General features: G+C 65.2%; 182 protein-coding genes (2 of these 182 running past the window's edge). 77 read left to right on the forward strand and 105 right to left on the reverse strand.

All coding sequences use genetic code 11. From position 1 onward, the window contains the following. Positions 1–1,726: the 5' end (the start) of a VWA domain-containing protein gene (locus GRZ55_RS00745; protein ID WP_169284964.1), read on the reverse strand. The gene continues 2,225 nt to the left of window position 1, outside the view; the window shows 1,726 of its 3,951 coding nt (coding positions 1–1,726); its start codon is at positions 1,724–1,726; the stop codon falls past the left edge of the window. Between the two features lie 31 nt (positions 1,727–1,757). Beyond that, entirely contained in the window at positions 1,758–2,441 is a 684-nt protein-coding gene (locus GRZ55_RS00750; protein WP_169284965.1) for a hypothetical protein, read from the reverse strand. Positions 2,442–2,608: 167 nt separating this feature from the next. On the opposite strand from GRZ55_RS00750, the gene GRZ55_RS00755 reads away from it, so the two are divergent. Next, positions 2,609–3,448: a LuxR family transcriptional regulator gene (locus tag GRZ55_RS00755; RefSeq protein WP_169284966.1), complete on the forward strand. Its 840-nt coding sequence runs from the start codon at positions 2,609–2,611 to the stop codon at positions 3,446–3,448. 122 nt (positions 3,449–3,570) lie between these two features. Here GRZ55_RS00755 and GRZ55_RS00760 read toward each other — a convergent pair whose 3' ends face one another. Continuing rightward, positions 3,571–4,836, reverse strand: a complete 1,266-nt coding sequence (locus GRZ55_RS00760) for a Zn-dependent hydrolase (protein WP_246734445.1) — start codon at positions 4,834–4,836, stop codon at positions 3,571–3,573. Between the two features lie 157 nt (positions 4,837–4,993). Here GRZ55_RS00760 and GRZ55_RS00765 point away from each other — a divergent pair, with 157 nt between their 5' ends. The 11 genes from GRZ55_RS00765 (at position 4,994) to GRZ55_RS00815 (ending at position 26,209) form a co-directional block, all read left to right on the forward strand. After that, on the forward strand, positions 4,994–6,550 hold the full coding sequence (locus GRZ55_RS00765) for an ABC transporter substrate-binding protein (RefSeq protein WP_169284967.1): 1,557 nt from the start codon (positions 4,994–4,996) through the stop codon (positions 6,548–6,550). 189 nt (positions 6,551–6,739) lie between these two features. Then, positions 6,740–7,687 carry an ABC transporter permease gene (locus GRZ55_RS00770; protein ID WP_169284968.1) on the forward strand — a complete coding sequence of 316 codons (948 nt, stop codon included), beginning with the start codon at positions 6,740–6,742 and terminating at the stop codon, positions 7,685–7,687. Next, positions 7,684–9,621: a dipeptide/oligopeptide/nickel ABC transporter permease/ATP-binding protein gene (locus GRZ55_RS00775; protein WP_169284969.1), complete on the forward strand. Its 1,938-nt coding sequence runs from the start codon at positions 7,684–7,686 to the stop codon at positions 9,619–9,621. Before GRZ55_RS00770 ends, GRZ55_RS00775 begins: the two co-directional genes overlap by 4 nt. Then, on the forward strand, positions 9,618–10,613 hold the full coding sequence (locus GRZ55_RS00780; RefSeq protein ID WP_169284970.1) for an ABC transporter ATP-binding protein: 996 nt from the start codon (positions 9,618–9,620) through the stop codon (positions 10,611–10,613). Before GRZ55_RS00775 ends, GRZ55_RS00780 begins: the two co-directional genes overlap by 4 nt. Positions 10,614–10,657: 44 nt before the next feature. Continuing rightward, entirely contained in the window at positions 10,658–11,410 is a 753-nt protein-coding gene (locus GRZ55_RS00785) for a FadR/GntR family transcriptional regulator (RefSeq protein ID WP_368856566.1), read from the forward strand. A 224-nt stretch (positions 11,411–11,634) separates the two neighbouring features. After that, positions 11,635–12,048 (forward strand): universal stress protein, encoded by a 414-nt coding sequence (locus GRZ55_RS00790; protein WP_169284972.1) that lies wholly within the window; start codon positions 11,635–11,637, stop codon positions 12,046–12,048. A gap of 65 nt (positions 12,049–12,113) precedes the next feature. Further along, entirely contained in the window at positions 12,114–13,781 is a 1,668-nt protein-coding gene (locus tag GRZ55_RS00795; protein WP_169284973.1) for a BCCT family transporter, read from the forward strand. Positions 13,782–13,931: 150 nt separating this feature from the next. After that, complete coding sequence (locus tag GRZ55_RS00800; protein ID WP_169284974.1) at positions 13,932–14,162, forward strand: hypothetical protein; 231 nt, start codon at positions 13,932–13,934, stop codon at positions 14,160–14,162. Between the two features lie 334 nt (positions 14,163–14,496). After that, positions 14,497–22,998: a glucoamylase family protein gene (locus GRZ55_RS00805; protein WP_169284975.1), complete on the forward strand. Its 8,502-nt coding sequence runs from the start codon at positions 14,497–14,499 to the stop codon at positions 22,996–22,998. A 207-nt stretch (positions 22,999–23,205) separates the two neighbouring features. Beyond that, entirely contained in the window at positions 23,206–24,990 is a 1,785-nt protein-coding gene (locus GRZ55_RS00810) for a glucan ABC transporter ATP-binding protein/ permease (RefSeq protein WP_169284976.1), read from the forward strand. Positions 24,991–24,994: 4 nt separating this feature from the next. Beyond that, a complete protein-coding gene (locus GRZ55_RS00815) occupies positions 24,995–26,209 on the forward strand; it encodes an OpgC family protein (RefSeq protein ID WP_169284977.1) in 1,215 nt (404 codons plus the stop codon). A gap of 137 nt (positions 26,210–26,346) precedes the next feature. Here the strand turns inward: GRZ55_RS00815 and GRZ55_RS00820 are convergent, their stop codons facing one another. The 7 genes from GRZ55_RS00820 to GRZ55_RS00850 all read right to left on the reverse strand — a co-directional run bounded on the left by GRZ55_RS00820 (position 26,347) and on the right by GRZ55_RS00850 (position 33,838). Further along, complete coding sequence (locus GRZ55_RS00820; RefSeq protein WP_169284978.1) at positions 26,347–27,093, reverse strand: SDR family NAD(P)-dependent oxidoreductase; 747 nt, start codon at positions 27,091–27,093, stop codon at positions 26,347–26,349. A gap of 27 nt (positions 27,094–27,120) precedes the next feature. Continuing rightward, positions 27,121–28,299 carry a pyridoxamine--pyruvate transaminase gene (ppaT, locus tag GRZ55_RS00825; protein ID WP_169284979.1) on the reverse strand — a complete coding sequence of 393 codons (1,179 nt, stop codon included), beginning with the start codon at positions 28,297–28,299 and terminating at the stop codon, positions 27,121–27,123. A gap of 19 nt (positions 28,300–28,318) precedes the next feature. Beyond that, entirely contained in the window at positions 28,319–29,125 is an 807-nt protein-coding gene (locus tag GRZ55_RS00830) for an N-acyl homoserine lactonase family protein (RefSeq protein WP_169284980.1), read from the reverse strand. A gap of 24 nt (positions 29,126–29,149) precedes the next feature. Then, positions 29,150–30,085, reverse strand: coding sequence for an ABC transporter permease (locus GRZ55_RS00835; RefSeq protein WP_169284981.1), 936 nt, complete (start codon positions 30,083–30,085; stop codon positions 29,150–29,152). Positions 30,086–30,089: 4 nt separating this feature from the next. Continuing rightward, positions 30,090–31,178: an ABC transporter permease gene (locus GRZ55_RS00840; protein ID WP_169284982.1), complete on the reverse strand. Its 1,089-nt coding sequence runs from the start codon at positions 31,176–31,178 to the stop codon at positions 30,090–30,092. Continuing rightward, positions 31,175–32,734 (reverse strand): ABC transporter ATP-binding protein, encoded by a 1,560-nt coding sequence (locus tag GRZ55_RS00845; RefSeq protein WP_169284983.1) that lies wholly within the window; start codon positions 32,732–32,734, stop codon positions 31,175–31,177. Before GRZ55_RS00845 ends, GRZ55_RS00840 begins: the two co-directional genes overlap by 4 nt. Before the next feature lie 69 nt (positions 32,735–32,803). Then, positions 32,804–33,838, reverse strand: a complete 1,035-nt coding sequence (locus GRZ55_RS00850; RefSeq protein WP_169284984.1) for a BMP family protein — start codon at positions 33,836–33,838, stop codon at positions 32,804–32,806. 93 nt (positions 33,839–33,931) lie between these two features. Between GRZ55_RS00850 and GRZ55_RS00855 the strand changes: the two genes are divergently transcribed. Further along, the gene (locus tag GRZ55_RS00855) at positions 33,932–34,339 is read left to right on the forward strand and encodes a hypothetical protein (protein ID WP_169284985.1); all 408 of its coding nucleotides are present in this window, start codon (positions 33,932–33,934) and stop codon (positions 34,337–34,339) included. Between the two features lie 14 nt (positions 34,340–34,353). Here the strand turns inward: GRZ55_RS00855 and GRZ55_RS00860 are convergent, their stop codons facing one another. The 10 genes from GRZ55_RS00860 to GRZ55_RS00905 all read right to left on the reverse strand — a co-directional run bounded on the left by GRZ55_RS00860 (position 34,354) and on the right by GRZ55_RS00905 (position 43,807). Continuing rightward, entirely contained in the window at positions 34,354–35,358 is a 1,005-nt protein-coding gene (locus GRZ55_RS00860; protein ID WP_169284986.1) for a TRAP transporter substrate-binding protein, read from the reverse strand. A gap of 18 nt (positions 35,359–35,376) precedes the next feature. Further along, the gene (locus GRZ55_RS00865) at positions 35,377–36,648 is read right to left on the reverse strand and encodes a TRAP transporter large permease (RefSeq protein WP_169284987.1); all 1,272 of its coding nucleotides are present in this window, start codon (positions 36,646–36,648) and stop codon (positions 35,377–35,379) included. After that, on the reverse strand, positions 36,645–37,199 hold the full coding sequence (locus tag GRZ55_RS00870) for a TRAP transporter small permease (protein WP_169284988.1): 555 nt from the start codon (positions 37,197–37,199) through the stop codon (positions 36,645–36,647). The genes GRZ55_RS00865 and GRZ55_RS00870 overlap by 4 nt, the downstream gene beginning before the upstream one ends. Positions 37,200–37,203: 4 nt before the next feature. Then, a complete protein-coding gene (gene fhmpcd1, locus GRZ55_RS00875) occupies positions 37,204–38,133 on the reverse strand; it encodes a 5-formyl-3-hydroxy-2-methylpyridine 4-carboxylate 5-dehydrogenase (RefSeq protein WP_169284989.1) in 930 nt (309 codons plus the stop codon). Continuing rightward, positions 38,130–39,755 carry a GMC family oxidoreductase gene (locus GRZ55_RS00880; RefSeq protein ID WP_169284990.1) on the reverse strand — a complete coding sequence of 542 codons (1,626 nt, stop codon included), beginning with the start codon at positions 39,753–39,755 and terminating at the stop codon, positions 38,130–38,132. Before GRZ55_RS00880 ends, fhmpcd1 begins: the two co-directional genes overlap by 4 nt. Positions 39,756–39,861: 106 nt before the next feature. Beyond that, on the reverse strand, positions 39,862–40,584 hold the full coding sequence (locus GRZ55_RS00885; protein WP_169284991.1) for a class II aldolase/adducin family protein: 723 nt from the start codon (positions 40,582–40,584) through the stop codon (positions 39,862–39,864). Between the two features lie 73 nt (positions 40,585–40,657). Further along, positions 40,658–41,116 (reverse strand): YbhB/YbcL family Raf kinase inhibitor-like protein, encoded by a 459-nt coding sequence (locus tag GRZ55_RS00890; protein WP_169284992.1) that lies wholly within the window; start codon positions 41,114–41,116, stop codon positions 40,658–40,660. A 28-nt stretch (positions 41,117–41,144) separates the two neighbouring features. Then, positions 41,145–41,732 (reverse strand): amino acid synthesis family protein, encoded by a 588-nt coding sequence (locus tag GRZ55_RS00895; protein ID WP_169284993.1) that lies wholly within the window; start codon positions 41,730–41,732, stop codon positions 41,145–41,147. A 63-nt stretch (positions 41,733–41,795) separates the two neighbouring features. Beyond that, the gene (locus GRZ55_RS00900) at positions 41,796–42,935 is read right to left on the reverse strand and encodes an NAD(P)/FAD-dependent oxidoreductase (RefSeq protein WP_169284994.1); all 1,140 of its coding nucleotides are present in this window, start codon (positions 42,933–42,935) and stop codon (positions 41,796–41,798) included. 41 nt (positions 42,936–42,976) lie between these two features. Further along, a complete protein-coding gene (locus GRZ55_RS00905; protein WP_169284995.1) occupies positions 42,977–43,807 on the reverse strand; it encodes an alpha/beta fold hydrolase in 831 nt (276 codons plus the stop codon). 189 nt (positions 43,808–43,996) lie between these two features. On the opposite strand from GRZ55_RS00905, the gene GRZ55_RS00910 reads away from it, so the two are divergent. From GRZ55_RS00910 to GRZ55_RS00920, 3 genes are all read left to right on the forward strand, one after another. Next, positions 43,997–44,668: a GntR family transcriptional regulator gene (locus GRZ55_RS00910; protein WP_169284996.1), complete on the forward strand. Its 672-nt coding sequence runs from the start codon at positions 43,997–43,999 to the stop codon at positions 44,666–44,668. A 125-nt stretch (positions 44,669–44,793) separates the two neighbouring features. After that, positions 44,794–46,344 (forward strand): GMC family oxidoreductase, encoded by a 1,551-nt coding sequence (locus GRZ55_RS00915; protein ID WP_169284997.1) that lies wholly within the window; start codon positions 44,794–44,796, stop codon positions 46,342–46,344. Positions 46,345–46,444: 100 nt separating this feature from the next. Further along, positions 46,445–48,541: an ATP-dependent helicase gene (locus GRZ55_RS00920; protein ID WP_169284998.1), complete on the forward strand. Its 2,097-nt coding sequence runs from the start codon at positions 46,445–46,447 to the stop codon at positions 48,539–48,541. A gap of 3 nt (positions 48,542–48,544) precedes the next feature. Here GRZ55_RS00920 and xth read toward each other — a convergent pair whose 3' ends face one another. After that, on the reverse strand, positions 48,545–49,321 hold the full coding sequence (gene xth / locus GRZ55_RS00925) for an exodeoxyribonuclease III (RefSeq protein WP_169284999.1): 777 nt from the start codon (positions 49,319–49,321) through the stop codon (positions 48,545–48,547). A gap of 106 nt (positions 49,322–49,427) precedes the next feature. After that, on the reverse strand, positions 49,428–50,165 hold the full coding sequence (locus GRZ55_RS00930) for a L,D-transpeptidase (protein ID WP_169285000.1): 738 nt from the start codon (positions 50,163–50,165) through the stop codon (positions 49,428–49,430). 108 nt (positions 50,166–50,273) lie between these two features. On the opposite strand from GRZ55_RS00930, the gene GRZ55_RS00935 reads away from it, so the two are divergent. Further along, on the forward strand, positions 50,274–50,951 hold the full coding sequence (locus GRZ55_RS00935; RefSeq protein ID WP_210257169.1) for a DsbA family protein: 678 nt from the start codon (positions 50,274–50,276) through the stop codon (positions 50,949–50,951). A 4-nt stretch (positions 50,952–50,955) separates the two neighbouring features. Here GRZ55_RS00935 and GRZ55_RS00940 read toward each other — a convergent pair whose 3' ends face one another. Together GRZ55_RS00940 and GRZ55_RS00945 are read right to left on the reverse strand one after the other, a co-directional pair. Further along, positions 50,956–52,314, reverse strand: a complete 1,359-nt coding sequence (locus tag GRZ55_RS00940) for an ATP-binding protein (RefSeq protein WP_169285001.1) — start codon at positions 52,312–52,314, stop codon at positions 50,956–50,958. After that, on the reverse strand, positions 52,311–52,976 hold the full coding sequence (locus GRZ55_RS00945; protein WP_169285002.1) for a response regulator: 666 nt from the start codon (positions 52,974–52,976) through the stop codon (positions 52,311–52,313). Before GRZ55_RS00945 ends, GRZ55_RS00940 begins: the two co-directional genes overlap by 4 nt. Before the next feature lie 112 nt (positions 52,977–53,088). Here GRZ55_RS00945 and dsbD point away from each other — a divergent pair, with 112 nt between their 5' ends. Both dsbD and GRZ55_RS00955 read left to right on the forward strand, forming a co-directional pair. Then, a complete protein-coding gene (dsbD, locus tag GRZ55_RS00950; RefSeq protein WP_169285003.1) occupies positions 53,089–54,840 on the forward strand; it encodes a protein-disulfide reductase DsbD in 1,752 nt (583 codons plus the stop codon). Further along, positions 54,837–55,643, forward strand: a complete 807-nt coding sequence (locus GRZ55_RS00955; protein WP_169285004.1) for a TlpA disulfide reductase family protein — start codon at positions 54,837–54,839, stop codon at positions 55,641–55,643. Before dsbD ends, GRZ55_RS00955 begins: the two co-directional genes overlap by 4 nt. Before the next feature lie 28 nt (positions 55,644–55,671). Here the strand turns inward: GRZ55_RS00955 and GRZ55_RS00960 are convergent, their stop codons facing one another. Beyond that, on the reverse strand, positions 55,672–56,526 hold the full coding sequence (locus GRZ55_RS00960) for a hypothetical protein (RefSeq protein ID WP_169285005.1): 855 nt from the start codon (positions 56,524–56,526) through the stop codon (positions 55,672–55,674). Positions 56,527–56,800: 274 nt separating this feature from the next. Between GRZ55_RS00960 and GRZ55_RS00965 the strand changes: the two genes are divergently transcribed. Beyond that, a complete protein-coding gene (locus tag GRZ55_RS00965) occupies positions 56,801–57,892 on the forward strand; it encodes a hypothetical protein (protein WP_169285006.1) in 1,092 nt (363 codons plus the stop codon). A 54-nt stretch (positions 57,893–57,946) separates the two neighbouring features. Here GRZ55_RS00965 and GRZ55_RS00970 read toward each other — a convergent pair whose 3' ends face one another. Beyond that, complete coding sequence (locus GRZ55_RS00970; RefSeq protein ID WP_368856567.1) at positions 57,947–58,630, reverse strand: GntR family transcriptional regulator; 684 nt, start codon at positions 58,628–58,630, stop codon at positions 57,947–57,949. Between the two features lie 172 nt (positions 58,631–58,802). On the opposite strand from GRZ55_RS00970, the gene GRZ55_RS00975 reads away from it, so the two are divergent. The 8 genes from GRZ55_RS00975 (at position 58,803) to GRZ55_RS01010 (ending at position 67,943) form a co-directional block, all read left to right on the forward strand. Next, a complete protein-coding gene (locus GRZ55_RS00975) occupies positions 58,803–60,095 on the forward strand; it encodes a M20 family metallopeptidase (RefSeq protein ID WP_169285007.1) in 1,293 nt (430 codons plus the stop codon). Between the two features lie 71 nt (positions 60,096–60,166). Beyond that, a complete protein-coding gene (locus GRZ55_RS00980; RefSeq protein WP_169285008.1) occupies positions 60,167–61,024 on the forward strand; it encodes an ABC transporter substrate-binding protein in 858 nt (285 codons plus the stop codon). Between the two features lie 77 nt (positions 61,025–61,101). Next, positions 61,102–61,836, forward strand: coding sequence for an amino acid ABC transporter permease (locus tag GRZ55_RS00985; protein WP_169285009.1), 735 nt, complete (start codon positions 61,102–61,104; stop codon positions 61,834–61,836). A gap of 54 nt (positions 61,837–61,890) precedes the next feature. Next, positions 61,891–62,703: an amino acid ABC transporter ATP-binding protein gene (locus tag GRZ55_RS00990; RefSeq protein WP_210257195.1), complete on the forward strand. Its 813-nt coding sequence runs from the start codon at positions 61,891–61,893 to the stop codon at positions 62,701–62,703. 1 nt (position 62,704) lies between these two features. Continuing rightward, positions 62,705–63,763, forward strand: a complete 1,059-nt coding sequence (locus GRZ55_RS00995; protein ID WP_169285011.1) for a phosphotriesterase — start codon at positions 62,705–62,707, stop codon at positions 63,761–63,763. Further along, positions 63,760–64,656: a dihydrodipicolinate synthase family protein gene (locus tag GRZ55_RS01000; RefSeq protein WP_169285012.1), complete on the forward strand. Its 897-nt coding sequence runs from the start codon at positions 63,760–63,762 to the stop codon at positions 64,654–64,656. Before GRZ55_RS00995 ends, GRZ55_RS01000 begins: the two co-directional genes overlap by 4 nt. 9 nt (positions 64,657–64,665) lie before the next feature. Next, on the forward strand, positions 64,666–67,512 hold the full coding sequence (locus GRZ55_RS01005; RefSeq protein WP_169285013.1) for an FAD-dependent oxidoreductase: 2,847 nt from the start codon (positions 64,666–64,668) through the stop codon (positions 67,510–67,512). 17 nt (positions 67,513–67,529) lie between these two features. Further along, positions 67,530–67,943 (forward strand): DUF3830 family protein, encoded by a 414-nt coding sequence (locus GRZ55_RS01010; protein ID WP_169285014.1) that lies wholly within the window; start codon positions 67,530–67,532, stop codon positions 67,941–67,943. A 23-nt stretch (positions 67,944–67,966) separates the two neighbouring features. Here the strand turns inward: GRZ55_RS01010 and GRZ55_RS01015 are convergent, their stop codons facing one another. The 11 genes from GRZ55_RS01015 to GRZ55_RS01065 all read right to left on the reverse strand — a co-directional run bounded on the left by GRZ55_RS01015 (position 67,967) and on the right by GRZ55_RS01065 (position 79,014). After that, complete coding sequence (locus GRZ55_RS01015) at positions 67,967–68,944, reverse strand: NAD(P)/FAD-dependent oxidoreductase (protein ID WP_169285015.1); 978 nt, start codon at positions 68,942–68,944, stop codon at positions 67,967–67,969. After that, positions 68,941–69,393 carry a DUF3429 domain-containing protein gene (locus GRZ55_RS01020; protein ID WP_169285016.1) on the reverse strand — a complete coding sequence of 151 codons (453 nt, stop codon included), beginning with the start codon at positions 69,391–69,393 and terminating at the stop codon, positions 68,941–68,943. Before GRZ55_RS01020 ends, GRZ55_RS01015 begins: the two co-directional genes overlap by 4 nt. A gap of 71 nt (positions 69,394–69,464) precedes the next feature. Further along, positions 69,465–70,484: a sulfate/molybdate ABC transporter ATP-binding protein gene (locus tag GRZ55_RS01025; protein ID WP_169285017.1), complete on the reverse strand. Its 1,020-nt coding sequence runs from the start codon at positions 70,482–70,484 to the stop codon at positions 69,465–69,467. Next, positions 70,481–71,374, reverse strand: coding sequence for a sulfate ABC transporter permease subunit CysW (gene cysW, locus GRZ55_RS01030; protein ID WP_169285018.1), 894 nt, complete (start codon positions 71,372–71,374; stop codon positions 70,481–70,483). Before cysW ends, GRZ55_RS01025 begins: the two co-directional genes overlap by 4 nt. A 1-nt stretch (position 71,375) precedes the next feature. Then, the gene (cysT, locus tag GRZ55_RS01035; RefSeq protein WP_368856568.1) at positions 71,376–72,200 is read right to left on the reverse strand and encodes a sulfate ABC transporter permease subunit CysT; all 825 of its coding nucleotides are present in this window, start codon (positions 72,198–72,200) and stop codon (positions 71,376–71,378) included. Positions 72,201–72,273: 73 nt separating this feature from the next. Beyond that, positions 72,274–73,278, reverse strand: a complete 1,005-nt coding sequence (locus GRZ55_RS01040; protein ID WP_169285020.1) for a sulfate ABC transporter substrate-binding protein — start codon at positions 73,276–73,278, stop codon at positions 72,274–72,276. A gap of 157 nt (positions 73,279–73,435) precedes the next feature. Then, positions 73,436–74,404, reverse strand: coding sequence for a galactofuranose ABC transporter, permease protein YjfF (yjfF, locus tag GRZ55_RS01045; RefSeq protein WP_169285550.1), 969 nt, complete (start codon positions 74,402–74,404; stop codon positions 73,436–73,438). A 20-nt stretch (positions 74,405–74,424) separates the two neighbouring features. After that, the gene (locus GRZ55_RS01050; RefSeq protein WP_169285021.1) at positions 74,425–75,423 is read right to left on the reverse strand and encodes an ABC transporter permease; all 999 of its coding nucleotides are present in this window, start codon (positions 75,421–75,423) and stop codon (positions 74,425–74,427) included. Further along, on the reverse strand, positions 75,423–76,943 hold the full coding sequence (locus GRZ55_RS01055) for a sugar ABC transporter ATP-binding protein (RefSeq protein ID WP_169285022.1): 1,521 nt from the start codon (positions 76,941–76,943) through the stop codon (positions 75,423–75,425). Before GRZ55_RS01055 ends, GRZ55_RS01050 begins: the two co-directional genes overlap by 1 nt. Before the next feature lie 58 nt (positions 76,944–77,001). After that, positions 77,002–77,949, reverse strand: a complete 948-nt coding sequence (ytfQ, locus tag GRZ55_RS01060; RefSeq protein ID WP_169285023.1) for a galactofuranose ABC transporter, galactofuranose-binding protein YtfQ — start codon at positions 77,947–77,949, stop codon at positions 77,002–77,004. Between the two features lie 174 nt (positions 77,950–78,123). After that, entirely contained in the window at positions 78,124–79,014 is an 891-nt protein-coding gene (locus GRZ55_RS01065) for a hypothetical protein (protein ID WP_169285024.1), read from the reverse strand. 264 nt (positions 79,015–79,278) lie between these two features. Between GRZ55_RS01065 and GRZ55_RS01070 the strand changes: the two genes are divergently transcribed. Then, positions 79,279–80,280 carry a LysR family transcriptional regulator gene (locus GRZ55_RS01070; protein ID WP_169285025.1) on the forward strand — a complete coding sequence of 334 codons (1,002 nt, stop codon included), beginning with the start codon at positions 79,279–79,281 and terminating at the stop codon, positions 80,278–80,280. A gap of 28 nt (positions 80,281–80,308) precedes the next feature. Here the strand turns inward: GRZ55_RS01070 and treY are convergent, their stop codons facing one another. Continuing rightward, a complete protein-coding gene (gene treY, locus GRZ55_RS01075; protein WP_169285026.1) occupies positions 80,309–82,918 on the reverse strand; it encodes a malto-oligosyltrehalose synthase in 2,610 nt (869 codons plus the stop codon). Further along, positions 82,915–84,750 (reverse strand): 4-alpha-glucanotransferase, encoded by a 1,836-nt coding sequence (malQ, locus tag GRZ55_RS01080; RefSeq protein ID WP_169285027.1) that lies wholly within the window; start codon positions 84,748–84,750, stop codon positions 82,915–82,917. The genes treY and malQ overlap by 4 nt, the downstream gene beginning before the upstream one ends. Positions 84,751–84,956: 206 nt before the next feature. On the opposite strand from malQ, the gene GRZ55_RS01085 reads away from it, so the two are divergent. Genes GRZ55_RS01085 through GRZ55_RS01110 form a run of 6 tightly spaced genes read left to right on the forward strand, consistent with a single transcriptional unit; the run spans position 84,957 to position 96,677 of the window. Then, the gene (locus tag GRZ55_RS01085; RefSeq protein WP_169285028.1) at positions 84,957–86,942 is read left to right on the forward strand and encodes an alpha-1,4-glucan--maltose-1-phosphate maltosyltransferase; all 1,986 of its coding nucleotides are present in this window, start codon (positions 84,957–84,959) and stop codon (positions 86,940–86,942) included. Positions 86,943–86,968: 26 nt separating this feature from the next. Beyond that, positions 86,969–90,235: a maltose alpha-D-glucosyltransferase gene (gene treS / locus GRZ55_RS01090; RefSeq protein WP_169285551.1), complete on the forward strand. Its 3,267-nt coding sequence runs from the start codon at positions 86,969–86,971 to the stop codon at positions 90,233–90,235. Then, a complete protein-coding gene (glgB, locus tag GRZ55_RS01095; protein WP_169285029.1) occupies positions 90,232–92,439 on the forward strand; it encodes a 1,4-alpha-glucan branching protein GlgB in 2,208 nt (735 codons plus the stop codon). The genes treS and glgB overlap by 4 nt, the downstream gene beginning before the upstream one ends. A 4-nt stretch (positions 92,440–92,443) precedes the next feature. Beyond that, complete coding sequence (glgX, locus tag GRZ55_RS01100; RefSeq protein ID WP_169285030.1) at positions 92,444–94,534, forward strand: glycogen debranching protein GlgX; 2,091 nt, start codon at positions 92,444–92,446, stop codon at positions 94,532–94,534. Next, positions 94,518–96,344, forward strand: a complete 1,827-nt coding sequence (treZ, locus tag GRZ55_RS01105) for a malto-oligosyltrehalose trehalohydrolase (protein WP_169285031.1) — start codon at positions 94,518–94,520, stop codon at positions 96,342–96,344. The genes glgX and treZ overlap by 17 nt, the downstream gene beginning before the upstream one ends. Before the next feature lie 60 nt (positions 96,345–96,404). Next, positions 96,405–96,677 carry a DUF2934 domain-containing protein gene (locus GRZ55_RS01110; RefSeq protein WP_169285032.1) on the forward strand — a complete coding sequence of 91 codons (273 nt, stop codon included), beginning with the start codon at positions 96,405–96,407 and terminating at the stop codon, positions 96,675–96,677. Between the two features lie 39 nt (positions 96,678–96,716). Here the strand turns inward: GRZ55_RS01110 and pbpC are convergent, their stop codons facing one another. From pbpC to GRZ55_RS01140, 6 genes are all read right to left on the reverse strand, one after another. Then, a complete protein-coding gene (pbpC, locus tag GRZ55_RS01115; RefSeq protein WP_169285033.1) occupies positions 96,717–98,798 on the reverse strand; it encodes a penicillin-binding protein 1C in 2,082 nt (693 codons plus the stop codon). Then, a complete protein-coding gene (locus GRZ55_RS01120; RefSeq protein WP_169285034.1) occupies positions 98,798–104,269 on the reverse strand; it encodes an alpha-2-macroglobulin family protein in 5,472 nt (1,823 codons plus the stop codon). Before GRZ55_RS01120 ends, pbpC begins: the two co-directional genes overlap by 1 nt. A gap of 129 nt (positions 104,270–104,398) precedes the next feature. Then, a complete protein-coding gene (uxuA, locus tag GRZ55_RS01125) occupies positions 104,399–105,571 on the reverse strand; it encodes a mannonate dehydratase (protein ID WP_169285035.1) in 1,173 nt (390 codons plus the stop codon). Positions 105,572–105,593: 22 nt separating this feature from the next. Further along, complete coding sequence (locus GRZ55_RS01130) at positions 105,594–106,337, reverse strand: FCD domain-containing protein (RefSeq protein WP_169285036.1); 744 nt, start codon at positions 106,335–106,337, stop codon at positions 105,594–105,596. Continuing rightward, entirely contained in the window at positions 106,337–108,139 is a 1,803-nt protein-coding gene (locus GRZ55_RS01135) for a glycoside hydrolase family 2 protein (RefSeq protein WP_169285037.1), read from the reverse strand. The genes GRZ55_RS01130 and GRZ55_RS01135 overlap by 1 nt, the downstream gene beginning before the upstream one ends. Positions 108,140–108,155: 16 nt before the next feature. Further along, positions 108,156–109,139: a TRAP transporter substrate-binding protein gene (locus tag GRZ55_RS01140; RefSeq protein WP_169285038.1), complete on the reverse strand. Its 984-nt coding sequence runs from the start codon at positions 109,137–109,139 to the stop codon at positions 108,156–108,158. Between the two features lie 238 nt (positions 109,140–109,377). Here GRZ55_RS01140 and GRZ55_RS01145 point away from each other — a divergent pair, with 238 nt between their 5' ends. The 4 genes from GRZ55_RS01145 (at position 109,378) to GRZ55_RS01160 (ending at position 114,884) form a co-directional block, all read left to right on the forward strand. Further along, positions 109,378–109,920, forward strand: a complete 543-nt coding sequence (locus tag GRZ55_RS01145) for a TRAP transporter small permease (protein WP_169285039.1) — start codon at positions 109,378–109,380, stop codon at positions 109,918–109,920. After that, positions 109,917–111,221, forward strand: a complete 1,305-nt coding sequence (locus tag GRZ55_RS01150) for a TRAP transporter large permease (RefSeq protein ID WP_169285040.1) — start codon at positions 109,917–109,919, stop codon at positions 111,219–111,221. Before GRZ55_RS01145 ends, GRZ55_RS01150 begins: the two co-directional genes overlap by 4 nt. 3 nt (positions 111,222–111,224) lie before the next feature. Then, positions 111,225–113,609 (forward strand): TIM-barrel domain-containing protein, encoded by a 2,385-nt coding sequence (locus GRZ55_RS01155; protein WP_169285041.1) that lies wholly within the window; start codon positions 111,225–111,227, stop codon positions 113,607–113,609. An 81-nt stretch (positions 113,610–113,690) separates the two neighbouring features. Continuing rightward, positions 113,691–114,884 carry a hypothetical protein gene (locus tag GRZ55_RS01160; protein WP_169285042.1) on the forward strand — a complete coding sequence of 398 codons (1,194 nt, stop codon included), beginning with the start codon at positions 113,691–113,693 and terminating at the stop codon, positions 114,882–114,884. Positions 114,885–114,953: 69 nt separating this feature from the next. Here the strand turns inward: GRZ55_RS01160 and GRZ55_RS01165 are convergent, their stop codons facing one another. The 4 genes from GRZ55_RS01165 to GRZ55_RS01180 form a co-directional block, all read right to left on the reverse strand. Continuing rightward, a complete protein-coding gene (locus GRZ55_RS01165) occupies positions 114,954–116,189 on the reverse strand; it encodes an NAD(P)/FAD-dependent oxidoreductase (RefSeq protein WP_169285043.1) in 1,236 nt (411 codons plus the stop codon). A 21-nt stretch (positions 116,190–116,210) separates the two neighbouring features. Next, a complete protein-coding gene (locus tag GRZ55_RS01170) occupies positions 116,211–117,662 on the reverse strand; it encodes a glutamine synthetase family protein (protein ID WP_169285044.1) in 1,452 nt (483 codons plus the stop codon). Between the two features lie 75 nt (positions 117,663–117,737). After that, on the reverse strand, positions 117,738–119,057 hold the full coding sequence (locus GRZ55_RS01175; RefSeq protein WP_169285045.1) for an aromatic ring-hydroxylating dioxygenase subunit alpha: 1,320 nt from the start codon (positions 119,055–119,057) through the stop codon (positions 117,738–117,740). A gap of 73 nt (positions 119,058–119,130) precedes the next feature. Next, on the reverse strand, positions 119,131–119,460 hold the full coding sequence (locus tag GRZ55_RS01180; protein ID WP_169285046.1) for a 2Fe-2S iron-sulfur cluster-binding protein: 330 nt from the start codon (positions 119,458–119,460) through the stop codon (positions 119,131–119,133). Between the two features lie 177 nt (positions 119,461–119,637). On the opposite strand from GRZ55_RS01180, the gene GRZ55_RS01185 reads away from it, so the two are divergent. From GRZ55_RS01185 to GRZ55_RS01200, 4 genes are all read left to right on the forward strand, one after another. Continuing rightward, positions 119,638–120,429: an IclR family transcriptional regulator C-terminal domain-containing protein gene (locus GRZ55_RS01185; RefSeq protein ID WP_169285047.1), complete on the forward strand. Its 792-nt coding sequence runs from the start codon at positions 119,638–119,640 to the stop codon at positions 120,427–120,429. Between the two features lie 173 nt (positions 120,430–120,602). Continuing rightward, positions 120,603–121,616 (forward strand): TRAP transporter substrate-binding protein, encoded by a 1,014-nt coding sequence (locus GRZ55_RS01190; RefSeq protein WP_169285048.1) that lies wholly within the window; start codon positions 120,603–120,605, stop codon positions 121,614–121,616. A gap of 95 nt (positions 121,617–121,711) precedes the next feature. After that, positions 121,712–122,242, forward strand: coding sequence for a TRAP transporter small permease (locus GRZ55_RS01195; RefSeq protein WP_169285049.1), 531 nt, complete (start codon positions 121,712–121,714; stop codon positions 122,240–122,242). Further along, the gene (locus tag GRZ55_RS01200) at positions 122,242–123,537 is read left to right on the forward strand and encodes a TRAP transporter large permease (RefSeq protein ID WP_169285050.1); all 1,296 of its coding nucleotides are present in this window, start codon (positions 122,242–122,244) and stop codon (positions 123,535–123,537) included. Before GRZ55_RS01195 ends, GRZ55_RS01200 begins: the two co-directional genes overlap by 1 nt. 162 nt (positions 123,538–123,699) lie before the next feature. Here the strand turns inward: GRZ55_RS01200 and GRZ55_RS01205 are convergent, their stop codons facing one another. The 4 genes from GRZ55_RS01205 to GRZ55_RS01220 all read right to left on the reverse strand — a co-directional run bounded on the left by GRZ55_RS01205 (position 123,700) and on the right by GRZ55_RS01220 (position 128,079). Continuing rightward, positions 123,700–125,202 carry a tripartite tricarboxylate transporter permease gene (locus GRZ55_RS01205; protein WP_169285051.1) on the reverse strand — a complete coding sequence of 501 codons (1,503 nt, stop codon included), beginning with the start codon at positions 125,200–125,202 and terminating at the stop codon, positions 123,700–123,702. Further along, positions 125,199–125,678 (reverse strand): tripartite tricarboxylate transporter TctB family protein, encoded by a 480-nt coding sequence (locus GRZ55_RS01210; RefSeq protein WP_210257171.1) that lies wholly within the window; start codon positions 125,676–125,678, stop codon positions 125,199–125,201. The genes GRZ55_RS01205 and GRZ55_RS01210 overlap by 4 nt, the downstream gene beginning before the upstream one ends. Positions 125,679–125,753: 75 nt before the next feature. Then, positions 125,754–126,743, reverse strand: coding sequence for a tripartite tricarboxylate transporter substrate binding protein (locus GRZ55_RS01215; protein ID WP_169285053.1), 990 nt, complete (start codon positions 126,741–126,743; stop codon positions 125,754–125,756). Between the two features lie 91 nt (positions 126,744–126,834). Then, positions 126,835–128,079: an FAD-binding oxidoreductase gene (locus GRZ55_RS01220; protein WP_169285054.1), complete on the reverse strand. Its 1,245-nt coding sequence runs from the start codon at positions 128,077–128,079 to the stop codon at positions 126,835–126,837. Between the two features lie 97 nt (positions 128,080–128,176). Between GRZ55_RS01220 and GRZ55_RS01225 the strand changes: the two genes are divergently transcribed. Continuing rightward, a complete protein-coding gene (locus tag GRZ55_RS01225) occupies positions 128,177–129,112 on the forward strand; it encodes a LysR family transcriptional regulator (protein WP_169285055.1) in 936 nt (311 codons plus the stop codon). A gap of 13 nt (positions 129,113–129,125) precedes the next feature. On the opposite strand, the gene uxaC is transcribed toward GRZ55_RS01225, so the two are convergent. The 10 genes from uxaC to GRZ55_RS01275 all read right to left on the reverse strand — a co-directional run bounded on the left by uxaC (position 129,126) and on the right by GRZ55_RS01275 (position 142,670). Then, positions 129,126–130,535: a glucuronate isomerase gene (gene uxaC / locus GRZ55_RS01230; protein ID WP_169285056.1), complete on the reverse strand. Its 1,410-nt coding sequence runs from the start codon at positions 130,533–130,535 to the stop codon at positions 129,126–129,128. Then, positions 130,535–131,983, reverse strand: coding sequence for a mannitol dehydrogenase family protein (locus tag GRZ55_RS01235; RefSeq protein WP_246734448.1), 1,449 nt, complete (start codon positions 131,981–131,983; stop codon positions 130,535–130,537). The genes uxaC and GRZ55_RS01235 overlap by 1 nt, the downstream gene beginning before the upstream one ends. Positions 131,984–132,213: 230 nt before the next feature. Then, entirely contained in the window at positions 132,214–133,587 is a 1,374-nt protein-coding gene (locus GRZ55_RS01240) for an aspartate aminotransferase family protein (protein ID WP_169285057.1), read from the reverse strand. After that, on the reverse strand, positions 133,584–135,302 hold the full coding sequence (locus GRZ55_RS01245; protein ID WP_169285058.1) for a putative 2-aminoethylphosphonate ABC transporter permease subunit: 1,719 nt from the start codon (positions 135,300–135,302) through the stop codon (positions 133,584–133,586). The genes GRZ55_RS01240 and GRZ55_RS01245 overlap by 4 nt, the downstream gene beginning before the upstream one ends. Further along, complete coding sequence (locus GRZ55_RS01250; protein ID WP_306785586.1) at positions 135,302–136,432, reverse strand: putative 2-aminoethylphosphonate ABC transporter ATP-binding protein; 1,131 nt, start codon at positions 136,430–136,432, stop codon at positions 135,302–135,304. Before GRZ55_RS01250 ends, GRZ55_RS01245 begins: the two co-directional genes overlap by 1 nt. Before the next feature lie 99 nt (positions 136,433–136,531). Then, positions 136,532–137,560, reverse strand: a complete 1,029-nt coding sequence (locus GRZ55_RS01255) for a putative 2-aminoethylphosphonate ABC transporter substrate-binding protein (protein ID WP_169285060.1) — start codon at positions 137,558–137,560, stop codon at positions 136,532–136,534. A gap of 261 nt (positions 137,561–137,821) precedes the next feature. Further along, the gene (locus GRZ55_RS01260; RefSeq protein WP_246734450.1) at positions 137,822–138,658 is read right to left on the reverse strand and encodes an EamA family transporter; all 837 of its coding nucleotides are present in this window, start codon (positions 138,656–138,658) and stop codon (positions 137,822–137,824) included. A gap of 122 nt (positions 138,659–138,780) precedes the next feature. Beyond that, positions 138,781–140,238 carry a phosphonoacetaldehyde dehydrogenase gene (gene phnY / locus GRZ55_RS01265; RefSeq protein ID WP_169285061.1) on the reverse strand — a complete coding sequence of 486 codons (1,458 nt, stop codon included), beginning with the start codon at positions 140,236–140,238 and terminating at the stop codon, positions 138,781–138,783. 4 nt (positions 140,239–140,242) lie between these two features. Then, positions 140,243–141,499, reverse strand: a complete 1,257-nt coding sequence (gene phnA, locus GRZ55_RS01270; protein WP_169285062.1) for a phosphonoacetate hydrolase — start codon at positions 141,497–141,499, stop codon at positions 140,243–140,245. 19 nt (positions 141,500–141,518) lie between these two features. Then, positions 141,519–142,670, reverse strand: coding sequence for a 2-aminoethylphosphonate--pyruvate transaminase (locus tag GRZ55_RS01275; RefSeq protein WP_169285553.1), 1,152 nt, complete (start codon positions 142,668–142,670; stop codon positions 141,519–141,521). A 145-nt stretch (positions 142,671–142,815) separates the two neighbouring features. Here GRZ55_RS01275 and GRZ55_RS01280 point away from each other — a divergent pair, with 145 nt between their 5' ends. The 3 genes from GRZ55_RS01280 to GRZ55_RS01290 all read left to right on the forward strand — a co-directional run bounded on the left by GRZ55_RS01280 (position 142,816) and on the right by GRZ55_RS01290 (position 146,617). After that, positions 142,816–143,691, forward strand: a complete 876-nt coding sequence (locus GRZ55_RS01280) for a LysR substrate-binding domain-containing protein (RefSeq protein ID WP_169285063.1) — start codon at positions 142,816–142,818, stop codon at positions 143,689–143,691. Positions 143,692–143,833: 142 nt separating this feature from the next. Next, positions 143,834–145,249, forward strand: a complete 1,416-nt coding sequence (locus tag GRZ55_RS01285) for a mannose-1-phosphate guanylyltransferase/mannose-6-phosphate isomerase (protein ID WP_169285064.1) — start codon at positions 143,834–143,836, stop codon at positions 145,247–145,249. A 6-nt stretch (positions 145,250–145,255) separates the two neighbouring features. Further along, entirely contained in the window at positions 145,256–146,617 is a 1,362-nt protein-coding gene (locus GRZ55_RS01290; RefSeq protein ID WP_169285065.1) for a phosphomannomutase, read from the forward strand. An 805-nt stretch (positions 146,618–147,422) separates the two neighbouring features. Here the strand turns inward: GRZ55_RS01290 and GRZ55_RS01295 are convergent. From GRZ55_RS01295 to GRZ55_RS01325, 7 genes are all read right to left on the reverse strand, one after another. Continuing rightward, entirely contained in the window at positions 147,423–147,767 is a 345-nt protein-coding gene (locus GRZ55_RS01295; protein ID WP_169285066.1) for a hypothetical protein, read from the reverse strand. Between the two features lie 506 nt (positions 147,768–148,273). Next, complete coding sequence (locus GRZ55_RS01300) at positions 148,274–149,083, reverse strand: ATP-dependent Zn protease (protein ID WP_169285067.1); 810 nt, start codon at positions 149,081–149,083, stop codon at positions 148,274–148,276. Further along, complete coding sequence (locus tag GRZ55_RS01305) at positions 149,080–149,424, reverse strand: DUF6634 family protein (RefSeq protein ID WP_169285068.1); 345 nt, start codon at positions 149,422–149,424, stop codon at positions 149,080–149,082. Before GRZ55_RS01305 ends, GRZ55_RS01300 begins: the two co-directional genes overlap by 4 nt. Before the next feature lie 2 nt (positions 149,425–149,426). Next, positions 149,427–151,412, reverse strand: a complete 1,986-nt coding sequence (locus tag GRZ55_RS01310) for an ATP-binding protein (protein WP_169285069.1) — start codon at positions 151,410–151,412, stop codon at positions 149,427–149,429. A gap of 121 nt (positions 151,413–151,533) precedes the next feature. Continuing rightward, positions 151,534–152,424: a hypothetical protein gene (locus GRZ55_RS01315; RefSeq protein WP_169285070.1), complete on the reverse strand. Its 891-nt coding sequence runs from the start codon at positions 152,422–152,424 to the stop codon at positions 151,534–151,536. A gap of 274 nt (positions 152,425–152,698) precedes the next feature. Further along, a complete protein-coding gene (locus tag GRZ55_RS01320; RefSeq protein ID WP_169285071.1) occupies positions 152,699–153,208 on the reverse strand; it encodes a hypothetical protein in 510 nt (169 codons plus the stop codon). Positions 153,209–153,704: 496 nt separating this feature from the next. Next, on the reverse strand, positions 153,705–154,583 hold the full coding sequence (locus tag GRZ55_RS01325; RefSeq protein WP_169285072.1) for an endonuclease/exonuclease/phosphatase family protein: 879 nt from the start codon (positions 154,581–154,583) through the stop codon (positions 153,705–153,707). Positions 154,584–154,685: 102 nt separating this feature from the next. Between GRZ55_RS01325 and obgE the strand changes: the two genes are divergently transcribed. From obgE to bfr, 4 genes are all read left to right on the forward strand, one after another. Then, the gene (obgE, locus tag GRZ55_RS01330; RefSeq protein ID WP_169285073.1) at positions 154,686–155,729 is read left to right on the forward strand and encodes a GTPase ObgE; all 1,044 of its coding nucleotides are present in this window, start codon (positions 154,686–154,688) and stop codon (positions 155,727–155,729) included. 4 nt (positions 155,730–155,733) lie between these two features. After that, positions 155,734–156,855 carry a glutamate 5-kinase gene (proB, locus tag GRZ55_RS01335; protein ID WP_169285074.1) on the forward strand — a complete coding sequence of 374 codons (1,122 nt, stop codon included), beginning with the start codon at positions 155,734–155,736 and terminating at the stop codon, positions 156,853–156,855. A gap of 190 nt (positions 156,856–157,045) precedes the next feature. Beyond that, a complete protein-coding gene (locus GRZ55_RS01340; protein WP_169285075.1) occupies positions 157,046–157,357 on the forward strand; it encodes a (2Fe-2S)-binding protein in 312 nt (103 codons plus the stop codon). Then, positions 157,323–157,808 (forward strand): bacterioferritin, encoded by a 486-nt coding sequence (gene bfr, locus GRZ55_RS01345; RefSeq protein WP_169285076.1) that lies wholly within the window; start codon positions 157,323–157,325, stop codon positions 157,806–157,808. Before GRZ55_RS01340 ends, bfr begins: the two co-directional genes overlap by 35 nt. A gap of 3 nt (positions 157,809–157,811) precedes the next feature. On the opposite strand, the gene phnN is transcribed toward bfr, so the two are convergent. The 15 genes from phnN to phnG form a co-directional block, all read right to left on the reverse strand. Then, the gene (phnN, locus tag GRZ55_RS01350) at positions 157,812–158,441 is read right to left on the reverse strand and encodes a phosphonate metabolism protein/1,5-bisphosphokinase (PRPP-forming) PhnN (RefSeq protein WP_169285077.1); all 630 of its coding nucleotides are present in this window, start codon (positions 158,439–158,441) and stop codon (positions 157,812–157,814) included. After that, positions 158,438–159,577, reverse strand: a complete 1,140-nt coding sequence (locus tag GRZ55_RS01355) for an alpha-D-ribose 1-methylphosphonate 5-triphosphate diphosphatase (RefSeq protein WP_169285078.1) — start codon at positions 159,575–159,577, stop codon at positions 158,438–158,440. Before GRZ55_RS01355 ends, phnN begins: the two co-directional genes overlap by 4 nt. Positions 159,578–159,581: 4 nt before the next feature. Continuing rightward, positions 159,582–160,289 carry a DUF1045 domain-containing protein gene (locus tag GRZ55_RS01360; protein ID WP_169285079.1) on the reverse strand — a complete coding sequence of 236 codons (708 nt, stop codon included), beginning with the start codon at positions 160,287–160,289 and terminating at the stop codon, positions 159,582–159,584. A 119-nt stretch (positions 160,290–160,408) separates the two neighbouring features. Beyond that, positions 160,409–161,266 carry a phosphonate ABC transporter, permease protein PhnE gene (gene phnE, locus GRZ55_RS01365; protein WP_169285080.1) on the reverse strand — a complete coding sequence of 286 codons (858 nt, stop codon included), beginning with the start codon at positions 161,264–161,266 and terminating at the stop codon, positions 160,409–160,411. Beyond that, on the reverse strand, positions 161,263–162,180 hold the full coding sequence (gene phnE, locus GRZ55_RS01370) for a phosphonate ABC transporter, permease protein PhnE (protein WP_169285081.1): 918 nt from the start codon (positions 162,178–162,180) through the stop codon (positions 161,263–161,265). The genes phnE (GRZ55_RS01365) and phnE (GRZ55_RS01370) overlap by 4 nt, the downstream gene beginning before the upstream one ends. A 13-nt stretch (positions 162,181–162,193) precedes the next feature. Beyond that, entirely contained in the window at positions 162,194–163,015 is an 822-nt protein-coding gene (phnC, locus tag GRZ55_RS01375; RefSeq protein ID WP_169285082.1) for a phosphonate ABC transporter ATP-binding protein, read from the reverse strand. A gap of 121 nt (positions 163,016–163,136) precedes the next feature. Continuing rightward, positions 163,137–164,063, reverse strand: a complete 927-nt coding sequence (gene phnD, locus GRZ55_RS01380) for a phosphonate ABC transporter substrate-binding protein (protein ID WP_169285083.1) — start codon at positions 164,061–164,063, stop codon at positions 163,137–163,139. A gap of 175 nt (positions 164,064–164,238) precedes the next feature. Next, complete coding sequence (locus GRZ55_RS01385) at positions 164,239–164,853, reverse strand: DapH/DapD/GlmU-related protein (protein ID WP_169285084.1); 615 nt, start codon at positions 164,851–164,853, stop codon at positions 164,239–164,241. Then, complete coding sequence (phnL, locus tag GRZ55_RS01390) at positions 164,850–165,557, reverse strand: phosphonate C-P lyase system protein PhnL (protein ID WP_169285085.1); 708 nt, start codon at positions 165,555–165,557, stop codon at positions 164,850–164,852. Before phnL ends, GRZ55_RS01385 begins: the two co-directional genes overlap by 4 nt. A 2-nt stretch (positions 165,558–165,559) precedes the next feature. Then, positions 165,560–166,339, reverse strand: coding sequence for a phosphonate C-P lyase system protein PhnK (gene phnK / locus GRZ55_RS01395; RefSeq protein ID WP_169285086.1), 780 nt, complete (start codon positions 166,337–166,339; stop codon positions 165,560–165,562). Continuing rightward, on the reverse strand, positions 166,336–167,190 hold the full coding sequence (locus GRZ55_RS01400; protein ID WP_169285087.1) for an alpha-D-ribose 1-methylphosphonate 5-phosphate C-P-lyase PhnJ: 855 nt from the start codon (positions 167,188–167,190) through the stop codon (positions 166,336–166,338). The genes phnK and GRZ55_RS01400 overlap by 4 nt, the downstream gene beginning before the upstream one ends. Then, complete coding sequence (gene fosX, locus GRZ55_RS01405) at positions 167,187–167,606, reverse strand: FosX/FosE/FosI family fosfomycin resistance hydrolase (RefSeq protein ID WP_169285088.1); 420 nt, start codon at positions 167,604–167,606, stop codon at positions 167,187–167,189. Before fosX ends, GRZ55_RS01400 begins: the two co-directional genes overlap by 4 nt. Then, complete coding sequence (locus GRZ55_RS01410; protein WP_169285089.1) at positions 167,603–168,706, reverse strand: carbon-phosphorus lyase complex subunit PhnI; 1,104 nt, start codon at positions 168,704–168,706, stop codon at positions 167,603–167,605. Before GRZ55_RS01410 ends, fosX begins: the two co-directional genes overlap by 4 nt. Positions 168,707–168,709: 3 nt before the next feature. Beyond that, a complete protein-coding gene (gene phnH, locus GRZ55_RS01415; protein ID WP_169285090.1) occupies positions 168,710–169,318 on the reverse strand; it encodes a phosphonate C-P lyase system protein PhnH in 609 nt (202 codons plus the stop codon). Beyond that, positions 169,318–169,782: a phosphonate C-P lyase system protein PhnG gene (phnG, locus tag GRZ55_RS01420; protein WP_256379780.1), complete on the reverse strand. Its 465-nt coding sequence runs from the start codon at positions 169,780–169,782 to the stop codon at positions 169,318–169,320. The genes phnH and phnG overlap by 1 nt, the downstream gene beginning before the upstream one ends. An 83-nt stretch (positions 169,783–169,865) precedes the next feature. Here phnG and phnF point away from each other — a divergent pair, with 83 nt between their 5' ends. The 4 genes from phnF (at position 169,866) to GRZ55_RS01440 (ending at position 175,067) form a co-directional block, all read left to right on the forward strand. Continuing rightward, complete coding sequence (gene phnF, locus GRZ55_RS01425) at positions 169,866–170,627, forward strand: phosphonate metabolism transcriptional regulator PhnF (protein ID WP_169285092.1); 762 nt, start codon at positions 169,866–169,868, stop codon at positions 170,625–170,627. A gap of 5 nt (positions 170,628–170,632) precedes the next feature. Further along, a complete protein-coding gene (gene hrpB / locus GRZ55_RS01430) occupies positions 170,633–173,098 on the forward strand; it encodes an ATP-dependent helicase HrpB (RefSeq protein WP_210257173.1) in 2,466 nt (821 codons plus the stop codon). A 38-nt stretch (positions 173,099–173,136) separates the two neighbouring features. Continuing rightward, positions 173,137–174,453, forward strand: coding sequence for an ActS/PrrB/RegB family redox-sensitive histidine kinase (locus GRZ55_RS01435; protein WP_169285093.1), 1,317 nt, complete (start codon positions 173,137–173,139; stop codon positions 174,451–174,453). 71 nt (positions 174,454–174,524) lie between these two features. Next, positions 174,525–175,067, forward strand: a complete 543-nt coding sequence (locus GRZ55_RS01440; protein WP_246734452.1) for an ActR/PrrA/RegA family redox response regulator transcription factor — start codon at positions 174,525–174,527, stop codon at positions 175,065–175,067. Here the strand turns inward: GRZ55_RS01440 and GRZ55_RS01445 are convergent, their stop codons facing one another. From GRZ55_RS01445 to GRZ55_RS01455, 3 genes are all read right to left on the reverse strand, one after another. Then, entirely contained in the window at positions 175,068–175,568 is a 501-nt protein-coding gene (locus GRZ55_RS01445) for an MmcB family DNA repair protein (RefSeq protein WP_169285095.1), read from the reverse strand. A 109-nt stretch (positions 175,569–175,677) separates the two neighbouring features. Next, on the reverse strand, positions 175,678–176,007 hold the full coding sequence (locus GRZ55_RS01450; protein ID WP_169285096.1) for a hypothetical protein: 330 nt from the start codon (positions 176,005–176,007) through the stop codon (positions 175,678–175,680). Between the two features lie 189 nt (positions 176,008–176,196). Beyond that, positions 176,197–178,488 (reverse strand): NADP-dependent malic enzyme, encoded by a 2,292-nt coding sequence (locus GRZ55_RS01455; protein ID WP_169285097.1) that lies wholly within the window; start codon positions 178,486–178,488, stop codon positions 176,197–176,199. 183 nt (positions 178,489–178,671) lie between these two features. Here GRZ55_RS01455 and mutS point away from each other — a divergent pair, with 183 nt between their 5' ends. The 7 genes from mutS to GRZ55_RS01490 all read left to right on the forward strand — a co-directional run bounded on the left by mutS (position 178,672) and on the right by GRZ55_RS01490 (position 189,615). Continuing rightward, entirely contained in the window at positions 178,672–181,374 is a 2,703-nt protein-coding gene (mutS, locus tag GRZ55_RS01460) for a DNA mismatch repair protein MutS (protein WP_246734485.1), read from the forward strand. 122 nt (positions 181,375–181,496) lie between these two features. Then, entirely contained in the window at positions 181,497–184,277 is a 2,781-nt protein-coding gene (locus tag GRZ55_RS01465) for a [protein-PII] uridylyltransferase (protein ID WP_169285099.1), read from the forward strand. Then, a complete protein-coding gene (gene murJ, locus GRZ55_RS01470) occupies positions 184,274–185,863 on the forward strand; it encodes a murein biosynthesis integral membrane protein MurJ (protein ID WP_169285100.1) in 1,590 nt (529 codons plus the stop codon). Before GRZ55_RS01465 ends, murJ begins: the two co-directional genes overlap by 4 nt. Positions 185,864–185,922: 59 nt before the next feature. After that, positions 185,923–186,990, forward strand: coding sequence for a tryptophan--tRNA ligase (gene trpS / locus GRZ55_RS01475; RefSeq protein ID WP_169285101.1), 1,068 nt, complete (start codon positions 185,923–185,925; stop codon positions 186,988–186,990). 188 nt (positions 186,991–187,178) lie between these two features. Next, positions 187,179–188,321, forward strand: a complete 1,143-nt coding sequence (locus tag GRZ55_RS01480) for a diguanylate cyclase (RefSeq protein ID WP_169285102.1) — start codon at positions 187,179–187,181, stop codon at positions 188,319–188,321. Between the two features lie 146 nt (positions 188,322–188,467). Beyond that, the gene (locus GRZ55_RS01485; protein WP_169285103.1) at positions 188,468–188,959 is read left to right on the forward strand and encodes a universal stress protein; all 492 of its coding nucleotides are present in this window, start codon (positions 188,468–188,470) and stop codon (positions 188,957–188,959) included. A gap of 86 nt (positions 188,960–189,045) precedes the next feature. Next, complete coding sequence (locus GRZ55_RS01490) at positions 189,046–189,615, forward strand: NifU family protein (protein WP_169285104.1); 570 nt, start codon at positions 189,046–189,048, stop codon at positions 189,613–189,615. 89 nt (positions 189,616–189,704) lie between these two features. On the opposite strand, the gene GRZ55_RS01495 is transcribed toward GRZ55_RS01490, so the two are convergent. From GRZ55_RS01495 to nth, 5 genes are all read right to left on the reverse strand, one after another. After that, the gene (locus GRZ55_RS01495; RefSeq protein ID WP_169285105.1) at positions 189,705–190,316 is read right to left on the reverse strand and encodes a L,D-transpeptidase; all 612 of its coding nucleotides are present in this window, start codon (positions 190,314–190,316) and stop codon (positions 189,705–189,707) included. Positions 190,317–190,533: 217 nt separating this feature from the next. Beyond that, positions 190,534–191,391 (reverse strand): GNAT family N-acetyltransferase, encoded by an 858-nt coding sequence (locus GRZ55_RS01500; RefSeq protein ID WP_368856569.1) that lies wholly within the window; start codon positions 191,389–191,391, stop codon positions 190,534–190,536. Positions 191,392–191,447: 56 nt separating this feature from the next. Continuing rightward, positions 191,448–193,736, reverse strand: a complete 2,289-nt coding sequence (locus GRZ55_RS01505; protein WP_246734455.1) for a PAS domain-containing hybrid sensor histidine kinase/response regulator — start codon at positions 193,734–193,736, stop codon at positions 191,448–191,450. 92 nt (positions 193,737–193,828) lie between these two features. Next, positions 193,829–194,818, reverse strand: coding sequence for an MDR family oxidoreductase (locus GRZ55_RS01510; protein WP_169285108.1), 990 nt, complete (start codon positions 194,816–194,818; stop codon positions 193,829–193,831). A 61-nt stretch (positions 194,819–194,879) separates the two neighbouring features. Beyond that, positions 194,880–195,626 (reverse strand): endonuclease III, encoded by a 747-nt coding sequence (gene nth, locus GRZ55_RS01515; protein ID WP_169285109.1) that lies wholly within the window; start codon positions 195,624–195,626, stop codon positions 194,880–194,882. Positions 195,627–195,647: 21 nt separating this feature from the next. Between nth and GRZ55_RS01520 the strand changes: the two genes are divergently transcribed. Next, positions 195,648–196,133, forward strand: coding sequence for a DUF2244 domain-containing protein (locus GRZ55_RS01520; RefSeq protein ID WP_169285110.1), 486 nt, complete (start codon positions 195,648–195,650; stop codon positions 196,131–196,133). A gap of 16 nt (positions 196,134–196,149) precedes the next feature. Here the strand turns inward: GRZ55_RS01520 and GRZ55_RS01525 are convergent, their stop codons facing one another. Continuing rightward, positions 196,150–197,760 carry a phosphoenolpyruvate carboxykinase gene (locus GRZ55_RS01525; protein WP_169285111.1) on the reverse strand — a complete coding sequence of 537 codons (1,611 nt, stop codon included), beginning with the start codon at positions 197,758–197,760 and terminating at the stop codon, positions 196,150–196,152. 366 nt (positions 197,761–198,126) lie between these two features. Between GRZ55_RS01525 and GRZ55_RS01530 the strand changes: the two genes are divergently transcribed. From GRZ55_RS01530 to trxA, 12 genes are all read left to right on the forward strand, one after another. Next, positions 198,127–198,831 (forward strand): response regulator transcription factor, encoded by a 705-nt coding sequence (locus GRZ55_RS01530; RefSeq protein ID WP_169285112.1) that lies wholly within the window; start codon positions 198,127–198,129, stop codon positions 198,829–198,831. Positions 198,832–198,908: 77 nt separating this feature from the next. After that, entirely contained in the window at positions 198,909–200,654 is a 1,746-nt protein-coding gene (locus tag GRZ55_RS01535; protein ID WP_246734486.1) for a sensor histidine kinase, read from the forward strand. A gap of 2 nt (positions 200,655–200,656) precedes the next feature. Then, complete coding sequence (locus GRZ55_RS01540) at positions 200,657–201,112, forward strand: HPr kinase/phosphorylase (protein ID WP_169285114.1); 456 nt, start codon at positions 200,657–200,659, stop codon at positions 201,110–201,112. A gap of 233 nt (positions 201,113–201,345) precedes the next feature. Continuing rightward, positions 201,346–201,747 (forward strand): PTS sugar transporter subunit IIA, encoded by a 402-nt coding sequence (locus GRZ55_RS01545; protein WP_169285115.1) that lies wholly within the window; start codon positions 201,346–201,348, stop codon positions 201,745–201,747. Continuing rightward, positions 201,744–202,040, forward strand: coding sequence for an HPr family phosphocarrier protein (locus tag GRZ55_RS01550; protein WP_169285116.1), 297 nt, complete (start codon positions 201,744–201,746; stop codon positions 202,038–202,040). The genes GRZ55_RS01545 and GRZ55_RS01550 overlap by 4 nt, the downstream gene beginning before the upstream one ends. Positions 202,041–202,192: 152 nt before the next feature. After that, positions 202,193–203,590 (forward strand): adenosylhomocysteinase, encoded by a 1,398-nt coding sequence (ahcY, locus tag GRZ55_RS01555; RefSeq protein ID WP_169285117.1) that lies wholly within the window; start codon positions 202,193–202,195, stop codon positions 203,588–203,590. 266 nt (positions 203,591–203,856) lie between these two features. After that, on the forward strand, positions 203,857–206,334 hold the full coding sequence (locus GRZ55_RS01560; RefSeq protein ID WP_246734487.1) for a PAS domain-containing sensor histidine kinase: 2,478 nt from the start codon (positions 203,857–203,859) through the stop codon (positions 206,332–206,334). Positions 206,335–206,339: 5 nt separating this feature from the next. Then, positions 206,340–207,851: a tRNA (adenosine(37)-N6)-threonylcarbamoyltransferase complex ATPase subunit type 1 TsaE gene (gene tsaE / locus GRZ55_RS01565; RefSeq protein ID WP_169285119.1), complete on the forward strand. Its 1,512-nt coding sequence runs from the start codon at positions 206,340–206,342 to the stop codon at positions 207,849–207,851. After that, positions 207,848–208,570 carry a nucleotidyltransferase family protein gene (locus GRZ55_RS01570; protein ID WP_169285120.1) on the forward strand — a complete coding sequence of 241 codons (723 nt, stop codon included), beginning with the start codon at positions 207,848–207,850 and terminating at the stop codon, positions 208,568–208,570. Before tsaE ends, GRZ55_RS01570 begins: the two co-directional genes overlap by 4 nt. Continuing rightward, entirely contained in the window at positions 208,567–211,686 is a 3,120-nt protein-coding gene (gene addB, locus GRZ55_RS01575) for a double-strand break repair protein AddB (RefSeq protein WP_169285121.1), read from the forward strand. Before GRZ55_RS01570 ends, addB begins: the two co-directional genes overlap by 4 nt. After that, positions 211,683–215,207, forward strand: a complete 3,525-nt coding sequence (addA, locus tag GRZ55_RS01580; RefSeq protein WP_169285122.1) for a double-strand break repair helicase AddA — start codon at positions 211,683–211,685, stop codon at positions 215,205–215,207. The genes addB and addA overlap by 4 nt, the downstream gene beginning before the upstream one ends. Positions 215,208–215,281: 74 nt before the next feature. Beyond that, positions 215,282–215,602, forward strand: coding sequence for a thioredoxin (gene trxA / locus GRZ55_RS01585; protein WP_169285123.1), 321 nt, complete (start codon positions 215,282–215,284; stop codon positions 215,600–215,602). A 6-nt stretch (positions 215,603–215,608) separates the two neighbouring features. Here trxA and GRZ55_RS01590 read toward each other — a convergent pair whose 3' ends face one another. The 7 genes from GRZ55_RS01590 to GRZ55_RS01620 form a co-directional block, all read right to left on the reverse strand. Beyond that, on the reverse strand, positions 215,609–216,940 hold the full coding sequence (locus tag GRZ55_RS01590; protein WP_169285124.1) for a folylpolyglutamate synthase/dihydrofolate synthase family protein: 1,332 nt from the start codon (positions 216,938–216,940) through the stop codon (positions 215,609–215,611). 73 nt (positions 216,941–217,013) lie between these two features. After that, on the reverse strand, positions 217,014–217,943 hold the full coding sequence (accD, locus tag GRZ55_RS01595; RefSeq protein ID WP_169285125.1) for an acetyl-CoA carboxylase, carboxyltransferase subunit beta: 930 nt from the start codon (positions 217,941–217,943) through the stop codon (positions 217,014–217,016). Between the two features lie 47 nt (positions 217,944–217,990). Continuing rightward, positions 217,991–218,833: a tryptophan synthase subunit alpha gene (gene trpA / locus GRZ55_RS01600; RefSeq protein WP_169285126.1), complete on the reverse strand. Its 843-nt coding sequence runs from the start codon at positions 218,831–218,833 to the stop codon at positions 217,991–217,993. Positions 218,834–219,292: 459 nt separating this feature from the next. Beyond that, positions 219,293–220,144, reverse strand: coding sequence for an ABC transporter permease (locus tag GRZ55_RS01605; RefSeq protein WP_169285127.1), 852 nt, complete (start codon positions 220,142–220,144; stop codon positions 219,293–219,295). A gap of 13 nt (positions 220,145–220,157) precedes the next feature. Further along, positions 220,158–221,435, reverse strand: a complete 1,278-nt coding sequence (locus GRZ55_RS01610) for an ABC transporter permease (RefSeq protein ID WP_246734457.1) — start codon at positions 221,433–221,435, stop codon at positions 220,158–220,160. A gap of 71 nt (positions 221,436–221,506) precedes the next feature. After that, positions 221,507–222,610 (reverse strand): ABC transporter substrate-binding protein, encoded by a 1,104-nt coding sequence (locus tag GRZ55_RS01615; protein ID WP_169285128.1) that lies wholly within the window; start codon positions 222,608–222,610, stop codon positions 221,507–221,509. A 111-nt stretch (positions 222,611–222,721) separates the two neighbouring features. Continuing rightward, positions 222,722–223,828 carry an ABC transporter ATP-binding protein gene (locus GRZ55_RS01620; RefSeq protein WP_169285129.1) on the reverse strand — a complete coding sequence of 369 codons (1,107 nt, stop codon included), beginning with the start codon at positions 223,826–223,828 and terminating at the stop codon, positions 222,722–222,724. Between the two features lie 348 nt (positions 223,829–224,176). On the opposite strand from GRZ55_RS01620, the gene GRZ55_RS01625 reads away from it, so the two are divergent. Further along, positions 224,177–224,791, forward strand: a complete 615-nt coding sequence (locus tag GRZ55_RS01625) for a transglutaminase-like cysteine peptidase (protein WP_169285130.1) — start codon at positions 224,177–224,179, stop codon at positions 224,789–224,791. 34 nt (positions 224,792–224,825) lie between these two features. Here the strand turns inward: GRZ55_RS01625 and GRZ55_RS01630 are convergent, their stop codons facing one another. The 4 genes from GRZ55_RS01630 to GRZ55_RS01645 all read right to left on the reverse strand — a co-directional run bounded on the left by GRZ55_RS01630 (position 224,826) and on the right by GRZ55_RS01645 (position 228,896). Next, positions 224,826–226,358 (reverse strand): YifB family Mg chelatase-like AAA ATPase, encoded by a 1,533-nt coding sequence (locus GRZ55_RS01630; protein ID WP_169285131.1) that lies wholly within the window; start codon positions 226,356–226,358, stop codon positions 224,826–224,828. Positions 226,359–226,494: 136 nt separating this feature from the next. Beyond that, entirely contained in the window at positions 226,495–227,436 is a 942-nt protein-coding gene (gene gshB, locus GRZ55_RS01635; protein ID WP_169285132.1) for a glutathione synthase, read from the reverse strand. 75 nt (positions 227,437–227,511) lie between these two features. After that, positions 227,512–227,907, reverse strand: a complete 396-nt coding sequence (locus GRZ55_RS01640; RefSeq protein WP_169285133.1) for a GtrA family protein — start codon at positions 227,905–227,907, stop codon at positions 227,512–227,514. Continuing rightward, a complete protein-coding gene (locus GRZ55_RS01645; protein ID WP_169285134.1) occupies positions 227,904–228,896 on the reverse strand; it encodes a glycosyltransferase in 993 nt (330 codons plus the stop codon). The genes GRZ55_RS01640 and GRZ55_RS01645 overlap by 4 nt, the downstream gene beginning before the upstream one ends. Positions 228,897–229,017: 121 nt before the next feature. Here GRZ55_RS01645 and GRZ55_RS01650 point away from each other — a divergent pair, with 121 nt between their 5' ends. After that, positions 229,018–230,686, forward strand: the 5' portion of a protein-coding gene (locus tag GRZ55_RS01650) for a GtrA family protein (protein WP_169285135.1). It continues 140 nt past the right edge of the window; the window shows 1,669 of its 1,809 coding nt (coding positions 1–1,669); its start codon is at positions 229,018–229,020; its stop codon lies beyond the right edge, outside the window.

Genomic DNA, 230,686 nt, shown 5'->3' on the forward strand with positions numbered 1-230,686 from the left:
GCATGAGCCGGTCGAGCCGGATCGCCGACCATTGTACCTGCCTCCCCTCGGCTTCGCGCGGCAGCATCAGGGTCACCCTCACGGGCAGTTCGGCGCTGGCCGGGTCTGCATCGCCACGCTGCTCCGCCGGGTTCTGCTCCTCCTCGCCCCCGCCGACCAGCGGAATGACGAAATCGTTGGGCTGACCCGGCACGATCTCGACCACACCGCGAAACTCGACCTCGCCCGGCCCCATGGTCGAGACCTCGTAGCGACCCGGCTCGAATTCGCCCTCGGCAATCCACATTTCCGTCTGCGGCGCCCAGGCCTCGGGGCTCATGTCGGAATCGAGTGGCACGGCCGACCACCACAATGGCGTTTCCGGGAAGCCGCCCCGAACACGGAACGTCGCGCGTACCATCGGCAGCGCATCCTGACCGGGTGCGGCCTGTGTCGCCGCTGTGGCCCGCGCGGCCAGATCGGCGCTGGTTGTCTGATCGGCATCCTCGAAGGGAATGCCGACACCGAAGCGACGCGAGAACATGATCTCGTTGGCTGCACTGTTGAGATAGCGCACTTCGTATTCACCCGGCTCGGCCGGCGCCCGAAGCCTGAAGATGCCGTTCTTGGCCAGAGCAAAGTCCCAGCCATAGCTACGGAAATCGCTGACCGGCTGGTCCGGTCGGGCAAGCACGAGGCGCTCACCCCCCTGTTCTGGCCCACGGAACGCCACGTCCACGCGGCTACCCGGTTCGACCGAACCTATCGGGTCGAACCCGTTCGATGCCGCAACCACCTCGATCGGCTGGCGCGCGACGATGCCCTCGCCGTTGTTCTTGAAGAGGATGAGATCGTATTCGCCGGGCTCCAACGGCGCGCGCTTCGAGAACGGGTTGTGAGCATCGCTCCCGCCTCCGATCGGTCCGAATGACGCGCTGGAGGGCGGCCTTCCCTCGCCGCGTGGCGTGAAGCCCGCAAAGTCGGAGTTGCGCGCGGTGCCCTGGTATCCAATCCGGTAGGTGTGCCCGGCCTCTGCCTTGGGGCCGATGTCGAAGAACGCCTCCTGGACCGGCTCGGGTTCCGGTTCCGGCAATGGCTCCGCGGCCGCGATCTGGTTCAGCGCATCGGTAAGCTCCGCGCCCGATTGCGGGCGCAGAAGCTGCCCGCCGGTCTGGTCCGGCACGCAGGCGAGCGCTTCCGCCTCCTGCTCGGTCAGGCCGAAGCCCACGACATGGGCGCGGATCTTGATGCCTTCATTCGCGAGTTCCGCCGCCACCGCGCACGGATCGGCATCGCAGGTTTCCAGCCCGTCGGTGACGAGGATGATGTCGGCTTCCTCTGCTGTCGGCGGAATCTGCCTGGCAGCTAGCCTCAGGCTTTGCGAGATCGGCGTCATGCCCCGCGGGTTGAGACGGTTGAGCCGCTGCGACAGCGCGGCCGGGTCCTGCATGCCGGTCTGTGCGATCACCTCGATGTCCGCACAGTCGCCGCGCCGGTTGTGCCCGTAGGCGATGACGCCGAGCGGGATCGTCGCATCGCGCGTGGAAAAGAACTGCCCCATCACGTCGCGCGCCACCTCGATCTTGGTGATGCCGCCCTCGAGCTGTCCCCACATCGAGCCCGAGGCGTCGAAAATGAGGATGGCGGCCTTGTCGGGCGAGCCGCTGGACTGGGTAAGGCCGGGGGACGCCATCGGCAGGAACGCCATGGCCGCGGCGCCCAGCAAGGCACAGATTCTGGATTTCATTATTTCGTGTCCTCGGTGATGGGAAACGCCCTCAGTTGCGGGTTAGCCGCAGTGCGGGGCGGATGACGTTTTCCGCCCGGGGAATCTGGATGTTGGCAGATAGAGGCTGAGCGATGTCGCCGCCCGTCAGCGTGTAGCTTCCCTCGATGGTGATCGAACCCTCGACGAGAACGCCGTCGAACATGCCGAAGCTCGCCGTGCCCGATTCCACCGCGCCCGTGGCGAACGTCTCGGGGGCCCCGTCCGCGTTTCGGCGCACGAGCTTGTAGACGCCGAAGAACGAACCGTCCGGCGCCGCATCCAGCCCCTCCTCGCCGACAACCGAACCGGCCGTGTCGTCAGACTGTCCAAGCCGGACGAGAACCATGCACAGCATGGTCAGGTCCGGGCCGTCGTCGAACAGCATGCCTTGCACGCCGACAACGAATCCGCCTTCGCCGTCGGCGCCATACAGCCCGCCGCCTGCGAAGCTCGTGTTGATGCCACCCTGGAGTTCGCCTCTGGCAATGGGCGCGTCGGGCTCGTTTTCCGCAAACGTCCTGAACTGCGACACATCGAAGCCTGGGGGTGGCATTTCACATGCAACCGGGCCCAGCGCATCGAACACGAAGTCCGCCTGGGCCTCGACCGCGAGCGCCGGTGCCGCGGCGCCTGCCAGCGAGCCGAGAAGCGCAGCGACCGCAAGGCTGCGTGTGAAGCTCAGGGCAGAAAACATGCGTGGTCCTTTTCTTGTCGTGCCCGATGGCGATCTCCGCGCCATGAGAACGATCGACCGGGCGATACTGAAATCCATTACGCTGCTGCTCCGTAGACCTTTGAATTGCTTGCTCGATATGCCAGCCCCCGGGCCTCGGAAGATCACCACCGATCAACAGGGGATGCGTGCCTGCACGGCCGGGCGAGCCACCAGCTGGAGCGCGGCTCGCGACTTTTCTGAAGAAAGCAATAGACGGGGCTTACGCGACGTCACAATATATCGAAAATCATAGGTTGCAGGTTCTGCTCGTGGATCAAAACGCCTTGACCGATTATCTCGACGCCGTTGCCGGTCTGCGCGGCCGTGAGGAAATCTGGTCCGCCACAGCGCGTTTTTTTGCCGAGAGCGGTTTCGACAGGCTGATCTATCTTCACGTCACGCCGTCATCGGCCATGATGAACACCAATCTGCCGGAGGCCTGGACACAGCATTATTGCGACAGTGAGTACCAGGACATCGATCCCTTCCTTACTCACTGCTGCGCCAGCCTCGGGCCGATCGGCACGGGATCGGATTATTGTTCCGACTATGACTACCTCTCCGACGCGCAGCGCCGTCTGATCCACGAGGCCGCGGAATTTGGCATGAGGGCCGGCTTTTCCGCCACCGTACGTCCGCGCGGCTCGGGCGGGGTCGGCGGCTGGAATCTGGGATCGACTCTCGACCGCGGGCAGATCGAAGCGATCCGCGTCGAGAAGGAACCGCTCCTGCGGATGGTTGCAATGTATGCTCACGAGCGGCTGCGGGATGCGCCTGCGCCGGATGTGCCCTCGCTGTCGCGCCGAGAACTCGAATGCCTGTACTGGCTGATGCAGGGCGACCGGACAAAGGACCTTGCCCAGAGGCTCAATCTCAGCCCTGCGGCGATCGAACTCTATGTGAAGAACGCGCGCACCAAGCTAGGGGCCAGCACCCGCGAACATGCGATCGCCAGGGCGATTGCGGTCGGACTGCTGCACCCTTAGCAAAGGCCTCATCACATCAAGGCCGCCGCAGGCCTCTCTCGTCCCCAGCGCGGACGTTTCCAGGCGGCACCTTGCGGATCTGTGGGGCAACGACAGGTAAAGCGCGATCTGGTGCCCCGCAGTCACGATGTGGCCGAGGCAAGCCGGACCAAGGTGGCCAGCATCACGCTCGCGCCGGCGCAGGCCGCATTCCAGTCCGTCCATTCCTCCGGCGCGTGAGACACGCCGCCGCGGCTCGCCACGAAGATCAGGCCTGAGGGGCATAGCGCCTGCATCGTCTGGGCGTCGTGGCCCGCGCCGGAGGGCATGGTGAGGGCCATGCCCTGCCGTCCGGCCTCCTCGGCCAGCAATGCAGCGATACCGGCATCGAGAGCCACCGGCGCCAGCCGGCTTGTCTCGGCGACCGCCAGGCGGAGACCGTGCCTGCGCGCCGTGTCCTGGAGAATGCTGAGGAAACCGGCTTCCAGCGCCTTCATGACGCTCGCATCGGTATCGCGGATGATGACGGAGAATTCCGCGCTTCCCGGAATGGTGTGCGGGAAGTTTGGCTGCAGCTCGACCTTGCCAATGGTCATGCGGGACTGATCCGTCCCGCTGGCCGCGATCAGTTCGGGGATAGCTGCCGCCGCCTGCGCCAGTCCGGCGAAGGCATCGGCACGAAACGCCATCGGGGTGGTGCCTGAGTGGTTGGCAGACCCCGTCAGCGTGATCTGCAGGTTGGTGACGCCCGACACGCAATCGGCAATGCCGACAGCAATCCCGGCACGCTCCAGCACCGGACCTTGTTCGACGTGGAGTTCGAGGAATGCCTTGACCGAGCCCGGCTGGCGTGCGGCGGAACCGATCCGAGCGGGGTCGAGGCCCCGGGCGCGCATCGCGTCCCACAGCTGCCATCCATCGGAATCGCACGCGGACTCGAACCAGTCCGGATCGACCTGGCCACTGATCGCCTGCGAACCCAGCATTCCGCCGAAGCGGCCTTCCTCCTCGACCGTGTTGACCACCTCGATCGGATGGGTGAGCGTCAGGCCGGCATCTCTGATCGACAACGCGGCTTCAAGCGCCACCGCCACGCCCAGCGCACCGTCGAAGGCGCCACCCTCCGGCACGGTGTCGGTATGCGACCCGGCCATGATGCAGGGCGCATCTGCCTTGCCGAGCCGCCCGAACAGATTGCCGGCAGCATCCCACGAGACGCCCAGTCCCTCGCGTTCCATGAGACCGGCGAGCCAGCGGCGCGCTTCCCAGTCAGCATTGGAAAAGCCGGTGCGGTTAAAGCCGCCCGTCGTCTCATTGCGACCGAAAGCGTTGATGCCGTCGAAGATGGCTTTCATCCGGTCGGGGTCGATCTGGAGGGGGGAGAGGTCGTTCTTTTCTTTGAAATTCAACGGTCTTCACCAAAGTCAGGCGGTTGCGCGGCGGAGCTTTGCCAGCCTCGCCACCGCCAGCAATCCTAGCGGCGAAAATTATTCATGACAAATCCTTGCACACGGAAGAATTATATTGATTAATTGGCGCATCTGAGCAGCCGAACGGAGAGCCGTCATGAAACGGACATTACCCGCCATCGCGACCGCCTGCACGCTGGCCTTCGTGCCGGCAGCCCTAGCCCAAACACCGCCCGGCGTCTTGGTGGTGGGGCAGATCGCCGAGCCACAATCGCTCGATCCGCATGCCGTGACCGCGGTCAACGACTTCCGCATCCTGGTCAACATCTATGACGGGCTGGTGCGCTTCGCCGACGGCACGCTGGAGGTGGAGCCGTCGCTGGCCGAGGAATGGCAGATTTCCGAGGACGGGCTGACCTACACCTTCCAGCTTCGCGAAGGTGTGGAGTTTCATGACGGAACGCCGTTCAACGCCGAGGCCGTCGTCTTCAATTTCGAACGCATGCTCGACGAGCAGCACCCTCAGCACGATACCGGGCCATTCCCGCTGTCCTTCTTCTTCTCCGCGGTGGAAGACGTCACCGCGCTGGACGACTACACGGTCGAATTTTCGCTCAATGAACCCTTCGCGCCGTTCATGTCGAACCTTGCCTATCCGACCGGGCTGATCGTCTCGCCCTCGGCCGTGGAGGAACATGGTGCGGATTTCGGACGCAACCCCGCGGGCACCGGCGCCTATCGCTTTCAGGAATGGGTCGGCAACCAGCGCGTCGTCGTGACCCGCAACGACGACTATTGGGGCGGAGCGCCGCAGCCCGAAGCCGTGGTCTTCCGTCCCATTACGGATGCCAACACGCGCGTTGCCGAGATGTTGTCAGGCGGCCTCGACATCATGGTCGAGGTGCCGCCGGACGCGATGGCCGATTTCCGCAATGCGCCCGATTTTGAAGTGCATGAGCAGGCTGGACCGCATGTCTGGTTCCTGATCCTCAACATGCGCGAGGGACCCTTCACCGACCAGCGGATCCGTCAGGCGGCCAACTACGCCATCGACAAGGAATCGCTGGTGACGAACGTGCTCCAGGGCACGGCCGAAATTGCCGCCGGGCCGATCGCGCCGGCATTTGCCTGGGCCTATAACGAGGAACTGGTGCCGTATCCCTACGACCCCGACCGCGCTCGCGAGTTGCTGGAAGAGGCCGGCTATGACGGCGAGGAGATCACCTTCTACGTCACCGAAGGCGGCTCGGGCATGCTCGATCCCGTCGCCATGGGCACGGCAATCCAGGCTGATCTCGCTGAGATAGGCATGAACGTCTCGATCCAGACATATGAGTGGAACACCTTCCTCAATGAGGTGAATGCCGGGCTGGAAGGCCGCGCCGACATGGCGCAGATGTCCTGGATGACCAACGATCCCGACACGCTGCCCTTCCTGACGCTGCGCACGGAGGCGTTCCCCGAGGATGGCGGCTTCAACTCCGGCTACTATTCCAACGAGGAGGTCGACACGATCCTGCAGCAAGCGCGTATCTCGACAGAGCCGGAGGAGCGCGCCGCGCTCTATCGCCAGGTGCAGGAGATCGTGGTCGAAGACGCGCCCTGGGTCTTCGTGGCCAATTGGGTGCAGGGCGCTGTGACAACCCAACAGGTCTCCAATTTCGCACTGCAGCCCTCATTTTTCCTCATGCTGCACGATGTGAAAAAGCAATAGGGCGGGGGCTTCGGTGAACTCAGCGCCCCCTCCACCGCGTTCCGCGGTCCCCCTCCCCCGTAAATGGGGGAGGATCAAAGGCGCAAACGGCCGCGACGGCAAATCCTCCCCTGCGATGCGGGGGAGGGGGAACATGCGAAGCATGGTGGAGGGGGCACGAGAGAGCGCTTCCTTAAAGTTGCGCCGGCCATGACCGCCTACATCGCCAAGCGCCTCCTTGCCCTCATCCCGGTCCTGTTCGGGCTGACGTTGATCGTGTTCCTCATCATGGCGCTGATCCCGGGGGATCCGGCCCGCGCCATTCTCGGCGCCTATGCCACGCCCGAGAACCTCGAACGCCTCAACCGCCAACTGGGCCTCGACCGCTCCATGCCCGAACAGTATCTGATCTGGCTTGGCAACCTCTTGCAGGGCGACCTCGGTCGCTCCTATTCGCTCAACCGGCCGGTCATCGACGAGGTGATGGAGCGCTTTTCGGCCACGCTGATCCTTGCCGGCACGGCGCTTGTGATCTGCTCCGTGCTCGGGCTTCTGGCCGGCATCATCTCGGCGGTACGCCAGTTCGGCTGGACCGACCGCATCGTCACATTCTTCGTGCTGATCGGCATCTCGACGCCCTCCTTCTTCCTCGGCCTGCTGCTGATTCTCCTCTTTGCGGTGCAACTGCGCTGGTTCCCTGCCAGCGGCATGTACGCCATCTATGGCGGCGGCGACCTGCCCGATCTCATCCGCCATCTGGTCCTGCCCTCGCTGACGCTGGCGGCCGTGGCCACCGGCGTGATTGCCCGGCTGACCCGCACCGCCATGCTGGAGGTCCTGCGCCAGGACTACATCCGCACCGCGCGCGCCAAGGGGCTCACCGAGCGCAAGGTCATCTACCGCCACGCCTTCAAGGCGGCACTCGTCAGCGTCATTCCCGTCATCGGCATCCAGGCCGGCTTCGTGCTCGGTGGGGCGGTCTATATCGAGACCGTGTTCCAGTGGCCGGGCATCGGCGCGATGCTGGTCAACGCCATCTCCACCCGCGACATCCTGCTCGTCCAAGGCGGGGTGCTGGTGGTGGCGGCAAGCTATGTGCTGTTCAACCTCGCCGCCGATGTCGTCCAGTCCATCCTCGATCCGAGGCTTAGGCGATGAGCGCGGTGACAGAACCCGCCGCCGCGCCGCCAAAACGGGCGGACCGGCCAGACAGCATCCGCCTGCTGCTCAACAACAAGATGGCCGCGGGGGGCTTCATCATCCTCGTTCTCATGGTGCTGGTCGCGCTTATCGCGCCGTTGTTGCCGCTGGCCGACCCCAACGCCACCGCGCCGGCCAATCGACTGCTGCGCCCTATGAGCGAGGGCCATTTGCTCGGCACCGACGCACTGGGCCGCGACATTCTCTCGCGCATCATCTGGGGCCTGCGGGTCAGCCTTGCCGTCGGCATATCGGCGACGCTGATTTCCGCCTTCTTCGGCTCGCTGATCGGGCTGACTGCCGGCTATGTGGGCGGGCGCACCGACACGATCATGATGCGGGGCATCGACATGGTGATGGCCTTTCCCTACATCCTTCTGGCGCTCGCCATCGTCGCGGTTCTCGGCCCCGGCCTGATCAACGCGCTCTACGCCATCGCCATCGTCAACATCCCCTTCTTCGCCCGCAACATCCGCGGCGTGACGCTCGGGCTGTCGCGGCGCGAATTCGTCGACTCGGCGCGGATGTCGGGCAAGAGCCACACGCGCATCCTGTTCACCGAAATCCTGCCCAATGTCATGCCGGTGATCGTCATCACCATGTCGACGACAGTCGGCTGGATGATCCTGGAGACCGCGGGCCTCTCCTTCCTCGGTCTTGGCGCGCAGCCGCCCCAGGCCGATCTCGGCTCGATGCTGGGCGACGGGCGCCGCGTGCTCTTCAACGCGCCGCATGTCGCCATCGTGCCGGGTATCGTCATCTTTCTTCTGGTGATGAGCATCAATCTGTTCGGCGACGGGGTGCGCGACGTGCTCGACCCGCGGCTGAAATCCGGCGCGCTGACGCGTCCCGTCGCCCGCACCGCGGTCGAGCGGCCTCCGGGGGAGCCGATGCCGGCCGCGGACGACAACGCTGTGCTCGACGTCAAGGGCCTGAAGACCGAGTTCCATCTCGGCCGCACCGTCCACAAGGCGGTCGGCGGAGTCGATCTCAAGCTCGGCCAGACCGAGTGCCTGGGCATCGTAGGTGAATCGGGTTCCGGCAAGTCGGTCACCGCGATGTCGATCATGGGGCTGGTGCCGACGCCGCCCGGCCGGATCACCGGCGGCGCGATCCGTCTCAAGGGCGAGGATCTTCTGGCCGCCTCCGACGCGCGCATACGGCAGTTGCGCGGCGGCGCGGTCAGCCATGTCTTCCAGGATCCGCTGGCCACCTTGCATCCGCTGTTTACGGTCGGCCACCAGATCATGGAGGCGGTCCGTACCCACCAGCCGGTCGGCCATGCCGAGGCGCGCAAAAAGGCCAGGGACCTTCTGGAACTGGTGCGCATCCCCAATCCCGAACAGCGGCTCGATTCCTACCCGCACGAGCTTTCGGGCGGTATGCGCCAGCGGGTCTCCATCGCCATGGCATTGGCCAACGACGCTGAACTGCTGATCGCCGATGAGCCGACCACCGCGCTAGACGTCACCGTGCAGGCGCAGATCCTGGTGCTGATGAACAAGCTCCGGCACGAAAAGCAGGCTTCGATCCTGTTCATCACCCATGATTTCGGCGTCGTCTCCGCGCTTTGCGACCGCATCGCGGTGATGTATGCCGGCCGCATCGTGGAAACGGGACCGACAGAGCAAATCCTGGCCGATCCCGCCCATCCCTACACGCGCAAGCTGATCGACTGCGTGCCGGTGCTGGGGGAGCCCGAACGTCGCCTCGACGCGATCCAGGGCCTGCCGCCTTCAGTGGCCGACCTGCCGTCAGGCTGCGCCTTCGCCCCGCGCTGTCCGCGAGCGCAGGAGCCGTGCCTTGCCGGTGACGTCGCGCTGGAGCCGATCGCCGAGGGCCGCGCCGCACGCTGCCTGTTCCCGCTGGCCGGCGAAAGGGGCAATGCATGACCGCCCCCCTTATCGAAATGGACAATGTGGAGCGCGTCTTCGGCGGCGGACGCACGCTGTTCGGCCGCCAGCTTCCCGCCGTCCATGCGGTGCAGCAGGTCTCGCTCGGCGTGCGACCCGGCGAGACGCTGGGCGTGGTGGGTGAATCCGGCTGCGGCAAGTCCACGCTGGCACGCATGGTGGCGGGGCTCGACCGGCCGACCGGCGGTGTGATCCGCTTCAAGGGCGAGGACCTCGCGGCGGCCGCCAAAAATGACTTCAACGCGCTCGCCCGCCAGATCCAGTATGTCTTCCAGGATCCCGTCTCCTCGCTCAATCCGCGCAAGACCATCCGCGCGATACTCGAGGCGCCGCTGATCCACCTGCTCGGCCTGAAGCGCGCGGCACGGCGCGAGCGTCTTGCGGAGCTGATGGATGCGGTCAATCTGCGGGCCGAGTTCCTCGACCGCTATCCGCACGAATTTTCCGGTGGCCAGGCCCAGCGCATCGGCATCGCGCGTGCGCTCGCCGCAAGCCCGGAGCTCATCGTACTCGATGAACCGGTCTCGGCGCTCGACGTCTCGGTGCAGGCGCAGGTGCTTAACCTGCTCGATGATCTGAAGGACCGCTACGGCCTGACCTACGTCTTCATCAGCCACGATCTGTCGGTGGTCGAAAGCGTTTCCGACCGGGTTGCGGTGATGTATTTCGGCCGTATTGCGGAGATCGGCCCGGCAATGGAGATATTTGCCCGGCCGCTTCATCACTACACAAGCCTGCTGCTGGATTCCGCGCCCGTTCCCGGGAAGGCGGTCGCTGTGCCGGAAGGCGAAAGCGGCGAACTTCCCGACCCCTACAACCCGCCGCCCGGATGCGCCTTCGCCGCGCGTTGTCCCGCGGCCGACGATACCTGCCGCAAGGAACGCCCGCCTATCGACGTGGCGCGGGGAACAAGGGATCATTTTGCCGCTTGCTTCCACCCTCCGCAATCGGCAGGGAGAGACGGGGGGTAGCCATGGCGGAGACACGATCTGGTCGGAAGGGAAGCGAGCCAGTAGTGGCTCCGGTGCGGCAGCAGAAGCGGTCCGACCGCATCGCCGCTCGCATCCGTGATCTGATCGTCGCGCGCGGCCTCAAACCCGGCGATCGCATTCCGCAGGACTGGCTTGCCGAGCAGGAACTGAAAGCTTCGAAGGGCACCGTGCGCGAGGCGATGAAGGCGCTTGAGACGCAGGGCCTGATCAAGTCTCGTACCGGCCCTGGCGGCGGCGCTTTCGTTACCGCGCTGTCGGGCGAACAGGCGATGGGGCTCCTGGGCAACCTCTTCCTCTTCAATCAGCCGACCATTTCCGACATCTATACGCTCAGGAAACTGCTGGAGCCGGAACTCGTCGCCGGGCTCGCCGGTAGACTCGACGAGTCGGCTTATGAAAAACTCCAGGCAACAATCCGCCTTTACGAGCATGAACCAGAAACGGCGGAGGAAGAGTTCGCGCAGCGTGTCGCGGAACTCGACTTCCATTCCGTGCTGGCCAGCCTCTCCGACAATCTCATCCTCGGCTTCGTGCTTGTCTTCCTGCACAGATTGCTGCGCGACCTGGCGGTATGCCGCGCCATCTACAGCACGCCCAATCCAGGCCTGCGCGAGACTGCGCTGTCCTATCAGGTGCGTCTCATCCGCCATCTGAAGTCGGGTGACGGCGAAGCCGCCCGGGCGTTGATGCGGGAGCACATGGAGGAGGCCGAAAGCTACATGCTGGACAGGGCAGAGGTCCGGCGGAGGCACAGCGCGGACGGTCCCGCGCGATAGGTTGACCGAACAGCGCTCAGGCGCGGCCGCAGAACCAGCAGGCCGGAAGAGCGCGACGCTAGCCGGCTTGCAACAGGCGCCACAGAGCGCGAGGCTTGGCTGCCGATGGGGCTTGATCGACCGACCCTCGCGATTTGCGCGAGCCGCAGTTTCGGGCCACCCTGCCCGCGCCCCGTAGACTCGGTGGACGTCCTTGTGACGACAACAGAGAGAAGGGAAAAGAAATGTACCAGAAGATCGCCGTTCCGGTTGATTTGTTCCATGTCGAACACACTGGCAGGGCACTTGATGTCGCAGCCGACCTTGCAAGGCACTATTCCGCTTCGCTGCACCTGATCGGCATCACCGCCGAAACCCCGACCGCGGTCGCCCGCAATCCACAGGAATTCGCGCGGAAGCTGGAAGAGTTCGGCAGGAAACAAGCCGATGCCCGTGGCGTCGCGGTCTCGACGGGCGCTCACGCCAGCACAGACCCGGCGGTCGATATCGACAAGGTGCTTCTCAGCGCGGTTGCCGAAAGCGGCGCGGACCTTGTGGTGATGCAATCACATGTCCCAGGGATCGGCGACTATCTGTGGGGTTCGCATGGCGGGCATCTGGCCTCGCATGCCGAAATCTCGGTGTTCGTCGTGCGCTGAAGAGGCAAGAAGCCCGCGAACTAGAGGCGAATGGCGGCCAAGGAAACCAGAAGGAGACATTGGCAATGATCGGCAACCGACCCGAGGACGAAGTCGAGGACATCCCTTCTCCGGAGGGGCACTCCGACGTCATCGCAACCGATTACGAGATCGGCCAGCACAACGTAACGCCGCGCATCGGCCCTTTTGAGCTGGACATCCACAACCCGGTCTTCGTTGTCTCGGGGCTGGTAACGTTCGCCTTCGTGATTTTCACGCTCGCCTTCCAGGCACAGGTCGAACCGCTATTCTCGGAAATGCGCGGGTTCCTGACCTCCACATTCGACTGGTTCTTCCTGATCGCCGGCAACATATTTGTGCTCGTCTGCCTGGGAATTCTCGTCTCACCTTTGGGCAAGGTGCGCATAGGCGGTGCGGAGGCGACGCCCGACTATGGTTATGCAGGCTGGTTCGCAATGCTCTTTGCCGCCGGCATGGGCATCGGGCTCATGTTCTTCGGCGTGCTGGAGCCGGCTTATTATTTCGCCACGCCCTGGGGCGATCAGCCGCTGGGGCAGGGCATCGGGATCGTCGATGGCGAACTGGCCGATCCGGCGACGCTGGAAGCCGCGCGCCGCATGGCAATGGCTGCGACCATCTATCACTGGGGGCTGCACCCCTGGGCGATCTATGCGGTGGTGGCGCTCTCGCTGGCGCTTTTCGCCTACAACAAAGGATTGCCGCTAACGGTTCGTTCGATTTTCTACCCGATCTTCGGCGAACGCGTCTGGGGCTGGCCCGGCCATGTCATCGACATCCTCGCGGTCTTCGCCACGCTTTTCGGGCTGGCCACCTCGCTGGGCTTCGGCGCACAACAGGCGGCTGCCGGCATCGGGTTTGTTTTCGGCATGGAAGGAGTCTCGGACAGCGTCACCGTTGCGGTCATCCTGATCGCGGTCATCACAGGGCTGGCGCTCATCTCCGTTATGCGGGGGCTCGACGGCGGCGTAAAGCGGCTTTCGGAGATCAACATGGTGCTGGCCGTGGTGCTGATGCTGTTCGTGATCTTTTTTGGTCCGACAATGACGCTCGTGACGCAGTTCTTCGGGAATGTCGGGGCGTATTTCGCGGAGATCCTTCCGCTGTCGAACCCTGTCGGGCGCGACGACGACGGCTTCCGCCAGGGATGGACCGCGTTCTACTGGGCCTGGTGGATCAGCTGGTCGCCCTTTGTCGGCATGTTCATCGCCCGCGTCAGCCGGGGCCGCACGGTGCGCGAGTTCATCATCTGCGTGCTGCTCATCCCGACCATCGCTTCGGCGATCTGGATGACGACCTTCGGCGGAACGGCGATCCACCAAATGATCGAGCGCGCCGCGGACAGCGCGGTCTATGGCTATGTCATCGATGCCTACGTGCCCGAATTGTCGTTGTTCGGCATGCTGTCGGAACTGCCGCTGGCAACGGTCTCATCGATCATCGGAATCATCCTGGTAATCGTGTTCTTCGTGACCTCCTCGGATTCGGGATCGCTGGTGATCGATACGATCACCGCCGGCGGCAAGATCAATGCGCCGGTCAGCCAGCGCGTGTTCTGGGTGATCTTCGAAGGGCTGGTGGCCGCCGCGCTGCTTCTCGGCGGCGGGCTGGTGGCATTGCAGGCGGCTGCGGTCTCGACCGGGCTGCCCTTCGCCATCGTCCTGCTGCTTGCCTGCTATGCGCTGATACGTGGATTGATGAGCGAACCGCGCTGAACGCACGCAATTGTCGAAGGACGCGTATGGGGCGTGGCGGGGCCATCTGCCGCGCCCCATGCGCTTTTGACGGGCAAGCGCCGTCTTGCTGTAGGTCAATTCACCAATCCGTGGTAGCCGAACCCTGCATCAAGCGAAGGAGAACAAGCCGTGAGCGAGCCGACCGTGACCGAGGCAATCGACAACATCTACGCGTCGCTCCAAGCGGACAATGCCGACATCGACGAGCACATAGCGGCACTCAAGCTGGCAATGGCGCGGGAGGGCATCAAGGAAGCCGTCTTCGATCCCGCCAAGCTGGCGCAAAGCAACCGGTCCGGGCGCAAGATGATGCAGGCCTATTTTCGGCAGCGCGGTGTCGCCGTGAAATTTTCGACGTAGCGGGATCGCGGCGGCATGCAGCTAGTGTTGTGAACCCGCTGCTGGGTCCCCGTCTAGTTTGGCCGAAAGCGGATATGGAAGGCATCACTCCGATTTCGCATATGCCTGCGCTGGATCACCGTTGGCTTCGTGACCACGACGCATGCCCGAACGTAGTTCAATTTCACGCCCATTGACACGCCTATCCTCCGGGCGTTCTTTCGCACTGCAAAAATACGTGTCTGGTTGAAGCGGCGCCGATCGCCTTTGCTTGGAACCGATCTTGCTTCAATCGACTTTAGCGGGGTTGCGGACGCTCCCGCCTGTGACAGTCCAATCGAGGATTTTTGAACATATGGACGTTCGCGCCAGCTATGGGTCAGTGTCGGAGAAAGCGAAGCTCTATTACGCTGACGAACAGCCCATCCGCGAATCTTACGCGAGCCAGGATGAACTGAGGATCATCGGCGCCGCGCTTGCGCGCGGCTCTGTTGACCTTCCCGCCACGCTGTCCGGCTTCAACCCGCGCGCCAGATCCGGTGAGAACGGTGATCGGATCAGGAGAATCGCCCGCATGCTGGGCGATGCCCAGGAGGCGGGAGAGGCGATCACACCGGCCGCGGAGTGGCTCCTCGACAACGCCTACCTGATTGATGAGGCAATTGCCGAAACCCGCCGCGACCTGCCGAACCGATTCTACGGGGAACTGCCCCGGATAGAAGGCAGCACTGTTCCGCGCACGCTCGCCATTGCCTGGCTCTACGTCGCCCATAGCGATAGCGCTGTTTCAGAAGAGGGCTTCCGCTCGCTCATCGAGGGCTTCCAGCACGTCCATCCGCTGCAGATTGGCGAATTGTGGGCTCTGCCGTCGCTCCTGCGGTGCGTACTGATCGAAAATCTTCGCCGGCTGGCGGTCCGCATCGAGCGCGCGCGCGAAATGCGGCTGCTTGCCAACCGTCTCGCCGACAAGATCGCAGCGACGCCCGACGGCAGCGACATCGTTATCCTGGAACAGCATGCCGCGAATGCCGCCGATCCGACTTTCGCAACGCAACTCCTTCATCGGCTGAGGGAAGGGTCGCAGTTTTCCAGCCAGGCGCTCGCGTGGCTGGAACGCGCTCTCGAAGAAGTCGGACTGGATGCGGAGGAGGCCATCCTGGCCGAGCACGCCAGCCTGTCCGGCGGCAATGTGACCACCGGCAATATCATCAAGGGCCTTAGGCGGATCGACGACATAGATTGGACCGAATGGTTCGAATCTGTGAGCCTCGTCGACCGGCTGCTCCGCGAAAAGACTGATTTCGAGGCTCTCGACTTCCCTTCGAGGGATGCTTATCGCCGCGCCATAGAAAGGCTGGCCAAGCGATCCGGCCGGGCCGAGTACGATGTCACGCACACGGCGATCGAGGCAGCGATTAAATCCCACGAACTGTCCGATGACAGCGGCGAGGTCGACGCGGGATGCGTGCTCGTCGGCCCCGAAAGCCGATCGTTCGAGGTCGCTATCGGCTATCGTCCGACCTTGGCGGAAAGGGTGTATCGCTTCTACCGCATGACGGGTTGGGTAGGCGTGGTGGCACCGGTCTCGATCCTGACCTTCGTTCTCGTGGCCGCTGCCGCGGTAGCGCTTGGGGATTACGGCATTGCCGCCGGCGCCATCGCCATTCTGTGCGGCCTGTTCATTCTGCCCGCCAGCGAAGCGGCGCTAGGTTTGTTCAACACGCTGGTTTCCCTGCTCGTCAAGCCGACGCGCCTGATCGGCTACGAGTACAAGACCGGCATCCCAGATTGCGCACGTACCCTCGTCGTCGTTCCCACGTTGATTGGCAGCCGTGACGACGTGGAAGAGGCGGTTCACAATCTGGAAGTGCACTATCTCTCCAACCAGACGGGCGCGCTTCACTTCGCCGTCCTTTCCGACTGGTCCGACAGCCAGGTCGAACAAACCGATGCCGACCTCGAAATCCTGGACTACGCGCGCGAACAGATTGCAGCGCTCAATGCACGCCATCCGTCCCCGGGCCTGGCCCGCTTCTACCTGCTCCACCGGCATCGGCTGTACAACGCCGCGGAAGGCTGCTGGATGGGCTGGGAGCGAAAGCGCGGCAAGCTGCACGAACTCAACACGTTGCTGCGTGGCGACAAGGACACGACCTTCTTCGCGCCATCCTCGCCCCTACCAGACGATGTTCAGCATGTCCTGACCCTTGATGCCGACACGCGAATGACGCGGGATGCTGTCACACGGCTCGTCGGCAAGATGCGCCATCCGCTCAATCGCCCGCGAATTGACCGCCAGACCGGGCGCTGCATCGCTGGTTATGCGGTCCTGCAACCGCGCGTCACACCGTCGCTCACGACCGGCCATGAGGCCTCCTTCTTCCAGCGCGTATTTTCCGCCAACCGCGGCATTGATCCTTACGTATTTGCGGTCTCCGACGTCTATCAGGACCTGTTTGGCGAGGGGAGTTTCACGGGCAAGGGGCTCTATCACATCGATGCGATGGAGTTGGCGCTGGCCGGGCGGATTCCCGAAAACACTGTCCTCAGCCATGATCTCCTGGAAGGTGCATACGCGAATGCGGCGCTGGTAACGGACGTCGAACTGATCGAGGACTATCCCACGAGCTATCTGGTCGATTCCTCGCGCCAGCATCGGTGGGCGCGGGGCGACTGGCAATTGCTGCCCTTTGTCCTGAAGCCGTCTTCCGGCTTGCCGGGTCTTTCGCGCTGGAAGATGCTCGACAATCTTCGGCGCTCGCTGATACCGATCGTGTGGACTGCGGCCTCGATTGCGGGATGGGCACTGTTGCCGTTGGAACTGGCCGGGCAGTGGCAGGCGCTGCTGGTCCTCAGCCTTTTCCTGGCGCTCACATTCGGTCTGATCGACTCCCTCCTGCCGCGCGACCGCGATACAACCCTGAAGAGCCATGGATCCGCCTTCTTCCGGGATGCAGCCTTTGCCAGCGCGCAAGTCGCGCTGAAGGTCCTGCTCATGGCGCACGTGGCGTGGTCGATGGCCGACGCATTGGTCAGAACGCTCTACCGCTTGATGGTCAGCCGCCGAAACCTGCTTGAATGGCGCACGGCCTCTCAGGTCGCTCGGTCGGACAGCCAGTCGATCGCGGGGCATCTTCGTCTGATGTGGGGTGCTCCGGTCATCGCGGTCATCTCACTTGCGCTGCCGCTGGCGCTCGGCTCGTCAGGCGTCGTTCTGGCTGCCGCCTTTGCGCTGATGTGGGGCGCTTCTCCGGTGCTGGCCTGGCTGGTGAGCCGCTCCGCGGAGACGGAGGATCGGCTGCATGTCCGACCTTCCGACCTACTGAGGTTGCGCCGGATTGCCAGACGCACCTGGCTCTATTTCGAGAGTTTTGTCACCGAGGAGCACAACATGCTCCCACCGGACAATTTCCAGGAAACGCCGTCGCCCGTGGTTGCGTCGCGCACGTCCCCTACGAATATCGGTCTCTATCTGCTTTCAGTCATCTCGGCCCGCGACTTCGGCTGGATCAGCTTGACCGAAACCATCGATAGGCTCGAGCGAACGCTTTCCACCGTCGACAAGTTGGAGCGCCATCGCGGTCATCTGTACAACTGGTATGACACGCGCTCTCTGATGCCGCTCCATCCCATCTACATCTCGACCGTCGACAGCGGCAATCTTGCCGGCCATCTCATCGCGATCGCGTCGACCTGCCGCATTTGGGCGGAGGCCCCGGCGGCCAACATCCAGGGCGACTACGAAGGCATCATCGACGTCGCTTCCGTGCTCCAGGAGTGCCTGGAAGCGATGCCCGACGACCGCCGCGCGCTTCGCCCGCTGCGCCAGAGAATGGCCGAGCGCATCGGTGGAATGTACCGCTCCGTCGACGTGATCAGAAATGAGCCGGAAACGGCCGCCATCCGCACGATCAACCTGTCCGTGCTGGCCGGCGACATCCGCAAGCTTGCGCGGGCCCTGGACGACGAGATCGGCTCCACCGAAAGCAGCACGCTTCTGGTGTGGGCGGGACGGCTGGAAAAGGTCTGCGAGGCCCATCTGGCGGACGCGCACCTTGCCCAGGACGGGGTAGGAAGGTTGCGGGAACGCCTGCTGGCCCTGAGCAGCCGCGCGCGTCTCTTCGCCTTCGAGATGGACTTTTCATTTCTCCTCAGACAGGACCGAAAGCTGCTGTCGATCGGATATCGGGTGGACGAGCGTCAGCTCGACGAGGCCTGCTACGACCTGCTCGCCTCCGAAGCGCGGCTTGCGAGCATGTTCGCCATCGCCAAGGGCGACGTTCCGACGACGCACTGGTTCAGGCTCGGCAGGCCCGTTACGCAGATCGGTTTTTCAGCAGCGCTCGTCTCCTGGTCGGGCTCGATGTTCGAATATCTGATGCCCCCCCTCGTCATGAAAGAGCCGCTCGGGAGCATCCTGAACCAGACCAGCCAGCAAGTGATACGCAAGCAGATCAGCTATGCGGCAACCAAGGGCGTTCCCTGGGGCATATCGGAAGCTGCCTACAATGCGCGCGACCGTGAGATGACCTACCAGTACACCAATTTCGGTGTGCCGGGACTCGGCCTCAAACGCGGTCTGTCGCACGACACCGTCATCGCTCCCTATGCGAGCCTGCTCGCCGCTCAGTTCCAGCCAGAGCTGGCGGTTCGCAATCTCGAACGTCTCGAGAAACTGGGCGCGTCTGGACATTACGGCTTTCACGACGCGGTGGACTATACGCCGGGTCGGGTGCCGGAGGGGAAGGACGGCGCCATAGTGCGCAATTACATGGCTCATCATCACGGCATGTCCATCGTGGCGGTGGCCAATGTGGTCTTCGAGGGCCGCATGCGCGAGCGCTTCCATGCCGATCCCGTCATCGAGGCCGCGGAACTGCTGCTTCAGGAAAAGGCGCCGCGGACGGTGCCGGCCATGCCAATTCGCAGTGACAGCGGCGAGAAACCGAAGCCGGCCTTCGTGGACGACCGACCGGACTTCCGCCATGTCTCCGATCCCCTGCATGGCCCCCGTGCGGTCAGCGTGATGTCGAACGGGCACTACAACATAATGGTTACCTCGACGGGGACCGGCTACAGCCGGGCCGACCAGGTGGCCGTGACGCGCTGGAACGGGGATCCCACCGAAGACAGGACGGGAACCTTCATCTTCATCAAGGATCCTGCAGCCGGCGACTGGTGGTCTGCGACGGCAGAGCCCAGGCGGGCGCCCGGAGAGAAAAGCACCGCCTTGTTCTATGATGACAAGGCATGCTTCACCAAGGCCATCGGCACCTTGCGATCGGAAGTGGAATGCGTCGTCCTCACCGAAGGAAACGGCGAGGTAAGGCGGATAACGCTGTGGAACGATGCCGACGAGGACAGGCATCTCGAGGTGACCTCCTTTGCCGAAATCGCGCTCAATCATGAGGCCAGCGACATCGCTCATCCGGCCTTCTCGAAGATGTTCGTGAAAACGGAGATCGGCGCCGACGGTTCGGTGATCTACGCCACGAGGCGGCGGCGTTCCGATAGCGATCCATCGATCGCGATGGCGCATTTTGTCACCGGCGGGCCGGGCGTGGCCCGCACCTTCGAGGCGGAAACCGACCGCCGCGCCTTTATCGGCCGGGGTCGATCGATTGCCGATGCGTGCGCATTCGACAAGGGCGCGCGCCTTTCGGGAACGGACGGCTTCGTGCTCGATCCGATCATGGCGCTGCGCTGCACGGTGCGCGTTCCGGCCCGCAAGAAGGTCTCGCTGGCATTCTGGACTGTCGTGGCGGCAAACCGAGACGACATCGAGAGCGAGGCCGCCAGGCACATGCACAACGAGGCTTTCCAGCGCCAGGCAATGCTGGCCTGGACACGCTCGCAGGTCCAGACACGCCACGTCGGGCTGAGCCTGACCGAAGCCGCCGGCGTCCAGAGGCTCGCGCGATTCCTGCTGTTTCCCGACCCGGCTCTTCGCGTGCCGGCGGCGACACTCGCCACAACGCTAGGCCGACAGTCTGAGCTCTGGCCGATGGCCATATCGGGCGACTTCCCCATCCTTGCCCTGCGCATCGCAGACGTGGCTGACCTCGAAATCGTGTCGACTGCCCTGAGAATGCAGGAATATCTGCGCGCGCGCGGCCTCCTCGCGGACCTGGTGATCGTCAATGAGCAGGCATCCTCCTACGTTCAGGATCTGCAGAACACGATCGAGCTCCTGTGCGACAATGCCCGTCACCGCGGGCGGGAACTGGGGCCGCGGCAGCACATCTTCGCCGTGCGCCGCGACCTCATGGACGGGCCGTCCTATCGCACGCTCATCGCTTCGGCCCGGATCGTGCTGCACACACACAATGGCACGGTGCTCGACCAGATCGAACGCGCGGCGGCGATCGAGGAAATCGAGCGCGCGGCCGAGGAAGAAGCACCCCCCAACGGGGCTGCAACGCTGATCAAGGTTTCGCAACCATCGGCCGATCCGGACGGCGAGGATCTGGCCTTCTGGAACGGCTACGGCGGTTTTGCCGATTCCGGGCGCGAATATGTCGTCCGGCTCGCCGGCAGCACGGTCACTCCCCATCCCTGGATCAACGTGATCGCCAATCGCGAATTCGGGTTTCATACCTCCGCCGAAGGGGCCTCGTTCACCTGGAGCCGCAACAGCCGGGACTTCCAGTTGACGCCCTGGACGAACGATCCGGTTTCGAACCGTCCGGGCGAGGCGTTCTACGTCAACGACCTCGACAGCGGCGCGGCGTTCTCACCGCTTTCCTGCGTTCTGCGCGACAATTCCATAGTCTATGAGGCACGCCACGAGCGCGGCATCTCGCGTTTCATCGCTACGAAGGACCATCTCCACATGGAGCTGGCGCAGCTGGTGGACCCCGTCGATCCGGTCAAGGTGCAGCGCCTCGCCCTGCGCAATGACGGCAAGGTTCGTCGGAGGCTGCGGGTCTACGGATATGTCGAATGGTCGCTTGGCAACAACCGCGCCAAATCCGCGGCACATATCGTGCCCGGTTACGACCCTGCCACCCGTATCCTGACGGCACAAAATCCCTACAATCTCGACTTCGGCGACCGGGTCGCGTTTTTCGCCTGCGATGCGGCTGTCCAGTCTCACACATGCGATCGTGCACAGTTCCTCGGGCAGGGATGTGCCACCACCGCGCCTCAGGCGGTATACGAAGGAACGCCGCTTTCCGGCTCTGCCGACATCGGCAAGGACCCTTGCGCCGCAATCGCCGCCGACATCGAGCTTGCACCCGGACAGACGGCATTCATCCACTACGTGTTGGGCGATGCAGGCTCACCCGACGAAGCGAAGTCGCTGGCGCAAGCCCATCTTGCGAGCGATTTTGCCGATCGCGTCGCCCGCACGCGCGAGGATTGGGAGGAGTTCGGCAGCGCGCTTCAGGTGCAGACGCCTGATCCGGCTTTCGATGCCATGGTCAATGTGTGGCTGCCCTATCAGAGCCTCACCTGCCGGATCCGCGCCAGGTCGGCCTTCTACCAGGCCAGCGGCGCGTTCGGCTTCCGCGACCAGCTGCAGGACACCCTGTCGCTGCTGCTGCATGATCCATCGCTCGCGCGCGAACAGATCATCAATGCGGCATCTCGTCAGTTCACGGGCGGCGACGTCCAGCATTGGTGGCTGCCGGGCTCGGGTGCCGGCGTGCGCACGACGATCTCCGACGACGTGGTCTGGCTGGCATATGGGGTCCATCAATATGTCTCGGTGACGGGCGATCGCGACGGGCTCGATGCGCAGGTTCCCTTCATCGAAGGACCGGAGCTCGAGGACGGGCAGCACGACGCGTATTTCACCCCGGCGCAATCCGGCGAGACCGCGAGTCTCTACGAGCACTGCGCGCGCGCGCTCGATCTGGCGGTGAGCAGAACCAGCCCGAATGGGCTGCCTCTGATGCTGGGCGGGGACTGGAACGACGGCATGAACGGCGTCGGCAAGGAAGGGCGCGGCGAGAGCGTTTGGCTGGGCTGGTTCCTTCTCAAGACGCTGCAGGACTTTCTGCCTTTCGCGCGCGACCGCGGCGACGAAGGGCGCGTGGCCGCCTGGACCTCCCATGTGCAGCGACTGAAAGAAGCGCTCGAAACCCACGCCTGGGACGGGGCCTGGTATCGGCGCGGAAGCTTCGACGACGGAACGCCGCTCGGCTCTTCGCAGTCGGATGAATGCCAGATCGACTCGATCGCGCAGTCCTGGGCGGTTTTGTCGGGTGCGGCCGACCCCGAACGAGCCGATCAGGCGGTCGGCAATGCGGTCAGGCTTCTCGTCGACGACAAGCTCCAGATCGCCCGGCTGTTCACGCCGCCTTTCGAACGCACGAACAAGGATCCGGGCTACATCAAGTCCTATCCCCCGGGCGTGCGCGAGAACGGTGGCCAATATACCCATGCCTCGACCTGGCTGGTATTCGCCCTGACCGCCCTCGGCCGGCCGGAAGATGCATGGCGGGTTTTCTGCATGCTCAACCCCGTCAACCATGCACTGGACGCCGAAGCGGCGCGCCGATACCGGGTGGAACCCTATGCGGTAGCGGCCGACATCTATTCCGAAGGCGACAAGGCCGGGCGCGGCGGCTGGACCTGGTACACCGGATCGGCGGGCTGGCTGTACAGGGCCGGCGTCGAAGCCATACTGGGCATTCGCAAGGAGGGCACGCAGCTCCATGTGAACCCCTGTCTCCCTGCCGAATGGCCGGGCTTCACAGCGACCTTACGGTTCGGAGCGGCCACCTACACGATCGTTGTGGAGCGGGCCGAGGGCGCCGTGACAGGCGGCGGAGAGCTGGCGGGACGATCGGTCACTCTCGCGGAGAGTGGGGAACATACGCTCCGCATCGTGGTTGGAAGCGACGTCTGATCACGGACCAGATTCCCGCGGGTTGGGGATCTGCCGGACCACTCGACTGGCTTGTGCAAGGTCCGCTCACCCACATCACGCTAGGTAACAACGCGTTGCCGAGTTTTTGCGCCCTATGCGCAACCTCCTGGATACTTGCCTGTTTATGTGCAGTGCAGCGGCAGAGCCCGCTGCCATCTTGCAGTGCAATATACGAAGGAACTGCCGGTGACATTGCTGGGCATCTACTGGCGCGCGATGGGCTACCTCGCGACCGACAAAACGCGAGTGGCCCTTATCTGCCTCTCGAATGTTGCGCTGGCGGTCGTCATGATAGCCGAGCCCGTTCTGCTGGGCCGTATCATCGAGAGCATTTCCCAGGGATCAGGCGCCCTGGGATCGATCGGCCTGTGGACCGCGCTCGGTATCTTCAACGTCATCGCCGTCGTGCTGGTCTCGCGCAGCGCGGACCGCTTTGCTCACCGACGGCGGGCCCAGATCCTCACCGACGCCTTCGCCAAGGTCATGAGCATGCCATTGGCGTGGCACCATGCCAGAGGCACCTCCAACACCCTCCACACGCTCCTGCGTGCAATGGAGGCGTTGTTTTCGCTATGGCTCGAATTCATGCGCCAGCATCTATCGACCGTGGTCGCCCTCGTGTTGCTTGTCCCTACCGCAATCACCCTCGACTGGCGCATGGCCTGCGTGCTGGGAGCGCTCGGCGCCAGCTATGTCGCCATCAGCCGCTTCGTGATGTCCAAGACCCGGGAGGGGCAACGCCAGGTGGAGGGGCACTATCATCAGCTTTTCTCGCATGTCAGTGACTCCATCAGCAACATCTCGGTGCTGCAAAGCTATGGGCGCATCGCCCGAGAGACGGAGGCGCTGAAAAAGTTCGCCAACGATCTTCTCGGATCGCAGTTTCCGGTCCTGAACTGGTGGGCGCTCGCGACCGCCCTTCAGAGGCTCTCCGCGACCATTTCCATGATGATCGTGTTGATCGTCGGCGCTCTGCTCGTTCAACGCGGCGAACTCACCGTCGGCAGCGTGGTCGCCTTTACAGGCTTCGCCACGCTTCTGATCGGCCGACTCGACCAGATCATGGAGTTCGTCAACCAGGCTTTCGAGGCGCGTGCGCGGCTGGAACCGTTTTACGCGATGGAAGATGCGGCACGCGAACGCACCGAGCCTCCTGGCGCGCTGCGCCTTGGGCGGCTGCGCGGCGACGTGACTTTCGACAAGGTGAGCTACCGCTTCTCCGGCTCGGGGCAAGGCGTGGATGATATTTCCTTCCACGTGCCGGCCGGCAAGACGGTTGCCATCGTCGGCCCGACGGGCGCAGGCAAAACGACGCTCATCAATCTCTTGCAGCGCGTGTACGACCCCCAGTCCGGCAGGATCCGGGTTGACGGGATAGACACGCGCCTCGCCTCGCGCGCATCGCTGCGCGACCAGATCGCGACGGTTTTTCAGGATGCGGGTCTGCTCAACCGCTCCATCGAACAGAATATTCGGCTGGGCCGCGAGAGTGCCGCCAATGACGATGTTCATGAAGCAGCCATCGCCGCCGCCGCCCACGAGTTCATTCTGTCGAAAACAAAGGGTTTTGACACCGTGGTGGGCGAACGCGGCTCTCAGCTCTCCGGCGGTGAGCGCCAGCGCATAGCCATCGCGCGCGCGGTTCTGAAGGACGCGCCCATTCTCGTTCTCGACGAGGCAACGAGCGCGCTCGATGTCGAGACCGAGCAGAAGGTCAAAAACGCAATCGACCGCCTGCGTACCAACCGGACCACCTTCGTCATTGCGCATAGGCTGTCCACGGTGTGCGACGCCGACATCGTGATCTTCATGGATCAGGGACGGATCGTCGAAATGGGCGGCTTTCAGGAACTCGCCGCGCGCGAGAACGGGCGCTTTGCGTCCTTGCTGCGTGCCGGCGGTCTCCTGGACCAGCATGACCGCTTGCGCTCGGTTCCCACCAACCTCTCGCTCTCGCCGGAAGCGGCGTAGCGATATGGACATCCGCCCCCCATCGCCGCGCGACACACGCCTGGACGTGATCAGGGCTGTAGCCCTCATCACCATCTTCATCAATCACGTTCCGGGCAACCCGCTCGAGGCCCTGACCAGCAAGAATTTCGGGTTCTCCGATGCGGCGGAGGCATTCGTGCTGATCTCGGGCATTTCGGCCGCCCTGGCCTATGGCATGAAGTTCGAGCCGGCCGCAGCGCTTGTCACCACATTGAAGGCATGGCGCCGGGCGGGTGTCCTCTATCTGGCGCATCTCGGCACCACGATGGCCACGCTGGGCATCTTCGCCTTCTTCGCCCTGCACTATCAGGCGCCCGGCTTGCTGGAGAAGATCAACATCGCCCCGGTCGTCGACGATACCGCTCGCGCGCTGGTCGGCCTCGCAACGCTTGGCCATCAACTCGGCTATAACAACATCCTGTCCATGTATGCCGCCGTGCTGCTGATGCTGCCCGCGCTGCTCCTGATCGGTCGCCTCAGCCTGAGGCTGATGGTGGCGGTTTCAGGGACGGTCTGGTTGCTGGCGGGCCTGTACAGGATCGGTCCGTCCGCCTATCCAAACGAGGGTATCTGGTTCCTCAACCCCTTGTCATGGCAGTTCCTCTTCGTCATCGGCCTCGCCGCGACGATGCATGTGCGACGCGGAGGAAGATTGCCCGGTTCGCCGCTTCTGCTGGGTGCTGCGGCCAGCTACCTGCTCTTGTCGCTGGCCTGGGTCCAGATCCCCCTGTGGGGAGTGGACATGTCTTTCGGTCTGCCCAGGGTATTGACGGGCTTCGACAAGACCTATCTGTCGGCGCCGCGCCTGCTCCACGTTCTGGCGGCGGGCTACGTGATCGCGATGCTCCCGCAGATATCCGAACTCGCGCGCCGCGCGCCCGGCAATGCGCTCGCGATGATGGGTCGGCATGCGCTGCCGGTATTCGTGGCCGGTACCATCCTGTCGATGGTCGCCCAGGCATGGCGGCATGTTCACGGCAGCTTCTTTGCCACCGACATCATTATCATCGCGGGCGGCATCGGCCTGCAGTTGGCCCTTGCCCATTACATCGAATGGTATCGGCGGCTTGCCACGCGGAAGCCGACCGCCCCAGATAGCGGCAGGCCGGCGACCGCCCCCCTCCCCTCAACAGGCCGGCAGCCTGCGGGCTCGCCGGAGGTCTTTGCCAGATCGACGACGGAACCCGGGCGCATGTAGGGCCGAAACAGCACCCTTGCGTGGAAAGAACCCCCCGAGCCCGGCGGGCGGGCTCGGGGGGCAGGCAGATACCCCGACAATTGTGTTCATCGCGATGAACGCGTGATGCCGCAGTTCCCGTCCCGAAAGTCCTGCTATCAGTAGCGCACCATTCCGGCGTCGACGTTGAGCGTCTGGCCCGTCATCCAGCGCGCGTCATCGGAGGCCAGGAACGAGACGACATCGGCGATGTGCTCGGGTTGTCCCTTGCCCTTGACCGCCTGCAACATGTCGACGAACCCGAACGCCTCGTTGTGCGGGCTATCCTTGACGCCGTCGCTCTCGATCAGGCCGGGCGTGAGGGCATTGGCCGTGATGCCGTACTGGCCGAGTTCCGTCGCGAGGGCGCGGGTGAAGCCGATGATACCGCCCTTTGCGGCGACATAGGCGGCCATGTTGGGCGTGCCGGCGAAGAACGTGTTGGAGGCGATCGATATCACCCGCCCGGCCTTGTTTGCGGCACGCATCTGGTCCGTCGCGGCGCGCGTGACGATAAAGGTGCCGGTGAGGTTCACGTCGATGATCTTGCGCCAATGGTCGAGATCCACGTCGTCCCACGCCACGAAGGGCACGATCGAGGCGTTGTTGACGAGGATGTCGACTCCGCCCGTCTTGCCATGGATCGCCGCAAACATTGCCGCGACCGCCTCGGGATCCGAGATGTCGGCGGTGATGGCAAAGGCGCCGTGGCCGATGGCGGCGGCGGCGGCCGATGCGCCTTCCGCGTTGATGTCGCTGACCACGACCGTTGCGCCATCCGCAGCCAGCCGTTCCGCGATCGCCTTGCCGATGCCTTGCGCGGCGCCCGTTACCAGCGCTGTCTTTCCTGTGAGTCTTCCGCCCATTGTTGTTCTCCTATCGCTCGACTTGGTTCAGTTGTCCCGGTTGATTTCAGTCATGGCGGCGGCGATCCCGGCTGCCGTATCGGCCTTGAAGCCGAGTGCCTTGAGCGCGCCGCCAAAGGCAGCGAGCGCCGCAATGGCATAGATGGGCTGGGCGGTCGGACCCATGTGTCCGATACGCGTCAGCTTGCCGAGCGTCTCGGAACGGCCCGACGAGAACACCACGCCATAACGCCCACGCGCCTCGGCCCGCAGAGCAGCCTCGTCTATGCCGTCCGGTATCCGGACGGCCGTGGTGGTGGGCGAAGCTATCTCGTCGCGCGCCGGCCAGATGTCCACGCCCATGCCGCGGATGCCGGCCCGGGTCGCCTTCGCCGTCAGGGCGTGGCGCGCCCACACTTTCTCGGGGCCCTCGGCAAGGTAGAGATCGAGAGCCATGTCGAGCCCGTTCATCTCGGCGACCGAGGGCGTGAAGGGAAACGGCTCCTTTGCCGACCAGGCCTGCTCCCAATCGAGAATGGACAACATGGACGCCCTTGGGGCGGCCGGATTTGCCTTCATCTTGTCCCAGGCACGCTGGCTCACCCCCATCATCGTCAGCCCCGGCGGTGCGCCGAGACACTTGTTGGGACCGGTGACATAGATGTCGGCCTGGCATTCCTCGGGATGGGTCTTCATGCCGCCGAACGAGGAGACGGCATCGACGATCAGGTAGGCTCCGTGCGCGGCAACCAGCGCCCCGATCTCGTCGATCGGGTTGATGGTGCCCGACGGCGTGTCGTGATGGCAGACCGACACCACGGTGATCTCGGGATGCTTCGCCAGCATGTCGCGCACCGCCTGAGGATCGATCGCCTCGTTATAGGCGGTCTCGATCTCCAGGAGATTGGGCGAGTAGCGTTTGGCCCAGTACCCGAATCCCTTGCCGTAGACGCCGGATGCCAGATTGAGCACGGTGTCGCCGGGCGTAATCAGCGATGCGGCCGCTGCCTCGAGACCCAGCACCGGTTCGCCATGCAGGATGACGGGCCGGTTCGACAGCCACATCGCCTTCTGCGCCTTCTCGACGACCTTCTCGTAGAAGAGCTGGAAGGCGGGATCGTAATCATAGAGCACGGTCCGTCCCAAGGCGCGGAGCACATCGGGATAGGCATTTACCGGCCCTGAGGTCAGGGTGATGACAGGGTCGGCATTTTCGGCATAGCGCATGGCAGCGTTCCCTTTTCGATCAGCTGTAGAAGTTCGGGCCGGTCCTGTAGGTCTGGAACGCCTCCATGTCGTGCGAGAAGAACAGTTCGGCGTCGTGCTTTTCGGCCAGTTCGCGAATCTTCCGCATCGATCGGACGCCCTCGGCGGGATCGAGATGAAACGAAGCCTGGCAGAGCGTCTCGAGATTTCGCCGCGTATAGGCCGCGTCCAGGACCAGCATCATGGGCCGGTCATTGGCCCGTTCGACCATGCAGCTGTAGTGCCCGATCGTGTGGCCCGGCGTGGCAATCATGTGCACGCCCTTGGCCAGTTCGAAGTCGCCTTCAACGCCCTCGAAGGTGGTGTTCTCGCGTGTCTGCCCGTGCGTCAGCTCATCGCTGCGCCCTCGCGCCTCCGCGGCTTCGACCGAAAAGCTGAGGTCGGAGTAGCCGAGATGCTCGAAAACCTCCGGATTGCAGGCCTGCGCCACCTCGTCCTTGTGACAGATCTTTCTTGCGTGCGGGAAATGCTTGTTGCCGCCGCAATGATCGAAATGGAAATGCGTGTTGAAGACGACGTCGATGTCCTTCGGCTCCAGACCGAGCAGCTTCAACGCCCCCGGGATGGTCTGTTCCGGTGTCTGGGTCGGCTTCTCGAAGGCGAGATATTTCATGGTGTGGTCGTAGTCGAAACCGGTATCGATAAGGAACCGTCCTTCGGCATGCTCGATCAGCACGGAATAGGCGGGGATGCGCACGTCGCCGCCGGGGCCCTGGTTCCAATAGATGTGATAGCCATCGAGAAGCAGCGTGCCCCCGTCGAGGAAATAGACCTTTGTATCCGTCATGTACGCCTCCTTTTATTGAAACAATCAGCGCGCGCCGCGCTCATAGGGAATACCGAGTGCCGCCGGCAGGCTCGCCCGCCGACCAAACAGGACGAGCATCACCATCACCGCCAGGAAGGGCAGCATCTGGATCACGTCCGTGGGGACGTTGATGCCGGCCACCTGGGCGGCGGTGGTCAGCGAAAGGCACATGCCGAAAATCAGCGCGCCGACGAGGACCCAGACGGGCCGGCCGCGCGCCAGCATGGCAAGAACGATGCCGAGGAAGCCGGCACCGTTCGTGATGAAAGGAATGAACAGCCCGGCGCCGACATTCGCCAGAAACGCCCCGCCGAGACCGGCCATCGTGCCGGTGAAGAGAACCGCTATGGTGCGGGTGCGGATCACGTCGATGCCCGCCACGTCGAGCGCGGCCGGCTTGTCGCCGGCGGCCTGAAGATTGAGCCCGAGCTGGCTGCGCCGGTAGACCCAGATCATGACGAGGACCATGGCGACCGAGAAATAGACGATCAGATGATGCTTGAAGAGCGCCGGCCCCAGTATCGGGATATCGGCCAGCAGGGGGATCTCCGTTATCGGCACGGCAGGCAGGCGCGGATAGCTGCGCGAGAACTGGAAATGGTGCAGCAGCGCGGTCAGTCCCTCAAGCCCGAGCGTCAGCGCGATACCGATCACGATCTGGTTGAGGCCGATCCGCACGCAAAGCAACGCCATCAAAGCCGCCACCGCGATGCCGCCGAGCGCGCCGGTCAGGAAGCCGACCCCGAAGGACCCCGAATAATAGGCCCCCACAAAGCCCAGATAGGCTCCGCTGATCATCATGCCTTCGATGCCGATGTTGAGGACACCGGCCTTTTCCGACATCTGCTCGCCGAGGCCCGCCAGAAGAAGCGGGATCGCGGCCGTGACGGCGCCGAACAGAAGCGCGGTCAGGAATACGTTGCTGAAAAGCCCGCTCATGGCCTTAAGCCCTCCGCGCCTGGTTGAAGCGATGGTCGAGATATTCGGCCAGGGCGAGCGTGATCAGCACGATCGCGACCAGCACCAGGGTGAAACTCTGGGGAACGCCGAGCCGGCGCGCCGCACTCTCTCCGCCGATCCACAGCACCGACAGCAGGAAGACGAAGCCGATCGCGGCGAAGCCGTTCATGCGCGCCAGGAAGACAACGGGGATGATCGCGAAACCGTAGGCGGGGTTCCAGTCCGCGCGCACATTGCCCTGGATACCGACGATGTCGACCGCGGCGCCCAAACCGATCAGCCCAGCCGAGATGGCGAAGACCGCGACCGTCAACAGCGGCACGTTGAGCCCGGCATGGATCGCCGCGCGTGGATTGGCACCGACAATCCTGAGCTTCAGTCCGAACGCTGTCCGCGTCATCACCAGATGCACGATCACGATGGTCGCAAGCCCGAACAGCAGCCCGCTCGTGACCGTTGTTTCAAACAGCCGGGGCAGACGGTCGGCCACCGGCAGTGTCCGCGTCTGGGGCACGGTGGTGGCCGGGTCGAGAAAGACGAGCTTCACGAGGACGTTGGCGAAGGATACGCCGAGGAAGGACATCATCAGCGTGGTGATGATCTCGTTGACGCCCTGGTAGGCGCGCAGAAGGGCTGGCACGAGCGACCAGATCATGGCGACAAAAGCGGAGAACAGACAGGCCACGAGCAGGGCAAGCCAGCTCGGCAGCGTCTGGACCAGCAGGGGCGCACTCGCGGCCGCGGTCACGGCGGCAAGCAGGAACTGGCCGTCGCCGCCGAGATTCCACATGCCCGCTCGAAATGCGACGATGAGGCCCGCCGCGATGAAGAGCAGCGGCGCCATGCGGGTCAGCGTCTGCTGAAGTCCCAGCGGCGACAGAAGACCGCGGTCGAGCACAAAACCATAATAGGCAATCGGATCGACGCCCACCGCCAGCAGGACGCCACCGGCAAGCACGAGCGAGACGAGGATCGGCCCCAGAGTGATGACAATTCGGCGCAAAGGCTCACGGCCCCCGGCCTGGCCTGCAGAGGCGTCGAGCGCACGAACGGGAGCGGCATCCTGGCTCATGCTGCAAGTCCAATCATGAGGCGCCCCACCTTTTCGCCGGCGCCGGGGCCGTTCGTCACGGTGCCCACCAGGCGCCCTTGCGAAATCACGACGATGCGGTGGCACATGCTAAGCAGCTCCTCCAGGTCAGTGGAAATCAGGAGTACCGCGAGGCCCTCCCCCGCGATGTCGCGGATGCGCTGGCGAGTGGCCAGCGTGTTTGCGAGATCCAACCCGTAGGTCGGCTTATTGAAGATGACCGCCTTTGCGCCCTCGGCGAGTTCGCGGGCGATCAGCACCTTCTGAATATTGCCGCCGGAGAGCCGGCCGACCGGCGTCGAAAGCGCCGGCGTCCGGACGTCGTAAAGATGCGTCAGGCTGCGCGCGCGCGATTCGATCTCGCGCGAGCGCTCGATACCGGAGCGCCACAGCGGCGGCTCGCCGATCTGCTTCAGGAAATAGTTTATCGAGACCGGAAAGGGCCCCACGGTGCCTTCGCCCAGCCTGTCGTCGGTGAGATAGCGCAGCCCTTTTCGGCGCCGCGCGCCCACTTCCAGGTCATCGAGACTCTGTCCGCCCAGCCTCACGCTGCCACCGGCTGCCGGTCGTTGCCCGGCGAGGGCTTCGGCGAGTTCTTTCTGGCCGTTACCGTCAATGCCGGCGACACCCAGGATCTCGCCCTTACCGATCGTGAAAGAGATCGCTTCCAGGCCTGGCATGTCCGCGGTCGCCGGCACGCTGAGATCGCGCACCTCCAGCAACACATCGTCATTGGCGGCGCGCGGCGGGATCGAGACCGCGTCGTCTCCGGCCTGTCGACCGAACATCTTGTCCACGATCTCGTCGACCAGCGCGGCGCGCTCAAGCTTGCGCAGGCGCTCGGGCGGGATCTCGCCAACCTTGCGACCGAGCTTGAGGATAGAGACGCGGTCGCCGAAATCGGCCGCCTCGCCCAGTTTGTGCGTGATGAAGACAACAGCGAGCCCGCGTTCAACCAGCCGCCGCATGAGCGCGCCCAGTTCGGCTATGCCCTGCGGCGTCAGCATGGAGGTCGCCTCGTCGAGGATCAGAAGCCGGCTTTCGCGCAGCAGGGCACGAACGATCTCCACCTGCTGCTGTTGTCCAAGCGAGAGTTCCGAGACCCGCGCGCCAAGATTGATCTCGATACCGAGCGGCCGCGCGATCTCCGCCACACGGGCGGCGAGTTCTGCAATCTTCGGACGCTGCCACCAGGGACCGCCCAGCGCGAGATTTTCGGCAACCGTCAAGGTGGGCACGAGCATGTTGTGCTGGAAAACCGTGCCGATACCCAGCGACAGGGCGTGGCTGGGCGAGCGGATCGCCGTTTCGACCCCGTCGACCAGGATACGGCCGCCATCCGGCTGCTGGAGACCTGAGAGCATCCCGATGAGGGTTGACTTGCCAGCACCGTTCTCGCCCAGGAGCACATGGACCTCGCCCGCGCTGATCTCGAGGTCGATCTGGTCATTGGCAATGATGCCGGGAAAGCGCTTGGTGACGCCCTCCAGCGTGACGATCGCCTGCCCGGTCTGCGGGCCCTCATTTATGGGTTCCATGGTCCAGCCACTCTCGAAGGGAAGCTGCGGAGGGGACGCTGAGCCCCCTCCGCGATGTGTCGCCGAGGGCTACTCGGCGGCGGTCACGTCGGTCATGAGACCGCGCACGGCAGTTGCCTCGAAGACCGGCTCGATCGTGATATCGCCGGCTACGATCTGCCCGCGGATCTCCTGGATTTCCTCCCAGACGTCATCGGGCACCAGATCGGTCTTCAGAAGCTGGACGGAATCGTCGGCAAGCGTGATCGCGTAGCGCTTGGTGCCGAACGTGTCGTCCTTCAGATCCTGGATCATCGCCGAATAGACCGGGGTGATGTCCCAGACCACGGAGGTGAGCAGGTGGTCGGCGGCCACAGAGGATTTGTCGCCGATAACGTCAATGAAGAGCACTTTCTCTCCATCGGCGGCCGTGGTGGTCTCGACAGCCTGCAGCATGCCGAAGCTCGAGCCATTTCCCTGACCAAAGATGATGTCGGCGCCGGCTGCGATGACGCTCTCGGTCACCCGACGTCCGCCTGCCGCGTCGCTGTAGGCGGCGGGGCCGATGACGGCATAGGTGATCTCGACGCTGGAATCCTCGGCCTTCACGCCCTCGGCAAAGCCAGCCGACTGGGAATTCCACGACGGCGGTTCGCCCGACACGACGATGCCGACATGGCCGGAGCGGCTCATCTTGGCTGCCATGCGGCCGGCGAGATAAGCACCCTCATGCCCGCTCAGCGTGTAGTCCGCCACGAGCCCTTCCTTCAGCGCCTGCGGTGAATCCACGATCGCCACCGGAACGCCGGTCTCTTCAGCTATCTCGGGCGCCGAGGTGGCGTAGCCGCTGGCATGCGCGATGATGAGGCTTGCGCCGTCCGCCGCGATTTCGCGCAGCGCCGGACGGATGTCGCCATAACCGAGACCCGAAGCGATGATGACTTCGATGCCCGCGGCTTCCGCGGCGGCCCGCGCGGCATCAACGCCCTGCTGGTTCCAGCCGAAATCCGTGCCTTCTTCGGGCGTCATGATGGCGATCGAGGTGACATCGGCTGCCATGGCCGTGCCGGCCAGCAATGATGCCGCCAGAACCGACAGAATACTTCTTTTCCACTTGGAAAACATGTTCATTTCTCCCATTTTGTTAGCTTCCCGGTTCTTTCGGAAGAAAAAACCGCGTAAGGCTCTCTTCGATATTGTTGTCCGGAGTGATCTGTAATGCGCCTTTTTCTCCCTCTATTTGCTGCCGCATCCTTGAGTTGCATCGCCGGAGCTCTCGCAGGAGAGACGGTCGACCTCGAAGACCTTGTTTCCATTCCGACGGAAATCCGAAACTCGGGCGCCACGCCCATTCTGTGCCAGGCCGAGATCGCGCATTGGTTCGCTACCGATCTCGCCGTCGTGGAGCCCGGCGGCAGTGCAGTGCTCGACCTCCGCTTCGCCGCTCGAACGGGCACCTGGGCGGTGCTGAATTCGCAGGGCGAAGCCTTGCCGGTCGAACGCGCCTGGTGCGGCGTGGAGGGCCGAACCTACGAGACCCGCTGGACGCTCGCCCTGGACCGCGCGCGACCCGAGCCCGTGAGGCTCGACTGCCGCGCGCAGGCGTCCGGACTCGATTGCCGCTAGCGGGAGCGCGACTGTCACTGCGCGGCCTTTCCATCGACCAGGGCGCGAAGCCGCTCGTATTCGGCCAGAACCGCCGGCTCGGCGGCGAGGATCTCGGCTGACAGCGCGGCGAAATCCGCCTCCATCTTCGCCTGGTCCTCAGCGGAAAGCTGATGGACGATGCCGTCATTTTCGGTCCAGATCGCGTAGGTCTTCTCCACGTTCTCGACGCCCCACGGGAAGACGATTTCTTCCGCGGCGCGGCCAGCCTCTATGATCGCCGCCCTGACCTCCTCGGTCTGCATCTGGAACCAGTCTTCGTTGACGACCGTCATGGAGACGATCTCGGCAAAACGAAGATCGAGAATGTGCTTGCCGACATCGTAGTATTTGAAGGCCGTCAGGATGGGCATTCCCACCAGCATCCCGTCGAGGCCGCCGGATTCGAGCTGGGGTATGACCTCGGAAAGGGCCAGCGGAAGGGGCGTCGCTCCCACCTGTTCCATCGGCCGGATCTGCAGGGGCGAGGCGAATGTGCGTATCTTGAGGCCCTGGAGGCCGGCCAGCGTGTCGACCTCGCTCGTGGTGAAGACCACGGTGGGGCTGTTGTAGATCGCGCCGATCACGCGCAGTCCCTTGTCGAGAAACAGGCTCTCGAGGTGGTCCCTGTATTCCGGGTCGTGAATGGCCTTGCGGACGTCGTCGGGCGACTTGAACAGACCCGGCACGTCAAAGGCCTGGAAGCGAGGATCGACATTCGTCATGAAGGATGTCGGCGTGGTGAAGGCTTCGATCGTGCCGAGCAGCACACCCTCCGCCATGCGGGGAATCGCACCGAGCTGGCTGGCCGGATAGATCTCGGTCTTGACCGCGTCGCCGACGCGCGCCGCGAGTTCCTCGGCGAATACTTTCTGCCATTCGTGCTGGACATCGTTGATGGTCGCCGAAGCGAGCTTCATCGTCGTCTGCGCCTGCGCGACATGGGGCAGAAGAGCGATCGAAGCGGCAAGGGCAGCTGCGTGCAGAAACCTTGAAAACATTGACGTTGCTTCCTTCATTTAGAGCGACCTGCCGAGAAAGAGCGACAGCGCGGGGACGTAGGTGATGATCAGAAGTGCGAGGATGAGCACGGCGACGAAGGGCATGACGCCGCGGTAGAGCGCATAGGTCGGCAACCCGGTGACGGATTGGGCGACGAAGATGTTGAGCCCGAAAGGCGGTGTGAACATGCCGATGGCCAGGTTGACCGTCATCACGATGCCGAAGTGGATGGGGTCGATGCCCAGCGACATCGCGATGGGCACGAGCAGCGGCGCAAAGACCAGGATCGCCGAGGTCGGATCCAGGAAGCAGCCGATGATCAGCAGCAGGACGTTGACGGCGATCAGGAAGGTGATCGCATCGAACTGAAGCGCCTCGATCCAGCCGATCACGGCTTGCGGCACGCCCTGGGTCGTCAGCATCCAGGTGACGACACTCGCGGCGGCCACGATGATCAATATCCGCCCCGACAGCATTGCCGCGTTGCCGGCTGCGCGGACCACGTCCGCAATCGTCATCGTGCGGTAGACGAAGACGGCAACCACCATCGCGTAGAGGCACGCGAACCCGCCGGCTTCCGTGGGTGAAAAGACGCCGTTGTAAATGCCGCCAAGCACGAAGACCGGCATCAGCAGTGCCCAGAAGGCATCTCTGGTCGCGCGCCACGCCACGCGCGGCTCGAAGCTGCCTTCGCTGGGAATGCCCCGCCGCAATGCGACGACGAACACGAAGGCAGCCATCATCGCGGCCATCAGAAGTCCGGGCAGTATGCCTGCCATGAACAGCCGGGGGATCGATTGTTCCGCCGCCAGCCCGTAGAGGATCATGGCGATGCTGGGCGGGATGACGATGTCGATGGCGCCGCTCGAGGCGATCAGCCCGCCGGCCCGCTCCTTGCCGTAGCCGGAGGCCACGAGGCGCGGATACAGCGTCTTGCTCAGCGCGCCCACCGCCGCCACGCTCGAGCCACTGATGGCGCCAATCGCCGTCGAGGCCCCGACTGTGGCTATGCCAAGGCTTCCCGGAACGCGGCCGACCATGGCCATGGCCCAATTGATGAGCCGGTTTGCGATCCCGCTCGTCCCCATCAGTTCGCCGGCGAAGACGAAGAAGGGGATGGCCAGCAGCGCGTAGTTGTCGAGCCCCCCAAAGAGCACCTGCTGAAGCGCCACGGGCGGCAGCGGCAGGACGAAAATCATCGTCACCACGACGGCCGTCAGGAAGGCGAGGAAGACCGGGGTTCCGATGACCAGCAGCAGCAATGGAAGGATGGCGAGCGACAGGATCATGGCGCCGCCTCCCGATGGGGCTCGTTGCGGACAAGCGCCACCACGTCGCGCACGAGCATGAAGGCGCCGACGAGGGTCAGGCCTGCAAAACCGGCCAGCAGCGCGCCATGGGGTACGGTCATGGGCACGCCCAGCCCCATGCTCCTGACGCCCAGGCTCGAGATGCGTCCCATGAACAGCCAGGAGGCGTAGGTGGCGTAGCCACATGCAAAAACGGCGGCGGCATCGTGGACGACGTGAAGAAGGTGCCGGGTCCGCCCGGTCGTGTAGAGAGGCAGGAGGTTGACGTTGATGTGGGAGCGCGCGACCAGCGAGCCGATCGCCGCGATCATGACCGTCCAGATCACGACGAACACCATCAGTTCGTCGGCGCCCAGGGGGGCGAAGCCAAGGAGGTAGCGACCGGTGGCGTTGACGACATTGACACCGACCACGAAGATCAGTGCCACCCCGAGCAGCGTGTGCAGACCAGTTGCGGCCCCATGGGCCAGCCGCGACAGAGCCTGGCGCTGCGTTGCCTGACTGGAGTGGTTGATCCGCGAGCCGGCCATGATCCTAATCGCTCCCCTCGAGGATGCGCCGGATCGCGACGAGCTTGCGCGCGCGTTCACGCTGCAGCTCGGCGATGCGTTCGGGCGTGTACGAATAGAGGCCCTCGCCCGACTTGATGCCGAGCCTGCCGGCCGCCATCTGCTTCTCGACGAGCGGCGCGACGTCCTTTCGGTCGGCGAGATCGGCGTTCAGGAACGAGGAGACCGAGTGGTAGATGTCCATGCCGGCCATATCGAGGAGGGCCATCGGCCCGATCACCGCCAGCTTGTAGCCGACGCCCCAGGACACGCAGGTGTCGATATCCTCCGGCTCGATCACACCGCGCTCCACGAGGTCGACAACCTCGCGCAGGAGCGCGTAGAGGACACGGTTCTCCACGAAGCCGGGCACGTCCTTCTTGAGCACGACCGGCAGGAGTCCGAGCGATCGGATGAGCTGACGGATGGCGTCGACGGTCTCGGGCGCGGTCTGCTCGCCCCCAATGACCTCAATCATCGGGATGATGTGCGGCGGATTCGACCAGTGCATCCCGACCATGCGGCCCGGATTGGAAATATGCGCCTGCAGCTTGGTGATCGGTATGCCCGAAGTGTCCGACGCGACGATGGTGGTGGGCGCGATCAGATCGTCGATGGCGCGATAGACATCGGCCTTGATCGCGATGTTCTCCGGCACGTTCTCGATGACGAGTTCGGCTCCCGATACGGCGTCCGCCAGGTCGTCGGTGAAGCGGACCGTTCCGGCCCCTTCCGCTGGCGGGGCGACACCCAGATTGTCGAGAACGGCCTCCGCCGCGCCCATCATCGATCGCGCGCGATCGATTGCTGCCGCGGCCACATCATAGGCGACCACCTGGAGACCGCCGCGGGCCAGCCGCGCGGCCATGCCTGGCCCCATCGTTCCCAGACCGAGGATGGTGACACGTTGGATCATTGCGCCGTCTCGTATTGTCTTGCGGTGATGAGGTCGGAAGCTTTTTCGGCAATCATGATCACGGCAGCGTTGATGTTGCCGCAGACCAGGTCAGGCATGACGGAGGCATCCACGACCCTCAGCCCTTCAATGCCGCGCACGCGCAGCTGCGGATCGACCACGGAGTCCAGATCGGCCCCCATCCGACAGGTACCGGCGGGGTGATGGACGGTGATGGAGGTGTTGCGGATATGCTCGTCGATCTCTTCGTCGCTCTGGCAGTCGGGGCCTGGGAAGAACTCCGCCTGGATGAATGGCTCCATGGCCGGCTGCGCCGCGAGATCGCGCGCCACCCGAAAGCCGGCGCGCAGGGATTCCCAGTCCTTCGGCGAGGCCAGGAAGTTCTGATGGATGAGGGGGGCCGCCGACGGGTCGGCCGAAGCCAGCCGGACCGATCCGCGACTTTCAGGCTGTGTTGCGACGATGCGCGTCGCGAAGCCGTCGGGGAAGGGCGCCTTGAACGGTTCGAGATAAGGCCAGGCGGCGAGCGGAGCCGCCGTGAAAAGCAGTTGCACGTCGGGGAGCGGCCTGTCGGGACCGCTCTTCAGAAAAGCCACGACGCCACCAGGAACATCGGCTGAAAAACCTCGGCCGGTGAGGTAGGTCTTCAGGAAGTCGAGTCCGATCCGGTCCGCCCGCATCTTGTGCAGGAAAGGCCCCGGCTGCCGGCGCCGGTACATGAGGATCACCGACACATGATCCTGGAGGTTCTTGCCGACGGCCGGCAGATGCAGGCGGGTCTGGATACCGTGCGCGGCGAGTTCATCGGACGCTCCGATGCCGGACAGCATCAGGAGTTGAGGCGTGTTGATCACCCCGCCCGCAAGCAGCACCTCCCGACGGGCGGAAACCTGCCGTTCGGTGCCGCGATGATTAATCGTCACGCCGGTCGCGCGCGTGCCCTCCAAGGTGATGCGGTTGGCGGTCGCGCCAGTGAGCACGGTCAGGTTGGGCCGCTTGAGGACCGGCCGCAGATATGCGGTGGCAGAAGAGCACCGCCGACCCTTCGAGATGGTCATCTGAAGCCGGCCGAAGCCTTCCTGCTGCTCGGCATTGTAATCTTCAGTCTGCGGATAGCCCGCCTCGACACTGGCCTGCGCGAACGCATCGATCAGCGTGTCCTCGTAGCGGCAGAACTGGGTGGATAGTGGCCCCGAGCCGCCACGGTAGCCGGTCTCGCCACCTTCCCAGCTTTCCTGCCGGCGGAAATAGGGCAGCACCTTCTCGTAGGACCAGTCTTCCAGACCGCTGGCCGCCCAGCGGTCATAGTCGCCGGGGTTGCCGCGGACATATGCCATGGCGTTGGTGGAGGAGGATCCGCCGATCACCTTGCCGCGGGCGCATTCGACCTTGCGGCCGCCCACATTTTCTTCCGCCTCGCAGAAATACATCCAGTCGTGTCGACGTTCCGTCAGGATCTTGCCCCAGCCGAGGGGCACATGGATCATCGGGTCGCGATCCCAGCCGCCGGCTTCAAGGAGAAGCACCGAGCATTTCGGATCCGCGCTCAGCCGATTGGCGAGCACGCACCCGGCCGAGCCGGCTCCAACAATGACGTAGTCGTAACTTTCCGCGTGCGGCATGACGTGATGGCCTTCTTCTGGCGCGCTCGCGAAACCACTCGCGAGACGACCGGAAAAATTTGAGCGTGACTAAAACTGCCCGGCAAGTTGCAGGGCACCGGGAGGGCTAGGCCAGACCGGCTTGTCTCAGTCGCTCCGACCAGTGATCCCAGCCACGATCGATCTGGGCACCGACCAGTTTTCCTGCGGTCTTGACCTCGCCTGGCGACAGGTATTTCACCTTGCCGATCTGCAGGCCGGCCGTCTGCGCGGCTGCGTTCTGCTCTGTGTAGAAGGCGCGGAAGACCACTTCCCTCACGGACCCGCCGACATTGACGACGCCGTGGCGTGCCATGAGAACCACTGGATAGTCACCAAGGCTCTCGGCGATATCCGCGCAGACAGCCGGGCTGCCACCGAAAAGGTCGGTCTCGTCGCCCTGCTTGTCGCGTATCTCGTAGACAGGAACGGCTTCGCCGAGAAACGCACCCATATGAGTCACGGGCCGCAGTGGCTGATCGGTGAAGCAGTACGGCAGCACGGCCGGTGAATGGCTGTGCAGCACGCAATTGACGTCCGGACGCGCCTTGTAGATCTCGCTGTGGATGTAGCGCTCGAGATAGGACGGACGGTTGTCCGTCGTCTCGCCTTCCAGGTTGAAACTCTGGATGTCGGCAGCCTTGATCAGGCTCGGGGCGAGCTTCTGCGCCAGGAGGAAACTGTCGGGATCCTCGGGGTCGCGTGCACTGATGTGCCCGAACGTGTCGAGGATCCCTTCGTTGAGAAGTATCTTGGTTGCCGTGACGATCTCATCGATGACCGTCTCGCGGGCCGTGCGGTTGTTGTTCACTTCGTCTTACTCCCATTCCGCGGCAGCCCGGGTGTTTGTTGTTGTTTTTCCCGGGTCACCACATCGTATCCACTCACTTGTTTTCGTAGATTCCGACGATCCGATTCTGCTCGATGATGTTGCCGGCGTAGTTCTCCAGGAACTCTTCGCGGGTGGGCGTGCCTTCGACCTTCGTGTCCAGGGCATACACCCAGAAATAATAATGATGCTCGCCATGGCCCGCGGGCGGCTGAGGACCGTAATACTGCTTGTCGCCGGCTCCGTTGGGACCGACGCGGAACTTCTCCTGCGCGTCGGAGAGATCGGTCGTGGACGGGTCGATGCCGTAGACCACCCAGTGCGTAAAGCCATTCGGCAGGGGCGCATCGGGATCATGGCAGATGACCGCCAGCTCCACGGTGCCGGCGGGCACGCCGCTGACGGTCAGCTTGGGCAGTACGTTGCCCTTGTCGCCCGCATGCTCGTCCCGCAGCTTTCCGAGCGGCTGGAAATCGGCCGAGGTGATCTTCAGATCTTTGATGTTGAGGGGCATGAACTTGTCCTTTCGAATATCGCTTGAATTAGACGGCCGCCAGGTCGGCGACGGTCTTGCCGCCGACGCGCTGATGCACGCGCGGCCCCGATGCAACGGCCACGCAGATCAGCAGCTCGTCGGGCCGAGGGCCATCGGGCACACAGAAGGTGACGGCGTCGTAGTGGGAACGGATGTAGAGCTCGTCCTTGTGAGCGAGCGGGATATCGATGGCCGTGCCCGGCGATGCGACCTTGGTGACCGACGATATCCAGGCAAGGCCGCCGCCCACCTGCTGCCTCAGCGGATCGCCGAACGCCGTCGTGACGCAGGCCACGACATGCTCCTGTTCGCCCGCCGTGCCGGCGATCCCGCCCTTGCCATAACTCTCGATCGGCCTGTCGCCGAGCAAGGCCGCCGCCCTTCCGCCAAGAGCATGACCGATGGCCGGGCTGGGGTCGGTGAGTGCGGACAGATCGCTGACGAACTTCCCCGCGAAGGGGTTGCGGATCACGACGCCGACGGCAACCTTCACGAGGCCACTGCCCGGCTCCCCGCCATCATGTCGGATTTCGTGAACGCTCGCGTACCAGCCGCGGACATCGTAACTTTTTTCAACTTCGACCGAATAGTCCATCTTAATCCTCTGGAAAGTGCGCAGCTTCTTGCGCGCGATCAGTTCGCTGACCGGTCGTCGAAACTATTGCGGCCATGAATACACGCCGCGCAGCGGGTCATAACGAGCAGCTTCCAAGGCGGCCGGCGTGAACATGTTGCCCTTGGACAACGACCGATTTGCCGCGTATTCGCCGGACAGGGCCTGACAGCGATCGGTGATCGGGCGAATGCGCTTCTGCCATTGGACCAGCGCGTCCTCGACCGAGTTTTCCGTCTGCAGATCCTGGGACAAGCTGAACGCATTGACCATCGCGCAACCCGCGCCCTGGGCCAAAGCCGGGCACATTGCATGCGCCGCATCGCCTACGAGCGCGACCTTGCCTCTGATCCAGCTGTCGAGCTTCGTCGTCTCGTATTTGTCGTAGCGCGCCGTTTCCAGCTTCGCCGCCTCGACAAGGCACGGCTCGAGGAAGGGGAACATCTCGACCCAGACCTCGAGATCGAGCGGGACTCGCGAGCCCCGCGGGTCGGCGGCCGGCGCCATCAGGCCAAGATAGAGTTCCTCATCGTTGCAGGGCGAGTAGAGGATACGCTGCACGCGCGGCCAGAAGTTCCACATGTCGATGGTGTTGTCCCATTCGCCATGGCCGAGCTCCTTCTTCTTGCGCGGCACGATAAGCCTGATGATACCGTCCTGGGAGACCCAGCGATCCTGCTTGAAGCCGATCGAATCCCTCACCTTCGACCCGACGCCGTCGGCGCCGACAATCAGGTCGGCCTCGATGGTCTCGCCGGTCTGGAGGGTGAGACGACCTTCGGGATCAGCCGAAACGGCCTCCGAATTGACGCGGATATCGACGCCCACGGCACGAGCGCGGTTGACCAGGGCATTGTGCAGATGGCTGCGCGTCATGATGCGCCAGGGCAGACCGTTGAAAGTCTCCCTGGAGACGGATTTGTTGTGCATCCAGGTCTCGTAGGTGGGCGGCGTGTGGGTGCCCTGGAGCACCTCGTCGAGTGCGCCCACGCCTTCGAGCACGCGCAGGCCGTTGTGCCAGAGATAGATGCCCGCACCGAAGGCACGGAGCTCGGGCCCCTTCTCGTGCAGGCGGACGTCCCACCCGTTCTGTCTGAGGGCGATGGCGGCGGTCAGGCCGGCAAAGCCGCCACCAGCAACCTCAGCGCGCCGCGCCCTACCCGAAGTCTTGTTCACATTGGCCATTTTCTAGATCCTGCTGCGTACGAAAGACGGCGAACCAACCGTCAGGCGTCGATGAAATTCGTGATGGCTTTGAGCGTGATGTCCGGCACCACTTCGTTGACGTAATGATCAGCGCCGGGAACCACGACGACGGGCAGATCGGGTCGCAGCTGGCTGGTCTTGGACAACGCCGCGGGCGACACCAGCTTGCTGACCTCGCCCCGGATGATGAGGACGGGCTTTGCGACTTCCCGATAGGCGGGCGTGAGATCCGCACGCAGCCCTTTGGCAGTCTGAGCCATGGCCGTCGGCGAAGCCAGAGGCCGCAAGCCGCCCTCGACCGGCTCATAGCCGCTTTCGGCGCGCAACCTGATGGCTTTCGCGGGAACGTTCGGATAGCGATCGGCAAGGTAGGCCTCGACGGCAGCGACATCCTCGAAAAGCCGGCTGCCGCCGTTCACGCGGGCTTCCAGCGTGTCGAAAACCTCGGTCTCGATATATGGCGTGAAGTCGATCGCCACGACTGACCGGACGAGATCCGGGTGGCGCGCGGCGGCCGTCACGGAATTCCTGGCCCCAAGCGAATGCCCAACAAGAATGGCCGGCCCCTTGTCGAGGGTTCGGATCAGGGCCGCGATGTCTTCGGCGTAGTCATCGGCTGCATACCCGCTTGCGGGCTTGTCGCTGTGGCCATGGCCCCTCTGGTCGACGGCGATGGTCGTGAAGCGATCGGACAGTTCCTCCATCATCGGCAGAAACACGGCCGAATTCGACGTGATGCCGTGGAAGAAGAGCATCAGGGGACCGCTGCCCATTTCGCGTATGTTCAAGACGATCCGACCGGTGTCGATGCGCCTTGAGTTCGAGCGATCCGCGACTGCCACTGCCGCCATGTCTAAATCCTCGTCCCCTGCTTGCCTTGCGCAAAGAGGAGCAGAGAAGCAGGATACAGTCAACTGGATTGTCAGACATTCTTTCAATTTTTGGAATTGACAATATGGCATTTTCCCGCTGTCCATAGAGGGACGCGTGGCTTATTCTGCAGGGATCGAGCCATCCCGAAACCCATGTGAAACCAGCCGATGCCGTCAGAACTCAATCTGCGTATTTCCCCGCGAACGATCCAGCAGCAGACTGTCGAGAAGCTTCGGCTCGCCATCTTCTCAGGCATGTTCAAGCCGGGCAGCCGTCTGGTCGAGAGCCAGCTCTGCGCGCAACTCGGCATCAGCCGCCCTTCCCTGCGCGAGGCGCTGCGCAGCCTGGAGGCCGAACGCCTGATCGAGATCGTGCCCAATCGAGGCCCGTCGGTCACCGAGCTCTCCTGGGAAGAGGCGACCGCCATCTACGAGGTGCGCGAATTGCTGGAAGTGGAGGCGGCGGGAAGGTGCGCGGCGCGGATCCCCGAGGATCAGCTGCGCGAGCTGGAGAATTCTCTCCTGGCCTTCGAAGAGGCGGCAGCGAGCAGGGACGGCTCCGCACAGGTGACGACCGCCGCAGATTTCTATTCGATCATACTGGCCAATTGCGGGAACCCCATTCTTGAAGAGGTCCATCGAGGACTGGTGGCCAGGATCAGCTTCTTTCGCGGGCGTTCGATGTCGCTGGAAGGGCGGGCGCAGAGCAGCCTGGCCGAGATGCGGGATATTTTCGAGGCCATCGCGGCGGGCAACCCGAGCGCGGCACGCAAGGCTTCCAGGACACACGTCCTGAAGGCCAAGGCGGCAGCGAAACGATCCATGGAAAGCAGGACCTAGGTCTCGGTGCAGCAGGGGCGCCGCCGGGGCCGCCGGCCAGGATGTGGGCAACGCAGTCCGTCTGCCTCCTTGTCCGTGCCGACCTGTCCGCTCGCGCGCCCATCAGACAGGGAGTGACCAAGAGCATGGCAGATCTGATGCATCCACGAAATGCCGATGTGGTCATCGTGGGGGGAGGCTCGGCGGGAGCATTGCTGGCAGCGCGCCTTTCCGAAGTGCCGGCCCGCCGCGTCGTGCTGGTGGAAGCAGGCGAAGAGGCAGACGATCCCGATATCTGGAACCCGGCCGCATGGCCCGCTCTTCAAGGCCGCAGCTACGACTGGGATTATCTGACCGAACCACAGGCCGGCACGGCAGGGCGCGTCCATCACTGGGCGCGGGGGCGCCTGATGGGCGGCTCCAGCTGCCTGCACGCCATGGGCTACATGCGCGGCCATCCTTCGGACTTCCAGCCATGGGTGGAGGCCACTGGCGATTCACGCTGGAGCTGGGACGAATTGCTGCCGGTGTTCATGGCCAACGAAGACCACCCGCTTGGTGGCGATGGCATCCACGGCAGGGGCGGGCCGATGCCCGTCTATCTGCCGGAGGAAGAGGTGAGTCCGGTCGCGCGGGCATTCATCGAGGCCGGCGCATCTCTGGGGCTCCCGCGGCTGCATGGCCACAACAGCGGCAACATGATCGGCGTCACGCCGAATTCCCTCAACATCCGGAATGGAAGGCGCATAACGACCGCCGAGGCCTGGCTGACACCGGCCGTTCGGGGACGCGAAAACCTTACCGTCCTGACCGGAACCTTGGCGCGCCGACTTGTCCTGGACGCCAACCGGGTTCGTGGCATCGAGATCGTCGGGCGCGAGGGGTCAAGCGAGATATCGGCCGAACGGATCGTGTTGTCATCAGGTGCGCTGGAGAGTCCCGCCTTGCTGATGCGGTCAGGGATTGGACCACGGGACGTCCTCAAGAAGGCAGGTGTCGCCTGCCTGATCGACCTTCCCGGTGTCGGTCGCAACCTGCAGGACCATCTTCTTGGCGCAGGCAATCTCTATGCCGCAAAAAGACCCGTGCCTCCGTCGCGGCTCCAGCACTCGGAATCGATGGCCTATATGCGCGCGGGCGATTTTGCCGCGACCGGCCAGCCCGACATAGTGGTGGGTTGCGGCATCGCGCCGATCGTCTCCGAGCGCTTCAAGGCCCCCGCCGCCGGCACGGCCTATTCCCTGCTGTTCGGCATCACGCATCCGACCAGCCGCGGCAGCCTGCGCATCATCGGGCCGGAACTTCACGATCGATTGCTCATCGACCCCGCATATCTGCAGACTGAACGGGATCGCGGGCTCTTTCGTCAAGCGCTCAAAGCAGCCCGCGATATCGGCCATCAGCAAGAACTCGCAGACTGGCGGGAGCGCGAGATTCTCCCGGGCGACCTGAAGAGCGAGGCCGAGATCGACGCCTTCATTGCCCAGGCGGTGACGACGCACCATCATCCCTGCGGCACCTGCAGGATGGGCACCGACGCTGATGCCGTCGTCGATTCAGATCTGCGGCTCCAGGCCCTGGACAATCTCTTCATCGTCGATGCTTCGATCATGCCAAGCCTCACCGCCGGGCCGATCCACGCCGCCGTTCTGGCAATCGCCGAACGTTTCGCCCGGAACATGGCCACGACCGTTTGACGCCTCGTCTCTGGTCCGGACAGCGTTCGTGGGCCGATAGGCATGCGATCGTGCGGGCGACGGTTGCGAACGAACCGGAAACAGAGTTCATTCCGATCCCATGAACCTTGCCCTTCGCGATTCGCCCGAACGCACGCCCGCCCAAACGGTCGATCCTCTCGCCGCGCTGAATGCCGAGCAGCGCGCCGCCGTCGAACATGGCGGCGGGCAGGTCGCGGGACCGCTGCTGGTAATCGCCGGCGCCGGGTCGGGCAAGACCAATACGCTCGCGCATCGAGTCGCGCATCTGATCGTCAGCGGCGCCGATCCGCGGCGCATCCTGCTGATGACGTTTTCGCGCCGCGCGGCAACGGAGATGAAGAGCCGGGTCGAGCGCATCGCCGCGCGGGTGATGGGCGACAAGGCAGCGGCACTGACCGAGGGTCTCGGCTGGGCCGGGACCTTCCATGCCGTTGGCGCGCGGCTGCTGCGCGACTATGCGCTGGAAATCGGGCTCGATCCCGCCTTCACCATTCATGACCGGGAAGACTCCGCCGACCTGATGAACCTGGTGCGCCATGATCTCGGCCTGTCGAAGACCGAAAGCCGCTTCCCGGCCAAGGGCACCTGCCTCGCGATCTATTCCCGTGTGGTCAATGCCCAGGCCGAGCTTGAACCCATACTGGCGAAGAGCTTTCCCTGGTGCATCGGCTGGGCCGAAGAGTTGAAGCAGCTTTTTGCGGCCTATGTGGACGCCAAGCAGGCGCAGAACGTGCTCGATTACGATGATCTGCTGCTCTGGTGGGCGCAGATGTGCTCGGAGCCATCGATCGCGGAACATCTGGGCAGCCGTTTCGACCACATCCTGGTCGACGAGTACCAGGACACGAACCGCCTGCAGGCATCAATCCTCCTGGCGCTGAAACCGGACGGGCGCGGCCTGACCGTAGTGGGCGACGACGCGCAGTCGATCTATTCCTTCCGCGCCGCCGAAGTGCGCAACATCCTCGACTTCCCCGGGCATTTTGCCGAACCCGCCCGCGTGGTGACGCTCGACCGCAACTACCGCTCGACAGATGCGATCCTGGCCGCGGCGAACGCGGTGATCGGCGAGGCTGCCGAACGCTTCACCAAGAACCTTTGGACCGAGCGGACCTCGCGCGACCTGCCGCGGCTGGTCACCGTGCGCGACGAGGCCGAACAGGCGAACTATGTCGCCGATCATGTGCTCGAAGCACGCGAGGAGGGCGTGGCCCTGAAACAGCAAGCTGTGCTCTTCCGCGCCGCGCACCATTCCGGCCCGCTGGAGATCGAGCTTACCCGCCGCAACATTCCCTTCGTAAAATTCGGCGGGCTGAAATTCCTGGATTCCGCGCATGTGAAGGACATGCTGGCCGTGCTTCGGTTCGCCGAAAATCCCAAGGACCGGGTCGCCGCCTTTCGCGTCATGCAGCTCATCCCCGGCATCGGCCCATCGGCCGCGGCCAATGCCATGGAGGCAATGGAGCGCTCGCTCGATCCTGCCCTCGGCCTCCAGTTCTTCCGTGCCCCGGCGCGGGCCGACGCCGACTGGCCCGGCTTCGTCGATCTCTTCTCGGGATTGCGGGCCAGATCCGCCTGGCCCGCCGATCTCGAACGCCTCCGGCTGTGGTACGAGCCGCATCTGGAGCGCATCCACGAGGATGCGATGACACGGCGTGCCGATCTCCTGCAGCTCGAACAGATCGCGGCAGGCTATCCCTCGCGGGAGCGCTTCCTGACAGACCTCACGCTCGACCCGCCGGATGCGACCAGCGACGAGGCCGGGCCGCCGCATCTCGACGAGGACTATCTGATCCTGTCGACGATCCATTCGGCCAAGGGCCAGGAGTGGACCAGGGTCTTCGTCCTCAATGCGGTCGATGGCTGCATCCCGAGCGATCTTGCCGTGGGCGAGCGCGACGAGATCGAGGAGGAGCGACGGCTGCTCTATGTGGCCATGACGCGGGCGAAGGACGGCCTGCACCTCATCACGCCGCAACGCTTCTTCGTGCACGGCCAGGCCGCGCGCGGTGACCGGCACGTCTATGCCTCGCGCACCCGCTTCATCACCGAGCCCATGCTGGACCGCTTCGCGCGCAGCTCATGGCCGCCGCCTACGCAAGCGGCAAGCGGACGCGCGCCGCAACCCGACATCCGCGTCGACCTCAAGGCGAAGATGCGCGGCATGTGGCGCTAGGCATCACAGCCGCCGCAGACCGATCCAGACGGGCGCGTGATCGCTCGCCCCTTCCAGCCCCCGCACCTCGCGGTCGACGCCGGCGCCCTCGAGCCTGTCGCGAAGGTTTGCGCTGAGCAGCAGATGATCGAGCCGCAAACCCGCATCGCGCTGCCAGCGCATGCGCTTATAGTGCCAGAAAGTGTAGATGCGCTCGTCGGGATGGATATAGCGCAGAGCGTCTGTCCAGCTGCGACCGACGAGCTTGCGAAAGGCCGCCCGGCTTTCTGGGTGGATGAGGGCGTCATCATTCCATGATTTTGTCGGGTAGATGTCGAGATCGTTCGGGGCGACGTTGAAGTCGCCCGCCAGTACGACAGGCGCACCCGTCTTGCGCAGAGATGTCGCATGTCTGCGCAACCGCTCCAGCCAGGCAAGCTTGTAATCGAATTTCGGGCCGGGCTGCGGGTTGCCGTTGGGGGCATAGAGGGAAGCCACCAGCACGCCCGCGACGGCGGCCTCGATGTAACGGGACTGCCGATCGGAAATGTCGCCGGGAAGACGGGCTCGGGTGAGCACCGGTTCGCCGATGCGCGAGAGGATGGCGACCCCGTTCCAGCTCCGCTGCCCCGCCCAGACGGCATCGTAACCTGCGCGGGCCAGCGCCTCATGGGGAAAGGCGCCCTGCTCCGCCTTAAGTTCCTGAAGACACACGATGTCTGGCTGTGTTTCCTTGAGCCAGGCGAGCAGGTTGGCCAATCGCCTGTTCACGCCGTTGATGTTGAAGGTGGCGATCTTCATGCAGGGAGAATGCCCCCGGGCGCGGTTTGTGCCCACGCCCGGAGATTTGTTTGTGGCAGCTGCCAGCCCGCGCCGTGACGCGTGGTCGGTAGAAGCCGCAGCGCCGCTAGACGGCGAGGTGCTCCATCGTCGGGTCGGGAATGACCACGATCGGGCTGCCGTCACGCACATTGTCGTGGAGGTGGATCACGTCCTGGTTGATCAGGCGGATGCAGCCGGAGGAGACGGCATTGCCGATCGACCAGGCTTCCGGCGTGCCATGCAGGCGGTAGAGCGTGTCGCGACCGCCCTGATGGATGTAGAGCGCCCGCGCGCCGAGCGGGTTTTCGAGGCTGGGATCCATGCCGCCATTGGCGATGCTGTAGGGTTCGAGTTCCGGTTGGCGCGCAACCATGGAATCGGGCGGCGTCCAGCGCGGCCACTCGCGCTTGTAGGCGACGATGGCGCGGCCCGACCAGGCAAAGCCCTCGCGTCCGACCCCGATTCCATAACGCGTGGCACGGCCGGCCGGGCGGACATGGTAGAGATATTTGTTCGGCGTATCGACGATGAGCGTTCCGGCCGCCTCGTCGGTCGAATAGTCGATTTCCGTTCTCCAGAAGCGCTCTTCAAGCTGGCTCATGTCGACTTCGGGAAGCGGGAAGCGCTCCTGAGGCATCGCGAAATACATGGGAGGGGTCGCCGGCACCGGTGGGGGAGCGGGCGGCGCGGCCGCAATTTCGGGCATGGGTTGGCGTGCCGTCGTGCAGCCGGCCACCGTGAGAGCTCCAACGCCGATGACAAAGGCGCGGCGCGACAGGGACGGCAGTCGGGATTGGCTCGAAGCGGACTTCGTGTGGGACATTCATGGCCTCTATGGTTCTTGCTGTGCGGCGGAGAGGCCCACCCCAGCTTAAGCCTGCCTTAAGGCGCCGCCCCATCCTGCCCCGCATCAGCAATGTGGAGCCAAACCATGCCTTCCAGCCCCTTCATCCGCCGAACTGCCACCAGCCCGGCCCAGTCGGTAATCTCGCGTCGGGCCTTGCTCTCCGGACTGGGCACGCTCGCCCTGCTGGGCGCCATGGTTGTTCGGCCCCACCCGGTGATGGCGAGCGACTCGGCGACGGAACTTCTTTTCAACGATCCAGAGACGCCGATCGGCGGCAATCCGGATGGCGGCCTGACCATTGTCAGCTTCTTCGACTACAATTGCCCGTTCTGCCGGCAGTCCACCGTACCGCTCGCCAAGGTGGTGCGGGAGGATGGCGACATCCGTCTCATCTACAAGGACTGGCCGATCCTCTCCGAAGCGTCCGTGACCGGGGCGCTCTTGGCCCTGGCCGCCCATCGACAAGGCCGATACGAGCCGGCTCACCACGCGCTGATGTCGCTCGAGGGACGTGCCGACGACGCCGCCATGCACGATGCGGTCGCAAGTGCCGAACTCGATGTCCGGCGTCTGGAGCAGGACATGGATAACGCGCGGGCCGATATCAGCGCCCTCCTGCGGCGCAATTCCGATCAGGCCGACGGCCTGGGGCTGCGCGGGACGCCGGCCTATATCGTCGGCCCCTTCCTGGTGACGGCCGCACTCAACGAAGAGGGGTTCCGCCAGGTCGTGGCCGATGCGCGCGAGCGCATGAACGGGTGAGGGCTCACGCGGCAGGGAAGGTCAGCGAGACGGTCAGGCCACGCCCTCCGGGGCGGTTCGCGATGGCCAGGGTCCCACCGGCGCGCTTCAGGACCGTCTCCACGATGGCCAGTCCCAATCCCGTTCCAGACGAGAGCGGCGTTTGGCCGCGGAAGAAGCGTTCCGCGGCATGCTCGATATCATCCTCGTTCATGCCGGGGCCCTCATCCTCGACCACGACCGAGACGAGCCCGTCCCCGCTAGCTGTCGAGATGGCGATGCAGCCGCCGTCGGGGGAATGAAGGAGCGCGTTTTCGAGAACGTTCTTCAGGGCCGTCGTGGCCAGTGGCTCGTTGCACGCGACCCTGCCGTCGAGATTGCCCGCCACGGCGAAAGTGACACCGCTCCTCTGCCGCAAGGGTTCGACAGCGCGTTTCGCATCCTCCAGCACGCGTCCGAGATCGGCCGGCTCCGGCGGCAGATCATCCTCGCTCGCATCGGCGGCGGCCAGATCAAGCAGCTGGCTCACCAGGCGCGAGGAACGGTCGACGCCGCCTGCGATCTGGGCAAGCGCGCGCGCTCTCACTTCCGGATCCTTGCTGGCGAGTGCGATCTGGGCCTGGGTCTTGACGCCCGCGAGCGGCGTCCTGAGTTCATGGGCGGCGAAGGCGGTGAAGCTCTTCTCGCGCTCGCGCGCCGCCTCCACCCTCGCGAACAGGCCATTGAGCGCGGCAAGCATCGGGCGCAGTTCGGCCGGACCACTCTCGTCACCGACCGGCCTGAGGTCGTCGGCGCGGCGCGCCGACAGCGCTCTCGCCATCCGGTCGAGCGGCGCCAGGCCGCCACGCACCGCCAGCCAGATCAGGAGGCCGCCCACCGGCAGCATCAGGGTCATGGGAAACAGCGTTCCCATCATGACGCCATTGACCAGCGACTGCCTGATCTTGAGATTGTCGCCGACCATCACCTGGACGCCGCGGCCTGGGTTGAGAACCGTGTAGACCCGCCATGTCTCACCGTCGACGACCGTCTGGGAAAAGCCCTCGCCTTCGCCCGCCAGCCGTTGTCGGGGGGCGGCTTCAGAGCGCCCGACCATCTCGCCGGAAAGCGACCATATCTGGCAGGATAATTGGCGGCTGTAGTTCTCGGCGCCCCAGTCGCGCTCGATGCCGGCCTCCGGAAGCATTTGCGCGGCAGATGCGACTTCGATGCGTTCGTCGGTGAGCAGCGAATCGACCATGCGTGCGGCTTCGCGCAATCGTGCATCCAGAACCTGTTCGACCTGCGCCTGGGTACTGAAATATATCCAGCCGGCCGCCGACAGCCAGGCGGCTCCCGTCGTGACGAGCAGGATCAGCAGCAGACGCGCGCGCATCGATCTCATGGCCGTTCTCCACCCACCCGGTAGCCGATCCCCCGGACGGTCTGCACGACGCCCGGGCCGAGCTTGCCGCGCAGGTTGTGGACATGCACCTCGACCGCATTGCTCTCCGCACCCTCCTGCCAGCCATAGATCACTTCCTCAAGGCTGGCCTTGCCGAGTACGGCCCCGGGCCGCTCCATCAGGGCGCGCAGAATGGTGAATTCGCGCCGCGTCAGCGGCACGTCGCGACCACCCCGCGTGACCGACAGGGAGGCAGGGTCCAGTGTCACATCCTCCCATTGCAGCATCACGCTGGTCCGCCCCGCCCGGCGCCGCAGCAGCGCGCGCAGCCGTGCCGCGAGTTCGTCGAGGTCGAACGGCTTGCCAAGATAATCGTCTGCACCCGCATCGAGGCCGGCGATGCGATCGGGAATCTGGTCGCGGGCGGTCAGGAGCAGGATAGGCGTGGCATCGCTCAGTCGCCGCCGCTCGGCGAGGAAATCGAGCCCGGAACCGTCGGGCAGCATCACGTCCAGAACCACAGCCTCGTACTCGCTTCCGCGCATGGCCGCTTCGGCATCGGCACAGCAGGCCACCGCATCGGGGCTGAATCCGGCCATTTCGAGCCCAACGGCAAGTCCGTCGCGAAGCAGGGGGTCGTCTTCCACGATGAGTATGCGCATGCCATTCCGTTTTTGCGTTTTGTCCACTTTGCCGTCGATGATCCGGCTTAAGGCTGCCTTAAGCCGTCGCGACGATCTCCCTCCCGTCGCAACACAAGGAGGCTGCATCAAGATGCGGGCAATCACCGCAGCATTACTGACGGCACTGCTCATGCTCTCGCCGGCCAAGGCCGCGCCCGGGCAGCCACTGCCCGTGGACGAGGCCTTCTCCGTGTCGGCGGAGCGGATCGATGGCCGGATCGAACTGCGGTGGGCCATCGCACAGGGCTATTATCTCTATCGCGATCACTTTCGCATCTCTAGCGACGAGGAGGATATCCCTTTCGGCGTTTCGGAAGGCGAGATGAAGGTCGATCCAGGTTTCGGCGCCGTGGAAGTGCTCTTCGACGAGGCGGTGGTCACGCTGGCAGGTCATGAAGCCAGCGTGATCCAGCTGGTCTATCAGGGATGCCAGGATGACGGCATCTGCTACAGACCCGAAACGCGCTACATCGATACCGCCTCGCTCGAGATATCGCAGGATGCGAGCGCCTTCGGGCGGACCGCTCCGAATGGGAGCGCCGAGAGTTCTCGTCTTGCCGCGGCCGGGATCGTGATCGCCGATGATGCGGATGCATCCTCCGCAATCCTGCTCACCGACGGTGCTTTCTGGATCGCGCTCAGTTTTCTCGGCTTCGGCGTCCTGCTGGCCTTCACGCCGTGCGTCTTTCCCATCTACCCGATCGTGCTCGGCATGCTTGGGAGGCAAGGACAGTCGATGAGCGCCGGGCGCGGTCTTCTGGTTTCCTCGACATATGTCGTGTCGCTCGCCCTTGCTTTCGCGCTTGTCGGTGCGCTGGTGGGCTGGACAGGGCAGAATGTCCAGTTCGCGCTGCAATCGCCGATCACGACGGCAGCCATTGCGATCGTCTTCCTGGTGCTGGCTGCAGCCAGTTTCGGCTGGTTCGAGCTTCAGCTTCCCGGTTTCTTGACGAACCGGCTTGCGCGCAGTGCAGGCGGCGGAGGTTCGCTCGGCTCGGCCGCCGCTCTCGGCTTCGGTTCCTCGCTTCTCGTCGGTCCCTGCGTGACCGCCCCGCTCGCTGGCGCGCTGGTCTATATCGGCCAGGGCGGTGACTGGCGTGTCGGCGCGCTGGCACTCTTTGCCCTGGGTGTCGGCAAGGGCTTGCCGCTGATCGCCATGGCGACCTTCGGCGGCCGGTTGATGCCACGCGCCGGCCGTTGGATGGAAGCTGTCAGGCGCCTGTTCGGTTACGGTTTCGTCCTGATGAGCATCTGGATCGCAGCCCCGCTTCTCCCGCAGGGAATCGAACCGCTCCTTTATGCGACCGTGGCCCTTGTCGGCGCGGCAGACCTCTTTCTCCGCGCCCGGGGTGGGTGGGCGAAGACCGCGTCCGCGCTTGCCATGCTGGGTGTAGGTCTCATGGCCGGGTCGCTCGTCCCGGGCGAGGCCCCCATGCAGGCCGAGGCGAGGATATCGCTCCAGTCGCCGCCCGCCACATCCCTTGCCTTCGTGACGGCGCGAAGCCCGGACGAACTGATCGGCGCCTTCGACAAGGCCGATGGGCGACCGGTGATGGTCTATGTCACGGCCGAATGGTGCACCATCTGTCGCTCGATCGAGAGATCGGTCTTCCCCAGGGAAGAGGTGGCCGACGCGTTGGAAAACGTCCATCTCATCAAGCTCGACGTCACCGATCTCGACAGCAGCACCCAGTCGCTGCTGTCGGAACTCGCCGTGGCAGGACCGCCGACCATGCTGTTCTTCGACAGCGCCCGGCGGGAAGTGGCCGGTACGCGCCTGATCGGAAACCTGTCGGCTGGTGAACTCGTGGACGCGGCGACGACATTGAAGGATCCGCGATGAACGCCATCAATATCGGTCCGCTGATGTTGTCGACGGACCGTGTCAGCGCCCTCATCGGCATTGCGGTCTTTCTTGCCGTGACAGCAATCATCGCACGGCGCATGGGCGAGCCCCTCGGCCGCTGGTCCACCCACGCCTTCCTTGCCGGCGTGGTCGCTGCGCGGCTGGGCCATGTGGCGATCAACTGGGAGACCTTTGCGCCGGAGCCCTGGCGGATCGTCGCCATCTGGCAAGGCGGGTTCCACTGGCAGACAGGAGTGATCGTGGCGATCATGCTCCTGTTTTTCTTGGTCCGGCCGGCAGGCCAGCGCGTGGCAGGCATCGCCAGCCTGGCCGCCGGCCTCTTCGTCTGGCATTCGGCGACCCTGCTGACCTCAGGCGTCGAGCCGATCGAGCTGCCGCAACATCCGCTGCACACTCTCGCCCACGAACCCGTCCAGCTCGCCGCGCTCGGCGGACAGCCGATGGTCGTCAATCTCTGGGCGACCTGGTGCCCGCCCTGCCGTCGCGAGATGCCGATGATGGCCGATGTCGCGGCTGCCACATCCGACGTCACGTTCGTCTTTGCCAACCAGGGCGAGGACGCGCCGCGCATCCGATCCTACCTGGGCGGCGAACAGCTGTTCCTGCCGAACGTGCTCATGGACGGGCTCGGCGAACTGGGGCGCCACTATGGCGCCAGGGGGCTGCCCGCCACGCTCTTCATCGATACCGAAGGGACGTTGGTCGACATGCATCTGGGCGAGATCTCGAGAGAGGCGTTCGTGGAGAAGATCGGAGCGCTGGAAAACACCGAACGCTGATCGTCGTCCGCAGGAGGGGTCGCAGCGGTTACGCGGCGAAATGGCTCGCATAGGCATGATCGACATGCGCCAATATACCCGCCTGATGACCGAGATAGGTATCGACGAGTTCGCGCGAGAGCCACATCCGCGATTGCCCGCGCGCGCCTTCCCAGCCGATCGCGCCAAGTGTCTCGGCCTCACGCAATTTCTGGGCGGCGTTCGACCGCGACATGTTCAGAACCGCCGCCAGATCGGAAATGGCGGTGACCGAAGTGAAAAACCTGTCGCCCTCCATGGCGTGGGCATCGAGCCCCATGACGAGATGCTCGGTAACAATAAAGCCGTTATTGGCCCAGATGAACGGCGACACGCCGGCCTCCGGCTGGCGGACCGTCATCGGCGGAAGAAAGAGCTCCGCGACCAGCGGCTGGATGACGGCAATCGCGTCTCGATCCTGCCGGTAGCTCTGGACACGAGCGCCTCCGTCCAGGCGATCGAGGGTCGCCAGATAGATGCTCAGCCAGTCATCGAATATGGCAAGCGAGAATTCGGCCGGCCTGAGAAACCGCTTGCGGCGATCCCCCTTGGGTTCAAGCGGCTGCAAGGCACCGAAGGCGATCATCTGCTGAAGAAACGTGTCCGCCGTGTTGCGGCTTGCAATGCCCAGCCTTTCGGCTTCCTCCAGAAACCTGGCGGCATTGAGCCCCTCGACTTCGGGGTCTCTCAGCGACTTGAGGTACAAGGCCAACGACAATTGGCCCAGCTTCCACCTTTGCTGGGTCCGGAACGCGGTCGCCATCTTCGCATGCTGGCGATCGAGTTCGACCATCGCCTTTGCCTGTTGCTGGATGAAGCCGAGGAAATCAGGCCTGCCGGCAATGTCCTGGATTGAAAGTGACATGCATTTCTTATGTCGTAGGGGTGTGCCTGAAGAACCCAAGCCGCGTTTGTTGAATCCGTTCCCTGCGATGCTTCTGGCTCCCAGCAGAGGATGCCCTCGCCAGAAGAACCGGTAACGTTCATTCCAGCCTGTATTCGAGGCTGGACGGGATTGGAATGCATGTTCGGGACAAAATCCGGCCGCCTTTGCACCATATTCTAGGTTCCGGGATCGGTCGATCGACTGATGCCATCATTTCGATACCTGCGACGACATCGCTGCCGGAGGATTCTGCTTGAAACTCAGATATGTGCTTGCAGCGGCCCTCGTCCTGGCCATCGGCCTGACGCTGCGCTGGCAATGGCAGGATCGCGGTTCCTTCGAAGAGGAAGTGACGCACGCCGCCGTGGCGGCCGAGTTGAGCAAGGAGAGCACGCTGTGCCCCCTGCGCGACCGGGCTGCACGGGAGAAGCAAGCGTGGCTTCTGGCAGCCTGCGTGTCGGGCGGGTTAGGCTGGATCGAGGCTGACGCGCGCTATGGCGAAGACGCGGCAAAGGTTTTCCTCGTCTATGGCGAGGAGGCGGCGTTCAGGGAAGTTTTCGGCAGGATCGGCCATCCAGTCGTGCCGGTGATCGCATATTTCGTGGAAAACGGCTCCTCGCAGTACCTCTTGCAGGAGACTGTCGGCCAGGGTCTGTCGCGGCTTTGGAACGATGGCCGCATGGGCTTCGGGCTCGCCGAGATCACACCCGAGCAATATGGCCTCATCGCCATTCACGAGCTTGAGGAGCGCGGCCATGAATTTCTTTCGGAATTCGAGGTCGTCGACGGCAAAGCCGTGCGCAGACAGTTCACCCGCACCCTGCTCGGCGCCAAGAACGTCGTATTCGGCGGGATATCGGACCTTGAAAGCGTGATCGCGCGCGGCGAGCGGCTTCCAACGTGGAGCGAAGTAGGCTGGGCCGCGTTCGATGCGGTCGTCGTGGTGGGCGGCATCGGCGCGGCTGCCAAGGCGCTGCAGGTCGCACGGGCGCCGATCGCGGCCAGTCGCGGCACCTTGCGCATTGCCCATTTACGAGCCGCCGGCAGAGGCGCGGTACGATCACTTTCGGCGGTGGGAACGGCTGCCGGCGTCGCGGCGGTCGTGGCCCTTCCCTATGTGGCGATCACGAGGCCGCATCTCCTGACATCCGCGGCGGGCTGGGTTGCGGAACAGGCGGGCCTGCCGGCCTGGCTTGGCGCGTTTGCCGCCTATTTCGTGCTCTGCCTCATCGTCTTCCTGCTGCTGAAACTGGTCCTGTCACCGCTGACCTGGACACTTGGGGCGCTGGGGAGCCTCATCCGCCTGCTTGGCCGGGCCGCGCCCGCCCCAAGGGCACAGGCTTGATCTCAGGGGGGGGAGAGGGGGGGGGCGGGAAGAGAATGCGGCCCTCCTGTCAGCCTAGCTGATCGTTCCGACCGCGAAATCGAAAAGTGACTGGGCATGCGCGGCCATCGCCGCGCGCGCCTTCTCGGAATCGCCGGCCTCGATCGCATCGAGGATCGCGAGATGCTCGCGGGAGTCCGGCCCCAGCCGTTCGGCCAGTTGCGCGATCTCGAACAATCGCGTCGTCACGCGCATGTCGCGCAGGATCGCCGCCATGACACCGTTTCCGCACGCGTCGATGAAGAGATTGTGAACCTCGTCGTCGCAGGCCCAATGGGCCTGTGTGTTGTAGGGAACCATGCGCTCCAGAGCCAGGACCACTTCCCGCACGCGCGCAATCTCCTCCGGCCCGACCTTGCCGGCCGCAAGCGCGGCGGCTTCGGCCTCCAGTACCTTTCGCACCCGCAGGCTTTGCAGATATTCGCGCATCTCGACGACGCGCACGACGTAGGAGCGCGTGGCCCCCTTGCGGATCAGTCCCTCGCCTTCCAGCCGCTGCATGGCTTCGCGCAGCGGCGTGCGCGAAATCTGCAACTGCTCTGCCAGTCGCTGTTCCACCAGCTTGTCTCCGCCGCGCAGTTCTCGACGCATGATCATGCCCGAGAGGATGCCATAGGCATGCGCCGACATGTTGGCTGCCGCTTGGGGCAGCGCGTGCCTGGCCTCGCTGGCCCTTTCGCGTGGGGTGTAGCGCTCCACCTTCCATTCTCCTCGTCCGAACCGCGCCCGGGGCTCCGGCCCGCTTGTTTGTATGCCGCAACCATCATAGCGGATCACAAATTGTATACCAACCAAAAACAATTGTTGCATTGATGCGTACAGGATGCTTTCTTTTGCACACAACAAAAATCAGCCAGGGGAACGGCGGCATATGGTGGATCAATCCGCAGGAGCGCGCGCGCTCAGCTTTCTGAAGGAACTGGTGGCGGCCCAGGCGTCGGGCGAACCGGCCGTCCAGAAATGTGTGGCCAACAGGCTTCGAGCCAATGGCTGCATCGTGGACGAACGTGCCTACGATCCCGCCGCCGTGCCAGTCATCGGAGAATTCGCCGGCGGTCGCGCCCAGACTCAGGGCCAGCGGACGAACGTGGTCGCCCGCCTTCCCGGTGATCCGCAGAAGCGCTCGATCCTGGTTTTCGCCCATCCCGACAGCGAGCCCGTCGACAATATCGAGGCGTGGTCCTCCAGTCCCTTCGTGCTCGAGGAGCGCGCCGGGCGCCTTTATGGCTGGGGCGTCGCCGACGACCTCGCCGGCATTGCCGCAGGTGCGCTCGCGCTCGAAGCAGCCGCGGCCGTCCCAGAGGCCGATCGCGGCGACATCGTCTTCATCAGCGCGCCCAGCAAGCGCCACGCCCGCGGCGTTTCGGCCGCCCTTCACGACAATTTCGAAGCCGACGGGGCGCTCTATCTGCACCCGGCCGAGTCCGGCGCGGGCCTCACCGAAATAAAGGCCCTCGCCTCGGGTCATCTTGAGTTCCGGATCATCATCAGCGGCAGGTATCCCGATACGACGGAACCCAGCCACACCGCATTTTCCCATCTTGCCGAGAACCCGCTCGACAAGGCCGTCCTCATTCACGCCGCCCTGAAGAAGCTCGACGCCGAGCGCGGCGCCAACATCCACCATCCCGCCATCGACAAGGTCGTGGGGCGATCGACCAACCTGCTGATTTCCAACATCTCCTGCGGCGAGGATCGGCGTTTCGGCCGCATCAACCTCGAATGCACGATGGGCTGTGCCCTGTCTTTCCCGCCGGGCGAGACGCTGGAGGATGTGAAGTCTCAGGTGGAAGCCGCGATCATGACGGCGGCGGCAGAAGACCGGTGGCTTGCCGAAAATCCGCCCCGCATCGAATGGGTCGCCGGCGTGACCGGCGCCGAATGCCCGCCGGACCACCCGCTCTATCTGGCCGCGGCCCGCGCCGTGGAAGCCGTCACGGGCGTCGTTCCGCACGTCAACCCGATGCACACCTCCAGCGACATCCGCAATCCGATTGTCCAGAAGGGCATCCCCACGGTGGCCATCGGGGGGCTGTGCGGCGATCTCACCCAGAACGGACGAACCGACGAGTGGATCGACCGTGACGACTTCCTGCGCATGGCCACAGCCACGACCGAGATCATCCTCGGCTGGTGCGGCGAGCGCCGAAACGGGACGAACTGAAACAGTCGTCCACAACCCGCCTGCGATCGTACGAAAGATCCGACACAGGCATTCCAATGGGAGCAACCAGAATGCGCATTTCCAGAACCTTCGTCTCCTCTCTCGGTCTGATGGCGATCCTCGCGGCTGGCACATCGGCCGGCCACGCCCAGGACTGTCCGGAAAACCTGCCAACCGTCGAAGCCGGAAAACTGGTGATGTCGATCAACGCGACGATCCCACCGCGCCAGTTCATCGACTCCTCGGGCAATCTGCAGGGCCTGCATCCCGATCTCGGCAACGAGATCGCCCGGCGTCTCTGCCTCGAACCGGAATATCGCAATGTCGGTTTCGAGGTCCAGATTCCCGGCCTGGCCAACAAGCGCTGGGACATGATCAACACCGGCATGTACTACACCGAGGAACGCGAGAAGATCATCCGTCTCGTGCCCTACACCGTCAACGCCCTGGCTATCGTGGTCCAGCGTGACAACCCCGACAACATCGAAGGTTACGAACAGCTCGCCGGCGAGCCTGTGGGAACCGAGATCGCGGGCTTCGCCGACCGTCTGATCCGGGAGATCAACGACGAGCAGGTCGCCGCCGGCTTGACGACGATGGACATCCAGTCCTTCAACACCTTCGCCGAAGCCTTCGCGGCACTCGGCGCGGGCCAGGTGAAGGCCGTTTTCGCACCTGACGCGACCGGCGCCTATTATGCCGAACGCGGCCAGTTCGCGGTCGGCGCTTCAGGCCTCAATCCGGGCCTTCCCAGCGCGTTCGGCTTCGATCCTTCGGCCGAGGCCCTGGCCCAGGCGGTCGCCGACGTCCTGACCGAAATGCGCGAGGACGGCACCTATGGCGAGATGATGGAATCTTATGGCGCCACCCCCATCGATCCCTGGGAAAAGTGGTCCGGCTCCTTCGAGGTCTTCTACCAGCCGGAATAAGGTTACTCGATCTTGGGCGGGGGACCTCGTTCCCCGCCCTCCCGACTTGAAATCCGCTGCTGCATGAGGAGAGCCCCATGAACTGGAGCTGGCCCTATTTCTTCGAATATCTGACCAACGGACTGATGCTGCGCGGTGCGTGGACGACGGTCTGGTTGAGTGTCGTCTCCATGGCCATCGGCCTCGGCCTCGGCGTCGTCGCGGCGATGTTCAAGATGTATGGCAATTTCGCGCTGCGGGCGGTGGCCGAATTCTACATCTGGCTTTTCCGTGGCACGCCCATCCTCATCCAGCTCGTCATCATCTACACCGGTCTGCCGCAGATCGGCATCAGGCTGACGGTGATCGAATCGGCCATCATCGGCCTGGCATTGAATGAGGGCGCGTATCTCGCCGAGATCATCCGCGCCGGCATCATGTCGGTCGACAAGGGACAGAACGACGCCGCGCGCGCCGTCGGCATGACCTGGCGCGAACGCATGTGGTACGTCATCCTGCCCCAGGCCACGCGCACGATCATTCCCCCGCTCGGCAACCAGTTCAACGGCATGCTGAAGACCACGTCGCTTGCTTCGGTCATCTCCATGGAAGAGCTCATGCGCAACGCTCAGATGCTGGCGCAGATCGAGTTCCGCGTGCTCGAGGTCTATATCGTGGCCGCCATCTGGTATCTCATTCTGGTTTCGATCTGGGGGCTGATCCAGGTCCGCATCGAAGCACATTATGAAAAGCCGTTCGGCCCTGCGGCCGCCGTATCGCCCGATGCAAAAAAGAAACTCAGGAAGGCCACGCAGCAGGCCGGCCACGTCTGAGGCCACCTGCACGGATCCTGCCCCAAATCCCGATCGAGGCACGACATGAACACTATGTCCCCCAGCCAGATTCCCACCACCAAACGGATCAAGTCGCTTGGCGAGCCGATCGTGAAGATCGACAATGTCCGCAAGTCCTTTCACGGTCTCGAAGTGCTCAAGGGCGTGTCGCTGGAGGTCAGGCGTGGCGAAGTCGTGGTTCTCGCCGGCCGCTCGGGCAGCGGCAAGAGCACTCTTTTGCGCTGCATCGACCAGCTCGAAACCATCGATGGCGGCTCGATCCGCGTCAATGGCGAACTCATGGGCTTTCGCGAGAAGAACGGGCGCGTCGTGCCGCTGTCGGACGGGCAGATCGCGCGCCAACAGCGCGGGATGGGCATGGTGTTCCAGAACTTCAACCTGTTCCCGCATCTCAGCGTCATCGACAACATCACCCTCGCGCCCAACAAAATCCTGAAGCGGAACAAGGAAGAGGTTCGTACCGAAGCGCGTGAACTGCTCGCCAAGGTCGGCCTGCCTGAGAAGGAGAACGCCTATCCGCGCCAGCTGTCGGGCGGCCAGCAGCAGCGGGTCGCGATCGCGCGCGCGCTGGCCATGAAACCCGAGGTGATGCTGTTCGACGAACCCACGTCGGCGCTGGATCCGGAAATGATCTCCGAGGTTCTGGAGGTGATGGTGGATCTCTCGCATCAGGGCATGACCATGATCGTGGTGACCCACGAGATGGGGTTTGCGCGCGCCGCGGCCGACCGCGTTCTGCTCATGCATGAGGGCAGCCTCGTCGAGGAGGCGACCCCCGAGGAGTTCTTCGAACGCCCCAAGAGCGAGGAAGCGCGAATCTTCCTGTCGAAGATCCTGCATCACTGAGATGGATTCGCCGCCGCCCACTGCAATGGATGCTTCCGGCATCGTGCGGACGGTGACCGGGGACCGGCCAGCCGGCGACTTTCAGGCCGTGGCGGTGCACGAACATGTCCTGTTCGACATCGCTGTTCCCGGCTCGCATGCGGATGGCACGCCAATCGATATGATCAACCGCTGGCAGATCGACTACCGTTCGAACGAAACAGCGGACAACGCCCGCCAGCAGGACCGCGCCCGCGCCGGCGAAGAGCTTGTCTTCACGCAGGAGGACGGCTGCGATCTTATCGTCGACCAGACGGTCTGGGGCATCGGCCGAGACGTGGCGGGTTTGGCGGCGGCATCCCGGACCTCGGGCCTCGCTGTGGTCTGTGCCACCGGCACCTACACCGCCGCCTATCTCGGGGAAGCTGACCGAAGCGCCAGCGCCGAAGAACTTGCGGAGCGTTTCGTCGGCGAGATCGCCGATGGCATCGAGGGAACGAGCAGCCGGGCGGGACTGATCGGCGAGATCGGCTGCTCCTGGCCCCTGGAGGCGGTGGAAGAACGTGCGCTGCGGGCAGCAGCCGATGCCCAGCGCACGACCGGCGCGGGGATTTCGGTTCACCCGGGCCGGCATCCGGATGCGCCTTTCCACGTCGTCGACATCCTCGATCAGGCAGGCGCCGACCTTTCCCGCACCGTCATCTGCCACATGGATCGCACCTATCCGGAAGGGTCCCGGGTGGCGGAACTTGCGCGGACCGGCGTGATGGTCGAGTGGGACTTCTTCGGCATCGAGACCTCGCATTACTGGATGGCCGACCACGCGCTGCCGACCGACCGGCAGCGCCTGGAGATGATCCGAGAACTGTTCGACCAGGGGCTGGGCGACCGAGTGCTCGTGAGCCAGGACATCTGCACCCGGACGCGGCTCAGGAACTGGGGCGGGCACGGCTATGGCCACCTGTTCCGCAACATCCGTCCCCTCATGGCGCGGCTCGGCTTCGCCGCGGCCGAGATAGACAGCCTGCTGCGGGGCAACCCGCTGCGGCTTCTTGCCCTACCTGAAAGGAAAGCAGCATGAGCAGCGCGTTTCGAGGCACCTTCACGGTGATGGTCACACCGTTCGGCGAGGACGGAAACGTCGACCTCAAGGCCCTCGCGGCGTTCACCGACTGGCAGATAACCGAAGGCATTCATGGCCTCATCCCGCTGGGGTCGACGGGTGAATTCCTGTCGATGACGGAGGAGGAACGGGAAGCGGTTGCCCGTACCGTGATCGACACGGCCAACGGCCGCGTTCCCGTCCTCATCGGAACGGGCGCAGAATGGACCGCCGACGTCATTCGCGGCAGCAGGATGGCCGAGCGCCTCGGCGCGGATGGGGTAATGATCATCCCGCCCTTCTATTCCACGCCAACGGAAGACGAACTTTTCGTGCACTACCGCAAGGTGGCAGAGGCGATCTCGCTGCCGATCATGGTCTACAATAACCCGGCAACAGCCAATGTGGACATGACGCCGAACGTGCTTGCGCGGCTGAGCCGCATCGACAATGTCAGCTACGTCAAGGAATCCACGCTCGAAGTGACGCGGGTCCGCGACATCGTGGAACTGTGCGGGGACCGCATGACGGTCTTCGGCGGCATTCTGGGTTTCGAGAGCTTCGTGGTGGGCGCCGAAGGCTGGGTTGCCGTGGGCTCCAACATCATGCCTGCCGAATTCGCGCGCCTCTTCACCATGACGCGTGATGCGCAGGACTACGACGCGGCGCGCGCGCTCTACCGGAAAATCCTGCCCATCATCCGGATGGTCGGCGGCCATCAATATGTCACGGCTACAAAGGCCGCGCTGTCCATGATGGGGCACCCCATGGGGGATCCCCGGGCGCCAAGGCTGCCTGCCACGCCGGCCGAGCGCCGGGACATCGCGAACATACTGCACGATCTGTCGCTGACCCGAGAAGCGGCGGCCTGAGAAAGTCCGATGGGGTTCGTCTTCGAAGGGCATGCGGTCGAGAGCCGACCGGGCGACACGGTGGCATCCGCGCTGGAGCGCGGAGGGCACCGCTTGCTGCGCCGTTCGCGCGCCGATCTCGGATCGGAGGACCGAGGCTATTTCTGCGGGATGGGCGTTTGCCACGAGTGCCTGGTCGAAATCGACGGCCGGTCCGCCCAACGCGCCTGCATGACCGCCGCACCCGAAGGCGCACTCGTGCGCAGGCACCGCGATGCCGAGCCTGCCGCCTTGCACGCACTCTCGTCCTCGCCAGTCGGCGCGGCAGAGGTCATCATCGCCGACCTGGCGATCGTGGGCGCCGGCCCGGCCGGCCTGGCGGCAGCGCTCGAAATGGAAGGCGCCGGTCTCCGCACGGTCATTGTCGACGAACGCTCGAAGCCGGGCGGGCAGTACTACAAGGCGCCGGCGAATGAAGGCGCGCTCGATGCACAGCATCGCGAGGGCGACGCCCTGCGTGCGCAGCTTGATCACTCCGCGGCGGTTGTGCTTTCCGGCCACACCGTCTGGCACGGGGCCCGCACCGAAGACGGTTTCGAGCTGGCGCTCCATGGCGATGGCCGCGCCAAGACGCTGCGCGTGCGCGCCCTCATCCTGGCGACCGGCGCCTATGAGCGCCCGGCCATGGTGCCGGGCTGGACGCTGCCTGGCGTCATGACGATCGGCGGGGCGCAGGGTCTGGTGCGAAGCCAGGGCGTGCTGCCCGGGAAAAGAGTGCTCGTCGCCGGGAACGGGCCGCTCGGACTGCAACTGGCCGCCGAACTCGCGCAGTCGCACCAGCCGCCGCTGGCGGTTCTGGAGCGCGCCCGACTGGCGACGGCACGTGGCATTCCGCACGTGCTGTCCATGCTCCGCCACAAGCCGTCCCTCGTGGCCAAGGGCCTTGGCTACAGGCGGGCGGTTACCCGTGCAGGCGCCGAGATTCTCGAAGGCTGGCAGGTGACGCTGTGCCTCGGCGGCGATCGTCTGGAAGCCGTCGAGGCATCGACGCTCGACGGCCGCGTCTCACGCCGCTTCGAGGTTGATACGCTGTGCATTGGCGAGGGCTTCCTGCCGCAGTCGGAGCTGGCGCGCATGCTGGGCTGCGAGACCGGCTGGAACCGACAAACCGGGGCATTGGAGGTGGAGCGCGACCTCGACGGCGCCACTGGGATCCCTGGGGCATGGGTCGCGGGCGACGGCGGGGCGATCGGCGGCGCGGAGGTTGCGCTTTCGCAAGGCCGTCTCGCCGGTATGGCCGCGCGGGGCTTTCTGGGCGGCCGGATGGAAGGCAGTGGCGCACCTGCCGCCGGGCACCATCTGCGCCGTGCACGGGCCTTTCAGGACGCGCTCTGGAAGCTCTACCATGCCGAGCCGCGCCAGCCCATCGACCAGGATGTGATTGTCTGCCGCTGCGAAAGCGTGCGCGCGGGGCAGCTTCGCGAGGCCGTCATCCGCGGGGCGAGCGACCTCGGCGCTCTCAAGCGCATGACGCGAATGGGCATGGGCCGCTGTCAGGGGCGCTATTGCGCCGGCGCGGCCATGACGCTTCTTGAAGGAAGCGACCCGATGGCGCCACAGGCCCCCCTGCGGCCTGTGCCCGCATCCGCGCTGATGCTCGAGCAGCCCGAATGGGGCGGCCACAAACAGGCGCAGTATCCCGTCTTGCGCAGGTCTTTCAGGTCCATCGAGACAGAACTGCCGGACCGAACCGAACTTCTGGTCGTCGGCGCGGGCATCATGGGCGTCTCGGCCGCGCTTCACGCCGCCGAGCTCGGGTTCGAGACCCTGGTGGTCGATCGCATGCCGGTCAATGCCGAATCCTCCGGCGGCAATGCGGGCAGCCTCCATCTGCAGCTCCTGTCCTTCGATTTCGGTTCCAAGACCGGGGGACGTGGCGAAGCGCTCCTGCAGACCTTGCCGCTGCAGCGTGATGCGATCGCGCTCTGGAAAGAGCTGGAGACACGCGCGGACACACCCTTCGAGATCGCGACCACCGGCGGCATGATGCTTGCGGAAGACGCCGCGCAGCTCGACTTCCTGCGCCGGAAGATCCGGTCGGAGCGCGAGGTCGGGATCGAGGTCGAACTGATCGAGCGCGATGCCATCGCACGCATCGCGCCGCATGTCTCCGAGCGCATGATCGCGGCGGCCTGGTGCCCCGGAGAAGGCAAGATCAATCCGATGGTGGCGACGCCCGCCCTGGCCCGCGCGGCGTGGGCAGCAGGCGCGCGCTTTGCCGAAGGCGTGACGATCACGGGTATCGAACGCCTCTCGGAAGGCTACCGCATTGAAGCGAATGGGCGGTCCATCGTCGCGCGGCGGCTCATCATGGCGGCGGGGGGCTGGACGGGCAAGCTCGCAGGGATGCTGGGCGTCGATCTGCCGGTCCATGGCGCACCACTGCAGATGGTGGTCACCGAAACGGCTCCGCCGCTGGTGCCGTGCCTGCTGGCTCATGCCGACCGCCACCTCACGATGAAGCAGGCCAGCGCCGGCAATCTCATCATCGGCGGCGCCTGGTCGGCAGGCGTCGATGCGGACACAGGCCGCAGCCGCATCCTGCTCGACAGCCTGAGGGGAAATCTCTGGGTTGCCGGGCACGTGGTTCCCAAGCTCGCTGGACTGCACGTGCTGCGCTCCTGGGCGGCGATGAATGTCGACATCGACGGCGCGCCCATCGTGGGAGCGCTGCCGGGACACCCCGACTGCGTGGTGGTCGCCGGGGCCAATGGCTACACACTCGGCCCCCTGCTCGGACGCATTGCGGCCGAAACGCTGCGGGCCGGTGCTCTCGCGGCAGAGCTGAAGCGCTTCTCGCCCGAACGATTCCAATGAAACAAGGAGGACGACAGATGGACAAACTGGTCATTCATGCAGGCGGCTACACCTTCCGCGGCCATTTCGAGACCGCGGATGCCCCGCAGACTGTCGCGGCCTTCCGCAAGCACCTGCCCTATGAAAGCCAGATCGTGCATGTGCGCTGGAGCGGCGAAGGTGTATGGGTCCCGCTCGGCGACACCGATTTCGGCGTCGGCTACGAGAACCACACGAGCCACCCGGCCCCTGGCCACATCATCCTCTATCCCGGCGGCATCAGCGAGACCGAGATCCTGCTCGCCTATGGCGGCGTCGACTTCTCTTCCAAGATGGGTCAGCTCGCCGGCAACCACTTCATCACGATCACGGAGGGGCTGGAGAACCTGAAGGCGCTGGGCAACAAAGTGTTGTGGGAGGGCGCCCAGCCGATCCGCTTCGAACAGGCCTGAGCTGGCCCGGTTCTCGGCTGCACTCAGCCGGTCGCGGCGATGCGCCGAGCCAGTTCAAGCGCGGACAGGACCACCTCCTCGATGCGGCTGGAGGCGGTCCAGTCGCCCGTGGCCGCAATACCAAGCGAATGATCCAAGAAAGGTCCCGGGCGCTCGGTCTTGCCGACAAGCGCCGAGCGCCAACGGTGCGCCTTGACCACATTCGCGCTCGATAGCGGAGCCGGCATCGCCCGGCCCAGCGCGTCGAAGAGCACGTCTCCCAGCAATGCTGTCGGGGTCTCGGCATGGTGGCGGGACCAGCTGCTGCGCGTGTGGGCGACGATGCTTGCCCTGGCGCGATCCCGGCCGGGCTTGGTGCTGTCGATCGAGATCCACTTGATCGGCCCATCCAGCACCTTGGCAGCGATCCAGTCCTGCCGCCAGGGCGCGTCCAACGCCACCATGAGGGCGTGGCAGGGTTTCATGCGCGGGCGATCGAGACCGGGCATCGCCAGAACACCGGCGAACAGCGCGCGTGTCTGATGCGGCGTCGTCGTGGAAACGACGAGGTCATATTCCCCGAGCGGCTCCCCGCCGGTCGAGACAAGCTCCATGGCGCCGGCGGAAGGACCAAGGGGCGCGACCTCGACCTCCGTCCTGACGGCATGGCCTGCCGCCAGATGCCGGGCAATGGCGTTCATGCCGGGCACCCCGACGAGATGCCGTTCCCGCCAGTGGCGCGGCCCGATGAGGCGGCCTGCCTCCAGATTGACGACGGGACCCGACCATTCGTCGACCAGTCCCGCGGCCGTCAGGGGCTTCAGCCAGGCCTGGAATGCCGTTGTCCGGACCGTGAAACATTGCGCACCATGGTCGAAGGAATGCTCGCCCTCGCGGCGCGTGGCCATGCGGCCGCCCACACCGCGCCCCTTCTCGAAGACAGTCACAAGGGCGACGTCGCGCAGCGCGCTGGCCAAAGCAAGCCCGCCAATGCCCGCGCCGATGATCGCGATGCGCTTCATGCCAAAAGCCCGATGAGCAGGCAGGCCGCGACGACGACGGCCGTGATCGTCATGCGCAGGCGCCAGAACCAGTCCGGCCAGACCGAGGCGCGGGCGAGCAGATGATCGATCCCCGCAAGCCCGGCAAAGAGAAGTGCAAAGAGCACAAAGCCGGTCGACGCCGGGAGCATGGCAGCCAGCCAGGCCGATAGGGCCAGCGCGTTGCTGGCAAGAAGCAGCGCAGCGGGTCGCACGCGGCGGGCCGAAAGAAGCGCCGCGCCCCAATGCACGCCGCAAAGAAAGGAGGCGATCACCGCGGCGTAGACCTGCACGCTTGCCGTCCAGGCGCCTCCCAGGAAGAGAAGGTCGGCCGCTCCTGCCAGGAAGGGAAGGGTACCGGCCGACGCCAGTGCCCAGGCAAGCCGGGCGTCGGACGGGTTCGGATCGGTCAGCGGGCTCTCGGTTGCCATGCTCGCGATACGCTTCTGGTCCGCGTTCCGATCACCTGGTTTGTGGGCGACGCCCTTTCAGGCCTGCATTATCAGGCCGCAAACACGCTGGCGCGCCGGATGCGCAGGAAGCCCTGCTCTTTCGGCGAGACCACGGTGTCGACATCCACGTCCAGCTCCACCGTCTCGTCGCGCTCGGTAAGCGCCAGGATACGCCGTTTTTCGGGCCGGTCGATCACCCGCAGGATGCGGGCCGGCAGCCCCTCGCCCTGCTGAGCCCAATCGAGATCCGCCGGGCGCACGAACACCTGTGCCTTGCCATCGGGAACGCCCGGTGCCGGCAGGCGCAGGCCGGCGAGTTCTGCCTCGCCCTGTTTGACATCGGCATCGAAACGGTTGGCGTCGCCCAGGAAGCGCATCACGAAGGCGGAGCCGGGCGCGCGGCAGACTTCCTGCGGCGTGCCCTCCTGAACGATGCGGCCCTTGTCGAGAATGACGACGCGGTCGGCAAGGTCGAGTGCTTCTTCCTGGTCGTGGGTCACGAACAGCGTGGTGATGCCGAGTTCGTCGTGGATCTCGCGCAGCCAGCGGCGCAGGTCGCGGCGCACGTTGGCATCGAGCGCGCCGAAGGGCTCGTCGAGCAGCAGCACCTTGGGATCGACGGCGAGCGCCCGCGCCAACGCCACGCGCTGGCGCTGGCCGCCGGAAATCTGCAAGGGGAACCGGTCGCCAAGGCCCTCGAGCTGAACGAGGCTCAGGAGTTCTCTCACCCGCGTGGCGATCTCGGCCTTCGAGCGGCGTACCTTGGAGACCTTCATGCCGAAACCGATGTTCTCGGCCACCGTCATGTGGGGGAACAGCGCATAATGCTGGAAGACGAACCCAACCCCGCGGTCGCGCACCGGAATGTCGGTGGCATCCTGATCGCCGAAGAAGATCTGTCCGCCATCGGTATATTCGAGGCCGGCGACCATGCGCAGAATCGTCGTCTTGCCCGATCCCGAAGGGCCCAGAAGGGCGACGAGTTCCCCGCTGCCGATCTCCAGCGAGACGCCATGCACGGCGCGGAAACTGTCGAATGTCTTTTCGACCTGGTCGAGAACGATCTTCATGAGGCTTTCTCCGCAACGGCGTTTCCGGGCGCCACAAGGGCCGGCCGCGACCGGCGGCCCGCTCCCTGGCGCTCCAGCCACACCTTGACGATGATGGTGACGACGGCGAGCACGGCGAGAATGGAGGCGGCCGCGAAGGCCCCCACCGTGTTGTAGTCGTGATAGAGCAGTTCGATATGAAGCGGCAGCGTGTTGGTCTGGCCGCGGATATTGCCGGACACGATCGAGACCGCACCGAATTCTCCCATCACGCGGGCGTTGCACAGCACGACGCCGTACAGCAACGCCCAGCGAATGTTGGGAACGGTGACGGTGAAGAATGTCCGCCAGCCCGAAGCGCCCAGCGAGGTCGCCGCCTCTTCCTGATCGCGTCCCTGTGCCTGCATCAGCGGGATGAGTTCGCGCGCCACGAAAGGCGCCGTCACGAACATTGACGCCAGCACGATGCCCGGCAGCGCGAACATGACGCGGATGCCCGCATCCTGGAGTGCCGGGCCGAACAGGCCCTGGAGGCCGTAGACGAAGAGATAGGCCACGCCCGCCACGATCGGCGAGACCGAGAATGGTATCTCGATGACGATCAGCAGAAGGCGTCTTCCCCAGAAATCATATTTGGTAATCGCCCAGGCAGCCGCAACGCCGAAGGCGGTGTTGAGCGGCACCGCGATAAGCGCCGTAAGCACGGTGAGCATGATGGCGTGGCGCGTGTCGGGATGGGCGATGGTCTCGGCGAAGTGGCGCGTGCCGAGCGAGAAGGCCTGCACGCCGATGACGGCGAGTGGGGCCACGATCAGGAGAGCGCCGGTGATCAGCACCAGCGTGATGAGAATGCGCCTGAAGAGCGGGCCATCGCCCACGCGCGGCGGCTTGCGGTGTGCCTGCAGCGCCATCTCAGCCCCTCCTCGTGTAGCGCAGCGCCCAGGCCTGCGCGGCATTGGTAACGGCCAGCATGACGAAGGCGGTGAAGAGCAGCACCGAGGCGATGGCGGCGGCGGCCGGATAGTTGAACTCCTCGAGCCTGATATAGGCCAGAAGGGCGGTGATTTCGGTCTGCATCGGCTGGTTGCCGGCGATGAAGATGATGGCCCCGAACTCGCCCAGGCTGCGCGCGAAGGACAGCGACACGCCGGCCATCAGCGCGGGCGCAAGCAAGGGCAGGATCACCTTCGCGAAGATGGAGGCGTCGCTGCCGCCGAGCGACTGGGCGGCTTCCTCCAGCGCGGGGTCGAGATCTTCCAGCACCGGCTGCACGGTGCGCACGATGAAGGGCAGGCTGGTGAACGACATCGCGATCATGATGCCGAGCGGGGTGTAGGCCACCCGGATTCCCCAATCCATCAGGATGGAGCCGAACCAGCCATTGGGCGCGAAGAGCGCGGTGAGCGCGATGCCGGCCACGGCCGTCGGCAGGGCGAAAGGCAGGTCGACGATCGCGTCCACGATTCGGCGGCCCGGAAAGTCGTAGCGCACGAGCACCCAGGCCAGTGCGAGTCCGAAGAAGAGATTGAAGAATGTCGCGCCCAGGGCCGCCAGGACGGTGACCCGGTAGCTGGCAACCGCGCGCGGCGAGGAGACGATGCTCCAGTAATCAGCGGGGCCAAGGCTCGCAGCCTTGAAAATGAGCGCGCCGATGGGCAGCGCGATGATCAATCCGACATAGAAGAGCGTGACGCCGAGCGACAGTTTCAGTCCGGGAATGACGGGTTTTCTGGCCACGGTGCTCACGTCTCTTCGCAGTGAAAACCGGCGGGCAGGGCCCGCCGGCTCGGTTCTCCAGCGGATGATGGGGTCAACGCTCGCCGAAAAGCTGGTCGAGGCGCGCACCCGCATTGAAGTGCTCTTCCTGCACCTGATCCCAGCCGCCAAAGACGTCCTCGACCGTCACCAGCCGGACTTCGGGAAACTGGTCCGAGAATTCAGCGGCCACGGCTTCATCATGAACGCGGTTGCCATGCTCGGCGAGAATCCGCTGCCCCTCTTCCGAATAGAGGAACCCCAGATAGGCACGCGCCAGTTCCTCGGTGCCGCGCCGCTCGGCGACCCGATCGACGACCGCGACGGGAAATTCCGCCAGAAGGCTCTGCGAGGGAATGACGGTCTCGAAATTCTCCTGGCCGAATTCCCGCGCGATGCCCTGGGTCTCGGCCTCGAAGGTGATCAGGACGTCGCCCAGCTGACGTTCGACGAAGGTCGTGGTCGCACCGCGGCCGCCCGTGTCGAAAACCGGGACGTTGTCGAATATCTGCGTGATGAAGGCACCGACCTGTTCCTGGTCGCCATCGAAGGCCTCCAGCGCGAAGGCCGTGGCGGCCAGATAGGTGTAGCGCGCATTGCCCGAGGTCTTGGGGTTGGGGAAGATCACCTGGACGTCCTCGCGCACGAGATCGTCCCAATCCTGGATGTTCTTCGGGTTGCCCGCGCGGACAATGAAAGCAGGGAGCGAGTAGTAGGGCGAGGCATTGTTGTCGAACGCGCTCTGCCAGTCCTCGGCAACGAAACCCTGCTCCACGAGAAAGTCGATGTCAGTCACCTGGTTGAAGGTGACCACGTCGGCTTCCAGGCCTTCTGCAATGGAGCGTGCCTGGCGAGACGTCCCCCCATGCGACTGGTCGACCGTGACAGAGACACCCGTCTCCGTCTCATAGGCCGGCACGAAGGCGGCGTTGATCGCGACGAACAGTTCACGCGCGATGTCGTAGGACGCGTTCAGGATCTGGTCCTGCGCCTGTGCGGGGACGGTAGCGGTGCCCGCGAGCGCGGCGACCGTTGCGCCTATAATGGCGAAGCGTTTCATAAGATTGTCCTCTCGAGTGCCTGTCGTTTCCAAGGCTAGTCGAGTTTGGTCCAGCCGGTAGGCATGGAGCCCGCGACCTCTCCAGATGGATTGGAATATCGTTCCCGATTTTGCCGATCTGGTAGTCAGACGTTCTCAGCCCACGCTTTCGTGGCGATCAGGCGCGAGCGTCGCCGAATGCCGTCAGCTTGAGCAGCCCTCTCTGAAGCAGGATGAAAGCCAGGAGCAACAGGCCGATGACGATCCTGGTCCACCAGCTTGAGAGCGTGCCATCAAACACGATGTAGGTCTGGATGAGTCCCATGGTGAGCACGCCGAACAATGTTCCCACGACATAGCCCGCCCCGCCGGTCAGCAGCGTGCCGCCGATGACCACGGCGGCGATCGCCGTCAATTCCACGCCAACTGTCGCCAACGGGTAGCCCGACCCCGTGTAGATGGCGAAGACGATGCCGGAAAGTCCGGCCATGAGGCCAGAGAAGGCGTAGATGAGGATGGTCGTGCGTCCGATGTCGACGCCCATCAGCCGCGCCGTCTGCTCGCCGCCCCCGATCGCGAACACGCTCGCGCCGAACCGCGTCCTGTGGGCGATCAACACGCCCGCGACGACCGCAAGGAGCATCAGGATGCCGATCAGCGTCAACCTTCCCCGCCCCGGCATGAGCCAGTACGCGTTCTGGAGCGTCACGATGAAGGGATGATTGATGGCGACGGACTCGATCGTCAGCATGTAGGCGGCGCCCCTGGCGAGGAACATGCCGGCGAGCGTCACGATGAAGGCCGGCATGGCAAGCGCATGGATGAGCCAGCCCATGGCCGCACCGAACGCGCTTGTTAACACGAGCAGCAGCGCGAAGACGACAATGGGATGGAGACCGGTATCGCGCAGCAGCACGGCGATGAACACGCCCGAAAACGCGATGACCGCCCCGACCGAGAGATCGATGCCTCCGGACAGGATGACAACCGTCATCCCCACGGCCACGATGCCGAGATAGGCATTGTCCGTCAGCAGGTTGCCGATCACGCGCGTCGACAGCATGGCGGGAAACTGCAGGTAACAGATGGCATAGCCGACGACGAAGATGCCAATCGTGGCAAGCAGCGGATAGAGGCGGGGATTGATGGTCATGGGCTTCCGGACACCTAGTCTGCCCGCCGGGGCAAAAGCACCGAGCGAAGGTAAATCCAGTCGGCTGAAAGATTGGGCGACTGGAGGACGAGGATGATGATGACCAGTCCGGCCTTGATGACGAGGTTGTATTCGGACGGGAAGCCCGACAGGACAATGCCGGTATTGATGGTCTGGATGATCAGCGCGCCGAGGATCGATCCGGCGATCGAGAAACGGCCGCCGAGGAGCGAGTTGCCCCCGATGACGACGGCCAGAATGGCATCGAGTTCGAGCCACAAGCCGGCATTGTTGGCATCGGCACCCCGAATGTCGGCGGTCGTGACGATCCCGGCGAGCGCTGCGCAGAGGCCGGACGCCATGTAGACGGCGATGAGGATGACGGTCGCGTTCACGCCTGCGAGCGCGCTGGCCGCGCGGTTGACGCCCGTCGCCTCGATCAGCAGCCCCAGCGCGGTGCGCCGCATCAGGACCGCAAAGGCAACCGCGGTCGCCATCCACAGCACCGTGGGAAACGGAATGCCGAAGACCGCACCGGATCCGATGAAGGCAAAGCCCGGATCGGAAAAGGTGAGGATCCTTCCTTCGGTGATCAACTGCGCGATGCCGCGACCCGAAGTCATGAGGATCAGCGTCGCCACAATGGGCTGAATGCCGATGATCGCCACCAGGGCACCGTTCCAGAGCCCGGCTGCAAGGCCAGCTGCGAGCGCCAGGGCAAGCGTGAGCGGCAAGCCCAGGCCGGAAGTGATCGCCCAGGCGGCCACGGCGCCGGCGATGGCCATCACAGTTCCGACCGACAGATCGATCCCGCGGGTGGCGATGACCAGCGTCATGCCGACGGCAAGGAGCGCGATCGGCGCTGAACGCTTCAGCACGTCGATGATCGGCCCGACGAAGCGGCTGCCATCGAAGCTGATGTTGATGAAGTTCGGGAAGAACACGCTGACCAGCGCGACAAGCGCCGCCAACGTGAGGATCTGGGGGGCAAGCCGACGTGCCATACGTCCCATCACGCAGGCTCCACGACCTTGGCCGCATCGGGCTTGGCAATAGCCCGCACGATCGCGTCGGTGGACACGTCCTCTCCGACGAGTTCGGCGACGTGGCGACGATCGCGCAGCACGATTACCCGGTCGCACACCGCCACCAGCTCGTCCAGTTCGGAAGAGATCACCAGGATGGACATGCCTTCCGCCGTGATCTCGTGGATCAGCCGCAGGATTTCGGCGTGCGCGCCCACGTCGATGCCGCGCGTCGGTTCATCGAGAATGAGGAAACGCGGGTTCATCGCCAGCCAGCGGGCGAGCACCACCTTCTGCTGATTGCCGCCGGAGAGATCTCCGATGGCCTTCTCCGCATCCGATGTGCGGATGTCGAGCTTCTCGATATAATGGGCCGCCAGGCGCTCCTGTTCGGCACGGGGAATGCGCGACATCCAGCCGCGGCGCGCCTGCAAGGCCAGGATGATGTTCTCGCGTACCGAGAGTTCTGCGGCTATGCCGTCGGCCTTGCGTTCTTCGGGCGCGAAACCGAAGCCGGCGGCAATCGCCTCGCGCGGGCTGCCATGGGCGACGCGGCCCTGCGCATCCTCGGTGGTTCCGCTGCCGGCGGAGCGGACGCCGAACATCAGCTGTGCCGTCTCCGTCCTGCCTGAACCCAGGAGGCCGGCAAGGCCGATCACCTCGCCACGTTCCACCGAGAGATCGAAGGGCTCGATCATGCCGGCACGGCCGAGGCCCTCGAACCGGATCATCGGTTCGCGCCGCTCGGCGTTCTGTCCTGAGGCGCCCCGATCGTGGCGTTCGGCCTCCTCGAGTTCGCGGCCCAGCATGTGCGAGATGAGCCGCAGGCGGTCCAGCTGGGCCGTTTCCGCGGTTACGATCTTGCGCCCGTTGCGCAGCACGGTGACGCGATCGCAGAGCTCGAAGACCTGGTTGAGGAAGTGCGACACGAATATGATTCCAAGTCCTTCGTCGCGGAGCCGGCCAACGATCGAAAAGAGGAGGCGGACCTCTGCGGCGTCGAGACTGGCCGTCGGCTCGTCGAGAATCAGCACCTTGCCGGAGAGCTCGACCGCCCGCGCGATAGCCACGATCTGGCGGATCGCGACCGGATAGGCGCCGAGATCGCGGTCGACGTCGATACCGATGCCATAGGGCGCCAGAATCTCGCGCGCCTTTCGGCTCTGCATGCGTGCGTCGACCAGTCCGAAGCGCCGAGGCTCACTGCCGAAGGTGAGGTTCTGGGCGACCGTCATGTTGGGCAGGAGGTTCACCTCCTGATAGACGGTGCCTATGCCCAGCGTCTGCGCCTCGGCGGTCGATGTCGGATTGATGGAATGTCCCTGCAAGAACATCTCGCCGCCATCACGGCGATAGGCTCCGGTGAGACACTTGATCAGCGTCGATTTTCCGGCCCCGTTCTCGCCCAGCAGCCCATGCACCTCGCCTGCGGCGAGATCGAAGTCCACGCCCTGAAGGGCCTTGGTGCCCGGGAACGACTTCGACAGCGATCTGATCGACAGAAGCATCTAGATATCCTGCAGCGAACCGGGGCATCATGCCCCGGTCCGGTTCGTCAGCCCAGCCTCAATAGCCCAGATCTTTGCGGGCTTCGTACTCGCCGGCAGGATCGTCGGCCTGGGTGTACAGGCGCGAATCGGTCTGGATGAACTTCTCCGGCATGGTGCCATCGGCCCAGAAGGCTTCCAGCGCGTCGAAGGCCGGCCCGGCCATATTCGGCGTCAGTTCGACGGTAGCGTTCGCCTCGCCGGCCGCCATGGCCTGGAAGATGTCCGGTACCGCGTCGATCGAGACGACCCTGATGTCTTCGCCCGGGCGCAGGCCTGCTTCCTTGATGGCCTGGATCGCGCCGATCGCCATGTCGTCATTGTGGGCGTAGAGCGCGCAGATCTCCGCGCCGCCGCCTTCGGCCTGAAGGAAACTCTCCATCACCTGCTTGCCGCCGGAACGCGTGAAGTCGCCCGTCTGGCTACGCACGATCTCGAGATTGGCATGCCCCTCGATCGCCTCGCGGAAGCCATTGGCGCGATCGATGGCGGGCGAGGACCCGGTCGTTCCCTGCAACTCGACGATGCGGCAATCGGCATCGCCGACATCGCCCACCAGCCATTCGCCGGCGACCCGCCCTTCATGCACCAGATCCGAGCCGACAGCGGTCAGGTAGAGATCATCGGAGGAATCGACCTGGCGGTCGAGCAGGACAACGGGGATTTCGGCTTCCTTGGCCTCCTGAAGCACGCTGTCCCATCCGGTAGCGACCACCGGGGCAAGCAGGATCGCGTCGACATCCTGGGCAATGAAGGAGCGGATGGCCGCAATCTGGTTCTCCTGGCGCTGCTGGGCATCCGAGAACTGGAGCGTGTAGCCGCGTTCTTCCGCCTGCTGCCGCGTGAGCGTCGTCTCGGCCGCGCGCCACCCGGACTCCGAGCCGATCTGCGAAAAGCCGACAGTCTGGGCAGAAGCCGTCGCGGTGAGCGCCAATAGCGCGGCACCTGTCAAAAGGGTCTTCATCATGATTTGTTTCCTCCGCTTGTACGGCCGAGCATCGGGGCTCGACCTGAGTTCATTACTGGAGCCCATCAGCGCTGCTCCCTTCGCGCATCCGATCCGGCCAGTCCCGCCGGAACGTGTCTTGTTGCCCCTTGGGGCAGGCAAATCTCCAATTGCGTCCGCCCCCCCTCATCGATCTCAGAGCACGCGGACGGGCTGCGTTTCGGGCGAGCCGTGCAAGGGCGCAGCCGCGACCGAATTGCGAAGCGGGAGACCGAATGGCGCGGCCTCTATCTCGAAGACGTCGCCCGAAAGCGCCGTCGTTTCCCCGAAAAGGGCAGCTGTGGGCGTCCCGAACATGTGGATGTGCACGTCCCCGGGCCTGAGGAAGACGCCGCGCCCGAAAAGGTCTTTCTCGAGTTCGGCGACGGAATGTCCGGGATCAGCCACGTTCAGAATGATCGGGCTCATGGCGACGACCTCGCCGCCACGCATCAGCCGGAACGTACCGCTGACGACGCCCGGCAGAACGCTGACGAGGAGTTCAGGCCCGAAAGCGATCCGCGGTTCGCCGCCATACATGCCGGCCTCCCCCGTCTCTCGGGAGAAGCGGTTGGAGTACTGCCTGGAAAGCGTGAACCCGATCCGGCAAGGCAGCGCGTCCGTTCCGATCACGTAGAGTCCCGCAATCCTGGGCTGAACGGCCCCTTCGAAATCGAACAATGGCAAGGCGACGGGTGCCGAAGGCGCGACGAGCGCATCACCGGCGCCGCGGTAGAACCAGGCTGCCTTTTCACTCCCGTCCGCCTTTTCCGAAAGAGCCAGCGGGCTCCCGCTGACGACCACATGGGCGGGGTCTGGATGAAGCACCGGGGGCAGGACGCGGCCTTCCTCGCAGAGCTGGTCCAAGTCCACCGCCGCCCCCAGCCCGCGCTCCAGCACGCAGTCGCTGAGGCTCACGCGCGCCGATGCACACCACAATGCAAGGTCGTAGAGTGACTGGTCGGAAGCGACCTCGTAGGCCTCGGTTCCCTCACGGGCGACAACCTGGATCTGGCCGTCCAGGCGCCGGAACTGCGACAGAAGCACTTCATCCTCCCGAAACTCGGCGACACGCCGAGAAGGCAGCGGCTGCAAAGTGCGATCGGGAGGCGGCGTGCAGGACGCATTACCTCCGACATCCCACACGGGAAACTCTCCTCCAAGCTCTTCCCGCAAGCAGCCAGCAATACAGCCTGAAGTAGCATCAACTGTTATGCGTTAGAAATTCATTTTTTCCGGGATGACATAGCAAAATGATCATATAGCCTCTTCGGCGTCGCCCCTCGAACAGGCGCGGCGGGAGGAAACGGCATGATACATTCGGACGATCCCAGAGTCGGCCAGCATCTGCTGGTCAGGAAAGGGCTCAAATTCTCGCAGTTGCGGCTGTTGTCGGTGCTGCGCGAGACAGGTCAGATCGGCGCGGCGGCACAACAGCTCGGCATGACCCAGCCCGCCGCGTCACGGCTTCTGGGCCAGCTTGAGGACATGATCGGCGCTCCGATCTTCAGACGTCACGCGCGGGGCGTGTCTCTCACGGAGGCAGGCGCCATCATGGCCGAACAGGCTGAACGCACCCTGCACGAGCTCGATCTATCGCAGGCGCGGGTCATGCAGGCCGTGCAGGGGACACGCGGTCTCGTCCGGATCGGCTCCGTGACGGGACCGTCCCTCGACCTTGTCCTGCCACTCGTGCGCGAAGCGCGGGTGTCTTCTCCGGCGGTCGAACTGGCGGTGCAGGTCGATACCTCCGACCGGCTGGCCGAGGGTCTGCTGTCGCGCGATCTCGATTTCTACGTCGGGCGCATTCCGGATGGAGCCAATGCCCAGCCTTTTGCTGTCGTCGACATCGGTGACGAACCCATCGCGCTGGTCGTGCGGGAGGATCACCCGCTCACCCGCGTCAAGGACCTCACGTTGGAACAGTGCATGGCCTATGACTGGATCTCGCAGCCCCCTGGCGGTCTCTTGAGGCGCACGGCGGAAGATTACCTGCTTTCGCGTGGATTACCGCTGCCGCGGCGGATGATGGGCACGGCCTCGACGCTGTTCACGCTGGCCCTTATCCGCAAGACCAATGCGATTGCGCCGCTGGCCAAGGCGGTGGCGGATTTCTTCATCGAAAGCAGCGGGCTCGGCAGTCGTCTGGCAAGCCTGCCGGTGGCGCAAGACCTTACCGTCAAGACCTACAGCGTCGTCACGCGCCAGGATCGCGATCTCTCTCCGGCCGCAGAGACGGTTCTGTCCGCCCTCCTGAAGCGTTGTCGCACCTACCAGGCGACTATCGGCTTGCATCCGCAGGGCGCGGACTGACGGGGCGCAGGCCTGGGGAAGAGCCTCTTCACCAGCTGAGCAGAAGCGCGCCTTTCGGCCCGATCACCCAATCGGCGACCATCAGCCTGCCTCCCTCCATCGGCCTGGATCGCCCCGACAACACATCGCGGTATGTCCCCTCTGCCAGGGCTGGAGGCAGTTCGATCCGCGTATCCCCCCAATGCCGGGCATCGGCCGACAATTCACCGGCCAGGCGCGGCACGAGGACAAGCGCCGCATCACCCTTGTGGAGACGCGCATAGGCCAGCAGGCTTTCGGCGCCGCTACCCCGGACCTGGAGCGGCAGATACTGGCCCCACGTGAACAGGTCGGCGCGTTCGTTCCGGGCGGCGAGACCGGCTGCCAGGACATCCATTTTCAACGCGGAGAAGGTATCGCCTTCGTTCTGTCTCGCGGTGAGCATCTCGCGCAACATGCCGAAGTCTACCGGGCGCCGGTTGTCGGGATCCACCAGACTGAAATCGCCCGTTTCGGTCCCCTGGTAGATGTCTGGAATGCCCGGCGCGGTAAGCTTGACCAGCAGCTGGCTCAACGCGTTCCGCCGTCCGGCGGCTCGATAGGTCTGCGTCTTTCGCACGAAATCCGACAGAAAGGCGCTGCCGGGCTCGAGCAGACCTTCGGCATAGGCGCGCACGGCAGATTCGTACTCCGCGCCGATGTTGGTCCAGGTCGTGCGGAGCTTCGCCTCCCGGACGGCCTTCTCAAGAAACTCCAGGAAGCGCGCGCGCAGGGTCGCAATTCCGTCGCCGTCGTCGGCATCAAGACCTTCGGGCCACGCCGCCATGAGGGCCTGGTAGATCATCCATTCGAGTTCGGGTTCCGGCGCCGGCTTGCCCTCCACCTTTCGGACGAGACCGCTGTTGGCAGCGCGCCAGCGGGCGACCAGCTGCGCCCATTCTTCCGGCGCGCCGGTGAGCGAAAACAGGCGCGCGCGGGCATCTTCGCCGCGTTTGGTGTCGTGCGTCGCCGTCGCTGTCAGTGACAGGGGATGACGGCTCTGCCGCTCATCCATCAGCCGGTGGAACCGCTCCAGCGAAGGCCGGGGACGCTCGGGCTCGCAGCCCACCTCGTTCAAGGCCAGAAGCCGGTGATCGCGGTAGAAGAGCGTGTCCTCGACGCCCTTCGCCATTGCCGGGCTGGAAAGCTGCTGGAAAAGACGCCTCGCGCGGGCGGTTTCGTCGTCGGCCGGGTCCCTCTCGATGAGGATATCGCGCAGGAATGCGATCAGATCGGCCGCAACCTCCGGGTCCCGTTCGCCCAGTTCTTCTGTCGCCCGATCAAAGGCCTCACGATCTGCCGCGCTTGCGGCCTCGGCGCCGACATAGGTGCGGTAGACGGGCATCGCCACGATGAGGGCGGCCAGGCCATGCCGGACGCTATCAATGTCAAAACGCCGGTCGGACAGCGAGGTCAGGATGTCAGCCAGACGATGCAACTCGCCTTCGAAATTTATGGTCGCAATCTCGCGCTTGGCCGTGCGGCGAGCGCTGTGCAGGTCCGGCGCGCCGGTGTCCGTCTCATAGGCGCGGGCCAGCTTTTCCAGCCCTTCGGCATCGGCGAGCAGGTCTACCGTGGCATCGACGAACTCGTAGCCGGTCGTGCCCTGGATCGGCCAGTCGGCGGGCAGAAGCTCGTCGGGCGCAAGGATCTTCTCGACGACCAGGTAGACGTCCGGACCCACCGCCTCACGCAGCATGTGAAGATAGGAGGCCGGATCGGCCAGCCCGTCGACATGGTCGATGCGCAGGCCGTCGACACGGCCCGAGCGCACGAGCTCCAATGTCAGGCGGTGAACGTCGTCGAAGACGGCTCGATCTTCGACCCGGACGCCAGCCAGTCCCGTGATCTCGAAGAAGCGGCGATAGGACAGCGTGCGTCGCGCCTCCTTCCAGAACATGAGCTGCCAGGGCTGCTCGTCATGGAGGGCGGAGATAAGTCCGTGGTCACGGGAAAGGGCGGCCAGTTTCTTCGCCAGTTCGCCATCTGCCCGTGTCGTCTCCCGCACCGCATCACGCAGCTCCTCTGGCTGTGCCGGATCGCCCAGGCCGGCGGCTTGGGCGAGCCGTGCTGCCACAGGGTGATCGATCTTCGCCAACACGCCCTGCCAGCTGGCCGGGTGAAGCGGAATGCGGTTGTCGAAATAGGACATCGCCAGCCCGCCGCCCTCGACGTCCAGAATGAGCGACAGTTCGCCCTCGGCTAGCGCTTCCCCGAACGGCCGCCCCAGGATTGGCAAGGTCAGTTTTCGCGACCAGTCGATATCGAAATGTCGTGCGTAACGACTCTGCTCACCCCATTCCACGACATCGCGCCACCAGGGATTTTCCATCGATGCGGCCATGTGATTGGGCACGATGTCGAGGAGTAGCCCCAGCCCTTCGGCCTTGAGGCGATCGCTCAGCCGCTCGAACCCGGCCCAACCGCCAAGCACGGAATCGATCTCGTTGTGGTCGGTGACGTCATAGCCATGGGTCGAGCCGCTGGTGGCGGCGAAAAGGGGGGAGGCATAGAGATGGCTGACGCCCAGTTGTTTCAGATAAGGCACGATCTCGAGGGCGGCTTCAAAGTCCATATCGCCGCGGAACTGCAGGCGATAGGTGGCTACAGGGGTCTTCATCGGCGCGGCCTCCCGGCCGCCATGCGGGCCGTAACGTCGGCAAAGAGCGGCAGCTCTTCCAGCTCTTCGAGGGTGATCTTCATGCGTCTGCGCCAATTCGGGTAGGTCCCGCTCGTTCCAGGCAGGTTCGTCGGCTCGTCTTCGCCCACGAGGTCCGCGACGCGCACGCCGGCCAGGAGCGCGTTGGTATCCGACAGAAACCCGTGCACGGCCACGCTGAGACTGTCGGGCGGCGGCTCATGCGGTTCGCCGATGGCCGACTGCCATTCGGATGGAATCTGATCTTGTCCCACAAGCAGCCTGGCCAGAGCCCGACGTTCCCCGTGTCGATTGCTGCGCTGCTCGTCGGCGCCGGCCTGGTCGATCAGCCCATATTCGAGACGCAGGTCGACATCGTGGGCCTGCCACCAGCCTCGAAACGTCGGCAGATCATGCGTCGACAGGCAGGCAATCGAGTTGCGGGGATAGTCGGCAGCCGCGCGGAAGCCCTCTCCCCCCTGCTCGAAATAGAGGATGCGGTAGGACAGGATGGCGGCATCGCTCATCACGTCTCGAAAGCCCTCGGGCACGTGGCCGAGATCCTCGCCGATCACCAGCAACTGTCGTTCCTGGGAGTGATCCGAGAGGCGTCGCAGCAATTGCTGGAAAGGGTAGCGGAGATGCGCGCCCTCCGAAGCCGGTGCACCTTCGGGAACGAGGAAGAGCTGCTGCAAGGCCATGACGTGGTCGATCCTCAGCGCTCCCGCATGACGGGCAGCATCGACGATCAACGCCTCGAACGGGCGATAGTCCTGCCGGATCAGTGCGAGCGGCGAGAGTGCGGCAATGCCCCAGTCCTGGCCTTGCGTGCTGAAATAATCCGGCGGCGCGCCGATGGTGGCCCGCGCCACGTAGTCGTCCGGCGCGCTCCACGTCGCGGAACCGTCAGGCTCGTCGCCGACGGCGAGATCGAGATAGAGCCCGATGCGCATGCCGGCCTCGCGTGCAATCTGGCCGGCAGCGGCCAGTTGGCGCTCGGCCAGAAACTGGAGCCAGAGGTGAAAGGCCACCTCATCCGCCGCCGCTTCGGCAAAGTCCTCGACGGCCGCGCTCTCCGGATCGTGATAGGCCTCTGGCCAACCGCGCCAGCCGGCGCCATGCCCATCTTCGGCCATTCGCGCAGACAATGCCTCGAACAGAGCGTGGCGCGTCAGATGCAGCGAGGCTGCCTCCCGATAAGCGACGAAATCCTGCGCGGCGCCGGCAGCCGTGCCATGCCAGACCTGCTTCAGCGCACGGAGCTTGATCTCGGCGACATGGGCATAGTCCACGAAGTCGCCCGCATTTGCTTCTTCGAGCCCTCGTGGGCTGTGGGCCGACACTTCAAAACCCTCAACCCGGTCCACCGCTATGTAGAGCGGATTGAGAAACCGGCGGCTCGACGGTGAAAAGGGGCTGCAGCGCTCCGGGTCGGCCAGGAACGGCGCATGAAGTGGCGTCAGGCCGACGAAATCCGCCCCATGCCTGGCAGCGATGGCACACAGGCTTTCCAGATCTGCGAAATCTCCGATGCCCCAGCTGCGCTGCGACTTCAGTTCGTAGAGCTGTCCGGTGATGCCCCAGGCAGGTGCGTCTCGGAGCCATTGCGGCAGGTAGCACCTTGCCTTCTCGCCGTCGGATGCGGGAGTCCGTGCTGCGACCGGCGCCGCTTCGCCCTCGTTCAGCACGCCGAGGCTTTCGAGGAGATGCCGTTTGGTGGAGTCGGCGGTTTTTACCAGGGTGCCATCCGCACCGGGATAGCCGCGCGCTATGCCGACCTGCTCGGCCAACCCGTCAATATTGCCTTTATCCATGCGAGCCTCTTCGAGCTGTCGGTCGGACCAGCTGGTTCAACTTCACGCACGAGTGCTTGTTCCCTCTCCCCGTCTCGCCGGAACAAACTCGTGCCTATCCGGTTGGAACAGCTGGAGCCGAAGGATGAGGGAATTCACGTGAACACATACTTCCTACGAGTTCGTGGGCACATCCTGCGCACTCACCGCCCGGGCGCCGCGTGCCCATGAGCAGTGAGCAGCAGTTACGGGAACTCGCGGCCAACCGGATTGTCTTCGAGGGTATCGGACCCGAAATCGATGGCGGACGGTTCCCCGCGAAAGTCGCGATCAACGAGGTTTTCGTCGTCGAGGCCGACATATTCGGCGACGGCCATGATGTGATCGCCGCTGCCCTCGTCTGGCGCGCCGCGTCCGCTTCAGAGTGGACGGAAGAACCGATGAGGTTCCATGAAAACGATCGGTGGATCGGTCATGCGCGCTTTCCCGCCATGGGTTCTTATGAATTCTCCCTCATCGCCTGGCGCGATCTGTTTGCCACCTGGCGCAAGGACACCTCGAAGAAGGTGGCCGCGGGGCAGACGGTTTCGCTCGAAATCATCGAAGGTGTCGAGCTTGTCGAGATGGCCGCCTCGCACGCCGACCCGATCGATGCCGAAACGGCAGGCAGTCTGAAGAGGCTCCACAAGAAGCTCGCGACGAGCAAAGACGCGCAGGATCAACTCGCGATGCTCATGGCCGAGGAGACCTTCACGCTGATGGCGCGGGGCGGGGTTCGCACCAACCTGTCGCGCTACGAGCGCGATCTTCCCGTCGAGGTCGACAGCGAACTTGCTGCCTTCGGCGCCTGGTATGAGCTCATGCCACGGTCGCAAGGTCCCGACGGCCGGCACGGCACCTTCGACGATGTCATCCAGCGGTTGCCCTATGTGCGCGATCTCGGCTTCGACATCCTCTATTTCACCCCCATCCACCCGATCGGCAGGACCAACCGCAAGGGGCCCAACAACACGCTCGTTGCCGGCCCCGAGGATCCGGGCAGTCCCTATGCCATCGGCTCGCAGGAGGGCGGGCATGACGCGATCCATCCCGAACTCGGCAGCTTCGAGGATTTCGCGCGACTGGTCTCGGCGGCCCGGGAACATGGGCTGGAGATCGCCCTCGACTTTGCCATCCAGTGCGCGCCCGACCACCCATGGATCAAGGAACACCCCGAGTGGTTCGACTGGCGGCCCGACGGCACGATCAAGTTCGCCGAGAACCCGCCCAAGAAATACGAGGACATCGTCAACGTCCATTTCTACCGCGATGCACTGCCGTCGATCTGGTACGCGCTCCGCGACATCGTGCTGTTCTGGGTCGACAAGGGCGTGAAGGTTTTCCGCGTCGACAATCCCCACACCAAGCCCTTCCCTTTCTGGGAGTGGATGATTGGCGAGGTCCGCGCCAAGCACCCGGATACCATCTTCCTTGCAGAGGCCTTCACCCGCCCCAAGGTGATGAAGCGGCTGGCAAAGGTCGGCTTCAACCAGTCCTACAGCTATTTCACCTGGCGTAACGAGAAGCAGGAACTCATCGAGTACCTCACCGAACTGACCCAGGAAGAATGCCGCCACTACATGCGGCCGAACTTCTTTCCCAACACGCCCGACATCAACCCCTTCTTCCTGCAGGGGAGCGGGCGTCCGGGTTTCCGCATCCGGCTCGTTCTCGCAGCAACGCTTGCGGGCAGCTACGGCATCTACAACGGCTTCGAGATCTGCGACGCCGCTCCGGTGCCCGGCAAGGAGGAATATCTCAACTCCGAAAAGTACCAGTTGCGGCAATGGGATATGGATGCTCCGGGGAACATCAAGGACGACATCCGGCTGATCAACGGACTCCGGCGCACGCGGCCCGCGCTGAAGGCCTTCTCCTCGCTCAGGTTTCACAACGCCTGGAATGACAAGGTGCTCTACTACGCCAAGAGCGACCCGGCCCACGACGACTATCTTCTCTTCCACGTCCTGCTCGATCCTCACCACGCACAGGAATGCGAGTTCGAAGTCCCTCTGTGGGAATTCGGCCTCCCGGACGATGCCTCGATCGAAGTTCAGGACCTCATCCACGGCAACCATTTCACCTGGCACGGCAAGACCCAGTCGCTCACGCTTGAGCCACAGGACCGGCCCTATGCGATCTGGCGCCTTATCCCCCCGGGAGCTCCGCGATGAAACACGTCTCCCAGCCGGTCGATGGCATGATCGATCGAAGCCAGCTCGAATGGTACAAGGATGCGATCATCTACCAGCTGCATGTGAAGGCGTTCCAGGACGCCAACAATGACGGTATCGGCGATTTCGCCGGCCTCATGAAGCGGCTCGACTACATTCAGGAACTGGGAGTCACCGCGATCTGGCTCCTACCCTTCTATCCCTCGCCGCTGCGCGATGACGGCTACGACATCGCCGATTTCAAATCGATCAACCCTTCCTACGGATCGATGAAGGATTTCCGCGCCTTCGTGGCCGAAGCGCACCGGCGCGGCTTGCGCGTCATCACGGAGCTGGTGATCAACCACACCTCCGACCAGCATCCCTGGTTCCAGCGCGCCCGCAGCGCCAAGAAGGGCTCCGCGGCCCGCGACTATTATGTGTGGAGCGATACGGACGCGAAATTCCCGGAAACCCGCATCATCTTCCTGGACACCGAAACGTCCAACTGGACCTGGGACCCGGTGGCAGAGCAGTTCTTCTGGCACCGCTTCTATTCGCACCAGCCCGACCTGAATTTCGACAATCCGCAAGTGCTCAAGGAGGTGCTGAAGGTCATGCACCACTGGCTGGGTATGGGCGTGGACGGGCTGCGGCTCGATGCCATCCCCTATCTCGTCGAACGCGAAGGCACCAACAACGAGAACCTGCCGGAGACACACGAGATCCTGAAGAAGATCCGTACCGATCTCGATGCGCATTACGACGACAGGATGCTGCTCGCCGAGGCCAACCAGTGGCCCGAGGACACCCGGCCCTATTTCGGCGAAGGCGACGAATGCCACATGGGCTTCCACTTCCCGCTGATGCCGCGCATGTACATGGCGCTGGCCCAGGAGGACCGGCACCCCATCACCGACATCATCCGCCAGACGCCGGAGATTCCCGAAAGCTGCCAGTGGGGCATTTTCCTGCGCAACCATGACGAGCTGACTCTCGAAATGGTGACGGATACGGAGCGCGACTATCTGTGGCGCACCTATGCCGAGGATTCGCGTGCCCGCATCAATCTCGGCATACGCCGCAGGCTCGCACCGCTGATGCAGAACGACCGGCGCAAGATCGAGCTGATGAACTCGCTTCTGATGTCGATGCCCGGCACCCCCATCGTCTATTACGGCGACGAACTCGGCATGGGCGACAATTACTATCTGGGCGATCGCGACGGCGTCCGCACGCCGATGCAGTGGTCGCCTGACCTCAATGCGGGCTTCTCGCGCGCCAAGCCGCAGCAGCTCTACCTGCCGGTCATCCTCGACCCGATCTACGGCTACCAGGCCGTCAATGCGGAGAGCCAGGATACCGATCCTTCCTCGCTCCTCAACTGGATGCGGCGGCTCATCGCCGTGCGCAAGCAGCATCTCGCCTTCGGGCGCGGCACCATGACGATGCTCTATCCGCAGAATCGCAAGGTGCTTGCCTATGTGCGCGAATATGAGGGCGACAGGATACTGTGCGTGGCGAACCTGTCGCGTTCGGCGCAGGCGGTGGAGCTTGACCTTGCCAAATGGAAAGGCACCGTGCCGCTCGAACTGAGCGGGCGTTCGCCCTTTCCGCCCGTCGGCGACCTGCCCTACATGGTCACCCTGCCGGCATATGGTTTCTACTGGTTCCTGCTCGCCGACGAGACCGAGGCGCCGACCTGGCATCAGCATTTCCCCGAGGTGCTACCGGAATTCATCACGATGACGGCACGCGATGGGCGCCTGTCGACCGCCCTTGGCGGGCGCGAGGGACGGCAACTTGAGCAGGAGAGCCTGCCGCTGTTCCTGTCACGCCAGAGATGGTTTGCCGGCAAAGACAAGGAGATTCGCAGTGCCCGCCTTCGCCCTCTCGGCGAGCTGGGCGACGGCCAGCACATGCTCACGGCCTGCGATGTCGAGTTCGAAGGCGGCCAGCAGACCTATTTTCTGCCGCTTTCGGCCAAATGGGGCGAAGAGAACATCGCGTTCGGGTCGCCCACCCTGTCCTACACGCTCGCCAAATTGCGGCGCGGTCCTCGTATGGGCGCTCTGGTCGATGCCACGCAGGATCAGAATTTTGCGCAGCTGCTCCTGACGGGGATTGCGGAAAACACCGAGATCGACGTGGCGGACGGCAAGGTGGTCCACCTGCGCAACGCCGATCCCGCGGCGTTCGAGCGCGCGGGAGAGCCTCGCCCGGTGGCGGTCGAGCAAAGCAATGTCTCCATCGTGTTCGGCGACAGCGTCATCATGAAGGTCTATCGCCGGCTGCGCCCTGGCGCCCAGCCGGAAGTCGAGATGGCACGCTTCCTGACCAATGAGGGCGGGTTCGCCAACATGCCGGCCTATCTCGGCGCCGTCGAGCACCGCGGCAAGGATGGGACGACGGTTCTGGCCGTCGCTTTCTCCTTCGTGCGCAACCAGGGCGATCTGTGGGATGCGTTGCTCGCCGCCCTCCAGCGCGACTTTGACAATGCCGATCTCGGCGGCGGCGAATTGTCGGGCAATGAACAGGACGAAAAGCCCTTCGCCTACGATCTCACCATGGGTGAAATCCTCGGAAGGCGCACGGCCGAGATGCACCGCGCCTTGGCCGTGGAGACCGACGATCCCGACTTCGCCCTCGAAAAGACCGCCTCTGAGGATCTCGAGGGCTGGGTCGCGGCCGCGCAGGCGGAAGTCGAGGAGATGCTGGGCGCGCTGGAAGAGGCGACCGCCACGCTCGACGGAGAGGCGGCCGCGCTTGCCGACGCCGTGCTGGAAAGGCGCGACAGGCTCAAGGCGCGCATCAATGCCTGTCGCGGCCTTGAGCCGTCTGGCGGGCGCACCCGCATCCATGGCGACTACCATCTGGGCCAGCTGCTCGTCGCGCAGAACGATGTCTACATCATCGATTTCGAAGGCGAGCCGCGGCGCAGCCTGGAAGAGCGCCGTGAAAAGACGACCCCGCTACGCGATGTCGCCGGCATGCTGCGCTCCATTGATTATGTGGCCGCCGCTTCCGTGCGCCAGCAGGCGCAGATGTTGCCCGGCCAGGAAGACCGCGCTGCCGAGCGCGCGGCCCGTTGGCGCTGGCAGACGATCGAGCAGTTCCTGGCAGCCTACCGGGAGACGATCTCGGGGAGTCGCGTCGCGACGACCGATGCCGACTTCGAGCGGGCCGTGCTCGATCTCTTCCTGATCCAGAAGGCGGCCTACGAGATCCTCTACGAATTGTCGAACCGTCCGAGCTGGGTCGACATCCCGCTGGCGGGGCTCCTGGAACTGATAGCCGATGAGGCTCAGGCATGAACGCCTTTCCCGACGATTTCCCACTGGCCGAAGAGGCCCTCGCCATCGTGCGGGGGAGGCACGGCAACCCGTTCGCCGTGCTCGGCATGCATGGCGGGAGTGGTGACCCCCTGCGCGTAAATGTCTTCGCGCCGGCCGCCGCGAGCGTAACAGTCCTGCGCAAGCCCGGCGACGAAAAGGTCGTGGAACTGGCCCGGGTCCATCCCGAAGGCTTCTTTTCCGGCATCGTGCCCGACGAGACCGAACGCTTCTCCTACCGCCTGCGTCTCGAATCCGGCCCGGAAAGCTGGATCGTCGAGGACCCTTACGCCTTCGGCCCCGTATTGGGCGATCTCGACGAGCATCTGTTCGCCGAAGGCAAACATCTCGATCTCTACCGGCGCCTGGGCTCGCATCCCGTCACCCATGAGGGCGTGGAAGGGGTGGCCTTTGCCGTCTGGGCGCCCAACGCGCGCCGCGTGAGCGTGGTCGGCAACTTCAACGCCTGGGACGGACGCCGGCACCCGATGCGCCGCCGGCTCGGTGGCGGCATCTGGGAACTCTTCATCCCCGGCCTGCCGCAAGGCGAGATCTACAAATACGAAATCGTCGGCGTCCACGGCGAGGTGCTGCCGCTGAAGGCCGACCCCGTCTCGCAGGCGCACGAAAACCCGCCGGCCACCGCCTCGGTCGTCTCCGGTGAACCGCGACATGACTGGCAGGATGACGACTGGCTTGCAGGCCGGCCCGATCGCCAGCGCATCGACGCACCGATCTCCATCTACGAGCTGCATCTCGGCAGTTGGAGACGTAGCGCCGATGGGGACGTGCTCGACTACGAGGAGATCGCCGATCACCTCATTCCGTACATTCAGGAGATGGGCTTCACCCATGTCGAGCTGCTGCCGGTGACCGAACATCCGTTTTCGGGCTCATGGGGCTACCAGCCCATCGGCCTGTTCGCACCCACGCGGCGCTTCGGTCCGCCCGAAGCCTTCGCAAGCTTCGTGGACCGCCTCCACGCCGCCGGCATCGGCGTCATGGTGGACTGGGTCCCCGCCCATTTTCCCTCCGACGCCCATGGTCTGGTCCATTTCGATGGGACCGCGCTCTACGAGCACGAGGACCCTCGGCTCGGTTTTCACCAGGACTGGAACACGCTCATCTACAATTTCGGGCGGATCGAGGTTTCCAACTTCCTCCAGGCGAGTGCGCTCTACTGGATCGACCAGTTCCACATCGACGGACTGCGGGTCGATGCGGTGGCCTCGATGCTCTATCTCGACTACAGCCGCAATCCCGGCGAATGGATCCCGAACCGGTATGGCGGCAATCAGAACCTCGATGCCATCGAGTTCCTGCAGCAGACCAACACCCGTATTGCCGAACGCCATCCCGGCGCATTGGCCATCGCCGAGGAATCGACCGCATTCCCGGGTGTGAGCCGGCCGGTGCAGGAGGGCGGCCTCGGTTTCCATTTCAAATGGAACATGGGCTGGATGCACGACACGCTCGAATATATGAGCCGCGACCCGATCCACCGTCGCCATCACCATCACCAGATGACCTTCGGCATGGTCTATGCCTTCTCGGAGAATTTCGTGCTGCCGCTGTCCCATGACGAGGTGGTGCACGGGAAAGGTTCGCTGATCGGCAAGATGCCGGGTGACCGATGGCAGAAATTCGCCAATCTGCGTGCCTATTACACCTTCATGTGGGCCCATCCGGGCAAGAAACTCCTCTTCATGGGCGGTGAGTTCGCCCAGGATCGGGAGTGGAACCACGACCAGTCGCTCGACTGGCATCTTCTCGATGATCCGATGCATGCCGGGGTGAAGGAACTGGTGCGGGAACTGAACCGCCTCTATCGCGAATGGCCGGCCCTGCACGAACTGGACTGCGAACCAGCCGGTTTCGAGTGGATCGAATCCAACGACAGCGAAAACAGCGTCTTTTCCTTCCTGCGCCGCGGCCGTGGCGATGCCAGCCCCGTCCTCGTCGTCTGCAATCTCACGCCGATCGTTCGCCACGGCTACCGCCTCGGCGTGCCGGTCGAAGGACCGTGGCGCACGGTGCTGAACTCGGATGACCCCTCCTATGGGGGATCGGGCGTCGGCAATGGCGAGGCGATACCCGCGCAACCGGTTGGCTGGCACGGGCGTTCACAGTCGATCGAACTTGATCTGCCGCCTCTCGGCGCATTGCTTCTCGTACCTGAAAGCTGACCCCATGAATCGGACACGACGCATTCTGCCGGGCTCTCCCCACCCGCTCGGCGCCAATTGGGATGGGTCGGGTGTCAATTTCGCTCTCTTCTCCGCCCACGCAACTAAGGTCGAACTCTGCCTGTTCGACGCCTCGGGTCGGCGCGAGATCGAGCGTGTCGAACTGCCCGAATACACCCACGAGGTCTGGCACGCCTATCTGCCGGACATCCGGCCCGGCCAGCTCTACGGCTACCGGGTCCACGGACCCTACGCGCCCGAAGAAGGCCACCGTTTCAACCCCAACAAGCTGTTGCTCGATCCTTATGCGCGTGAACTGCGCGGCGACATACGCTGGCACGACTCCGTCTTCGGCTATCGGCTGGGACACAACAGGGCCGACCTTTCCTACGACCGGCGCAATTCGGCCTTCGTCATGCCGAAATGCGTGGTGGTCGATCCGGCCGTCACCTGGGGCAACGACATCGCACCACGCCGCCCCTGGTCGCAGTCGATCATCTACGAAGCCCATGTGAAGGGCATGACGGCGCTGCGCGAGGATCTTCCGCCACAGCTGCGCGGCACTTTCGAGGGCCTCGCCGATCCACGCGTCATCGATCACCTTGTGAAGCTCGGCGTCACGGCCATCGAGCTCCTGCCGGTGCAGGCGTTCTTCGACGACCGGCACCTGATCGAGAAGGGTCTCACCAATTTCTGGGGCTACAACACGATCGGCTTTTTCGCTCCCGCCACCCGCTATATCTCGCCCGGCGCCGACATCCACGAGTTCAAGCTGATGGTGCGCCGGCTGCACGAAGCGGGCATCGAGGTGATCCTCGACGTGGTCTACAATCATACCGCCGAGGGCAACGAGATGGGCCCGACGCTATCCTTCCGCGGCATCGACAATGCCAGCTACTACATACTGGGCGACGACCCGCGCTATTATTTCGACACGACCGGCTGCGGCAACACCATCAATCTGCGCAACCAGCGCGTCCTTCAGATGGTGATGGATTCGCTGCGCTACTGGGTTGAGGAATGCCATGTCGACGGCTTCCGTTTCGATCTGGCCTCCTCGCTCGGCCGCGACCGGGACACTTTCGACCAGAATGCCGTGTTCCTCGATGCGGTACGTCAGGACCCGGTCCTGTCCTCGGTCAAGCTGATCGCGGAGCCTTGGGATACCGGTCCCGATGGCTACCAGCTCGGCAACTTCCCACCTGGCTGGGCGGAGTGGAACGATCAGTACCGCGATACCGTACGCGGTTTCTGGCGCGGCGATGACGGCTGCACACCCGTGATCGCCGGCAAGCTGCTCGGCAATGCCGCGCGCTTCGACAAGCGCGGCCGCCGTCCCTGGGCAAGCGTCAACTTCGTCACGGCACATGACGGCTTCACCCTCATGGACGTGGTCAGCTACATGGACAAGCACAACGAGAGCAATGGCGAAGATAACCGCGACGGGCACTCCCACAATGTCAGCCACAATTGGGGTGTTGAAGGCCCGACCGACGACGAGGGCGTGCTTGAGTTTCGCGATCGGATGCGGCGCAATCTGATCGCCACCACGCTGCTCTCGCAGGGCCTGCCGATGCTTCTGATGGGCGACGAGGTCGGGCGCACCCAGAATGGAAACAACAACGGCTACTGCCATGACGACGAAATCAACTGGCTGCCGTGGGCGGGCCATTCCGAGCGCAATGCCGCCTTCATGGAGTTCGTGCGAACGGTCATCAGAATACGCCAGACACGTCCGCTCTTCCGGCAGCGCAACTTCGTCCATGGGACACCACAAGAAAACGGTTCGAAGGACGTCGCCTGGCTGAGACCAGACGGCGCCGACATGGAGCAGGAGAACTGGGACGATCCCCAGTTCCGGTCGCTTGCCCTCATTCTCGGAGGGCCCGATGCCGCCGCTCTGGTCTTGCTCAACGCAGGCGAAGACGATGTGGAGTTCACGCTGCCGGCGGGACCCTTTTCGTCCTGGCGGCTGTTGATCGACAGCGCGCGCGGTTACGCGGATGCCGGCTACGGCGAAACGATACAGGGCAAGATCAGCGTGCCCGGCCGATCGATGCTGGTCGCGGAGAGCGTCGATGACAGGCAGCGCTGAGGACCAGGCCCGCGTCTTCGCGCGAAGCTGGGGCGCGGAAATCACGCGCCCGGGAGAGGTGCGCTTCCGCATCTGGGCGCCCGGACAAGACGAGCTTGCCATCCTGATCGATGGTGTCTCACGGGCGATGAGGCGTGACCCCGAGGGCTGGTTCGAACTTCACGCCGAGGGCGTGTCTGCCGGTTCCGCCTATCAGTACCTTCTTGCCGACGGCATGGCCGTGCCCGACCCCGCCTCGCGTCTTCAAGGCGGGGACGTCCATGGCCCGTCCGTGGTCGTCGACCCCGCCCGCTATCGCTGGCGCAACAACGGCTGGACTGGCAGGCCGTGGGAAGAAGCCGTCATCTACGAGCTGCATCTCGGCACGTTCACCGAGGAGGGTACCTTTCGTGCGGCATCCGAACGCCTGGCCAGCCTCGCCGAGCTCGGTATCACGGCGATCGAGCTGATGCCCGTCGCGCAGTTTTCCGGCAACCGGGGCTGGGGTTATGACGGCGTGCTTCTCTATGCGCCGCACCCCGCCTACGGCACACCGGACGACATGAAAGCCTTCATTGACGCCGCGCACGATCATGGGCTGATGGTCCTGCTCGACGTGGTCTACAATCATTTCGGCCCGGACGGGAATTATCTCAACGCCTATGCTCCGGACTTCTTTCACCCCGAACGACATACGCCCTGGGGCGCGGCCATCGCCTATGAGCGCCAGCCCGTCCGGGATTTCTTCATCGAGAATGCGCTCTACTGGCTGGAGGAGTTCCAGCTCGACGGCCTGCGTTTCGACGCGATCGACAACATCGTGGACGAGAGTTCCGACCCGGAGCTGATGGTGGAGATCGCCCGGCGTATCCGGTCCAGGTTTCCCGACCGCCATATCCATCTCACCACCGAGGACAACCGCAACATCACGCGGCTCCACGAGCGTGGCGCCGATGGCGAGGTGGTCCTTCATACCGGCGAATGGAACGACGACATGCACAACGTGCTGCATGTCATCGCGACGGGCGAAGTCGATGGCTACTATGCCGATTTCGCCGATGATGTCTGGGCCAAGCTCGGCCGTGCGCTCGCTGAAGGCTTCGCCTACCAGGGAGATGTGTCCCCCCACGTGGGCAAGGCGCGGGGAACGCCATCCGCCCATCTGCCGCCCACGGCCTTCATCGACTTCCTTCAGAACCACGACCAGACCGGCAACCGCGCGCTGGGCGAACGGCTCACCCGGCTGGCCGATCCGCGCACGCTCGAACTGATGTCCGCGATGCTGCTCCTGTCTCCCCACATTCCCCTCCTCTTCATGGGCGAGGAACATGGCGACGAGCAGCCCTTCTTCTTCTTCACCGATTTCCAGGGCGACCTCGCCAGGGCGGTGCGCGACGGGCGTCGCCGCGAGTTCGCGTCCTTTGCATCCTTTGCCGGCAGCGAAGAGGAAATTCCCGACCCCAACGACCCGCAGACCTTTATGTCCAGCCGCCCCGACTGGAGCACCGGTTCCACTGATACGGGCCGCCGGTTTCTGGCACGCACGCGTCAGCTCCTGTCGCTGCGGCATGAGAGGATCGTGCCGCTGCTTCGCCAAGCCGCGCCTGCGGCGGGAAAGGTGCTGATGGCCGAGGATGGAGCCGTAGCGGTCGACTGGAGATTCGGGTCCGCCACACTGTCGTTGCGCGTCAATCTGTCGGACCAGGAACGAACGCTTCCCGCTGCCCCCGGCGAAGTGATCTGGGCCGACCCGCCCGTCGGGTCGGATACGGATGCGCGGGGAAGGTCTTCCCGCGCCTCCATCCTCCTCACGGTGTCGGAGACGAGCTAGCGAGAACAAAAACGAGTTCACGCGGTTAGAGCGACACAGCAGCAACGGGAGCGCCCGGACATGGACGACAGGGAAGAACGCATTCGCGCGAAAGCCTACGAACTCTGGCAAGAGGCCGGCCGGCCCGAAGGCCGCGAAGCCGAGCATTGGGAAGAAGCCGAAAGGATGATCGACGCCCAGGACACCGGCGGCGAGGCGGATTTCGGCGTCAATCCGGAGCAGTCGGGCCCCGCCCAACCCGATCAGATCGAGACGGTGGAGGCCGAAGTTCCGGTCAAGCGCAAGAAGAAGGCGTCGGCGCGTCCGTCACGCAAGCCGTCCGACACGGTATGATCCTCCCGGCCCCGCGCTCGGTGCCTGGCCGGTTCGGTCTCAGTCGACATGGACCCGCACGGTCGCGGCACGGCCTGCGGCGTCGATGACGGTCAGGGTCGATTGGCCTCGCCCGTCGGGTTGCCACTGGCTCGTTCGGGCGCGGGCGGGTTCGGAAACCGCCCGGCCATTGGCGAGCCAGCGGAACGGCGCCCGCCCGCCCTGCAGCTTGAGCACCAACGGTGCCACACGGCCGATGGATGTCGCCAGCTCCACCCGTGCTCCGTCGGGTGGAAAGACGATCTCCGGCGGCGGTTCAACCGCCAGGCGGGCACCTGGCGCCTCGCGAACGGAAACGAAGCGGCGCAGCGTGACGGGAAGCTCGTCGCGGGCCAGCCGCACCGCGCCTGCGGGCGCACGCGCCAGGGGCGTCGCGGCAACGCCAGAACGCTGGAAGGCCGTGAACAGGATGGGAGCGGCGGTCGCATAGCCCGATATGCCCGGCACGGGCGCTGCGTCAGCCCTTCCGACCCAGACCCCGATCACATGCCTCCCGTCGAATCCGACCGACCAAGCGTCGCGATAGCCATAGGAGGTACCGGTCTTGTAGGCGATGCCACGCCGGGATGCACCCTCCGGTGGATTGACGCCCGCCAGCATGTCGGCCACGTGCCAGGCCGCGCGCGGTGCGAGCATTTCGCGCCGGGCGGGGCTTCCGCCCGGTCTGTCCGTCAGCTGCACGGCCCGCCCGCCATTGGACAGGCCCGTGTAGAGCTGGACAAGCTCGGACAGCGTCACCCCCGCCCCGCCAAGCGCGATGGCGAGCCCCGGAGCCCCGTCGCGCGGCAGGACCGGGCTCACCCCGACGCGCCGGAACCGTGCCGCCAGACGTGCCGGCCCCACCGCATCCAGCAGATGCACGGCCGGGACGTTGAGCGAGAGTTGAAGCGCGGTGCGCACGCTGACATCGCCTTGATAGGCCATGTCGAAATTGCGCGGACGGTAGCCGGCAAAATTTGCGGGACGGTCCTCGATCATGGTTTCCTGGGCAACCAGTCCCTCCTCGATCGCGAGCCCGTAGATGAAAGGCTTCAATGTCGATCCCGGGGAACGAACGGCACGGGTCATATCGATCCAGCCCGACCGGCGATCGTCGAGAAAGTCGGGCGACCCGACCCGCGCCAGGATTTCGCCCGTGGAGGCGTCTGCCATCAGGATCGCGACGGAAATGCGGGGGCCAAGTTTTTCGGCCGCTTCACGCGCCACGCGCTCGAGGCTCTCCTGGATCGGCCGGCTCAGCGTCAGGCTGTGGCGGCCGTCTGCCGGCAACGCTCTGAGCGCCTCGTCGGCTGCGTGCGGGGCGAAAGCCGGCATGGCCAGGCGCCGGTCGGGTACGCGGGCTTCGGCCGCGCGGGCGGCCTCGCCCGCCGGCACGAGACCTGCCGAGACCATGCGCGCCAGCACCCGGTCTCGCGCCTCCTCTGCGGCGTCGGCGTTGCGGTCCGGCCGCCGGCGCTCGGGCAGTTGCGGTAGGGCGACCAGCAGAGCGGACTCGTCGAGTTCGAGCCGCCGCGGCTCCTTGCCGAACCAGGCGAGTGAAGCGGCGCGAACGCCTTCCAGATTACCGCCATAGGGCGCGAGCGCCAGATACAGAGCCAGTATCTCGTCCTTCGACAGGCGCCGCTCGATCTGCAGGGCGCGGACCATCTGCCTGAGCTTCGCGCCCATGGAGCGTGCCTCGCGCGGTTCAATGAGGCGGGCCAGCTGCATGGTGATGGTTGAACCGCCGGAAACGATGCGGCCGTTTGCGGCGAATTGTCCGGCCGCGCGCAGGAGTGCCAGCGGGTCGATGCCGAAATGCGAGCGGAAACGCCCGTCTTCATAGGCAACCAGCATGTCGAGGAAGACGGGATCGATTTCGGCAAGATCCGTGCCCAGACGCCAGCGTCCATCGGCGACGGCATAGGCTCGCAGCAGACGTCCATCACGGTCCACCACCTCGACGGAGCGCTCGGCCAGCGCTTCCAGCGGCGGGGGATGGGCGCGGTCGAGCACATCCAGCGTGACCAGCGCGGCTCCCACGAGGAACAACAGTCCCGCGGAAAGGACGGCGGTCATGCGCCACCGGGACAGGGTGGCCATCACCGGGGCGCCAGCACCTCCAACGCGCCGGTCGCCGTGCGCGCGGAGAATTGGGGCCGGTACATGTCTTCCACGATGGCCGCCGGATGTGCGTAGACACCAGGGTTCACCGCCCGAACCACATAGGCCGCCATTTGCTCGCGGGCGCTTTCCGCTGTGCGCTCGAAGGCCGCGGTAAAGCGATCGTAGCGGAATTCGACATGGGCCGCATTGGCTTCGCCCAGCCATTCGAAATTGGTGAGGTCGGCCGAGCCCACCAGACGCGGATTGTCGATTTCGAAACCCGCCGGCAGGAGATCGGTCATCACCACCTGCGAAGGCCAGCTGTTGAACTCCGTGAAGCGCAGCACGACCACGTAGCGTTCGTTCTGGACCACCTCGCTGACATTTACCGGCTCGCCTTCGAGCGTGAAGTAGCTGCGCTCGATCTCGAAGCCGTCGCCGCCAGCCGGCAACGGCTGAGCCGGCGCGGCCACCGTCGTCAACACCAGATCGACCGCCTCGGGAGAACGATTGACCAGCATCAACGGGCTTTCCATCAGATCCCGGCCTTCGAGCCTGCGGGCGAAACTACCGCGATGTTCGGCGCCGTCGATCTCAAGCCTGATGTCGGAATCTGCCATCCGCATGGCGCGGGCGGCGAGCAGCATCCAGGCCTGTTCCTGCGTGCTGGTCTGGGTACGGCGCGAGCGGGCGCTCTCGACCATGTCCAGCATGGCCGGAATTGCGGTCGGCGCCGGCGACGTCTCGGCAGCCAGCGCCAGCATGGCCGCTCCGTCACGCAGGGCCGAGCCGAAATCCGAACGCATGAGGTTGTCGGCCTGGACATCGGCGCGCGCCTTGCGCAAGGCCGACGCAAAGGCGCGGTCGGCCCGCTCGGTATCGCCGTAGTGCGCCAGGGCGGCGCCGATCTGGGCCCGCGCCATGGGGCTCGCGAACTCGTCCAGCCGCGTATCGGCATAGTAGCGAAGATCGCCGACCGAGGCGCGCCGGTTGCGCGCAAGGACATAGAGGGCATAGGCGATATCGGTTCCGCGCTCTTCCACATCGGTCGTGTAGGAAAGAGTGTTCTGCAGATTCTGGATGACCCGCGTCAGTGCCTGCGACGGCACGGGGTGCCCGAGCTCGGCGGCGCGCGTCAGGAACTCGCCGATATAGGCGTCGAGCCACAGATTGCCCCAGCCCGGTCCCCAGAGGCCGAAGCTGCCTGTCGCGGTCTGGAAACCGAGCACGTCGGAGATCGCCGCCGCGATGCGCCCGTCGAGATCGGGGTCGACCGGCAGGCCGGCGAGCTGCGAGAGTTCGGCTGCATAGAGAAGAGGCAGCGCGCGACTGGTGAGCTGCTCGGCGCATCCGTAGGGATAACGGTCGAGCGCCATCAGCACCGACGGGATGTCGAGGGCCGCAAGCGGTGACACGCCCAGGCTGACGAAGGCGCCGTCGAGCAGGCTGTCGCCCAGCAGGCCCCCGTCGACGCGGATCGAGCCGCCATTGGCCGCAAGCTCCACGATGCGCTGTTGGGTGACCGGCATGGAAGCCGGCCGTACGGTGAGGAAGGCCGTGCGCTCGATCGCCGTGCCATCTTCATGTTCGAGCATCACCGTGAGCACACCTTCCCCGGTGCGGGTCGCGCCAAGGGGAAGCGTCAGCGTTTCGACCCCTCCCTCGCCCAGCCACAAAGAGCCGGGAGCATCACCGATGTCGATACCGGCGGAACCTTCGCTGCGGATCTGCAGCCGGTAATCGCCGACGGGGCCATCCGTGTTGGCAACGTCGAGGCGCAGGAAGGCGCGATCGCCGGGAGCCAGGAAACGCGGCGCGCTCGCCGTGACGACGACCGCATCGCGCACGATGACGTCCGCACTGGCCTGGCCGACCCCTTCCTTCGACCAGGCGACGGCCATGATGCGCGCCGTGCCGTTGAACTCCGGCAGGTCGAAAGCGATCTCGGCGCGCCCTTCATCGTCCAGTTCCACCGGACCGGAAAAGAAGGCGAGCAAGCGCTCGGTGGGTGGGCTGCCCTGCATGAGAATGCCGCCATCGCCGCCCGTGCGCAGCCGTCCGGCGGCCCCCAGCGACCCGTCGATGAGCCGTCCGTAGAGATCGCGGATTTCAAGACCCAGCGCACGCTGGCCAAAATACCAGTCCTGGGGGTCCGGTGCCGTGTAGTTGGTGAGGTTGAGGATGCCGACATCAACCGCCGCGACCGTGACATAGGCACGCTCGCCTGCGGGCAGGTTGGCGACCGTGACGGGCACCGTCAGCCTGTCGCGCGGCGCGGCCATTTCCGGCAGGTCGAGCGACACGTCCAGCGCCCGCTCGGCGGGATCGATGGCCAGCCATTTGACCCCGATGGCGCGCGCGGGCATGCGGCTCTCGATCGCCTCGCCCGGCCGATAGAGGGTCGCCGTCACATAGGCCCCCGCGCCCCAATCGGCACTGACCGGGATTTCCACCTCGCCGCCTTCCTCGGGCATGATGGTGTCAATCGTTTCGTGCAGGCGCTCGTTTCCGACCGTCACCAGAAGCTGCCCGGCGAAACGCGGCGAGACCTTGAGCCGGGCCGTTTCTCCGATCTCGTAGCCGTCCTTGTCGAGCGCGATCTCCAGCGCGTCGGGCGTCTCCGTGGATGCCGCGTCCACGAACCAGCCGGCTTCGAACTCGATACTCGTCACCGGCCCCATCGGATCGGCGGTATCCACCTCCAGCCGGTAGCGGCCCCACTGCACGGGGAAGGTGATGCGGCCGGCATCGCGGAGTCCGGCATCGACGGTGCCGTTCGCCACCTCGCTCGTGTAGGTCACGGGCTCGTAGTTCCAGCCGCTGTCGGTGCGGTACCATTGATAGTTGCGTTCGATCTTCTTCAGCGACCAGCGCAGCCCGGCCAGATCCTCGCGGCTGCCATCGGGCGCGGCGGCGATCACCGAGAAGGAGGCCGTGGTGTTCTCGGGGACCGAATCGCCTGCAAAGTCCGGCCTCACGCCGACCAGCATCGTTTCCGGCGTAATCGGCAATGTCAGCCGCCGCTCGACTGCGCGGCCGCCCGGTTCGCGCATGCGCACCGTCACCGTGGCCTCGATGAGGCGCGTGGTGGAAGGCATTTCACCGAGGGCGACTGCGATCGTGGCGCGTCCCTGCGCATCCGTTTCCGGCAGATCTTCCAGCGCCTCCATCGTGGCCCCGACATCCTCCTCGTCGGCCATGCCGAAACGGTAGCCCGGAAAGACGCCCCACTCGCGTGTGGTGGCCACGGAAACCTCGCCTTCCAGCCGCATGCCCCGGGCGGGGGCGCCATAGAGGAAGCGCCCGTCAACCTCCACCGTCACGGTGCCGAAAGGCTCGATGCTTTCCGCCTCGCTGGTCAGATCGAACTCGATCCGGTCGGGCACGAAATCCTCGACAAGGAAGGAGGCGTTGGCCAGCGCCGGACGGGCAGCGTCGGCGTGAATGGCCAGCGACCAGGTGCCGCGCATCGCGTTTGGCGCCAGCGCCAGCGCCAGCGCATGGCCGCCCAGCGCGTGCCCGTCGCTCACGATACGCCGATCCTCCACCCCGTCGGGACGCGACAGGATGAAGGTGAGCGGCAGGTTCTCGATCGCCTCGCCGCGATCGTCCCGCGCGAGTGCGGCCAAATGCACCGTCTCGCCGGCCCGGTAGATGCCACGCTCCGTCCAGGCGAAAATATCCAGCGCGCCGGGCGCCGGGCGGCCCTCCACGCCGCGATCGGAAAGGTCGAACCCCGCGCGGCTCAGGTCGAGGAAGACGAAATCGTCGCCCTCGCCGGTGGCCAGAAGCGCGACCGGCGCCATCGCGGCGGTGCCGCGCATCAGGCCAGGATCGAACCGCGCGGACCCGTCCGGGCCGGTGGTGGCGGTGCCCAGCACCTCGTTGTTGCGGGCGAGAAGCTGCATGTCCACGCCGGCGAGAGGCGTGGCGGAACCGAGGCTGCGGGCAAAGACGGATAGCCCGTCTTCTCCAGCGAAAGTCGACAGGCCGATGTCGGAAACGACGAACCATTGCGTGGCGCGCGCTGTCCAGGGTTCGGAGGAATCGCCTTCCGGCACCGCGACCAGCACATAGACGCCGGCTCTGCGCTGGGGCAACGCCTCGTCCACGGGAAAGGAGGTGACGACCTCGCGGTTGAGTTCACTGGCGACCTCCAGCCTGCCCTGCCACACCGGCTCGCCAAGTTCGTTGGCGAAATTGTCGGCCTCCCAGCCGCCGAGTTGGCGCAGGAACTGGAAACCGGACATCAGCTGCGCGAGCGCGCGGTCCCCGACACGGTAGAGGCTGATCTCGACGTTGTCGGTATTGACGCTGATCACCGGAATGCCGCGTCGCATGGTCGACGGCAGCACGAAATTGTCGCCGGTAAAGCGGATCGAGGGCGAACGGTCGCGCACGTAGATCGACAGCGCAACGTCGTCCTCCAGCGCTTCACCGACGGTGGAAGGCAGCCCGCGCCGCAAGGTGACGCGGTAATGGCGACCATGGCGCAGCCCTTCCACGCAGATTTGCTGGCCAGAAGCATCGATAGCCGGTGCCGCCGCGCCGTCGAGCGTCACGAAGGAGGAGAAATCGACGCCCGAGCGCGGCAGATCTTCGGAGAGCTGAACGCAGATGCGCGGCTCGGCCGCCTCCGTGTCAACCGTATGGTCCACGACGCGGAAACCGCGCCGGCTTCTCAGTTCGGCCTGCTCGAGACGTACACCCTCATTGTCGACCAGATCGAGACTGGCTTCGTAGGCCGCCATGGCCGGCCGGTAGAGTTCCCGCCTGTCGAGTGCGCGCGCCAGCCATGTCAGCGCTTCGGAACGGTCGGAAACGGTCCGGCTCGCCTGATAGGCGTTGATGGCGGCGGAGGAGGCGTCGCGCGGCAGGCTTGTCTGCTCGCTCCAGTCGACGGGCGTGGCGGCGAGAAGGGCCGAAGCCAGGCCGCTCCAGAGGTAGCTGTCACCCGGCGCCGCTGTGAGGGCGGCGCTGAAGCTGGTGATGGCGCCCCGTTCGTCGCCTGCCTCGAGCGCGCCGCGGGCGGCCGAAGCCAGAAGAGCCACGCCCATTCCGGTATCGGCGCCGGAGCCAGCCAGTTCAGAGCGGTATTGTCTGGCCTCGTCCACGAGACCGGCTGGCAGCAAGGCAAGCGGGGGCGGGGCACCGATATCAGCCGCGCCGGCCTCCACCACACGACCGGCGACGGCGCCCGCAAACGGGTTGAGCGGTCCATGGTCCGACTTCAGGAAGCACCATTCGGCACGCACATTATAGGTGAAAGCACGGCACTGGCTGTCGGCGATGCAAGCCGCCTCGCATTGCTGGAGGCTGACCTCGCGTTCGGTGCGAAGATCGAAACCGAAATAGTCGGCATCCTGTGTCGTCACGACCGTCCGCCCGGTCTGCGCGTGAAGCGCGACCGGCGCAAGCAATGTCATGGCGAGAAGAATGACGACGAAACGAGCCACGCGCTGCGACATGGCACCCTCCAGATGTGTCCACCGTCCCTGCGGCGGACACTGCGCCGGTCCCTCCACCTTGTCAATTCGCATGTCGTTGCGGAAGCCGAAGCGTCGGCGAACGGTCCCATGCTCACGCAGAAAAGGCGATCAGCTGCCCTGCAGGCGCGCCCAGGCAAGGGCCGTTTCGAGACCCCTTATCTCGGCCATGCCGCGCAGCCTGCCGATTGCCGGGTAGCCGGCGCGGAACTCACCGCGCAGGTCGCTCAGCATGGCGTGCCCGTGATCGGGGCGGAAAGGCAGCTGCACGCCCCGCTCACGCTCGATCTTAAGCACGGCGTCGACGATGGCGGCCATATCTGCGTCGCCATCGAGATGTGCCGCTTCGTGGAAGCTCAGCCCGTCCGCCTCGCGCCGCGTGGCGCGCAGATGCAGGAAATGGACCCGATCGGCGAATTCGCGCAGCATTTCCGTCAGTCGGTTGTCGGGTCGAACCCCGTAGGAGCCTACGCAGAAGGTGAAGCCGTTGGCGGCATCGTCCGTCATGGCGGCGATGGCACGCATGTCCTCTACCGTGGAGACCACCCGGGGCAGACCGAACAGCGCGCGCGGCGGGTCGTCGGGATGGATCGCAAGATTCACGCCGGTTCCCGCCAGTTGCGGCAGGACCCGCTGCAGGAAAGCCGCCAGGTTGGCCCGCAAATCCTCTGGCGAGACGCCCGCGTAGCTTGCGAGCCGTTCCCGGAAACCGTCGAGCGTGAAGCTCTCCTCGGAACCTGGCAATCCGGCAAGGATCGTCGTCGTCAGCCGTTCGATTGCAGCGTCGTCCATCGCATCGAACGCCGCCCGTGCGCCCTTGCGCGTTTTCTCGTCGTGATCGGCTTCCGCGCCTTCGCGTCGCAGGATGTGGAGATCGAAGGCCGCGAACCGGATATTGTCGAAGCGCAGGCAGGAGGCGCCGTCGGCCAGGCGATGGTCGAGTTCCGTTCGCGTCCAGTCGAGAACCGGCATGAAATTGTAGCAGATCGTGTCGATGCCGAAGGCGGAAAGGTTGCGCGCGCTCTCGGCCCATATATCGGCTTTTTCCCGCCAGTCCGGAGCGCCCGTCTTGATCGCGTCGCAGACCGGGATGCTTTCGACGACACGCCAGGTCAGACCCGCGGCTTCGATCTCGGCGAGGCGGCGCTCGATCTCTGCTGCGGTCCAGACCTTGCCATTGGGAACGTGATGAAGCGCGGTGACGACTTCGCTCGCCCCGGCCTGTCGGACGTCCGACAGGCTGACGGGATCGTCGGGTCCGAACCAGCGCCAACTGTATCGCATGCGAAACTCCGGGGGGATGTCGTCAGCGGAAGCTTGCTGCAACCGCGGAGGAATCGAAAAGATAGCCGTCGAAATCCGGATCCTCGTAATCCGACAGCTGCATGAGGGTGGTGCGGACGTTTTCCAGATGCTGCCACATGGCCTGCCGCGCTCCCTCGGCATCCTTGCGCTGCAGCGCCTGCAGAATGACGTGGTGATCATCCAGCCACTGACCACGATAGCTGGCGTCGAAGATGCGCTCGTGCAGGCGCGCCCACATCGGGCTTTGGTCGCGCTTGCGCCAGAGGCCGGTCACGGTATCCACGAGCACGCTGTTCTGGGTCGCCTCGGCAATGAGCCGGTGAAACAGTTCGTCGCCCGAATAATCGTCGCTGCCGGCCTCGATGCCCCGGCGCTCCAGCTCGAGCGCCTCGCGCATGCGCATGATGTCGCTACGCGTCACCATGCCGGCCGCGAAGCTGGCGATGCTGCTCTCGACGAGTTGGCGTGCCTGGAGGAGTTCGAACGGGCCGATATCGTCGCGGACCGGCGGGCCGGCATCGCCCGGATCGGCGAGCAGGTAGATGCCCGACCCCTTGCGGACCTCCACCAGCCCCTCGATCTCCAGCATCATCACTGCCTCGCGGGCCACCGACCGGCCAATGCCGAGCTGTTCGGAAATCTGGCGCTCGGTGTCGATGCGGTCGCCGACCCGATAGCGCTTCTGGGCGATGAGGGCGCGCAACTCCCCCGCAACCTGTTGATAGCGTCTGCGCGCCTGCGACATCACCGATCCTCCCTTTTTTCCGCTGCGGCCCGTTCACCGTAGAAGGCCGCCAGGATGCCGAAGGCTTCCTTCTTCGTCGCCTTGTCGGCGGCGATCAGACCCTTTCGGTTGAACCCCAGCTGGAAGATATTTTGCCGGCGTTCGACACGAAAGTCATAGAGGATCCACGGCGAGATGCCTTTCACATAGTCCAGCGCCCGCAGGGTCTCGATCTGCTTGCGATAGACCTCGGCCATGTAGGCTTCCGAAAAAAGACCTTCTTCGGGGCCAAGTCCCCCGGTCGCCCCGTCGGCTCCGGTCTCGGAAATGACGACCGGTCGATCCGGCGCGGAATTGGCGCCGATGACACCGAGTTCGTCGAAATCCTCGTCGTACCAGCCATAATATTCGTTGATGCCGATGACATCGAGATGTGCCGCCAGCCGATCTTCGATCTTCAGCTTCTGGTGGTTGACCAGGCAGGCCGCTGCTACGAGCCGCGTGGGATCTGAAGCACGGGCGGCATCGGCCAGCCCGCACATGAAGCTCAGGCGCGCGTCGGTATCGGGATTTTCGTTGCCGATCGACCAGATGACGACGCTGGCGCGGTTGCGGTCGCGCCGGATGAGTTCGAGCAACTGGTTCTCGGCATCCCGATAGGTGTCGGGATTGGCGAAGTCGATGGCCCAGTAGACCGGGATCTCCTCCCACAGGAGGAAGCCCATCTCGTCGGCGATCTCCGCCGCGCGCTCGTGATGGGGATAGTGGGCCAGCCGCAGGAAATTGCAGCCGAGCTCGCGCGCATGCGCAAAGCGCCGCCTCAGATCGGTTTCGTTCGTCACCTTGCCCAGCGCGTCATCGTCCTCGTGGACGGAGATGCCGCGAAGCCAGATCGGCCTGCCATTGAGCAGAATGTCGGTTCCGCGCCGTTCGATGGTGCGAAAACCAACCCGGTCGCGTACGAAATCCTCGCCCATGCGGATCTCGACATCATAGAGGCGGGGGCTTTCGGGCGACCAGCGTTCGGGTGCGGCAGCCAGGGCGGCATGGGCCTTCCCGTTGTCGAGATGCAGCATCGCATCAATGCCCAGCTCGGGGATCGCGACGCGGATCTCGCCATCCGCTGCGCCATTGGCCTCGACGTCGATTTCGATGCGCTCGCCGTCGCCGGACAGGCGGATGAACGCATCGGAAATGAAGGCTTGCGGCAGGTCGAAGAGTTCGACTTCCCGGTAGACGCCGCCATAGTTGAACCAGTCGGTATTGCGCATCGGCACCCGGTCGCGGGTGCGAGAGTTGTTGACGCACAGCATCAGCCAGTTGCGCCCGGCCCTGGCATGTTCGGTCAGTTCGACGAAGAAGGGCGTCGAGCCGCCATAATGGTTGCCGAGAAAGACGCCATTCAGGAAGACCTTGCAGTCATATTGCGCGGCGCCGACCCGGAGGACGAGGCGACGGCCCTCATGCAGATCGAGATCGAGCGGCCGCGTGTACCAGGCGCTGCCCTCGAAGAAGTACCACTTCTCCTTGAGCATCGCCCAGTTGGACGGCACGGGCACCGTCTCGCCCATATAGGGATCATAGTCCCAGGGTTCCGTACGTTCGATCGGGGCGGCGGGCTGCATGGCATACCATTTCTGGCGCAGCCCGGTGTCGAGCAGGTCGACACAGAAGTTCCAGTCACCATCCAGAGACACCGTTTCCCTGCCACCGGTGAAGACCATGGTGGCGTGGTTCAGGTTCTGCAGGTTGAAGGGACGGTCGTAGTCCTCGTCATGCAGAGCCTGAAGGGCGTTCTCGGCGACCGAGGACCGTTCCAGCATCCCGCCGCTCCCGCCGTCAGTTGGCCGCCGCCTTGATGCGCTCGATCAGATCGGCGAGCTCGGGCGACTGGGCCGCGACCTCGTCATGCATCGGCAGCACGGCCTCGATGAACGGGGCCTTCTCGACCTCGTTGATCTCGACGTTCATCTCGTTCTGGGCCGTCTCCAGCGCTTGCCTGGCGATCGCGTTCCATGAATCGGTGTGGAAGTTCTGCGCATCGAGGGCGGCCTGCCGCATGGCGGATTGCTGCTCTTCGGTCATGGCATCCCAGGCACAGTTCGACATCACGACCACCGAGGGAATGATGGTGTGCTCGTTCAGCGAGAAGTGGCTGACCACTTCGCCGTGACGGGCATTGGTGAGCGCGGTCGGGTTGTTCTCGGCCATGTCGACCACACCCTGCTGCAAGGCGCTGTAGAGCTCGCCCCAGTCGATCGGGGTCGGATTGCCGCCGAGCAGTTCCACCATGCGGATGGCGGAGGGGCTCGGCTGGACGCGGATGCTCACGCCGGCAAGATCCTCGGGGCTGTTGACGGCCCTGTCACCGTAGAAGGAGCGGGCTCCTTCGGTGAGAAAGGCGATCCCCATGAAGCCCTTGTCGCGCGACGCCGACAGGATGTCCTGGCCCACTTCGCCATTGATGACGGTGAGGAAGTGTTCCTCGCTCTCGAAGATGAAAGGCAGGTTCATGGCGGAATAGGAGGGCTCGAAGGCCTCCAGCTCCGCGGCGTTGGAGCGTGCCATTTCGAGCGCGCAGTTTTCGACCAGCTCCATGGATTCACGCTGCGTACCGAGCTGGGCATTGGCGTAGACGCGAATGGCCAGTTCGCTATTGGTCAGCTCGGAAAGACGTTCGCCCATGAACTCCATGCTGACATGGGTGGGGTGGTCTTCCGGGTTGTTGTGGTTCAGCCGCAGAACGGTCTGCGCATGGCTGGTGGCCACCATGGCAAAAAGGGCAACGCCCGACAGCGCACAGGTGCGCAAGCTCTTCGTCATTGGAATATCCTCCCGGGATCGGTTTGCCGAAGCAGCACCGCAAGCCGGACCGAACCTGTCGGTCAGCGGCCTGCTTCGCGGGGAATATGTCGACCACTCTGCAAAGTTGTCAATCAATATTCGAAAATTGGTTGACCAAAATGATCGAACGAGTCAAAAGGCCCGTGGAGGAGAGCATCATGAGAGCAGGGTTTCCCATGACAGCCGCGCCGTCCGGCGCTCCGGGTGGTCGTCGTCGATGAAGCGCACCGTCGATTGGACGCTCGGCGCCGTGCTCGCGCTCATCTTCGCGGTGATCGTTGCGAGCGTGACCTGGCAGGTCATCTCCCGCTATGTGCTCGGGACCCCCAGCACGATCACCAGCGAACTGGCGCGTATCCTGTTCATGTGGCTGGCCATGATCGGCAGCGCCTATACATTCGGCCAGGGTCGGCATCTGGCCATCGACCTGTTGCCGCTGATGCTGACCGGACGCGCCGCCCAGGGACTGCAATTCCTCATCTTGCTGCTTGTCGCCGGCTTCGCCGCGATGGTGATGGTCTGGGGTGGCTGGCAACTCGTCAGCCGCACGCTTGCTTCGGGACAGATCACACCCATTCTGCGCGTCCCGATGGGCTATGCCTATGCGCCCATACCGTTTTCGGGGCTGGTGATCCTGTTCTACTGCGCGGTCTTCGCACGCGATGCCTGGAATGATCCCGGCACGCCCCCGCCTGGCGCCGCGGATGCGGCGACGCCGGTCGGGTCAGACCTCAGCGCCGGCCAGGGAGGCCGCCCGTGACCAACGCCATACTCGTCCTGTTCGGCTCCTTCGCCGTCATGATGGCGCTCGGTGTCCCGATCGCCTTCGCCATCGGCATCGCCGCGGCTGCGACCTTTCTCCTGTTTATGGGCTTCGACCAGTCCATGTTCATCGTGGCCCAGCAGATGGCGTCGGGTCTTGATTCCTTCACGCTGCTTGCCATCCCCTTCTTCATCCTGGCCGGCAACATCATGAACCGCGGCGGCATCGCCGCCAGGCTGATCGACCTCGCCAAGGTGCTGGCCGGGCGCCTGCCCGGCTCGCTTGCCCACGTCAACATCATCGCCAACATGCTGTTCGGCTCGATCTCGGGCTCGGCGGTGGCATCGGCCGCGGCCGTCGGCGGCGTGATGGCGCCGGTCCAGAAGCGCGAAGGCTACGATCCCGCCTTCTCGACCGCCGTCAATGTCGCGTCCTGCCCGACCGGCCTGCTCATCCCGCCGAGCACGACCCTCATCGTCTACTCGCTCATCACCGGCGGGACCTCGATCGGCGCCCTGTTCCTGGCCGGCTATCTGCCGGGCATCCTGATGGGCCTGTCGCTCATGGTCGTTGCCGGCATCATCGCCAAGCGGCGGGGCTACCCTGTCTCGGAACGCCCGACCTTCGTCCAGGTCCGCAGCGCCGTCATGCGCGCCATCCTCCCGCTCGGGCTTATCGTGATCATCATGGGCGGCATCATCGGCGGCGTGTTCACGGCCACGGAGGCCTCGGCCATCGCCGTCGTCTATGCGCTCTTCCTCGCGCTCGTCTGGTACCGCGAGATCGGCATCCGCGACCTGCCGGGCATCCTCATCGAGTCGGCGGTGACCACCACCATCGTTCTCCTGATGATCGGCTGCTCCATCGCCATGTCGCGCGTCATGGCCTTCGGCGACATCCCGTCGACGATCTCGGGCTTCATGCTGGGTCTTTCGGACAACCCGTATTTCATCATGCTGGCCATCGTGGCGGTGCTGCTGGTGATCGGCACCTTCATGGACATGACGCCGGCGCTCCTGATCTTCACGCCGATCTTCATGCCCGTCGTGCAGAATATCGGGATCGACCCGGTGCATTTCGGGATTATCATGACGATCAATCTGTGCATCGGCATCTGTACGCCGCCGGTGGGCTCGGCGCTGTTCGTGGGCTGCTCGATCAGCGGCGTCAGCATCGCCAAGGTGCTGCGCCCGCTCATCCCCTTCTATCTGGTGCTGGTCGCCCTGGTCATGGTCGTGACCTTCGTGCCCGAGATCAGCCTGTTCCTGCCGCGCCTGATCCTCGGCTACGGAGGCTGATCGATGAAGACCCTGGAAAGCTGGAGCGTCCTCGAGGAGACGCCGAACGGCCTCGTGCTGCTGGTGGAAGGCCGCCATCATCTGCGCATCGAGGTGCTTGAGGATGCGCTTTTCCGCGTCCGCCTCCTGAAGGACGGGCAATGGCGGCTCAACCGCAGCTGGGTGGTCGATCCCGATCGCGCCATGCCCTGGGAAGGAAGATCGCGCGACTCGCTGGCCGGCTTCTCCTGCCCTGCGATCGAACGCACGCAGGGCGATGGTGTCGCCACGGTCGCGAGCAAGCGCCTGCGCGTCAGTGTCCGTACCCCGCTGCAGCTGGTGTGGGAAGCCCTGGTCGAAGGCGAATGGATCACGGTGGCGCAGGAGCGCCCGACGGGCGCCCATATGCTTGGTGTGCGCGACCATCAGCATGCCCATTTCATGGCCCGGCAACCGGGCGAACGTGTCTATGGGCTCGGCGAGAAGGCAGGCCGGCTGGAGCGGTCCGGGCGGCGCTTCGAGATGCGCAATCTCGACGCGCTCGGCTATGACGCCGAGACCACCGACCCGCTGTACAAGCACATTCCCTTCACCATCACCCGCACGCCGGATGCCGGCAGCTTCAGCCTGTTCTACGACAATCTCGCCGGCTGCTGGTTCGACCTCGGCAACGAGCTCGACAACTACCACAAGCCCTACCGGGCCTATCGCGCCTGCGACGGCGATCTCGACCTCTATTTCGCCTGGTCGCCGGACATGCGCGACTTGGTCAAGACACAGCAATGGCTGACCGGCGGCATAGCGTTTCCGCCGCGCTGGACGCTCGGCTATTCCGGCTCCACCATGGCCTATACGGATGCGCCCGACGCCCAGGCACAGCTCGAAGGCTTCGTCGACAAGCTGGCGACAAACGACATCCCTTGCGACAGCTTTCAGCTGTCCTCGGGTTACACCTCGATCGCCGACAAGCGCTACGTGTTCAACTGGAACACCGACAAGGTGCCCGATCCCGAAGGAATGGCCGCCCGTTTCGCCGAGGCCAGGCTGGAGCTCGTGGCCAACATCAAGCCCTGCCTGCTGCTCGACCACCCGCAATATGAGCAGGCGGCCGAAAAAGGCCTCTTCATCCGCGACAGCGAGACCGGCGCGCCCGAGCAGTCGGTCTTCTGGGACGCCAAGGGTTCGCATCTCGATTTCACGAACCCCGCCACCGTCGAATGGTGGAAGTCGAATGTCACGACGGCGCTTCTGGACCGCGGCATCCATTCGACATGGAACGACAACAACGAATACGAGGTCTGGGACCACCACGCCCGCTGTGAAGGCTTCGGCGACCCGATTGACATCGGGCTGATCCGTCCGCTCCACTCGCTCTTGATGGTGCGCAGTTCTGAAGAGGCGCAGCGCAGGAGGGCGCCCGACAAGCGGCCCTACCTCATCACCCGATCAGGCTGCGCGGGGCTGCAGCGCCATGCGCAGACCTGGACCGGCGACAATTACACCGACTGGTCGACGCTGCGGTGGAACATCCGCATGGGCCTCGGGCTGGCGCTTTCCGGCATCTCCAATATCGGCCACGATGTGGGCGGTTTCGCCGGGCCGCGGCCGGAACCGGAGCTTCTGCTGCGCTGGGTCCAGAACGGCATCTTCCACCCGCGCTTCACCATCCACAGCTGGAACGCGGACGGCTCCGTCACGGAACCCTGGACGCACCCGCAGGTGCTGGATGGCATTCGCGAGGCGATCCGGCTGCGCTATCGGTTGCTGCCCTATCTCTACACCTGCCTCTTCGAGGCGGTGACGAAGGGCGAGCCGATGATCCGCCCGACCTTCCTCGATCACGAGCACGACGCGGCCTGTTTCGAGGAGACCGACGACTTCATGCTCGGCCGCGACCTTCTGGTGGCAAGCGTGGTGGAGAAGGATGCAACGACACGCGAGGTCTACCTGCCGAAGAATGCCACCGGCTGGTGGAACTTCCACGACGGCACCTGGCATGCGCCCGGCACGCGGCTCCGCCTCGGCGTCGATCTTTCCTCCATGCCGCTCTTCGTGCGGGCCGGCAGCGTCATCCCGCTTGCCGAAGGCGCGGAGCGGGCGTCGCCTGGCGCCGAGACGTCAAGAATACTGGCCGTCTTTCCTGCGCGCGATGGCGAAGAACATGTATCGACGGTTTATGACGATGCCGGCGACAATGCCGATGCGCTTGATGGCAATCATTGCCTGACGCGTGTCGTGCTCGGCACTGGAGCGAAAGAAATCGGCCTGCGGCTCGCACATGAGAGTCGTCTGGCCTTTCCCTTCGAGACACTGCGCATCGCCCTGCCTGCGACAGAAGGAAGACCGGTGCGCATCGGCTCGGCGCTTCTTTCGAACGGCGACAGTTTCGAGACCGATTCCGCACGCTGAAGGCGGGCGGATCGGGACAAACGCGCCTGGGTCGTCATTGCGGGCTTTACGGATCGCCAGCGAGTCCTATGTGCCTTCTACATGCTGACCTCGCTCCAAACCGAACTCCGCCGCCCCGTCCCCCTCGCGCTCGCCGTCCTGGCGGCGCTGGGCTGGCTCATCTTCATCCTCTACTGGTTCAACGCTTCGGGCGATCGAAGCGCGCTGGAATCGCGCGTGGTCGAACTCGAGGCCGATCGCGACCAGATCGCCTCGCAATTCGCCGCCCATCGGGAAGCCAACCGCGCCCATGCCGAGTTGGTCGAGGCGATCGAGGTGGCGCAGGCCGAACTGGCGGAGCTGGAGGCACGCCGGGACCAGGCCCAAGGGGAGGCGACGACGCGCGAAGCGGAGCTTGAAGAACTGCAGGCCTCGCTGAGCGCCGCCGAAGAAGACCTGGCAACCGCACGAGCGACCTTCGACGAAGTCGAAGCCAACATGAAGGCTGCTCGCCAGGCTGCCGAGCAGCGTGGCGAAGAGCTGGCCGAATCGACGGAAGAACTCGTTCGCGTCGGCGCGCGGCTCGAAGAATCCCGCGCCTCCGAAGCCGAGCTTCTCGAGACGCTGTCGGAACTCAGCAATCAGGCCTCGGAACAGTCTGCCCTGCTCTCCGATGTCGAGAGCCGGCTTCAGGTTGCCCGCGAGGAAGAGGCGGCCCTTGCCGCCACGCTTTCGGAAGGCCGCGCCGAAGCCGCAGAACTCGAAGAGCGCCAGACCGCCCTGGAACGATCGATCGACCAGCAGCAGGAGCACCGCTCCGCCCTTTCGACCGAGATTCAGCAGGCCGAGGAACAGAGGCAGCGCCTGCAGAGCCAGGTGTCCGAACTGGCGCAGACGCTCGCCGAGCGCGGCCAGCAGATCGCCGAGACCGAAACCCGTCTGGAAAACCTGCAGTCCCAGACCAGCCAGACAGTTTCCGCCTCGGTTTCGGGGCTGCGCCCGGGTCTCTACATGGGGCTGGCGCGCGCCGTGCCGGGTGCCCGGATCGAGGCGCGTTTCGACGAGGAGGGCGGCTTCCAGCTCAGTCGCACGGGACGCAGCGGCGCAACGGTTAGCGGAGAATACGAACTCTCCAATGGCGAAATCGTCTTCAGCGAGGCTGATGGCGATCTCGGAACGGCGAGTTTCCCGATGCGCTGCGCGATCGAACCGCGGGGAGCCGGGTTCATCATCCCCGACACCCAGGAAGACGGTGGCTGCGTTCTGGCTGGGGTGGAGTTCCACCCGGCCGACTAGCGGCGTCCACGACGCGGAGCCGTCGCCAGGCCTTGCAGATGTGGCAGCCGAACGGCGCCTGACGGGCGTCTAGGCGCTCCGCCCTTGCGCCGGGCCGCCGAGCAGGGCCTTCAGGGCATCCTTGCCGTCGGCTATGTCGGCTTCGGAGGGCGTGATTCCGGCCGCCAGCAACCGGCGGGCCAGCATGTGTTCACCCGGCCGGTTGACTGTTTCGACGCAGACCAGCCTGTCCCTGTCGAAATGGTAGACCGCAAGATCGTCGTTCTCCGGCGAGCCGGACAGGATTGTCCTGTCCGACGCCATCGACAGCCCCGCCATCTGCAGCTTGGTGCTGCCCTGGTCCGACCAGAACCAGGAGACGTCGCGATAGTCGGTTTCCTTGCCGGTGATCGCCTTTGCCGCGTGCCGTGCCTGGTCGTTGGCGTTCTGCACGCATTCCAGCCGGGCGGGCTTCTGCCACTGCCAGTGGGTGAAACTCGCCACGTCGCCGAGCGCGAAGATGCGCGGATCGGCGGTGCGCATCGCATGGTCCACGACGATGCCATTGTCGACCGCGAGTCCTGCCGCCTCCGCCAGCCCGGTGCTGGGTACCGCGCCGGTTCCCAGCACGACCATGTCGGCGCCCAGCCGCTCTCCCCCGGCGAGCGTCACCGCTGCGGCGCGCGCGCCGGCCTGTTCCAGCCCGCGCACCTCCGCGCCGAGCCTGACATCAATGTCGGCGGCAAACAACCGGTCCAGCACATAGGCGGAAATGACGGGTGCCACCGAGCGGGCGAGCAGCCGCTGCCCCATCTCCACGACCTTCACCTGCTTGCCGAGCCCGACCAGCGTGTGCGCGAGTTCGAGCCCGATGAAGCCGCCGCCGATGATGACGATCTCCGACGCATCATCGGCCTCCGCGCGCATGCGCTCGGCATCGGACATATTGCGGAGCACGAAGACGTTTTCGAGGTCCGCGCCCGCAATCGGCGGCCGGCGCGCGCTCGCACCCGTCGCCAGGATCAGCGAGGAAAATTCGATCGCGGCACCGTCGTCGCACCGCACGAGGCCGGCCCGCCGGTCGATCTCGGCCACCCGGGTCTCGAGTTTCAGCTCCACGGCGTTGTCGGTGTAGAAGCTCTCGGGGCGCAGGAGCTGGGCCGCACCACCGGCCTTGAGGAAGGTCTTGGACAGCGGCGGCTTGTGATAGGGCAGATGCGCCTCGTCGCTGACGAGAACGATCTCGCCCTCATACCCTTCCTGGCGCAGGCTGACGGCCGCCTGGGCACCGCCATGCCCGCCACCGACGATTATCGTACGTTCCATCGACCGCTGGCTCCCGTCCGCTCAGAAAAGCGAGAAATATTCGCGCTGCTCCCACTCCGAGACCGTCATCAGGTAACGGTCCCATTCCGCGCGCTTGATGTGCGTGAGGTAGTTCACGAAGACGTCGCCGAGCGCCTCGCGATAAAAGCTGCTCGCCTCAAAACGTTCGATCGCCGCCACCAGGCTCTGCGGCAGCTTGATGGAATCGTTGGCGTAGGGGTTTTCGATGGGAGGCGGTGCCTTGAGGCCGCGCGAAATGCCGTCGAGGCCGCCGAGGATCTGGGACGCGAAATAGAGATAGGGGTTGGCTGTCGGCTCGGCGACCCGGTTCTCGATGCGGCTGGCTTTGTCGCCGGGCGCCATCAGGGCGCGGATCATGGCGCCCTTGTTGTCATTGCCCCACTGGATTCTGTCCGGCGCCAGCTGGAAGGGCTGGTAGCGCTTGTAGCCGTTGACCGTCGGCGTGGTCAGCAGGCAGCTGGCGGCCGCGTGCTCGAGCAGGCCCGCTATCCAGCCGCTTGCCTGGGGCGAAAGGGACCCGTCCTCGGCCGGAATGAACAGGTTGCGGCCATCCCTGGCGTCGACCAGGGACTGGTGCAGGTGCCAGCCGCTCGGCACGACGTTGTCGAGCTTGGGCCGGCACATGAAGGTGGCGTGCAGGCCGCGGCGTGCCGCCATCTGCTTGACCATGGAGCGGAACAGCATCATCGCGTCCGCATGTGCCAGAGGTCCATCGGGATCGAAGGTGAACTCGCACTGGCTGGGCCCGAATTCCGCCTCCATCGAGCGCACGGGCAACCCCAGCGCCTGGCTGGCACGGCGCAGTTCGTCCATCACGTCTTCCAGCGCGTCGTAGCGGGCTTCGGTCAGGTACTGATAGCCATGCGCGATCAGGCTGGTGCGCGGGGGCTCGGCGGGCATGCCGCCGTCGGCATGGGCGAGGCGCGGCTCGTCGAGCTTCAGCATGTAGAACTCGACCTCCAGCCCGCAGACGAGATTCATCCCGGCCGCATCGAGCTTGCCGATGGCATCGCGCAAGATGCTGCGCGAGCAGAAGGGTATCTTCGAGCCGTCGCGGGCATGAACGTCGCACAGGAACCAGCCGGAATGCGGCGACCAGGGAAGCACCTTGAAGGTAGAGGGGTCGGGCACGATCATGACGTCGCCGGCCCCCGTCAGCACGCCTTCGCCGAAGCCGATGTCGTCGCCCCAGACGGAAAAGACCGTCCGGTGCGACGTGTCCTTCAGCAACAGCGTCGATGTCATCGCCAGGCCGCTGCGGAAGGCGGAGGCCAGTTGCGAGACGACAACCGTCTTGCCGCGCAACACGCCGTGCTGGTCTGCGAAGGACAGCCGGATGGTCTCGAGGCCCTGTTCCTCGGCCTTTCTGATGACCTCCTCGGCCAGCGAGAAAGCTTGGTCGTCAAGCAGGCCCTTTTCGCCCACCAACCCGTTGCGCAGCGATCGTTCCATGTCGAAATCGTTCCCCGATGAAGCCGCGGGCGACCCGTTGGGGCCGCCCCATCCAGACCTGCCGCCCGGCTGCGGTCAGATTGCAGCATTCCACTGGCAGGAGGAACGTCTTTCGGCGTCGGCATCCTTCCAGACCGATTCCCATTCGTCCGTCGGGCCGATCGCGTCGATGGAGACGGGTCCGCGAATGGCACCGGTGTCGACGCCCGCGCGGCGCATCGGCAGGTCTTCCTCGCCACCATCCTCGATGTTCTTGATCGCGGCCAGGAGCATGCGGCGATACTTGCTAATCGCTACGTCGGTGCGGCCCAGATGCTCGTCGGTGCGATCCTGGATCGGACCCATCGACTCCACCGCCCACTGGTCGTGCACGTTGATGTCGAGACCCATGCCGGTATAGGTCAGGCTTTCCTGCTCTTCCGGATTGAAGCCGTAATTGTTGCGCTTGTTCTTCAGCGGCGCGTAATCGGGCAGGCGGTGCTCCTTGAGACGCTGCTCGCGCATGACGGTCTTGTCGACCGGCTTTCCGAAACTGGTGAACATCGAATACCAGTAGCAGTTCTCGTCATCGATCGGCACGTGCCACTGGGTGATGGTCATCTCGTTGGACATCGGGATGACGATGGCTTCCGGGAAGAGCTGGTTGGTGACGCGCACATGGCTGCGCCCATCGTCCAGATGGCGCAGCGAGATGATGCGCAGGCCGTGCTCAGCCTCCTCGACCTTGATCTCAGGGCGCGGATATTCGCGCAGGAGCTGGGTCATCGGAATCTCGGTGTTGGCCGCCTTGTCGCGGAACTGCTTGCCGTAGCCCTCGTTCGGGTCCTCGTCCTGGAGGAAGCGGTGCAGGAAGGAGGCGTGGGCGGGATCGATGCCGACTTCCATCGCCTGCAGCCAGTTGCACTCCCACAGACCCTTGAAGGCGAAGACATGGGTGTCGGGCGCGGCAAAGCAGTCGAGCGCCGGGAAGGGCGGCGGGTCGCCCGGGCCCATATAGGCGAAGACGATGCCGTTGCGTTCGACCACCGGATAGGAGACCGTTTTGATGTTCTTGTACATCTGGCTGCCTTCGGGCTCGCCCGGCTGCTCGACGCATTGGCCGTTGCGGTCGAAATGCCAGCCGTGGAAGGGACAGCGCAGGCCGTTATCCTCGCGCCGGCCATAGCAGAGATCGGCGCCGCGGTGCGGACAGTGGCGCCCGATGAGGCCGAGATCCCCCTTGTTGTCGCGAAACAGCACGAGATCCTCGCCGAGCAGGCGGACCGGGACGACCGGACGGGCCGACATCAGCTCCTCGCTGAGCGCGGCCGGCTGCCAGTAGCGCCGCAGCACGGCTCCCGCTCCCGTTCCCGGTCCGACGCGTGTCAACCGGTCGTTCTGTTCCTGGCTCATCATGGCGGGAGTCTCCTCTGGATTGCACTCGGCTATCTGGATGCGGCGGGCAGGGTGCCCGACGGATATAACGGGATCAGTACTGGCGCGCGGGAAGCTGGATAATTGCACCAGCCAGCGCGGACGTCACCTTGATCTGGCAGGACAGGCGGCTGGCGGCGCGGCGATCCGCTGCGGCAAGGTCGAGCATGTCGTCTTCCTCGTCGCTCGGGGCACCCACGATGTCGGCCACCTGGTCGCAATAGACATGGCAGGTGGCACAGATGCAGGAACCGCCGCACTCGGCCTCGATGCCGGGCACGTTGTTCATGAGCGCGGCCTCCATCAGGCTTGCGCCCAACCGGGCGGCGACCTCATGTCTGACGCCTTCCGCGCTTTCGAAGATGATGGCGATGGCCTCGGCCATTCGTCGGGTCCCCCATTGCGGCCCGCTGACGTCGCGGGCACATCCCTTGGATGTTTGTGCGATTATCGCACGTTTCGTGTATATTTTGACGGCCACTATATTTGGCGCCGAAAGCCGCTGTCAAGTCGGGTAAAGGAATGCTAGGCGCGCTAAGACCATGCCGTGGGAGGGCCGCGCTTGAACGAGAACAATCCGATAACGCCACCGGCGGCGGCGATCGCCGATCGCGACATTTCCCTGACCTTCGCCAAGGGGATGACCGTGCTGAAGGCGTTCGACGCCGCCAACACGCACCTCACCTTGCCGCAGATCGCGCGGATCGCCGGGCTCGAGCGCGCCACGGCCCGTCGGCTCGTCCTGACCCTGGTCCATCTGGGTTATGTGAAGCAGAGCGACCGCGTCTTCAGCCTCACCCCCCGCATCCTGGTGCTGGCCGGCGGCTTCCTGCAGGGCCGGCAGTTCGGCAAGGCCATCGAACCGATCCTGCGGGCGTTTTCGATGCGCATCGGCGAGCCGATCTCCATGGCCATGATCGACGGATATGAGGGCGTCTACGTCGCCCATGCCGGCAGCGACAAGGCCAAGGTCAGCATCGGACTGACCGTCGGCAGCCGCGTTCCGCTCCTCCAGACCGCCATCGGCCGGGCGCTGGTCTCGCATGTGGGGCCGGAACTGACCCAGGACATCATCGACAACGCGCCCCTTCGGCGTTTCACCTCCGCGACGGTCGAGGACCGCGAGGCGATCCGCCGCGACATCGCGTTGACCTTCGAACGGGGCCACGCTTTCGTGGACGGCGAATTCGAGCCGGGCATCGCGGCCATCGCGGTGCCGATCGGCCCCCAGGGGCCCGAAGCCGCGGCGCTCGGCATCTCCGGGCAGAGCGGGCGTTTCGCAGAGGCCGGATTTCGCGACGAGGTGGTGGGGACGCTGAGCGAATGCGGGGCTGCCGTCAGCGGTCTGCTCTGAGCCCCGGCGGCATCTCGCGCCGAACTTCTGCAGATGCAGCGCACGAGCGTTCCCGCGTCATCAGGCGGCTTGACATTGATATGGGTCAAAAATACGGTCTGGTCTAATAAAAACCATCTGTGCGATAATCGCACAGGCCAGCATCTTCGCCAGCCAATAAGGGGAACTGACCTATGAAGAAGATTTTGCTCGCGGCCACCTGCCTGACCATGATGGCCGGAGCGGCTGCCGCTGCGGACGTGAACCTGCGCTATTCCCACTTCATGCCGGCCGCCAGCTGGCAGCATGACGACCTCTTCCTCGCCTGGGGCGAAGCGGTCTCGGAGGCATCCGACGGCGCGGTGGCGGTCACCGTCTTCCCGGCCGAAACGCTGGGCAGCGCCGTGACCGGCTATGACAATGCCCGCAACCGCATCACCGACATCGCCTGGACCGTCCAGGGCTACACCGCCAACCGCTTCCCCCTCAGCCACATCGTCGAGCTGCCGGGCCTGTTCGAGACCGCGGAAGTCGGCTCCTGCGGCTTCCAGAAGCTCTACGATTCCGGCGTCCTGGACGCCGAATACGAGGACACCCATGTCCTGTTCGTCCACACGCACGGACCCGGCCAGCTGCACACCAGCGGCCGCGCCGTGCAGCAGATCTCCGACCTGCAGGGCCTGAAGCTGCGCCGCCCGACCACCGTCATCGGCACGCTGCTTCAGGAACTCGGCGCCGAGCCGGTCGGCATGCCCGCCCCGCAGATCTATGAGAGCGTCCAGCGTGGCGTGATCGACGGCTACATGCTGACCTGGGAAGCAACCAAGAGCTTCCGCGCCAACGAGGTGACCGACAATCACACCAATTTTGGCTTCTATTCGCTGGCTTTCGTCACCGCGATGAACAAGTCGCTTTACGAAGGCCTTTCCGAAGAAGCCAAGGCAGCGGTCGATGCCAATTCCGGCATGGAATGGGCGCTCACGGCTGGCCGTGGCTACGACGCCGCGGACGAGATCGCGCTCGCCGAGATCCGCGAGACCTCGACCGTTCACGAAATCCCCGAGGCCGAGCGCGGCGAATGGGAAGCGGCGGCCGAACGGGCGCGCGAGATCTATCTCGAGGAACTCGAGGCCGCTGGCCTGCCGGGCCGCGAGGTCTATGAGCAGTTCAAGGGCCACGTCGCCGAGTGCGAGGCGGAGCTGCTTTAGTCGCCACGCGACGCTAACGCGCCAGCCGGAGCCGCCCAACCGCGCGGCTCCGGATCAACGCCGCCGGCCGAACCGGCATATGTGGACCGTCACGAATGACCCTTTCTGTTTCCGCACTGGGCGTGCTCGAGCGCGTGCGTGGCTTCGTCGTCACGATCAGCCGCTGGCTGGCCATCGCCGCGCTGGCAGCGCTTTTTGCGGTCGTGGCCAGCAGTGTCGGTGCCCGCGCGCTGTTCGACCTGACCTCGGGACGCGTCAACCTTCTCGTGGCCGGCGCCATCGAGATGTCGGCCTATCTGCTTCTCATCACCGTATTCGCGGCGCTGCCCGCCTCGCTCGGCGCCGGCATGATCAGGGTCGACACCTTCGTGGGTTTCCTGCCGCGCTGGCTGCAGAAGCTGCTTGAGCGGATCTGGAGCATCCTGTTCGCGATCCTCGCCGTGCTTCTCGTCTACCTGTTCTGGCAGCAGACCGTCACGGCGGCCGCGCGCGGCTACACCACGCAGGATCTGCGCATCCCCCTCTATTTCATCTACGCGATCGCCACCGCACAGTGCATCGGCCTGTCCATTGTGGCGATCTGCGAGTTCATCAGGCCCACGCCCCCCAGCACGGAGAATGCCTAGTGGATCCCTTGACCATAGGCCTTCTGACGACGGGCGGCCTGCTCGTCGCCGTCCTGCTCGGCTGCCCCATCGGCCTGGCGATGATCCTTGCCGGCTTCATCGGCTTCTCCGCCATTGTCGGCGTGCAACCGGCACTCGCGGTGCTGGAAAGCGCGGCCTACGAGACCGCCACGACCTATTCCTTCACGCTCGTGCCGCTATTTATCCTGATGGGCAATCTCATCTCTGAATCGGGCATGGCGCGCGACCTGTTCCTTGCCTCGCGGCGCCTGTCGCGCGGCTGGAACGGCGGGCTCGCTGCGGCCGGCGTGACGGCCAGTGCGGCGTTTTCGACCGTTTCCGGCTCGTCGCTCGCAACCGCCACCACGATGACGCGCGTGGCCTATCCCGAAATGATGGCCCAGCGCTACGACAAGCGGCTGGCGGCCGGATCGCTGGCCGCAGGCGGAACGCTCGGCATCATGATCCCGCCTTCGATCGCCCTGTTGCTCTACGCCCTGATCACCGAGCAGTCGGTTGGCGAGATGTTCCTGGCGGGCATCCTGCCGGGACTGCTTGCCTACGGGCTCTACATGCTCACCATCCTGGTGATGGCGCGCTACTGGCGCGGCGAGCCGCTTGTCGGCGCCAAGGAGCCGCAAGAACCGATCGGCCAGGCGCTGAAGCGCTTCCTGCCCGCCATGGGTCTGTTCGGCCTCGTCATGGGCGGGCTTTATGGCGGCTTCTTCACGCCCACGGAGGCCGGTGGCGTCGGCGCCTTCTTCGCGCTCGTCTATTCGCTGTGGAAGGGCCTCGACTTCCACGGCTTCATCCGCGCGCTGCGCATGACGGTCGAGACGACCGCGATCATCTTCCTGATCCTGATCGGGGCCAAGGTGTTCGGCTTCGTGCTTTCCGTCTCGCAGGTGTCCTTCTCGCTCGTCGCCTTCATCCGCGAGACCGGGCTGGAGCCCTGGCAGGTCCTCGCGATCATCCTGCTCTTCTACGTGGTCATGGGCTTCTTCATGGAGAGCCTGGCCATGATCCTCCTGACCGTCCCGATCTTCTTCCCCGTCATCATGGCGGCGGGCTTCGATCCGGTCTGGTTCGGCATCATCGCGGTGGTCACGGTCGAGTTGGGGCTGATCACGCCACCGGTGGGCATGAACCTCTTCATGGTCAAAAGCGCGGCGCGCGATCTCGACCTCAAGCACATCATGATCGGCGTCCTGCCCTTCTGTGTGGCCGACGTCATCAGACTCGCCATCCTCATCGCCTTCCCGGCCATCGTTCTTCTCCTGCCCGGCCGGCTGTAGCCGCGCAACGGACGTCTCGAACCACTTTCGGGAGGCAGGCTTTCCCGCTTCGGGCCGGTTGCGCGGCCGGAAGCGGAGATCGCGGTGGCGGCCGCCAAGGACACGGCAAGCCCCTGATCCTCGAAGGCAGCAGCCCCCGGCATCGGCCAGCAATCGTGAGATCTACTGTGGCTGTTTCCTGAAGAGCTTGATTCTCGGCAGGAAGGCGCTCGCCAGAAACACCATGCAGACCACGAGAAAGACGGCGCTGATCGGCCGCTCGAAGAAGACCAGCGGGTTGCCCTGCGACAGGAGCAAGGCGCGCCGGAAATGCTCCTCCAGCAACGGCCCCAGGATGAAGCCCAGCAGCAGCGGGGCGGCCGGATAGTGAAACTTGCGCATCAGGAACCCGACTACCCCGAAGATCAGCACGATGTAGATGTCGAAGACATTGTTGTTGGAGCTGTAGACGCCGATGCAGATCAAGAGCAGCACCGCGGGATAGAGCAGGTGATAGGGAATCTGAAGAAGCCTGACCCACAATCCGATCAGCGGGATGTTGAGGAACAGGAGCATCACATTGCCGACCCAGAAGCTGATGATCAGGCCCCAGAACAGATCGGGCTGGCTGGTGATCAGATTGGGGCCGGGCGTGATGCCGTGGATCAGCATGGCGCCCAGGAGGAGTGCCACGACGGCGTCGCCCGGTATGCCGAGGCTGAGGGTGGGAATGAAGGCGGCCTGTACGGCGGCATTGTTGGCGGCTTCCGGCGCCGATATGCCCTCGATCGCACCCTTGCCGAAACGCGAAGGATCGCGCGCGAGCTTCTTCTCGAGCGCATAGGCCATGAAGGCGGCGATGCCCGGGCCCGTCCCAGGCAGGGCGCCGACGAACGAGCCGACGACCGACCCACGCGCCGTCGGCATCGCGAGCTGGCGCCATTGCGCCCTGGTCGGCAGCATCGACTTGAGGTTGATCCGGCCGACATCGACAGCCTTGCCGACGGGCTTGCCGATATTCGACAGGATCTCGGCGACACCGAACAGCCCCATCGCAACGGCAACGAGGCTCAGCCCATCGGCCAGCTCGAAGAAGCCGAAAGTGTAGCGAAACATTCCGGTGTTGACATCCGTGCCCACTAGGCCGAGCGCGAGACCGACTATGACCATCGCCAGCCCCTTCACGGGCGAGCCCAGCGAAAGCGTCGATGCCGCGATGAGGCCGAGCAGCATCACCGAGAAATACTCCGCGGCGCTGAAGCGCAGCGCGAACTGGGCGATGACCGGCGCAAAGCCCATGACGAGCAGAATGGCGAATGATGCCCCCACGAAGGAATTGATCGCCGTGATGAACAGCGCGAGTTGCGCCTGTCCTTGCTGCGCCATCGGATAGCCGTCGAGGCAGGTCACGGCGGCCGTTGCCGAACCTGGCAGATTGAGCAGGATGGAGGCGGTCGAGCCGCCATACTGGGTGCCGTAGAATATGCCGGCCAGCATGATGAGGGCGACGGTGGGATCGAGATAATAGGTCAGCGGCAGGGCCAGCGATATCGCTGCGAGGGGCCCCAGCCCCGGCAGCACGCCGATCAACGTTCCGACGGAAACGCCGATGAAACAGAACAGCAGAGCGTCGGGGCTGAAAGCCCGGTCGACGCCGAGTGCGAGATTGGCGAGGAAGTCGGTCACCGGATGGCCCCAAAGGCTGCAAGAGGCAGGTTGAAGCCCCAGATGAAGATCGCCACGCCGGCCGCCGACATGGCAATGGCCAGCGCAAAAAGTGACAGCCAGCGGATGCGGGCCTCGCCCAGCCCGCTCAGCATGATCAGGACGATGGTTGCGGGAATGAAGCCTGCCCGCTCGACGAGAAGGGCAAAGGCGATCATGCCGATCGATACCGCGCCAACGGCGATCACCTGCCGAAGGCCCGGCACTTCGTCGGTGTCCTCAGCTTCTTCCGCCTTGCGCCTCCCCAGGCGTGCCTCGACCATGATGGCGACGCCCAGAAATACGATCAGGCAGCCGAGGGCCAGCGGAACGAGGCCGGATCCCGGCCGCAGAAGCGTGCCCTGGGGATAGCCCGCGGCGATCATCGCGACCATGGCCCCGAAGACCATGAGCACCGCCGCGGCAAGAAACTCGAGCTGGAGCTTTTTCGACATCATGCTGCCACCGGGTACGCGGCCCTCGGACCCTGGGGCGCGGTTCGAGCCGGACCACGCCCCATGATGGTTCAGCGACTACTCTACGACGATGCCAGCGGCGTCAACGACGCCGGACCACATCTCGATCTGATCCACCACGAAGGCCTGCGAATCCGACGGGGAGCGGCCCTCCACCAGGAAGCCGCGATCCTCGAAGAATGCCTGCATCTCCTCGGCTTCCATGGCCGTCGAGATTTCCGCGTACAGTCGATCCAGGATTTCCTGTGGCGTGCCGGTCGGTGCGAACACCCCCTGCCAGGACACGGCCTCGAACCCGTCAAGCCCGCTTTCGGCGATGGTGGGGACGTCGGGCAGCATGAAGTGACGCTCCAGCGACGTGACCGCGATCGGACGCAGCGCGCCGCTCTCGAAATGCTCGGAAAGAACGAGAATATCACCGAACATCGCGACGAGGTTGCCGCCCAGCAGATCCTGCAGGGCCGCCGCGCTGCCCTGATAGGGAATGTGCAGGAGCGATGTCCCCGATTCCAGCGCGAACATCTCGCCTGTCATGTGCATTGAGGTGCCGACGCCCGGAGAACCATGCGTGAAGGCGCCGGGATTGGCCTCGGCAAAGGCAACGACGTCCTCCACCGTCTCCAGATCGCTGTCGGCGTTGACGGCGAGGACCAGAGGCGAACTGACCACGATACTGACGGGCGCGAAATCGGTGGCCGCGTCGTAGGGGAGATCGTCGCGCAGAATGCCGCTGATGGCGTTCGAACCCGTCACGCCCATCAGGAGGGTGTAGCCGTCGGGCGTCGATTGCGCGACATAGTTGGCGCCAACGGTCCCGCCCGCGCCGCCGCGGTTTTCAACCACCACCGGCTGTCCCAGGGGCCCGGAGATCTTGTCGGCGATCTGGCGGGCGAGCAGATCCGTCGAGCCGCCCGGCGGGAACGGGACGACGATCGTCACGGGCTTGTCGGGGTAGTCCTGCGCAATGGCCACGCCTGTCGCCATGCCCGCGACGGATACGGCCGCGGCCAGCGTCGCGACGGTCAGAAACTTGCTGAATTTTCCCATTGGTTTCACTCCTTTTTTTGTTCCCGTTGTCGAAGATTATGCGAATTGCGAGATATCTTCCTGCTCGACTCCTTTCGGCGCTCGTTCCTCGCTACATCGTGGCGAAACGGTCGGGCCGAAAGGGCGACAGGTCCACCTCGGTCGCCCTGCCGGCGACCAGATTGGCCAGCTCGCGACCGGTCGCCGCGCCCGCGCACATGCCGACATGACCGTGCCCGAAACCCATCCACGCATTGTCGGCCTTGGCCGCACGCCCGATCACGGGCATGCTGTCGGGCAGACACGGCCTGTGGCCCATCCAGTGGGAATGGTCGCGGCCGTCGAGGCCGGGGAATATCCTCTTGCCCTGGGAAAGCAGCGCATCGGCGCGGCGGTAATTCGGCGGCGCGTCGAGACCGGCGAACTCCACCGTGCCCGCCAGTCGAAGTCCCATGGCCATCGGATTGATCATGATGTTGGTCTCGACCGCCATCACGGTGCGCGACAGCTGGACCCCGGGCGTCGGCAGCGTGACATGGTACCCGCGCTGACTCTCCAGAGGCACCTTGTTGCCCAGCTGGCGCGCCAGCTTCGCCGACCAGGCACCGGCCGCCAGGATGACGGCATCGACTTCGATCTCCTCGCCATTCTCCAGCCGCACGTTCCGCACGGCGCCATCGACAAGATCGAAATCCACTACCTTTTCCTGCAGATGTGTGGCGCCGTCCCGCAGCGCCTGCGCGTGGATGGATTTGACGAGCGCGGACGGATCCAGCGTCGAGCCATTGTCGGGTGCGAACTGGCCGAAACGGAACTGTCCCTTCAGGTCGGGCTCGAGTTCGGCAAGCTCGTCGGGGCCGATGTCGCGCATGTCGACGCCGAGGCTGCGGCGCAGATCCGTTCCGTATTGCCACTGGCTTGCCGCCTCGCGCGACGAATAGACATACAGGCATCCGGTGCGGCGAATAAGCCCCATGCCGCCCGAACGCTGCAGGAGCGGCTCGTAGCAATCGAAGACGGGCGCCAGCAGGCCGCGCATGGCGGCCGCGATCCGTTCCACCTCCGCCCGCCTCATATGGCGCAGGAAGCGCAGCAGCCAGGGCAGCGACTGGAAGAGGTAGTGGCCGCGGACGACGAGCGGGCCGTCGGGATCGAGCAGCCAGCGCGGCACCTTCTTCCACATGCCCGGCATGCCCACCGGCAGGCAGGCGCTCGGCGACAGTGATCCGGCATTGCCGAAGGAACAGGCCTCCCCGGCTTCCAGGGGGTCGATAAAGACGATCTCGTGTCCGTCTCGTTGCAGCCATGCGGCACTGCAGGTGCCGACCACTCCGGTTCCGATGACTGCTACCCGCAAACTAACTGGCTCCCCTGCCCCGCTGCAGGGTGGCATTCTGCGAGCAGTTCCCGCATCATACCAACGAATTATTTTACCTCTAATATAAGGTTATCTGATGAACCTTACCCTTCGGCAGCTTCGGGCCTTCCACGAGGTCGCCCAGACCCGCAGCTTCACCGCCGCCGCCCGCCGGATGAACCTCACCCAATCCGCCGTCAGCATGCTGGTGCGCCAGTTGGAGAAGGAGCTGGGCATGGTGCTGTTCAACCGCTACCAGCGCGCTGCCCAGCTGACGGAGATCGGGGAGCACATGCTCCCCGTCACCGAACGCATCATGGATGACCTGCGCCAGATCGAGGAAGGCGCGACCAGCCTTCGCATGCTCAGCCGGGGCAAGCTTCAACTCGCGGTACCGCAGATGCTGGCCTGCTCATGGCTGCCCCCGCTCGTCGTGCGCTATCGCGAACTGCACCGGGATGTCGTGCTCAACGTGACCGATACCACCGGCGATCGTATCGTCACGGCGGTGCTTCAGAACGAAGCGGAATTGGGCATCGGGCCGATGCGGCCGACACCGCCAGGGGTCCACGCCGAAAAACTCTGGGACGAGCCGATTCAGATCGTGTGTGCGGCCGGCTCAAAGCTTGCCGGCAATGCGCGATTGAAATGGTCGGCACTGCGCGGGGAGAACTGGATTCAGTATTCCGATGATTTCAGCCTGCATCTCGAGCGCACCGCATGGGCGGAATATGCAAACAGCCTGCCGCGCAAGACCCATGTACGCTATCTCAGCACCGCCCTGGCGCTGGTGGGCAAGGGCATCGGCGTCACGGCGGCGCCGCGTTACGCGCGGCATTTCGCGGTCCAGTTCGGCGTGGCCTTCGTGGAAGCACACGAACCGTCCCTTTCCCGCGCCTTCTACCTCTACACAAGGCGCGGACAGAAACTGTCCCCTGCGGCCAGCGCTTTTCGCGAGATGCTCAATCGGCCCGATGACGAGGATGCGGCGGTCGGGATGACCGGCGCACGCGACATCCAGCAACGCGCCTGACGGTCGGCGAAACTCAAGCCTTGTCGAGGAACCACCTTCTCGCGTTTGCGTAGCAGATGTCGGTGACGAGGGTGTCGAGCGCGGCTTCGTCGTCAGGCATGTGTCCCTCCTCCACCCAGCGGCCCACCATCCCGCACAGAAGCCGGCGGAAATATTCGTGGCGCGGGAAGGAGAGGAAGGATCGGCTGTCCGTCAGCATGCCGGTGAAGGTGGAGATCAGCCCCATCTGGGCGAGCTGGGTCATCTGGTCTCGCATGCCGTCGAGCTGGTCGTTGAACCACCAGGCCGTGCCGGCCTGCACCTTGCCCGGTACCGAGCCGTCCTGGAAGTTGCCGGCTGTGGTCACGAGAACCGCGTTCTTGGTCGGATCCAGGGTGTAGAGGATGGTGCTCGGCAGCGCGTCGTCGCGGTCCATCCGGTCGAGCAGCGCGTTGAGCGCCTCGGCGATCGGCCGGTCGCGCATGGAATCGCCGCCCGAGTCGGCGCCGACGGCTTCCCTGAGCCGCGTGCGCGTGCTGCGCAAGGGGCCGATATGCAGCTGCATGACGAGATCGCGCCGCGCATAGGCCGCGCCCAGTTCCGTCATCAGCGCGAAGCGGAAGGCCGCCGCATCGCCTTGCGTAGGCTGCTTGCCCTGGCGTGCTTCGCGCAGGATGCGGTCGAGATCCGGCAGGCCGTCGCCATCGGGCACATCCAGCGTGTTGATGCCGTGATCGGAAGCGCGGCAGCCATGAGCGACGAAATGGTCGAGGCGTTTGCCAAGCGCACCGACAAGGTCGTCGAAACCATCGATCGACACCCCGGCGGCCTCGGCCAGCGCATCGACATAGCCCGCGAAGCCCGCCTGTTCGAGCGCCAGCGCCCGGTCGGGGCGGAAGGTCGGCACCATGCGGATCGATGAACGGGTCCCGGCAAAGGCGGCATGATGCTCGAGCGTGTCGAGCGGATCGTCGGTGGTGCCGACGAGTTCCACCTTCATGCGTTCCAAGAGGCCGCGGGCGCCGAACTCCGGCTGGGCCAGGCGCTCGCCGGCGGCATCCCAGCAGCGCTCGGCCGTCGCGGACGACAGCACCGTGCCCTCGAGCCCGAAATAGCGCCACAGTTCGAGGTGGCTCCAATGATGGACCGGATTGCCAACAAGCCGCGGCATGATCGCCGCATAGGCATCGTATTTTTCGCGGAAGGAGGCAGCACCGGTGACGTGGCTCTCCGGCACGCCCGCCCAGCGCATCAGCCGCCATTTGTAGTGATCGTGGGCAAGCCACGCCTCGCCCAGATTGGTCCACTGGTGGTTGCCGGCGATCTCGGCGGGCGGCAGGTGGTTGTGGAAGTCGACGATCGGCAGCGGCTGGGCGATCTCGTGGAAGAGCCGCCGCGCGGTCTTGGTATCGAGAAGGAAGTCGGTTCCGAGAAAGCGGCTCATCATGCTGTATCCTCGCTCAGGGTCCGCGCGACCGCCGCGCGTGCGCCATGCGCACGGATGGCCTCGTAGGCCGCTTCAATGCCGGCACGGAATTCCGGCCGCGATGCCAGGGATTGGGGGAAGACCTCGCGCAGGTCGAGCATGGCCTCCACACGGGCCTGGCCTTCGGTGCCTGCCGCGATGGCGCGCAGCCGGTCGGCCAGTGGATCGTTGATCGGCAGCTCGTTGCCGGCCTCGTCCACCCCGTCGATCCAGCGCATCCAGCCGGCCAGCACCAGCGCGGAAAACGGCCAGGGACTGCCTCTGTCGAGATGCCAGGCGATCGATGTCACGAAACGCTGCGGCAGCTTCTGGCTGGTGTCGCTGGCGATCTGTGCCGTGCGGTGCTTGAGCTGCGAATTGGAGAAGCGGGCGAGCAGCTGGCGGGCATAGCCCGGGATGTCGGCGCCGGGGAGCGGCGGCAAGGTGGGCGCGGCCTCTTCCAGCATCAGCCGCTCGACGGCCTTGGCAAAGACGGCATCGCCCATGCAGGCGTCGATGGTCGCGTGGCCCGACACGCCGCCGAGCAGCGCGAGGAAAGAGTGGCTGCCGTTCAGCATGCGCAGCTTCATGGCCTCCCAGGGCTGGATCTCGTCAGTCCACTGCGCGCCACCGAGTTCGAGCGGCGGGCGGGCGGCGGCAAAACGATCCTCGATCACCCATTGCAGGAAGGGTTCGCAGACGATTCCGTTGTCGTCCCGGCGGCCGAGACGCGCGGCCAGGCGCTCGTGATCGGCCTCGGTCATGGCGGGCACGATCCGGTCCACCATGGATGAGGGGAAGCCGATATTCGCCTCGATCCAGTCCGCCAGGTCGGGATCGCGCAGACGCGCGAAATCCGTCACGGCGGCGCGCGTCAGATGCCCGTTCTCCATCAGATTGTCACAGGAAAGAACCGTCAGTGCGCCATGTCCCGCCTTCTTGCGGCGGGCCAGACCTTCGACGAGCACGCCGATGGCGCTGCGCGGCTCGCCGGGATTGGCAAGATCGGCCTTGATCGCGGCGTCTTCACGATTCAGCCCGCCATCCTTAAGGCTGTAGCCCTTCTCGGTGATCGTCAGGGTGACGAGGTCGAGTTCGGGACGTGCGATATGGTCGGGAATGGCGCCGATCCCGTCGCGGGCCGGATGCAGCGTCCCAAGCACCGGTCCGACAGCATGGAGCTCGACACCCGAATCGTCGGTCTCCGCGACATGGTAGAGGCAGTCCGCCTCCTCCAGCGCGTCAAGCGCGGAGCGTCCCGAATTCAACCTCGCGACGGTCACGCCCCAGTCGCGCTCGCCATCGGGCAGCGCCGCCAGGGTCCTGTGAAGGACCATCAGAATATGGGCACGCGCGAAAGCGCCGAACCCGATATGGAGCCAGCGCGGGCGCAGCCGGCTGCGGTCATAGGCAGGAATTTGGGTCAACAGGCAGGTCCCATGTGGAAAGTCGTCGCCAGATGGAGGCCGGGCTCGTCCTGCATCTGGCGGCGTCCAACGGCCGCAGACAGCAGAAAGCCCAGCCTTTCGAAAGCGCTTCTATGCCGGTCTTGGCGTACGGCATGCAAGAGCGGCTGGCCGATCTGGTCAAAAATTCCGGTCGACCGAACGACATTGGGAAGGTCGTCGAGGAGCGTTCGCTGGCCTTGCGGAGCCTGTCAGCCGGCCGCGATGGCCTGCTCCAGAATATCGAGAGCCTGCAGCATCTGATCTGGCGTGACCGTCAGCGGCGGGGTCAGCGTGAGGACGTTTCCCATCGTCGTCTTGAAGGACAGTCCGCGGTCCAACGCGCGATAGAGCACGCGTTCGGCGAGCGCCGCGTCGGCGCGGCGTGTCGTGCGGTCCTCCACCAATTCGATTCCGATCAGCAGGCCACGACCGCGTATGTCGCCGATCGCCGGCTGCCGGGCCTTGATTTCGGTGAGCCGCTCGAGCGCACCTTCGCCGACGATCCTTGCATTCTCGACCAGCCCTTCGTCTTCGATGATCTCGATCGTCGTCAGCGCGGCGCGCGCGGTGACCGGGTTCTTTTCATGCGTGTAGTGGCCAAAGGCCCAGTTGCCGCCGACATCGAGTTCCGGCCGCGCCACGACGGCGGCGATCGGCAGGATGCCGCCGCCCAGCGCCTTGCCGAGAACGAGCATGTCGGGGACCACCCCTTCCTGCTCGCAGGCGAACATCGACCCCGTCTTGCCGAGACCGGTTGGAATTTCGTCGAAGATCAGCAGCACGCCGCGACGGTCACAGGCTTCGCGCACCGCTTTCCAGAACCCCGGCGGCGGCAGATAGGGTACCGCACGCACAGGCTCGGCGATGATGGCCGCCACATCGCCCTCGCGTTCGAGCACGTAGTCGACCATCCCCGCGCAGGCGAGCTTGCAGGCATCGAGATCGGGCCGCCCGTCTTCGCCGGTCTTGTGACCATATGGGCAGCGGTAGCATGCAAACGGCGCCACATGGCTCGATCCCGGCATGTGGGCGGCGGCCGGTCCCGACCGGAACAGCGCCTCGCCCGACAGCGAGCCGGCCCCGAGCCCCGCGCCGTGGAAGGCATCCCAGAAGGACAGCACCTTGAAGCGGCCGGTCGCCATACGGGCGATCTTGATGGCGACCTCCACGGCATCCGACCCCCCGGTCGTGAACAGCACTTTCGACAGGTCGCCCGGCGTGATCGCGGCGAGCTTGGCCGCGAGCGCGGTCGCCGGTTCATTCGCATAGCGGCGCGGGGCGAAAGGCAAAGCTTCCATCTGCGCCGTGATGGCGTCCTTCAGGCGCCGGTGCCCATAGCCGATGTGATGAACATTGTTGCCATGGAAATCCATGTATCGGCGGCCGCCGGTATCCTCGATCCAGATTCCTTCAGCCTTCGAAATGGCGTTCAGGCAGGGTGTGGAAACCGACTGGTGGAGGAAGTGGGCTGCATCCTCGGCAAGGACCGCGCGGGTCTTGTCGTCCAGCGCGCGCACCGACCAGTCGGCGCGCAGGCTGGAAGTGTTGACGTCGCCTTCCGACTGGGCAATCGCGTGGGTCATCGTTTCCGCCACGCCTGGAAGCGGCCGAGAAGGAACCGGTCGAGCAGGATGTGCAACACCTTCACGCCGATCGCCGTCATCACGATCATGGTTGCCATCGCCGCCGCGCCGGCAATGAAACCGGACTCGTCCATGTGCACGATGGAGATGGAGGCGAGCTTGGTGTGCGCGCCATAGAGGAAGATCACGGCCGAGACGGTCGTCATGGCGTTGATGAAGAGATAGACCGCGATGTCGAGGATCGCCGGCAGGCAGATCGGCACCGTCACCCTTCGATACGTGTTCCAGAACGGCACCTTGAGCGAGGCCGATACCGCTTCGAATTCCTTGTCGATCTGCTTCAGCGCGGTCAGTGCTGTGATGTGCGAGACGGTGAAGAAGTGGGTGATCGTGTTGACCACCAGGATCGTCAGCGTCGCGTAGAAGACGTTGAGCGGGTTCCACGGCGCGTTGAAGAAGAAGACGTAACCAAGGCCCAGGACGAGGCCCGGCACCGCCACCGGCAGCATGGCCAGGAAATGAGCAAGGCCGCGGGCCAGCGGGAAGGCCTTGGTCTTCTCGATCAGATAGGCGCCGGTAAAGATGACCGCGGTGCCTATGATCGAGGCCAGCAGGGCCATTTTCACGGAGGTGAAGTAGGGGCTCCAGCCGGCCGGCTCGAAGCGCGGGAAATTGTAGTTGGCCGTGGTCAGCGTCAGATTGTAGGGCCAGTACTGGATGAAGGAGGCCCAAACCGCCACACCTAGTGCGGCAGCCACAAGGAACCCGACGATCACGCAGTAGGCGACGAATCCAGCGTCGCGGCTCGTCCTGGGGGAGGGCTGGTAGGGCACGGCCCGGGCCGACAGCAGCGCCACTTGGCGCCGGTTGACGACGCGGTCGACGAGAAAGGCCAGCACCGCCGGCACCAGCAGGATCATGCCGACAACCGCCCCCATCTCGAAATTCTGCTGGCCGACGACGGCGCGGTAGACGTCGGTGGCGAGCACGTTGTACTGGCCGCCGATCACCTTGGGGATGCCGAAATCCGTGATCACCAGGGTGAAGACGACAAAGGACGCGCTGATCAGCCCGTATTGGGCACCCGGCAGCGTGACCGTCCAGAAGACGCGCCGCTTCGATGTCCCCAGCGCATCCGCCACCTCGTAGAGCCGTCCATCCGACAGCCCCAGCGCGGTGACGAGGATCAGCACCGCATGCGGGAAGGTGTAGGTCACCTGGGCGATCACGATGCCGATCGGACCGTAAATCGTGTTGCCGAACAGGAGCGCGCGCAGGAACCCCTGATTGCCGAAGATATAGACCAAGGACAGCGCCGACATCAGCGAGGGCGCAAACAGCGGCAGCAGCGCCAGCGCGTAGAAGAAGGGCTTGGCCGGCATGCAGCTGCGCGTCAGCGCATAGGCATAGGTGAAGGCCATGGGAATGACGATCACCGTCGACAGGGCGGCGATGAAGAGGCTGTTGAAGAGAGAGTCGACCAGGATCGGGTTGGCGAAATAGGCGGCGTAGTTGGCGAGGCCCACGAACTCGCCGCGCGCGTTGAGGAAGCTCTTGGACAGCAGCGCCCAGAGCGGCAGGGCGATCGACATCAGCAGGAAGGCGCACAGCAGCGCCACCAGCAGACCCGCGACGAAATCCTCGCGCGACCAGCCGAGCAGCCGGCCGGGCACAGCCGCTGACACGTGCCGCTCGCGGTCCGCGACGACGCTCATCAGGCTGCCTCCTCATCCGACAAGGCATCGATCGGCGTGGCGAAGACGTGCAGGGAGGCAGGCGGCAGGGCAACCAGGAGCTCCTTGCCCAGCGCCACCTCCATGTCGCGCATCAGATTGGCGGAGAAATCGGCCAGGATAGGCACGTTGCCTTCGCGCGTCAGCAGACGCGCGCGGCAGAAGGCGCCGAGATATTCCAGATCGGCCACGCGCACCGCTACGGCATTGGGCTGTCCGGCCTCGACGCCGCGCACCCGAACCTCCTCGGGCCGCAAACCGACAGTGACCGAGGACCCTGTGGCAAGCCCACGATCATCCAGGCAACCGAGTTCGATCCCCGCCACCGACAGTCGCCCGGGGCCGCTCAGCCGTCCTTCGAAGAAGCTCATCTTGCCGACGAAATCGGCCACGAAGGCCGTTGCGGGCCGGGCGTATATTTCCGTCGGCGATCCGACCTGTTCGATGACGCCCTGGTTCATGACGACGATACGGTCGGCCATGGTCAGGGCCTCTTCCTGATCGTGGGTCACCATGATGGTGGTCACGCCCAGGCGGCGCTGCAGCGCGCGGATCTGTTCGCGCAGGCGCAGCCTTACCCGCGCGTCGAGCGCCGACAGCGGTTCATCGAGCAGCAGAAGACGCGGCGAGGTGGCAAGCGCGCGGGCCAGCGCGACGCGCTGCTGCTGTCCGCCCGACAGCTGGACGGGATATTTCGTGCCCTGCTCGGGAAGGCCGACCAGATCGAGAAGCTCGGCGACCCTCGCCTCAACCTTGCGCCTCGGCCAGCGCCGGTTGACGAGACCGTAGCCGACATTCGCCGCCACGGTGAGATTGGGAAAAAGCGCGTAGGACTGGAACACAATACCGAAATCGCGCGCTGCCGGCGGCGCGCGCGAGACGTCTCTTCCGTCCATCACGATGCGGCCATCGTCCTGCAGATCCAGACCGGCGATCGCCCTCAGAAGCGTGGTCTTGCCGCAGCCCGAGGGCCCTAGGAAGCAGACGAATTCGCCCGGGCTCACCTGAAGCGAGATGCGATCGAGCGCGGTGAAGTGGCCGAAGCGCTTGGTCACGTCTTCGATGCGCAGAAAGGCCTGGTCCGCCTTTCGGGGGGTCGTCATTGGTGTCATCCGGCCGCCCGTCATGTTGTATCGCCGAGAATGGGGCGTGCCGGCCGGCGAGGCAATCGCCATCGCGTGGCCGGCACGTTGTCGAAGATCAGGGCCGCATCAGTTGCGCGGCGCGGCCTTCGCCTCGTAGCGGCTCGACCATTCGGCCAGGATGCGCTCGCGATTGGAGGCCATCCAGCCGAAATCATTGTCGATCAGCGCCTCTTCCACGCCGTCCGGATAGCCCTCGGGAAGGTTGTTGGCATCGGGATGGGCGACAATGGCGTAGGTCAGCTGGTAGAGGTCGTTGGCCTCGCGCGTGACCGACCAGTCCATCACCTTCTGCGCGAGTTCCGCATGCTCGGTGCCAGCCACGATGGCGGACGCCTCCATTTCCCAGCCGACGCCTTCGGCGGGGACGACGACCTCGAGCGGTGCGCCCTGGGCCTGTTCCTGGACGCCGCGCATGTCGAGCGCGATGCCCGCGACGCGCTCGCCGCGCGCCGCCTGCACGCACGGTGCGGAACCGGAATGCAGATAGGCGGCCATGTTCTCATGAAGCGAGTCCATGAAAGCCCAGCCGTCTTCCTCGCCCATCATCTGCAGCCAGGCGGCGACGGTCAGATAGCCGGTGCCCGAGGAAGCGGGATGCGGCATGACGATCTTGCCCTCGAATTCGGGGGCAAGCAGGTCCTGCCAGGAAGTCGGCGTCTCGATGCCGGCGGCGCCGCCTTCCGCGGTATTGTAGCAGATCACGCCGACATAGGCGTCCATGCCGTACCAGGTCGGCTGGTCGCGATTGTCGCGGAACTGCTCTTTCAGGGCGTCCGCGCCCGATGCCGCGTAGCTTTCGAGAAGCCCGCGCTCGTCAAACATCATCAGGCTCGATACGGCGAGGCCCATGACCATGTCGGCCTGCGGATTCTCGGCCTCGGCCAGGAAGCGGGCGGTGATGACGCCGGTGGAATCGCGCACCCACACGATCTCGACTTCGGGCACGGCCGCTTCGATGGCCTCCTTGAAGGGGCCGAGCTGATCGTTCTCAAGTGCGGTATAGACGGTGAGCGGGGTGCGTGATTGCGCGCCGGCCACGCCCATGGCGAGGGCGAGCGCGGCTGCGGCCACGCCCAGTTTCAATCCAGTTTTCATGTCGTGATTCTCCCGTTTCTGTGGTTCCCTCGGGCATCTTCTCGTTGAAACGGTCCGGCGGATACCCTCGCCTTATTGCCGCTCCTTCCAGTCGTCGCTCCCCCGGAACCATCTGACACTTTGCACAGCCAGATATCAGGATCGTGACAGTTGCAAAGTTGCAGATAGATGGTCCCGGCTTGTTGCCAGAGCGCTGAATTTTCTTGATTTTATTCTGTGAGACTGGACGGGCCGATGCCCGATCCACAGCCAGGTCGGCGGTCAGGCAGCGGCCAGTGCCACCACGCCCGCCGCGACGATCCCGGCGGCAACCATGCGCTTCTTCCAGGGCCGCTCGCCCAGCAGCAGCACGCCGATCAAAGCTGCAATGACGACGCTCGATTCCCGTACCGCCGAAACCACGCCGATGGGGGCGATCGTCTTGGCGTAGAGTACCAGCCCATAGGCCGTGACGGCGAAGACGCCCCCCACCATCCCTAGGGCGAAGGTGCGCGGGTCGAGGCTTCCCCGGCGCAGGATGCGTGGGCCCAGAACCGCGAACACCACCGGGGCCTCCAGCAGGAACAGCCATCCCATATAACCGGTCGGGCTGCCGGCCAGCCTCACGCCGATGCCGTCGGCCACCGAATAGGTCGCGATGGCCAGGCCCAGAAAGACCGCCACGAAGATCGCGCGCCGGTCGACCTCGACGCCGCGCGTGCGAAGCGACAACAGCCATATGCCCAGCGACACCGCCACCAGGCCCGCCCAGGCCAGCGGCGGCAGGGTCTCGCCGATCAGGAGCAGGGCGCCGATGGCCACGAGCATCGGCGCGAGACCGCGCGAGATCGGATAGACCTGGCTCAGATCGCCGAGCCGGTAGGCCTGGAACAGCAGCGCATAATAGGCGTAGTGGACCAGCGTGGAAGCTGCCAGCGCCGGCCAGCTCTCGCGCGAGGGCGTGTCCGACAGGAGAATGAGCACCACGCCCGCCAGCGCGTGCGACAACGCGACTCCTGCCAGGATCAGTGCCCGGTCGCCGCCCGCCTTGACCATCGCGTTCCAGCTTGCGTGGAGCACGGCGGCGAAGAGTACGATCGACAGGGCGAAGAGGGACAAGGCGCGCTCGAATGAAAGCCGGCAAAGGACGGGCCGCTTGTGAAGGAACTACGGGCTCGGAGCAAGCGTGCACGCGTCCCGACGCCTGCGCCGGCGGCAGGCTGAAGGGGCCAGGGGCCCTGTCAGCTCCAGGGCAGCGAGAAGGTCTTGACATTGGTGTAGCTCTTCATCGCCTCGATGACGCCTTCCTTGTAGCCATTGCCGGAATCCTTGATGCCGCCGAAGGGCGACATCTCGATCCGGTAGCCCGGCACTTCCCAGATGTTCACAGTGCCGACCTTGAGGCCGGATATGTATTTCTGCATGCGGCGGAAATCGTTGGTGCACACGCCCGACGACAGGCCGAAGGCGGTGGAATTGGAGAGCCGGATCATGGCCGCGTCGTCGCCTGCCACGCGCAGGATCGGGATCACCGGGCCGAACGTCTCCTCCATCACCAGATCGCTCTCATGCGGCACGCGGTCGATGACGATGGGCGGCAGGAGCGCTCCGCGCCGGCCCGGGTTGTACAGCACCTCGGCGCCCGCCTCCGCGGCACGTTCGACCCGTCCCTCGAACAGCGCGGCCGCTTTCTCGCTGACCACCGTTCCGAGCTCGATCCCCTCGCCCATCGGGTCGCCGAAGCGCAGCTTCCTGGCGCGCTCCAGCACCAGCGGCACGAAACGGTCGGCGACCTTCTCCTGGACCAGGATACGTTTGACCGCCGTGCAGCGCTGGCCGGAATTCTTCGTCGCGCCGGCCACCGCGAGATCGGCCGCGCGGGCCAGATCGTCGTCCGACAGATCGTCCAGCACGATCAGCGGGTCGTTGCCGCCGAGTTCCAGCACCTGGCGCCGATAGCCGGCCTTCGAGGCAATCAGCTTGCCCACCGATACCCCACCGGTGAAGGTGATCAGGTCGACATGTTCGTTGACGATCATCTCCTCGCCGATGTCGCCCGGCCAGCCGGTCACGACCGACAGCATTTCGGGCGGCAGGCCGGCCTCGTAAAGAATGTCGGCCAGCACCAGGGCGGTCATCGGTGTCAGTTCGGTCGGCTTGACGACGATGCAATTGTTGGTCGCGATCGCCGGCGCCACCTTGTGCGCCACCATATTGAGAGGGTGGTTGAAGGGCGTGATCGCGGAAATCACGGTGAGCGGTTCGCGAAGGGTGAAGATCTTGCGTGCCTTGCCGTGAGGCGTGAGGTCGCACGAGAATATCTCGCCATCGTCATGGAGGCAAAGCTGGCCGGCCAGCGTGAAGACGTCGAAGGCGCGCCCGACCTCGTAGAGCGAATCCAGCTTGGAAATGCCCAGTTCTAGCGAGATGAGATCGGAGAGCACATCCTTTCGGGCATCCAGCAGTTCGGCCGTCTTCAGCAGGATGCGCTGGCGCTCGTAGCGTGTGAGTTTGGGCTCGTAGGCGGCCGCGATCGCGAAGGCCTCGCGGGCGTGGCGGGCCGCACCGGCCGGCACGGTGCCAACCACCGCCTCGTTCCAGGGATAACGGACCTCGATGAGCCCGTCGGCCTCGACCATGCGCCCGGCGATGCGCATCGGCTCGTGGCGGACGGTCAGGTCGTTTTCCCGCTTGCCCATTGGACTATCCCTTCGCCGCGGCCATGGTAGCATAGAAGAAGGCGTCGAAATTTCGCAGTACGGGCGCGTCGGGCAGGTCCGGCATGGCGCGGTTGACGATGAACGGCACCGTCTGTTCGGTTAGCCCGCCATGCGAGCGCAACGGTTCCTTGAGCGCGGCGAGATCGTGCCGGTCGGCGCTCGTGCCGAGTGTCTTGTTGACCGTGGACGTCAGCACGATGTCGCCGATCCGGTCGGCCGGCAGTTCGAAGCGGGCGCAGGCTTCCTCGCGGGTCAGCGCGACGTCGACGCCTTCGACCTCCTGCAGCCGTCGGATCACGTTCTGCCTGTCCGCCGTCGCCGGCAGATAGGCGGTGGCAAACGAGCCGAGCGCACCGTGATGGACAACATAGGGATCTGTGATCGGCAGGATCACGCGGGCCGCCGCCTGGCCCAGCCAGTCGTCGAGCAGGTCCTGCAGATAGAGGACGTCGGGCGTTCCGTCCGCCTTGTGCTTGGGCTTCATGCCGTGGTCGGCGGTGATCACGATGGCAGCCCCCAGCGCGTCGAGCTCGGCCAGATGGCGGTCGAACATGGCATGGAAGGCGTTGGCGACCGGATCGCCCGGCGCGTGCTTGTGCTGGATGTAATCGGTCGTCGTGAGATACATGACGTCCGGCCGAAACTCCTTCAGGAGCTTGACGCCGGCGGCAAAGACGAACTCCGAAAGTTCGGCGGAATAGACCTCCGGCACGGGACGGCCAAGCCAGGCGGAAGCGTCGTCGATGCCGTTTTCCGCCAGCGTCGTCTGGTCCGATTTCTCGGAGGAGAAGCCGATCGCCCTGCCCTGCGAAAAATCCAGCCCGTGGCCAAGCAGCGCGCGCAGCTTGTCCTTGGCGGTGACCACGGCCACCCTGGCGCCGGCATCGTGAAAAGCCTGGAAGATGGTCGGCGCGCGCAGGAAGCGCGCATCGTTCATCATCACCTCGCGCCCGGTCTCCGGCTCGTAGAGATAGTTGCCGCAGATGCCGTGCACGGAAGGCGGGCGGCCGGTCGCGATCGACAGGTTGTTGGGGTTGGTGAAGCTCGGAATGACGCTGTGGGCTGTTCGCGCCGTGCCCTTGGCCAGGATGCGCTCGAGTGTCGGCATCAGGCCGGCCTTGATGGCCTCGTCGAGATAGGCCGGCTCGCAGCCGTCGAGGCAGATCGCCACCGCCGGCACGCTCGGCCAGCGATAGTCGCGCCCGTTCACATTCACGTCGACGGTCGAAATCCTGTTCATGCCACTCCTTGGTCTCGCATCAGGCGGCCAGCCTTGCGCGCTCTTGCATCGCATCGGCCGGCGGCGCGGCCGTGTCGACGCCCATTTCCTTGAGCGATTGTCCCGCCGCCTCGACGACGCGACGCATCACATGCTCGTCCATGTGGCCGATGCAGCCCACACGGAAGCTGTCGACCACCGTCAGCTTGCCGGGATAGATGATGAAGCCGCGCTTCTTCATCGCGGCGTAAAACGCCTGGAACTCAAAACGAGGATGAGCCGGGCTGAAGAACGTCACGATGATCGGCGACAGCCAGCGATCCGACAGCAGCGTCTCGAAGCCGAGAGCGCGCATGCCCTCCACCAGCACGTCGCGGTTTTTCGCGTAGCGCGCACCGCGACCGGCCACGCCGCCTTCCGCCGCATGAAGCCGCAGCGCCTCCATGAAGGCGGCAATCGCATGGGTGGGAGGGGTAAACCGCCACTGGCCGGTCTTCTCCATGTTTTCCCATTGGGCAAACACATCGAGGCTGAGGGAATGACACCGCCCCTTCGCGGCCTCCAGTTCGCTGCGCCGCGCGATGACGAAGCCGAAGCCTGGCACGCCCTCGATGCATTTGTTGGCCGAGGACACGATGGCCTCGCAGCGGATTTCGCTGACATCCAGTGGGATCGCGCCGAACGCACTCATGGAATCGATCAGCAGCTTTCGCCCCCGGCCGTAGACGGTCTCGGAAATCTCGGCCACCGGATTGAGAATGCCCGAACTCGTCTCGCAGTGAATAGCCACGACATGGGTGATGTCGGGATCGGCATCGAGAAGCTCGCCGATTTCGGCGCCGCGCGGCGGCAGGTAGTCGCCCTTGTCGAGCACGACATGCGCGCGGCCGAGATAGCTGAGCGTCTGGGCGGCCCGCTGGCCATAGGCGCCATTGGCGAGCACCAGCACCTTGCCGTCTTTCGGCACGAAGGTTCCGAGCATGGCTTCGACCGCGAAGGTGCCGCTGCCCTGCATCGGCACGCACTCATATTCACCTGCCGTGGCGCCGGCCAATTCGAGCAGGCGGCGGCGCAGTTCGGCGGTCATGGCACGGAAGTCTCCGTCCCAGGAGCCCCAGTCGCGCAGCATGGCCTGCTTGACTGACAGCGCCGTGGTCAGCGGGCCTGGCGTCAGGAGGTAGGGCTCCCCCATGGCGGGCGGCGCGAAAATATCGGTGGTGGGCGCGGATTGCTGCATGGCGAGGTGCCCTTTCGTAAGGTCATAGTCGGCCATGTCTGGCCATATGAAAAATCGTTATTTCGGATTATCCTATAGATTGAATCGATAGGTTATCCTCATGCGCTATGTTCAACTTCGGGCCTTTCACCACGTCGCCATCTGTGGAGGTTTCTCGCGCGCCGCCGAGCGGCTTCGCGTCACGCAGCCCGCCATCTCCGACCAGGTGCGCCGGCTGGAGGAGGAATACGACGTCCTGCTGTTCGATCGTCAGCGGCGCCAGATCCGCCTCACGAACATGGGCGAGCGCCTGCTCGAGGTCACCCGGCGGCTTTTCGACACGGAGCAGCAGGCCCTCGAATTGCTTTCGGAATCGCTTGCCCTGCGATCGGGACATCTGCGGGTCGTGGCCGACGCCGCCCACCACCTGCTCGGCGTGCTGGCAGCCTTCCGCGAAAGATATCCAGGCGTCAGGGTAACCATCAGCGCCGGCAACACGGAGAGCGTCGTCGCCAATCTGCGCAGCTACGACGCCGACATAGGCGTGCTCGGCGAGGTTCCGGAGGGCCGGGATTTCGAGGTGGTGGAACTCAACTCCACCCCCATCATCGCATTCGCGGCGAAGAAGCATCCGGCGGCCACGCGCAGCAGCCTGAGCTTTTCCGAACTGCTCGATTTTCGGTTGGTCCTGCGCGAGAAGGGCTCCAAGACGCGCAACAAGCTCGAAGAAGGCGCCGCGCTGGCGGGCGTCAGCCTGCCACCCTCCATCGTCGCGGAGGGCCGGGAGGCCGTGCGCGAGATCGTGGCCTCCGGTGCCGGTATCGGTTTCGTGTCGCGGGCGGAGTTCGGCGACGACCCCCGGCTTGTCGCGATCGCCATCGAAGGCCCGGTCATGCTGATGGACGAGGCCATGATCTGCCTGAAGGAGCGGGCCGGCAGCAAGCTCGTTCGCGCCTTTCTGGACATCGCCCTGGGAAACCAGCGGCAGCGTCCGTGAGGGGGAGGCCGACCACATCAGGCCCGCCTCGATACTCAAAGAAAGGGCTGGTCAGGGACGGCATGTCGAATATAGGTGAAACGCGCGTCTTCCGCCGTTCGGCGCCAGATCGGATTTTTTCGGAACTGGGAGAAGGAGCATCATGTTTTTGCCCGTGATCATGGCCGGCGGGTCCGGCACCAGACTGTGGCCGCTGTCGCGCCAGCTCTATCCCAAGCAGTTTCTGCCCCTCACCGGCGAGCGCACCATGTTGCAGGAAACCGTCGCGCGGCTCGAAGGCATGGATGCGCGGGCGCCACTGTTGCTGTGCAACGAGGAGCACCGCTTCATCGTCGCCGAGCAGTTGCGCCAGATGGGGCAGGAAGAGGCGAGCATCCTCCTGGAGCCCATCGGACGCAATACGGCGCCAGCCATCGCGCTGGCTGCGCTGTTCGCCACCCAGGCTGGGGACGATCCCGTGTTGCTGGTGCTGGCGGCCGACCACCTCGTCAAGGACACGCCGCGTTTTCACGCCGCCGTTCAGGCAGCCACCTCGCTCGCTGAAGCCGGCCATCTGGTCACCTTCGGCATCGTGCCCGACCGCGCCGAGACAGGCTATGGCTACATCAGGCGCGGCGATGCCATAAAGGGCGGCGAAGGCTTTGCCGTCGCCAGCTTCGAGGAGAAGCCCGATGCTGAGACCGCCGAGCGCTATCTGGCTGGCGGCGAGCATTTCTGGAACAGCGGCATGTTCATGTTCCGCGCCAGCCGCTATCTCCAGGAGCTTGAGCGATTCCGGCCTGACATCCTGGAAGCCTGCCGCGCGGCGATGGCGGCCACCCGCGCCGACCTCGAATTCGTGCGCGTCGACGCCAAGGCCTTCAAGGCCTGTCCCTCCGAATCGATTGACTACGCCGTGATGGAAAAGACCGAGGCGGCCGCCATGATCCCCTTCGATGCCGGCTGGAGCGACATCGGTTCCTGGTCGGCGCTGTGGGAGGTCTGGCCGCGCGACGCGGAGGACAATGCGCTGCGCGGCGACGTCATCGCCGTCTCCAGCCAGCGCAATCTGGTGCATTCCGACCACAAGCTGGTCGCCCTTCTGGGCGTCGAGGATCTGGTCGTCATCGAGACCAAGGACGCCGTGCTGGTGGCGCATCGCGACGCGGTGCAGGACGTCAAGCAGGTGGTGGACCGCATCAAGCGGGACGGTCGGGGCGAGCACCTCAACCACCGCCAGGTCTACCGTCCCTGGGGTCATTACGATTCGATCGATTTCGGCGACCGCCACCAGGTCAAGCGCATCACCGTCAAGCCGGGCGCCAAGCTGTCGGTCCAGATGCACCACCATCGCGCAGAGCACTGGGTCGTGGTGCGCGGCACGGCCAAGGTCCATCGCGACGACGAGATCATCATGCTGTCGGAGAACCAGTCGACCTACATCCCGCTCGGCGCGGTCCATGCGCTGGAGAACCCCGGCAAGATCGACCTGGAAATGATCGAGGTGCAGTCGGGGTCATACCTGGGCGAGGATGACATCGTGCGCCTGGAAGACCGCTACGGCCGTCTGGGTACGTGAAAGGCAATGAGCTCTCCCTTCAAGGCATATGACATTCGCGGCGAATTGCCGACGCAGATCAACGCGGCCTTCGCCTATCGGCTCGGTCTCGCCGTGGCTGCGCTGCGCCAGCCGGATTCGGTCGTCGTCGGCCATGACATGCGGCAGGACAGTGCCGGGCTTGCCGGCGCTTTGGCGCAGGGGCTGCTCGATGGCGGCGTCGACGTCCTCCCCGTCGGCATGTGCGGCACGGAGGAGGTCTATTTCCACACCGCCGCCAGTGGTGCTGGTGCTGGCCTCATGGTCACCGCAAGCCACAATCCGGATAGCTATAACGGCTTCAAGATGGTTCTCGAAGGCGCCGCGGCCGCCACGCGCGAAAACGCGCTGAACGCGATCGAAGAGCTGGTGATGGCGGATCACCCGCTGCCGCGGGTCGCGGACTACGGAAAGCGTGGCCGGCTTGCGCCGCAGCTGGCGCGCGAGCCCTACATCCAACGGCTCCTGGAAAAGGTCGCCGGCCTGCAGCTGAAACCCATGAAGATCGTCTGCCATGCCGGCAATGGCTGCGCCGGCCCGATCATCGACCTCCTCGAAGACCACCTTCCCTTCGAGTTCATCAAGATCGACCATCTCCCTGATCCGGCATTGCCCAACGGGATCCCCAATCCCCTGCTGCCAGAAAAGCGTTCGCGTGCCAGCGAGGCCGTGGTGGCGAATGGCGCGGATCTCGGTATCGCCTGGGACGGCGATTTCGACCGCTGCTTTCTCTACGATCACAAGGGCCGCTTCATCGAGGGCTACTACCTTGTGGGCTTGATCGCGCGGGCCATGCTGCGCGACGCGCCCGGCGCGACCATCCTCTACGATCCACGGCTCACCTGGAACACCATTGACATGGTCGAGCAGGCCGGCGGCGTGGCGAAGGCCTGCCCCACCGGCCACGCCTTCTTCAAGCAGATGATGCGCGAGGAGAATGCCCTTTATGGCGGGGAGATGAGCGCGCATCATTATTTTCGTGATTTCAGCTATTGCGATTCGGGCATGCTGGCCTGGCTGGCCGTGGTTGCCGAGCTTTCTGCGTCAGGCGCATCGCTCGCCGATCTTGTCGAAGACCGGATTACGGCGTTCCCCTGCTCGGGCGAGATCAATTTCACGGTCGCCGACGCCAACGCGGTACGGGACCGCATCGCGGATCATTTCATCAAGCACGATCCGAAGGTGGAAATGATCGACGGGTTGAGCATGGATTTCGGCGACTGGCGCTTCAATCTGCGGGCGTCGAACACGGAGCCGCTGTTGCGCCTCAACGTGGAAACACGTGGAGACAGGAAGCTGCTGCAAGCGAGCGTGGCCGACTTGTCCCGGCTGATCTGTTTGAGACCATAAGACCGGTCACGCTAAAGGGATTTCGGAATGCAGCCGAACCTGGCTGCATTCCTTTAAGCTGGATACTGCCCGCTAAACGGCAGAGCTCTGCTTTAGGCTACCTGTGCCGCTCTCACAGTCCCGGTTGCGTTCGGGGATCTTCTCCCTGGCGATGTATGAGATTTAGCTTTTTGAACTCGAAATGCCTCGGTCCGGGGCTTGGAGCGGCAAGCGCTTTGTTGAAATCGATAGCAGCGCCGGTATATGCTCGCATGATCGAAAGGCCCAGAGCCTGCGCCATTCTGGTCGGAAATGCATAGGCAATCTGCCGAGAGCATTCCATCGGCGATCCTTCGAGGCGTCATCCATCCGGCAATCCCTGTAGGCGGGCAATCATGTCCATCGTCAGCTGGGGCCGGTAACTCTCTGATGTGGCGGCGCAGCTGAACAGACTTATTCATGTAGCCATCATTATCAATGGCGAGCGCAGGATTCAGAGCGGGGCGAAGTCTTCGCGCAGCCCCGACGCCGCGCGACCGCCGGGCGTCGGATCCCCGGCTTTCCCCGATTGAGCTGCAACGCTTTTACAGAGCTTTGAATCGCTCCGCCCCGCAAACGGCGTTTCATGGAGTAATGGGGGGAATACCAGACAGGAGATGCAAACGGCGTTTGATTCGGGCACCGGGGTAGCGGGCCAGAGGCTCCGCATCCATCGGGCTGAGCAGTCGATGCCCGGCATCCTGACGGCCACGCCAAGGCGAGAGGAACCGAAGGCTTTGCTCGGCCGACGCACCCGCCATCTTGAGAGGCGGACGCCGATGCTCGCTCAGTCGGCCTCCTCGGTATCGCCCGGCGGCTTTGTCCAGATCTTGCGCTGGAACCGCCAGCCTGCCTCATAGCGATCCATGATCTCGACGATGACACGTTCGCATTCGCTGCGTTTGAAGCCGCGCGCGACCAGCCGGGTGATAAGGTTCTCGATGAGATTGTTCAGCTCCTGCTCGCGCCCATGATTCAAGTTCTCCGTGATCGCGAAGTGCAGAAGCTCGCGGGCGAAGTCGTCCCGTCCAGGCGTCCTTTCTTTCTTCTTCTTCTCCCGCAGCGCCTCCTGGCGCAACCGCTGCTTCTCCAGCCTTCTCCGGCGGCGCTCTTCATTCGTCTCGTCGGTCATCGATCCCCCTTCCCCGGCTTCTCGCCACCATGGGCGGGCAAAGATTGCCAGACCGCAAACGCGGTTTGCACATGGTCTCGCTTTTCACGCCATCTGAATCGGGTATCTCGATCCGGGAATCGCCGACGCCATCATCTGCAACGCCATTCCACCAAACGGAATCAGCTGCCGAGCTTTCAGAATCGCCAGCTCCGTCATCTGAATCGCTGGGCTCTGATCCTGAATCGATGTCCCGGGATCGGAATCGTTTGCCACGGCATCTGAATCGCCAATCTCGATGCCTGAATCGGAACACCGCAAATTATCCTGATTTGAATCCCCGTGCCCGCACGTCATTTCGACATGGCGGCGGCGAACACCGTTTTATGAATCGGCGATCTCAAGAGCTGCAACGGCAGCACCGAGATCGGAATCCCGTTACCGCAAATCATCTCGATTTGGATCAATGTGTCCGCATGGTGTTTCAGGTTGAGATGCCATATCTCCCGCCCCGTTCCGAGCCGCGCTCACGGCGACCAGCCCTGCAGCCGCTGCCTGAACCGGTCGAGGACCTTGCTCAGTTCCCTGCCTTCCAGCGTGCGCTGCCGGGCGACCTCCATCGCAAGCTCGGTGAGCGCTGCGGTGTGGTCCTCGATGATGATCCTGGCAATGGCATCGGCTTCCTCAAGCCGGGCGTAGACCCGGTCGGCCAGGTCCCGATCGTAGGAGAGCTGCGAAGATGGATCGGATACCGGGCGGAAGATCAGCGGCTGCGCGCGGCCAAAACCGAGCGAGGTTTCGAGCGAGATCGCAAGGGCGGTCGCACGTGCGAGATCGCTGTCAGGCGCGCCGCCCGATCCCGACAGGGCCTCGCCGAAAAAGACGATCTCGGCCCTGCGTCCGGCAAGCAGCGTGGCGAGGTCCTCCATGGCCTGGCGTTCCGACAGCACGACATCATCATTGCCGCTGAAACGCACGAAGCCGCCGCCGCGGTCCTCCAACGTGATTATCTCCACCGCGCCTCGCCGTCCCAGTGCCAGGTGCACAAGCACATGACCGCATTCATGAACGGCAAGCTGCCAGCGCAGATCGTCGGAAAGCTTTGGTCGACCGGCCGACAGCAGTTCCTCGATGTCCTGCCAGGTGAGGTCCCGCCCGGCCCGGCGCGCCCTTCCCCTTGCCTCGCGCACCAGGCGCTCAACATCGGCCCCGCTCATGCCGACAGCCTGGCGGGCCAGCGGCCGCAGGAGATCAAGTGCCGGGTCGTGCTGCCGGGAAGGCAAATGATCGGTCCCTGGCGGCATGATGTCCTGCCTGCCTTCTCTCGTCACGCTCATGCGTCGTCCCTCCCCCGTCCGGCCGGACGGCCAAGGCGATACCAGTTCGACCGCGTACGGGCCCAGTGACCGTCATCGGACATCAGCAGAAGATCCGAGGTCACGATCGACCTGCCCTCGCCCGGCAGGGTCGGATGGTCGGTTGTAAGGCCCATCAGGCAGGGAGCAGGCCTGATGCCCTGCACCCAGCTGTCCAGCAGCGCGACAGGGCGCTCGAGATCCTCGACCGGCACGCCGCGCTCGATCCTGGCGAGGTCCGAGACGAGCCTGCACAGCCGCTTCAGTTCGGCGTCGAGTTCTTCACTCTGGGCGGGACGGCCGACTGTGAATCGCAGCACCATGTTCATGCTCCTCTTGGGGATTTTTTGCGCGGACCGGCATCTCCGGTGGCATCGCGGTGAACATTGTCGTGATTGTCAGATGGCAGAGCAGCAGGACGGTCAGTAGCCGATGCGGGCGGGAATCCGTTCCGGACGGCCGAGCGCTGGGCATCCGGCGGCCGCGTTGCGATCACGCTGGCGAAATCATTTGCCAAGTGATGGCGCAGGATGCCTGCGAGCGCGTCGATATCGGGCGGCGGGATGCGGATGTGGGTCTCAAGCCGTCCCGACCTCAGCAATGCCGGATCGATGACTTCGGGATGGTTGGTTGCCCCGACGATGACGATGCCGGAGGAGCGGACCGCACCATCGAGAAGCTCCAGCGCCTTGTTGACGATGGTGTTCCAGTAATCATCATACTCCTTGCCCTGCCCTCTTCGGCCAATCCCGTCGATCTCGTCGATGAAGAGAATGCATGGGGCATGCTCACCCGCCTCATCGAAGGCAGCCTTCATCCGGCGAACGACGTCGCCAAGATAGGAGGCCTCCAGCCAGGTCGAGACCGAGGTCGCAATCAGCGGCACTTGGAGCGTGTTGCAGAGCGCCTTGGCAAAGCTGGTCTTGCCCGTGCCGGGCGGCCCGGACAAAAGCAGTTTTGCGCTCAAGGCCGACCAGTCTAGCTGCCCGGCCTGCCAGAGTTCCAGATCCTCCTTGAGCGCCATAGCCCAGCTGGACGCCGTCCCATATCCATGCAGGCGTTCGACCATCGGCACGAAGGGATCGCGGGCTATGGTGTCGGACGAGACCGGCCTGATGATGTCGCTGCCTGAGCCTTGAACCTTCTGGTTGCGGAAGGGCGACTTACCGGAACCGGAGCTGGATCCTGATCCCCATCCACTCTTGTCGCGGCTGGAGCTGTCATCCTCGTCATGTTCCCTGCGCCGTGCCGCACCGAGATGGACCAACACCTCGACGGCTCGGGCGTGGCTGATGCCCGACCGGATGGCGAGCGGCAGATCGAAGAGGGAGAGATACGCACAGTCGGCCTCAAGCTGATCAAGCGATACGTCACGCGGCAGAGGGCCGAGCACCTCCTGCATCACGCGGGCGATCAGATCAGTGGAGATCGGCCCGCATTCGAGATCGAGGCTGGCCGACACCCTGAGGGCTGTAGGAATACGCTCCGCCTTCTCGGCCACGCCCAAGAGTGGATAGCCGCTTGCCGCGGCCTGCCCCACCCGAGCGTCCATACGAGACGGGTCGTCGGCATCGAACTGACGGCCCGGGAAGAGCACCAATTTCGTGGCGTTCTCGGCAGTTCCGAACGAGACGTGCAGTCCGCGCATCTCGGGGCCGGACCCGATCGCCAGAGGTCGAGGCAAGAGCCCACCATTCTTCAGCATGATGTTGAACCGGCTCTCGAACCCGCGCACCGGACACAGGATGCTGACGACAGGCTGGCGCTCGCTCAGGATGGAGAGCACCTGATCATGGCTCAGGCCGCTGCGTGCGATGCCCTCGGCCAGAAGCAGGACCACCGCGATCTCGTCGACGGGTGGCGGCGCTGCGGAGGCCCGGATCGCGCGCACCACATCCACGACGAGTCTGGGGTCCGCATCATGGGCGGCAGCATCGCGGCCGGGGGAAGCCTTGGTCCGCCTCACGGCATTGGTGGCCGCGCCGACCTTCGCGGCAGCGAGGTCCTCGTTCTCGGCCTTGATGTCGAGCGTGATGCCCTCGCGCTTCATGAATCGCGCGATCTCGGCGCGACCAAACCCTTCGAGCTTCGCGCCAAACAACAGCTTGCGGCCCGAGGAGCGATCCGGACCCAGCTCGTCATCCTCGACAAAATAGTGCCCAACCCTCACCTGGCGGGGACGGTCCTCATCTTCCCGGTCCTTCTCTCCTTCTTCCGCCAGCCAGCGCTTGGAGATCGCGAGGTCAAGCGCGTCGCGGGCGGCTTCCCGCCGCAGCCGTTTCAGGAGGAAGTTTGCAATGCGGCTGCTCATGCCTTGCCTCCCTCAAAGACCCAGAGCGGGCGAAGTACTCTCGTTGCCTTTCTTTCCAGCTCAGTCGCGAACCGGGTCACATGCGGGGGCGCCGGCCTTTTAGCGCGCTCATCTTGCCCGTTCATGGCCGACCTCCAAATGCGGCGATGCCAACACTGACGCGGCCGTCCCACTTAAATGGAACAGCGGTGTGCGGTCTCGTGGCCGGGCCCTTGTCAATCCCATTGCGCCTGTCCCGTTTGTCCCAGTCGCTATCCACATCGCCCATCTCCGTACGAGGTGGCGACAGGGACTGGTTTCCGGGCATCGGAACTGCAGCCCGATCTGCACCGCATGCCATTGCCCCGACCACAGCCCTGCAGCGCTCCAGCATGAACTCGCGGATACGTGCACCGTAAAGGCGGCGCAGCACGACGATGGCCTCAAACGCCCCTTCGATACCCAGCAGGCTATCGAGATTGGTGAGCGCAAAGATAGCCTTGGCATGATCGGCTGGTTCGCCCGAGCCATCCACGATAGCGATCTCGACGCGCTCGACGGCGGGTGCATCGCACTCGCGCTCAAGCCAGTCGCGGGCAACAAGGGCTGCAGCCATCATCCTGGTCCGCAGTTCAAGCAGCACCTTCGGCTTGTGGGACAGGACACTGCGCTTGATATCGAGGATCAGTGCCCGGTGCTGATGGGCGTCGACCACCAGAAGGTCGGGGCGATAGAACTCGCGCGTATGGACCTCCGAGTTGAGCCGCAATGCCGAGGCCTTCGACCAGTCGTTCCGCCGCAGGAAGGCCTTGGCCTCCGGCAGCACGGGCAGCGGGGTTTCGAGTGGCACGACGGTGAGGTCGTTCCGGCACGCGCAGATCGCCTTAATGCCGCGCTCAAGCAGGCTCCCTTCGAGCGTCGTGGCCGAGCGGATCGGCGCCAGCAGCTCTTCAAAACCCTCGAATGCAGGATCGGGTTTTGCCGGGCAGGCGAGCACCTGCGAGACCGTGTCGTCGACCAGTCGGTGGAACACGGGCAGCAGCCGATCGAGATCGGCATGCCCCGAACCAGGGGAAGCGGCACCGGAGCGGTCGCCGTCACGGCCGTCGACACAGTTGGCGGCATGGTCGCGTGTGGCAATGCGACAGGAGGGTCGAAAAGTATCCATATTGAACTCCTAGGAAGGTGACGAGACCGAACAGAAATGACGATCGGCGATCCGCGCTTGCGGACGCCAGTCACAGTCCGGACAGAGTTTGCCCGGCGATCTCGATTGATGTGCTGGATGTGCTGGTGCGCTGCCTGCGTCAGGCCGCCAAAGCCGATGGCCGGGCAGCACCACCGAGGTCGGCCTCGGCCTTCGCATCGGTGGCGCTCACCTGGCCACAATGGCCTGACGCCGCCGAGGCATTTGCCTCCACCGGCTCCGCGGCAATTGCCTCGGCGACTTTACCTGCGTGGCAGATGCAATGGCGCTCATGCAAGACCAGCAGCTCTTCGGCCTGCCGCGCCCGTTCCTCGGCCCGGGCCGCCCGCGCCTCGGTGGTGTCGAGAATGTCCCGGATCGTGGAGACGATCAAGCGGCGACGCGCTGCGGTCGACGCGATGCCAGCAAGGCCAGACCAGCGAGCGGCTAACGAAGCGCGAGGAGTTGATGCGGCCTCCCGGGCAATGGCCACGCGGGCGGCTTCGGTCTCGGACTCGCCGGCGCGAACGGCGGATGCCGGGGCGCAGTCCGGCTGCGTCCCAGCATCAAGCTGGGGGATCTCGAAGGCGGTGCCTTCACTGGGTTCGGAATTGCGGGTAACGGTGTTCATAGCCCAAGGCCTTTCTCAAGAAGGTGGCGGGTCAGGCCTTCGCCGGTGTTGGTAGCACCGTCGGAGGCCGACTTGGCTCCGAGCTGATCCCGAAGCCGCCAGAACCATGGCAGGATCCGAAGCGGATCTGAGCCCGGCAAATTTGCTGAGCGATCGGATGGTTAACGCCGGGCTCTCATCTCTGGTAGAAAGGTCTTCGACTTTTCACCGCCGCGCACAGGTTGTTGAATGGCAGCCGCCTGACCGCTTGTATGGTAATGCCAAGAACCGGCGTGCCCTACGATGTCAACGTAGAGGCCTCTGTTGTGATGTCGGTAAGCTGGGGGCGAGCGGCTAGGGTCAGCGCATGTCCCGCACGTTCACCCCGCCGCAACGATACCGGAGATCACACGGAATGACCGAACTTCTTGTCTGCCTGCGCTGAGCAGTGCCATACGCCATCCGCCCTCACGGCGCATGCCCGAGTGTTGACGCGCAACCCGGCCGGTGGCCCGTCTCACCCGAATTCGAACCAGACCGGCTTGTGGTCGGATCCATCCGCGTCAAGGTCGACCCACGACGATGTGAGCTTGTCGGCGATGCCCGGCCAGACGAAGCCGTAATCGATCCGCTTCCACAATGCGCGGTCCTCGGGGGCCTTGGGCTCGATCCAGGTGATGTCTGGACGGGTTCCGGCGCGTTCGGTGACGGCAAGGGCGGCATCGACGGCGAGGTCGGCGATCCGGGCAGAACCGAATTCGGGATCGGGCCGGCCGGCAATCTCGGCATATTCGCGGCTGTCCTGCAGCATGTTGAAGTCGCCCATCAGCACGTAGGCCTCCGGGCAGGGCGGCTCGGGAAAGCCGTTTTCGGAAGCGCCCGTCACCGCTCCGCCCTCCATCCCATAACCCGTCGCGCGGTCCATCAGGAAGCGCGCCTGGCGCTGGCGCTCCTCCGGCACGCGGTGGTCGAGATGAACCGAATAGAACCGCACGGGGCCCAGCAGGGGGGTGTCGATCACCGCCTCGAGCGCGCCGCGCTGCAGGTTGAGCGTCCCGAAGGAACGCCGTCTCGGCAGGAGCAGGTTGCGCGAGGTGGCAATGGGCGTGCGCGAAAGAACCATGTTGCCAAACTGGAAAAACACATCGACTGCCCTGCCATCCTTGAGATGGGAGCCCATGTCGATGTCGAAATTCGGCCCGAAGACGGCGAAATAGTCGGGCAGCAGGTCGCGGATCTCTGCCACCATGTCGCGCCCGCCATTCTGCGGGTTGTTGCGGCTGACCTCCTGCAAGGCGATGACATCGGCGCCCCGCACGCGCTCGACAATGCGGGTAATGTCGTAGCGCCCGTCGAGTCCGATGCCGTACTGGATGTTATAGGTGACGCATTTCATGGGCTGCCCCTGCCGATTGCGGTCTGCACGCCGATCCTGTATCGCTCGCGCGGCCTTCATGACGAAGGTCAAGACCAGATAGACGACGAAGCTGTCAATCCGATGAAGTTCCTCGATCAGGCCAAGGTCTATATCCGCTCAGGCGACGGAGGCGCAGGCTCCGTGTCGTTCCGGCGCGAGAAGTTCGTCGAATTCGGCGGACCCGACGGCGGCGATGGCGGTCGCGGCGGCGACGTTTGGGTCGAAGCCGTCGACGGCCTCAACACGCTCATCGACTACCGCTACCGCCAGCATTTCAAGGCCGACACCGGCCGCCACGGCATGGGCCGCAACCAGACCGGCGCCAAGGGCGCCGACGCGCAGCTCAAGGTGCCGGTGGGTACGCAGATCTTCGAAGACGACAACGAGACGCTGATCTGCGACCTGACGGAGGTCGGACAGCGTTTCCGGCTGGCGGCCGGCGGCAATGGCGGATTCGGCAACCAGCATTTCAAGTCGTCCACCAACCGCGCGCCGCGCCGCGCCAATCCGGGCCTCCCGGGGCATGAGCGCTGGATCTGGCTGCGCCTGAAGCTGATCGCCGATGCCGGGCTCGTGGGACTGCCCAATGCCGGCAAGTCGACCTTCCTTGCCACGGTGACGGCGGCCAAGCCGAAGATCGCCGACTACCCCTTCACCACGCTGCACCCCAATCTGGGCGTCGCGCGCATCGACGCGCGCGAATTCGTCATCGCCGACATTCCGGGCCTGATCGAGGGAGCGCACCAGGGCGCGGGCATCGGCGACCGGTTTCTGGGCCATGTCGAGCGGACGAGGGTTCTGCTTCACCTCGTCTCGGCGCGCGAAGACGATCCGGCGGTCGCCTACCGCACCGTGCGCAACGAGCTTGTCTCCTACGCCCACGGACTGGCCGAAAAGCCGGAGATCGTGGCGCTGAGCCAGATCGACATCCTCAACGCGGAGGAGCGGGCCGAAAAAATGGCGGCGCTTCAGGCCGAATGCGGCCAACAGGTGCTCGCCTTGTCAGCAGCGACCGGAGAGGGCGTCGAGGCCGTGCAGCGCGGCCTGATGGACAAGATCGCGGCCGCCCGCCAGACTGAGGCCGGCCCCGCCGAGTCCGATCAGAGATGGCAGCCGGAAGGCTGATCCGATGTCGTTCCTGCCCCTTTCTTCGCATCGCCGCATCACGGTGAAAATCGGCTCGGCCCTCCTCGTCGACCGCGAGAGTGGGCTGAAGCGCGACTGGCTGGCCTCGCTCTGCGCCGACGTGGCTGGGCTGCGCGCGGCGGGCGCGGAGGTTCTCGTCGTCTCGTCGGGCGCGATCGCGCTCGGCCGCAACGTGCTGGGTCTCGGACGCCGCGCCCTGAAGCTGGAGGAAAGCCAGGCGGCGGCGGCAGCCGGGCAGATCGCGCTTGCCGGCGCGTGGTCCGAAGAGCTTGCACGCAAGGGTCTCAAGGCCGGCCAGGTGCTGGTGACGCTTGGAGATACCGAGGAGCGGCGCCGCTATCTGAATGCGCGGGCCACCATCTCAACGCTGCTGAAGCTTGGCGCGGTGCCGATCATCAACGAGAACGACACCGTCGCGACGAGCGAAATCCGCTATGGCGACAATGATCGGCTCGCCGCGCGCGTCGCCACCATGATGAATGCCGACCTTCTGGTCCTGCTCTCCGATATCGACGGCCTCTACGACCAGCCGCCGGCCGGGAATCCAGACGCCCGTTTCCTGCCGGTCGTCGAACGCATCACGCCGGAAATAGAAGCAATGGCTGGTGCGGCGGCGTCGGAGCTGTCGCGCGGCGGCATGCGCACAAAGCTCGACGCCGGCAAGATCGCAACCCAGGCAGGGACCGCGATGCTCATTGCCTCGGGGACACGACCCAATCCGCTGGCCGCGGTCGACCGTGGCGCGCGCGCCACCTTCTTCCAGCCGTCAGATACGCCCGTGCGCGGCTACAAGAGCTGGATCGCCGGGCAGCTCGAGCCGGCAGGGCAGCTCGTCGTGGACGAGGGCGCGGCGCTTGCGCTGCAATCGGGCAAGTCGCTGCTGCCCGCAGGCGTCACCAGCGTATCGGGTGCATTTTCGCGAGGTGACACGGTTGCCATTCTCGACACCGAGGGCAGGGAGATCGGCCGCGGCCTGATCGCCTATGATCATGCCGATGCGGCCCGCATCGCCGGGCTGCGTTCCGCCAACCTGGCGGCCGTACTCGGCTACCAGCCTCGCGCGGCGATGATCCACCGGGACGACCTCGTCATGCAGCGCGGCTGAAAGTCCGCGCGACAATTCTCTACCGGCCCAGTCATGTTTTTAATTGACGGACGCCGCATCATGCGCTTGATGTATGTCACTGGTACCTGTTTCAGTCGCGACCGGCACGCGCCCTTTGCCATCTGCGGCCGAAACACCATATGCGTAACGAGTCCAGGACCCGTCGCGTTCGGCGGGGCAAGAGCGAGCCATGCTGGTCTGCCATTGCAATCTGATTACGGAGAAGGAAATCGAGGCGACGATCCTCGATCTCCTGTCGGCCGACCCCTGGCAGCTCATCGTTCCCGCAAAGGTCTATCATGCCATGCGCAAGCGTGGTCGATGTTGCGGTTGTTTTCCCAACGTGGTCGAGACTATCATCCGCGTAACCGAGGATTATCACCTCCGGATGAACCATTCCGAAGGGGATGTCGTTACATTCCTCGACCGAGTGCGCGGGTTGCGTACGCATGATGGGAGAACATTGAATGAAGGGCGATCCGAAAATCATCGAGCGGCTTAACGAGGCGCTCTTTCTCGAACTGGGTGCGGTGAACCAGTACTGGTTGCACTACCGCCTGCTTGAGGACTGGGGCTACGGCAAGCTCGCCAAGAAGGAGCGCGAGGAATCCATCGAGGAGATGCACCATGCCGACAAACTCGTCGAGCGCATCATCTTTCTCGAAGGTCATCCGAACCTCCAGAAGGTCGGCGCGCTGCGCATCGGTCAGAACCTGAAGGAAGTTCTGGAAGCCGATCTGGCCGGCGAACACGACGCGCGCAATGCCTACAAGAAATCGCGGGAAATCTGTCAGGAACTCGGTGACTACGTCACCATGAAGCTGTTCGAGGAACTGCTTGCCGACGAAGAGGGGCATATCGACTTCCTCGAAACCCAGCTGGACCTCATGGAATCGCTCGGCGAAGAGAAATACGCCCTGCTCAATTCCGTTTCCGCGGACGAGCAGAAATAGGCTTCAGACGATATCCGAGACGGCAGCGCCAGCCAGCGCCTTGCGAATGAGCCCGACGAGTTGCCTTCCCGCCTCGTCGGGTTTCGCATTGTTGGCAATCTCGATGGCGCCCGGTACCCGCCCGGCCTCGCCGGACAGGCGTGACAATCGGTCCAGGATCTGTGCGCGCGTTTCCCTGCCGCGGGCGGCCAGCCGGTCGGCGAGGATTTCGGGCTCGGCCGTCACCAGGACGACCGATACGTTCGCATAGCGTTCCCGCAGTTGCGGCAGCGCGGCCCGCGACAGATTGCCCACCACCGCCATGCCGGCTGCCATGTGCCTGTCGATTTCAGCGGGCAGCCCGTAACTCAGGCCATGGGCGTGCCAGCTGACCGCGAAGGCTCCCTCCTTGCTCGCCTTGTCGAACTCGGCTTGGCCGAGTGTGTCGTGGTTTTCGCCGCCGGCGGCGGCCGAGCGCGTCACGACGCGGCGCACGAAATGGATTTCGCGTTCGTTGAGCAGCTCTGCGCGCGCGAAATCGAGCAGTGTATCCTTTCCGGCACCCGACGGCCCCACCACCGCCACGAAGCAGCCGGAGCGCAACGGGAAAGGCTGTGCGGCCTGTTCGCGCTCGATCAGGGCCGAGACCATCATGCGACGCGGCGCCCCTCGCGCCAGACGGAGCGGACGACGGGGACGTGATGGTCGAGGCGGACCCGCACCAGATCCGCCCGCTTGCCGGTCTCGATCGCGCCTCGATCGGACAGCCCGACGGCCGCGGCGGGGTTCCTGGAAACCATGGCCACCGCCTGAGGCAGAGAGATACCCTCGACGACCTCGCCGAGATGAAAGGCCGATTGGATGAGGCTGAAGGGAATATAGTCGGAGGACAGGATGTCGAGCGTGCCGGCTTCCGCCAGATCGCGGGCCGACACGTTGCCCGAATGGGAGCCGCCGCGCACAAGGTTCGGCGCGCCCATGAGGACAGCCATGCCGGCTTCCTTCGAGGCACGGGCAGCCATGGTGGTCGTCGGAAACTCGGCAACCCGCACGCCCTGCTGCCTGGCCTCTTCGACATGATCCAGCGTCGCGTCGTCGTGGCTGGCGAGGATGATCCCCCGCTCGGCGCAGGCCGCCGCGATTGCCTCGCGGTTGGGGATGGAATTCTTCTGAGAATCAGCGACCCGCTTCTCGCAGAAGGCGCGGAACTCCTCTTCAGACATCTTCAGCTTGCCCATGTAGTAGATCTGGTAGGCCTCCAGCCGGGCAAACTGCCGCTGGCCGGGCGCGTGGTCCATCAGGGACGCAAGTTTCACGCGGTCGTCGCCATCGAACATCGCGAAGCATTCGAGACAGTCGGCTGCAGAAACCTCGCAGCGCAGGTGGATGAAATGATCAGCGCGCAGCCGGTCGGCTTCCACCCCGTCGCGGATGGCATCGCCCAGCCGGCGCATGTCGTCGGGTCGCATCTCGCCATCCTCGTCGAGGCCGATGCGCAACGCGTCGAAGACGGTCGTGATTCCGGCCGTCGCCACCTGCGCGTCATGTGCGAGGACAGAGGCGATGGGGTTCCAGCGTACTTTGGGGCGCGGGGAGTAGTGGCCTTCGAGATGGTCGGTGTGCAGTTCCACGAGCCCCGGAACGACAAAATCGCCCTCCATGTCCTCGCCGACGCGCGAAGACCCCGACCAGATGTCAGCGATCACGCCGTCGCGGATCGCGACGGCGCCCTGGACGACTTCGTCAGGCAACACGATGCGGGCGTTTCGGAGCGTCAGTTCGGTGGTCATGGAATCAGGCGGACTTTCTTTGATGCGTGGGGCCGATGGTGCGGGCGGTGTGAACCAGGAACGGCGCGCCGGCTTCCGGCTCGACAAAAAGTGCCAGCGTGTCGATGGACAGCGGCGTATCCAAAAAAGCGCCGAATGTGTGTTCGATGGCGCGCGACACACGCGGAGAGTCGGTCGGGGTCACGCGTCCCGACAGGGTCATGTGGAAGCGAAACTCGTCGAACACGTAAGGATAGCCCCACCCGTGCAGGTTCCGCAATTGCCCGGGAGAAAGGGCTTCGGGGTTTCGCCGTGCGAGTTCGGCTTCGGTCAGCGGTGCGCGGAACGGCTCGAAGCTCTTGACGACATCCGAGGCCAGCGCATCGAGCGCAGGCACGGGCTCGCCTGGAACGAGGGCAAAGAAGCCCGACATCCGGGCCAGGGTCATGCGGGGTATGAATACCGGCTCGCGCGCCTCGCAGAAAGCGTCCAGAGCCGACAGCAACTGTTCTTCGGACTGGTCGGCCGCAAGGCGAAATGGCGCCTTGAGCGTGGCGTGAAAGCCGTAGCGGCGCGCCGAGGCCGTATGGAAGGCGATCTCGGCTGCCGACAACCCGCCCACGGCGCCTTGCGGCCGCACGGTCCCGCCATAGGCATCGCGGCCGAGCCACTCGGCGGCGATTCGGCCCAGCGGCGCATCCCGCGCGGGCGTAAAATAGACGGCATAACGCATGTTCTGGCCTGTTGGATCGGCGGCCGGCGCGCGCTCAAGACGTCCGGACGATGCTCCGACCTAGGTGATTTTCATGACAGAATGAAGAAAGACGGGCCGATGGCAAGGCCCGTCGCCTTTCAATGTGCCGCCTGGCCGATGTAGCGCGCGCGGATGAGGCGCGAGGCCCAGTCGATGATGGCGATGACGATCAGCACGTTGAGCACGACGAAAGCCACCTGGTCGTAGAGACCGGCACGGAAACGCTCGATGATGATCATGCCGATGCCGCCCGCGCCCACGATTCCGAGGATGGTGGCACTGCGGGTCGAACTCTCGAAGAAATAGAGGGACTGCGAGATGAAGACCGGCATGACCTGCGGCAGATAGCCGTAGCGGATCGTCTTGAGCGGCCCGGCCCCGGTGGAGCGAACGCCCTCCACCTGCTTGCGGTCGATGTTTTCGATCGCCTCGGCATAGAGCTTGGACAGCGTGCCCATGTCCGAGATGAAGATGGCCAGCACGCCGGCCAGCGGGCCGAGACCCACGGCGCGCACGAAGACGAGGCCCCAGACCAGCTGGTCGACACCGCGGAAGACGTCGAGCACGCGCCGTACGACCTGACGCAGGAAGCCGAAGGGCATCGTGTTGCGCGCGCCCAGGAAACCGATGCCAAGCGCCGCACAGCTGCCCAGGAAGGTGCCCAGGAAGGCCATGCCGATGGTCTGGCCGATGCCGACATAGATCTGGCCGTACATCCATTCGTCCATGTCACGCCAGACGAAGAAGGACGACAGCAGGCGCCAGGCGCGGTCGGAAGCCGAGAAGAGCTTGTAGACCTCGAAGAACCACAGCGAGCCGACGACATAGGCGATCACCGCAGCCCAGATGCCCCAGAAGACGACGTCGGAGCGCAGGGTGGGAAAGGCGGAGGAATGATCGCGGCGCACCGCGTCAATTTCCGCCTGCGAGAAGGATGCAAAGGATGGCGTCGTCATCGGGCGAAGGCCTCCTTGCCGATGAAGAAGGTGCGCATGCGCTCGGAGATCAGATCGACCACCGTGACCATGAGCACGACTAGGATCAGCACGGCGAGCACGCGATCATCGGAATAGAAGGAGATGACGTGGTAGAGTTCCTGGCCGATGCCGCCGGCCCCGACGAAGCCGACCACCGCGGATGCCCGCACGTTGATCTCGAAACGCAAGAGCGTGTAGCTGATGAAGTTGGGCATCACCTGGGGCATGACGCCGTAGCGCATTTCCTCGAACCAGTTGCCGCCGACCCCCCTGATGCCCTGGACGGGGCGCCCCGAGGCGTTCTCGTTGACCTCGGCGAACATCTTGCCGAGCGCGCCTGCGGTATGGATCGCGATGGCCAGCACGCCGGCCAGCGGCCCGATACCCACCATGAAGACGAAGACCAGCGCATAGAGGATTTCCGGCACGCCGCGGAAGAACTCCATGACCCGGCGCGTGATCCAGTAGACCGCGCCGTTCGGGGCCAGGTTGCGGGCTGCGGGGAAGGACAGGAGAAACGCGATGGCGGCGCCGATGATCGTCCCCGTCAGCGCCATCAGGACGGTCTCGAACAGAAGCCGGACATATTTCCCGATGTCGGAGTACCAGTAAAGCAGCGAGCCAGCGGGCGCGCGGCCCGCCTCGTTTCGGCCCTCGAAAAGCACGTCCCACTGCAGGCTGGGCAGGATCGTCCCGAAATACTCGAAGATGCGCGGGAGCCCGGCGGCAAGCCGGTCGGGAAAGAAGCGCGACACGTTGATCGAGAAAGCGAGCAGGAGGAGGAACCCGCCCGCAAACAGCAGGTTCATGATGAGCTTCTGGCGTCGCAGATCCTTGCGATGCTGCTCGAAATCGGCGACGGGGTCGCCGCCGCCAAGAGTTGTGACCGACATGGTTTGCGACCTGCTATTCGGCGGCGAGGCGCAGATTGGCGCGCTTGCTCTCGGTGCCCTTCAGGGCGGTCGAGGTGACGCCTTCCGAAAAGGCCTCGTCGGCTTCCGCGCCATAGATCTCGCGCGCCTTGGCGTCCGTCAGCTGCGGCGGGGTCCCGTCGAATACCACCTTGCCGTCCAGCATGCCGATGATGCGATCGCAATAGGAGCGCGCCGTGTCGAGCGTGTGGAGATTGCAGAGAACGGTGATTCCGTCTTCCTGGTTGATGCGGCGAAGGGCATCCATGACGAGGCGGGCGTTCATGGGATCGAGCGATGCGATCGGCTCGTCGGCGAGCATGATCTTCGGCTCCTGCATCAGCGCGCGCGCGATGGCGACACGCTGCATCTGCCCGCCCGAAAGCGTCTCGGCCTTCTGCAGCGCGGTCGGCGCCATGCCGAGACGGTCGAGCGCCCGGATCGCGAAGGCGCGCTCGGCTGCCGAGAAGATCGAGAACATCGAGGTGAAGATGTTGTGATGGTAGAGCCGGCCGGTCATCACATTGGTGATGACATCGAGGCGGCCGACCAGGTTGAACTGCTGGAACACCATCGCGCAGCGCGAGCGCCATTCGAGCAGGTCCTTGCCCTTGAGCGCGGAGATGTCGCGGCCCTCATGCAGCATCTTGCCGGAGGTCGGATCGTTCAGCCGGTTGACCATGCGCAGGAGCGTCGATTTGCCGGCGCCCGAGCGCCCGATGACGCCGACCATCTGGCCGTCGGGAATTTCGAGAGTGACGTCCGCCACGGCGGATTTGGCGCCGAAGGACTTGGTCAGGTTTTCGAATTGCAGCATTGTGATCTCCGATCGCGCTCGGCCGTTGCGGCTCGTTGACGGGCCTGTGGCGCTTCCCCGGTGTTCTTTTTGTGTGCCATGCGAAAAGGGGCCGTGCATGGCACGGCCCCTTCAGAACTGGTCAGCGCGAGCCGGCGACTTCCGCCTCCCGCATGGCGACAATGCCAGCGAAGAAATCGTGGTCCACCGCGACCCAGCCCTGACCCTCGCCGAAGGAGATCGAGCGATAGCATTCGGGGTCGTTCTCCAGCTGATTGGCGAGCAGCCCGGTGACGATATCCTTGACCTCCTGCGGCAGGCTCTTGGCGATGACGACCGGACCATTCGGGATAAGCTCGGATTCCCAGATCACCCGGATGTCGTTCATGTCGAGGAGGCCGTTGTCGACCATGCGGCGCAGGTTGCCGCGGCTGTAGCCTTCCGAAGGCTCGCCCTGACCGGAAGTCCAGGTAACGCCGGCGTCATACTGACCTTCCAGTACTGCGATAACCGCCTGCTCATGGCCACCGCCGAAGCCGGTGCGGCTAAAATAGGTATCGGGATCGATGCCGGCGGCCTGAAGCTGTGCACGCGGCACGAGATAGCCCGAGGTGGAGTTGGGATCGGCCCAGGCCAGCGAGTGGCCTTCCATGTCTTCGAGCGAGTGGATGTCGGTGTCGGCGCGGGTATACATGGCCGCGATGTAGCCCAGCGACCCATCGGCCTCGGCCGACACGAAGACCGGCTCGACGGCCTCCGGATCCTGCAGATAGATGGCCGCGTATGCGGAGGCCCCGAGCGCGCCATATTCCAGCTGGCCGGCAACGAGACCCTGGATCACGCCGGCATAGTCGGGCGCGGGGTACATCTCGACGGGAATGCCGAGGGCTTCTTCGAGCGTCTCCCTCCAGCACTCGTTGTTGCGCAGGCGGTCCGACTCGTTCTCGCCGCCGAGAAGGCCGATGCGAAAGACGGGAAGATCGTCGCGCCAGTCCGCCTGAGCCGTGGCTGCGAAGGCGGAAACGGCGATGGCCAGGGCGGCCGTACCGGAAACAAGTCTCTTGAGCATGTGTGGCTCCAACGCTTGAGGTCGTGAGGACAAAATCGTTCGGGCAAGGCGGAAGAGCCACCCGACGCGTAAAGCCCTAGCGACCTCTTGCGACAAGGCGTTGAAGCATTTCGGACAGTTCGATGACAATTCACAGCCGCAGCCTCGGCGACTGCGCAGGCAGTGGGCAATGTGCTCAGCCGCCGTGCTTTTCCAGAAAAGCGTCGATGGTCAGGGTCCGGAAGTCGTCGAGCGCGCCGCGCAGGCGCAGATGATCCCAGTCCCACCAGGACAGTGCCTGAAGGCGCTCCGCCACGGGCGGCTCGACGCGGCGCCGGATCGGCCTTGCGGGAACACCGCCGACGATTTCGTAGGGCGCGACGTCCTTCGTGACCACTGCGCCTGCCCCCACCACCGCGCCGTTGCCGATGGTCACGCCCGGCAGGATCGTCGATCCGTGACCGAGCCAGGTGTCGTGACCTATGCGCACCCGGTTGGAGCGCCGCCAGTCGAAGAATTCCTCCTCGTTGGCCGCGTCCGCCCAATAGTCGGCAGCGCGATAGGTGAAGTGGTGTTGTGTCGCCCGCCAGGTGGGATGGTTGGTGGCATTGATGCGCACGGCGGCGGCGATGTTGGCGAATTTGCCGATCTCGGCGCACCACACGCCGCAATCCTGCATCATGTAGGCATAGTCGCCGAGTTGCGTTTCGTGGACGCGGCAGCGCTCGGCGATCTCGGTGTAGCGGCCGAGCGTCGAGCCCGACACCTCGGCGCTCGGGTGGACCAGCGGCGCTTCGGAAAGTCGCGTCATGCCGCGCTCGCCCGCGGGGCGAAGGCGGTCACGTCGACGATCCGGTCGGCGACGGCCTCCCGCATCTCGCCATCGTGGAAGATGCCGAGCAACGCCGCGCCGGCCTTTTTCTTCTCCGCGATCAGTTCGGCCACCACCTGGCGGTTGGCCGCATCCAGCGAGGCCGTCGGCTCGTCCAGCAACAGCACCGGATGCTCGGTGATGAAACCGCGCGCCACGTTCACGCGCTGCTGTTCGCCCCCCGAAAAGGTCGCCGGCGGAAGCTGCCAGAGGCGTTCGGGAAGGTTGAGACGCTCCAGCAGCCCTGCGGCCCGCTCGCGCGCGGCCTGCTGGTCCACGCCGCGGGCAATGAGCGGCTCCGCCACCACGTCGAGTGCCGGAACGCGCGGAACCGCGCGCAGGAACTGGCTGACATAGCCGACCGTTTCGCGGCGGACTTCCAGCACCATGCGGGGATCGGCGGACACGATGTCGATGAGACGCTCGCCATGGGAAACGATGATCTGTCCGGAATCGGCGGCGTAGTTGCCGTAGATCATCTTCAGGATCGAGCTTTTGCCCGCGCCGGAGGGTCCGCCCAGCACCGCGCATTCGCCGGCTGCCGCCGAAAACGAGACGTTCTCCACCACCCCCAGGCGGATACCGCCGCGCAGATGCATGGTGAAGGTCTTCGAGACGTCGGAGAGGACGAGGGGGGTCGGCATCGTCAGACCTGCAGAATCGAGGAGACCAGAAGCTGGGTGTAAGGCGCATGCGGATCGTCGAGAACGCGGTCGGTCAGGCCATGCTCGACCATGCGGCCATCCTTCATGACGATCATGCGGTCCGACAGGAGCCGCGCCACGGCGAGATCGTGGGTGACGACAATCGCCGCCAGCCCCAGGTCGCGCACAAGCCCGCGCAACAGGTCGAGCAGGCGCGCCTGCACGGAGACGTCGAGACCGCCGGTCGGCTCGTCCATGAAGACGAGACGGGGATCGGTGACGAGGTTGCGCGCGATCTGCAGGCGCTGGCGCATGCCGCCGGAGAAGGCGCGCGGCTGGTCGTCGACGCGGTCAGGCGCGATCTCCACCCGCTCCAGCCAGTCCACGGCGCTGGCGCGGATGTCGCCATAGTGCCGATGACCGAGCGCCATGAGCCGCTCACCGACATTGGCGCCGGCCGAGACCGTCATGCGCAGGCCATCCGCGGGGTTCTGGTGCACAAAGCCCCAGTCGGTGCGCATCAGCACCCGCCTCTCGGCCTCGCTCATGCGGTAGATGTCCCGCCACTCGCCGTCGCGCATGCGGTAGACCACACTGCCCGAAGACGGCATGAGGCGCGTCGACAGGCAGTTCAGAAGCGTGGTCTTGCCGGAACCCGATTCTCCCACCACCGCCAACACTTCGCCGGGCCAGAGGTCGAACGACACGTCGGCGCAGCCGATACGCTGGCCGTAGGACCTGGAGACGGAACGGACCTTCAGCAGCGGCGTGTCGGCGCTCATCGGCTCTCCTCCGCGGCGGCGCGGGTCTCCTCGCAATGATCCGTGTCGGAACACACGAACATGCGCCCGCCGCGATCATCGAGGACGACCTCGTCCAGATAGACGCCCTTCGACCCGCACAGCGCGCAGGGCTGGTCGAATGTCTGGATCTCGAAGGGATGATCCTCGAAGTCGAGGCTTTTCACCCGGGTAAAGGGCGGCACGGCGTAGATGCGCTTCTCGCGGCCAGCCCCGAAGAGCTGCAGCGCGGGCGACATATGCATCTTGGGATTGTCGAATTTCGGCGTCGGCGAGGGGTCCATCACATAGCGGCCCTCGACCTTGACCGGATAGGCATAGGAGGTCGCGATACGGCCGTGGCGGGCAATGTCCTCGTAGAGCTTCACATGCATGAGGCCGTATTCCTCCAGCGCGTGCATGGTGCGGGTCTCGGTCTCGCGTGGCTCCAGGAAACGCAGCGGCTCGGGGATCGGCACCTGATAGACGAGCACCTGGCCGGCCCCAAGCGGCTTTTCGGGAATGCGGTGGCGGGTCTGGATGATCGTGGCATCCGCCGTGCGGGTCGTCACGGCCACGCGGGCCACTTTCTCGAAGAAGGCGCGGATGGAGACCGCATTGGTCGTGTCGTCGGCACCCTGGTCGATCACCTTCAGAACGTCATCGGGACCGATGATGGATGCCGTGACCTGCACGCCGCCCGTGCCCCAGCCATAAGGCATCGGCATTTCGCGGCTGGCAAATGGGACCTGGTAGCCCGGTATGGCGATCGCCTTCAGGATGGCCCGCCGAATCATCCGCTTCGTCTGCTCGTCGAGATAGGCGAAATTGTAGGTCGTCGGATGCGCGTTCATGCCGCCGCCTCCCTTGCCTGCGCGTAGCGGGCGAGGCGTTCCGACAGGGTCCCCGTGTGCAGTTCGAACATGTGATTGTCGTCGTCGTAGAAATAGAGCGACAATCCTTCGCCCTCCACGCGCGGCCGGGGCGGCTTCATGTCGAGGCCGAGCGAGATAATGCGCTGTCGGTATTCCTCGACATCGGCCTCGTCGATCTTGAAGGCCACGTGGTTGTAGCTGCGTGTGGGAAGCGGCTCGCCTTCCATGATCGCGATCCACACATCGGCCGCCAGGAAGAATTTTTCCCGGCTCAGCGAAAAGGCTTCGTCTTCGCTCGAATAGACCTCCTGCGCACCCAGCACCCCGGTGAGAATGGCGCTCATCCGGTCCAGGTCGCGCACGATGAAGGTCATGTGGGAAAGGCCTTCGATCATTCCGCCGCCTCCCGGCTCGGGCGGTCCGACGGTCGCTTCTCGGCCTCGCGGCGCATCCGGCGGACCAGGTCGAGCTCGGCCTGGAAGTCCACGTAATGCGGCAGCTTCAAATGCTCCACGAAGCCGGTCGCCTGGACATTGTCGGAATGGGAGATGACGAATTCCTCGTCCTGCGCGGGTGCCGTCAGATCCTCGCCCAGCTCGCCGGCGCGCAACGCCCGGTCGCAGAGCGACATCGCCATTGCCTTGCGCTCCGACTGGCCGAAGACCAGCCCGTAGCCGCGCGTGAATTGCGGCGGTGCTTTGGCCGATCCCTTGAACTGGTTGACCATCTGGCATTCGGTGACGCGGATGCGGCCGAGCGGCACGGGAAAATCCAGTTCGGCCACTTCCAGCTCGAGCTCCACTTCGCCGATGCGTATCTCGCCCACGAAGGGATGCGAGCGTGCGTAGCCGCGCTGGGTCGAATAGGCGAGCGCCAGCAGGAAGCCCTCGTCGCCCCGGGCCAGTGCCTGCAGGCGCGAATCCCGCTCGAGGGGGAATTCCAGCGGTTCACGCGTGATGTCGCCGGTGCGCCGGCCTTCGGCCAGGTTGCCATCCTCCTCGATGAGGCCTTCGGCCGCCAGGATATCGGAGACGCGCGGCATCTGCTCTTCCGGCGCCTCGCGGCGCTCGGGCGATCGGCCTTCGGCGTCGCCGGCCAGTTCCGGATCCAGCAGGCGGTGGGTGTAATCGAAGGTTGGGCCCAGCAACTGCCCGCCCGGCAGATCCTTGTAGGTGGCCGAGACACGCCGCTCGATCCGCATCGCGGCGGTGTCGACCGGATTGGTGTAGCCAAAACGCGGCAGCGTGGTGCGGTAGGCACGGACGAGGAAGATCGCCTCGATCATGTCGCCGCGCGCCTGCTTCACCGCAAGCGCCGCGAGTTCGGGGTCGTAGAGGGAGCCTTCCGCCATCACCCGGTCGACGGCCAGCGCCAGCTGAGCGACGATCTGGTCGAGCGTCAGTGCCGGCACCGACCTGTCGCCCCGACGGCGATCGTCGAGCAGCCGGTGGGCGTTGCGGATGGCGGCCTCGCCGCCTTTCACCGCTACATACATGGCTCAGCCCTCCTCAAGGATGATGCGCGTGGTGCGCGGCAGGGCCGCGACGCTGGCCGGCCCCGCCAGCACGAGGTCGACTCCGCGCGGGAAGCGCGCATTGTTCTGGCGCCACTGCTCGATGAAATGGCGGGGCAGCGGCTGTGGCGCGAAGGCCTGCGTGGTCTCGATGCCCGGTCCTTCCAGCATGAGCCCTCCGCCCGTCTCGAATCCTTCCACCTGGAGGATCAGCGTCGTGGAGCGATCGGGATAGTTCTGCGTGCCCTGGGCGAAATTCTCGAGGCTCGGCATCGAGGCCGGAGCGGCGATCAGCGCGAAATGCGCCTCCGACAGGATTTCGACGATCGGCGCAGCGGTCTGGAAACCCAGCCATTCCCGGACCGCCGCTTCGGCCGCGAGCGGCTGGTCCAGCCAGACGGGCGTGTCGGCATCGAGAAGCGCAAGCGCGACGGCGCCCGCAACGGGGCCAAGCGGGGCGGGCGGCGTGGCGCATGGCGGGATCGCCTGCACGGTCCCCGGCCGGGCCATGGCATCCATGACGGCGCGGAACACGCGCTGGGCATCCAGCGCGCCGTCGGCGAATCCGCCCTGGATCGTGGCAATGTTCTGCATCAGTCCTCGCCCCGCACCATGGTGAAGAAATCGACTTTGGTCGCCGCCGTTTCTTCCCGCTTGCGCGTGTCGGCGGCTTGCTGAGCAGCAGCAAGGGGCGCGACCACCGCGGCCTCGAGCCGCGAAGCCCAGACAGGATCGTGGCAGAGCGCGTCGATGGTGGCACTGATACGCGCCTTCTCGTGATCGCGCCCGATCGCATAGGCGTGCCCGATCCGGCCGTCGGGGAGCCGCACCGTCGCCCGCGTCACCGTCACCTCGCCGACATTGAAAGGGCTGCCGCCGCCACCGATGCGCCCGCGCACCGTCGCGAGCCCCGTTTCGGGACCGCGAACCGGGATGGCCTCGACGGCGACGCATGCCCCTCGCCAGAGACGGCGCAATTCATCGCCAGCGGCTCCCGCCAGGACGGCCATGCGCTTTCGCCTTTCGAGCACATCTACAGCCGTGTTTTCAGGATCCATCCAATCGGCCTTGCATACTTGTCTATTGGTCTATACAACTGCTCATCTTATCGTCCTTGCTACCTCTTGTCCATGACAGCGGAATGACACGCGCGGATCCTCCCTCCGAACCTCTCGACCGCCGCTCAGGCATCGCCATCTGGCGCCAGATCGCCGACCGACTGCGCCAGGAAATCGCGATTGGCCGGCCGGCTGAGGGCGAGCGCCTGCCGCCTGAAAACAGGCTTTCTGAACGGTTCGGCGTCAACCGGCACACGATCCGCGCCGCAATCGCGGCCCTCTCCGTGGAGGGCGTGGTCAGCACTCGCCAGGGTCGCGGCACGACCGTCGCCAAGCGCCGGAGGCTCGCCTATCCCATCGCCCGCCGCACCCGGTTTTCGACCGGTCTGGGCAGCCAGACGCGCTCGGCGCGCGTGACACCCACCGCGACGACGATCGAGCCCGCGCAAGACGAGGTTGCTGCCGCTCTGGGTCTGGATGAAGGCGCCAGGGTGGTGAGGCTGGAGACCGTCAGCGAGGCGGATGGCTGGCCGGTGGCGAGCGCTGTGCACTGGTTCGACGCCGCCCGTTTCGCGGAGATGCCAAACCTGCTCGAACAAACAGGCTCGATCACCGAGGCCTTTCGGCGTCTCGGCGTCACCGACTATCTGCGTGAGCGCACCAGCGTGACCGCCACCCACGCCGATGCGCGCGTGCTCGACCGGCTGAAACTGTCGCCCGGCGCCATCGTGATCGATACCGTTGCCGTCAATGTCGACGCCGACGGAAGGCCGGTGCAATTCTCGCGTACGCAGTTCGCCGCCGACCGGGTGGAGTTGACGATCGCCGGTGGGGACGGCAACTGAGGCGGATGCGCCTGGATACCGAACTTTCCGCCCTGCCCGTTGCCGAGGCTCTGCCCGCCCTGCGCGAAGCGCTTGCTCGTGGCTCGAATGCCGTATTGGTCGCGCCGCCCGGCGCCGGCAAGACGACGCTCGTCCCGCTGGTCCTCGCCGAAGAGGCGTGGGCGAAGGGCGGCCGCATCCTGGTCCTCGAACCGCGCCGGCTCGCCGCCCGGGGCGCCTCGAGGCGCATGGCGTCCATGATCGGCGAAGAGGTTGGAAAGACCGTCGGCCATGCCATGCGCATGGAGCGCCGTTTCGGTGCCGACACAAGCATCCTTGTCGTGACCGAAGGACTGCTCGTCCGCATGATCCTCGACGATCCCGAGCTTTCCGGCGTTTCAGCCGTGCTGTTCGACGAATTCCACGAACGCTCGCTCGATGCCGATTTTGGCCTCGCGCTGGCGCTCGACATCCAGTCGGCGCTCAGGCCGGACCTGCGCATCCTGGTGATGTCGGCGACACTCGACGGCGCGCGTGTCGCCCGGCTGCTCGGCGACGCCCCCGTGATCGAGAGCCGGGGCCGCGCTTTCCCGGTCGACATCCGCTACCGTGAACAGGCGCCCGGAACGAAGACCGAGCAGTCCGTCGCCGACGCCGCAGCGGCGATCCTGCGCGAGGAGGGCGGAAGCGCGCTGGCCTTCCTGCCGGGGCTACGCGAGATCGAACGCACGGCGAGCCTGCTCGAGGGCCGGCTGCCGGGCGATTGCGACATCATCCCGCTTCACGGCGGCCTGGACGGAAGGGCGCAGGACGCGGCGATCCGACCTGCACCCTTTGGCCGGCGCAAGCTGGTGCTGTCGACGGCGATCGCGGAAACCTCCGTCACCATCGACGGGGTGCGCATCGTCATCGATTGCGGCCTTTCCCGACAGCCGGTCTACGAGCCGGCCAGCGGCCTGACGCGGCTTGAAACGGTGCGCGCTTCTCGCGCCTCGGTCGACCAGCGGGCCGGCCGTGCCGGGCGAACCGAGCCCGGCATCGCGCTCAGGCTCTGGCGTGCCGAACAGACGGCCGCCCTGCCGGCCTTCGCGCCGCCGGAGATCCTTCAGGCCGATCTTTGCGAGCTGGTGCTTTCCTGCGCTGCCTTCGGCGTCTCCGATCCGGCCGGCCTCGCCTTTCTCGACCAACCGCCGGCGCCCGCGCTCGCCGAGGCGCGGGCGTTGCTGGTGGAACTGGGCGCCCTCGATGCCGAAGGCCGCATCACGAAAACCGGCGAAAAGATGCGGGCGCTCGCCCTGCCGGTTCGCCTCGCGCATATGCTGGCGCAAGCCACCCAGTCCGGCCATGCACGGGAAGCGGCCGAACTCGCCGTCCTTCTGGGCGAACGCGGTCTCGGCGGCAACGACATCGATCTCGACCATCGCCTCGACCGCTTCCGCCGTGAAAAGGGCACCCGCGCGGACGCCGCGCGCCGGCTTGCCGAACGTCTGGCGCGATCGGCGGGTGGCGGCGCGGGCAGCGTGCGGGCGGGCGCCGGATCGCTGCTTCTGCATGCCTATCCCGACCGTGTCGCCCGGGCACGCGGCGAGCATGGCCGTTTCGTGCTCGCCAATGGGCGTGGCGGCGTCATCGATGCCGGCCATCGCCTGGCGGCAAGCCCCTTCCTGGTGGTCGCCGATCTGCAGGGCAAGGCTTCGAACGCCCGCATCGCGGCGGCGGCCGCCATCTCCGAAGACGATATCCGCCAGGCACTCGGTGAGCGCTTCGAAACCCTTCGCGAGACCGTCTTTGATCCCGCCCGGCGCGCGGTCCGCGTGGCGGAGACCGTGCGCCTCGGCGCCATCGTGCTGGAGACGCGCCAGTTGCCGGCCCCAAGAGGCGAGGACGCCGATACCGCCGTGCTGGAGGCCATTCGCCGGCATGGGCCAGGGATCCTGGCCTGGGGCGAGGCAGCGTCAACGCTGCGGGAGCGGCTTTCCTGGTTGCATGCCACACTCGGCGAGCCCTGGCCGGACATGGCGGACGAGGCCCTGATTGCCGATCTGGAGGACTGGCTCGCCCCCTATCTGCCCGGCGAACCGTCGCTATCGGCGATCTCCGGCGACCGCCTCAGGAACGCCCTCCTGTCGCGGGTCCCCTTCGATCTCCAGCGCGAGATCGACCGGCTGGCACCCGCACGCTTCACGCTGCCGACGGGCAACACGGCCGCGCTCGACTATCGCGAGAAGGACGTCGTGCTGTCGGCCCGCGTGCAGGAACTCTTCGGGCTCACGCGCCATCCCGCCATTGCGGGCGGCAAGGTGCCGCTGCTCGTGGAGCTGCTGTCGCCCGCCCATCGGCCGATCCAGACCACACGCGATCTGCCGGGTTTCTGGAGAGGTTCCTGGGCCGAGGTGCGGGCCGACATGCGCGGGCGCTACCCCAAGCATGTCTGGCCGGAAAACCCCGCCGAGGCGGCTCCCACCAGCCGGGCCAAGCCGCGCGGGCGATAGGGCTTGGCGAACCGCTCCCCGCGGCGCATATAGGCGCCATGAGCGACGAACTGGCCGCCCCCGAATTCAGGCAGATACACCGGCTGCGGCTCAACACCCTGATCTGGCTGAGGTGGCTGGCCATCGCCGGCCAGAGCGCCGCGGTGCTGGTCGTGGCCTTCGTGCTGGAATTTCCCGTGCCGGTGGCACTGTGCTTCGCGCTGATCGCGCTGTCGGCGGTGCTCAACCTGTTTCTGTCGTTCCGCTATCCGTCGACACATCGCCTGCCGCCGCTATCGGCGCTCGGCATCCTCACCTTCGATGCACTGCAGCTGGGGGGCCTGCTTTTCATGACCGGCGGGCTGACAAACCCGTTTTCGCTGCTGATGACCGTGCCCGTCGTCATCTCGGCGACCTCGCTGCCGCTGCGGCTGACCCTGCTCATTGGTTTCATCGTGGTGTCCATGGCCAGCATTCTCGCCTTCTTCCACCTGCCGCTGCCGTGGTTTCCCGGGACCCAGCTCTCGATGCCGGTGATCTACATCGCGGGCATGTGGATGGCGATCGTCTCGGCGCTGGCCTTTACCGGCATCTATGCCTACCGCGTCGCCGAGGAGGCGCGCCTGCTCGAGACCGCCCTGTCGGCAACCGAGCTCGTGCTGCAGCGCGAGCAGCATCTGTCGGCCCTCGACGGGCTGGCCGCGGCGGCCGCGCACGAGCTGGGCACACCGCTCGCCACGATCTCCGTCGTGGCGCGCGAGATGGAACGGGCGCTCGGCGACGACCCCCGCTTTCGCGAGGACGTCACGCTGCTGCGGACCCAGAGCGAGCGCTGCCGCGCGATCCTGAAACAGCTCACCAGCCTCTCCTCGGAAGGCGAGGCGCACATGGCCCGGCTGCCCATGACCTCGCTGATCGAGGAGGTGATCGCGCCGCACCGTGATTTCGGCGTGACGACCCTGCTCGAGCCCGGCGCCTGCGAGGGGCCGGAACCGGTCGGCCGCCGCAATGCGGGAGTCATCTACGGGCTCGGAAATCTCGTAGAAAACGCCGTGGACTTCGCGCGCGAGACGGTCACCGTGCGCTGGCAGTGGAACGAACGGGAAGTGGTGCTCAAGGTCATGGATGACGGCGCCGGCTTCTCGGCGGAGATTTTGGATCGGATCGGAGAGCCCTATATGACACGCAGGCCCCTCGGGACGGCACGCGGCGGATTGGGTCTTGGCCTCTTCATCGCCAAGACCCTGCTGGAGCGTTCCGGCGCAAGCATCACCTTCGGCAATGCGGGAGCGCCCGGGGCCGGCGCGATCGTCACCGTCCGATGGCCCCGCGAAAGCTTCCTCGGGCCCGTCGAGGTCGCACGGTCGGCCTATTGAGCGAATTGGCAAACCGTCTCGATCTGCCCTAGAGAACAGGAAAGAAGAACAGGCAAATGGAAAGCTCCGTCATGTCCAGCGCTTCGGTCGAGGATTTCTCGCTGCTCATCGTCGAGGATGACCGTCCCTTCCTCACCCGGCTTGCCCGGGCCATGGAAGGCCGCGGCTACGCGGTGACGACCGCGGAAACCGTCGAGGAGGCCGTGGCGGTCGCCCGTGCCGCGCCGCCCGCCTATGCCGTGATCGACATGCGGCTGTCCGATGGCAACGGGCTCGACGTGGTGGCGGCCATTCGCGAGAAGCGTGAGGATTCGCGCGTCATCATACTGACCGGCTACGGCAACATCGCCACCGCGGTGACGGCGGTGAAGCTCGGCGCCATCGACTATCTGTCGAAGCCCGCCGATGCCGACGAGATCCATGCCGCGCTGACCCGCATGCCGGGCGAACTCGCGCCGCCGCCGGAAAACCCGATGTCGGCGGACCGCGTGCGCTGGGAGCATATCCAGCGAGTCTACGAAATGTGCGACCGGAACGTGTCGGAAACGGCGCGGCGCCTCAACATGCACAGGCGCACGCTGCAGCGCATCCTGGCCAAGCGCGCGCCGCGCTGATCAGTATTCATCGACCTCCGCGCCAGGCAACGCCGCGCCTGCAAGTTCCGCCATGGTCAACCGGTTGGCCGCCGCACGCGCGATCCTGAGCGTCAGCGCCTTGCGCGTCGCGGCCGCCAGACGATGCTCCGGCGCCTCGCGCAGCATCTCCGCCCCATAGCCGTCCGACAGGATGAAGCCGCATTCCTCGGGGAATATGTCGGCCGGGACATCCGGATGGGTGGCAAAGAAAAACCGGTCCGAATGCAGCCGGTATTCCGGCCATTTACGGTCGACGCGGAAATCCTCGATCGACGATTTGATTTCGATGATCCAGATGTCGCCTTTCCGGGTCAGCGCGACGAGGTCCGCCCGCCGGCCGCTGGCGAGCGAAAGCTCCGGCACGACGGAGGCCCCCATCTCGATGAGCAGGCGCTGGACGCCGCGGCGCACGCGCATCGCCCTTTCGGACTGGCGTCCGTCAACGAGTGGATTGGCGAGAATCGGCGACACGATGGGCATGGCCGACCATGCCAGCTTCAGCCGGCGGATTGAAGACCTGCCCGCATACTTCCGGCCAGACGCCGCACCCGACTCGGCTTGGGCAGGCGTTCTCGCACGTTGACTGCCGTCAGCGGATCACGATGTCGCGGGGGCTCATTTCCGGAAAATAGAGCCCGAGGCAACCTCCGCTCTCATGCTCGATCACCCAGGGATGGGTCACGTATGTCTGGGTACTCCACGTGCCCCCCGGCTGGATCTCCGCATAAAACTGACGTTGCCCTTCATAGTTGATCCAAAGAACGTTCACCGGTGATCGCGTCTGGTTGAAGAAAGCTATCGAGGAAGTAGTGTTCCCATTGGCCGAGCGCAGGTTTTCTTCGGCCGCGCAGCGGCCTTGGGCGGCAACCGACGTGGTCAGGGCAGACAGCAAAAGAATGATTGCAGCGGTGCGTTTCATGGTCCCTCCGAATTGGCCAATGCCAGAGCCGCGCGACTTGCAGGAACCATCATGGTTGATGGAAGCGAAGACGCAACTTCTTTTTGGATTCTTGTCGGAGTCAAGTATCATACAATGCGCCGGCGCACAGGGCGCAGCGCCTTCAAGCGCTGCAACCACCGAAATGGGCGCACTCTCGTGCCAGTTGGTTCAGGCGCCCGCGCTGTAGGCCGCGATCGCCGCCATGTTGACGATGTCGGAATCCTTGGCGTTGAGCGAGACGATCTGCACCGGCTTGTTCAGCCCCACCAGCAGCGGTCCGATCACCATCGAGCCGCCGAGTTCCTGCAGCATCTTGGTGGCGATCGAGGCCGAGTGGAATGCCGGCATCACCAGCACGTTGGCCGGTGCCGACAGGCGGCAGAACGGATATTGCTGCATGAGCCGCGCATTGAGCGCCACGTCGGCTGCCATCTCGCCATCATATTCGAAGTCGACCCGGCGCTTGTCGAGGATGCGGACCGCCTCCTGAACCTTGGCCGAGCGCTCGCCCGCCGGATGGCCGAAGGTGGAATAGGCGAGCATGGCCACGCGGGGCTCATAACCCATGCGCCGCGCGAAGCCGGCCGCCTCCTCCGCGATGTCGGCAAGTTCCTCCGCATCGGGCATGTCGTGAACGGCGGTATCGGCCACGATGACGGTTCGCCCGCGGCACAGCGCGACGGAAGCGCCGATCACGCGGTGTCCGGGTCGGGCATCGATCACGCGCCGCACATCTTCGAGAACCGTCGAATAGTTGCGCGTCACACCCGTCACCACCGCATCGGCATCTCCCAGCGCCACCATGCAGGCGGCGAAATGGTTGCGGTCGTTGTTGATCAGACGCTGGCAGTCGCGGAAGAGGAACCCCTTGCGCTGCATGCGCTCGTAGAGATGGTCGGCATAGATGCCATTACGCCGCGACAGCCTGGCATTGATGATCTCGATATTGGGCTTGGAGAGATCGACACCGGCATTGCGGGCCGTCTCCCGGATCTGTTCCTCGCGGCCGAGCAGGATCGCGGTGCCGAGCTTCTGGTTCACGTAGGAGGCGGCGGCGCGCATCACCTGCTCCTCCTCGCCCTCGGCGAAGACGACGCGCTTGGGCTGGCGGCGCACGCGCTCGTAGATGCGCTGCAAGGTGGAGGCGATAGGGTCGCGGCGGGCCGAGAGTTCCTGGCTGTATTTCTCCAGGTCCAGAATCGGCTTGCGCGCCACGCCCGAATCCATCGCCGCGCGTGCTACCGCCAGCGGCACGGCGGAAATGAGCCGCGGATCGAAGGGCACGGGGATGATGTAGTTGGGGCCGAAACGCGGGCGGTGGCCCTGATAGGCGGCGGCTACGTCATCCGGCACGTCCTGGCGGGCAAGCTCGGCCAGCGCATTGGCGGCCGCGATCTTCATGTCCTCGTTGATGGTGGTGGCCCGGACATCCAGCGCGCCGCGGAAGATGTAGGGGAAGCCGAGCACGTTGTTGACCTGATTGGGATAGTCCGACCGGCCCGTGGCCATGATCGCGTCGTCGCGGATTTCGGCGACCTCCTCCGGCGTGATTTCCGGGTCGGGATTGGCCATGGCGAAGATGATCGGGTCCTTGGCCATTGTCTTGACCATCTTCGGCGTCAGCGCGCCCTTGGCCGAGACGCCGAAGAAGATGTCGGCACCGTCCATGGCGTCTGCGAGCGAGCGCGCGTCGGTCTTGACGGCATGGGCCGACTTCCATTGGTTCATCCCCTCCTCGCGGCCCTGGTAGACCACGCCCTTGGTGTCGCAGAGGATGACGTTTTCGGGCGAGAATCCCATCGCCTTGACGAGTTCGATGCAGGCGATGCCGGCGGCGCCCGCGCCGTTGCAGACGAGTTTGGCCGACTTCATGTCGCGGCCCGTCAGGTAGAGCGCGTTGATGAGGCCGGCCACGGCGATGATGGCTGTTCCGTGCTGATCGTCATGGAAGACGGGAATGTCCATGATTTCCCGCAGGCGCTGCTCGATGATGAAACAGTCGGGCGCCTTGATGTCCTCCAGATTGATGCCGCCGAAGGACGGGCCCAGAAACCGCACGCAATTGACGAATTCGTCGATGTCGGCGGTATCGACTTCCAGATCGATGGAATCCACGTCGGCGAACCGCTTGAACAGCACCGCCTTGCCCTCCATCACCGGCTTGGAGGCGAGCGCGCCCAGATTGCCCAGACCCAGAATCGCCGTGCCGTTGGAGATGACGGCCACCATGTTGCCGCGGGTCGTATAGTCGAAGGCCCGGGCAGGATCCTCGGCGATCGCCAGGACCGGCACGGCCACGCCCGGCGAATAGGCCAGCGAAAGGTCGCGCTGGGTCGCCATCGGCTTGGTCGGCGTGATTTCCAGCTTGCCCGGCCGCCCCGATGCGTGGAAATCCAGCGCCTCTTGCTGGCTGACCGAGGGACCGGAGCGCTCCGGCGCGTTCTTCTTCTTGTCGAGCATCAACGTTTCCTTACCCCTGGCGCGGCCTTTTCGCGGCGACCCACTTCCTGTGGAGTTTTGCGCGCCGAATGCGGATAAGGCTACACTTGGCCGTCGTAAAACGCCAAGCCGGTTTGCAAGAAACTGCAAAGGATTCCCGTCTCGACCATGAACCGCGAAACACCCATCAGCGACAGCCGGGCCATGCAAGCGGGCGACGGCGCGCCAGCGCTGCCCTCGGCCGAGGGCGCGACGCCGATGATGGAGCAGTTCATCGAGATCAAGGCGGTCAATCCCGATTCGCTGCTGTTCTACCGGATGGGGGATTTTTACGAACTGTTCTTCCACGACGCGGAAGTCGCCAGCCGCGCCCTGGGCATCGCGCTCACCAAGCGCGGCAAGCACCAGGGCCAGGACATTCCGATGTGCGGCGTTCCCGTGCATGCAGCCGACGACTATCTCCAGAGGCTGATCGCGCTCGGCCACCGGGTGGCGGTCTGTGAACAGGTGGAGGACCCGGCCGAGGCGAAGAAGCGCGGCTCCAAATCGGTGGTCAAACGCGACGTCGTGCGGCTCGTCACGCCCGGCACCATCACCGAAGACAAGCTGCTTTCGCCTGCCGAGACCAACTACCTCATGGCATTGGGCCGCGCGCGCCAGGCCGGCGAAGCGCAGTATGCGCTGGCCTGGATCGATATCTCGACGGGCGCCTTCTTCGTCGCGGAGACCGTGCCCGAGCGCATGGTCTCCGACATATTGCGCGTCGACCCGCGCGAGCTGATCCTTCCCGAGACGGCCTTCCAGGACCCCGACCTGCGCCCGGTCATGGACGCGCTGGGGCGGATCGCCAGCCCGCAGCCGGCCGCGCTGTTCGATTCGGCTTCCGCCGAGAGCCGGATCGCGCGGTTTTTCGATGTGGCGACCGTCGACGGTTTCGGAACCTTCTCGCGTCCGCAGCTGTCGGCCATCGCAGGCGCGGTGGCCTATGTGGAGAAGACCCAGAAGGACCAGCGACCTCCCCTGCAGCGCCCGGCGCTGGAGGATGCCGGCAAGAGCCTGTTCATCGACGCCGCGACCCGCGCGAATCTCGAGATCATGCGGACACTTTCGGGATCGCGCGAGGGCTCGCTCTTTTCCTGTGTGGACCGGACCGTGACCGGACCGGGGGCCCGGCTTCTGGGGGAGCGGCTGACCTCGCCGCTGACCGATCCGCCAGCCATCGCCGCACGGCTCGATTCGGTTTCGCTGTTCTGCGAGGACCGGCACCTGCGCGAGAGACTGCGCGAGGCGCTCAAGGCCGTGCCGGACATGGTGCGGGCGCTGTCGCGTCTGGCGCTCCGGCGCGGCGGCCCACGCGATCTCGGGGCGCTCCGGACAGGGCTGGCCCAGGGCCGCGAGATCGCGGGCCTGCTCGCCGGCGCCGAACTGCCGGCCGAACTCGAGAATGCGCGCGCCACGCTTGCCGCGCTGCCCGCGCAGCTCTCCGACCACCTGTCGCTGGCGCTTGCCGACGAATTGCCGCTGCTCGCGCGCGACGGCGGCTTCGTGCGGACGGGCCATGACGGCGCGCTGGACGAGGCACGCGCACTGCGCGACCAGGCGCGCCGCGTGATCGCGGAGATGGAGCGCGCGCTGGCGGAAGAGACCGGTATCCGCTCGCTCAAGATCCGCCACAACAACGTGCTCGGCTACTATATCGAGGTCACCGCCAACCACCGCGAGATCATGACCGGCAGCGACGAGGCGAAGTCGCGCTTCATCCACCGCCAGTCCATGGCCAACGCCATGCGTTTCACCACCACCGAGCTGGCGGAGCTGGAATCGAAGATCGCCAGCGCCGCCGACCGCGCGCTGGCCATCGAGCAGCGCATATTCGCCGCGCTGGTCGAGGAGGCCGTCGGCGAGGCCGAGGCCATTCGCGCCGGCGCCCGGGCGCTGGCCATCCTCGACGTGTCGGCCGCGCTCGCCACGCTTGCCGGGGCGCACGACTGGTCGCGGCCCGTCGTCGACGACAGCCTGGCCTTCCAGGTCGAGGCCGGCCGGCATCCCGTCGTCGAGGAGGCGCTCCGGCGCCAGCTCGGCGACCCGTTCGTGGCCAATGATTGCGACCTCTCGCCGCCGGATTCCGCCGCCCACGGCGCGATCTGGCTTCTGACCGGCCCGAACATGGGCGGCAAGTCGACCTTCCTGCGCCAGAACGCGCTGATCGCGATTCTCGCCCAGGCGGGCTCCTTCGTGCCGGCGCGTGCCGCCCGGATCGGCGTAGTCGACCGCCTCTTCTCGCGTGTCGGCGCCTCCGACGATCTCGCCCGTGGCCGCTCGACCTTCATGGTCGAGATGGTGGAGACAGCGGTCATCCTCAATCAGGCCAGCGAGCGCTCGCTGGTCATTCTCGACGAGATCGGCCGCGGCACCGCGACATATGACGGCCTGTCCATCGCCTGGGCGGCGCTCGAGCATCTGCATGAGGCAAACCGCTGCCGCACGCTGTTTGCGACCCATTTCCACGAAATGACCGCGCTTGCCGAGCGGCTCTCGCGGCTGTCCAACGTCACCATGCGGGTGAAGGAATGGGAAGGGGACGTGATCTTCCTGCACGAGGTCGCGCGCGGCGCCGCGGACCGTTCCTATGGCGTGCAGGTGGCGCGGCTCGCCGGCCTTCCCGAGGCGGTCGTGGAGCGGGCCCGCGAGGTTCTGCACATGCTGGAGGAAGGCGAGGCAAGCGGCAAGTCGGCCCGCATCGTCGACGACCTGCCGCTCTTCTCGGCCGCCGCCCGCCGGGAGACGCCTCCGCCCGCCCGCCGCGACGCCGTGGCCGAGGCGCTGGCCGCCATCCTGCCCGACGAGATGACCCCGCGCGATGCGCTGGAGGCGCTCTACCGGCTCAAGGCCCTGGCGGGCAAGTGACACGTGCCAACCGGGGACCCGGCCGCGCCGGACCGGCTGTCCGTCCTCGTCCCATCACGGCCCCGTAGGCAGGGCCGGCAAATCGCGCTATAGACCGCGCCGAAATCGTGCACCGGCAGGACATGGCCAGGATTCCGCTCAAGCTCGACGAGATGATCGACGCCGACGCCCTGCGCGGCGGATTGTCGGCGCTTGCCAAAAAGTCGACGTCGCTCGACACATTGCGGACGGCCGCTCTCAAGCGCTTCAAGGAAGAACTCGCGCAGGGCCACCGGCGCGCCGAGGCGCTGCTGATGGAGGATGGCGGCGGCACCGCCTGCGCGGTCAGGCTGTCCCACCACATGGACGAGCTGATCCGGGCGCTCTACGACTTCGTCGTCACCCATATCTATCCTTCGACGAACCCCTCCTCCTCCGAGCGCATGGCGGTGGTGGCCGTCGGCGGCTACGGGCGCGGCACGCTGGCGCCCGGCTCCGACATCGATCTTCTGTTCGTTCTCCCCTACAAGCAGACGCCCTGGGGCGAGCAGGTCATCGAATACATGCTCTACATGCTCTGGGACCTCGGCCTGAAGGTCGGCCACGCGACCCGCAACATCGACGAATGCGTGCGCCTGTCGCGCAGCGACATGACCATCCGCACATCGATCCTGGAAGCCCGCTTCATCTGGGGCGACAAGGCGCTGTTCGAGGAACTGGTCGAGCGCTTCGACCAGAAGGTCGTGCGCGACACGGCGGCCGAATATGTGCAGGCCAAACTCACCGAGCGCGACGAGCGCCACGCCAAGTCGGGCGAAAGCCGCTATCTGGTCGAACCCAATGTGAAGGACGGCAAAGGCGGCCTGCGCGACCTCCACACCCTGTTCTGGATCGGCAAATATCACTACCGGGTGCGCAGCGGCGAGGAACTGGTCGACAAGGGGGTCTTCACGCGGCGCGAATATCTGCAGTTCCGCAAGGCGGAGGACTTCCTCTGGGCCGTGCGCTGCCACATGCATTTCCTCACCGGCCGCCCCGAGGAACGGCTGCATTTCGACATCCAGCGCGAGATCGCGGAGCGTCTCGGCTATACGCGCCATCCCGGCCTCTCGGCCGTCGAACGGTTCATGAAACACTATTTCCTCACCGCCAAGACGGTGGGGGACCTCACCCGCATCTTCTGCGCCGCCCTGGAGGAAGAGCAGGCCAAGGACGTTCCCGGCTTCAACCGCATCTTCCTCTCCTTCTCGCGGCGACGCCGCAAGATCGCCGGTTCGGGCGATTTCGTGACCGACAACCACCGCATCAATGCCATCGACGAAGAGGTCTTCGCGCGCGATCCGGTCAATCTGCTCAGGCTGTTCTGGCTGGCCGACCGGCACGGGCTGGAATACCATCCCGAAGTGCTGAAGCTCGTCACGCGGTCGCTGAAGCTGATCGACCGCGACCTGCGCCGCAACGAGGAAGCCAACCGCCTTTTCCTCGACATCCTGACCTCCGACCGCAATCCGGAGCTGAACCTGCGCCGCATGAACGGGGCCGGCGTGCTCGGCAAGCTCATCCCCGACTTCAACCGGATCGTGGCGATGATGCAGTTCTCCATGTACCACCACTACACGGTCGACGAGCATCTCCTGCGCTGCATCGGGGTCCTGTCGCAGATCGAACAGGGCAACGCCGCCGAGCCGCATCCGCTCGCCCACTCCCTCATCCCGAGCCTGAAAGCGCATCGCGAGGTGCTCTACGTGGCCGTGCTTCTGCACGACATCGCCAAGGGCAGGCCGGAGGACCACTCGGTCGCCGGTGCGCGCATCGCCCGCCGCCTCTGCCCGCATATGGGCTTCAGCGCGGCGGAGACCGAGACGATCGCCTGGCTCGTCGAGCAGCACCTGACCATGTCGATGACGGCGCAGACGCGGGACCTCAACGACCGCAAGACGATCGAGGATTTCGCCGAGATCGTGCAGTCCGTCGAGCGGCTGAAGCTGCTTCTGGTGCTCACCGTGTGCGACATCCGGGGCGTCGGCCCTGGCGTGTGGAACGGCTGGAAAGGCCAGCTTCTGCGCACGCTCTATTACGAGACCGAGCTGCTCTTGACCGGCGGCTTTTCCGAAGTGTCGCGCTCGCGGCGCGCGGCCCTGTCCCGGCAGGAACTCGCCGCCGCGCTGGAAGACTGGCCGGAAGCCGAGCGCGACCGTGTCGTCGGGCTGCATTACGACAACTACCTGCTGACGGTCGATCTGGCGGACCAGCGCCGGCATGCCGATTTCATCCGCCAGGTCGATGCGGATGGCCGGCGGCTGGCGACGATGATCAAGACCCATGTCTTCGAAGGCGTGACCGAGATCACGGTGCTTTCGCCCGACCACCCGCGCCTGCTCTCCGTGATTGCCGGCGCCTGTGCGGCGGCCGGTGCCAACATCGTCGACGCGCAGATCTTCACGACAGCCGATGGCCGGGCCCTCGACACCATCCTCATCGGCCGCGAGTTCGACCGCGACGAGGACGAGGAACGCAGGGGCCGCCGCGTCGGCGCGCTGATCGAGGACATGCTGTCGGGCAAGAGCCGCCTGCCGGAGCTTCTCGCCAAGCGCACCAAGCCAAGGCGGGCGGCCAAGGCCTTCCGCGTGGAGCCACGGGTGGAGATCCGCAACACGCTGTCGAACCGCTTCTCGGTGATCGAGCTGGAAGGTCTGGACCGGACCGGACTGCTGTCGGAAATCACCGGGGCGATCTCCGACCTGTCGCTGGACATCACCTCGGCGCACATCACCACCTTTGGCGAAAAGGTCATCGACACGTTCTACGTCACCGACCTGACCGGCCAGAAGCTCGAGAACCCGGCGCGTCTCCTTGCGATCCGCGATCGCCTGGTCGGCGTTCTGGACGGAGGCGCGTCCCTCACCCGCAAGGCCGCCGAATGAGCCTCGTCGGCAAATTCGCCACGGTCGGTTCGGGCACGTTGTTGAGCCGCCTTCTCGGTTTCGTGCGCGAGATGATGATGGCGGCGGCACTCGGCACCGGACCGGTCGCCGACGCCTTCTACGCGGCATTCCAGTTCCCCAACACGTTCCGCAGGATCTTCGCGGAGGGCGCCTTCAACGCGGCCTTCGTGCCTCTTTTCGCCAAGGAGGTCGAAGCCAACGGGATGGAGGGTGCACGACGCTTTTCGGAAGAGGTCTTCGGCGTCCTTTTCTCCATCCTGATCGTGCTGACCGTGCTGATGCAGCTCTCGATGCCGCTTCTGGTCTCGACGATCATAGCGCCAGGCTTTCGTGCCGACCCGGAGAAGTTCGAGCTCACCGTCGGCCTCGCCCTGATCATGTTCCCCTATCTGATGTGCATGTCGCTGGCGGCGATGATGGCCGGCATGCTGAATTCGCTCCGGCGGTTTTTCGCGGCCGCCATCGCGCCGATCTTCCTCAACATCATTCTGGTGGGCGTGCTCCTTTATGCCTGGCGGCAAGGCCATGACGGGCGGGAAGTGGGCTATGCGCTGGCCTGGGGGGTGCTCGCCTCCGGCCTGACCCAGCTCGGCATTCTCTGGCTTGCCGTGCGTCACGCCGGCATGCGTATCGGTCTGCGGGTGCCGAAACTGACGCCGAACGTGAAACGCCTGCTATGGCTGGCGCTGCCGGCGGCCGTCACGGGGGGCATCACCCAGATCAACACGCTGGTGGGCACGGCCATCGCCTCGATGGAGGCGGCCGCCGTGTCCTCGCTGGCCATGGCCGATCGCGTCTACCAGCTGCCGCTCGGCGTGGTCGGCATCGCGGTGGCGATCGTGCTGTTGCCCGAACTCGCCCGCGCACTCAAGGCAGGCGACGACGACGAGGCGTCCAACCTGCAGAACCGGTCGGTCGAATTCGCCCTCTTCCTCACCCTGCCGGCGGCGGTCGCGCTGCTCGTCATCGCCGAGCCGATCATTCGCGTGCTTTACGAGCGCGGGCAGTTCGCGGCCATGAACGCGACGCCGACCGTGGCAGCGATCCTTGCCATATTCGGGCTGGGATTGCCGGCCTTCGTGCTCATCCAGGCGCTGAGGCCCGGCTTCTTCGCGCGCGAGGACACGCGGACGCCCATGATCTTTGCCGGCGTATCGGCCGGCACCAACATCACGCTGGCCCTCTTCCTCCTGCCGCGGCTGGGTGCGCCCGGCATCGCCGTGGCGTCGGTGGTGGCCGCCTGGATCAATGTCGCCCTTCTCTTCGGCACGCTGGCGCGTCGCGGCCACTGGCGGTGGGATGCCGTCATCACGCGCCGGTTGCCGCGCCTGGTGGCGGCTGCCCTTCTCATGGGCGCGGCGCTCTGGCTGGCGCTGGCATGGCTGTCGCCCTGGATCCAGCCCGATTCCGGGCTTCTTGCGCAGGCGACCGCACTGCTGGCCCTCTGCGTGGGCGGTGCGATGGTTTATTTCGCGCTGGCCTTTGCACTGGGCGGCGCGGATCTTGCGACCCTGAGGCGGAGCCTGCGCAAGTCGAAGCCCATAGCACCCACCTTGAACGAATAGGCGCCGGACGCTATCAGCCTGCGCTAACCCCCGCCCTCCACAAGCCAACGGGTCTCCCGATGTCCTCCATAAAGCCTCTCGTCTTCTCGGGCGTCCAGCCCACCGGCAATCTGCATCTCGGCAACTATCTGGGGGCGCTGCGCAAGTTCGTGGCCCTGCAGGAAAGCCATGAATGCATCTACTGCGTCGTCGACCTGCATTCGATCACCGCGCAGCTTGTGCATGAAGACCTTGCCGAGCAGACACGCTCGATCACGGCCGCCTTCCTTGCCTCCGGCATCGACCCGGCAAAACACATCGTCTTCAACCAGAGCCGCGTGCCGCAGCATGCCGAGCTTGCCTGGATCTTCAACTGCGTGGCCCGCATCGGCTGGATGAACCGCATGACGCAGTTCAAGGACAAGGCCGGCAAGGACCGCGAGAACGCCTCGCTCGGCCTGCTTGCCTATCCGAGCCTGATGGCCGCCGACATCCTGGTCTATCGCGCCACCCATGTGCCGGTCGGCGAGGACCAGAAGCAGCATCTGGAGCTGACCCGCGACATCGCCGCCAAGTTCAACCACGATTTCGCGTCCCGAATCGAGACGCTGGGCGTGGGCGAGCCGATCCAGATGGGCGAGGAGACCGTCAACGGCTTCTTCCCGCTCACCGAGCCGCTGATCGAGGGGCCTGCGACGCGCGTCATGAGCCTGCGCGACGGCACCAAGAAGATGTCGAAATCCGACCCTTCCGACCTGTCGCGCATCAATCTCACCGACGACGGCGACGCCATCGCCAAGAAGATCCGCAAGGCCAAGACCGATCCGGAGCCGTTGCCCTCCGAGATGGACGGACTGAAGGCGCGCCCGGAAGCCGCCAATCTGGTCGGCATCTATGCCGCGCTCGCCGATCTGACTTCCGAGCAGGTGATCGCCGAATTCGGCGGCCAGCAATTCTCGGTCTTCAAGCCGGCACTCGCCGATCTCGCGGTCGAAAAGCTCGCGCCGGTCTCCGCCGAGATGCGCCGCATCTCCGAGGACCGCGCCTATGTCGACCAGGTCCTGCGGGACGGCGGCGAAAGAGCCGGCGCGCTGGCGGAGGCGACGATGAAGCAGGTTCGCGAGATCGTCGGGTTTCTGGCGGGTTAGGAAAGGCCGGGCGCGCCTTGGGAAACAGGCGCGGCGAAGCGAAACGACATCGGATCGCCTCTCGCCTGCCCGGCCGAAGCCTAAAATGCCCCCGATTCTGTTAATTTCCTGATGGCATAGGCTTGCTACTGGAGCACGTGCGGCCGCCTCCCGGTGGGACGGCCGATCCTCATTGTGCCGGAATGCCGATGCCGCTCGATTTCATCACCCTTTACGTGATCATCCTCATCAATTCGGCAAGCTTTGCGCTCGTCTGGGCGGTGATTGCCCTGACCTACCATTCGCTGACGGCCGCTCGCCACTGGCTCGCGGCCCTGCTGATGACCTGCGCCAGCGGACCGCTGCTCTTCCTGGGCGACGGGCACCCCATCCTCGCGTTCTTCGGCCTGACGCTGGTGGCGGGCAGTTTTGCGATGATCTGGCAGGGCCTGCGCGTCTTCTACGGCAATTCCTTCCGGGGCTTGCATGTCCTCGCCATCATGGCCGCCACCATGGCCGCGCTCCTCGGCCTCGGTACCAGCCAGGAAGCCGTCAATCTCATTGCCGCTGTCAGCCAGTCGGTGCCGGTCTTGCTGGCGATCGCGACCCTGTTGCGGGGCGGGTCGCTCTCGGCCGGGGTCGGTGTGGCAACGGCGGCGGCACTCGTGGTGGTCATCGGCCAGACCGGCGAGGGAGCGAGCAACCTTATGCGTCTCACCGGGGCGCTCGGCGACGAGACCTATTACGGCTTCGCGGCCTTGTTCCTCCTGTGCGCCATTGTCGGCGGAAGCGTCTGGAACATCGGCTTCCTGCTGATGGCTGCGGACCGGTATCGCGCCAGCCTCGTCGCCCTGGCGAAGACCGACGAGTTAACCGGATTGGCCAACCGGCGCGGCCTGCGCGAAAGGATGCTGAAGCTTGAAAGAAGGTCCCAGCGCTCCGGCGCCCCGGTCGTGCTGATGATGATCGACATGGACAGGTTCAAGTCGATCAATGACGGCTATGGCCACGCCGCCGGCGACGCGGCGCTGGCGCATGTGGCCAACACCATCCACGACTTCCTCGAGGACGACCAGTTCGCCGCCCGGATCGGCGGCGACGAGTTCTGCGTGCTTCTGCCCCGCCTGGGAGGCGCCGAGGCCCAGCAATTGGCGGACAGGCTGGCGCGTCGGATCAACCGGACGCCGCTCACGTGGAACGGGCACCAGATTGCCCTCTCCGCCAGCATCGGGCTCACCGAATGGCGGCCGGGCAGAGTGCGGCTCGTCGACGGCCTCGACCGCGCCGACGACATGATGTTCAAGGCCAAACGGCTCCGTCAGGCACCTGCCGCCCTGGCCCTCTCGGCGTAGCAAGGGGTTGCAGCAGGCGAAGGTGCCACGACGACGGCATTGCGACTGCTTCGATCCTCCGAGGCTACCCTTGTCGCTTGCCCCTTGCCCCCGGCAGTGGCAGATTGTGCCGCCGGCGGCGAGCCGGTTCGATCCAGGAGAGAGCATTGGTATCCAGACGATTGAGCCGGGAAGCCGGTCATCGCCGCAAGTTTCTGGCGGTCGTCGACGAGACGCCCGAATGCGAACGGGCCATCGCCTATGCATCGCGGCGCGCGAAATCCACTTCTGGCGGGGTCATCCTCCTCTTCGTGATCGAGCCGGACGAGCATCAGCACTGGCTGGGGGTCGAGCAGATCATGCGCGAGGAGGCGCATGCCACGGCGACATCGGCCCTCAACACCCACGCGGCCCGTATCCGCGAGGATGTCGGCATCGAGCCCGAACTGGTCGCCCGCGAGGGCAAGCCGGCGGACGAGATCCACAAGCTGATCGAGGAAGACCAGGACATCGCCATCCTGGTGCTGGCCGCCGGCAACGCCAAGGAAGGGCCGGGCCCGCTGGTCTCGTCGATCGCCGGCAAGGGCGCGGCCTTCCCCATCCCGGTGACCGTCGTGCCGCATTCGGTCAGCGACGAGGACATCGAAAGCCTCACGTGAGGCAATAGGCCCGCGCGGCCGCTTGAAAAGCCGCCGCTCCGGGTCTATTTTAGAATTGTTCCAAAGAACGAAGCGGAGTTACGGACATGTTCATCCAGACAGAGGCGACGCCGAACCCGGCGACCCTCAAGTTTCTTCCCGGCAAGGTGGTGCTGGAGGACGGGACCGCCGATTTCCGTGATGCCGAAGGCGCGGCCGCGGCCTCGCCGCTCGCCGGACGCCTGTTCGAGGTTCCCGGCGTGACCGGGGTCTTCTTCGGCTACGATTTCGTCACCGTCACCAAGGACGGCCCGGATTGGCAGCACCTGAAGCCGGCGATCCTCGGCGCGATCATGGAGCATTTCATGTCCGGCCAGCCGATCCTGGCCGGCCACGACACGCGCGAAGCCGATGCGCTGGGCGAAGAGTTCTACGACAAGGAGGACGAGGAGATCGTGCTCACCATCAAGGAACTGCTCGACACCCGGGTCCGCCCGGCGGTCGCCCAGGATGGTGGCGACATCACCTTCCGCGGTTATGAGAACGGCACCGTCTTTTTGCACATGAAGGGTGCCTGCGCGGGCTGCCCGTCATCGACCGCCACGCTGAAGCACGGCATCCAGAACCTCCTGCGCCACTTCGTACCGGAAGTGCAGCAGGTCGAGCAGATGGTCTGACCGCAGGCTGCTTGCAGCCTGAACGAAAAAACCGGGCCTGTTGGCCCGGTTTTTTTGGTTCGAACGTCCGTGTTGCCTGGACGGTTCACCTACATCACGACCACCCGCGCGCCGACGTCGACGCGGTTGTAGAGGTCGATGATATCCTGATTGATCAGCCGGATGCAGCCCGAAGACATGGCCTGGCCGATCGAATGCACCTCGGGCGTGCCGTGGATCCGGTAGATCGTGGAACCGATATAGAGCGCGCGCGCGCCGAGCGGGTTCGCCGGTCCGCCTTCCATGTGAGCGGGCAGGATGTTGCCCTTGGCGCGCTCGCGGGCGCGCATGGCCGGGGGCGGGGTCCAGCCCGGCCACTCCGCCTTGCGCGAAACGCGGTTGGTTCCCTTCCACTCGAAACCCTCACGCCCGACGCCGATGCCGTAGCGCATCGCCTTGCCGTCTTCCTGCACAAGGTAGAGAAACTTCGCCGATGTATCGATGACGATCGTGCCGGGACGCTCGCGCGTCTCGTAGTCGACGATCTGGCGGCGGAACTGGCTCGGCAGCTGCTGCAGCGAGACCGCCGGCAGCTGGTAGCCAGCGTCGGTAACGGCGGCATAATTCGTCGACATGATGGTGCCGGTGCCGCTCGTCGTGCAGCCCGCCAGGGCCATCGACAGAATGGCGGCCAGGCCAATGGCAATTGATCTCAAACCCATTCTCAAAGTCGGTGCCCCCTGATTTGCACGGATCGGGCCCGATTCGGCCCGATTTTCGCCATTTTTTCTTATTCTGCGGTTTCGATTGTTGCCAAGGCGAAAGACGAAGCAAGTCTTTCGCACGCGCAATTCGCCGATGCTCTATGGTAAATGAGCAACATTCCGGGGCTGCCGTTGCGTCATCACGCGACCTTGGCGGCGGCGGCGAGCCGATGGATCAGGCGGCGAATCGCTGCGCCTCGGCGCCGTAATGATTGATGTAGCGCTCGGCAATCGCGCTCACCGGGAGGATGATGAAGACATCGGTCGTCCCGAAATCATGATCGATGACACAGCCATCCCCCACCCGTGCGCCCAGCCGCAGATAACCCTTGATGAGCGGCGGCATCGAGGCGAGCGCCGCGCGGGTATCGAGCGCCTCGGAAGGCATGAGATCCATGGTCTGGTAGCGGCTTTCGACGGCGCGCACGTCCCATTCCGGTTGCGGGCGGCAATTATGCGCCAGGAAGGAGAGGGCCTGCGCATGGATCGCCGGGACCGTGCCGGGAAAGGAGGCGCAGCCCGTCATGACGGAGACGCGGTGGCGGCAGACATAGGCCCAGATGCCCTGCCACAGCAATTCGATGGTCCGCTTGGAGCGGTATCGCGGCAGGACGCAGGATCGCCCGAGTTCCAGGAAACGCATCGTTGGGTGCCGGGCCACCAGCCCTTCGAGCTCGAATTCGTCGCTGGAATAGAACCCGCCGGCCTGACCGGCGGCTTCCTGCCGCAGCAGCCGGTAGGTACCGACAACCTCGCCGCCCGCATGGAGATCGGTGACCAGCAGATGGTCGCAGACCTCGTCGAAACGGTCGGCGTCGCGCTCGTCCATCTCGGCGGCGCGCTGGCGGCAGGCGCCCATCTCCTCGCAGAAGACACGAAAGCGAAGTTCCTGAGCAAGGGCGATTTCCGCGGAATCGCGCGCCAGCCTGACCTCAAGCGAGCCGATCCGCCCGAGGGGCGCATCACCGACGATGGCGACCGAGGCCGAGGGCCGGCCGGCCGGCGGAAGGAATCGCTTGAGAATGTCGCGCACGTGGAATCTCCCCTTCGCGCCATATGCCACGGTCATACGCGCCAGCTGCAACACTACTATGACGTCGCGAGACTGTCACGAATTGCCGGAAGCGCGGGCTGCGTGCTTCGACGGGGCTCGATGGCGTGGCGTTCCACGGTGGCGACCAGCTCTGCCGGATCGAGGGGTTTGGTCAGGAAACCGTCGGCACCATGCGCGACCACCATGCGATGCGTCGATTGCTGGCCGTCCGCGGTCAGGACCACGATGCTCACGGGCGACAGGCCCTTGGCCTCTTCGTGGCGGCGAATCATCTGGATGGCGTCCAGCCCGTCCAGCACGGGCATGTGCAGGTCCATCAGCACGACATCGTAGCGCAGCGCGCCGGGCCGGGTCACGCGATCGACGGCGGCCCGGCCATTGGGGACGAGTTCGACGCGGTGACCCGATTTCTCCAGGGCCCGTCGAACCAGCAGTGCGTTGATGTCGTTGTCTTCGGCCAGCAGCACGCTCAGCTGATGCACGGCGGCCGTCACGCCGGGTTCGGTCGCAAGCACGGCGGGAGCCTCCATCGCGTCCGGCGTGAGCATGATGCGCAGCAGCGAGTCGCTTCTCACGGGTCGTGCCAGGAATGTGGAAAAGCCGAAGGCGCGGAACCGCGCCAGCTGGCCCCTTTGGGACGGCTCGATCAGGATCGTCGCCTGCGCGGCCCGGATGCCCCCCTTGCACAGCTGTGACAGCACGTCGCCATCGCGCGCCGCCTGGCCGCCATCCACGAGTATCGCGTCGAAGGGCGCAATCGCCTCGGCGCCGTCCGTCAGCGAGAGCGCTTCGGCAAGGCAGGCGGCCACGCAGACCGCCGCGCCGTGGTCGCCAAGCGTCATGGCGAGCGCCTGTGTCTCCATGCGCGCGGGCGACAGGATGAGCACGCGCTGGCCCATCAGCGCCTTGCCGAAGGCCATGTGCTGACCGCGGGGACGGGAAACCGGCATGTCAAAGGTGAAGATCGCGCCCTCCCCGGGCCGGGAGGCAACTTCGATGCGGCCCTTCATGGCAAAAGCGATCCGGCGCGAGATGGCGAGGCCGAGACCCGCGCCGCCGTGATGCCGCGTCGTGCTCGCATCCGCCTGCTCGAATTCCTCGAAGATGCGCGCCTCGACCCTGGGGTCGAGGCCGGGGCCGGTGTCGGCAACGGCAAAGCGCAGAGACGTCTTGCCGGATGCCTCGACCACGGTGACGGCAAGGAGAACGCCGCCCTCATCGGTGAACTTGACCGCGTTTCCGACCAGATTGAGCAGGATCTGGCGCAGCCGGCCGGGGTCGACCGAAATGCGTCGCGGTACGTCGAGCGCGATGTGGCACCCGATGGAAATGCCCTTGGCATAGGCCTTGGCGGCCATCAGCTCGACCAAGCGCTCTACCAGCTCACGCGGATCCACCTCTTCCGGCACGAGTTCGAAGCGGCCCGCTTCGATCTTGGAATAGTCGAGCAGATCCTCGATGAGCGCCAGGAGGGCGCTGGCGGAGGTCTCCACCGCGCTCAGATAAGTGCGCTGCTCGGCTTCCAGGGGCGTGTCGGCAAGCAGCTTGGCCATGCCTGCAATGCCGTTCATCGGCGTTCTTATCTCATGGCTGACGGTCGCCAGGAAACGCGACTTCGCCTTGCTGGCCTGTTCGGCGCGCTTGCGCGCGGCGATCAGTTCCCTTTCGGACTGCTTCCGGGCCGTGATGTCGCGCGCGATCGCCCGGTGGGAGATCTCGCCGGTCAGGGAATCGCGCCGCGTCAGCTCCGTCCAGGCGAACCATCGTCGCCCGGCGCCGTCGGGGATGGCGACGTCCATTGCGCTGAGGCATTCGCCCGAGACCGGTGCCGACTCGGCGTGGGTGGCGACTTCGATGCCGAGTTCCGACAGATGACGACCGACCAGTTCGGATTCCGGCCTGCCAAGCAGTTCCGTCAGCACGCGATTGGCATAGGTTATGCGGCCGGCATCGTCGCGATGCACGATGATGTCGCCGAGCGCGTCGAGGAGGTCGTGCAGGGGCTCGGGCTCCGCCGGGACCTCGGCACGGCTCTCGGGCTGGACCGGCCGTCGCGGCCGAGCCGTTGTGACCGGGACCGTCGACGGAGGGGCCCGCAGGAGCGGCATGAGTGCCGCGAAGGCCGCCAGGATGAGCGCCGCGGAGACGATCGGTGGGCCACTGGCCATGATCGACAGCGCGCCGATCGCCATCGACCCCAGCGCAAAGGCGCGCAGATGCCCGCGGGGAGCGGTGAATTCGGGAACGAGCGGCGGCGGCACGATCCGCGCGCGGCCTGCCGTCGGCTCCTTCTGCCTGTCAGACCCTTCGGTCGTCCCGGTCATGCCCGCCTTTTCCATCCTCATGGACAGACACTAGCAGGACCGGGCTTAGCGAAGATTGTGATCGATCGCTAAAATGCGAGCAATCCTGCGCTTCACATCTCGACGACGACGCGACCGCGGATCTTTCCCTCGACGATGTCGCGCGCGGCGGCGGGAATGTCCTCGAAGCCGATGGTGGTCGACAGGGTGGCGAGCTTGTCGTGATCGAGTTCGCCCGCGAGCCGGCGCCAGGCTTCCTCGCGAAGCGCGCGCGGCGCCATCACCGAATCGATGCCCAGCAGGCAGACGCCGCGCAGGATGAAGGGGGCGACGCTGGTCGGCAGATCCATGCCACCGGCCAGGCCGCAGGCGGCCACCGCGCCCCCATAGGAGGTCATGGACAGGACATTGGCGAGCGTGTGGCTGCCGACGGCATCGACGCCGCCTGCCCAGCGCTCCTTGCCGATCGGCTTGGCAGGCGACGAAAGCTCGGCCCTGTCGAGGATTTCGGCGGCGCCGAGATCCCTCAGATAGTCCGCTTCGGCGGTCCGGCCGGTCGAGGCGATGACGTGGTAGCCAAGCCGCGAGAGCAGCGAGATGGCCACCGAACCGACGCCGCCGGCGGCACCGGTCACGATCACCGGTCCGCGTGCCGGCTCGATACCGTGGCGTTCCAGCGCCATGACACACAGCATCGCCGTGTAGCCGGCGGTGCCGACCGCCATGGCGTCGCGCGCCGACAACGAGGAGGGCAGCCGTACCAGCCAGTCTCCCTTGAGTCGCGCCCGCCCGGCATAGGCGCCGTAATGCGTCTCGCCAACGCCCCAGCCATTGAGGATCACCCTGTCCCCGTTCTGCCAGTCGGGGTGGTCGGAGGAGACGACCGTGCCGGCCAGGTCGATCCCCGGCACCATCGGCCAGCGGCGCACGACCGGGGCCATGCCGGTGATCGCCAGTCCGTCCTTGTAATTTACCGTGGTCGCCTCGACCGCGACGGTGACGTCGCCCTCCATCAACTCGTCTTCGCGCATGTCGACGAAGTCGACGGACTGTTTCTTGTCGTCGTCGCGGGAGACGAGGATGGCCCTGAATGTGTCGGTCATGGCGGCGTTTCCTGTTTCTCGGTTTTCTTGACGGGGAATGTGCGGCGCGGGTGCGCGTCGGTCAACCGGCGGCTTCCAGCGGCTCGATGGGCACCAGCGGCGCCGGCACGTCGGCCCATTTTTCCGGCGCCTTGCAGATGTCGGCGATGACGCAGGCCGCGCAATCGGGTTTGCGCGCCTTGCACACATAGCGGCCGTGCAGGATCAGCCAGTGATGGGCGTGGCGCAGGTAATGCTCGGGGATGATGCGCACCAGCATGTCCTCGACCTGGTCCGGGGTCTTGCCGGGCGCCAGCTTCAGCCTGTTGCCGATGCGGAAGATATGCGTATCGACGGCCATGGTCGGCTGGCCGAACGCCATGTTGAGGACGACGTTGGCCGTCTTGCGCCCGACGCCTGGCAGCCGGGTCAGGGCATCGCGGTCGGCGGGCACCTCGCCGCCATGCTCCTCGATGATCGCGCGGGACAGCGCGATCACGTTCTTGGCCTTGTTGCGCCACAGCCCGATGGTGCGGATATATTCGCCGAGCCTTTCCTCGCCCAGTGCCAGCATCCTGTCGGGCGTGTCGGCGATCCTGAAGAGCGGCCCGGTGGCGCGGTTGACGCCGATATCCGTCGCCTGGGCCGACAGCGCGACGGCGACCAGCAGCGTGAAGGGGTTCACATGCTCGAGTTCGCCCTTCGGCTCGGGGCGTTGGACCGCGAATCGCCGGAATATCTCCTCGATTTCCGCGCGGCTGTAGGCCGAGCGCGGCAGCCGCTTCCCCTTGCCGCCGACTGCGGCTTTTTTCCCCTTGGGCTTTTCCATGTCGTCTCTATAATCCGTTCAATGGACCAGACGAAAGCCGCCGACGAGCCGCTTTTCAAGGCTCTCCTGACGCCGCACCGTTCGCTGGGGCGAACGGGTTTCTACATCCTCATGGGGGTGTTCGTCATGGCCTGGCTGACGCTGGGCTCGGCATTTCTGGCCATGGGGGCGTGGCCGGTCTTCGGCTTTCTCGGCCTCGACGTGCTGCTGATCTATCTCGCCTTCCGCTGGAACTACCGTTCCGGCCGCGTGCGCGAGGAGGTTGAGGTCTCGCGCACCCGGCTCGACATCCGCAAATACGCCCCCTCCGGACGGCTGGAAGCACACCGGTTCAACCCGTTCTGGACCCGCTTCGCGGTGGCCCGGCACGAGGAGATCGGCATAACGGACATGGCAGTGGAGGGCGAGGGACGCCGCGTGGCGATCGGCGCCTTCCTCAATCCCGACGATCGCGAGAGCTTCGCGACCGCCTTCGGCCGCGCGCTGGCGACCGCGAAGGCGGGCTGAGCCGCCCGGGCGGCGGCTACTCGGCCGCCTGGTTCATCCGGGGCGCGGCGTTCAGCACGTTGTGGTCCACGTGCTCTTCGAATTTCGCGAAATTGTCGATGAACATGCCGACCAGCTTTGCGGCCTGGCGGTCATAGGCGGCCGTATCGGCCCAGGTGCCCCGCGGGTCCAGGATGGACACTTCGACGCCCGGCACCGCCACCGGCACCGCGAAGCCGAAATGCGGGTCGGTCCTGAACTCGACCTCGCGCAGCGAGCCGTCCAGCGCGGCCGACAGGAGCCCCCGCGTGGCGGCGATCGGCATGCGGTTGCCCACCCCGTAGGCGCCGCCGGTCCAGCCCGTGTTGACCAGCCAGCAATCGACCTCGTGGCGGGCGATCAGGTCGCGCAGCAGATTGCCGTAGACGGAGGGGTGACGCGGCATGAAGGGCGCGCCGAAACAGGTCGAGAACGTCGCCTCGGGCTCCGTCACTCCCTTTTCCGTGCCCGCCACCTTGGCCGTGTACCCCGACAGGAAGTGATACATGGCCTGGGCCGGGGTCAGCCTGGCGATGGGCGGCATGACGCCGAAGGCGTCCGCGGTCAGCATGATGATGTTTTTGGGCTGGCCCGCGATGCCCGTGTCGCTCGAATTGGGAATGAAGTGCAGCGGATAGGCGCAGCGCGTGTTCTCGGTGAGCCGTCCGTCGTCGAAATCGGGGCGGCGCTGATCGTCGAGGATGACGTTTTCCAGCACAGTGCCGAAACGTTTCGTGGTCGCGTAGATCTCCGGCTCGGCTTCCTCGGAGAGGCGGATGGTCTTGGCGTAGCAGCCGCCCTCGAAATTGAACACGCCGTCCTCGCCCCAGCCATGCTCGTCATCGCCCAGCAGGATGCGGGTCGGGTCGGCCGACAGCGTGGTCTTGCCGGTGCCCGAGAGGCCGAAGAAGATCGCCACGTCGTCCGCATCGCCGACATTGGCGGAGCAGTGCATGGGCATGACGCCCTTGGGCGGCAGGAGATAGTTCAATGCCGTGAAGACGGACTTCTTCATTTCGCCCGCATAGGAGGTACCGCCGATCAGGACCAGCATGCGCTCGAAATCGACCGCGATAACCGTTTCGGTGCGGCAGCCGTGGCGTTCGGGATCCGCCCGGAAGGAAGGCAGGTCGATGATCGTCATCCTGGGGTCGAAGGAGCCGAGCGTCTCGCGCTCGGGCCGGATGAGCAAATTGCGGATGAAGAGCGAATGCCAGGCATATTCCGTGATGATGCGCGAGGGCAGTTTCAGCCGCTCGTCCGCGCCGCCGATTAGATCCTGCACGAAGAGGTCGAGATCCGCCGCATGCGCGATAAAATCATCATAGAGCGTCTGGAAATGCGCGGGCGACATGGGCTTGTTGTTGTCCCACCAGATCTCGTCCTCGCGCGTGGCGTCGCGCACCACGAACTTGTCCTTGGCGGAGCGGCCGGTGTGCTGGCCGGTCTCGGCGACGAGCGCGCCGTCGGCGGTCAGCATTGCCTCGCCGCGCGCGATGGCCTGTTCGTAGAGTTCGGCCTCGCCAAGATTGTAGTGAACCGTCCCGGACGTCGCGAGACCCACGGTCTCGATGCCCCGGGCGGGATTTCTAACACCTATTTCGCTCATTTCGTCGCCACCGGTCTACATGATCTGATTTGTCGAACCCGCAACCATCCGAGGATTGCCTCCCTCGACAACCGCATGGCGGGAATGGCTTGGTGCAAAACAGAAAAGCCCAGCAATATCAAATCATTAATCGATTTAAAGAAATACTCTCCCGTTTCAATCGTTTATATTGGCCTGCCGGGGCCTTATTCGTTTCCGCCCCCTCGTGATCGGCGGGAAGCTCCCCATATGCCACTCAGCGGGCGGACAGAGCGCTTGCACCCCTTGCGCCGGAGGGGTGCGTGCCACATTTTGTACCTAATTTGTCCGGCAAAAGGCCCCGCCTGCAGCAGGAAGGGACCCCGGCTCATGAGGGAGCAACAGGATATGGCAACAATCGCGCTCGTCGACGACGACCGTAACATTCTCACCTCGGTGTCCATCGCCCTCGAATCCGAAGGCTACCGGGTGGAGACCTATACGGATGGCGCGTCCGCCCTAGAAGGGCTTGCGAGCCGCGCCCCCAACCTCGCCATCCTGGACATCAAGATGCCCCGCATGGACGGCATGGAGCTGTTGCGGCGGCTGCGCCAGAAGACCGATCTGCCGGTCATCTTCCTGACTTCCAAGGATGACGAGATCGACGAGTTGTTCGGGCTCAAGATGGGTGCCGACGATTTCATCAAGAAACCGTTCTCCCAGCGTCTGCTCGTCGAGCGCGTGAAGGCCGTTCTTCGGCGCGCCGGCGCCAAGGAAGCGGGCGCGATGAAGCCGGCCGGACAGCAGGCGCGATCGCTTGAGCGCGGGCAACTGGTCATGGACCAGGAACGTCACACCTGCACCTGGAAGGGCGAGCCGGTGACGCTGACCGTCACCGAGTTCCTGATCCTGCATTCGCTAGCCCAGCGGCCCGGCGTGGTCAAAAGCCGCGACTCGCTGATGGATTCGGCCTATGATGAGCAGGTCTATGTCGACGACCGGACGATTGACAGCCACATCAAGAGGCTGAGAAAGAAGTTCAAGGCCGTGGACGACAGTTTCGACATGATCGAAACGCTGTACGGGGTGGGCTACCGCTTCCGCGAGGTGTAGACCACCAGCCCGGGTGACGCCGAGGGCCGACGAGAGACGAGGCTATGGTGGCAGAGACCGAAAAGCCGGCCGCGGAGATGTCCGCGAGGCCAGCACGGCGCGCATCCTTGCGTGGCCGCGTCGGCGTGCCGATGCGCCACCTGCTCGGCAATTACGTCTTTTCCAGCCTCACCAAGCGCATCCTCTTCCTCAACCTCGCCGCGCTCGTGGTGATGGTCTCCGGCATTCTCTACATCAACCAGTTCCGCGACGGGCTGATCGACGCCCGCGTCGAGAGCCTGATGACGCAGGGTGAGATCATCGCCGGGGCAATCGCGGCCTCGGCCACGGTCGAGACCGATTCCATCACCATCGATCCCGAGCGGCTGCTTGAGCTCCAGGCCGGACAGAGCCTGCCTCCTTCGGCGCGTCCGCTCGAAAGCCTCGAATTCCCCATCAATCCGGAACGCGTCGCCCCGGTCCTGCGGCGGCTCATCTCGCCGACCCGCATCCGCGCCCGCATCTACGACAACGACTACAATCTGATCCTCGATTCCCGCCATCTCTATTCGCGCGGCCAGATACTGCGCTACGACCTGCCTCCGGTGGAGGAGCGTGAGCCGGGCGTTCTCGAACGGGCCGAGAAGTTCATCACCGGGCTCTTCCGGCGCACCGACCTGCCCGTCTACCGGGAGCCGGCCGGGGGCACCGGCACCGGTTTTCCCGAAGTCGCCTCGGCGCTCGGCGGAAGCCCGTCCACCGTGGTGCGCATATCCGAGCAGGGTGAGCTGATCGTCTCGGTGGCCGTGCCCGTGCAGCGTTACCGCGCGGTGCTGGGCGCCCTGATGCTGTCGACCCAGGGCGGTGACATCGATGCCATCGTGAAGGCCGAGCGCTACGCCATCTTCCGCGTCTTCGCCGTCGCGGCGGTGGTCACGGCGATCCTCTCGCTGCTTCTCGCCTCGACCATTGCCAATCCGCTGCGCCGGCTGTCGGCGGCGGCTGTCCGTGTGCGCCGGTCGGTCAAGAATCGCGAGGAAATCCCCGATTTCTCCGATCGACAGGACGAGATCGGCAATCTCTCGGTCGCGCTCCGCGAAATGACCAACGCGCTCTACGCGCGGATCGAGGCAATCGAAAGCTTCGCAGCCGATGTCAGCCACGAGTTGAAGAACCCGCTGACCTCGCTGCGCAGCGCGGTGGAAACGCTGCCGCTCGCCCGAAACGAGGAATCGCGCAAACGGCTGCTGGAGGTCATCCAGCACGACGTGCGGCGGCTCGACCGGCTGATCACCGACATCTCCGACGCCTCCCGTCTGGACGCCGAGCTGGTGCGCGAGGACGCGGAACTCGTGGACCTGAAGAAGCTCGTCTTCGAGATCGCCGCGATGTCGAACGATGTCGGGCACCATCACAAGCCGGCCAAGGTCGAGTTCAAGGTCGACGAAAACCGTGCGGCGGGTCGCGGCTTCATGGTCCAGGGCCACGATCTGCGGCTCGGACAGGTCATCACCAATCTGATCGAGAATGCGCGCTCCTTCGTACCGGACAAGGGCGGCCGCATCGTCCTCACCCTGTCGCGCTCCACCAACCGGGTGATCCTCAGCGTCGACGACAACGGGCCGGGTATCCGGATCGAGAACATCGACCGCATCTTCGAACGTTTCTACACCGACCGACCCTCGGGCGAGGCCTTTGGACAGAATTCCGGGCTGGGCCTGTCCATCAGCCGCCAGATCATCGAGGCCCATGGCGGCACGCTGACGGCGGAAAACATCGCCGGCGCCAAGCCTGGCGACGTTAACGGCGCTCGTTTCGTGGTCACTCTGCCGGCGGAGAAATAGGGATGGCGACGCCGGGCAGCGTCAACATGCATGCGACCGGCCTCGTCGTGGCGGGCGCGGGCGTCATCGTCACCGGCGCATCCGGTTCCGGCAAGAGTTCGCTGGCCCTCGAACTGCTGGAGCGGGGCCGCGCATCGGGACGTTTCTCCTGTCTGGTCGCCGACGATCAGATCTTTCTGTCCGCTCATGCCGGCGGTCTCGTCATGACCGCCCCCGCCCCCATTGCCGGCTTGGCCGAGATGCGTGGCTTCGGCGTCGCGCGGATAGACCATGAGCCGGCGGCCGTGGTCGACCTGATGGTGGAACTCGTGCCCGCCGACGAAGCCCCGCGTCATCGTCGCGACAAGATCCGGACGATCGAGGGCGTCGACATAGCGTGCCTCGAGCTTGCGGAACGCGATTCGGCGGGCGCGGCGCGGGCGATTCTGGCGTGGGTGGGGAATCACGACGGCATCTGAGCCCATTCGGGTCAAGAATCGACAAATCGAGGCCAATCACGTTCGATTTGGGCTTGTCATCCAAAGCCGCCTAGCCAAGATAGCGCCCTGTTGCCAGCCGGCCGGAAGGCTGGCCGGATTGGTGTTGCCCGTTTTGTTGGGCTTCGGCGGAGTGGCTGCTTGATTATCACCGGCTCGGTACCTTGCTTCAGGCCCTTGAGCTCATGGCCCTCCAGCCTTTCGGGACGGCATTCATGATCGGCATCGTGCTGGTGACGCATGGCCGTCTTGCCGAAGAGTTCCGCAGCGCGGTCGAACATGTCGTCGGGCGGCAGGAAGGTTTCGAGACCGTCTCCATCGGCCCGGAGGACGACATGGAGCAGCGCCGGCAGGACATCGTGGAGGCCGTGGCCCGTGCGGATGGCGGCGCGGGCGTCATCGTGCTCACGGACATGTTCGGCGGCACCCCCTCTAACCTGGCGATTTCGGTCATGGAGGCGGGGCGCGTCGAGGTGATCGCCGGCATGAACCTGCCCATGCTCATCAAGCTGACCAGCGTACGCCAGGGCGACAACATGAACATGGCGCTTACCGAAGCCCAAGCCGCCGGTCGCAAATACATCAACGTCGCAAGCCAGGTTCTGTCCGGGAAATGAGCGCCGAGGCCCCGCGCGGCCCCACCATCATCAAGGATCTCGAAATCATCAACAAGCGCGGGCTGCACGCCCGCGCTTCGGCTCGTTTCGTGCAGCTCGTCGGCGCCTACCAGGCCGACGTGACCGTCAGCAAGGACGGCATATCCGTCGGCGGCACCTCGATCATGGGACTGATGATGCTGGCTGCCAGCCCCGGCTGCACCATCCGGGTCGAAGTGCGCGGGGCGCAGGCGGAGCAGCTCGTCACCGAGCTCGAGAAGATGGTCGCGGACCGCTTCGGCGAGGCGGACTGAAGGGTCTCCCGCCACATGCAGGGATAAGCATTTCTTTATGTGTTATTGCCCATAGCGGTTCGATCTGGTAGGAACCGGCTCGAATTTACAGCGGATGGCGCGCTCGCGCGATTGCCGCCGCATCACCACGACCCACGAGAATGGAGCTGTTCATGTCCGATAAGGATTATGTCGTCGCGGATATCGCGCTTGCCGATTACGGGCGCAAGGAAATCGATATCGCCGAAACCGAAATGCCCGGCCTGATGGCCTCGCGCGAGGAGTTCGGGACATCGAAGCCGCTCAAGGGCGCGCGCATCACCGGCTCGCTGCACATGACGATCCAGACGGCGGTCCTCATCGAGACGCTGACGGCGCTGGGCGCCGAGGTCCGCTGGGCCTCCTGCAACATCTTCTCCACCCAGGACCACGCAGCCGCCGCGATCGCCGCCACCGGCGTGCCGGTGTTCGCCGTCAAGGGCGAGACGCTCGACGACTACTGGACATACACCGACAAGATCTTCCAGTGGCCGGACGGTCAGCCGTCCAACATGATCCTCGACGATGGCGGCGACGCCACCATGTACATCCTGCTTGGCGCCCGCGCCGAAGCCGGCGAGGACGTGCTGAAGAACCCCGGCAACGAGGAAGAGGAAATCCTCTTCAAGCAGATCAAGAAGCGCATGGCCGAGACGCCCGGCTTCTTCACCAAGCAGCGCGACGCCATCAAGGGCGTGACGGAAGAGACCACCACGGGCGTCAACCGTCTCTACCAGCTGCAGAAGAAGGGACAGCTGCCCTTCCCCGCCATCAACGTCAACGACTCGGTCACCAAGTCGAAATTCGACAACAAGTACGGCTGCAAGGAATCGCTGGTCGACGGCATCCGCCGCGCCACCGACACCATGATGGCCGGCAAGGTCGCCGTGGTGTGCGGTTATGGCGACGTGGGCAAGGGATCGGCGGCCTCGCTGCAGGGCGCCGGCGCCCGCGTCAAGGTGACGGAGGTCGATCCGATTTGCGCGCTGCAGGCGGCGATGGACGGCTATGAGGTCGTCACGCTCGAGGATGCGGCCCCGAACGCCGACATCTTCATCACCACAACGGGCAACAAGGATGTCATCACCCTCGATCACATGCGGTCCATGAAGGACATGGCGATCGTCGGAAATATCGGCCATTTCGACAACGAGATTCAGGTAGGCGCGCTCAAGAACCTGAAATGGACCAACATCAAGCCGCAGGTGGACATGATCTCGTTCCCCGACGGCAAGCGCATGATCCTTCTGTCGGAAGGCCGCCTGCTCAATCTCGGCAACGCGACCGGCCACCCGAGCTTCGTCATGTCCGCTTCCTTCACCAACCAGGTGCTGGCGCAGATCGAACTCTGGACGAAGGGCGAGCAATACGAGAACAAGGTCTACGTGCTGCCCAAGCATCTCGACGAGAAGGTCGCGCGGCTCCATCTCGACAAGCTCGGCGCCACGCTCACCCGAATGAGCGACGAACAGGCTTCCTATATCGGTGTCAGCCCGCAGGGCCCGTTCAAGCCGGAACATTACCGCTACTGATCGCCGTTTCGCGATCCGTCGGCCTTTTTGGACCGGGCGCCATGCGGCGCCCGGTTTCTTTTTGGCATGGCAACTTTGCGGCGATTCCGCGACAAGGTACAGTTACGTGATTCGCCAGAATCGTCGGACGGGCCAGCCGGGGACACGATGGCTGGCCGACCATCTTGCGGCGGAGAGGGACACGAAAATGCCGGGCGCGCGCCATGGCGGATGATTCCGACCAGGACCGAAATACACGACAGCATGGCAGCGCGAAGCGTTCGCTCATGTCGCGGTCGCGGCTTCGTGCCGTCTGGGTGGCCGGTCTTGCCGGGACCGCACTGACCGGCTGGCTGCCGACCGTCGCCAAAGCGGCCGAGCCAGCGATCTCGATCGGCGCCTGGGGCCTTTCCATGGGCGTGTTCGAGGTCATCCAGCTGGCCGTGTTCCTGGGCGTCACGGGCGCCGCGATGTTCTCCGCGCTCTGGCTCATCCGCGAACGCGGTCGCACGGCGGCCGAGAATGTCGAGCTGCGCGCGCGTGTCGGCGACCTGTCGACGGCCTTGCGGCGCTCCGAGGCGCTGCTCAACCTGCGCGACCAGCGTTTCATCGTCTGGTCGGACGAACTGCGCAAACCCGAGCTTGTCGGCACGCTGTCGGCCTCGACCGGGGCGCCGGAGGACCGGGCGACCTTTCTCGCCTATGGCCGCTGGCTGACGCCGCGCGCGGCCGCCCAGCTCGAACACGCCATCGAGGCCCTGCGCGAGAAGGGCACCGCCTTCGAAATCGTGGTCGAGACCCAGAAGGGCGTGCTGCTCGAGGCCCAGGGCCGCAGCGGTTCGACTCATCTCGCGGTCCGGCTCGTCTCGCTGTCGGAGGCGCAGCGCGAGCATGCCGAACTGCGCCACGAGCATCAGCGGATCGCCGCAGAACATGAGAGCCTGCTCGCGCTTGCCCGCGCAGTGGACATGCCGGTCTGGGTCAGGGGACCTGACGGGCGCCTGGCCTGGGTCAACCCTGCCTATGCCACAGCAGTCGAAGCCGATGCCCCCGAGGCGGCGATCGACGAAGACCGCCAGTTTCTCGGCACCGCCGCGCGCCAGGCCATCGCGACGCATCATTTGTCCGAAGCCGTCTTCTCGCGCCGTGTCTCGACCGTGGTGGCCGGTGATCGCAAGGTCTTCGCCATCACCGACGTCGCCAGCCCGTCAGGTTCGGCGGGGCTGGCCAGCGACGTCACGGAGATCGAGAACGTCTCGGCCGAATATGAGCGCACCTTGCGCAACCATGCCGACACGCTCGACCAGCTCAACACCGCCGTCGCCATCTTCGATGACCGCCAGAAGCTGCGCTTCTTCAACCAGGCCTTCCAGAAGCTCTGGAACCTCGACACCGTCTTCCTCGAAAGCGCACCCGACCATGCGCTGTTGCTCGATCGGCTGCGCAGCGACGGCATGCTGGCCGAGCAGCCGGAGTGGCGTCGCTGGAAAGAAAACTTGCTCTACGCCTATCGCGCGGTCGATCCGCAGGAGCATTGGTGGCATCTGCCAGACGGGCGCACGCTGCGCGTGGTCGCCAATCCGCAGCCCAAGGGCGGCGTCACCTGGGTGTTCGAGAACCTGACCGAGAAGATCGACCTCGAAAGCCGCTACAACACGGCCGTCCGGGTGCAGGGCGAGACGCTCGACAATCTGGCCGAGGGCGTCGCGGTCTTCGGTCCGGATGGCAGGCTGCGACTGGTCAATCCGGCCTTCTCGTCGCTCTGGCGCCTGCCGCCCGGCGTGGCGGAGACCGGCACCCACATCTCGGTCATCCGCGCGGCCTGCGACGTGGTGACGGAGAACAGCCCGTGGAACGAGCTTGTCGCGTCCGTCACGGGCTTCGACGACGAGCGACGCAACAGTCACGGGCAGACCGAGCTCGCCGACGGCACCGTGCTGCGTTTCGCGATCATCCCGCTGCCCAACGGGCAGGTGATGACCACCTTCGTCGACATGACCGACAGCGTGAATGTGGAACGCGCGCTGAAGGACAAGAACGAGGCGCTGGAGCGCGCCGACCAGCTCAAGAACGATTTCGTCCAGCATGTCTCCTACGAACTGCGCTCGCCGCTGACCAACATCATCGGGTTCACCGAACTGTTGGCGATGCCGGAAACCGGACCGCTGAACGACCGCCAGCATGAGTATGTCGAGCATATCGGCTCGTCCTCATCGGTGCTTCTGACCATCGTCAACGACATTCTCGATCTCGCCACGGTCGATGCCGGCATCATGCAGCTCGAGATCGCGGAGGTGCGGATCGCCGAAACGGTGAATTCGGCGGCGGAACTGATCGGCGACCGCCTGCGGGAGATCCGCGTCGATCTGGACCTCGACATCGACGGCGCGCCGGACATGTTCCAGGCGGACGGCCACCGCATCCGCCAGATCCTGTTCAACCTCCTGTCCAACGCCGCCAATTACGCGCCGGAGAACAGCACCATCCGGCTGACCTGCCGCGGCGAGGGCAATGCGATCGAGTTCGCCGTCCATGATGACGGGCCCGGCATGTCGCCCGAAGTGCTGGAAACGATCTTCCGCCGGTTCGAGCCGCGCACCAATGGCGGGCGCAAGCGCGGGGCGGGCCTCGGGCTTTCCATCGTGAAGAGCTTCGTCGAACTCCATGGCGGCAGCGTGCGCATCGAGACCGACAAGAGCCGCGGCACCACGGTCACCTGCCGCTTCCCGGTCGCGCCGGAGGGCCTGCGCCAGGCCGCGGAGTAGAGACCTTGGACGAGGTCGTGCCGATCCGCCTTCATGGCGCCGACGAAAAGGCCACCGTCCTTCTGGGCGAAGACCTCGCCGCCATGCTGCGGCCGGGCGATCTCGTGTTTCTCGAAGGCGATCTCGGCGCCGGCAAATCAACGCTTGCGCGGGCCATCATCCGCAATCTGGCGGATGACGAGGGACACGAGGTGCCAAGCCCCACCTTCACCATCGTCCAGCCCTACGAGACGCGGCATCCGCTGCTTCACGTCGATCTCTATCGGATCGCCGCGCCCGAGGAGATCGACGAACTGGGCATAGGCGAGGCGCTGTCTTCGAGCATCGTGCTGGTGGAATGGGCCGAAAGGGCCGACGGCGCGCTCGGCGAACCGTCGCTGACTGTCGCGATCACGGGCGAAGGCGACGCCCGCGACTTCGAGATCTCCGGCCAGCCCGAGCCCATGACGCGGCTGGCCCGCTCACTGGCCGCAAGGGCCTTCCTGGACCAGGCGGGGTGGCCTGCCGCGCGCCGCAGCCATCTGACGGGCGACGCCTCGGCGCGGGCCTACGAGACCGTGCAGCTGCCGGGCAGGCCTGTACGCATCCTCATGAACGCCCCGCGCCAGCCAGACGGCCCGCCCATCCGCGACGGCAAGCCCTACAGCCGCATCGCCTATCTGGCCGAATCGGTGACTCCCTTCGTCGCCATCGACCGGCTCCTGCGCGCGCACGGCTTCTGCGCGCCGGAGATCGACGCCGCCGATCTCGATGACGGCTTCCTGCTGATCGAACATCTGGGCAGCCACGGGGTTCTGGATGCCGACGGACAGCCGATCGTCGAACGCTACCAGGCAGCGGCGGAAGTGCTCGCTGCCATGCATGCCGAGAGCTGGCCAGCCAGCGCCGAGGCCGAGCCCGGCATCGTCCACGCCATCCCGCCCTTCGACCGCCCGGCCCTCCATATCGAAACCGAGCTCCTGATCGACTGGTATCTCCCCTTCGCACGCGGGCGACCCGCCGACGAGGCCGAACGTGCGGCCTTCGGGGAGGCCTGGGGCAGCGTCTTCGACCTCCTCGACACCGGGGAGAAGAGCCTCGTCCTGCGCGACCACCATTCGCCCAACCTGATCTGGCGCGGCGAGCGAACCGGCACCGGCAGGATCGGCCTCATCGACTTCCAGGACGCGCTCATCGGACCGTCGGCCTATGACGTCGCCTCGCTCGCCCAGGACGCACGCGTGGACTTGTCGCCCGATCTCGAAGCAAACATCGTGCAGAGCTATGTCAGCGCGCGGCAGGCGCAGGGCGAATTCGACGCGGAGGCCTTTCGACGCGACTATGCGATCATGGCTGCCCAGCGGGCCACCAAGATCCTGGGCATCTTCGTGCGTCTGAAGGAGCGCGACGGAAAGCCGGGCTACATCCGTCACCTGCCACGGCTTCACGGATATCTCTCGCGCTCGCTTGCCCATCCGGCCCTGGCCCCGATCGCCGAGCTTTATGCCCGACTCGGCGTGCCGGTCGAGGCTGAATGATGAGCGGCGCGGTGCCCGCCCGTGCGATCGTCCTGGCCGCAGGGCTCGGCACGCGCATGCGCCCCATCACCGACACGATGCCCAAGCCGCTGGTGAAGGTCGGCGGCCACCCGATGATCGACCGCGCGCTCGACGCCCTGCAGGCGGCCGGAGTGGAGACGGTCGTCGTCAACGTGCATCATTTCGCCGACCGGATGATCGACCATCTGGCTGGCCGGGGCGATTTCGTGACCATCTCCGACGAGCGCGACAGGCTGCTCGATTCGGCCGGCGGCGTGGTCAAGGCGCTGCCCCAACTGGGCGAAAAACCCTTCCTGCTCCTCAATGCCGACAGTTTCTGGATCGACGGGGCGGATCCCGAATTGCGGCGCCTTGCCCTTGCCTGGGACGAAGGCGCCATGGATATTCTCCTGATGCTGTCGCCGCTCGACACCGCGATCGGCCACAATGGCAAGGCCGATTTCACGCAGGACGCCGCCGGGCGCCTGTCGCGGGCGGTCGACCGGACGCAAGGCCTCGTCTATGCGGGCGCGGCCATGCTGCACCCGCGCATCTTCGACGGCGCCGCCGCCGAACCGCATGGGCTGAACCTCTATTTCGACCGGGCAATCGCGGCCGGCCGCCTCTATGGCCTGCCCATGCGCGGTCACTGGTTCACCGTCGGCACACCGGAAGCCATCGGCGAAGCCGAAGCCGAACTCTCCCGGCTCGGCCGATGAGGCAGGCCGACCCGCGAATTCTCAACATTGCCACGGGTGTCGAATTCCTGCCGGCGCTGGCTAAAGCGCTGCTGTCCGGCAGTCTCGTGCCGGGCTTCGTGCCGGACGACGATCCCCTGGCGCTCGCTGACGTGACGATCTATCTGCCGACCCGGCGTGCCGCGCGCGAGTTGCGCAGCGTCTTTGTCGACCTGCTCGGTGGCCGCGCCGCCATCCTGCCGACCATCCGCCCCCTCGGCGAGGTCGACGAGGATGCCGACATCTTCGCCGACGAGAGCAGCGAGGGGCTCGACATTGCACCTGCCATCGCGCGGCTGGAGCGCGTCCTGCTGCTGGCGCCGCTCGTCCAGGCCTGGAAGCGGCGCCTGCCGGCCCATGTGGCGAACCTCATGGAGGAAGAGATCGTCGTGCCGGCCTCTGCCGCCGACGCGATCTGGCTGTCGCGCGACCTGGCCGACCTCATCGACGAGGTGGAGACCGAGGGCGCCGACTGGAACGCGCTGTCGAAGCTCGTGCCGGCCGAACTGGCAGGCTGGTGGCAGGTGACGCTCGAATTCCTGGAGATCGTGCGCCGCGGCTGGCCACAATATCTTTCCGAAAGCGGCCTTTCCAACCCGGCCGCCCACCGTGATCGGACGCTGCGCGCCGAAGCCGCGCGGCTCAAGGCCGCGCCGCCGGCCGGGCCGGTCATCGCGGCGGGTTCGACCGGCACCATCCCGGCCACGGCAGAGCTTCTGTCGGTGATCGCCCGCCTGCCGCAAGGCGCGGTCGTGCTGCCGGGCCTCGATGCGGCCATCGACGAGGAAAGCTGGCAGGCGATCGGTCGCATCGACGTCTCGCCGTCTTCCTTCGGCCACCCGCAGACCGCGTTGAAGCGGCTTGTGGAGCGGCTGGGCATCGACCGTGGCGACGTCCGGCCCATCGGGGAGGCGCCGCCGGCGCTGGCAGCACGTGCGCGCCTCGTCTCGGAGGCGCTGCGTCCCGCCGAAACCACCGACAACTGGCCGCTGACCCGCGCGGCACGCGAGACCGCGCTCGCGGCCGGCGCCTTCGAGGGCATCAGCCTGGTGGAGGCCGGCAACGAACGCGAAGAGGCGCTGGCGATCGCCATGGCGCTTCGGCTTGCGGTCAATGAGGCCGGCCGCACGGCGGCCCTCGTGACCAGCGATCGCGCGCTCGCCCGACGGGTTTCGGCCGAACTGGAACGGTTCGGCATCCGGGCCGACGATTCGGGCGGCATCCCGCTCGCCACCACGCCGCCGGTCATGCTGGCCGGCTTCGCGCTTCAAGCGATCCTGTCTCCAGGCGATCCGCTCACGCTGCATTCGCTGCTCGGCCACCCGTTGCTGAAGCTGGGCCTTCCCCGCCCCCTGGTGAGGCGCGCGGCCGAGACCATCGAGCTCGTGGCGTTGCGCGGCGGCACGGGACGGCCGGACATCGCCGAGCTGGCGCAAGAATTCGACCGGCGGCTGGCGGTCATCGACGGGGGGCGCAAACCCTTCTGGCGTTCGCGGCTGGATGCCGAGAGGCTGGCGGAGGCGCGGCGGGTTCTCGCCGCCCTGCGCGAAGCCATCGCGCCGCTCGTGGCGCTTCGCGGTCAGGCGTCGGCAGGCGTCGCGGAGGCCACCCGCGCCACCGTACTGGTGCTCGAGGCACTGGCGCGCGGCGAGGACGGATCGGTCGCCGAATATTACGAGGGCGAAGCCGGCACGCAGTTCGCCGGCCTGCTGCGGGAGCTGATCGCGACCGGCACCGGCCTTGCCTTTCACCCCCGCGAATGGCCGCAGATTCTCTCGGCGATCGTGGCCGGCGGGTCGGTCAAGCCGGCGCCGGGCGGGGATGGACGAGTCTTCATCTGGGGTGCGCTCGAAGCCCGCCTGCAATCCGTCGACACGCTGGTGCTGGGCGGGCTCAACGAAGGCAGCTGGCCGCGGCGGGCCGAATCCGACCGCTTCATGTCGCGGCTGATGAAGGCAGGCCTCCGTCTCGAACCGCCGGAACGGCGCATCGGCCAGGCCGCGCATGATTTCCAGATGGCGATGGGCACGGGACAGGTCGTGCTGACGCGCGCGGCGCGATCCGGCGATGCGCCGGCCGTCGCCTCGCGCTGGCTGCAGCGCCTGCTGGCTGCCGCCGAAGGCGCTGAGACCGAGGCCATGAAAAGGCGCGGGAGCGACCTCCTGGCCTGGGCGCGCGAACTCGACGTGCTGCCGGACGAGGATTATGTACCCCGCCCCGAACCGAAGCCGCCCGTCGAAGCCCGGCCGAAGGATTTCTCCGTCACCGAGATCGAGACGCTCAGGCGCGACCCCTATGCCGTCTATGCCAGACGTATCCTGGGTCTACAGCCGCTCGACCCGCTGCTGCGCGATCCGGGCGCGGCCGAACGCGGGACGCTGTTCCACGACATCATCCACGCCTTCTCGACCGAGATCGCCGATCCCGCCGCAAGCGATGCGGCGGAACGGCTGCTCGAGATCGCCCGCCGGCATTTCGACGCGCTGGCCCTGCCGCCGGACATCGACGCCGTGTGGTGGCCGCGCTTCGTCGACATGGCGCCCCGGCTCGTCGAATGGGAGCGGGGGCGCCCGCATGGGATCCTGTCGCGCCATGCCGAACTTGCCGCCAGACACACGGAGGTGGGCCTGACCGGCGGGACGCTGCGGGGGCGCGCCGACCGCATCGACCTGCGCCCGGCCGGCATGGCCGACATTCTGGACTTCAAGACCGGCGCGACACCTTCCAAGGGCCAGGCCCATACGCTTCTGGCCCCCCAGCTGGCGCTGGAGGGCGCGTTGCTGATGCGGGGCGCCTTCGAGGGCCTGGGCAAGCTCCAGCCCGCCGAACTCGCCTATGTGCGGCTGCGGCCCAACGGTCAGGTCGAAGAGGAATCGATCCTCTCCTTCAACCGGCAGGACAGGTCCGCCGTCGAGTTGTCCGACGAGGCCTGGGGGCGCCTGGAAAAACTCCTTTCGCATTACGCTTCGCCCGGGAACGGCTATCTGTCGCGCGCGCTTCCCTTCCGCGCCGAGGAAATGAGCGGCGACTACGATCATCTGGCGCGCACGCGCGAATGGTCGGCCGGTGTGGACGGCGAACCGGGAGGCAGCGAATGAGCCGCGGCGGCCTGGTCATCCCAACCGAGACGATCGAGCGGCAGCGGCTGGCTTCCGATCCCGACCTGTCTGCCTGGGTATCGGCCAATGCGGGCTCCGGCAAGACACATGTCCTGTCGCAGCGCGTCATCCGGCTGCTGCTGTCGGGCAGCGATCCCTCGCGCATCCTGTGCCTGACCTACACCCGCGCCGCGGCGGCCAACATGTCGCGCCGCGTGTTCGACACGCTGGCCGAATGGACCCGGCTCGACGATGCCGCGCTTGAGGCAAAGATCCGCGATCTGGGCGAGCGCACGCCGACGCCGGCCATGCTTCGCGACGCCCGCAGGCTGTTCGCGCGGGCGCTGGAGACGCCAGGCGGGCTCAAGATCCAGACCATCCACGCATTCTGCGAGGCGGTGCTGCATCAGTTTCCGCTAGAGGCCAATATCGCCGGGCATTTCGAGATGCTCGACCCGCAGATGGAGGCCGTGCTTCTGGCCGAGGCGCGGCGCGAGATGATCGCCGGCACGCGCGAGCCCGACCAGCCCGGTCTGGCCGAAGCCTTTGCGACCGTGCTGAGGCTGGGCGGCGAAAGCGGGCTGGAATCGCTGCTGTCGGAGGTCGTTTCGCGCCGCGACGCACTGGCCCGTTTCATCAACGAGATCGGGACGAGCGACGAAGGACGGGCGAAACTCTTCGCCGAATTCGGCCTGGGCCGGGACGAATCGGCCGAAACCATCCTCGCCACCGCATGGCCCGACTCCTTCTTCGACCTTCAAACCGTGCGCGGCATCGGCGAGGCGGCAGCTGCCGCAGGCAAGCAGAAGGCTTCTGACTTTGCCGGCAAAGTTCTTTCAGGTTTCGAGACCGAAAATGCCGAAGACCAGCTCAAGATCCTGTGTGCGGCCTTCCTGACCCGCAAGGAGGGGCAATGGCAGCCCCGCTCCGCGCGCAGCATTGCCGCCAAGGGCGTTGCGGATATCCATCCCGGCCTTGCCGATGCGTTCGACCGATGCGCGCTCCGCGTCGCCGAGGCCATGGACCGGCTGGCGCTGTGGCGCATGCTGCAATCCACCCATGCGGCGCTCGTCCTGGCGGAGCGGCTCATCGCGATCTACGAACGGCTGAAAAGCGCGCGCGGCTGCCTCGACTTCAACGACCTTATCGTGCGCACGGTCAATCTTCTGGCCCGGCGGGATGCCAGTGCCTGGGTCCAGTACAAGCTCGACAAGGGTATCGACCATATCCTGCTGGACGAGGCGCAGGACACGAGCCCCGATCAATGGGCGGTGGTCAATGCCCTGGCCGCCGATTTCTTTGCCGGCAAATCAGCCCGCGAGAGCAAGGCCCGAACCGTCTTTGCCGTGGGCGACGAAAAGCAGTCCATCTATTCCTTCCAGGGCGCCGATCCCGAGTCCTTCGCGCTGAGCGGACAGGATTTCTTGCGGCAGGTTCGGGCCTCCGGCGCGCGCTTCGAGAAAGTGCGGCTCCTGCATTCCTTCCGCTCGGTGGAGGATGTGCTGACGGCGGTCGATCTCACTTTCGAAGCCGAGGACGTGCGCCAGGGACTGACGCGCGATCCCGAGCCCCTGCAACACAAGGCGGTGCGACAGAGCGCGCCCGGCCATGTCGAACTCTGGCCCTCGCTCGCGGCGCAGTCCGTCGAGGAACCGGACGACTGGACCCGGCCCATCGACCAGACGTCCGCGCCGGCCGCGCTTCTTGCCGGCCGCATCGCACGCACGATCAAGAGCTGGCTCGACAGCCACGAACGGATCGAGGGGCAGGGCCGGCCGATCGGCGCCGGCGACGTGCTCGTTCTGGTGCGCAAGCGCGACAGTTTTGTCCACGCCCTGTCACGCGAGCTCAAGCAGCTCCACGTGCCGGTGGCCGGCGCCGACCGGCTGTCGCTTGCCGACCACATCGCCGTGCAGGACCTCATGGCGATCGGTCGCATCGTGCTCCAGCCGGACGACGATCTCTCGCTTGCGGCGCTGCTCAAGAGCCCGGTCTTCGGCCTCTCCGAAGACGAACTCTTTGCCCTTGCCGCCGCGCGACCCGGCGGTCAGTCGCTGCTTGCGCGGCTGGTCGAGGCCGCCGGGACCGATCCGAGGCTAGGCGAGGTAGCCGAGCGGCTGAGAGGGTGGGGCAATGAAGCCGGTTTCGTATCGCCCTTTGCGTTCTATGCCCGCATCCTTGGCCGCGATGGCGTGCGGGCGCGCATGATCGCCCGGCTGGGCATCGAGGCCGGGGACGTCGTCGACGAGTTCCTGACCTTCTGCCTGGCCAGTGAACAGGCCGGCATCGTGGGCCTGGAGGCCCTGCTCGGCCTGCTTGAGAGCGGCAGCCCCGACATCAAGCGCGAGATGGACCAGGCCCGCGGCGAAGTGCGCATCATGACCACCCATGCGGCCAAGGGACTGGAGGCGCCCATCGTCTTTCTTGTCGACAGCGGCAGCGCCCCCTTCCACGACAGCCATCTGCCGCGGCTTGTCCCCTTCCAGCCGCGCGACGCCGCCCGGAAGTCGACCGGCTTTCTGTGGCGCGCCTCCGGCGACACCGCCAATGCGGTCTCGCGTGCGATCGGGCAGGAGCTGCGCCAGAAGGCCGAGGAGGAATATCGCCGGCTTCTCTATGTCGGCATGACGCGGGCCGAAGATCGGCTGGTCCTGTGCGGCTATCACGGCAAGCGCGAGCCATCGGAAATGAGCTGGCACGCCATCGTGTCGCGCGCCCTGAAAGCCTCGCATCATTGCCGCGATGTCGAGGATCCGGCCACCGGTGCCACGGTGCACCGCTATCGCGTCTCGGGCGATGCACCGGTTTCCCCGGCAGAGGCGCGTGAGGCCGCCCGGCCGCCTTCTCCAATGCCGGCTGCCCTCAAGGGCAAGCTCGCGCCGGCGCCCGCGCTGCCGCGCCCGCTGGCCCCGTCCGGCGTGGGGGCCGCGATCGACCCGCCCACGGGCGAGGCTGGTCCCGCCGGGTCGCCGGTGTTCGACGCGCAGGAAGGCGGCCATCCTTCTCTGTTGCGCGGCACCGCGGTCCACCGCCTCCTGCAGCGCCTGCCCGACATCGCGCCGGCGCGGCGCGCCGAGATCGCGCTTGCCTATCTGCGCGGTGCCGGGGCCGGCATCGACGAGGCCCAGGCCGAGGCGGTCTGGCTGGAGGTCGAGGCCATATTGGCAACGGCCGCATTCGCGGGTTTGTTCGCGCCCGGGTCGCGGGCCGAGGTCTCGGTGATGGGCGAGGTCGAGATCGCCGGCCAAAGGCGTGCCATTTCGGGCAAGATCGACCGTCTCCTGGTTTCCCCCCACAGGATCCTGCTGATTGACTACAAGACGAACCGGCCGGCCCCCGCCGATTTGGCCGAGGTGCCGCCGACTCATGTCGCCCAGCTGGCGCTCTATCGCGCGCTTCTCCAGCCGGTCTATCCCGGCCGGACCGTCGAAGCGGGCTTGCTTTACACCGCCGCGCCCCGTCTCATCCCGCTGCCCGGCGGGGCAATGGACGCAGCCCTTGCCGGGCTCGCGAGAGCGTGACAAAACCCGGCTTGAAGATAAGTGGCGACCATCCCACATGCCCACCGACGCAGATGCTGCAAGGAGAATGTCACATGACCACCGTGAAGATCGACAACAGCAATTTCCAGTCCGACGTGCTCGAGGCCGGCGAGCCGGTGGTCGTGGATTTCTGGGCGGAGTGGTGCGGCCCCTGCAAGATGATCGCGCCGGCGCTGGAAGAAATCGCGACAGAGCTCAACGGCAAGGTGAAGATCGCCAAGATCAACATCGACGAGAACCCCGAGCTGGCCGCCAAATACGGCGTGCGCTCGATTCCCACGCTGATGATCTTCAAGGGCGGCGAAGTGGCCGACATGAAGGTCGGCGCGGCCCCAAAGACGGCGCTGTCCTCCTGGATCGGCGCCGCGGTCTGACAACTCCTATCGCGGCAGGGTGCCGTTCTCCGCGAGGACGGCACCCACCAGATAGAGCGATCCGCAGATCAGGATGCGCGGCGGCGGCGCCGACGGATCCCCGCTCTCCCTCAGCAGCAGCAAGGCGTTCCTGACCGAGCTGATCGGCTCGGCGGCCACGCCTGCCTCCATGGCGCGCGCGGCCAGTTCGTCGTTCGGCACGCCCGCTTCGCTCTGTTCGACGGGAACGGTGAAGATGCGCTTGGCCATGCCGGCGAAATTGCGGAAATAGCCCGTCTGATCCTTGGTCGCGATCATGCCGGCCACGACGTAAAGCGGCCGGGGATCGCGCTCTTCCATTTCTGCCAGCGCCTCGGTGATGGCGGCGCCGGCGCCGGGATTGTGCCCGCCATCGACCCAGAGCTCGGCGCCCTCGGGGGCGCAGTCCTTCAATTCGCCCTCGGTCAGCCGTTGCAGGCGCCCCGGCCAGCTGACCCTTTCCATCGCCACGTCGCAGAAGGCCATGCTCGCATTGAAGCCGGCGAACTTTACCGCTGCGATGGCGGCCGCGGCGTTGGCGAGCTGGTGACGTCCCTTCAGGCGCGGCAGGGTCAGGTCCATGAGGCCGTCGGAATCCTGGTAGACCATGCGGCCATTCTCCTCATAGGCGAGGAAGTCCTGGCCGTAGACGAGCATCGGACAACCAAGGCGCTCGGCCGTATCGACCAGCACCTCGCGCGCGGCGTCGTGCTCCTGCTGACCGATCACCACCGGGCGGCCGGGCTTGATGATGCCGGCCTTCTCGGCTGCGATCAGTTCCACGCGGTCGCCGAGAAAGGCTTCGTGATCCAGAGAAACGCTGGTGATGAGGCTGACCGCAGGGCTCTCGATGACGTTGGTGGCGTCGAAACGCCCTCCCAGCCCGACCTCAAGGATTGCGACATCCGCGGGATGTTCGGAAAACAGGATGAAGGTGACCGCGGTCAATATCTCGAACAGGGTGATCATCTGGCCCTGGTTGGCCTCCGCCACCCGGGAGATCGCTTCGGCCAGTACGGCATCCTCGACCAGCTGACCGCCATCGGGCGTGCCGATGCGGTAGCGCTCGTGCCAGCGAACCAGATGCGGCGAGGTGTGGACGTGCACGCTGCGCCCAGCCGCTTCCAGAAGCGCGCGCGCGAACGCCGCCGAGGAGCCCTTGCCATTGGTGCCGGCTATGTGGATGACGGGCGGCAGCCGCTTCTGCGGATCGTCAAGACGTGCCAGAAGCCGCGCGATTCGGTCGAGCGACAGGTCGAAGCCCTTGGGATGAAGGGTAAGCAACCGCTCGATGAGTTGGTCGGTCGTCAGCGTGACCATCGATTGAGCTTTCGGTATGCCGGTCGGCGCGGCGCGGGACCGCGCGCTCCGCCGGTATCATTTGCAGACAGGGTCAGCCTTCCTGGCGTTCGGTCTCGCTCGCCTCGGGCAAAAGCGGCAGCGCCTCAGGAGCGGTCTCCGGGACCGACAGGGCAGGCCGCTTGAGCAGGAGCCTCAGGAGACGGGCCACCGTTGCCTTCATCTCCAGCCGCGACACGACCATGTCGACCATGCCGTGCTCCATCAGATACTCGGCGCGCTGGAAACCCTCCGGCAGCTTCTCGCGGATCGTCTGTTCGATGACGCGGGGCCCGGCAAAACCGATCAGTGCCCCGGGCTCGGCGATGTGCACGTCGCCCAGCATGGCGTAGGAGGCGGTCACGCCCCCGGTCGTGGGATTGGTCAGGACGACGACATAAGGCAGCCCAGCCTCCTTCAACCGGTCCACCGCCACGGTGGTGCGTGCAAGCTGCATCAGGGACAGGATGCCCTCCTGCATGCGCGCGCCGCCCGAGGCCGCGAACAGCACCAGCGGACGCTTCTGATCGAGCGCGGCCTCGAACCCCTTGATGATCGCCTCGCCGGCCGCCATGCCAAGCGACCCGCCCATGAAGGCGAAATCCTGGACCGTGGCGACGATCGGCAGGCCCTCGATCTCGCCGGTGGCGTTGAGGATCGCGTCTTCGAGACCGGTCTTGGTCTTGGCGTCGCGCAGACGGTCGGTGTAGCGCCGCTCGTCGCGGAATTTCAGCGGATCGGCAACGACCTTGGGGTTCTCGAGCAGTTCGAACTGTTCATCGTCGAAGAAGCGTTTCAGCCGTTCCTTGGCCGAAATACGCATGTGATGCCCCGAGGAGGGGATCACGTAATGGTTCTTCTCCAGGTCCTTGTGAAAGACCATCTCGCCGGTTTCCGGACACTTGATCCAGAGATTTTCGGGCATGTCGCGCCGTCCAAGCATGGAGTTGATCTTGGGACGGACAAAATTGGTGATCCAGTTCATCCTGCCTGCCTTTCAGCTGGTCGGGGCAAAGAAGAGAGATGGGGCGCTCAGGCGGTGGCTGCAAGCCGCGCGCTGCGCGTGCCGGCTGCCAGATCGCCGACGAGACGGGCGACGGCGGCTGCCGGGTCGGAGGTGGGACGGCCCTCGGCGTCAAGGCAGTCGGCGATCGCGGTGACGATGGCCGTGCCGACGACCACCCCGTCCGCGGCTTCCGCGATCGCGGCCGCCTGTTGGGCCGTCTTGACCCCGAAGCCGACGCAGACGGGCAGATCCGTATGGCCCTTGATGCGCCTGACCGCTTCTCCCACGCGGGTGGTGTCGGTCAGCGCGGAGCCGGTGATGCCAGTCATCGAGACGTAATATACAAAGCCCGACGTGTTCTCGAGCACACGCGGGAGGCGACGGTCATCCGTGGTGGGCGTGGCCAGGCGGATGAAGTTCAACCCGGCATTCAGCGCCGGCACGCACAATTCGCTGTCCGTCTCGGGCGGCAGGTCGACCACGATCAAGCCGTCGATCCCGGCCTTGCGCGCCGCCTCCAGGAAGCGGTCCACGCCGTAGATATAGATCGGATTATAGTAGCCCATCATGATGATCGGCGTTTCGTCGTCCTCGAGCCGGAATTCGGCCGCCATGTCGAGCGTACGCTGCAGCGTCTGGCCCGCCCGGAGCGCGCGCAGCCCCGCGGCCTGGATCGCCGGCCCGTCGGCCATCGGGTCGGAGAAGGGAAGGCCGAGCTCGATCACGTCGGCGCCGGCTGCGGGCAGCGCCTTCATGATCGACAGCGCCGTCCGATAGTCCGGATCGCCGGCCATCATGTAAGTGACCAGAGCGGCGCGGCCCTCGTGCTTGAGCTTCTCGAAACGTCGGTCGATGCGGGTCGTTGTCATATCCGCCGTCTTTCTTCCCAGTCTGCGGCCCTCTTCTTGCCTTTCCGCGCGCAACTTGCAATCCCGCAATGAAATCGGCGCTTCCCGTGGCCGGCCGGGAAGGCGTCCACCAGTCAGCCGACTGCGAAGCTGCCCGGCGGAGGCAGGCCTTGTCTAGTCGCACTCGACGAGATCGTTCGGCGTCACCACGCAGTTGGGTCGGGTTTGGCACGCCGACAGGGCGAGGAGCGCGATCAGCAACAATGAAGTGGTCTTGAACATGCCCTTTTCCTCGGTGGGCGCCGTCCAGAGGCGATGCAGGAGCGGGCTAGAACAGCATCCGCACGAACATCAATATGATGATGGCGGCCACGAAGCAGAGGCCGATCCTCTGCCAGGGACCCATCTGATCCCAGAAGCGCCAGAAGCCGTCCATAAAAACCTCCCCTGCTCGCGTTCGGCCGATTCCCGCCTGGCCCGTCAGCTCGGCCTGATGCCCCGCAGCCTTTCGGAACGGCGGCGCAGGAGCTCGATGGTGGTCAGGAGCGCGATCGAGATCATGACCAGGATCGTTGCCACCGCGAGGATCGTGGGACTGATCTGCTCGCGGATGCCCGACCACATCTCGCGCGGGATGGTGCGCTGCTCCACGCCGGCCACGAACAGGACGATGACGACCTCGTCGAAAGAGGTGATGAAGGCAAAGAGGGCGCCGGAAATGACACCCGGCATGATCAGCGGAAAGGTCACCCGCCGGAACGTCGTGGTCGGGTCGGCGCCGAGGCTGGCTGCCGCCCGGGTCAGCGAATGATCGAAGCCGACCAGCGTGGCGGTCACCGTGATGATGACGAAGGGAATGCCGAGCGCGGCGTGGGCCAGGATGACGCCCGGAAAGGTCGATGCCAGGCCGACGCTGGAATAGAAAAAGAACATGCCGGCCGCCGAAATGATCAGCGGCACGATCATGGGCGAGATCAGGATACCCATGATGAGGCCGCGGAAGGGCATTTCCTTGCGCGACAGGCCAAGCGCCGCGATCGTGCCCAGCACGGTGGCCACCAGGGTCGCCAGAATGCCGATGATGACCGAGTTGCGGATCGACATCATCCATTGCCGGCTCGAGAAGAAATCCTCGTACCAGCGCAGCGAATAGCCGGCCGGATCGAAGGTCAGCATCTCCCGCGTATAGGTGAAATAGGGCTGGACGTTGAAGGACAGGGGTATGATCACCAGGATCGGCGCGATCAGGAAGAAGAAGATCAGCCCGCAGATCACCCGGAAGGCGTAGTACCAGGTTCGCTCCAGCGGTCCGGCATAGGAGGGGACGGCCATCGGTCTTTCTCCCTCAGCCCAGCTTCACGTTGTCGACGCCGACGATGCGGTTATAGACCCAATAGAGGATCAGCACGCCGGCCAGCAGGATCGTGCCGAGCGCCGCAGCCAGGCCCCAATTCAGCGAATTCTGCATGTGGAAGGCGATCAGGTTGGAGATCATCTGGCCCGACTGACCGCCGACCAGCGCCGGGGTGATGTAGTAGCCGATCGAGATGATGAAGACGAGCACCGCGCCAGCACCGACGCCGGGCATGGTCTGGGGCACGTAAACCTTCCAGAACGCGGTCCACGGATTGGCGCCGAGCGACCGCGCCGCGCGCACATAGGAGGGTGGAATGCCCTTCATCACGCTGTAGAGCGGCAGGACCATGAAGGGCAGCAGGATATGCGTCATGGCGATGATGGTGCCGGCGGCATTGTAGACCATCATGATACGGCCATTGTCACCGATGATGCCAAGCGCAACCAGGATGTCGTTGAGGACACCCTGCTGCTGCAGGAGGACGATCCAGGCCGTCGTGCGCACCAGAAGCGACGTCCAGAAAGGAAGCAGCACGCAGATCATAAGCAGGTTGGAATAGCGCAGCGGCAGCGTCGCCAGCAGATAGGCGATAGGATAACCGAGCAGCAGCGTGGTCAACGTGATCGCAACGCTGAGCATCAAGGTGCGAATAAAGAGCGTCACATAGATGCGCTGGTTCTCGGGCTGCCGTTCGATCGACCCGTCGGAGGCATAGCGCATGTCGATGGCGGAGACGAAATAGGCCGGCGTGAAGCGACGCCCCTCGCGCTGGATCGCGGCCCAGATTTCGGTATCCCCCCAACGCGGGTTCGCGTCGACGAGCGATTCCTGGAAGGGTGCTGCCAGATCGTCGGCACGACGTGCGGTGGCCGTCAGGAGGCTGCGCGCACCGCTCATCTCGTAGTTCAGGCGTACGGCAACCCGTCCGACCGTCCTGTTGGCCTGTGCCTCGACAAGGTCCTCGGCCATGGCGGCGAAAGCCGACTCGGGGGGGATGTCCTGGCCGTCCCACTCCTGGAGCGCATCCACCGTGCGTGGCAGGACCTGCACGATGATGGGGTTGTCGACACTGCGGAACAGCATCGAGCCGATCGGGATGACGAAGGTGAAGATGATGAAGGCCAGCAGCGGGGCCACGAGCAGGAAGGCAGTGATCTTGCGCCTGCGTTCGGCCTTCGCCAGGCTCTTCTTCAGCGGTACGCCGTCCGCCGTCACCATGGCGGTGATCGGTGCGCCTCCCAGTGAAGCCGCGTCGGCCTGTGCCATCCCTGGAGTCCCCTGCTTGCCGGCTCGCGCGGCGGAGAAACGCTCCCCGCCGCGCGATTGATGCGTCGTGACTACTGGAGCATCCAGTTGGCGAAGCGCTCGCGCAGTTCGTCGCCATAGTCGGTCCAGAAATCGTTATCGAGAACGATCGGCGCGAAGTAGTTGTCCGGATTGGTCGGCATGTGCGCGTTCATGTCGATGCCCAGATCGGCATGCTCGCCCACCAGCGGCGCGGAGGAAGCGCGTGCCGGACCGTAGGAGATGAACTTCGCCTGATCGGCCAGACGCTGGGTGTCGGTCGCCCAGGAGACATATTCCAGCACCTTATCGACATTGGGACCGTCCGGGATCACCCAGCCGTCCCATTCGACAACCTGGCCGTCCCAGATGATTTCGGCATTCATGCCCTCGACCTCGATGGCGTCGAACATGCGGCCGTTATAGCCCGTGGCGAAGGCGACCTCGCCATCGGCGAGAAGCTGCGGGGCCTGTGCACCCTCGGTCCAGAACACGATGTGTTCCTTGATCGTGTCGAGCTTGGCGAAGGCGCGGTCGACACCCTCGGGCGTGCGCAGCACGTCGTAGATCTCGTCGACCGGAACGCCGTCGGCATAGAGCGCCCATTCGAGATTGGTGCCGGGGCGGTCCTGCAGGGCGCGACGGCCGGGGAAGTTCTCGACATCGAACAGATCCGCGATCGATTCCGGCTGGTCGCCGTCGAACGCGTCGGGGCGGAAGGTCAGCACGGTCGAGTAGACGATCTGCGGGATGAAGCACTCGCCGAGCGAACCGGGCAGGAAGTCTTCCGAGGCCGGCGTGCCATCGGGGGCCGCGGCCAGCATCTCGTCATGGTCGATCGGAATCACGATGCCTTCGTCGCAGGCCAGCTGCGCGTCGGAAGGCAGCATGTCGACGAGATCCCAGGTCACGTTGCCGGCCTGGTGCTGGGCGCGAAGCCCGGCGAGCGCATTGGCCGAACCATCGTCGTTGATGATGGTGACGTGCGGGTTCTCCTCCATGTAGGGCTCGTGATAGGCGCGGTTCTGGCTGGCCGTATAGGCGCCGCCCCACGACACGACCGTCAGGCTGATCGGGTCCTGCGCATAGGCATTCAGCGCAAGCGCGCTGACGGCTATGGCGCCGGCACCTATGATGGTGGTCTTCAGCTTGCTCATATGTCCTACTCCTTTTGACGCTTGGGGCCGTCCGTCGCGGGCTGCCCCGTTCCTCTCGTTCGAGGGCCGCGCATTCGGGCGCGGCCTTTCCTTGTTGCCGATGCCGACGCCTCAGGCGTCCAGCGCACGGCAGTCCTCCATTGCCCAACCGATCCGCACCATCTCGCCGCGCGAGATGCGGGCATGGCTCTGGGCATTTGGAATCTTCACGATGAACTCATCGGTGCCGCAAACGCTGACCCGCGTGCGGATGTGGTCGCCCAGATAGATGAGCTCTTCCACCCTGGCCTCGAAGGCGTTGGGAAGGCTGCCTTCGGCCGGCGCCACCACGACACGCTCTGGTCGCAGCGACAGCGTGGTCGGCTCGCCCTTGCCGCCGACATTCACCGGCAGCGCGACCACGCTCGAGCCGTCTTCAAGCCGGACGGTGCAGCTTTGTCCGTCCATCTGCTCGACCTTGCCCTTGAGCTTGTTGTTCTCGCCGATAAAGGCCGCCACGAAGGCGTTGTCCGGCCGCTCGTAGAGGTCGGCGGGCGGCGCCAACTGCTGGATCACCCCATCGTTGAAGACGGCGATCCGGTTGGACATGGTCAGAGCCTCGGACTGGTCGTGCGTGACGTAAACGACGGTGACGCCCAGGCTCTCGTGGATGTGCTTGATTTCATACTGCATCTGCTCGCGCAGATTCTTGTCGAGGGCGCCGAGCGGCTCGTCCATGAGCACAAGGTCGGGCTCGAAGACCAGTGCGCGCGCCACCGCGACCCGCTGCTGCTGGCCGCCGGAAAGCTGGGCCGGCATGCGGCCCGCCATCGCGGGCAGTTCGACCATTTCCAGCGCGCGCTTGACCCTGTCCTCGATCTCGGCCTTTCCCATCTTGCGCACCCGCAGCGGGAAGGCGAGGTTTTCGGCCACCGTCATGTGCGGGAACAGCGCGTAGTTCTGGAACACCATCCCGATGCCGCGCTTGTGCGGCGGCACGTTGTCGATGCGCTCGTTCTTGAGGCGTATCTCGCCATAGGTGGCGGATTCGAAACCGGCGAGCATCATCAGGCAGGTCGTCTTGCCGGAACCGGAAGGCCCCAGCATGGTCAGGAACTCGCCCTTGGCGATGTCCAGGTTCAGATCCTTGACGACGAGAATCTCGCCATCATAGCTCTTCTGCACATTGGCGAACCGAACAAAGCCGTAATCGTCGGCAGCGGCGCTGACGTTTGTCATGCTAGATATCGTTCCCCTTCGGCCCTTGTTTTGTCCTCGAGGGACTATCGAGCCGTTCGTTCTCGAAGCATTCGGCCTTATGGTTGCAAAAAAACCGCACCCGGCGCAAGGCCCCGATCCAACTTCAGCTCTTTCGCGACATTCGCGCATGTCTGATGGCGTCACGCCAAGACTTCATTGCGACCTTGCTTCGGGTGGGCGCGATGCTTTGGCGGCCAAGCGTGTGTGGATTTGCGGCAACAGGTTGGTCACGCTTGCGTCAGCGTGGACTGTGTCAATTGACACCCCGGGCAAATCACCCTTTACCTTATGTTAATAAACAGCACCACGAACGGGGTGGGCGGGATAATGGCAGGGTTGAAAGGCCTCGGGGGCGTCATTGGCGCCGTCGGGCTGATGATCGGCCTTGGCATGTCGGAGGGGCATGCCGGTCCGGAACAATTCATGATGGTCGGCGGACTGACGTCGCAGCCCATCGGGCATTACGAATTCTGCAAGCGCAAGCCGGATGAATGCGCCATCCGGCCGGAGGATAACGGTCCGCTGGTCCTGACCGACGCGCTTCTCGAACAGATCGAACAGGTCAATCTCACCGTCAACGAGGCGGTGACGGCGATGAGCGACCAGGACAATTACGGCCAGCCCGAATACTGGTCCTATCCCGATCACGGCTATGGCGATTGCGAGGACCACGCGCTCGAAAAGCGCCGCACGCTAGAGCGTGCCGGCATTTCCTTGTCCAACCTCCTGATCACGGTCGTCCGGCTGCCCAATGACGAAGGTCATGCGATACTGACCGTGCGGACCGACCGCGGCGATCTCGTGCTCGACAATCTGGTCGACGAGGTCAAGCTCTGGAGCGAGACCGAATATCGCTTCCTCAAACGCCAGTCGAGCGCGCATACCGGGCGTTGGATGAGCCTGCGCGACGACGAAGCCCCCCTGGTCAGCGCCCTGCGCTGAAAACGCGGGGCTGCACGCCGGCGAAGCCGCAAGATCACGCCGCCTGGGCCAGTCTTTCGCCGGCCAGGCGGTAGGAGATCGCCTCGGCCAGATGAATGCGTCCCACCGCATCCGCGCCGTCGAGATCCGCCAGCGTTCGCGCCACCTTGAGGACACGGTGATAGGCCCGTGCGGAGAATCCCAGCTTCTCGCTCGCATCCGAAAGCAGCGACTGGCCGGCGGCGTCGGTGCGGGCCACCTCCTCCACCATTCCCGTCGGGCAGCGAACATTGGTGACCGCACCGCCCAGGCCGAGCGCGGCGTAGCGCTCGCTCTGGATGGCGCGGGCCCTGGCCACCCGCTCGGCCACGGAGGCGCTTCTCTCGGCCCGGCCGGGGCGGATGAGATCGCCGGCGCTGACGGCCGCCACCTCGACCCTCAGATCGATGCGGTCGAGCAACGGGCCGGAAATGCGGGCCTGGTAGTCGCTCTGGCAGCGCGGTCCGCGCGCGCAGCGATGGCCGGGTTCGCCGGCCATGCCACAACGGCAGGGATTCATCGCCGCCACGAGCTGGAAACGCGCGGGATAGGTCACGCGGTGATTGGCGCGCGCGATCATGCTCTCGCCGTTCTCGATGGGCTGGCGCAGCGAATCGAGCACCTGGGGCGAGAATTCCGGCAACTCGTCGAGAAACAGAACGCCATTATGCGCCAGCGAGACCTCGCCCGGCCGGGCGCGCAGCCCGCCGCCGACCATGGCCGCCATGGAGGCCGAATGATGCGGGGCGCGAAACGGCCTTCGATCCGACAGCCTGCCCCCGCCGAGCGTACCGGCGATCGAGCCGATCATCGACACCTCCAGCAGCTCGCGCGGGCCGAGCGAGGGCAGGATCGAGGGCAGACGCTGGGCGAGCATAGACTTGCCCGAGCCCGGGGGGCCCACCATCAGCATGTGATGCCCGCCGGCGGCCGCGACCTCGAGCGCCCGCTTGGCCGTTTCCTGGCCCTTGATGTCGACGAGATCCGGCAAGCCCTCGGGCGCGGGCTGCACCATCGGCTCGGGCCGCGACAGGACCTGCGTGCCGCGGAAATGATTGGCCATCGCGATGAGGCTGCGGGGCGCGAGTATCTGCATCTCCGCATCCGCCCAGGCGGCCTCGGAGCCGCAGCCATGCGGGCAGATGAGACCCTTGTCCATGGCATTGGCGCCAATGGCGGCCGGCAACACCCCGGCGACCGGCGCGATCGTGCCGTCGAGCGAGAGTTCGCCCAGCACGACAAAGCCCGACAGCGCGTCCGACGGAACGGCGCCGAGCGCCGCCATCAGGCCCAGCGCGATCGGCAGGTCGTAATGCGATCCTTCCTTGGGGAGGTCGGCCGGCGCCAGGTTCACCGTCACCTTCTTGGCCGGCATGGAAAGGCCGGAGGCGTGGAGGGCCGCCTGCACGCGCTCGCGGCTTTCGGCCACCGCCTTGTCGCCGAGGCCGACGATCTGCATGCCCACCTTGCCGGGCGCGACCATGACCTGGACATCGACCGGCACCGCCTCGATGCCCTCGAATGCAATGGTGGTGACATGCGCAACCATGACCTGCCTCCGCATGATCGAGGCCGCGCGCGCGCCGCCGCCGATCGCCGTCCGGCTGAAGAAGCCTTGCGGTCAATGAAGCATAAAGTTAACGCATGGTAAAGAACAATCAGGGAACAGAGGCAAGCGCGCCGGATCAGCCCCGCCTGTTCGCCACCGCATCCCAGAACAGGGAAGCGATATCCGCTCCCCCGAACCGCTTCACCTCGCGCACGCCGGTCGGCGACGTCACGTTGATCTCCGTCAGATAGTCGCCGATCACGTCGATGCCGACGAGCGTGAAGCCGCGTTCGCGCAGGGCCGGCCCGATCGTCGCGCAGATCTCGCGTTCGCGCTCCGTCAGATCGGCATGTTCGGCGCGCCCGCCGACATGCATGTTGGAGCGCGAATCGTGCTCGGCCGGCACGCGGTTGATGGCGCCCACCGGTTCGCCCTCGATCAGGATGATGCGCTTGTCGCCCTTGCGCACGTCCTTGAGATAACGCTGCACGATAAAGGGCTCGCGGAACATCTGCAGGAAGAGTTCCAGCAGCGAGGCAAGGTTGCGGTCGGCCTCGGCCAGATGGAAGATGCCCGCGCCGCCATTGCCGTAGAGCGGCTTGACGATGATGTCGCCATATTCCTTGCGGAAGGCATCCACCTCGGCCGGATCGCGGGTGATCAGCGTCTCGGGCATCAGTTCGGGAAATTCTGTGACGAAGGTCTTTTCGGGGCTGTTTCGCACCCAGGCCGGATCGTTGACCACCAGCGTGCGCGGGTGGATGCGCTCCAGTATGTGCGTGGTGGTGATGTAGTTCATGTCGAAGGGCGGATCCTGGCGCAGGAGCACCACGTCCATCTGCTCGAGGTCGACGGTTTCAGGCGCGCCCAGCGTGAAATGATCGCCCTTGACGTCGCGCACCTCCAGCGCTTCGAGCGCGGCACGCACGGTGGCGTTGCGCATCGACAGGCGGTCGGGCGTGTAGTGGAACAGCCGGTGGCCGCGGCGCTGCGCTTCCAGCGCCAGCGCGAAGGTGGTGTCCCCGGCGATGGAGACGGTGGAGATGTGATCCATCTGGATGGCGACGTCGAGGGCCATGGGCAAGAGCTCCGATCCCGGCAATTTGAGGATAAGCGAGGTAGCCGATCCAGCCGACGGCGTCGAGATGCCAGTTCAGTCGACAGTCGGGCCAGGGCCCCGGTCGAAGACGAGGCGCGAATAGCCGAGATAGGAGAAGACCATCGCTGCCGCCGAGCCGATCGCGAGCGCCAGCAGCGGGTGGAAACCGGGCAGGACAACGAGAACGGCCGAATAGACCAGGTAATTGACCAGCCCGCTCGCCGCGCCGATGCCACCATACCGCGCACCTTCGACCACGGCCGGGCGGTGGCTGGCGCCGAAGGTGAGGGTCCGGTTGAGAAGCCATGTCGCGGCAAGCGCCACGGCCATGGAGCCGAGCCTTGCCAGGAAGGGGTCGGCCGGCAGGAGCGCGAGGATCAGGGCCAGCACACCGGCATCAACCGCAAAGCCGATCGCGCCCACGAAACCGAAACTGGCGATGCGTCTCACGCGGCTCGGCCGGCCCGAACCGGGGCGCGGATTTCCGTCTCCGCCGCCCAGTCGCCGCGGGCGGGGTAGGACAGATAATGCATGCGCTTCATCTCGGCGCGTCCCCGGGCCACCGAATCCAGCACCAGGCCCGCGACCAGCATCGTGGTTCCCAGCACCATCATGCCGATGCCGAGGACCCAGGTCGGCATGCGCGGCACCAGGCCCGTCAGCAGGTATTCCCACAGGACCGGGACCATGAAACCGATGCCGGCGAGAAAGAAGACCGCCGCCAGCGTGCCGAAAAAGCGGGCCGGGCGGGTCTCCTTCATCAGCATGGCGAACATCCAGAGGATGCGCGCCCCGTCGCGAAAGGTGGAGAGTTTCGATTCCGAGCCTTCCGGCCGGCGGCCGTAATCGAGCGCAATCTCGGTCACCGGCAGTTTCAGCATCGAGGCATGAACCGACATTTCCGTCTCGATCTCGAAGCCCTGCGAGACGGCGGGAAAACTCTTCACGTAGCGCCGCGTGAAAGCGCGGTAGCCGGAAAAGATGTCGGAGAAGTCGCTGCCGAATAGAAACTGGTAGAGACCGTTGAACAGGCGGTTGCCGAAAGCATGCCCGCGCCGTCCCGCGTCGTCGGTCACCCCGCGCCGCGTGCCGACCACCATGTCGGCGCGCTCGGTCAGGAGGGTGTTTACCAGAAGCGGGCCGTCCTCGGGCGCATAGGTCCCGTCGCCATCGGCCATGAGATAGATGTCGGCGTCAATGTCGGCAAACATGCGCCGCACCACATTGCCCTTGCCCTGGCGCCGTTCGCGATGGACGATCGCGCCGGCCGCGCGGGCGGCCAGCGCCGTCAGGTCGCTGGAATTGTTGTCGTAGACATGGATGACGGCGCCGGGGAGCGCGGCGCGAAATCGAGCCACGACGTCACCGATCGTCTGTTCTTCATTGTAGCAGGGGATCAGGACGGCGATCGCGGGTTCGCGCGCAGCAAGGGTTCTCATTCGGCCTCCTCGGTCGGCCCGGCCAGCGGTCGCGACTTCCTTCAACTTCGCGCTTTACTATTTGTTGAACGGGTTAAGGCTAGGTTTCGCGGATCATTATTTCTTTGCGGGGACCGCATCCTTGTCACGCGCCCACGCGCCGGCCGCCCCTTTGCCGGCTGGCCCCGGAACCCGGACCATCGATCTCGCGATCGCAGTGCTCGTGGCTGCGGCCGTGGTGGCTTTTCATGCCGTGACCGGTTTCCCGGGTCTCGAGGACAATGGCGGCGACAATGACAGCCTGCTGCGCCTGGTCCAGATCCGTGCCCTGATGGACGGGCAAGGCTGGTTCGACCTCCAGCAATACCGCATGGGCCTGGAAGGCGGATTTCCCCTGCACTGGTCGCGTCTCGTCGACCTGCCGATCGCGCTTCTCATCATGGCGGCGGGGGGTGTGGGGCTGCCTGCGGCCGGCGCGGAGGCTTTTGCGCTCACGGCCTGGCCGGCGCTGCTATACGCGGCCGCGCTCTTCCTGATCGTGGATACCGTTCGCCGCCTCGGCAGCGAAGCCGCCATCCTGCCGGCCATCGTCCTGGGTGCCGCCGCCCTCTATTTCACGGGCGAGTTCGAGCCGGGTGCGATCGACCATCACAACATCCAGCTGGTGCTCGTGCTTGCCATGCTGAACCGGCTTGCAGCGGGTGACGGGGAAGTGGCCAACGGGCTCGCCGCGGGCGCCTTCGCGGCCCTGTCGATCGCCATCGGCATGGAGACCGCGCCCTATGTCGCGGTCGCGGGTGCGGCAGCCGCGATCCTGTTTCTCGTCTACGGGTCTCGCCGGGCACCGCTTGCCCAGGGATTCGGCTTCGCCTTTTTCGTGATGACCGGGCTTGCCTTTTTGGGCCTTGTCCATCCCGGCGCGTGGTCCCGGGCGAGCTGCGACGCGCTGTCGGTGTTCCAGCTCGCCGTCGCGGCCACCGGGGGCCTCGGGCTTGCCGCAATCGCTGCCATTCCCGCCCTGCGGGAGAGGCCCGCCGGGCGTGTGGCCGGGCTGGCTGCGATCGGCCTTCTCACCATCGGCGTCGTCGCCCTCGCCTTTCCGCAATGTCTGGGCAGCCCCTATGCCGATCTCGACCCGCGAATGCGTGAACTGTGGCTCGATCACGTGACAGAGGCGCAGCCACTGTTCACGCTCCTGTCCGCCAAGCCCTTCATCGTGTTGAGCTATTACGTCACCCCGTTGCTCGGCCTCGCGGTCGCCCTTCTCATCCTTCTACGCGATCGCCGGCCGGCCGGCCTAACTGTCGTCGCCGCCATGATCGCCGTCGCCTTTCTGGTCAGCGCCTGGCAGGTTCGGGGCTCGACCTTCGCGATCCCGCTCGCGGTGATCGCCCTGGCGGTCGGCCTCGGCCAGCTTCGCGCCTGGGCGGCGGTCCGCGGCGGCGGCCTGGCATCGCTGGCCCTTGTCGGTGGATGGCTCGCAGCGACCAACGCGGCATGGGCGCTGGCCGGCGGGCTCGCCGGCACGGCCTTCTCGGCGCAACCTCCGGCCGCAGACGAGACGGTGTCTTCCTGCTACGCCCGGGCAGACCACGCAGCACTAGCCGCCCTTTCCGCCGGCACGGTGCTCGCCGTTTCCAATCTCGGCGCAGCCATTCTCGCCAATACGGATCATCGGGTCTTTGCCGGTCCCTATCACCGCAACCAGGCCGGCAATCTCTTCGCGCTCGCGGCGCAGATGGCGCCGGCCGAAACGGCACGTGGCCTGCTGGGCGCGCACGGTGTGGACTATGTCGCCATTTGCCCGGGCA

Origin of the sequence: Chelativorans sp. ZYF759 (genome assembly GCF_012911015.1) — a bacterium.
In the GTDB taxonomy this organism is placed as follows: domain Bacteria; phylum Pseudomonadota; class Alphaproteobacteria; order Rhizobiales; family Rhizobiaceae; genus ZYF759.

What these genes read in the sequence shown, in the direction of transcription:
- GRZ55_RS00750 (WP_169284965.1), bottom strand. Translation starts at nt 2,441, where the DNA reads ATGTTTTCTGCCCTGAGCTTCACACGCAGCCTTGCGGTCGCTGCGCTT.
- GRZ55_RS00765 (WP_169284967.1), top strand. Translation starts at nt 4,994, where the DNA reads ATGAAACGGACATTACCCGCCATCGCGACCGCCTGCACGCTGGCCTTC.
- GRZ55_RS00770 (WP_169284968.1), top strand. Translation starts at nt 6,740, where the DNA reads ATGACCGCCTACATCGCCAAGCGCCTCCTTGCCCTCATCCCGGTCCTG.
- GRZ55_RS00775 (WP_169284969.1), top strand. Translation starts at nt 7,684, where the DNA reads ATGAGCGCGGTGACAGAACCCGCCGCCGCGCCGCCAAAACGGGCGGAC.
- GRZ55_RS00780 (WP_169284970.1), top strand. Translation starts at nt 9,618, where the DNA reads ATGACCGCCCCCCTTATCGAAATGGACAATGTGGAGCGCGTCTTCGGC.
- GRZ55_RS00790 (WP_169284972.1), top strand. Translation starts at nt 11,635, where the DNA reads ATGTACCAGAAGATCGCCGTTCCGGTTGATTTGTTCCATGTCGAACAC.
- GRZ55_RS00795 (WP_169284973.1), top strand. Translation starts at nt 12,114, where the DNA reads ATGATCGGCAACCGACCCGAGGACGAAGTCGAGGACATCCCTTCTCCG.
- GRZ55_RS00805 (WP_169284975.1), top strand. Translation starts at nt 14,497, where the DNA reads ATGGACGTTCGCGCCAGCTATGGGTCAGTGTCGGAGAAAGCGAAGCTC.
- GRZ55_RS00815 (WP_169284977.1), top strand. Translation starts at nt 24,995, where the DNA reads ATGGACATCCGCCCCCCATCGCCGCGCGACACACGCCTGGACGTGATC.
- GRZ55_RS00820 (WP_169284978.1), bottom strand. Translation starts at nt 27,093, where the DNA reads ATGGGCGGAAGACTCACAGGAAAGACAGCGCTGGTAACGGGCGCCGCG.
- ppaT (WP_169284979.1), bottom strand. Translation starts at nt 28,299, where the DNA reads ATGCGCTATGCCGAAAATGCCGACCCTGTCATCACCCTGACCTCAGGG.
- GRZ55_RS00830 (WP_169284980.1), bottom strand. Translation starts at nt 29,125, where the DNA reads ATGACGGATACAAAGGTCTATTTCCTCGACGGGGGCACGCTGCTTCTC.
- GRZ55_RS00835 (WP_169284981.1), bottom strand. Translation starts at nt 30,085, where the DNA reads ATGAGCGGGCTTTTCAGCAACGTATTCCTGACCGCGCTTCTGTTCGGC.
- GRZ55_RS00840 (WP_169284982.1), bottom strand. Translation starts at nt 31,178, where the DNA reads ATGAGCCAGGATGCCGCTCCCGTTCGTGCGCTCGACGCCTCTGCAGGC.
- GRZ55_RS00845 (WP_169284983.1), bottom strand. Translation starts at nt 32,734, where the DNA reads ATGGAACCCATAAATGAGGGCCCGCAGACCGGGCAGGCGATCGTCACG.
- GRZ55_RS00850 (WP_169284984.1), bottom strand. Translation starts at nt 33,838, where the DNA reads ATGTTTTCCAAGTGGAAAAGAAGTATTCTGTCGGTTCTGGCGGCATCA.
- GRZ55_RS00855 (WP_169284985.1), top strand. Translation starts at nt 33,932, where the DNA reads ATGCGCCTTTTTCTCCCTCTATTTGCTGCCGCATCCTTGAGTTGCATC.
- GRZ55_RS00860 (WP_169284986.1), bottom strand. Translation starts at nt 35,358, where the DNA reads ATGTTTTCAAGGTTTCTGCACGCAGCTGCCCTTGCCGCTTCGATCGCT.
- GRZ55_RS00865 (WP_169284987.1), bottom strand. Translation starts at nt 36,648, where the DNA reads ATGATCCTGTCGCTCGCCATCCTTCCATTGCTGCTGCTGGTCATCGGA.
- GRZ55_RS00870 (WP_169284988.1), bottom strand. Translation starts at nt 37,199, where the DNA reads ATGGCCGGCTCGCGGATCAACCACTCCAGTCAGGCAACGCAGCGCCAG.
- fhmpcd1 (WP_169284989.1), bottom strand. Translation starts at nt 38,133, where the DNA reads ATGATCCAACGTGTCACCATCCTCGGTCTGGGAACGATGGGGCCAGGC.
- GRZ55_RS00880 (WP_169284990.1), bottom strand. Translation starts at nt 39,755, where the DNA reads ATGCCGCACGCGGAAAGTTACGACTACGTCATTGTTGGAGCCGGCTCG.
- GRZ55_RS00890 (WP_169284992.1), bottom strand. Translation starts at nt 41,116, where the DNA reads ATGCCCCTCAACATCAAAGATCTGAAGATCACCTCGGCCGATTTCCAG.
- GRZ55_RS00895 (WP_169284993.1), bottom strand. Translation starts at nt 41,732, where the DNA reads ATGGACTATTCGGTCGAAGTTGAAAAAAGTTACGATGTCCGCGGCTGG.
- GRZ55_RS00900 (WP_169284994.1), bottom strand. Translation starts at nt 42,935, where the DNA reads ATGGCCAATGTGAACAAGACTTCGGGTAGGGCGCGGCGCGCTGAGGTT.
- GRZ55_RS00905 (WP_169284995.1), bottom strand. Translation starts at nt 43,807, where the DNA reads ATGGCGGCAGTGGCAGTCGCGGATCGCTCGAACTCAAGGCGCATCGAC.
- GRZ55_RS00910 (WP_169284996.1), top strand. Translation starts at nt 43,997, where the DNA reads ATGCCGTCAGAACTCAATCTGCGTATTTCCCCGCGAACGATCCAGCAG.
- GRZ55_RS00915 (WP_169284997.1), top strand. Translation starts at nt 44,794, where the DNA reads ATGGCAGATCTGATGCATCCACGAAATGCCGATGTGGTCATCGTGGGG.
- GRZ55_RS00920 (WP_169284998.1), top strand. Translation starts at nt 46,445, where the DNA reads ATGAACCTTGCCCTTCGCGATTCGCCCGAACGCACGCCCGCCCAAACG.
- xth (WP_169284999.1), bottom strand. Translation starts at nt 49,321, where the DNA reads ATGAAGATCGCCACCTTCAACATCAACGGCGTGAACAGGCGATTGGCC.
- GRZ55_RS00930 (WP_169285000.1), bottom strand. Translation starts at nt 50,165, where the DNA reads ATGTCCCACACGAAGTCCGCTTCGAGCCAATCCCGACTGCCGTCCCTG.
- GRZ55_RS00935 (WP_210257169.1), top strand. Translation starts at nt 50,274, where the DNA reads ATGCCTTCCAGCCCCTTCATCCGCCGAACTGCCACCAGCCCGGCCCAG.
- GRZ55_RS00940 (WP_169285001.1), bottom strand. Translation starts at nt 52,314, where the DNA reads ATGAGATCGATGCGCGCGCGTCTGCTGCTGATCCTGCTCGTCACGACG.
- GRZ55_RS00945 (WP_169285002.1), bottom strand. Translation starts at nt 52,976, where the DNA reads ATGCGCATACTCATCGTGGAAGACGACCCCCTGCTTCGCGACGGACTT.
- dsbD (WP_169285003.1), top strand. Translation starts at nt 53,089, where the DNA reads ATGCGGGCAATCACCGCAGCATTACTGACGGCACTGCTCATGCTCTCG.
- GRZ55_RS00955 (WP_169285004.1), top strand. Translation starts at nt 54,837, where the DNA reads ATGAACGCCATCAATATCGGTCCGCTGATGTTGTCGACGGACCGTGTC.
- GRZ55_RS00960 (WP_169285005.1), bottom strand. Translation starts at nt 56,526, where the DNA reads ATGTCACTTTCAATCCAGGACATTGCCGGCAGGCCTGATTTCCTCGGC.
- GRZ55_RS00975 (WP_169285007.1), top strand. Translation starts at nt 58,803, where the DNA reads ATGGTGGATCAATCCGCAGGAGCGCGCGCGCTCAGCTTTCTGAAGGAA.
- GRZ55_RS00980 (WP_169285008.1), top strand. Translation starts at nt 60,167, where the DNA reads ATGCGCATTTCCAGAACCTTCGTCTCCTCTCTCGGTCTGATGGCGATC.
- GRZ55_RS00985 (WP_169285009.1), top strand. Translation starts at nt 61,102, where the DNA reads ATGAACTGGAGCTGGCCCTATTTCTTCGAATATCTGACCAACGGACTG.
- GRZ55_RS00990 (WP_210257195.1), top strand. Translation starts at nt 61,891, where the DNA reads ATGTCCCCCAGCCAGATTCCCACCACCAAACGGATCAAGTCGCTTGGC.
- GRZ55_RS00995 (WP_169285011.1), top strand. Translation starts at nt 62,705, where the DNA reads ATGGATTCGCCGCCGCCCACTGCAATGGATGCTTCCGGCATCGTGCGG.
- GRZ55_RS01000 (WP_169285012.1), top strand. Translation starts at nt 63,760, where the DNA reads ATGAGCAGCGCGTTTCGAGGCACCTTCACGGTGATGGTCACACCGTTC.
- GRZ55_RS01005 (WP_169285013.1), top strand. Translation starts at nt 64,666, where the DNA reads ATGGGGTTCGTCTTCGAAGGGCATGCGGTCGAGAGCCGACCGGGCGAC.
- GRZ55_RS01010 (WP_169285014.1), top strand. Translation starts at nt 67,530, where the DNA reads ATGGACAAACTGGTCATTCATGCAGGCGGCTACACCTTCCGCGGCCAT.
- GRZ55_RS01015 (WP_169285015.1), bottom strand. Translation starts at nt 68,944, where the DNA reads ATGAAGCGCATCGCGATCATCGGCGCGGGCATTGGCGGGCTTGCTTTG.
- GRZ55_RS01020 (WP_169285016.1), bottom strand. Translation starts at nt 69,393, where the DNA reads ATGGCAACCGAGAGCCCGCTGACCGATCCGAACCCGTCCGACGCCCGG.
- GRZ55_RS01025 (WP_169285017.1), bottom strand. Translation starts at nt 70,484, where the DNA reads ATGAAGATCGTTCTCGACCAGGTCGAAAAGACATTCGACAGTTTCCGC.
- cysW (WP_169285018.1), bottom strand. Translation starts at nt 71,374, where the DNA reads ATGGCGCTGCAGGCACACCGCAAGCCGCCGCGCGTGGGCGATGGCCCG.
- GRZ55_RS01040 (WP_169285020.1), bottom strand. Translation starts at nt 73,278, where the DNA reads ATGAAACGCTTCGCCATTATAGGCGCAACGGTCGCCGCGCTCGCGGGC.
- GRZ55_RS01050 (WP_169285021.1), bottom strand. Translation starts at nt 75,423, where the DNA reads ATGGGACGTATGGCACGTCGGCTTGCCCCCCAGATCCTCACGTTGGCG.
- GRZ55_RS01055 (WP_169285022.1), bottom strand. Translation starts at nt 76,943, where the DNA reads ATGCTTCTGTCGATCAGATCGCTGTCGAAGTCGTTCCCGGGCACCAAG.
- ytfQ (WP_169285023.1), bottom strand. Translation starts at nt 77,949, where the DNA reads ATGATGAAGACCCTTTTGACAGGTGCCGCGCTATTGGCGCTCACCGCG.
- GRZ55_RS01070 (WP_169285025.1), top strand. Translation starts at nt 79,279, where the DNA reads ATGATACATTCGGACGATCCCAGAGTCGGCCAGCATCTGCTGGTCAGG.
- treY (WP_169285026.1), bottom strand. Translation starts at nt 82,918, where the DNA reads ATGAAGACCCCTGTAGCCACCTATCGCCTGCAGTTCCGCGGCGATATG.
- malQ (WP_169285027.1), bottom strand. Translation starts at nt 84,750, where the DNA reads ATGGATAAAGGCAATATTGACGGGTTGGCCGAGCAGGTCGGCATAGCG.
- GRZ55_RS01085 (WP_169285028.1), top strand. Translation starts at nt 84,957, where the DNA reads ATGAGCAGTGAGCAGCAGTTACGGGAACTCGCGGCCAACCGGATTGTC.
- treS (WP_169285551.1), top strand. Translation starts at nt 86,969, where the DNA reads ATGATCGATCGAAGCCAGCTCGAATGGTACAAGGATGCGATCATCTAC.
- glgB (WP_169285029.1), top strand. Translation starts at nt 90,232, where the DNA reads ATGAACGCCTTTCCCGACGATTTCCCACTGGCCGAAGAGGCCCTCGCC.
- glgX (WP_169285030.1), top strand. Translation starts at nt 92,444, where the DNA reads ATGAATCGGACACGACGCATTCTGCCGGGCTCTCCCCACCCGCTCGGC.
- treZ (WP_169285031.1), top strand. Translation starts at nt 94,518, where the DNA reads ATGACAGGCAGCGCTGAGGACCAGGCCCGCGTCTTCGCGCGAAGCTGG.
- GRZ55_RS01110 (WP_169285032.1), top strand. Translation starts at nt 96,405, where the DNA reads ATGGACGACAGGGAAGAACGCATTCGCGCGAAAGCCTACGAACTCTGG.
- pbpC (WP_169285033.1), bottom strand. Translation starts at nt 98,798, where the DNA reads ATGGCCACCCTGTCCCGGTGGCGCATGACCGCCGTCCTTTCCGCGGGA.
- GRZ55_RS01120 (WP_169285034.1), bottom strand. Translation starts at nt 104,269, where the DNA reads ATGTCGCAGCGCGTGGCTCGTTTCGTCGTCATTCTTCTCGCCATGACA.
- uxuA (WP_169285035.1), bottom strand. Translation starts at nt 105,571, where the DNA reads ATGCGATACAGTTGGCGCTGGTTCGGACCCGACGATCCCGTCAGCCTG.
- GRZ55_RS01130 (WP_169285036.1), bottom strand. Translation starts at nt 106,337, where the DNA reads ATGTCGCAGGCGCGCAGACGCTATCAACAGGTTGCGGGGGAGTTGCGC.
- GRZ55_RS01135 (WP_169285037.1), bottom strand. Translation starts at nt 108,139, where the DNA reads ATGCTGGAACGGTCCTCGGTCGCCGAGAACGCCCTTCAGGCTCTGCAT.
- GRZ55_RS01140 (WP_169285038.1), bottom strand. Translation starts at nt 109,139, where the DNA reads ATGACGAAGAGCTTGCGCACCTGTGCGCTGTCGGGCGTTGCCCTTTTT.
- GRZ55_RS01145 (WP_169285039.1), top strand. Translation starts at nt 109,378, where the DNA reads ATGAAGCGCACCGTCGATTGGACGCTCGGCGCCGTGCTCGCGCTCATC.
- GRZ55_RS01155 (WP_169285041.1), top strand. Translation starts at nt 111,225, where the DNA reads ATGAAGACCCTGGAAAGCTGGAGCGTCCTCGAGGAGACGCCGAACGGC.
- GRZ55_RS01160 (WP_169285042.1), top strand. Translation starts at nt 113,691, where the DNA reads ATGCTGACCTCGCTCCAAACCGAACTCCGCCGCCCCGTCCCCCTCGCG.
- GRZ55_RS01165 (WP_169285043.1), bottom strand. Translation starts at nt 116,189, where the DNA reads ATGGAACGTACGATAATCGTCGGTGGCGGGCATGGCGGTGCCCAGGCG.
- GRZ55_RS01170 (WP_169285044.1), bottom strand. Translation starts at nt 117,662, where the DNA reads ATGGAACGATCGCTGCGCAACGGGTTGGTGGGCGAAAAGGGCCTGCTT.
- GRZ55_RS01175 (WP_169285045.1), bottom strand. Translation starts at nt 119,057, where the DNA reads ATGATGAGCCAGGAACAGAACGACCGGTTGACACGCGTCGGACCGGGA.
- GRZ55_RS01180 (WP_169285046.1), bottom strand. Translation starts at nt 119,460, where the DNA reads ATGGCCGAGGCCATCGCCATCATCTTCGAAAGCGCGGAAGGCGTCAGA.
- GRZ55_RS01190 (WP_169285048.1), top strand. Translation starts at nt 120,603, where the DNA reads ATGAAGAAGATTTTGCTCGCGGCCACCTGCCTGACCATGATGGCCGGA.
- GRZ55_RS01195 (WP_169285049.1), top strand. Translation starts at nt 121,712, where the DNA reads ATGACCCTTTCTGTTTCCGCACTGGGCGTGCTCGAGCGCGTGCGTGGC.
- GRZ55_RS01210 (WP_210257171.1), bottom strand. Translation starts at nt 125,678, where the DNA reads ATGATGTCGAAAAAGCTCCAGCTCGAGTTTCTTGCCGCGGCGGTGCTC.
- GRZ55_RS01215 (WP_169285053.1), bottom strand. Translation starts at nt 126,743, where the DNA reads ATGGGAAAATTCAGCAAGTTTCTGACCGTCGCGACGCTGGCCGCGGCC.
- GRZ55_RS01225 (WP_169285055.1), top strand. Translation starts at nt 128,177, where the DNA reads ATGAACCTTACCCTTCGGCAGCTTCGGGCCTTCCACGAGGTCGCCCAG.
- uxaC (WP_169285056.1), bottom strand. Translation starts at nt 130,535, where the DNA reads ATGAGCCGCTTTCTCGGAACCGACTTCCTTCTCGATACCAAGACCGCG.
- GRZ55_RS01240 (WP_169285057.1), bottom strand. Translation starts at nt 133,587, where the DNA reads ATGACCCACGCGATTGCCCAGTCGGAAGGCGACGTCAACACTTCCAGC.
- GRZ55_RS01245 (WP_169285058.1), bottom strand. Translation starts at nt 135,302, where the DNA reads ATGAGCGTCGTCGCGGACCGCGAGCGGCACGTGTCAGCGGCTGTGCCC.
- GRZ55_RS01250 (WP_306785586.1), bottom strand. Translation starts at nt 136,432, where the DNA reads ATGACACCAATGACGACCCCCCGAAAGGCGGACCAGGCCTTTCTGCGC.
- GRZ55_RS01255 (WP_169285060.1), bottom strand. Translation starts at nt 137,560, where the DNA reads ATGAAAACTGGATTGAAACTGGGCGTGGCCGCAGCCGCGCTCGCCCTC.
- phnY (WP_169285061.1), bottom strand. Translation starts at nt 140,238, where the DNA reads ATGGGCAAGCGGGAAAACGACCTGACCGTCCGCCACGAGCCGATGCGC.
- phnA (WP_169285062.1), bottom strand. Translation starts at nt 141,499, where the DNA reads ATGAACAGGATTTCGACCGTCGACGTGAATGTGAACGGGCGCGACTAT.
- GRZ55_RS01275 (WP_169285553.1), bottom strand. Translation starts at nt 142,670, where the DNA reads ATGGGGGAGCCCTACCTCCTGACGCCAGGCCCGCTGACCACGGCGCTG.
- GRZ55_RS01280 (WP_169285063.1), top strand. Translation starts at nt 142,816, where the DNA reads ATGCGCTATGTTCAACTTCGGGCCTTTCACCACGTCGCCATCTGTGGA.
- GRZ55_RS01285 (WP_169285064.1), top strand. Translation starts at nt 143,834, where the DNA reads ATGTTTTTGCCCGTGATCATGGCCGGCGGGTCCGGCACCAGACTGTGG.
- GRZ55_RS01290 (WP_169285065.1), top strand. Translation starts at nt 145,256, where the DNA reads ATGAGCTCTCCCTTCAAGGCATATGACATTCGCGGCGAATTGCCGACG.
- GRZ55_RS01295 (WP_169285066.1), bottom strand. Translation starts at nt 147,767, where the DNA reads ATGACCGACGAGACGAATGAAGAGCGCCGCCGGAGAAGGCTGGAGAAG.
- GRZ55_RS01300 (WP_169285067.1), bottom strand. Translation starts at nt 149,083, where the DNA reads ATGAGCGTGACGAGAGAAGGCAGGCAGGACATCATGCCGCCAGGGACC.
- GRZ55_RS01305 (WP_169285068.1), bottom strand. Translation starts at nt 149,424, where the DNA reads ATGGTGCTGCGATTCACAGTCGGCCGTCCCGCCCAGAGTGAAGAACTC.
- GRZ55_RS01310 (WP_169285069.1), bottom strand. Translation starts at nt 151,412, where the DNA reads ATGAGCAGCCGCATTGCAAACTTCCTCCTGAAACGGCTGCGGCGGGAA.
- GRZ55_RS01320 (WP_169285071.1), bottom strand. Translation starts at nt 153,208, where the DNA reads ATGAACACCGTTACCCGCAATTCCGAACCCAGTGAAGGCACCGCCTTC.
- GRZ55_RS01325 (WP_169285072.1), bottom strand. Translation starts at nt 154,583, where the DNA reads ATGAAATGCGTCACCTATAACATCCAGTACGGCATCGGACTCGACGGG.
- obgE (WP_169285073.1), top strand. Translation starts at nt 154,686, where the DNA reads ATGAAGTTCCTCGATCAGGCCAAGGTCTATATCCGCTCAGGCGACGGA.
- proB (WP_169285074.1), top strand. Translation starts at nt 155,734, where the DNA reads ATGTCGTTCCTGCCCCTTTCTTCGCATCGCCGCATCACGGTGAAAATC.
- GRZ55_RS01340 (WP_169285075.1), top strand. Translation starts at nt 157,046, where the DNA reads ATGCTGGTCTGCCATTGCAATCTGATTACGGAGAAGGAAATCGAGGCG.
- bfr (WP_169285076.1), top strand. Translation starts at nt 157,323, where the DNA reads ATGAAGGGCGATCCGAAAATCATCGAGCGGCTTAACGAGGCGCTCTTT.
- phnN (WP_169285077.1), bottom strand. Translation starts at nt 158,441, where the DNA reads ATGATGGTCTCGGCCCTGATCGAGCGCGAACAGGCCGCACAGCCTTTC.
- GRZ55_RS01355 (WP_169285078.1), bottom strand. Translation starts at nt 159,577, where the DNA reads ATGACCACCGAACTGACGCTCCGAAACGCCCGCATCGTGTTGCCTGAC.
- GRZ55_RS01360 (WP_169285079.1), bottom strand. Translation starts at nt 160,289, where the DNA reads ATGCGTTATGCCGTCTATTTTACGCCCGCGCGGGATGCGCCGCTGGGC.
- phnE (WP_169285080.1), bottom strand. Translation starts at nt 161,266, where the DNA reads ATGACGACGCCATCCTTTGCATCCTTCTCGCAGGCGGAAATTGACGCG.
- phnE (WP_169285081.1), bottom strand. Translation starts at nt 162,180, where the DNA reads ATGTCGGTCACAACTCTTGGCGGCGGCGACCCCGTCGCCGATTTCGAG.
- phnC (WP_169285082.1), bottom strand. Translation starts at nt 163,015, where the DNA reads ATGCTGCAATTCGAAAACCTGACCAAGTCCTTCGGCGCCAAATCCGCC.
- phnD (WP_169285083.1), bottom strand. Translation starts at nt 164,063, where the DNA reads ATGCTCAAGAGACTTGTTTCCGGTACGGCCGCCCTGGCCATCGCCGTT.
- GRZ55_RS01385 (WP_169285084.1), bottom strand. Translation starts at nt 164,853, where the DNA reads ATGACGCGACTTTCCGAAGCGCCGCTGGTCCACCCGAGCGCCGAGGTG.
- phnL (WP_169285085.1), bottom strand. Translation starts at nt 165,557, where the DNA reads ATGCCGACCCCCCTCGTCCTCTCCGACGTCTCGAAGACCTTCACCATG.
- phnK (WP_169285086.1), bottom strand. Translation starts at nt 166,339, where the DNA reads ATGAGCGCCGACACGCCGCTGCTGAAGGTCCGTTCCGTCTCCAGGTCC.
- GRZ55_RS01400 (WP_169285087.1), bottom strand. Translation starts at nt 167,190, where the DNA reads ATGAACGCGCATCCGACGACCTACAATTTCGCCTATCTCGACGAGCAG.
- fosX (WP_169285088.1), bottom strand. Translation starts at nt 167,606, where the DNA reads ATGATCGAAGGCCTTTCCCACATGACCTTCATCGTGCGCGACCTGGAC.
- GRZ55_RS01410 (WP_169285089.1), bottom strand. Translation starts at nt 168,706, where the DNA reads ATGTATGTAGCGGTGAAAGGCGGCGAGGCCGCCATCCGCAACGCCCAC.
- phnH (WP_169285090.1), bottom strand. Translation starts at nt 169,318, where the DNA reads ATGCAGAACATTGCCACGATCCAGGGCGGATTCGCCGACGGCGCGCTG.
- phnG (WP_256379780.1), bottom strand. Translation starts at nt 169,782, where the DNA reads ATGGATCCTGAAAACACGGCTGTAGATGTGCTCGAAAGGCGAAAGCGC.
- phnF (WP_169285092.1), top strand. Translation starts at nt 169,866, where the DNA reads ATGACACGCGCGGATCCTCCCTCCGAACCTCTCGACCGCCGCTCAGGC.
- hrpB (WP_210257173.1), top strand. Translation starts at nt 170,633, where the DNA reads ATGCGCCTGGATACCGAACTTTCCGCCCTGCCCGTTGCCGAGGCTCTG.
- GRZ55_RS01435 (WP_169285093.1), top strand. Translation starts at nt 173,137, where the DNA reads ATGAGCGACGAACTGGCCGCCCCCGAATTCAGGCAGATACACCGGCTG.
- GRZ55_RS01440 (WP_246734452.1), top strand. Translation starts at nt 174,525, where the DNA reads ATGTCCAGCGCTTCGGTCGAGGATTTCTCGCTGCTCATCGTCGAGGAT.
- GRZ55_RS01445 (WP_169285095.1), bottom strand. Translation starts at nt 175,568, where the DNA reads ATGCCCATCGTGTCGCCGATTCTCGCCAATCCACTCGTTGACGGACGC.
- GRZ55_RS01450 (WP_169285096.1), bottom strand. Translation starts at nt 176,007, where the DNA reads ATGAAACGCACCGCTGCAATCATTCTTTTGCTGTCTGCCCTGACCACG.
- GRZ55_RS01455 (WP_169285097.1), bottom strand. Translation starts at nt 178,488, where the DNA reads ATGCTCGACAAGAAGAAGAACGCGCCGGAGCGCTCCGGTCCCTCGGTC.
- mutS (WP_246734485.1), top strand. Translation starts at nt 178,672, where the DNA reads ATGCAAGCGGGCGACGGCGCGCCAGCGCTGCCCTCGGCCGAGGGCGCG.
- GRZ55_RS01465 (WP_169285099.1), top strand. Translation starts at nt 181,497, where the DNA reads ATGGCCAGGATTCCGCTCAAGCTCGACGAGATGATCGACGCCGACGCC.
- murJ (WP_169285100.1), top strand. Translation starts at nt 184,274, where the DNA reads ATGAGCCTCGTCGGCAAATTCGCCACGGTCGGTTCGGGCACGTTGTTG.
- trpS (WP_169285101.1), top strand. Translation starts at nt 185,923, where the DNA reads ATGTCCTCCATAAAGCCTCTCGTCTTCTCGGGCGTCCAGCCCACCGGC.
- GRZ55_RS01480 (WP_169285102.1), top strand. Translation starts at nt 187,179, where the DNA reads ATGCCGCTCGATTTCATCACCCTTTACGTGATCATCCTCATCAATTCG.
- GRZ55_RS01490 (WP_169285104.1), top strand. Translation starts at nt 189,046, where the DNA reads ATGTTCATCCAGACAGAGGCGACGCCGAACCCGGCGACCCTCAAGTTT.
- GRZ55_RS01495 (WP_169285105.1), bottom strand. Translation starts at nt 190,316, where the DNA reads ATGGGTTTGAGATCAATTGCCATTGGCCTGGCCGCCATTCTGTCGATG.
- GRZ55_RS01505 (WP_246734455.1), bottom strand. Translation starts at nt 193,736, where the DNA reads ATGACCGGGACGACCGAAGGGTCTGACAGGCAGAAGGAGCCGACGGCA.
- GRZ55_RS01510 (WP_169285108.1), bottom strand. Translation starts at nt 194,818, where the DNA reads ATGACCGACACATTCAGGGCCATCCTCGTCTCCCGCGACGACGACAAG.
- nth (WP_169285109.1), bottom strand. Translation starts at nt 195,626, where the DNA reads ATGGAAAAGCCCAAGGGGAAAAAAGCCGCAGTCGGCGGCAAGGGGAAG.
- GRZ55_RS01520 (WP_169285110.1), top strand. Translation starts at nt 195,648, where the DNA reads ATGGACCAGACGAAAGCCGCCGACGAGCCGCTTTTCAAGGCTCTCCTG.
- GRZ55_RS01525 (WP_169285111.1), bottom strand. Translation starts at nt 197,760, where the DNA reads ATGAGCGAAATAGGTGTTAGAAATCCCGCCCGGGGCATCGAGACCGTG.
- GRZ55_RS01530 (WP_169285112.1), top strand. Translation starts at nt 198,127, where the DNA reads ATGGCAACAATCGCGCTCGTCGACGACGACCGTAACATTCTCACCTCG.
- GRZ55_RS01535 (WP_246734486.1), top strand. Translation starts at nt 198,909, where the DNA reads ATGTCCGCGAGGCCAGCACGGCGCGCATCCTTGCGTGGCCGCGTCGGC.
- GRZ55_RS01540 (WP_169285114.1), top strand. Translation starts at nt 200,657, where the DNA reads ATGGCGACGCCGGGCAGCGTCAACATGCATGCGACCGGCCTCGTCGTG.
- GRZ55_RS01545 (WP_169285115.1), top strand. Translation starts at nt 201,346, where the DNA reads ATGATCGGCATCGTGCTGGTGACGCATGGCCGTCTTGCCGAAGAGTTC.
- GRZ55_RS01550 (WP_169285116.1), top strand. Translation starts at nt 201,744, where the DNA reads ATGAGCGCCGAGGCCCCGCGCGGCCCCACCATCATCAAGGATCTCGAA.
- ahcY (WP_169285117.1), top strand. Translation starts at nt 202,193, where the DNA reads ATGTCCGATAAGGATTATGTCGTCGCGGATATCGCGCTTGCCGATTAC.
- GRZ55_RS01560 (WP_246734487.1), top strand. Translation starts at nt 203,857, where the DNA reads ATGTCGCGGTCGCGGCTTCGTGCCGTCTGGGTGGCCGGTCTTGCCGGG.
- GRZ55_RS01570 (WP_169285120.1), top strand. Translation starts at nt 207,848, where the DNA reads ATGATGAGCGGCGCGGTGCCCGCCCGTGCGATCGTCCTGGCCGCAGGG.
- addB (WP_169285121.1), top strand. Translation starts at nt 208,567, where the DNA reads ATGAGGCAGGCCGACCCGCGAATTCTCAACATTGCCACGGGTGTCGAA.
- addA (WP_169285122.1), top strand. Translation starts at nt 211,683, where the DNA reads ATGAGCCGCGGCGGCCTGGTCATCCCAACCGAGACGATCGAGCGGCAG.
- trxA (WP_169285123.1), top strand. Translation starts at nt 215,282, where the DNA reads ATGACCACCGTGAAGATCGACAACAGCAATTTCCAGTCCGACGTGCTC.
- GRZ55_RS01590 (WP_169285124.1), bottom strand. Translation starts at nt 216,940, where the DNA reads ATGGTCACGCTGACGACCGACCAACTCATCGAGCGGTTGCTTACCCTT.
- accD (WP_169285125.1), bottom strand. Translation starts at nt 217,943, where the DNA reads ATGAACTGGATCACCAATTTTGTCCGTCCCAAGATCAACTCCATGCTT.
- trpA (WP_169285126.1), bottom strand. Translation starts at nt 218,833, where the DNA reads ATGACAACGACCCGCATCGACCGACGTTTCGAGAAGCTCAAGCACGAG.
- GRZ55_RS01605 (WP_169285127.1), bottom strand. Translation starts at nt 220,144, where the DNA reads ATGGCCGTCCCCTCCTATGCCGGACCGCTGGAGCGAACCTGGTACTAC.
- GRZ55_RS01610 (WP_246734457.1), bottom strand. Translation starts at nt 221,435, where the DNA reads ATGGCACAGGCCGACGCGGCTTCACTGGGAGGCGCACCGATCACCGCC.
- GRZ55_RS01615 (WP_169285128.1), bottom strand. Translation starts at nt 222,610, where the DNA reads ATGAGCAAGCTGAAGACCACCATCATAGGTGCCGGCGCCATAGCCGTC.
- GRZ55_RS01620 (WP_169285129.1), bottom strand. Translation starts at nt 223,828, where the DNA reads ATGACAAACGTCAGCGCCGCTGCCGACGATTACGGCTTTGTTCGGTTC.
- GRZ55_RS01625 (WP_169285130.1), top strand. Translation starts at nt 224,177, where the DNA reads ATGGCAGGGTTGAAAGGCCTCGGGGGCGTCATTGGCGCCGTCGGGCTG.
- GRZ55_RS01630 (WP_169285131.1), bottom strand. Translation starts at nt 226,358, where the DNA reads ATGGTTGCGCATGTCACCACCATTGCATTCGAGGGCATCGAGGCGGTG.
- gshB (WP_169285132.1), bottom strand. Translation starts at nt 227,436, where the DNA reads ATGGCCCTCGACGTCGCCATCCAGATGGATCACATCTCCACCGTCTCC.
- GRZ55_RS01645 (WP_169285134.1), bottom strand. Translation starts at nt 228,896, where the DNA reads ATGAGAACCCTTGCTGCGCGCGAACCCGCGATCGCCGTCCTGATCCCC.